The sequence below is a fragment of the Methylomonas sp. BW4-1 genome (genome assembly GCF_052474385.1).
Genome location: NZ_CP184125.1, coordinates 115344 through 346029 on the forward strand (window position 1 = coordinate 115344; position 230686 = coordinate 346029).

The 230686-nt window shown below is 50.0% G+C and carries 194 protein-coding genes, 1 tRNA gene, 3 pseudogenes and 1 riboswitch (2 of these 199 only partly in view); of the genes and pseudogenes, 95 read left to right on the forward strand and 103 right to left on the reverse strand.

The features are described from left to right. Together ACH5Y9_RS00525 and ACH5Y9_RS00530 are read right to left on the reverse strand one after the other, a co-directional pair. Window positions 1-8: the 5' portion of a DUF4279 domain-containing protein gene (locus ACH5Y9_RS00525; protein ID WP_445368087.1), read on the reverse strand. The gene continues 427 nt to the left of window position 1, outside the view; only the first 8 of its 435 coding nucleotides appear in the window; it begins with the start codon at window positions 6-8; its stop codon lies off the left edge, out of view. Window positions 9-305: 297 nt separating this feature from the next. Beyond that, window positions 306-1478, reverse strand: coding sequence for a phosphoglycerate kinase (locus ACH5Y9_RS00530; protein ID WP_445368088.1), 1173 nt, complete (start codon window positions 1476-1478; stop codon window positions 306-308). 136 nt (window positions 1479-1614) lie between these two features. On the opposite strand from ACH5Y9_RS00530, the gene ACH5Y9_RS00535 reads away from it, so the two are divergent. The 4 genes from ACH5Y9_RS00535 to ACH5Y9_RS00550 all read left to right on the forward strand — a co-directional run bounded on the left by ACH5Y9_RS00535 (window position 1615) and on the right by ACH5Y9_RS00550 (window position 5251). Beyond that, window positions 1615-3423 (forward strand): VWA domain-containing protein, encoded by a 1809-nt coding sequence (locus ACH5Y9_RS00535; RefSeq protein ID WP_445368089.1) that lies wholly within the window; start codon window positions 1615-1617, stop codon window positions 3421-3423. Continuing rightward, window positions 3420-4055: a hypothetical protein gene (locus tag ACH5Y9_RS00540; RefSeq protein ID WP_445368090.1), complete on the forward strand. Its 636-nt coding sequence runs from the start codon at window positions 3420-3422 to the stop codon at window positions 4053-4055. The genes ACH5Y9_RS00535 and ACH5Y9_RS00540 overlap by 4 nt, the downstream gene beginning before the upstream one ends. Next, complete coding sequence (locus ACH5Y9_RS00545) at window positions 4052-4564, forward strand: hypothetical protein (protein WP_445368091.1); 513 nt, start codon at window positions 4052-4054, stop codon at window positions 4562-4564. The genes ACH5Y9_RS00540 and ACH5Y9_RS00545 overlap by 4 nt, the downstream gene beginning before the upstream one ends. 270 nt (window positions 4565-4834) lie before the next feature. Continuing rightward, the gene (locus tag ACH5Y9_RS00550; RefSeq protein WP_445368092.1) at window positions 4835-5251 is read left to right on the forward strand and encodes a type VI secretion system amidase immunity protein Tai4; all 417 of its coding nucleotides are present in this window, start codon (window positions 4835-4837) and stop codon (window positions 5249-5251) included. A gap of 163 nt (window positions 5252-5414) precedes the next feature. Here the strand turns inward: ACH5Y9_RS00550 and glgX are convergent, their stop codons facing one another. After that, window positions 5415-7613, reverse strand: a complete 2199-nt coding sequence (gene glgX / locus ACH5Y9_RS00555) for a glycogen debranching protein GlgX (RefSeq protein ID WP_445368093.1) — start codon at window positions 7611-7613, stop codon at window positions 5415-5417. A 217-nt stretch (window positions 7614-7830) separates the two neighbouring features. On the opposite strand from glgX, the gene ACH5Y9_RS00560 reads away from it, so the two are divergent. The 8 genes from ACH5Y9_RS00560 (at window position 7831) to ACH5Y9_RS00595 (ending at window position 17299) form a co-directional block, all read left to right on the forward strand. After that, window positions 7831-8484: a DUF4912 domain-containing protein gene (locus tag ACH5Y9_RS00560; protein WP_445368094.1), complete on the forward strand. Its 654-nt coding sequence runs from the start codon at window positions 7831-7833 to the stop codon at window positions 8482-8484. Window positions 8485-8491: 7 nt separating this feature from the next. Then, on the forward strand, window positions 8492-10081 hold the full coding sequence (locus ACH5Y9_RS00565; RefSeq protein WP_445368095.1) for a glycoside hydrolase family 57 protein: 1590 nt from the start codon (window positions 8492-8494) through the stop codon (window positions 10079-10081). A gap of 48 nt (window positions 10082-10129) precedes the next feature. Further along, window positions 10130-11626, forward strand: a complete 1497-nt coding sequence (locus ACH5Y9_RS00570) for an endonuclease/exonuclease/phosphatase family protein (protein ID WP_445368096.1) — start codon at window positions 10130-10132, stop codon at window positions 11624-11626. A 195-nt stretch (window positions 11627-11821) separates the two neighbouring features. Then, the gene (locus ACH5Y9_RS00575) at window positions 11822-13414 is read left to right on the forward strand and encodes a phospholipase D-like domain-containing protein (RefSeq protein ID WP_445368097.1); all 1593 of its coding nucleotides are present in this window, start codon (window positions 11822-11824) and stop codon (window positions 13412-13414) included. A 66-nt stretch (window positions 13415-13480) separates the two neighbouring features. Then, the gene (locus ACH5Y9_RS00580; RefSeq protein WP_445368098.1) at window positions 13481-13723 is read left to right on the forward strand and encodes a FitA-like ribbon-helix-helix domain-containing protein; all 243 of its coding nucleotides are present in this window, start codon (window positions 13481-13483) and stop codon (window positions 13721-13723) included. Beyond that, entirely contained in the window at window positions 13720-14121 is a 402-nt protein-coding gene (locus tag ACH5Y9_RS00585; RefSeq protein WP_445368099.1) for a type II toxin-antitoxin system VapC family toxin, read from the forward strand. The genes ACH5Y9_RS00580 and ACH5Y9_RS00585 overlap by 4 nt, the downstream gene beginning before the upstream one ends. A gap of 116 nt (window positions 14122-14237) precedes the next feature. Further along, entirely contained in the window at window positions 14238-15605 is a 1368-nt protein-coding gene (gene radA / locus ACH5Y9_RS00590; RefSeq protein WP_445368100.1) for a DNA repair protein RadA, read from the forward strand. Window positions 15606-15646: 41 nt separating this feature from the next. After that, a complete protein-coding gene (locus ACH5Y9_RS00595; protein ID WP_445368101.1) occupies window positions 15647-17299 on the forward strand; it encodes a sulfotransferase in 1653 nt (550 codons plus the stop codon). 195 nt (window positions 17300-17494) lie between these two features. On the opposite strand, the gene ACH5Y9_RS00600 is transcribed toward ACH5Y9_RS00595, so the two are convergent. After that, window positions 17495-18262 carry a hypothetical protein gene (locus ACH5Y9_RS00600; RefSeq protein WP_033158423.1) on the reverse strand — a complete coding sequence of 256 codons (768 nt, stop codon included), beginning with the start codon at window positions 18260-18262 and terminating at the stop codon, window positions 17495-17497. 99 nt (window positions 18263-18361) lie between these two features. Further along, complete coding sequence (locus tag ACH5Y9_RS00605; RefSeq protein ID WP_445368102.1) at window positions 18362-19474, reverse strand: hypothetical protein; 1113 nt, start codon at window positions 19472-19474, stop codon at window positions 18362-18364. 99 nt (window positions 19475-19573) lie between these two features. Then, window positions 19574-19658, reverse strand: a riboswitch (cyclic di-GMP riboswitch). A gap of 377 nt (window positions 19659-20035) precedes the next feature. Here ACH5Y9_RS00605 and ACH5Y9_RS00610 point away from each other — a divergent pair. The 3 genes from ACH5Y9_RS00610 to ACH5Y9_RS00620 all read left to right on the forward strand — a co-directional run bounded on the left by ACH5Y9_RS00610 (window position 20036) and on the right by ACH5Y9_RS00620 (window position 22477). Continuing rightward, window positions 20036-20311: a hypothetical protein gene (locus tag ACH5Y9_RS00610; RefSeq protein ID WP_020483075.1), complete on the forward strand. Its 276-nt coding sequence runs from the start codon at window positions 20036-20038 to the stop codon at window positions 20309-20311. Between the two features lie 266 nt (window positions 20312-20577). Beyond that, the gene (locus ACH5Y9_RS00615; RefSeq protein WP_445368103.1) at window positions 20578-21951 is read left to right on the forward strand and encodes an ATP-binding protein; all 1374 of its coding nucleotides are present in this window, start codon (window positions 20578-20580) and stop codon (window positions 21949-21951) included. Continuing rightward, the gene (locus ACH5Y9_RS00620) at window positions 21929-22477 is read left to right on the forward strand and encodes a response regulator transcription factor (RefSeq protein WP_026603562.1); all 549 of its coding nucleotides are present in this window, start codon (window positions 21929-21931) and stop codon (window positions 22475-22477) included. Before ACH5Y9_RS00615 ends, ACH5Y9_RS00620 begins: the two co-directional genes overlap by 23 nt. A gap of 90 nt (window positions 22478-22567) precedes the next feature. On the opposite strand, the gene ACH5Y9_RS00625 is transcribed toward ACH5Y9_RS00620, so the two are convergent. Further along, window positions 22568-23608 (reverse strand): IS481 family transposase, encoded by a 1041-nt coding sequence (locus tag ACH5Y9_RS00625; RefSeq protein ID WP_445366359.1) that lies wholly within the window; start codon window positions 23606-23608, stop codon window positions 22568-22570. 178 nt (window positions 23609-23786) lie between these two features. Between ACH5Y9_RS00625 and ACH5Y9_RS00630 the strand changes: the two genes are divergently transcribed. After that, window positions 23787-23862, forward strand: a tRNA-Lys gene (locus ACH5Y9_RS00630). Between the two features lie 87 nt (window positions 23863-23949). Here the strand turns inward: ACH5Y9_RS00630 and ACH5Y9_RS00635 are convergent. The 8 genes from ACH5Y9_RS00635 to ACH5Y9_RS00670 form a co-directional block, all read right to left on the reverse strand. After that, window positions 23950-25029 (reverse strand): tyrosine-type recombinase/integrase, encoded by a 1080-nt coding sequence (locus ACH5Y9_RS00635; RefSeq protein WP_445368104.1) that lies wholly within the window; start codon window positions 25027-25029, stop codon window positions 23950-23952. Window positions 25030-25420: 391 nt separating this feature from the next. Next, window positions 25421-25900: a FlhC family transcriptional regulator gene (locus ACH5Y9_RS00640; RefSeq protein WP_445368105.1), complete on the reverse strand. Its 480-nt coding sequence runs from the start codon at window positions 25898-25900 to the stop codon at window positions 25421-25423. An 11-nt stretch (window positions 25901-25911) separates the two neighbouring features. Next, window positions 25912-26499 carry an STAS-like domain-containing protein gene (locus ACH5Y9_RS00645; RefSeq protein WP_445368106.1) on the reverse strand — a complete coding sequence of 196 codons (588 nt, stop codon included), beginning with the start codon at window positions 26497-26499 and terminating at the stop codon, window positions 25912-25914. A gap of 67 nt (window positions 26500-26566) precedes the next feature. Further along, window positions 26567-27139 carry a FlhC family transcriptional regulator gene (locus tag ACH5Y9_RS00650; protein WP_445368107.1) on the reverse strand — a complete coding sequence of 191 codons (573 nt, stop codon included), beginning with the start codon at window positions 27137-27139 and terminating at the stop codon, window positions 26567-26569. A gap of 6 nt (window positions 27140-27145) precedes the next feature. Further along, window positions 27146-27421, reverse strand: a complete 276-nt coding sequence (locus ACH5Y9_RS00655) for a flagellar transcriptional regulator FlhD (RefSeq protein WP_445368108.1) — start codon at window positions 27419-27421, stop codon at window positions 27146-27148. A gap of 516 nt (window positions 27422-27937) precedes the next feature. Next, the gene (radC, locus tag ACH5Y9_RS00660) at window positions 27938-28411 is read right to left on the reverse strand and encodes a RadC family protein (RefSeq protein WP_445368109.1); all 474 of its coding nucleotides are present in this window, start codon (window positions 28409-28411) and stop codon (window positions 27938-27940) included. Between the two features lie 115 nt (window positions 28412-28526). Further along, window positions 28527-29024 carry a hypothetical protein gene (locus tag ACH5Y9_RS00665; protein WP_445368110.1) on the reverse strand — a complete coding sequence of 166 codons (498 nt, stop codon included), beginning with the start codon at window positions 29022-29024 and terminating at the stop codon, window positions 28527-28529. A 149-nt stretch (window positions 29025-29173) separates the two neighbouring features. After that, window positions 29174-29836 (reverse strand): hypothetical protein, encoded by a 663-nt coding sequence (locus ACH5Y9_RS00670; RefSeq protein ID WP_278211015.1) that lies wholly within the window; start codon window positions 29834-29836, stop codon window positions 29174-29176. 242 nt (window positions 29837-30078) lie between these two features. Here ACH5Y9_RS00670 and ACH5Y9_RS00675 point away from each other — a divergent pair, with 242 nt between their 5' ends. After that, on the forward strand, window positions 30079-30375 hold the full coding sequence (locus ACH5Y9_RS00675; protein ID WP_445368111.1) for a hypothetical protein: 297 nt from the start codon (window positions 30079-30081) through the stop codon (window positions 30373-30375). Here ACH5Y9_RS00675 and ACH5Y9_RS00680 read toward each other — a convergent pair. From ACH5Y9_RS00680 to ACH5Y9_RS00725, 10 genes are all read right to left on the reverse strand, one after another. Further along, a complete protein-coding gene (locus ACH5Y9_RS00680; RefSeq protein WP_445368112.1) occupies window positions 30353-30886 on the reverse strand; it encodes a hypothetical protein in 534 nt (177 codons plus the stop codon). The genes ACH5Y9_RS00675 and ACH5Y9_RS00680 overlap by 23 nt on opposite strands. Before the next feature lie 346 nt (window positions 30887-31232). Next, window positions 31233-33053, reverse strand: coding sequence for a VWA domain-containing protein (locus ACH5Y9_RS00685; protein WP_445368113.1), 1821 nt, complete (start codon window positions 33051-33053; stop codon window positions 31233-31235). Between the two features lie 88 nt (window positions 33054-33141). Next, window positions 33142-34353: a DUF3150 domain-containing protein gene (locus ACH5Y9_RS00690; RefSeq protein WP_445368114.1), complete on the reverse strand. Its 1212-nt coding sequence runs from the start codon at window positions 34351-34353 to the stop codon at window positions 33142-33144. 83 nt (window positions 34354-34436) lie between these two features. After that, on the reverse strand, window positions 34437-35204 hold the full coding sequence (locus ACH5Y9_RS00695) for a hypothetical protein (protein ID WP_445368115.1): 768 nt from the start codon (window positions 35202-35204) through the stop codon (window positions 34437-34439). Between the two features lie 2 nt (window positions 35205-35206). Beyond that, on the reverse strand, window positions 35207-36148 hold the full coding sequence (locus tag ACH5Y9_RS00700; protein ID WP_445368116.1) for an AAA family ATPase: 942 nt from the start codon (window positions 36146-36148) through the stop codon (window positions 35207-35209). A gap of 109 nt (window positions 36149-36257) precedes the next feature. After that, the gene (locus tag ACH5Y9_RS00705; protein ID WP_445368117.1) at window positions 36258-36470 is read right to left on the reverse strand and encodes a hypothetical protein; all 213 of its coding nucleotides are present in this window, start codon (window positions 36468-36470) and stop codon (window positions 36258-36260) included. Between the two features lie 348 nt (window positions 36471-36818). After that, complete coding sequence (locus ACH5Y9_RS00710; RefSeq protein ID WP_445368118.1) at window positions 36819-37820, reverse strand: YqaJ viral recombinase family nuclease; 1002 nt, start codon at window positions 37818-37820, stop codon at window positions 36819-36821. Beyond that, window positions 37817-38152, reverse strand: a complete 336-nt coding sequence (locus ACH5Y9_RS00715; protein WP_026600260.1) for a hypothetical protein — start codon at window positions 38150-38152, stop codon at window positions 37817-37819. Before ACH5Y9_RS00715 ends, ACH5Y9_RS00710 begins: the two co-directional genes overlap by 4 nt. 175 nt (window positions 38153-38327) lie before the next feature. Next, a complete protein-coding gene (gene bet / locus ACH5Y9_RS00720) occupies window positions 38328-39377 on the reverse strand; it encodes a phage recombination protein Bet (RefSeq protein WP_445368119.1) in 1050 nt (349 codons plus the stop codon). A 142-nt stretch (window positions 39378-39519) separates the two neighbouring features. Beyond that, the gene (locus ACH5Y9_RS00725; protein WP_445368120.1) at window positions 39520-40083 is read right to left on the reverse strand and encodes a single-stranded DNA-binding protein; all 564 of its coding nucleotides are present in this window, start codon (window positions 40081-40083) and stop codon (window positions 39520-39522) included. A gap of 279 nt (window positions 40084-40362) precedes the next feature. On the opposite strand from ACH5Y9_RS00725, the gene ACH5Y9_RS00730 reads away from it, so the two are divergent. From ACH5Y9_RS00730 to ACH5Y9_RS00740, 3 genes are all read left to right on the forward strand, one after another. After that, complete coding sequence (locus ACH5Y9_RS00730; protein WP_445368121.1) at window positions 40363-40998, forward strand: hypothetical protein; 636 nt, start codon at window positions 40363-40365, stop codon at window positions 40996-40998. A gap of 149 nt (window positions 40999-41147) precedes the next feature. Next, on the forward strand, window positions 41148-41438 hold the full coding sequence (locus ACH5Y9_RS00735; RefSeq protein WP_445368122.1) for a type II toxin-antitoxin system TacA family antitoxin: 291 nt from the start codon (window positions 41148-41150) through the stop codon (window positions 41436-41438). After that, on the forward strand, window positions 41435-41935 hold the full coding sequence (locus ACH5Y9_RS00740; protein ID WP_445368123.1) for a GNAT family N-acetyltransferase: 501 nt from the start codon (window positions 41435-41437) through the stop codon (window positions 41933-41935). The genes ACH5Y9_RS00735 and ACH5Y9_RS00740 overlap by 4 nt, the downstream gene beginning before the upstream one ends. A 120-nt stretch (window positions 41936-42055) precedes the next feature. Here the strand turns inward: ACH5Y9_RS00740 and ACH5Y9_RS00745 are convergent, their stop codons facing one another. The 3 genes from ACH5Y9_RS00745 to ACH5Y9_RS00755 are packed head-to-tail and all read right to left on the reverse strand — an operon-like array spanning window position 42056 to window position 45144. Further along, window positions 42056-43273 carry an NYN domain-containing protein gene (locus tag ACH5Y9_RS00745; protein ID WP_445368124.1) on the reverse strand — a complete coding sequence of 406 codons (1218 nt, stop codon included), beginning with the start codon at window positions 43271-43273 and terminating at the stop codon, window positions 42056-42058. Between the two features lie 43 nt (window positions 43274-43316). Beyond that, on the reverse strand, window positions 43317-44399 hold the full coding sequence (locus tag ACH5Y9_RS00750) for a tetratricopeptide repeat protein (RefSeq protein ID WP_445368125.1): 1083 nt from the start codon (window positions 44397-44399) through the stop codon (window positions 43317-43319). Window position 44400: 1 nt separating this feature from the next. Beyond that, window positions 44401-45144: a hypothetical protein gene (locus tag ACH5Y9_RS00755; RefSeq protein ID WP_445368126.1), complete on the reverse strand. Its 744-nt coding sequence runs from the start codon at window positions 45142-45144 to the stop codon at window positions 44401-44403. 140 nt (window positions 45145-45284) lie between these two features. Between ACH5Y9_RS00755 and ACH5Y9_RS00760 the strand changes: the two genes are divergently transcribed. The 12 genes from ACH5Y9_RS00760 to dpdD all read left to right on the forward strand — a co-directional run bounded on the left by ACH5Y9_RS00760 (window position 45285) and on the right by dpdD (window position 65629). After that, window positions 45285-45575, forward strand: coding sequence for a hypothetical protein (locus tag ACH5Y9_RS00760; protein ID WP_445368127.1), 291 nt, complete (start codon window positions 45285-45287; stop codon window positions 45573-45575). Next, window positions 45575-46246: a 7-cyano-7-deazaguanine synthase QueC gene (gene queC, locus ACH5Y9_RS00765; protein ID WP_445368128.1), complete on the forward strand. Its 672-nt coding sequence runs from the start codon at window positions 45575-45577 to the stop codon at window positions 46244-46246. Before ACH5Y9_RS00760 ends, queC begins: the two co-directional genes overlap by 1 nt. After that, the gene (queE, locus tag ACH5Y9_RS00770; RefSeq protein ID WP_445368129.1) at window positions 46239-46904 is read left to right on the forward strand and encodes a 7-carboxy-7-deazaguanine synthase; all 666 of its coding nucleotides are present in this window, start codon (window positions 46239-46241) and stop codon (window positions 46902-46904) included. The genes queC and queE overlap by 8 nt, the downstream gene beginning before the upstream one ends. A gap of 50 nt (window positions 46905-46954) precedes the next feature. Beyond that, window positions 46955-47314, forward strand: a complete 360-nt coding sequence (gene queD / locus ACH5Y9_RS00775) for a 6-carboxytetrahydropterin synthase QueD (protein ID WP_445368130.1) — start codon at window positions 46955-46957, stop codon at window positions 47312-47314. Window positions 47315-47714: 400 nt separating this feature from the next. Continuing rightward, complete coding sequence (gene dpdE / locus ACH5Y9_RS00780) at window positions 47715-50984, forward strand: protein DpdE (RefSeq protein ID WP_445368131.1); 3270 nt, start codon at window positions 47715-47717, stop codon at window positions 50982-50984. Between the two features lie 10 nt (window positions 50985-50994). Beyond that, the gene (gene dpdF, locus ACH5Y9_RS00785) at window positions 50995-53577 is read left to right on the forward strand and encodes a protein DpdF (protein WP_445368132.1); all 2583 of its coding nucleotides are present in this window, start codon (window positions 50995-50997) and stop codon (window positions 53575-53577) included. After that, window positions 53574-54485, forward strand: coding sequence for a protein DpdG (gene dpdG / locus ACH5Y9_RS00790; RefSeq protein ID WP_445368133.1), 912 nt, complete (start codon window positions 53574-53576; stop codon window positions 54483-54485). Before dpdF ends, dpdG begins: the two co-directional genes overlap by 4 nt. Beyond that, a complete protein-coding gene (dpdH, locus tag ACH5Y9_RS00795) occupies window positions 54482-57547 on the forward strand; it encodes a protein DpdH (protein ID WP_445368134.1) in 3066 nt (1021 codons plus the stop codon). Before dpdG ends, dpdH begins: the two co-directional genes overlap by 4 nt. Then, complete coding sequence (locus ACH5Y9_RS00800) at window positions 57544-58260, forward strand: hypothetical protein (RefSeq protein WP_445368135.1); 717 nt, start codon at window positions 57544-57546, stop codon at window positions 58258-58260. Before dpdH ends, ACH5Y9_RS00800 begins: the two co-directional genes overlap by 4 nt. A gap of 12 nt (window positions 58261-58272) precedes the next feature. After that, window positions 58273-62823: a protein DpdJ gene (gene dpdJ / locus ACH5Y9_RS00805; protein ID WP_445368136.1), complete on the forward strand. Its 4551-nt coding sequence runs from the start codon at window positions 58273-58275 to the stop codon at window positions 62821-62823. Next, window positions 62820-63353 (forward strand): phospholipase D-like domain-containing protein DpdK, encoded by a 534-nt coding sequence (gene dpdK / locus ACH5Y9_RS00810; RefSeq protein ID WP_445368137.1) that lies wholly within the window; start codon window positions 62820-62822, stop codon window positions 63351-63353. The genes dpdJ and dpdK overlap by 4 nt, the downstream gene beginning before the upstream one ends. Then, window positions 63350-65629 carry a protein DpdD gene (dpdD, locus tag ACH5Y9_RS00815; protein ID WP_445368138.1) on the forward strand — a complete coding sequence of 760 codons (2280 nt, stop codon included), beginning with the start codon at window positions 63350-63352 and terminating at the stop codon, window positions 65627-65629. The genes dpdK and dpdD overlap by 4 nt, the downstream gene beginning before the upstream one ends. Before the next feature lie 3 nt (window positions 65630-65632). Here dpdD and ACH5Y9_RS00820 read toward each other — a convergent pair whose 3' ends face one another. From ACH5Y9_RS00820 to ACH5Y9_RS00840, 5 genes are read right to left on the reverse strand one after another with little or no spacing between them, the layout of a single operon-like run. Further along, window positions 65633-65935: an H-NS histone family protein gene (locus ACH5Y9_RS00820; protein ID WP_445368139.1), complete on the reverse strand. Its 303-nt coding sequence runs from the start codon at window positions 65933-65935 to the stop codon at window positions 65633-65635. A 36-nt stretch (window positions 65936-65971) separates the two neighbouring features. Next, window positions 65972-67051: a DGQHR domain-containing protein DpdB gene (dbpB, locus tag ACH5Y9_RS00825; protein WP_445368140.1), complete on the reverse strand. Its 1080-nt coding sequence runs from the start codon at window positions 67049-67051 to the stop codon at window positions 65972-65974. Beyond that, on the reverse strand, window positions 67044-68321 hold the full coding sequence (gene dpdA, locus ACH5Y9_RS00830) for a tRNA-guanine transglycosylase DpdA (protein WP_445368141.1): 1278 nt from the start codon (window positions 68319-68321) through the stop codon (window positions 67044-67046). The genes dbpB (ACH5Y9_RS00825) and dpdA overlap by 8 nt, the downstream gene beginning before the upstream one ends. Then, the gene (dbpB, locus tag ACH5Y9_RS00835; protein WP_445368142.1) at window positions 68318-69442 is read right to left on the reverse strand and encodes a DGQHR domain-containing protein DpdB; all 1125 of its coding nucleotides are present in this window, start codon (window positions 69440-69442) and stop codon (window positions 68318-68320) included. The genes dpdA and dbpB (ACH5Y9_RS00835) overlap by 4 nt, the downstream gene beginning before the upstream one ends. Then, window positions 69439-70368, reverse strand: coding sequence for a hypothetical protein (locus tag ACH5Y9_RS00840; protein ID WP_445368143.1), 930 nt, complete (start codon window positions 70366-70368; stop codon window positions 69439-69441). The genes dbpB (ACH5Y9_RS00835) and ACH5Y9_RS00840 overlap by 4 nt, the downstream gene beginning before the upstream one ends. 630 nt (window positions 70369-70998) lie before the next feature. Here ACH5Y9_RS00840 and ACH5Y9_RS00845 point away from each other — a divergent pair. Then, window positions 70999-71271 carry an HU family DNA-binding protein gene (locus ACH5Y9_RS00845; protein WP_445368144.1) on the forward strand — a complete coding sequence of 91 codons (273 nt, stop codon included), beginning with the start codon at window positions 70999-71001 and terminating at the stop codon, window positions 71269-71271. A gap of 12 nt (window positions 71272-71283) precedes the next feature. Here ACH5Y9_RS00845 and traN read toward each other — a convergent pair whose 3' ends face one another. The 17 genes and pseudogenes from traN to ACH5Y9_RS00930 form a co-directional block, all read right to left on the reverse strand. Beyond that, window positions 71284-74028 carry a conjugal transfer mating pair stabilization protein TraN gene (gene traN, locus ACH5Y9_RS00850; RefSeq protein ID WP_445368145.1) on the reverse strand — a complete coding sequence of 915 codons (2745 nt, stop codon included), beginning with the start codon at window positions 74026-74028 and terminating at the stop codon, window positions 71284-71286. A gap of 38 nt (window positions 74029-74066) precedes the next feature. Beyond that, window positions 74067-75098, reverse strand: coding sequence for a TraU family protein (locus ACH5Y9_RS00855; RefSeq protein WP_445368146.1), 1032 nt, complete (start codon window positions 75096-75098; stop codon window positions 74067-74069). After that, window positions 75095-76303, reverse strand: coding sequence for a TrbC family F-type conjugative pilus assembly protein (locus ACH5Y9_RS00860; protein WP_445368147.1), 1209 nt, complete (start codon window positions 76301-76303; stop codon window positions 75095-75097). Before ACH5Y9_RS00860 ends, ACH5Y9_RS00855 begins: the two co-directional genes overlap by 4 nt. Next, window positions 76290-76808 (reverse strand): signal peptidase I, encoded by a 519-nt coding sequence (gene lepB / locus ACH5Y9_RS00865; protein WP_445368148.1) that lies wholly within the window; start codon window positions 76806-76808, stop codon window positions 76290-76292. The genes ACH5Y9_RS00860 and lepB overlap by 14 nt, the downstream gene beginning before the upstream one ends. Window positions 76809-76812: 4 nt before the next feature. Then, window positions 76813-77130 (reverse strand): hypothetical protein, encoded by a 318-nt coding sequence (locus ACH5Y9_RS00870; protein WP_445368149.1) that lies wholly within the window; start codon window positions 77128-77130, stop codon window positions 76813-76815. Next, window positions 77120-78976: a type IV secretion system protein TraC gene (gene traC, locus ACH5Y9_RS00875; protein WP_445368150.1), complete on the reverse strand. Its 1857-nt coding sequence runs from the start codon at window positions 78974-78976 to the stop codon at window positions 77120-77122. Before traC ends, ACH5Y9_RS00870 begins: the two co-directional genes overlap by 11 nt. A gap of 37 nt (window positions 78977-79013) precedes the next feature. Further along, window positions 79014-79583: pseudogene (locus ACH5Y9_RS00880) on the reverse strand (TraC family protein); the annotation flags it as partial. Next, window positions 79532-79789 carry an RRXRR domain-containing protein gene (locus ACH5Y9_RS00885; RefSeq protein ID WP_445368151.1) on the reverse strand — a complete coding sequence of 86 codons (258 nt, stop codon included), beginning with the start codon at window positions 79787-79789 and terminating at the stop codon, window positions 79532-79534. The pseudogene ACH5Y9_RS00880 and the gene ACH5Y9_RS00885, both read right to left, overlap by 52 nt. Before the next feature lie 11 nt (window positions 79790-79800). After that, window positions 79801-80100 carry a TraA family conjugative transfer protein gene (traA, locus tag ACH5Y9_RS00890; RefSeq protein ID WP_064028658.1) on the reverse strand — a complete coding sequence of 100 codons (300 nt, stop codon included), beginning with the start codon at window positions 80098-80100 and terminating at the stop codon, window positions 79801-79803. A gap of 133 nt (window positions 80101-80233) precedes the next feature. Continuing rightward, on the reverse strand, window positions 80234-80740 hold the full coding sequence (locus ACH5Y9_RS00895; RefSeq protein WP_445369863.1) for a TraV family lipoprotein: 507 nt from the start codon (window positions 80738-80740) through the stop codon (window positions 80234-80236). Window positions 80741-80745: 5 nt separating this feature from the next. After that, window positions 80746-81570 (reverse strand): DsbC family protein, encoded by an 825-nt coding sequence (locus tag ACH5Y9_RS00900; RefSeq protein WP_445368152.1) that lies wholly within the window; start codon window positions 81568-81570, stop codon window positions 80746-80748. A gap of 27 nt (window positions 81571-81597) precedes the next feature. Beyond that, window positions 81598-82977, reverse strand: a complete 1380-nt coding sequence (locus tag ACH5Y9_RS00905; RefSeq protein ID WP_445368153.1) for a TraB/VirB10 family protein — start codon at window positions 82975-82977, stop codon at window positions 81598-81600. Then, complete coding sequence (locus ACH5Y9_RS00910) at window positions 82977-83954, reverse strand: TraK protein (RefSeq protein ID WP_445368154.1); 978 nt, start codon at window positions 83952-83954, stop codon at window positions 82977-82979. The genes ACH5Y9_RS00905 and ACH5Y9_RS00910 overlap by 1 nt, the downstream gene beginning before the upstream one ends. Then, on the reverse strand, window positions 83951-84562 hold the full coding sequence (locus ACH5Y9_RS00915) for a TraE/TraK family type IV conjugative transfer system protein (protein WP_445368155.1): 612 nt from the start codon (window positions 84560-84562) through the stop codon (window positions 83951-83953). Before ACH5Y9_RS00915 ends, ACH5Y9_RS00910 begins: the two co-directional genes overlap by 4 nt. Then, the gene (gene traL / locus ACH5Y9_RS00920; protein ID WP_064028648.1) at window positions 84559-84840 is read right to left on the reverse strand and encodes a type IV conjugative transfer system protein TraL; all 282 of its coding nucleotides are present in this window, start codon (window positions 84838-84840) and stop codon (window positions 84559-84561) included. Before traL ends, ACH5Y9_RS00915 begins: the two co-directional genes overlap by 4 nt. Before the next feature lie 202 nt (window positions 84841-85042). Then, window positions 85043-85351 carry an integration host factor subunit beta gene (locus tag ACH5Y9_RS00925; protein WP_445368156.1) on the reverse strand — a complete coding sequence of 103 codons (309 nt, stop codon included), beginning with the start codon at window positions 85349-85351 and terminating at the stop codon, window positions 85043-85045. 57 nt (window positions 85352-85408) lie between these two features. Then, window positions 85409-85966 (reverse strand): hypothetical protein, encoded by a 558-nt coding sequence (locus ACH5Y9_RS00930; protein WP_445368157.1) that lies wholly within the window; start codon window positions 85964-85966, stop codon window positions 85409-85411. 168 nt (window positions 85967-86134) lie between these two features. On the opposite strand from ACH5Y9_RS00930, the gene ACH5Y9_RS00935 reads away from it, so the two are divergent. Both ACH5Y9_RS00935 and recD2 read left to right on the forward strand, forming a co-directional pair. Continuing rightward, entirely contained in the window at window positions 86135-86686 is a 552-nt protein-coding gene (locus ACH5Y9_RS00935; protein WP_445368158.1) for a hypothetical protein, read from the forward strand. A 6-nt stretch (window positions 86687-86692) separates the two neighbouring features. Then, a complete protein-coding gene (gene recD2 / locus ACH5Y9_RS00940; RefSeq protein WP_445368159.1) occupies window positions 86693-88888 on the forward strand; it encodes an SF1B family DNA helicase RecD2 in 2196 nt (731 codons plus the stop codon). 153 nt (window positions 88889-89041) lie between these two features. On the opposite strand, the gene ACH5Y9_RS00945 is transcribed toward recD2, so the two are convergent. From ACH5Y9_RS00945 to lexA, 7 genes are all read right to left on the reverse strand, one after another. Beyond that, window positions 89042-90397, reverse strand: coding sequence for a macro domain-containing protein (locus tag ACH5Y9_RS00945; protein WP_445368160.1), 1356 nt, complete (start codon window positions 90395-90397; stop codon window positions 89042-89044). 9 nt (window positions 90398-90406) lie between these two features. Continuing rightward, the gene (locus tag ACH5Y9_RS00950; protein ID WP_445368161.1) at window positions 90407-91759 is read right to left on the reverse strand and encodes a DarT ssDNA thymidine ADP-ribosyltransferase family protein; all 1353 of its coding nucleotides are present in this window, start codon (window positions 91757-91759) and stop codon (window positions 90407-90409) included. Between the two features lie 177 nt (window positions 91760-91936). Then, a complete protein-coding gene (locus tag ACH5Y9_RS00955; protein ID WP_445368162.1) occupies window positions 91937-92245 on the reverse strand; it encodes a hypothetical protein in 309 nt (102 codons plus the stop codon). Between the two features lie 108 nt (window positions 92246-92353). Further along, window positions 92354-93019 carry an SOS response-associated peptidase gene (locus ACH5Y9_RS00960; RefSeq protein ID WP_445368163.1) on the reverse strand — a complete coding sequence of 222 codons (666 nt, stop codon included), beginning with the start codon at window positions 93017-93019 and terminating at the stop codon, window positions 92354-92356. Between the two features lie 21 nt (window positions 93020-93040). After that, window positions 93041-93277, reverse strand: a complete 237-nt coding sequence (locus ACH5Y9_RS00965) for a TIGR02450 family Trp-rich protein (RefSeq protein ID WP_445368164.1) — start codon at window positions 93275-93277, stop codon at window positions 93041-93043. Beyond that, entirely contained in the window at window positions 93270-94676 is a 1407-nt protein-coding gene (locus ACH5Y9_RS00970; RefSeq protein ID WP_445368165.1) for an exonuclease domain-containing protein, read from the reverse strand. Before ACH5Y9_RS00970 ends, ACH5Y9_RS00965 begins: the two co-directional genes overlap by 8 nt. A gap of 9 nt (window positions 94677-94685) precedes the next feature. Beyond that, window positions 94686-95312, reverse strand: coding sequence for a transcriptional repressor LexA (gene lexA, locus ACH5Y9_RS00975; protein ID WP_445368166.1), 627 nt, complete (start codon window positions 95310-95312; stop codon window positions 94686-94688). Between the two features lie 106 nt (window positions 95313-95418). Between lexA and ACH5Y9_RS00980 the strand changes: the two genes are divergently transcribed. Both ACH5Y9_RS00980 and ACH5Y9_RS00985 read left to right on the forward strand, forming a co-directional pair. After that, entirely contained in the window at window positions 95419-95904 is a 486-nt protein-coding gene (locus ACH5Y9_RS00980; protein WP_445368167.1) for a LexA family protein, read from the forward strand. 2 nt (window positions 95905-95906) lie between these two features. Next, window positions 95907-97196 carry a Y-family DNA polymerase gene (locus ACH5Y9_RS00985; protein WP_445368168.1) on the forward strand — a complete coding sequence of 430 codons (1290 nt, stop codon included), beginning with the start codon at window positions 95907-95909 and terminating at the stop codon, window positions 97194-97196. 9 nt (window positions 97197-97205) lie between these two features. Here ACH5Y9_RS00985 and ACH5Y9_RS00990 read toward each other — a convergent pair whose 3' ends face one another. The 4 genes from ACH5Y9_RS00990 to mobH all read right to left on the reverse strand — a co-directional run bounded on the left by ACH5Y9_RS00990 (window position 97206) and on the right by mobH (window position 103079). Beyond that, a complete protein-coding gene (locus tag ACH5Y9_RS00990) occupies window positions 97206-98342 on the reverse strand; it encodes a hypothetical protein (protein WP_445368169.1) in 1137 nt (378 codons plus the stop codon). A gap of 92 nt (window positions 98343-98434) precedes the next feature. Further along, complete coding sequence (locus ACH5Y9_RS00995) at window positions 98435-99067, reverse strand: DUF4400 domain-containing protein (protein ID WP_445368170.1); 633 nt, start codon at window positions 99065-99067, stop codon at window positions 98435-98437. Beyond that, on the reverse strand, window positions 99064-100908 hold the full coding sequence (gene traD / locus ACH5Y9_RS01000; RefSeq protein WP_445368171.1) for a conjugative transfer system coupling protein TraD: 1845 nt from the start codon (window positions 100906-100908) through the stop codon (window positions 99064-99066). Before traD ends, ACH5Y9_RS00995 begins: the two co-directional genes overlap by 4 nt. Next, a complete protein-coding gene (gene mobH, locus ACH5Y9_RS01005) occupies window positions 100905-103079 on the reverse strand; it encodes a MobH family relaxase (protein WP_445368172.1) in 2175 nt (724 codons plus the stop codon). Before mobH ends, traD begins: the two co-directional genes overlap by 4 nt. A 240-nt stretch (window positions 103080-103319) precedes the next feature. Between mobH and ACH5Y9_RS01010 the strand changes: the two genes are divergently transcribed. Together ACH5Y9_RS01010 and trfA are read left to right on the forward strand one after the other, a co-directional pair. Then, window positions 103320-103874 (forward strand): hypothetical protein, encoded by a 555-nt coding sequence (locus ACH5Y9_RS01010; protein WP_445368173.1) that lies wholly within the window; start codon window positions 103320-103322, stop codon window positions 103872-103874. 8 nt (window positions 103875-103882) lie between these two features. Next, window positions 103883-104749: a plasmid replication initiator TrfA gene (gene trfA / locus ACH5Y9_RS01015; protein WP_445368174.1), complete on the forward strand. Its 867-nt coding sequence runs from the start codon at window positions 103883-103885 to the stop codon at window positions 104747-104749. A 336-nt stretch (window positions 104750-105085) separates the two neighbouring features. Here the strand turns inward: trfA and mobI are convergent, their stop codons facing one another. Then, entirely contained in the window at window positions 105086-105556 is a 471-nt protein-coding gene (gene mobI, locus ACH5Y9_RS01020; protein WP_445368175.1) for a conjugative transfer protein MobI(A/C), read from the reverse strand. A gap of 489 nt (window positions 105557-106045) precedes the next feature. Between mobI and traF the strand changes: the two genes are divergently transcribed. The 3 genes from traF to ACH5Y9_RS01035 all read left to right on the forward strand — a co-directional run bounded on the left by traF (window position 106046) and on the right by ACH5Y9_RS01035 (window position 111772). After that, complete coding sequence (traF, locus tag ACH5Y9_RS01025) at window positions 106046-107062, forward strand: conjugal transfer protein TraF (RefSeq protein ID WP_445368176.1); 1017 nt, start codon at window positions 106046-106048, stop codon at window positions 107060-107062. Continuing rightward, a complete protein-coding gene (locus tag ACH5Y9_RS01030; protein WP_445368177.1) occupies window positions 107059-108510 on the forward strand; it encodes a conjugal transfer protein TraH in 1452 nt (483 codons plus the stop codon). The genes traF and ACH5Y9_RS01030 overlap by 4 nt, the downstream gene beginning before the upstream one ends. Window positions 108511-108574: 64 nt before the next feature. Then, complete coding sequence (locus ACH5Y9_RS01035; protein ID WP_445368178.1) at window positions 108575-111772, forward strand: conjugal transfer protein TraG N-terminal domain-containing protein; 3198 nt, start codon at window positions 108575-108577, stop codon at window positions 111770-111772. On the opposite strand, the gene ACH5Y9_RS01040 is transcribed toward ACH5Y9_RS01035, so the two are convergent. From ACH5Y9_RS01040 to ACH5Y9_RS01065, 6 genes and pseudogenes are all read right to left on the reverse strand, one after another. Then, window positions 111769-112365, reverse strand: a complete 597-nt coding sequence (locus ACH5Y9_RS01040; protein ID WP_445368179.1) for a hypothetical protein — start codon at window positions 112363-112365, stop codon at window positions 111769-111771. The genes ACH5Y9_RS01035 and ACH5Y9_RS01040 overlap by 4 nt on opposite strands. A gap of 441 nt (window positions 112366-112806) precedes the next feature. Then, complete coding sequence (locus ACH5Y9_RS01045; protein ID WP_445368180.1) at window positions 112807-113709, reverse strand: nucleotidyl transferase AbiEii/AbiGii toxin family protein; 903 nt, start codon at window positions 113707-113709, stop codon at window positions 112807-112809. After that, complete coding sequence (locus ACH5Y9_RS01050) at window positions 113706-114119, reverse strand: type IV toxin-antitoxin system AbiEi family antitoxin domain-containing protein (protein WP_445369932.1); 414 nt, start codon at window positions 114117-114119, stop codon at window positions 113706-113708. Before ACH5Y9_RS01050 ends, ACH5Y9_RS01045 begins: the two co-directional genes overlap by 4 nt. 39 nt (window positions 114120-114158) lie before the next feature. Further along, window positions 114159-114305 (reverse strand): annotated as a pseudogene (locus ACH5Y9_RS01055) (type IV toxin-antitoxin system AbiEi family antitoxin domain-containing protein); the annotation flags it as partial. 272 nt (window positions 114306-114577) lie between these two features. Then, complete coding sequence (locus ACH5Y9_RS01060) at window positions 114578-115066, reverse strand: DUF3368 domain-containing protein (protein ID WP_445368181.1); 489 nt, start codon at window positions 115064-115066, stop codon at window positions 114578-114580. 6 nt (window positions 115067-115072) lie between these two features. Next, window positions 115073-115417 carry a UPF0175 family protein gene (locus tag ACH5Y9_RS01065; RefSeq protein WP_445368182.1) on the reverse strand — a complete coding sequence of 115 codons (345 nt, stop codon included), beginning with the start codon at window positions 115415-115417 and terminating at the stop codon, window positions 115073-115075. A 980-nt stretch (window positions 115418-116397) separates the two neighbouring features. Between ACH5Y9_RS01065 and ACH5Y9_RS01070 the strand changes: the two genes are divergently transcribed. The 6 genes from ACH5Y9_RS01070 (at window position 116398) to ACH5Y9_RS01095 (ending at window position 121448) form a co-directional block, all read left to right on the forward strand. Further along, window positions 116398-116967, forward strand: a complete 570-nt coding sequence (locus ACH5Y9_RS01070; RefSeq protein ID WP_445368183.1) for a hypothetical protein — start codon at window positions 116398-116400, stop codon at window positions 116965-116967. A 152-nt stretch (window positions 116968-117119) separates the two neighbouring features. Next, window positions 117120-117488: a hypothetical protein gene (locus ACH5Y9_RS01075; RefSeq protein ID WP_445368184.1), complete on the forward strand. Its 369-nt coding sequence runs from the start codon at window positions 117120-117122 to the stop codon at window positions 117486-117488. After that, on the forward strand, window positions 117454-118617 hold the full coding sequence (locus ACH5Y9_RS01080) for a hypothetical protein (protein WP_445368185.1): 1164 nt from the start codon (window positions 117454-117456) through the stop codon (window positions 118615-118617). Before ACH5Y9_RS01075 ends, ACH5Y9_RS01080 begins: the two co-directional genes overlap by 35 nt. A gap of 6 nt (window positions 118618-118623) precedes the next feature. Continuing rightward, window positions 118624-119604 carry a caspase family protein gene (locus ACH5Y9_RS01085; protein ID WP_445368186.1) on the forward strand — a complete coding sequence of 327 codons (981 nt, stop codon included), beginning with the start codon at window positions 118624-118626 and terminating at the stop codon, window positions 119602-119604. Further along, a complete protein-coding gene (locus ACH5Y9_RS01090; protein ID WP_445368187.1) occupies window positions 119591-121024 on the forward strand; it encodes a hypothetical protein in 1434 nt (477 codons plus the stop codon). The genes ACH5Y9_RS01085 and ACH5Y9_RS01090 overlap by 14 nt, the downstream gene beginning before the upstream one ends. A gap of 31 nt (window positions 121025-121055) precedes the next feature. Then, entirely contained in the window at window positions 121056-121448 is a 393-nt protein-coding gene (locus tag ACH5Y9_RS01095; RefSeq protein WP_445368188.1) for a hypothetical protein, read from the forward strand. Between the two features lie 179 nt (window positions 121449-121627). On the opposite strand, the gene ACH5Y9_RS01100 is transcribed toward ACH5Y9_RS01095, so the two are convergent. Genes ACH5Y9_RS01100 through ACH5Y9_RS01110 form a run of 3 tightly spaced genes read right to left on the reverse strand, consistent with a single transcriptional unit; the run spans window position 121628 to window position 123169 of the window. Beyond that, window positions 121628-122206: a FlhC family transcriptional regulator gene (locus ACH5Y9_RS01100; protein ID WP_445368189.1), complete on the reverse strand. Its 579-nt coding sequence runs from the start codon at window positions 122204-122206 to the stop codon at window positions 121628-121630. Then, window positions 122206-122508 (reverse strand): flagellar transcriptional regulator FlhD, encoded by a 303-nt coding sequence (locus ACH5Y9_RS01105; RefSeq protein ID WP_445368190.1) that lies wholly within the window; start codon window positions 122506-122508, stop codon window positions 122206-122208. Before ACH5Y9_RS01105 ends, ACH5Y9_RS01100 begins: the two co-directional genes overlap by 1 nt. 10 nt (window positions 122509-122518) lie before the next feature. Then, window positions 122519-123169, reverse strand: a complete 651-nt coding sequence (locus ACH5Y9_RS01110; protein ID WP_445368191.1) for a transglycosylase SLT domain-containing protein — start codon at window positions 123167-123169, stop codon at window positions 122519-122521. Between the two features lie 237 nt (window positions 123170-123406). On the opposite strand from ACH5Y9_RS01110, the gene ACH5Y9_RS01115 reads away from it, so the two are divergent. Further along, window positions 123407-123922 (forward strand): SOUL family heme-binding protein, encoded by a 516-nt coding sequence (locus ACH5Y9_RS01115; RefSeq protein WP_445368192.1) that lies wholly within the window; start codon window positions 123407-123409, stop codon window positions 123920-123922. A gap of 650 nt (window positions 123923-124572) precedes the next feature. Here the strand turns inward: ACH5Y9_RS01115 and ACH5Y9_RS01120 are convergent. Together ACH5Y9_RS01120 and ACH5Y9_RS01125 are read right to left on the reverse strand one after the other, a co-directional pair. Then, window positions 124573-126483 (reverse strand): hypothetical protein, encoded by a 1911-nt coding sequence (locus tag ACH5Y9_RS01120; protein ID WP_445368193.1) that lies wholly within the window; start codon window positions 126481-126483, stop codon window positions 124573-124575. 229 nt (window positions 126484-126712) lie between these two features. Beyond that, on the reverse strand, window positions 126713-127363 hold the full coding sequence (locus tag ACH5Y9_RS01125; RefSeq protein WP_445368194.1) for a hypothetical protein: 651 nt from the start codon (window positions 127361-127363) through the stop codon (window positions 126713-126715). Window positions 127364-127910: 547 nt separating this feature from the next. Between ACH5Y9_RS01125 and ACH5Y9_RS01130 the strand changes: the two genes are divergently transcribed. From ACH5Y9_RS01130 to ACH5Y9_RS01170, 9 genes and pseudogenes are all read left to right on the forward strand, one after another. After that, the gene (locus ACH5Y9_RS01130) at window positions 127911-128180 is read left to right on the forward strand and encodes a hypothetical protein (RefSeq protein WP_445368195.1); all 270 of its coding nucleotides are present in this window, start codon (window positions 127911-127913) and stop codon (window positions 128178-128180) included. 37 nt (window positions 128181-128217) lie between these two features. After that, window positions 128218-128424, forward strand: a complete 207-nt coding sequence (locus ACH5Y9_RS01135) for a hypothetical protein (RefSeq protein ID WP_445368196.1) — start codon at window positions 128218-128220, stop codon at window positions 128422-128424. Further along, window positions 128391-128528 (forward strand): hypothetical protein, encoded by a 138-nt coding sequence (locus tag ACH5Y9_RS01140; RefSeq protein ID WP_445368197.1) that lies wholly within the window; start codon window positions 128391-128393, stop codon window positions 128526-128528. Before ACH5Y9_RS01135 ends, ACH5Y9_RS01140 begins: the two co-directional genes overlap by 34 nt. Before the next feature lie 24 nt (window positions 128529-128552). Further along, the gene (locus tag ACH5Y9_RS01145) at window positions 128553-128816 is read left to right on the forward strand and encodes a transposase (RefSeq protein ID WP_445368198.1); all 264 of its coding nucleotides are present in this window, start codon (window positions 128553-128555) and stop codon (window positions 128814-128816) included. A 761-nt stretch (window positions 128817-129577) separates the two neighbouring features. After that, window positions 129578-130620: pseudogene (locus tag ACH5Y9_RS01150) on the forward strand (IS630 family transposase). Window positions 130621-131051: 431 nt separating this feature from the next. Next, window positions 131052-132350 (forward strand): hypothetical protein, encoded by a 1299-nt coding sequence (locus ACH5Y9_RS01155; protein WP_445368199.1) that lies wholly within the window; start codon window positions 131052-131054, stop codon window positions 132348-132350. Between the two features lie 21 nt (window positions 132351-132371). Next, window positions 132372-134732, forward strand: a complete 2361-nt coding sequence (locus ACH5Y9_RS01160; RefSeq protein WP_445368200.1) for a hypothetical protein — start codon at window positions 132372-132374, stop codon at window positions 134730-134732. 795 nt (window positions 134733-135527) lie between these two features. Beyond that, window positions 135528-136574, forward strand: coding sequence for a tyrosine-type recombinase/integrase (locus ACH5Y9_RS01165; protein WP_445368201.1), 1047 nt, complete (start codon window positions 135528-135530; stop codon window positions 136572-136574). A gap of 20 nt (window positions 136575-136594) precedes the next feature. Beyond that, window positions 136595-137443, forward strand: coding sequence for a DUF6387 family protein (locus ACH5Y9_RS01170; protein WP_445368202.1), 849 nt, complete (start codon window positions 136595-136597; stop codon window positions 137441-137443). Window positions 137444-137478: 35 nt separating this feature from the next. Here the strand turns inward: ACH5Y9_RS01170 and tnpB are convergent, their stop codons facing one another. Next, window positions 137479-137745, reverse strand: a complete 267-nt coding sequence (gene tnpB / locus ACH5Y9_RS01175; RefSeq protein WP_445368203.1) for an IS66 family insertion sequence element accessory protein TnpB — start codon at window positions 137743-137745, stop codon at window positions 137479-137481. A gap of 1312 nt (window positions 137746-139057) precedes the next feature. Between tnpB and ACH5Y9_RS01180 the strand changes: the two genes are divergently transcribed. The 3 genes from ACH5Y9_RS01180 (at window position 139058) to ACH5Y9_RS01190 (ending at window position 143942) form a co-directional block, all read left to right on the forward strand. Next, window positions 139058-141025 carry a DUF3987 domain-containing protein gene (locus ACH5Y9_RS01180; RefSeq protein WP_445368204.1) on the forward strand — a complete coding sequence of 656 codons (1968 nt, stop codon included), beginning with the start codon at window positions 139058-139060 and terminating at the stop codon, window positions 141023-141025. Between the two features lie 239 nt (window positions 141026-141264). Continuing rightward, window positions 141265-142155 carry a ParB/RepB/Spo0J family partition protein gene (locus ACH5Y9_RS01185; RefSeq protein ID WP_445368205.1) on the forward strand — a complete coding sequence of 297 codons (891 nt, stop codon included), beginning with the start codon at window positions 141265-141267 and terminating at the stop codon, window positions 142153-142155. A 773-nt stretch (window positions 142156-142928) separates the two neighbouring features. After that, on the forward strand, window positions 142929-143942 hold the full coding sequence (locus ACH5Y9_RS01190) for a YagK/YfjJ domain-containing protein (RefSeq protein WP_445368206.1): 1014 nt from the start codon (window positions 142929-142931) through the stop codon (window positions 143940-143942). A 207-nt stretch (window positions 143943-144149) separates the two neighbouring features. On the opposite strand, the gene ACH5Y9_RS01195 is transcribed toward ACH5Y9_RS01190, so the two are convergent. Beyond that, window positions 144150-144668 (reverse strand): hypothetical protein, encoded by a 519-nt coding sequence (locus ACH5Y9_RS01195; protein ID WP_445368207.1) that lies wholly within the window; start codon window positions 144666-144668, stop codon window positions 144150-144152. A gap of 74 nt (window positions 144669-144742) precedes the next feature. Beyond that, the gene (locus tag ACH5Y9_RS01200) at window positions 144743-145048 is read right to left on the reverse strand and encodes a hypothetical protein (RefSeq protein ID WP_445368208.1); all 306 of its coding nucleotides are present in this window, start codon (window positions 145046-145048) and stop codon (window positions 144743-144745) included. Between the two features lie 181 nt (window positions 145049-145229). On the opposite strand from ACH5Y9_RS01200, the gene ACH5Y9_RS01205 reads away from it, so the two are divergent. The 10 genes from ACH5Y9_RS01205 to ACH5Y9_RS01250 all read left to right on the forward strand — a co-directional run bounded on the left by ACH5Y9_RS01205 (window position 145230) and on the right by ACH5Y9_RS01250 (window position 158977). After that, window positions 145230-147914: a DUF499 domain-containing protein gene (locus tag ACH5Y9_RS01205; protein WP_445368209.1), complete on the forward strand. Its 2685-nt coding sequence runs from the start codon at window positions 145230-145232 to the stop codon at window positions 147912-147914. A gap of 4 nt (window positions 147915-147918) precedes the next feature. After that, on the forward strand, window positions 147919-148908 hold the full coding sequence (locus tag ACH5Y9_RS01210; RefSeq protein WP_445368210.1) for a hypothetical protein: 990 nt from the start codon (window positions 147919-147921) through the stop codon (window positions 148906-148908). A gap of 64 nt (window positions 148909-148972) precedes the next feature. Further along, window positions 148973-150370: an ATP-binding protein gene (locus ACH5Y9_RS01215; protein WP_445368211.1), complete on the forward strand. Its 1398-nt coding sequence runs from the start codon at window positions 148973-148975 to the stop codon at window positions 150368-150370. After that, a complete protein-coding gene (locus tag ACH5Y9_RS01220; protein ID WP_445368212.1) occupies window positions 150367-150666 on the forward strand; it encodes a hypothetical protein in 300 nt (99 codons plus the stop codon). Before ACH5Y9_RS01215 ends, ACH5Y9_RS01220 begins: the two co-directional genes overlap by 4 nt. 301 nt (window positions 150667-150967) lie before the next feature. Continuing rightward, a complete protein-coding gene (locus ACH5Y9_RS01225; protein WP_445368213.1) occupies window positions 150968-154210 on the forward strand; it encodes a DUF1156 domain-containing protein in 3243 nt (1080 codons plus the stop codon). 36 nt (window positions 154211-154246) lie between these two features. Further along, window positions 154247-154495, forward strand: coding sequence for a UPF0175 family protein (locus ACH5Y9_RS01230; protein WP_445368214.1), 249 nt, complete (start codon window positions 154247-154249; stop codon window positions 154493-154495). After that, window positions 154488-154982, forward strand: coding sequence for a DUF3368 domain-containing protein (locus tag ACH5Y9_RS01235; protein ID WP_445368215.1), 495 nt, complete (start codon window positions 154488-154490; stop codon window positions 154980-154982). The genes ACH5Y9_RS01230 and ACH5Y9_RS01235 overlap by 8 nt, the downstream gene beginning before the upstream one ends. An 82-nt stretch (window positions 154983-155064) precedes the next feature. After that, a complete protein-coding gene (locus ACH5Y9_RS01240; protein WP_445368216.1) occupies window positions 155065-155565 on the forward strand; it encodes a hypothetical protein in 501 nt (166 codons plus the stop codon). A gap of 3 nt (window positions 155566-155568) precedes the next feature. Further along, window positions 155569-158307 (forward strand): DEAD/DEAH box helicase, encoded by a 2739-nt coding sequence (locus ACH5Y9_RS01245; RefSeq protein ID WP_445368217.1) that lies wholly within the window; start codon window positions 155569-155571, stop codon window positions 158305-158307. Window positions 158308-158389: 82 nt separating this feature from the next. After that, window positions 158390-158977, forward strand: coding sequence for a hypothetical protein (locus ACH5Y9_RS01250; protein ID WP_445368218.1), 588 nt, complete (start codon window positions 158390-158392; stop codon window positions 158975-158977). Between the two features lie 16 nt (window positions 158978-158993). Here ACH5Y9_RS01250 and ACH5Y9_RS01255 read toward each other — a convergent pair whose 3' ends face one another. The 12 genes from ACH5Y9_RS01255 to ACH5Y9_RS01310 form a co-directional block, all read right to left on the reverse strand. Then, a complete protein-coding gene (locus tag ACH5Y9_RS01255; protein WP_445368219.1) occupies window positions 158994-160085 on the reverse strand; it encodes a helix-turn-helix domain-containing protein in 1092 nt (363 codons plus the stop codon). Continuing rightward, on the reverse strand, window positions 160082-160678 hold the full coding sequence (locus tag ACH5Y9_RS01260; protein ID WP_445368220.1) for a hypothetical protein: 597 nt from the start codon (window positions 160676-160678) through the stop codon (window positions 160082-160084). The genes ACH5Y9_RS01255 and ACH5Y9_RS01260 overlap by 4 nt, the downstream gene beginning before the upstream one ends. A gap of 713 nt (window positions 160679-161391) precedes the next feature. Continuing rightward, entirely contained in the window at window positions 161392-161757 is a 366-nt protein-coding gene (locus tag ACH5Y9_RS01265) for a hypothetical protein (RefSeq protein WP_445368221.1), read from the reverse strand. Window positions 161758-162168: 411 nt separating this feature from the next. Next, window positions 162169-162642, reverse strand: coding sequence for a RadC family protein (radC, locus tag ACH5Y9_RS01270; RefSeq protein ID WP_445368222.1), 474 nt, complete (start codon window positions 162640-162642; stop codon window positions 162169-162171). Between the two features lie 164 nt (window positions 162643-162806). Further along, complete coding sequence (locus tag ACH5Y9_RS01275) at window positions 162807-163745, reverse strand: recombination directionality factor (protein ID WP_445368223.1); 939 nt, start codon at window positions 163743-163745, stop codon at window positions 162807-162809. Between the two features lie 150 nt (window positions 163746-163895). Then, window positions 163896-164912, reverse strand: a complete 1017-nt coding sequence (locus tag ACH5Y9_RS01280) for a YqaJ viral recombinase family nuclease (protein WP_445368224.1) — start codon at window positions 164910-164912, stop codon at window positions 163896-163898. A gap of 124 nt (window positions 164913-165036) precedes the next feature. Then, the gene (locus ACH5Y9_RS01285; RefSeq protein ID WP_445368225.1) at window positions 165037-166008 is read right to left on the reverse strand and encodes a DUF932 domain-containing protein; all 972 of its coding nucleotides are present in this window, start codon (window positions 166006-166008) and stop codon (window positions 165037-165039) included. Window positions 166009-166024: 16 nt separating this feature from the next. Continuing rightward, the gene (locus tag ACH5Y9_RS01290; RefSeq protein WP_445368226.1) at window positions 166025-166348 is read right to left on the reverse strand and encodes a hypothetical protein; all 324 of its coding nucleotides are present in this window, start codon (window positions 166346-166348) and stop codon (window positions 166025-166027) included. Window positions 166349-166634: 286 nt separating this feature from the next. After that, window positions 166635-167714 (reverse strand): IS630 family transposase, encoded by a 1080-nt coding sequence (locus ACH5Y9_RS01295; RefSeq protein WP_445368227.1) that lies wholly within the window; start codon window positions 167712-167714, stop codon window positions 166635-166637. 485 nt (window positions 167715-168199) lie between these two features. Then, complete coding sequence (locus tag ACH5Y9_RS01300; protein WP_445369864.1) at window positions 168200-168787, reverse strand: tyrosine-type recombinase/integrase; 588 nt, start codon at window positions 168785-168787, stop codon at window positions 168200-168202. Window positions 168788-168831: 44 nt separating this feature from the next. Further along, window positions 168832-170451 carry a diguanylate cyclase gene (locus ACH5Y9_RS01305; protein WP_445368228.1) on the reverse strand — a complete coding sequence of 540 codons (1620 nt, stop codon included), beginning with the start codon at window positions 170449-170451 and terminating at the stop codon, window positions 168832-168834. A 61-nt stretch (window positions 170452-170512) separates the two neighbouring features. Continuing rightward, window positions 170513-180484, reverse strand: a complete 9972-nt coding sequence (locus ACH5Y9_RS01310) for a cadherin-like domain-containing protein (RefSeq protein ID WP_445368229.1) — start codon at window positions 180482-180484, stop codon at window positions 170513-170515. Between the two features lie 370 nt (window positions 180485-180854). Between ACH5Y9_RS01310 and ACH5Y9_RS01315 the strand changes: the two genes are divergently transcribed. The 6 genes from ACH5Y9_RS01315 to ACH5Y9_RS01340 all read left to right on the forward strand — a co-directional run bounded on the left by ACH5Y9_RS01315 (window position 180855) and on the right by ACH5Y9_RS01340 (window position 189475). Beyond that, the gene (locus ACH5Y9_RS01315; protein ID WP_445368230.1) at window positions 180855-181721 is read left to right on the forward strand and encodes an HDOD domain-containing protein; all 867 of its coding nucleotides are present in this window, start codon (window positions 180855-180857) and stop codon (window positions 181719-181721) included. A 6-nt stretch (window positions 181722-181727) separates the two neighbouring features. Further along, a complete protein-coding gene (locus ACH5Y9_RS01320; RefSeq protein WP_445368231.1) occupies window positions 181728-182609 on the forward strand; it encodes an HDOD domain-containing protein in 882 nt (293 codons plus the stop codon). Next, window positions 182606-184354: an HlyD family efflux transporter periplasmic adaptor subunit gene (locus tag ACH5Y9_RS01325; protein ID WP_445368232.1), complete on the forward strand. Its 1749-nt coding sequence runs from the start codon at window positions 182606-182608 to the stop codon at window positions 184352-184354. The genes ACH5Y9_RS01320 and ACH5Y9_RS01325 overlap by 4 nt, the downstream gene beginning before the upstream one ends. A gap of 21 nt (window positions 184355-184375) precedes the next feature. Next, the gene (locus ACH5Y9_RS01330; RefSeq protein WP_445368233.1) at window positions 184376-186520 is read left to right on the forward strand and encodes a hypothetical protein; all 2145 of its coding nucleotides are present in this window, start codon (window positions 184376-184378) and stop codon (window positions 186518-186520) included. Continuing rightward, window positions 186513-188510, forward strand: coding sequence for a preprotein translocase subunit SecA (locus ACH5Y9_RS01335; RefSeq protein WP_445368234.1), 1998 nt, complete (start codon window positions 186513-186515; stop codon window positions 188508-188510). The genes ACH5Y9_RS01330 and ACH5Y9_RS01335 overlap by 8 nt, the downstream gene beginning before the upstream one ends. 77 nt (window positions 188511-188587) lie before the next feature. Then, entirely contained in the window at window positions 188588-189475 is an 888-nt protein-coding gene (locus tag ACH5Y9_RS01340) for an efflux RND transporter periplasmic adaptor subunit (RefSeq protein WP_445368235.1), read from the forward strand. A 581-nt stretch (window positions 189476-190056) separates the two neighbouring features. Here the strand turns inward: ACH5Y9_RS01340 and ACH5Y9_RS01345 are convergent. From ACH5Y9_RS01345 to ACH5Y9_RS01400, 12 genes are all read right to left on the reverse strand, one after another. Next, window positions 190057-191961: a hypothetical protein gene (locus ACH5Y9_RS01345; RefSeq protein WP_445368236.1), complete on the reverse strand. Its 1905-nt coding sequence runs from the start codon at window positions 191959-191961 to the stop codon at window positions 190057-190059. A 41-nt stretch (window positions 191962-192002) separates the two neighbouring features. Beyond that, entirely contained in the window at window positions 192003-192467 is a 465-nt protein-coding gene (locus ACH5Y9_RS01350; protein ID WP_445368237.1) for a putative lipoprotein, read from the reverse strand. Between the two features lie 275 nt (window positions 192468-192742). After that, window positions 192743-193576 (reverse strand): hypothetical protein, encoded by an 834-nt coding sequence (locus tag ACH5Y9_RS01355; protein ID WP_445368238.1) that lies wholly within the window; start codon window positions 193574-193576, stop codon window positions 192743-192745. A 182-nt stretch (window positions 193577-193758) separates the two neighbouring features. Further along, window positions 193759-193920 (reverse strand): hypothetical protein, encoded by a 162-nt coding sequence (locus ACH5Y9_RS01360; protein WP_445368239.1) that lies wholly within the window; start codon window positions 193918-193920, stop codon window positions 193759-193761. Next, the gene (locus tag ACH5Y9_RS01365; RefSeq protein WP_445368240.1) at window positions 193917-194849 is read right to left on the reverse strand and encodes a hypothetical protein; all 933 of its coding nucleotides are present in this window, start codon (window positions 194847-194849) and stop codon (window positions 193917-193919) included. The genes ACH5Y9_RS01360 and ACH5Y9_RS01365 overlap by 4 nt, the downstream gene beginning before the upstream one ends. Before the next feature lie 161 nt (window positions 194850-195010). Beyond that, entirely contained in the window at window positions 195011-198184 is a 3174-nt protein-coding gene (locus ACH5Y9_RS01370) for a BTAD domain-containing putative transcriptional regulator (protein WP_445368241.1), read from the reverse strand. Window positions 198185-198600: 416 nt separating this feature from the next. Continuing rightward, window positions 198601-199560 (reverse strand): lipoyl synthase, encoded by a 960-nt coding sequence (gene lipA, locus ACH5Y9_RS01375; RefSeq protein WP_445368242.1) that lies wholly within the window; start codon window positions 199558-199560, stop codon window positions 198601-198603. A gap of 81 nt (window positions 199561-199641) precedes the next feature. Next, a complete protein-coding gene (gene lipB / locus ACH5Y9_RS01380; protein ID WP_445368243.1) occupies window positions 199642-200262 on the reverse strand; it encodes a lipoyl(octanoyl) transferase LipB in 621 nt (206 codons plus the stop codon). Between the two features lie 9 nt (window positions 200263-200271). After that, on the reverse strand, window positions 200272-200538 hold the full coding sequence (locus ACH5Y9_RS01385) for a YbeD family protein (protein ID WP_026603734.1): 267 nt from the start codon (window positions 200536-200538) through the stop codon (window positions 200272-200274). Beyond that, entirely contained in the window at window positions 200535-201374 is an 840-nt protein-coding gene (locus ACH5Y9_RS01390; RefSeq protein WP_445368244.1) for a D-amino acid aminotransferase, read from the reverse strand. The genes ACH5Y9_RS01385 and ACH5Y9_RS01390 overlap by 4 nt, the downstream gene beginning before the upstream one ends. After that, window positions 201371-202534, reverse strand: coding sequence for a D-alanyl-D-alanine carboxypeptidase family protein (locus tag ACH5Y9_RS01395; protein ID WP_445368245.1), 1164 nt, complete (start codon window positions 202532-202534; stop codon window positions 201371-201373). The genes ACH5Y9_RS01390 and ACH5Y9_RS01395 overlap by 4 nt, the downstream gene beginning before the upstream one ends. Before the next feature lie 143 nt (window positions 202535-202677). Beyond that, the gene (locus tag ACH5Y9_RS01400) at window positions 202678-203310 is read right to left on the reverse strand and encodes a helix-turn-helix transcriptional regulator (protein WP_445368246.1); all 633 of its coding nucleotides are present in this window, start codon (window positions 203308-203310) and stop codon (window positions 202678-202680) included. A gap of 197 nt (window positions 203311-203507) precedes the next feature. Between ACH5Y9_RS01400 and ACH5Y9_RS01405 the strand changes: the two genes are divergently transcribed. Then, the gene (locus ACH5Y9_RS01405; protein ID WP_192376058.1) at window positions 203508-203888 is read left to right on the forward strand and encodes a group I truncated hemoglobin; all 381 of its coding nucleotides are present in this window, start codon (window positions 203508-203510) and stop codon (window positions 203886-203888) included. Between the two features lie 15 nt (window positions 203889-203903). Beyond that, window positions 203904-204890 carry a 2Fe-2S iron-sulfur cluster-binding protein gene (locus ACH5Y9_RS01410; protein ID WP_445368247.1) on the forward strand — a complete coding sequence of 329 codons (987 nt, stop codon included), beginning with the start codon at window positions 203904-203906 and terminating at the stop codon, window positions 204888-204890. On the opposite strand, the gene ACH5Y9_RS01415 is transcribed toward ACH5Y9_RS01410, so the two are convergent. After that, the gene (locus ACH5Y9_RS01415) at window positions 204863-205795 is read right to left on the reverse strand and encodes a LysR family transcriptional regulator (RefSeq protein ID WP_445368248.1); all 933 of its coding nucleotides are present in this window, start codon (window positions 205793-205795) and stop codon (window positions 204863-204865) included. The two genes, ACH5Y9_RS01410 and ACH5Y9_RS01415, sit on opposite strands and share 28 nt — an antisense overlap. Before the next feature lie 91 nt (window positions 205796-205886). On the opposite strand from ACH5Y9_RS01415, the gene ACH5Y9_RS01420 reads away from it, so the two are divergent. The 5 genes from ACH5Y9_RS01420 (at window position 205887) to ACH5Y9_RS01440 (ending at window position 211865) form a co-directional block, all read left to right on the forward strand. Continuing rightward, on the forward strand, window positions 205887-206744 hold the full coding sequence (locus tag ACH5Y9_RS01420; RefSeq protein ID WP_445368249.1) for a hypothetical protein: 858 nt from the start codon (window positions 205887-205889) through the stop codon (window positions 206742-206744). 24 nt (window positions 206745-206768) lie between these two features. Continuing rightward, window positions 206769-208349 (forward strand): DHA2 family efflux MFS transporter permease subunit, encoded by a 1581-nt coding sequence (locus ACH5Y9_RS01425; protein WP_445368250.1) that lies wholly within the window; start codon window positions 206769-206771, stop codon window positions 208347-208349. Then, window positions 208349-209794: an efflux transporter outer membrane subunit gene (locus tag ACH5Y9_RS01430; RefSeq protein WP_445368251.1), complete on the forward strand. Its 1446-nt coding sequence runs from the start codon at window positions 208349-208351 to the stop codon at window positions 209792-209794. The genes ACH5Y9_RS01425 and ACH5Y9_RS01430 overlap by 1 nt, the downstream gene beginning before the upstream one ends. Window positions 209795-209802: 8 nt before the next feature. After that, window positions 209803-210963 (forward strand): efflux RND transporter periplasmic adaptor subunit, encoded by a 1161-nt coding sequence (locus ACH5Y9_RS01435; protein WP_445368252.1) that lies wholly within the window; start codon window positions 209803-209805, stop codon window positions 210961-210963. Between the two features lie 167 nt (window positions 210964-211130). Continuing rightward, window positions 211131-211865 (forward strand): DUF5765 domain-containing protein, encoded by a 735-nt coding sequence (locus tag ACH5Y9_RS01440; protein WP_445368253.1) that lies wholly within the window; start codon window positions 211131-211133, stop codon window positions 211863-211865. Between the two features lie 35 nt (window positions 211866-211900). Here the strand turns inward: ACH5Y9_RS01440 and ACH5Y9_RS01445 are convergent, their stop codons facing one another. Beyond that, complete coding sequence (locus tag ACH5Y9_RS01445) at window positions 211901-212782, reverse strand: PfkB family carbohydrate kinase (protein WP_445368254.1); 882 nt, start codon at window positions 212780-212782, stop codon at window positions 211901-211903. A 215-nt stretch (window positions 212783-212997) separates the two neighbouring features. On the opposite strand from ACH5Y9_RS01445, the gene ACH5Y9_RS01450 reads away from it, so the two are divergent. From ACH5Y9_RS01450 to ACH5Y9_RS01470, 5 genes are all read left to right on the forward strand, one after another. Then, complete coding sequence (locus tag ACH5Y9_RS01450) at window positions 212998-214431, forward strand: circularly permuted type 2 ATP-grasp protein (protein WP_171694496.1); 1434 nt, start codon at window positions 212998-213000, stop codon at window positions 214429-214431. After that, window positions 214425-215369: an alpha-E domain-containing protein gene (locus tag ACH5Y9_RS01455; protein ID WP_033155700.1), complete on the forward strand. Its 945-nt coding sequence runs from the start codon at window positions 214425-214427 to the stop codon at window positions 215367-215369. Before ACH5Y9_RS01450 ends, ACH5Y9_RS01455 begins: the two co-directional genes overlap by 7 nt. A gap of 92 nt (window positions 215370-215461) precedes the next feature. Next, entirely contained in the window at window positions 215462-216715 is a 1254-nt protein-coding gene (locus ACH5Y9_RS01460) for a hypothetical protein (RefSeq protein WP_033155699.1), read from the forward strand. Next, entirely contained in the window at window positions 216712-220023 is a 3312-nt protein-coding gene (locus ACH5Y9_RS01465; protein ID WP_445368255.1) for a transglutaminase family protein, read from the forward strand. The genes ACH5Y9_RS01460 and ACH5Y9_RS01465 overlap by 4 nt, the downstream gene beginning before the upstream one ends. 166 nt (window positions 220024-220189) lie before the next feature. Further along, entirely contained in the window at window positions 220190-220960 is a 771-nt protein-coding gene (locus ACH5Y9_RS01470) for a PEP-CTERM/exosortase system-associated acyltransferase (protein WP_445368256.1), read from the forward strand. A gap of 74 nt (window positions 220961-221034) precedes the next feature. Here ACH5Y9_RS01470 and prsR read toward each other — a convergent pair whose 3' ends face one another. Further along, entirely contained in the window at window positions 221035-222411 is a 1377-nt protein-coding gene (gene prsR / locus ACH5Y9_RS01475) for a PEP-CTERM-box response regulator transcription factor (RefSeq protein WP_445368257.1), read from the reverse strand. Further along, a complete protein-coding gene (gene prsK, locus ACH5Y9_RS01480; protein WP_445368258.1) occupies window positions 222398-224497 on the reverse strand; it encodes an XrtA/PEP-CTERM system histidine kinase PrsK in 2100 nt (699 codons plus the stop codon). Before prsK ends, prsR begins: the two co-directional genes overlap by 14 nt. Window positions 224498-224593: 96 nt before the next feature. Between prsK and ACH5Y9_RS01485 the strand changes: the two genes are divergently transcribed. From ACH5Y9_RS01485 to ACH5Y9_RS01510, 6 genes are all read left to right on the forward strand, one after another. Next, window positions 224594-225067: a Crp/Fnr family transcriptional regulator gene (locus ACH5Y9_RS01485; protein ID WP_033155694.1), complete on the forward strand. Its 474-nt coding sequence runs from the start codon at window positions 224594-224596 to the stop codon at window positions 225065-225067. 32 nt (window positions 225068-225099) lie between these two features. Next, window positions 225100-225837, forward strand: coding sequence for a PEP-CTERM/exosortase system-associated acyltransferase (locus ACH5Y9_RS01490; RefSeq protein WP_171694502.1), 738 nt, complete (start codon window positions 225100-225102; stop codon window positions 225835-225837). A gap of 80 nt (window positions 225838-225917) precedes the next feature. Next, complete coding sequence (locus ACH5Y9_RS01495; RefSeq protein WP_445368259.1) at window positions 225918-228317, forward strand: tetratricopeptide repeat protein; 2400 nt, start codon at window positions 225918-225920, stop codon at window positions 228315-228317. 33 nt (window positions 228318-228350) lie between these two features. After that, window positions 228351-229016 (forward strand): polysaccharide biosynthesis/export family protein, encoded by a 666-nt coding sequence (locus tag ACH5Y9_RS01500; protein ID WP_445368260.1) that lies wholly within the window; start codon window positions 228351-228353, stop codon window positions 229014-229016. A gap of 76 nt (window positions 229017-229092) precedes the next feature. Next, window positions 229093-230640 carry an XrtA system polysaccharide chain length determinant gene (locus ACH5Y9_RS01505; protein WP_445368261.1) on the forward strand — a complete coding sequence of 516 codons (1548 nt, stop codon included), beginning with the start codon at window positions 229093-229095 and terminating at the stop codon, window positions 230638-230640. 23 nt (window positions 230641-230663) lie between these two features. Next, window positions 230664-230686: the 5' end (the start) of an XrtA-associated tyrosine autokinase gene (locus tag ACH5Y9_RS01510; RefSeq protein ID WP_445368262.1), read on the forward strand. The gene runs 877 nt beyond the window's last position; the window shows 23 of its 900 coding nt (coding positions 1-23); its start codon is at window positions 230664-230666; its stop codon lies off the right edge, out of view.

The window sequence follows — 230686 nt, forward strand, 5'->3', positions numbered from 1 at the left end:
TCGTTCAAAATGACTAGCACCTATGCATAACAAAGAATTAGATAGTTAACTGCATATCTACCCCGAAAATGCTATTCGACACGATAGTCTATTGATCTGCATTTGATTTTCCTTTTTGTATATCATCGGGAATAGGTGGCTTTGACTGGTAACGATTAAATAGCAGCCATTGAATGACTTAGAGCGACAGACCGCAAAGTGTCGTAACCAGCCGATCAGCAACTCTCCATGCTGATCTACTGGTACGCCATTTCCTAAATTATCGGATTTGGCAGGGTAGATTAGCCCTGCCAGACCAGCGTGGCTTAGCCGCGAGTTTGCAAAATCGCTACCGCTGGCAATTCCTTGCCTTCCAGGAACTCCAGGAACGCGCCGCCACCGGTAGAGGTGTAAGACACTTTGTCGGCGATGCCGTATTTGTCTATCGCTGCCAATGTGTCGCCGCCGCCTGCGATTGAGAAGGCAGGGCTTTCGGCAATCGCTAACGACAGGGATTTGGTGCCTTCGCCGAATTGGTCGATTTCGAATACGCCGACCGGGCCGTTCCAGACGATGGTGCCGGCGGTTTTCAGAATCTCGGCGTATTGCTTGCTGGTTTCCGGTCCAATGTCCAGGATCAAGTCGTTGGCTTCTACGTCGGCGACGTTTTTCACGGTGGCCGCAGCGCTTTCAGAAAACTCTTTCGCGCAGACCACGTCGACCGGTACTGGAATATCCGCGCCGCGTTCTTTTGCCGACGCGATCAAGCGTTTGGCTTCCGGGATTAAATCTGCTTCGTACAGGGATTTACCAACGGAGTAACCGGCTGCCGCGATAAAGGTGTTGGCAATGCCGCCGCCGACGATCAATTGATCGACTTTAGACGACAAGGACTCCAGTACGGTCAATTTGGTGGATACTTTGGAACCGCCGACGATGGCAACTAACGGCCGGGCCGGGGTTTCCAGCGCTTTACCGAGCGCGTCCAGTTCGGCTGCCAACAGCGGACCGGCACACGCCACGGCGGCGTGTTCGGCTACCGCATGGGTCGAGGCTTCGGCGCGGTGCGCGGTACCAAAGGCGTCCATGACGAATATGTCGCATAGCGCTGCCATTTTTTGGCCCAGTTCGGCACTGTTTTTCTTCTCGCCTTTATTGAAACGCACGTTCTCGCACAGCACTACTTCGCCGCGTTTGACTTCCACGCCTTCCAGCCAATCTTTCACCAAACGCACCGGTTGACCCAGCAACTGCGAAAAGCGCTCGGCGACGGGTTTCAAGCTGGAGGCTTCGTCGTATTCGCCTTCGGTGGGGCGGCCCAAGTGCGACATCAAAATTACCGCCGCGCCGCCGGCCAATGCGGCTTCCACGGTCGGGACACTGGCCTGGATGCGCAAGTCGCTGGTGACTTTGCCGTCTTTGACCGGCACATTCAAATCTTGGCGGATTAATACGCGCTTGCCGGCCAAATCCAGATCGACCATTCGTTTGATAGACATAAGTTCTCCTTTGGTTGAAATAGTGAAAACATTATAAAGTGTAACGCCGGCCGCAGCCTGAATTAAAAAATAACAGAATAGTCAGGCGCTTGGACTATATTTGCTATCCGTTGCCTAAACTTTTACCGGCGGACTTATGTTCAAGGTGTTTATTTTTACGGTGTTCTGTGTGTTGGTGGTTACTATTGATTCTGCGCACTGCCAACCCGTGCCTGCCGCTGCCGGCGCCGACGAAATTCAGGTGTTGATAGACGTATCCGGCAGCATGAAACAGAACGATCCGGACAATCTGCGCATTGAGGCCAGCCGTTTGTTGGTCAACTTGTTACCGGACGGCGCCAAGGCCGCGTTTTGGTTATTCGCCGAAAAAACCGCGCCGCTGTCCGCTACCGATGCTGTCAATGCAATCTGGAAACAGCAAGCCGGCAAAGCCATCGGCAATATTCATTCTCGCGGCTTGTATACCCACATTGAGGACGCGATTCAGATGGTGCTGAGCCAGGGCTTTAAGGGCGGCGGCAAGAAACATCTGATTTTATTGACCGACGGGTTTGTGGACATTTCCAAAGATATCATGCAAAGCGCGGATTCCCGCGAGCGCATCCTCAGCGAGTGGATACCCAAGCTCCAGCAGCAAAACATCAACGTACAAACCGTGGCATTGTCCGAGCAAGCCGATAAAGAATTGTTGGAAAAACTGGCCTTCGAGACCGGCGGCTGGGCGGAAACTGCGCAATCGGCCGAGCAATTGCAACGGGTGTTTTTGAAAATGGCCCAAAAAGCCGCGCCGAAAGAGACTTTGCCGCTGACCGATAATAAATTCCAGGTCGATAGCGGCATCCAAGAGTTTTCGGTGTTGGTATTCAAAAAACCGCATGCCGCGCCGACGCAGTTGGTTGCGCCGGACGGCAAAAGTATCAGTAAACAAAGCATGGTCGCCAACGTGTCCTGGCTGGAAAGCCAGGCTTACGACCTGATCACCGTCAAGCAACCCTTGATCGGTGAATGGCGTCTGGTGGCGGAAGTCGATCCGGACAACCAAGTTATGATCGTCACCGACCTGAAATTGCAACTCAGCGACATTCCGAATTTTCTGGGCGAGAACGAAACCTTGCCGATTAAAGCGCATTTCACCGACAAGGATAAGCTGATAACCCGCGCCGATTTCCTGGGCATGCTAACCCTGGAAGTGATCCAAGATCAGCAAGCACCGGTAAAAATGCAGGCCGTGGTTGCAGAACCCGGTTTTTACCAGCACAAGACTGAGCATTTAAGTTTGGGCAAGCATTTGCTGAAAATCGTTGCCGACGGCAAGACCTTCAAGCGGGAAATTATTCATGAGATCGAAGTGGTTGCCACGCCGATTACGGTCGAGAAGCACGTCGATGCAGCACAACGCCAAGTCACCCTAAAACTGTTACCGGATACCAAACTGATCGATCCCGCCGGTTTGGTGGTCAATGCAGTGATTAACCAAACCGGGCATGAGCCGGAAACCCGCGCATTGACAAATAAAGACGGGGTTTGGCTGCTGGATTTGGCCGGTTTGCCGGCGCAGACCACCACGCATGTCAATTTTAATGTGATGGCTAAAGATCATGCCGGCAAGCCGTTGGCGCCGGCGATCAAACCGCTGAGTATCGATGACAGTTGGTTCGTTCCTGCCGAGAAAGTCGAGGTTGCCGCACCGGCGGCAGATACGGATGCGCATCACGAATCAGCCGATCCTGAAAAAACCGATCACGAAGCCGATGCCGGGCAGCATGAGCAGGCTGAGCATGAGCAACATCCGCCGCCGGACGCCCCGGAAACCAATTGGTTGTTGGTTGGCGGCATCATGTTGGCCATCAATCTGATATTGGGTGTGGGTGGATTTTTTACCTATCGATACCTGAAAAAAAGCCAAGCAGATAAACATCAGCAGTTACTGGAGAGATTGTCATGAATCCATTCGATTCCGTGGTAGTGATATTAGCGGCGGAGGCGTTGGGGGTTTTGACGCTGTTGGTTATCGTGCTGTTTTTTATCTCGAGAAACCGGCGAGGGAAGGAGATGGCCGAAATTGATCATTTCATTACCGAGCTTGAAGAGCAGGCCATCGTCAAAAGTCGCTGGTTGGAGCAATTTCTGGAAGAAAACTGCGGGTTGGCTACAGCGGAGATTGAGCCATTGTTGCAAGAAGTCAATGCATCCGAACGCGCTGTGTTTGAAGGGGTTATTCGCTTGTTTTTAAAACGCGAATTGGTGTTGTTGAGTGAGATCGAGCAACGTATCGGTCGGCTAACCGAGCCATATCAGAATTTGCTGGCGAATCGGGGCACGCTTGCGCCGGTTGCTGCGTCGCAGGATTCGCCGCAAGCCAATCAATTGGCCGGCTTGGAGCGGATTAACCAACAACTGGTGCGGCAACTGGATAACGCGATGAAAACCATAGACGAAATGTCCGCCGAATATACCCGAGTGTTTAGCGGCAATCAGACCGCCTTAGAGTTGGAAAACAGCAGTAAAAAGATGCTGCAAATTTTTCATGATGCCGAACGCGGTGTGCGTGAAAGCATTACGGAGCTGGGGAAATGATGCAATCTCTGCTGCTTATCGGCTTAGGAGAGCTATCGCTGGTGTTGTTGACCGGCTTGATCGCGGTGTTAGTCGTTAATCGGCGGCATAAACGTCGGCGGCTGGCCGGCATCGAAGAGTTGCTGGAAGACATTAAGGACCGGCAGGAGCGGCGCGGCGACAGGTTGGCCTTGGCCTTGGCCGGTAAGCATCACTTAGACGAACAAGCCGCGCAAGTTGTCAGCGACACCCTGATTGCGGCGGAAAAGCAGTTTTTGTATGGGTTTATCGAGCAGCAAATGCAGCAGCAGAGCGTGGCCGGTTTTTACGAAAACCTGTGCCTTTTGCTGGATAGTTATCTGGACGGCTTACCCAAAGTGGCTGAAAAAGCGGTTGCCGACGAGCCGGCTGCGGAGACTGACGAACAATTTGCCGACACCGATTCCGAGCAGCCAAAGTCGCAGAGCTCTGATGAACCCCCTCCCGAAGAGGCTCCACCACCACCGGATTGGGGGGATGTGTTTGATTGAGGCAACAACTGTTCTGACTTAGGGGGGAAGGTTGCCCCCTATTCAAGCTTTTGTGAGCATCCCTGCGACAGCGAAGAAAACCAAGGAAGGTGAGACTATTGAAACTATTTTTACCGGGTAAAAAGGGTTTGTTCTCTTTGAAGTTCATGGTCGGAGTGATGCTAGCGGTCATGCAACGCTATTCGACGGAACGGCTTGTTATGACCACTGCTATTTCAACGAGCCAGGCGTGATATACCGCACTAGCCAGGCAAATTTCTGGGAGCTCAAATGAAGGCCATCCGCGCATGCGTTGCCGTCGGGCTATGTTGCTATTCACTGACGGCTATCGCCGATTCCATCGCTGCCACACGACGTAGCAACGCTGAAAATTATAAGGATAGGGCGCTGGCCGCCTGCTTATCAACCGCTTACAAGGATTCGCCGGCAGGCGAGGACGCTGAGATTACCAAGAGCGCGTTTTTGGAATGGACGTATTACAACGACGATAAAGGGAATCCGGCAACCGATCAGCTTGTTGAGAAATATCTGCATCGAGACTACAGCACCCCGGTGGAAGGGTACGCTGGGGCGAAATTCAACCTGCTCAAATGCCTGGACATGTATCACAGCCCGGAACTTGATGTACAGGTTCATAAGTATGTCCCACACCCTAACTGGGTAGGGGATAAGCCGGCCAAGCGGTAGTAATTTACTGGTTTATGAGTAATCCCGGCCTCGGGCTGGGAGGCAAGTTTTAAAATTATGGGTCATGGGTCCGCGATAGCCGGCGGGCTGTAATCATGGCAAAACTGATAGCCATCGCGGTTATGTGCGTTGTTAGGATGCTGCCGACCTCGCGACCGTCTTGTCAATTTGTCGGGATCTCCGTCGCCGGCTGGTCGAGCAACTTGATGCCGGTCAATTTGCTGAAAAAACTGGCGGACCGTTTGGCCACGCTATCGCCGCCGTCGATACCGGTTTGATGGGTGTTTTCAAACACCACAATGGAGTGCGGCTCCACGGTATACCAAGGTCTGCTCAGTGCTTTTTGCTCGGCCGGCTCGATAATGTCTTTGGGCGATGTTTGCGCGGTATCCACGGCCAGACACCAGCTCTTGCCCTCAACCTCCGGTAGCTGCAGATTGTGCTTGCTGTCGGACATGTTCATTATCGCGTGCAGGTCGGGTTCATCTTTGCCTAATGCCGCCAGCGTAAAGGCCAGAATCCGCGTGTTCGGGTCGTCCCAACGCGGCGGTTGATCTACTTCCAGGCCATGCCAGCTGATGTCGGCCATATCCTTGTCTTCCATTTTCCGGCCGGTCAGGAAGTTTCGGCGCATCAAGGCCGGATGGCGTTTGCGCAAGCGGATCATCTGCTGCACAAAATGCAGCACGTCGGCATTGTCCTTGGCTTTATCCCAGTTCAGCCAGCTTAATTCGTTATCCTGACAATAGCAGTTGTTGTTGCCTTGCTGGGTGTGCAGAAATTCGTCGCCAGCCAGCAACATCGGTACGCCATGGCTAAGCAGCAAAACCGTAAAGGCGTTTTTCACCTGTTGCCGCCGCAGTTTGACTATGGCCGGGTCGGGGGTTGGGCCTTCCACGCCGCAGTTGCTGCTGAGATTGTTGCTGCAACCGTCTCGATTGTTTTCGCCGTTGGCGGTGTTGTGTTTTTCGTTGTAGCTGAACAGGTCTTTTAACGTAAAACCGTCGTGGCAGGTGACAAAGTTAATGCCGCTGATCGGCAGGCGGTGCTGATGTTGATAGAGATCGCTACTGCCACAAATCCGGGTGGCCACTTCGGCGATGATGCCGGTGTCGCCGCGCAGGAAGCGGCGAATCACGTCGCGGTAGCGGCCGTTCCATTCGCCCCAGCGGTAGCCGGGAAAGTTGCCGACTTGATATAGCCCCGAGGCATCCCAGGCCTCCGCGATCAGCTTGGTTTTGGCCAGTTGTTCGGATAGTTCTATGCCCCAGACCAACGGCGGGTCTTGCAATACGCTGCCGTCTTCGCCGCGCGCCAATGCGCTGGCCAGGTCGAATCTAAAGCCGTCCACATGCATTTCCCGCACCCAGTATTCCAGGCAGCTGATGATGAAGTTAGTGACCAGCGGGTGGTTGGCGTTCACGGTGTTGCCGCAGCCGGTATAGTCGTGAAAGATGCGTTTGTCGTGCTTGTCGGTCAAATAAAAGCTGTTGCCGGTAATGCCTTTGAAATTGATCACCGGACCGTCGGCGCCGGCTTCGGAGGTGTGATTGAACACCACGTCCATGATCACGCCGATGCCGGCCTTGTGCAACGCTTTCACCAGATCGCGGAACTCGCGGATATGCGTGCCTTGTTCCGGCGTGACACAGTATCCGGGATGCGGGCTAAAGAAGCTGTGCGTGCTGTAGCCCCAATAGTTTTTCAAGCCCAGATCGGCGGTATGCGGCGGCACGTCTTGCTCGTCGAAGGCCATGATAGGCAGCAGTTCGACATGGGTGATGCCCAGCTTTTTCAGGTAAGGGATTTTTTCGATCAGGCCGATAAAGGTGCCGGGGTGTTTAACCTTGGCGGAGGTGTGGCGGGTAAAGCCGCCGACATGCAATTCGTAGATAATGGCTTTTTCGCTGCGAATGGCCAGCGGTGTGTCGCCTTCCCAGTCGTAACGGTCATCTACCACCACCGCGCGCATGGCATGTTGGCTATTATCACCAGGCTTGCAGGCGGCGGCGCGGTTCCATAATTTGTCGCTGATTGCGCGCGCCCAAGGGTCAAGCAATAATTTTTCGCGATCAAACCGCAAGCCCGATTCGCGCGTGTTGGCGGGGCCGTCGATGCGCCAGGCATACCAGGTGCCGACCGGCAGTTCTTCGACAAACACGTGCCAGGAGAAAAACGTATGGTTTTTCTCTTTTTGTAAGGGTATGACTTGTAAAGGTTTTATGCTGTCGGATTCGGCAAATAACAGCAGTTCCACGTCCGTCGCATGGCGGCTGGAGATGGAGAAGTTGACGCCGCCCTCGCTGACCCGGGCGCCGTGAGGATAGGGACTCCCTGACTTTAAACTGTATGGTTTGTGCATGCCCTTTACCGAGAAACTGTGAATTAGTCCTGATTTTACTGCATATAAGGGCTGCGGGCCTACGCCTTGCGTAAATAATCGACAACGGTTAGAGTCTATAAAGCCTGGTCGCTGCGGCGATACGTCGCGGAGTGTCCGCTACCCACAGGATAAAACCTAGTCACCCGACCCGTTAACATTGCCGATGGCCTTTTCCTCCTCACCGTCTCAAGTCCGCATGCCGCTTTCTGCGGAGGAAATGCGGGCTATCAGTCTGGAGATTAGCCGGGGTTTTGCCCCGCGCCGGTTTAGAGCCGGCGCGGCGCGGTTGACGAGTACCGGCTTCTCGCCGCAAGAGTTGTTAAGCATTAGTCAGCAGATTAATCGCGAATTTGCCCCACCCCTGCAACGGGCTGCCGCCCAAGCTGAAAGCGCCAAGCTGGTGGCGTTGCCGGTCGATCCTGAACATATCCATGTTTATTGGCAGTTGGATGAAGCGGATCAGGCGTCTGTGCCGCTTGCCGAGCCACCGGCAGATGCAAAGCCTTTGACCTTGCGCGTTTACAGTCATCCGGCGTCGCCCGAAGCGGTCCCGTTGCCGGCCGAATCGGCCAAAACCTGGTTCGATGTGCCGGTTGCCGCCGAACGCAGCCAACAGCAGATTACGCTGCCCAGCGGTGACACCTGCATCGCCGGGATTTACCAGGTGGCGATTGGCCGGCTCAATGCTCAGCAGGAATTCAATCCCTTGGCGTATTCGCAGGCTGCCGCAGTCGCGCCGCAAGTGTCGCCGATGACGGAAAGGCTGTCGCCGGCGATGGCGCAGTTTATAATGCTGCCTTCCCAGGCGTCTTCGGCGCTTGCCATAACCGCGTCCGGCCAACAAAACTAACTCCGCGATGAACAAAGGCTATCTCAGCATCGTTTTGCATGCCCATTTGCCCTATGTGCATCATCCCGAACACGCCAGTTTTTTTGAAGAAAACTGGCTGTTCGAAGCGATTACCGAATGCTATCTGCCCCTGTTGGCGATGCTGGAGCGCCTGCATATCGATCAAGTGCCGTACCGGCTGACCTTATCCCTGTCGCCGACGTTGATGACGATGCTGCGCGACCCGATGCTGCAAAACCGCTATCTGCATTATCTGCAAGGCCGGCTGGAACTGGCAGAACGGGAGTTGGAGCGCACCCGCAGGCTGCCGCAGTTCGAGCCGCTGGCTCAGATGTATATGCAGTGGTTTCAGGATGCCTTGCATCGCTACCAACACCGCTATCAATGCGATTTGCTGACGGCGTTTCAATGGCATCACAGCGCGGGCTGCCTGGAGTTGATTACCACGGCCGCCACTCACGGTTTTTTGCCTTTGTTGAATGTCAGTCCGGTGTCGGTGCGCAATCAGATCGGGGTGGGTATCGCCAGCTTCAAGCGCCAATTCGACTTTGCGCCTAGCGGGTTTTGGTTGCCGGAATGCGGTTATTATCCGGGGCTGGAGCAGGTGCTGAAAGCCGAAGGCATCACTTATTTTTTCGTCGATAGCCATGCGGTCATGGACGCCGATCGGCCACCGCTTCATGGCGTGTATGCGCCGCTGGATTGCGGCAATGGCGTGGCGGCGTTTGGCCGCGATCCGGCTTCTTCGCGGCAGGTGTGGAGCGCCGAGGAAGGTTATCCGGGCGACGGCGATTACCGCGAGTATTATCGCGACATCGGCTTTGATTTGCCCCTGGAATATATCGCGCCTTATATTTTGGACGGCGAAACCCGGATCAATACCGGCATCAAGTACTACAGTATTACCGGCGCCAAGCAAACCAAGCAGGTGTACCGACCGGAGCGGGCCAAGCTGAAGGCGCGCCAACATGCCGAGGATTTTATCCTGCGCCGTCAGCAGCAAATTGACGCGCTGACTGCGGAAATGCCGCAAGCGCCGCTTATTGTCGCGCCTTATGATGCTGAACTATTCGGCCACTGGTGGTTCGAAGGGCCTTTATGGCTAGAGCAAGTATTACGCTTGGCGGCGAGCAGCGAAAACGGTATCCAGACCGTCAGTTGCGGCGATTATTTGCAATTGCCGTTGCAGCATGTGCAGGCTACGCCGGCCGCTTCCAGTTGGGGCGAACACGGTTATTCCAGTTACTGGCTGAACGAAAGCAACGACTGGATTTATCCCTTGTTGCACAAGGCCGCCGCCGAAATGGAAAAGCTGGCCAATGATTTACGCGGTTTTACTGTGAGTGATTTACAGCAACGGGCGTTAAATCAGGCTGCCCGGTCATTGTTGCTGGCGCAGTCTTCGGATTGGCCGTTTATTATGAAGGCCGGCACCACTATCGATTATGCGCGCAAACGCATCACCGACCATTTGGCCCGTTTTAATTACCTGCACGATGCGATTCGCAAAAACCGTATCGATGAACGCTATCTGACCGCGCTGGAAATCATGGACGATATTTTTCCCGACATCGATTTTCGCGATTATGCCGCCTAGACAAAGGCCCGTTTTGGGCACTGCTTAACCCAACCTCCAGGGGGAGCTATGGATAACATCCAATTGTTGTATGTAGCCAATAACGTCACCGGCAAAGCTGCCGCCTGTCAGCAATCCTTGCAGTTTTTGATGCGGGTGGCCGACCTGGATTATCACAAGCAAGTTGACGTGCTCTGGGCCGGCGAAGATGGCGTCTGGCATGTTTTGCCGGCCTTATTCAACCGTAAGGCGGAAGACGGGCAGGAGTATTGGCAGGCCGACATCGTATTTCCGCCGCAGCCGCATGCCGACATACCCGGCGACATTCGTTTTGCATTGCGTCTGCAAGCGGCCGGCAGCGAATATTGGGACAACAACGAAGGTGGCGATTATTTCAGCGGCGCGGGTAGTGGTGCTAGATTGACCAACGCCGCGGCCATGCTGCAATTAAGCCACGCCGAACAACTTCAGGACAGGCAACATTCCGTGCCGGTCAAACTGGCGGTGGACGCTGCGCTGGAAATAGACCATGTCACGATCCATTGGACTATCGACGATTGGCAACACAGTCATACCACCAGCTGCCGCCGCCAGGCGCAAAGAAAGTCTGCCCATAAAGCCATCTACGCCGGCTTGCATCTTGCGCAAGTGTGGAACGGGCGGATCAGGGTAGGGGACGCTTTTCGTTTGCAATACAGCATCTGCTGTGAAAACAAGCAGCAACGGCTGTGGGATAACAATGCCGGGCAAAATTACGCGCTAAGCCGCACGCCGCTGCGGCTGTTGATTTTGAATCTGCATTGTTACCAAGAGGAAGACCAAGACCGGAAATTTTGGCAAATTGCTAACGCTATCGACGAGTTGGGCGCGGATTTGGTTTGCCTGCAGGAAGTGGCCGAGTATTGGAATGACGGGCGCGGCGATTGGCCGTCCAATTCTGCGAATATCATCAACCAGCGCTTGCCGCAACCGTTTCATCTGTACACGGATTGGTCGCACCTGGGGTTCGACAAATTCCGCGAGGGTGTGGCCATTCTTAGCCGCTATCCCTTTATAGAGCAAGAAGCCCGCTACGTATCGGATAGTCACGATGCTTACAGCATTCATTCCCGTAAAGTGGTGTCGGCGCGGATCAAGGTGCCTTATATCGGCACCCTGGATGTGTTTTCCGCGCATTTAAGTTGGTGGGAAGACGGCTTTCAGCAACAATTTCAACGGCTATCCGCTTGGGCGAACGACAAGCGCAGCGCCGAGGTGGATGCCACTTTGCTATGCGGTGACTTCAATATCGCCGCCGGTTCGACCGGCTATCAACTGGTGGTCGACGGCCATCAATACGAAGATCAATATCTCGCCGCCAACGCCCCGGCGTTGTTCGAACAAATTTTTCGGGTGAACGATGCGCATTGGCGGGATTATCTGGCCGACGATTATCGAATCGATTACATTTTCATGGACAGGAATAGCGGCTTGCGGGCCAGCTCGGCGCGAACCGTGTTCACCGAGCAGGATTACGGCCCGGTATCGGATCATTGCGGCTATCTGTTAACCTTTGAGCCGTTATAAACTGAATTGCAAAGGGGAAACCTCTAAAAATCGCCTTTCCCTCAGGGAGAGGGTTAGGGTGAGGGATGTAAACAATGGATTTTAATCCCCTCATCCCAAGCTTCTCCCTGAGGGAGAAGGAGGTTTTTAATATTTTGAGGTCTCCGTAGGCGATTTTACAATTAAGATAAAGCTTGTTTAATTAGGCAGCACCATATGCAAGTAGCAGAACATTACGCCAAACCGGTATTTGGCAAATTGGGCGGTTGTTTTCAACGCGGTAACGATTTTCGGGAAACCTTCGACGTCCGCTGGGGCAAGATAGACTTTCATCTGTCGCACGGCATAGCCGCTAACTTGAAGGTGGTGCTGAAGGTGTATCGGGAGTCGATTTGCGAGACCTATATCGTCGACACCGATGCTTATGACGTGGAATGGGACAAGCATAAACGCTCGACGCGGGATTTTTACGTGATGCCGCACTCCGGGCAATTTGGCAAGATCAGCTGCATCAAGTTCTCGTTTATCGTGCATTTGGGTGAGCATTCCATCGCCTCGCGCCACGATTATATTTTCATGGACGGCGACCAGTTAAGGGATAACCACCCGCAGCAGCGCCATATTAACGAACATTGGGCCACGCCCAACCATTTCCGCAGTTACGAGTTGGATCCGGGCCAACTGCAAAGCGATGTGGATTGGTACAACCATCATTTCGATTCCTTGCAACTGACACCTAAATTCACCAAGGGTCAGCAATTTCATCCTTACCACCCCAAGCGTTTTATTCACGATCATATCGATAAAGTCATCGCCGCCAAACACAGCCAGCCCGACCGCTTATGCACCATTAAAGTCAGCGTGGATTGCATCGACGACGGCGATTTTATCAACCACTTGATTCACGCCAGCCAGCAGGGCGTCTGGGTGCAATGCATTGTCGATTGGCGGAAAATGACGCTGACCAATAGCCAGAATTATGCGCGCCTGAAACGCTCCGGCATCGAACTCGTGGGCGTGTTTTGCACCCCCAAACACCACTTGATCGAAGTGGAGCCGGACATGCACACCAAGTTCGTGATCTTCAACGACGAGGATTGCATCATCGGCTCGTTCAACATCACTTTTGATCGCTGGTGGGCAAACTGGGAATCCGGGATGAGCTTTCATTCCAAGGGCGTGTGCCGCTTGCTGGATAACATCTTCCAGAGTCAACGCGGCGGCGTGATTCAAAAATATGGCGTCGATCCGCTCAGTCCATTCAACTTGTTGTATACCTTTGGCCGCCACACCATGGCTAATGGCAGAGTGTATCGCCCGCATCACGCCATATTGGCGGAAATTCATAGAGCGCGCCGTTCCTTGAAACTGTGCTTGTTTTTAATCGGCGACTTGCTGGGCGATCATCACGATAGCGTCGTCAACGCCTTGATCCAGGCCCGCGACCGTGGTGTCGATGTGCAATTGCTATTTAACGGCCACTTGGCCCGCCAAGGCAAAATCGGCGTCGAGCGCAGTATGGCTGACGAACTCGCGAGGCCGCTGTTGCCGGCCGTGCAACGCCTACGCGACGCGGGGATTCGGGTGGGATTGGTCTATGGTCAAGACGACTTGCCGGTGCCTTACTCGCCCATTCACAGCAAATATTGCGTGATCGACGATTACATCGTCATCGACGGTAGCTTCAACTGGTACAACACCTCGGTGTTCTCCCACGACTTGATCGTCGTCGCCGCTAACCGCGACGTGGCCCAGCCGTATTTATACGAGTTTGGGCAGATTCAACGTTTGTTTAGGGTGTTTTATTGATCGGACGCTTGACAGGTATTGATTTGGTTCCATAATGGAATCCGCTTAATTTTTCAGGTGAGCTTTATGGCAACCTTGACCCTAAAAAACATCCCCGATGATTTATACGAACAGCTAAAAGCCGCAGCGAAGCTACACCACCGTAGCATTAACAGCGAAGTCATTTACTGCGTGGAAAGGATCATCGATCCGCACCGAATCAGTATCGATCAGCATCTAGCTCAGGCTCGGCAACTGCGCGAGAAAACCGCGCATTACCTGTTAACCGACCAGGACATCGATCAAGCCAAATCCGCCGGCCGGCCATGATTGTTGTCGACACCAACACGATTGCTTATCTTTACCTCAATAGCGAAAAATCCGCACAAGCCGAAGAACTGTTAAGACAGGAGCCGCAGTGGCTTGCACCCAATCTCTGGAAAAGCGAATTTCGCAATGTCTTGGCTTTGTATCTACGCAAAAACCTGTTGACCTTGGACGATGCCTTACGGATCGTGCGCCAGGCTGAAACCTTGCTGCAGCAAAACGAATACGAAATCCCATCCGTCCAGGTCTTGCAATTGGTGGCCGGCAGCGATTGCTCGGCTTACGACTGCGAATTCGTCGCGCTGGCCAAACTGTTGAACGTCCCATTGATTACCGCCGACCGAAAAGTGCTGCAAGCCTTTCCGGCAATTGCCCGGACGATTGACGATTTTCTGGGGTGAAGCAAGTTTCGGCAAAATCGCCTGTCGGCTGGGTTGGCGCGATGGGGTTTTTCTCAAATTGCAGGTGGTCTAACCAGACCTAAGGCTACGGACATCAACCACAATCGAATATCGCTATGGCTAAAAAATCAAAATCTGCCTACGTTTGCACCGAATGCGGCGCCGATTTTCCCGGCTGGTCCGGGCAGTGCAATCAATGCGGCGCTTGGAATAGCATCAAGGAAGTGAAGCTGGGCAGCGGCAAAACCGCGCGTGATAATTCCGGCTATGCCGGTAGCCGCAGCGAAGTACGGTTGTTGTCCGAAGTCAATCTGGCGCAAGCTGAACGGATTTCCAGCGGTCTGGCTGAGTTCGACCGGGTGTTGGGTGGCGGCATCGTTACTGGCAGCGTGGTGTTGATCGGCGGCGCGCCGGGTGCAGGCAAGAGTACCATTCTACTGCAGGCCATCGCCCATATTGCCCAGCAATTGCCTGTGTTGTACGTGTCCGGCGAGGAATCGCTGCAACAGATTGCTGAGCGCGCGCACCGTTTGCAATTGAATACCACCGGCATCAAGATGCTAGCGGAAACCTCGGTACAGCAGATTTGCCAAGTCTTGGACGAGGAACAGCCCAAGGTAGTCATCATCGATTCGATCCAGGTGATGTACACCGCCGACTCCGACTCCGCGCCGGGCTCAGTGTCGCAGGTGCGCGAATCCGCGAGCTATCTGACGCAATACGCTAAGCGCACCGGCGTGTCGTTTTTCATGGTTGGTCATGTCACCAAAGATCAATCGCTGGCCGGGCCTATGACCTTGAGCCACATCGTCGATGCGCAAGTGGTGTTGTCGTCCACCGACGATTCGCGGTTTAGAGTATTGCGGGCCGACAAAAACCGCTTCGGCAGCGTCGGCGAGTTGGGTTTTTTTGCGATGGAAAGCAGCGGCTTGAAGGAAGTGAAAAACCCGTCGGCGATGTTTTTATCCCGCGCCGAAAAGCCCTCGCCGGGCAGCGTGGTGACGGTGCTGTGGGAAGGTACCCGGCCCTTGCTGGTGGAGATTCAGGCCCTGGTCACCGAAAGTCAGTACGGCAATCCGCGTCGGCTGGCGGTGGGTTTGGATCAAAACCGGCTAGCCATGTTGCTGGCAGTGTTGTCGCGCCACGGCGGGGTTTTTACCGGCAACGACGAGATTTACGCCAACGTAGTCGGCGGCATCAAGGTGTCAGAAACCAGTACCGACCTGGCGATCTTGGTCGGTGTGGTCTCCAGTCTGCGGGACCGGATTATTCCTTACGACACGGTGTTCTTCGGCGAGGTGGGTTTAAACGGTGAAATTCGCCCGGTCGCCAACGGTCACGCTCGGCTCAACGAGGCGGCCAAGCACGGTTTCAAAAAGGCGATTATTCCTAAGAGCAACAAACCCAAGGACCCGGTGAAGAACTTGCAAATCCATGCAGTTAGTAACATTCAAGAAGCGCTGGCCGTGCTGGCGGATTTATAATTGCTGCCCATAATCAATGCCAAACTTCGTCAGGGAACGATATGAAAAATACAGCAACCGTCAACGCTAAATTTGGCCGTAACGATCCGTGCCCATGTGGCAGTGGTAAAAAATACAAAGCCTGTTGTTTAAAGCAAGCCGAATCGGCGGCGAGGCCGCTTAAACCCAGTGTGGACGCCGCCTTAAAGCAAGCCTGGCAAGCCGTGGCCCGGCGCGATATGGCGGGTACGTTGCATGGGTTTCGGCAAGTGTTAGCGATCCAACCCAATCATGCGCAAGCACTGGCCGGATTGGGACAGGCTTTGTGTTGGCAGCAGCAGCGCAGGGAAGGCTTGGCCTATCTACAGCAGGCCGCCCAGCAATTGGAAATTGACGCTCAGCAAACCCGCAATATCCGTTTTATGCTGGAACTGGCCGAGCAATTACATCACTGGGGTGACTTGGATACGGCGCTGAAACTGACCGAGTTGGCGGTCAAACTGGAACCTGAGAACCCTGCCGCGCTGAATAATCGCGCCCTGTATTTGACGCGGGTGAATCGATTCGAAGACGCTTTGCCTTTTGCCAGCAAGGTTTGCGAATTACGTCCGGATGATCCGGCCTGCAATAATATGCTGGCGGTGCTGGAAGCGCATTTAAACCGTTTGCCGGCAGCCAAGCAGCGCTTTCAGGCTGTGATAGCCGCCAATCGCAATATGCAGCAGACCGCACGCGCCTGGCAGGAGTTGGTTGGCGTGCTGGATAAATTGGAAGAATACGATGCATCGTTTGCGGCTTGCCAGCAAGCTAAGGCTTTGTATAAGCAATTACCTGAACTCAGCTCGCTTGACGCCGGACAGGTATTTCGTGCGATTCAACGTAACAAGCAAGGCTTTGATCAGGCGTTACTGCATCGATGGGCTCTCAGCGACTTTGCCGATAACTTGCCGGTGCCGACGTTTCTGCTGGGCTTTTTGCGTTCCGGTACCACGCTGACCGAGCAAGTGTTGGCGGCGCACCCCGAGGTGTTTACCTCCGATGAAAATGATTTGATTCATGGTTTGATTCAAGAACTGCAAAGGTTGAGCGGTGTGCGAGAAGACATCCCGGCCGCCCTCCGCCAGCTTGGTCTGGATGATGTCCGAAAGTTGCGCGCTTACTATTGGCGGCGGGTTAGCGAAGAATATGGCGCGGGTGCCTTGAATAAATGTTTTATCGATAAAGTAGCGCTGAACAGTATCGATATTGGCCTGATCAGCAGCCTATTTCCGGAGGCCAGGATTATCTTTGCGCTACGCGATCCGCGCGATGTGTGTTTGAGTTGCTTCCAGCAGGCGTTTAAGCCGTCTAGCGTGACAGTCAATCTACTGAGCTGGGAAGGTGTGGCCAAGCAATATGCGGCCGTAATGGATCTGTGGTTTTACATTAAACCGATGATGCAGCCGCGTTATATGGAATTGCGTTACGAGGACACGGTCAACGATTTCGAAAACAGTTTTCGCCGGGTGTTTACCTTATTGGATTTGGAATGGGTGGCCGAAGTTAGCGCGTTTCATGAGAAGGCTAAGGGCCGTTACATTGCCACGCCGAGTTTTGCCACTGTCGCTCAGCCGATTTATTCGCGCTCGGTGGCGCGTTGGCAGCACTATGAAAAGTTTTACGAACCCGTATTACCGATTTTAGCGTCGTATATCGATGCGTTCGGTTACGAATGAAGCGAATGGGCAGGGTTGTTCAAGCTTTTTGATCAAGTAGACTACGATCAAACGGATGTAAAAATGGAGCTTCCGTGCCCCCGTTCATCCTTGACCGAAACCGATCCAATTTCTTGCTGATTAACCCGGCCCTTGATCACACTGGTAATTAAGGGCGCCGGGTTAAAAATCAGCTTTAAGTGACATAGATACGTCTCAGACGTTTTCTGTGGTTTTGCGTTTGCCGAAACCGACTAAGCCGGCCATCGCGCTACCGAACAGCCAAACTGCACCCGGCACGGGTACCGGTGATGCGGCGGCGGAGATGGTAGCGGTATAGGCCAGATTGGCGCCGCCTACCGTGCCGTCGTAACCACCCAAAATCAGTGTGTAAGTACCGGCAGTCAGGAAACGGGTCAGCGTCGCGCTGGCGGTGGTGCCTTGAGTGGCTGCGAAGGCCCAGGCGTTTGCGTCAACCAAAGCCAGCGTTGTGCCAAGTGGGCTGGCAGCCATGGGATTCAGAGCACCGTTGTTCAGGTATTCTTGATGACGACTGCTGCTACCCGCGGTATCCCAGCCGCTCCACAAACCAAAAGCCGGGCGCAGATTGGAGCCGTCCGACGATACGGTGATGGTCACTTCCGCATCGGCATGCAGTTCAAACAAACCGTAATCGGCGGTATGCCCCCAGTTTGTCGCGCCGTCTTTATAAGCTTTGGCGCCCATGCCTATGCCGTGGCCGCTGGCGGTTTGCGAGTTGGCAACGCCGCCGTCATTGTGGATCATCGCTACCCAGGTGGCGGGCAAATTGCCAATATAGCCTGGATCGCCGGCCGACCATGGGCCTGCGGCAGAACCGTCCGGTAAGGGATCTCCGGAAGCTAAATTGTAGGTTACGTGAGCGCTAGCCATGCCGCTGATCGACATTAACGCGCCCATGGCGCCGGCTAATGCTAGTTTCTTAAAGGTTAAGTTTGCAGTCATTTTGGATCTCTATCGAATTAAATATATGAGTTAAAGCCTGTTGTTAAACAGCGCTTGGTGAGGGGATTGCCGTTGTTTGGCGGCAACCCCGCTGGGTAATTAAGCCGCTAGTGCTTGTTTGCGGCGGCCGAAACCGATCAAGCCGGCCATCGCGCTGCCGAACAGCCAGACTGCGCCTGGAACAGGCACTGCCGAAGTGGTAACCAGTACGTCGTAGGTTACGCCATCGAGCGCGCCGCCACCGTGCGCGCCGACCACCAAGGTATAAAAGCCATTGGTGTGCAGCCCGGGTGTGCCTGTGGCATTCCACTCGGCTTGGTCGAACACAAACGAGTAGAACAAGGTGTCGGAAGTGCTGCTCATGCTGGCTGTCCAGATAGCTTCGCCCAAGCTTGAGCCTTGCAGGCCCGTTTCGCCGATTGTGGCAGCCGCGTTACGGTCAGATGTGGAACTGCTGTCCACATTGCGATACAGGGCCACGTCCAATAAGCCGTTAAATTGGCTGTAATCGGCGTCGTTTTTCACGGTAATGGTGGTTTTGATATTGCCCGCGCTGGCGCAGTTAGCGCTTGCCGTGTTTGCGCCGCAGCTAATATGAATCAAGCCGTAGTCCAGTCCCAGGCCGGTTGATGCCGAATTGCCTGCTACCGCTAAGTAAGGATGGTCGCCATTAGCTGGCAGATCGGCCATGATGGTGCCCCAGGTGGCGGCGTTGGTGCCGCCGTTTTTGTCCGAGTAAGCTTTCCACAAGCTACCGATAGTGTTGGTGCCGAAGCTAGGGTTTGAGCTAATAAGGTTTGCTGTCAGTGCGCCATCGTTGTCTGTAGCGCTGGAGCCGGTATGTAATTCGCGTTTGGTGAAACCTGTAGCTGTTGTATGCTGACCTGAATACCACATATAGGGCAGATTGCCTGCTACTTCTGTGGCTGTCTCAGCCGCGGTACCTGTGCCCGGAATTAAGGTGTTCGCGTTTAAGTCGCCGACTGTATAAACGTTGGTACCGTTAGCGACTCTATTGGTGCCGTTGGAGTTTGCAGATACACCGTCTGTGCCGTTGATGCTGTTGGCGATGCCGAAGCCGATAGCGGAGTTACCGGAGGCTACTGTGCCCGCGCCGGTCAGGTTGTAGTAAGAGTGCGCGAACGCTTGGCTGGAAACAGCCGACAGGCCAGTTGTCAAAATAGCTGCTATAGCCGTTTTATGAAAGATCATGATCGTCCTCTTTGTTATTGGAATTAAAGGTAACAGCGAAACTGACAAAACTTGACCAACAGCAGCGAGCCAAACTTTGCCCTCGCCCATGGCGCGCATGGGGGCAATCCGGCCTTCTTTAAATCGTTTTTTAAGAACCGTGATTTTCCGGCCCCGCCTCACGACGGGTGTGGCAAAGCTTGCTTTCAGAGATTTGCTCATTCCGCCAGCGGCAGACATGGCAGGGATAGAGACCTACTAACCGCTTTTCGGAAAGCAAACCACGAAGCAAGTACACTAGTTACAGCGAATAGCGGGCCAACTTAATAAAATATATAAATATCATTGTATTGCTGCTTATTTTGCCTGGGATGGCATGAGTGAGCTGCGGGCGAAATTCAGCGAAATAGCGCATGCGCTTATTTTAAATAACACAGTTCAATTGCTGAAAGATAATCCCCGCTTGGTAGTGAAGTTTGATTTGAGGGATTTGATCAGGAATTTCTTTATTTTCTAGTCGTTTATTGTTAGGTTGTTGCGCCGCTCATTGGGTTGGCACGAGATTTTTCAGTGGAGAGATGTATGCAAAAAACCGATAAAACCCCGCTGTGGGTGTTCCTGGCCCTGTCCAGTATAGAAACCCGTAAAGGTGCGTTACTGTTGATCTGGAGTAGTATTGTTTTTACTCTTTACTGTGTGCCTTGGCCGCTCTATTTCGATGGCAATGGCTGGGTTGCCAAATTATTTTTGATCGACGATTGGGAATGGTTTGCGATGATGCTGCCTATGACGTTTTGGTACTGGCTGAGCATGAGATGGGTGGATAAAAACGGCGGCTGGCGTTTGGCTGGTGCGTGATATGCCGCACTATTTTTTGGGACATGATTCGTCAGGCCGCGGCGCTTGCTCCGAAAGGATTAGTTAGTAGATTATCTTTCGATCTTGTAAGCGGCTAGCTTAATTCCGTATTTGCTCTTGCGCTTAGCGGTTGGAGTGAAGCTTGCTATCAAAAATCGATTGAATACTTAGGTGGCCGCCATCCAGGTTTGGTCGGCTTTCCACCTTCTCAAGCAAGCGGCGGTCGTATATCGCTGCGATGCTTTCTTCAATTTAGTGTTGTTTCTATGCTTTCACACATTCTGCCCAAAGCCGAAATATCCATTCGCGAAAACCTGCGTTGGTTATACATTCTTAGAAATTTGATGCTGTTTGCCGTTACGGTGGCGGTGTTTATTGCGGTGAACGGTCTGGGTATTAATTTGCCGCAAAACCAGCTTTGGCTGGCGATTTTTGCGATTTCCATACTTAATCTTTACACCTGGCTACGGCTGAGGACGCCGGAAGAAGTTACCGAGCACGAGATTTTTTCGCAAATATGCATGGATGTGCTCGCACTGGCCTACTTACTTTATTTGACCGGTGGCGCATCAAACCCCATCATCTGGGTGTTTCTGCTGCCTTTGATTGTAACTGCCATCATGCTGCCGCAGGCTTATGCCTGGAATATGGTGATCATTACCTCCTGCGTGTATACGGTGCTGATTGCCTACAACGTACCCTTGCCGGTTGTCGAGCCGCACATGGCCCATCCGGCGATGACGGAGATGACGCCGGAAATGAGCCTGCAAATGCATTTGATGAACGACAGGCGTTATTTCAATCTGCATGTATTCGGTATGTGGTTTGGTTTTGTGTTTAGCGCCGGCTTGGTGGCTTTTTTCGTAGTCGAACTGTCCAAAACCTTGAAAGAACGTGAGCGAAATTTAGCGGATGCCCGCGAGAGTGCGCTACGCGACGAACGAGTTGTATCCCTGGGCACCTTGGCGGCTAGTGCCGCGCACGATATGGGCACACCGTTGGGGACGATTGCCATTTTGACGCATGAAATGGCGGAAGAGTTGTCGGAGCATCGTTACCCGGATATGCACCAGAAACTGGTGATTGTTCAGCAGCAGATTGATCGCTGCAAACAAGCCTTGTCGGTGATGTCGGCCTCCGCCGGCGAGATGCGGGCGGAATCCGGCAAGGTGATGCTGGTGAGCGAGTATATCGATGAAGTATTGGGCCAGTGGCGCACGCATAAAGCCGCTACCCGGCTGAAACTATTTATTTCGCCGAATGTGGATATGGATGCGCGCGTGATTGCGGAACGTACCGTGACTCACTCTATCATCAATATTCTAAATAACGCAGCTGAGGCATCGCCGGTCGATGCGGGCATCGAGTTTCATGTGGAATGGGATGAAGAAACACTAAACTTGAAAATCAGGGATTTCGGTCCAGGTTTGCCCGCTGAATTTATCGAGTTTGCCGGGCATCAACCGGTCAAGAGCAATAAGCAAGGCATGGGGGTTGGCTTGTTTTTGACTTATACCACTATCAAGCGGCTCGGCGGTAAAATACAGTTCAGTAATTTAGAGTCGGGCGGCGCCTGCGTCGAAATCAGTTTGCCGCTATTAGCTAAGGAGAGTATGCATGAACCAATTACCTATGGATAAGCCCAATTTATTGCTGGTCGATGATGACGTCACCTTTTGTTCGGTGCTGAAGCCGGCGTTGGAAAAGCGCAATTTTCAAGTGACTGTCGCCAATGATGTCGATACGGCAATGAAACTGGCGGAACAAACCGAGCCCGAATATGCGGTAATCGACTTACGAATCGGTTTTGACTCCGGTCTGGAAATGGTCAAAAAATTGATTTCCTTGGATGACAATACCCAAATCGTCATGTTGACCGGCTTTGCCAGTATAGCCACAGCTGTAGAGGCTATAAAATTAGGTGCTATCCATTATCTGACCAAGCCGGCGAATGCCGATGAGATTGTTAGTGCCTTATACAAAAACGAAGGCGATGCGTCGGTAGCTATCAGTGACAATCCGCTATCGGTAAAGCGCTTGGAGTGGGAACACTTGCAAAAGGTGCTGATGCAACACGACGGTAACATCTCTGCCGCCGCCAGAGCATTGAATATGCACAGAAGAACCTTGCAAAGAAAGCTGGAAAAACGGCCGGTAAAAGAGTAGGTGACCAGCACCATTTAGGAAAGGAAGATATTATTTGTATTAGCTCAGACCTGATCTGACAGTTACCGTTTTTGCGGGGTGTCTGTCAGATTAGATTTGGTTCAGATTTTTTTGAGCCCAAATCTGTTTTCCATCCAGCAAGGTATCCATCGGCGTTCTGCCGTTGCACATTTTGCCCTGATGAGTTCGGTCATTGTTGTAATAAACCAGCCATTCGTCCAGATCTTTTTGGAGTTGATCCAGGTCGCTATAGAGCTTTTTGCGGAACGTGACCTGATAGAACTCCTGCAAGATGGTCTTATGGAAGCGTTCGCAAATCCCATTGGTTTGCGGTGACATGGCCTTGGTTTTGGTATGGTCGATGTCGTTGATCGCCAGGTATAGCTGATAATCATGCTGTTCGACCTTGCCACAATATTCTGTGCCGCGATCCGTCAGAATGCGTAGAACGGGTAATGCGTTGGCTTCATAGAACGGCAATACTTTGTCATTCAGGATGTCCGCGGCAGTAATCGGCGTTTTGGTGGTGTACAGTTTGCAGTGAGCGACTTTGCTGTAGGTGTCCACGTAAGTCTGCTGGTAAATCCGCCCAACCCCTTTGAGGTTGCCAACGTAAAAGGTATCCTGCGAACCCAGGTAACCGGGATGGGCTGTTTCGATTTCGCCGCAGGCTTGATCATCCTGCTGCTTTTTCTCCAACGCCGCAATCTGCGCATCGCTCAGCATTAACCCTTCGGCGGCTACCTTGGCTTCCAGTGCTTTAAGCCTCTTTTTAAAGTTCTCCAGGTCATGCCGTAACCAGATGGAGCGAACGCCGCTGCCGGATACGAATACCCCTTGTTTACGCAGTTCATTACTGGTTCGATGCTGTCCATGCGCTGGCCACTCAACCGCATAGGCTTTCACTGCCAGCTCAATGCTTTCATCGACGCGATTCTTCAGATTCGGAGACCGGCGGTTTTTGTCGATTAAGGCATCAATGCCACCTTCGGCTACCAGCTCTTGATAACGATAAAACGTATCGCGCGAGACACCCATCACCTTGCAGGCTCTGGAGACGTTATTCAGTTCTTGGGCTAAATTTAACAGCCCCGCTTTGTGTTTAATGATCGGATTGTTTGTATGGATCATGAGAGTTACCTTTTGTGTTTTGTGTAAGGATTCGACACCCCTATCAAAACCGGTAACTCTCATCTTTTCAAGTCGATGTGTCAGATCAAGTCGTGACTAATACATATTATTTTTGTATTTATTACAATTAATCGTTGCAAAACTAATATTTCTGAGTATAATGGGCGGCTCATTCAGGGGGTCGTTAGCTCAGCCGGTAGAGCACCGCACTTTTAATGCGATGGTCGTGCGTTCGAATCGCACACGACCCACCATCAAACGTTTTATAAATCAACCAGTTAGCTTTAGCAGGCAGCTGGTTTTTTTATGTCTGCAATCTGCCAAATTACCCAGTGGGTAAATCATGATGCCAAACGCAACATGGTCACCCCTTCCACAGTAGTCAGCTTCTCTACTGCACTTACCAACTCACCCACTTCCGCCGGCGAATAGTGAACAGTAATATCGCCATCAATGTGATGCATCAGTGCTTTACGCGTTTCCAATGGCACGCCGGCCAGACGCAAACGTCTTGCAAATGTATGCCTTAGGTTGTGCGGACCAGACAACACATCATCACCAACCGGGAGACCTGACCGGATCCATGCTTTTTTCCAAGCCGAATTGTGCATTCGACACACCGGCTTGTTTCTAAATCCAAATACATGGGTATCCAATTTTCCTCGTCTGCCCTCAATGACATTCTTGGCGATGCTATTGAGCACAAGCATGCAGGTGGTTTCATTTTTAGTGAATTCGCCCGGCACCAGGAAAATTGATGACTGGATTTCCGGTATCCGAACTTCCCACTCCCAGCGCAATTCAGTCACGATATGCTCTCTGGCGCCGGTATGAATTGCAAATAAAGCCATTTCCAACAGATGCTCAGGCAATTCTCCAAAAAATCGCTGCTGCTCGTCCATCGAAAGCGGATAGGGCTTTGCCGCATCTTTCCAATCAGGCATTCGGAATAAAGGCGCCGTTGGTAGCCAAGGCTGATTCTCCAAATCACGCCATACCCGAGACGCCAGTGTCAAAATGCGTCTGACAACTGCAAGTTCTCGTGAAATGGTATTGCTTTTAATACCTTGGTTTTTGCGATGTTCAATGTAGGGTTGTATCGACCCTTGATGGACCTGATCGACGCGCAAATGACCAATCCAAGGATCAAGATTCACCAAACATTGTGCATCTCGATCAATACTCGATTTTGTTTCCTCCGATAAATATTTAGTTGCGGCTTCACGGAATAGTTTTCGCTCGGGCGTTGATGCAATAACCTTCGCCTGGGCTATTGCCCGGTGATATTCCGCTTCTGCTTCTGATTGCGAGCTCGCTGTAAAGCGGTGGCGAACTCTTCCGATCCCGTCGATACGTTTGTCGACAGAACCTTTCCCTGTTTTCTTGTCCCAGTACAACCCTGGGAGCTTGTTTCTGGCCATGACGGTTGCTCCTTAACCCTCACGTTGCGGGTTTTATATTCATCTAAAGCTCTATCTAGGTCAAGTCTATCGAAGCCCACACCTTGGCCACCTAATTGAATCTCCGGTACGTAAGGGCGGATTTCTCGATCAAACATCGTTCGCCCCATGCCCGCGTAATAATGAGCTTCATGCGGTCTTAAAATTCTTGGTGGATAACCTGCCGACATCGTTTTAACTTCCGGAAACTGTACTGAGTTAATGATTTATGAGTCTGTCGTTCAAACTGATTGATACAGAACTCGAGGCGTTTTTAAAGCCTCGAGATTCTGACTTAAAACCCTACGACTATCTATTTTAGGCAAGAGACTGGGTATCAATATTTATACGGATTTTGGATTAATCAATGCCATCACCGCATGACCTTTATTTGCGTTTTGCAAATACCACAGCGCTCTTTAATACAAAGTCGTGCATTTAATAAGTTCCAACACGCACAATGCGAGCATTTAACTAATTCGATGGCATTATTTTTTAGATCATCAATAATGACGCAAGCTTCAGGAAAATCGAGATGGGCATTCGGGTGAATTTTTTTAAACGCATCGAAAGCATCAATGACAATTTCCACATCCTTCCGCCGCATAAGCGTTTCGGCATTTCTGTAACAGACGGCAAAAATGGTCGCTTCCTTGTAATTTCTATTGGTCCTGGTCAGCGCGAGGGTTGATTGCTTTTCATTGCCAGTACGTGCCGAAAGTCCGTGATATTCACGAAAGGCTTTGCGTAGCCATTTGATCGACAAACCCGTTGTTTTTTGGATCATGGTAATTCTGGCTTTTCGTTTGATTAGCTCAATCGCCAGACTTTGTTGATAAAAAATCTCTAACATGATGCCCATCCTTAGAACTCAGATGTCAATGCCAGGAGCACATCGACCAGGTCATATCGTTTCTGGGCATAGCCCTCAATAAATTCTGGCGTGAATCGGGGTGCGAAGCACAGGCAACCAGCACTGGCAATCGAATGGATATCATCCAGGGATAACTTGGCCACCGCATTTCTAAGATCGTCGTTGGCTATTCCCAGGATTAATTGGGCTTGCAACGCGTTTTCTCTGACTAACTCACGTACTTTGATTAGCCAAGCAAGATTCAGCTCATACAGTTCAGGATCGATGTTTCCATTTCGAGGGAGACTGAGTCTATCTATATAGGCCTGCGTATTCAGATCATTTTGCATGAAGGCTTCAAGATCTGGCGTGATATTGCTCAGTCTTAATTTGTTTTTTAGAAAATCGGCGCCAAACTCGGTTAACAGTGGCAATATAGCTTCTTGAAAAAAGCCATTTGCAACCGATTCGACGCCTTCAAAATCCAGCGTCAATAGTTCGTTTTTCAAAAAACATTCTCGGGCGGTAGACATTAACTGTTTACCATGGCAAGCCTGAGGCATTTTCAATTTTGTAATGTGCTTCACTACGACATACATACCATTCTCCTTGTTGGTGGGTAAGTCGTCCCTAAGCAACTGAGTATCAAGCGAAAGAGTTGTTGAATCATGCCGTTCCTCGGCTTCGCTTGTTTTTTTGCGACCAAACTTCACACATCGGACAGCGATGAAAATAGTTCGCTACCGTATTAAGTACAACATAACGGGATTGGCAGTTCTTACAGATCTGCAAACTGGTTTCACGGCTGTTAAATTGTTGAATGAGATGCCAGGCTCGGTTAATTTCCAAAAGGTTACCAACGGTTCCATGATCAGCCAGAAAATGACTCCGCGACTGATTGATCACCTTGCTATACAGGTTGTATGAAGCAATTAAAACTTCGGCCTTGGTTATTTGTTCAAAGCCGAGTTCGCTGAGATCGAACGCAATGCCTAAGAAAATCGAGGCATGCAGCGTATTTGTTGATGATCTTATTACCCAATCGGCATCATAAGGCAGCATCCCTGACCTGGTATTGCCCTGATGATTTTCTTTATAAAGCCGTAAAGCCACTTTCCTACCGATTGGGCAAAGATGCTGAACAATCGGTGGGCGCAGCCCTAACTGAATAAGTTGAGTGGCCAGTTGCATCTCGCGCAGAAAATCTGAAGTGGTCGTTTTACTGGATATCCGATACATAGACGATCACCGCTCCGCGTAACCCGTATGAATCAGTAATGCCCCATGCAGACTAGGCGCCATATGTATCGGCGTTTGCAAAGGCAGCAGGCTAACAACGGCTCTACTGGTACAGGCCAAGTTTTTGATTTTTTCAACAGTGAGCGTTTCCATCATGCTGATTTGATTTTGGGTCAAACCAAATCGCCAAGCAGCTTCTAGGGGATTACTCCGAATAGCATCTCGGGCCAAAATTAAATATTCGAAATTTAATTGCGCTAGGTCCTCATCGAACGTCGACATAAAGCGTTCTCCTCTTAAATTGAGTCGTTGGCGTTATGCTAGGAGTTATGATTGTAAAAAGCTTGTTCGCAAAGTGACCGATTTAGGCCGCATATCTCCCCATCCCTTGGTGGACGGCGGATGCGGACAATCGAATAAATCCAAAATAATTGGTTTTTTATTTTTTGGCTCAAATTTCGTGTTTAGCAGTGACTAACCACTATTGAATTAAGCAAATTCTGGCTAATGAGCGAAATGTACGTTTGAAAGCTGTATGCCCCCATTCAATTAATTTTCCATCACAGGTTTTAAGCCACTGACTTTAGGCGGTTATGAGTCGCCGCCGCCCCCGCTAAAACTAACCTCCCCAGGCATCAGAACAATAATTAGCTTCTGATTCTGGGGAGACGTTGGATTTGTATCATTTAACAAAGTGGCAGTAACGTTCATTGTTACCAATAGTCAAGTTGGTTGCTTAACTTCGCTGATGCTTGAATTTTTATTTTGCACCAATGATTTGGTTCGGTGTCAATACCTTCAAAGCAAGCCATGCTCCGCAAAGGAATACACGTTTTCGCCGACGATGAAGTGATCAAGAACTCGAACGTCAATCAAGGCCAAGGCCTCTTTGAGTTTCCCCGTAATCACGCGGTCGGCCTGACTAGGGTCGCTGATTCCGGACGGATGGTTATGCGCCATTATTAGTGCCGCCGCATTATATTGCAGTGCAGTTTTGACGACTTCGCGTGGATACACGCTTGCGCCATCAATCGTACCCCGGAATAATTCATCGCAGGCGATGACGCGATGTTGATTGTCCAAAAATAGACAAACAAAGACTTCGTGCTCATAAGGCGCCAATTTCAATTTGATACAGTCCTTCGCCTTGTCCGGACTCGTCAAAGATTCGCCTCGACTGAAATAGCGATTGTAGATCTGAATAGCCTCGAAGATGACATCCTGTTCATCGGCCATACGGTAACGATTATTGGTTCCTCGAATGTATAACATTGGTTTCTCCAAAGAATCCCCTAACGACCGATTTAACCCTAGCGGGATAGAATCATCCCGCAGGGGTAAAATAGAAATCTCGGCATAACCGAGTGTCAAAAATGAAAACGGCGCGTCAGATCAACGCGAACCGCATACCTTGAATAAAGTCCTGGTAGTGCCGGGCTTCGGTTTTTGCTTTGAACCGGGCATGCACGCTGCCGTCGATCCAGATTTCCCAGGGCAAGCGTTTAAGCTCACCTCTGACCAGTTCCACAGTGCCAACCCGAAAGTCGTCGTGTTGGTAAAGCACCTGGCGGGGACTGTCGACACGGACTATGCAGTGATCCAGTAATGCCGGACCGCCGACATCGCCGGGTTCGATCAACAGCGGCGCTTTGATCGTGCCGGTCGAACGACCAATCCAGCCGATGACATCGTGTTCATCGAGCCAGGATTGACCGGTAACTGGGTCGCCGTAATACAGCCGGATTTTGCGTCGGCTATGGCGAAGCTGTTCCAACAATTCGACCACCGGTTCTGGGGTGTCGGCGTGGTAACAGGTGCCGGATGGCAAACGCTGATACTGGATGCAATGACTCGTGCTGAAGGTATGTTCAAAGAGTTGTTTCATGATGTTGTCCTCAATTAAAACGGAAACATCACGCATCCCCAGCGGGAATAGGACATTCCCGTGTGGGTGGATAATAATGAGCGCCGAATCGAATGACTTGGCTAACTCAGGCTTTTACAAATTGCGCACATAAATACCGCGCGCGTTTTTCAGGATTGGATGTCCAGAGCAGGTTTTCCCAAAGCTTGTAATGCCACAGGAATCAGCTGATCCAAATCGTCCCAATCGATACTGCCGCCGCTGGCTTCGCCTTGTAGATAGGCTTCAACCAATCCCCGACAAACCCGCATGGCCGCTTGCTCTTTCTTCAATTGCTGTACCGAATAATCCGGTTCCGGCAACTGTGCAACGGCAACGCATTCCCAGACTAGGCTTTCACCCTCCACTTCATGATAGTCATCGGACAATAACGGCATGGCAGCGGTGTCATCCCAAATCGTGCCATCATTGAATGCCTGCTCGGCAATCTGTTGTGCCGATTTGGGACTGTCTGCGGTGATACCGACCGACACGCGGTGCACAAAGTCGATCTCGTAGGACACTACGAAGAATCGATTCACACCCGCCACCGTGACATTGGCTGAAGCGGGTCTTTCGACTGGTGTTCCGGTTTCCGCCGACTCACCCTCGATCAATGCGCTTTCATAAGGCTCGATTTCCTTGTTGCAATCCGAGCAGCGATCGTTACAGGCGCAATCCCATTCATCCTCCCATTCGGTCTGGCAGTAAGGGCAGCGGTACTGATTCAGATAGCGAACCGCGCTGATTTCGGCAGGGGTTGCACCAACGCTGGGTTGGTTGATTGTTTTCATGGTCATGTCCTCCAAAAAACGCAGGAACGACCACCCGGCAGGATGAGGTTCCTGCAGGTATAAAACGCTGCTTTAAGCCGAAAATAGGCTCGCACAGCGGGGTTGAGTTCGCGAAAAATTCGGTATATGGTGGCTAAAACTCACTAAAAAGCAGAGAAATAACCATGTTTGATGAAATTTTGCGCATTTTTGATTTCCTCAGTCCTAAGCAGACTGAGAGCACGCAACCAGTACGAAAATCGATGGCAATACCACTCGATCCCAGACTCAATGCGTTAAATCTTTGCAAAACCATTTTGACCAAGTTGGACACCGCGGAAGCCGATGTTTTGCAAAACATCAACGATCCGAAGCGAGCCTGGGAGTTGTTGAGCAATATCCGACAATTGCGACGGGAAACCATTGTGGATCTCCAATCGCTGCTGCCGGATGGCTTTCGTTTCGACGAACCCAAGCTTGAGTTGGCCAGGCCGGTACGCACCGTGATGACACAAACCGGCGCGACGCTTGCGGTTTTCAATGGCGGACAGACTCACTGACCGACACTGATAAACCATTGCCTTTCAGTGCTGCCCGTAATTGGGATACCTGATGCGGAATTTTGTGGGCCGCTGAGTCAGAAACCGCAACCGATTGCTTTTTCGAACGCCGAGGTTTTTTGACTTCAGGCTCGGGACTTTCGATCACCGGTTTGATCTTCAATAATTCCCGTTCGAGTTTGGCGATTTGAATATCCGCCTCATAGATCTCGATGGTTTTTAACTTAGCCTGTAATTGCGCTTCCAGTCGAACAGCCTCATGATTGACACCGTGATTGCGTGTCTGGATTTCTTGGCGCACCGACTCCGATATCGCCAACCAATCCATATCCTCGCGGCTACGTGGCATGATCACCGGTAGCCGGTGTCTTGCCAAACGTTTCGCACGATAGCGGTGAAACGTTTGAGTTGTGTGTTTCAACGCGCTCAGTAGTTGCAACGCCGTTGCCCAAATCACTCGCAAGGCGAGGATAAACATAGCCAGTAAGATGACACCAAAAATAAAGTTCATTGAAGTTCTCCTTTAAAAATTTAAGAAAACACTTCGAATGAACAGCACCCGGCCGGGCGATGGTCGCCCGAAGCGGGTTTAGAATTTGCAGAGTAATAGCTCTGCGCTTTACATCGGGCTTAACGCACCCGACACGATCACGGTTTAACGTGCTCGCCGCCTAATGACGGAACGCCGACCGAAGCCGGATTCAGCATTCATAAAAGAACGCATGAAATGTCTGTTTGTCGAATGGGCTCCAGAAAGTGAGTGCATTCGACAAACTGCGCTTGCAATCAGCTACCCGTAGCCACAATCCAAGGCAATAAGCCAAGGATTGGGCTACGGATAAATGACTGGCCGAGACTTAGGCAGCCAACAACACCGCTTTCGAGAGTTCGAACAATTGCGCTCTCAGCTCTGATAGATCGTTAATGGTGATCGCAATCGGAAATAGATGACTGACATCCAATCCCAATCCCACGCCGACCGTTTCAATACCGCTATCGCGGCAGCGCTGCAACAGTTCCAGCGTACTCAAGGTATCGTTGGGCTGACCATCGGTGATGACCATCAACACCTTGCGCGGTTCCCGGCAACGCAGCAGTGACGCCGCACCAAACCAAATCGCTTCGGTCATCGGCGTACTGCCGGTGGCTGCCAGAGAGAAGGCTCCGGTGCGGACATTCACGCGTTGACCATGCTCCAGCAACTGGAACACCGAATCATCCTGATGCCCTGGAAACGCAGTCACGCCAGGATTTACACCCGGAATGCCTTCAAAGGCCAACGCCAGCGCCAAAGTGGCTTCCAACGCAATCGGCATTCGCGATCCAATCGGTTGCCCTTGGTTATCGGTCACCTGATAACCCATGCTTTCGGATTTATCGAGTAACAGATGGATGGCCGTATTGGGTGCTGCTTTGAACTGCTTACGCTGAAACACCTTGGTTTCGCCGAGTGGTAATCGGTGTAACCGCTTGCCATCCATCCGCCGTCCACGACAAGCGTGTTGCGAGCGGCTGAGGGTTTGTGACTGCACCAAGCCTTGCAACGCGGCACGGATTTTTCCCGATTCGCCTTGCACCTTACGCAGCAAAAACGCACCGGCTCGCTCGTCCATAGGCGGCTCGTTGCCGCTCGGCATCAGCAATTCCGATACATTTTCGGAGGCTAACGACAACGCCGATTTCAGCGATTCGAACAGGTCCTGGTCGATGTCACTGTCACCCGCGGACAACAGGGTTTGCAAGACGCCTATAGGATCGGCAATCACCGTGCTCTCTTCGTCATCACCTTGCGGGTCGGATGAAGAATTTTCTGACTCAGTACTGGGTTCATCGTCAGGATTTTCCAGATTGGAATCATAGTTACCACCGGATTCTGAAGACTGTTCGTCGTCATTATCGGCAGGTAACCGTTGGTCGTGTTCCATATCATCCTCGGAATCCGAGCCGTTCGAACCGTTCAAATCTGCTGATACAGCGGCCTTATACGTAGCATCCGGTTCAAGCGGTGTGTCTTCATCTGCCGATGACCGTGCCTGATTGCGCTGACGTTGTTGCTCGAACTCACGCTCGATCATCGTCAGGATACGGTCGGTCAAGTGCAGACAATCGCTTTCTGACTGCAAACTCTCCGGTACTTCGGACAACAAGCCTTTTAGCCGCGTTATGGCACCTTTTGGAAATTTTGCCTTCAGTGCCGTTTCGGTTTTCTCGACCAAAGGCAGTAAGGCCGTTTGACCCAACACCCTTGCACGCAAACTTTTCAACACGAAGCTGTACAGAATATTGGCCGGATGATCATCAACACTGCTGGCCACAAAGTCGCCTTTATTAATCATCTTTTCTATCACGGTGCGTATTGTCAGCCGCGTCCCCGGAAAGTCTTTGGCCAGTTCCTGCTCGATGCGGACATCTTCAATCGCATTGCATAACCGTCTACGTAAGACTGAATTGCCATAACGCAAACTGAAATCCGAATAACGAATATGCGCCGCTTCATGAGCCAGCACGCCCCAGGCGACATCCTGATAATCCGGATCATCGCCCTCATAGGCCGGCAGTTGAATCGACTTACCATCGGTATAGGCTTGATCGCCACCGACGCTGACTTTAATGCCAAAACGATTGCCGATGGCGGCTGCGACGATGGGGAACGCGTTGTGTAAAGTTCTATTTTTCATGGTGTGCTCCAAAATTCAGGGCAAACCACGGCCCCAAAGGGACATGAATTTGCCCCAGTGGGTGAATAGTTAAATGGCGTCAGATCATTCAGAACCAGTAGTCCTGGTCAGAATGCTCCGCAGCATCCACATCATCATCGCCATCAGCAGTGACTGCTACCAAATCGGATTGATCATCCGGTTTGATGTCTTCATTAGAATCATTAGTAGCAGCATCGGCTTGGCTTTTATCTAGCAAGATCCCAAGCGCCCAGTCCTCCGATACCGATTCAGGTTCGAGTTCATCGTCAAAGATGCCGTCAAACAGATCGGTAAAATCGGGGCTGTATGATACGCTTTCAGCGATGACTGATGTTGGTTCGGTTGCGACTGTTGTTGCTGTTGGTACCGTTGGTGACTCAAACTCCGTTTGTTCGACGATTTCATCAACATCTGTCTCTTCAACAACGGGTGTTTGATTAACCAACAATCCTTCACCGTGCCGCCGGGTTTTATCCGGATCGGACAACAGCATCGCCGTGGCCAAAATCTCCTGCAAAATGCTGCCTTCAATGGCACCTTTGGTAGGAATCCTAGCCAATAAATCGTCAATGGTGCTGACGACCGGCGCGACCCGATGATCCAGAAATCCCAAACCATCGAGTTTATCCCGCATGCGGCGAATCGGCCGTAACGCATTTCGCGTCACTTGCTCCTTACCCAACAACGACTGCTCGATCAACTGATTGGCTTCCACGGAGATTTCGTAGAACATCTGCTCACTGAGTGAACCGATTTTGCTTTCCAGACGCGCGACGTCCGCCGGCGGCAAGCTATCGGGTAAACCGACACTCACCACCAGGAAATCAAACGATAATCGCGTCGAGACAAACTCCACTGAATCCACAGCTTGCTCGATGATGCCGGCAAATTCCGGATGGCGCACCACCCAGTCCGTCACCGCCGCATCGTAACCGGCAATAAACTCGGTTTTAGCCGCAGCAAAATCCAGCGCAATGCGCTCGAGTTCAGTAGTAATACTGGCGGCCGATTCAACCGGCACGGCAAAGCCACCCAGAAAGCGGGTACCGACGCGCAGACAAATGCGTTCGGCTTCCTTCTTCAGACGGTTGAACACCGTCAGCTTGTCCGGATCGAGCAAACGTTTAGACCCTAAACTGGCTAAATCCTCTGGCGGCAATTTGCTACCATCGGCCAGCACCAGGTCTTCTTTTTTCAGTTTCTTGCGAGCGCCGTAAATATTGGCATCCACTTTTACCAAGACCACACGGTCTAAGATGATTTGCGTTTCATGAGACATGGGAACCTCCTAAAATGAGAGGCACACCCATCCCCGCTGGGGCCGATGTGCCCCTGTCGGGTTAAATGAAAATAACAAACCGGTTAAAACCAGCAGTCGTCCGTGTCGGACATGGCCCCTGCCAGATTTAATCGGGGTTTGAGCAGACCTAACACTTCTGCGGTGTCCCGAATGCTGTCAAGATCAGTGCCGAAAAATGCCAGCACCTCCTGTTCAATTTTCAGATCGACCGAGAGGTCTCGGGCAGTTTCGGTGGCAATATCAATCGCCACGCCTTTATAGCCTTTTGCTTTCAGTGCCAGTAAAAACAGCCAAGGCAAAACGCCATGCGCTGATTTGATTTGACCACTGAGTTCAAAAGTTTCAGCATTGAGGATGGCATCAATGAATTGTTGCCAGCTATTCCATTCCTGTTCAGACGTAGCATCACCATCCGACACGTTTTGAATAACGCCGATCAGTCGCCTGACCTCGATACCCAATTCCACACGGATAGACTGTTTTGCATGGCAATCGACAGTCCAATACAGTGCTTCGACAGGCGGTGCTGGCACAGACACGGGATTTGCATCCGATTCAGGCAATTGTGATGGTGTTGCCGAAGTCTTACCCGGAAACACCACATTGCCGTTAACATCAATATCCACCTCGCCGACCAACACATAGCCCTTGGCCTGTTTTTGAGTTTCGATGTCGAATTGCCTAATCCCGCGTCGGTGCCTGACACCCGGTAATTTGGATGCCGTTTTGCCCCAACGCGTCGTAATCGAACCATCCGAATTACTTCTGACTGCCCAGTCCTTGGAACTGCCGTCAGGGTTACGATGACGATAGAGATTCCAGGCCGCCATGATTACACCTGCCAGTCATCGCCAAACACATCCTTGGCGATGCGATGAATCGCTTCGCGTTCAGCCGGTTCGGCTCGAAAGGTCAATGCCCGATCCAGCGAATAGGCCAAAGCATTGGGCGCACTTTTGAAAGTGGCTACTAAAGATGCCCAACGCACTAAACCGCGCGTGGATAAGGTCACCGATAACATGCCGCCGCCATCTGCACCGCCGATAAAGACTTTACGAATCTGATTGGCCACTTTGATCATGCTTTCCCGTACCGATTCCGGCATGGTCGGCACCACATCGGCCAACAGTTTCATTTCATCTTCCGGTTCGGGGTAACCGACTTCCATCAAACGAAACCGATCCAGAAACGCCAGGTTCTGACGTAACACCCCTTGATACAAGCCCGACTGATCGCCGGCGCCGGCACTATTTCCGGTAGCGACCAAACGAAACTTGGGATGCGGCGTGATCACATCGCCGGTCTGCGGAATAGTCAACGGCTTGCCTTCGACGATTTCATTCAGTCCGATCAGTTCAGCGGGATCAATGGCATCAATCTCGTTGATCAACAGCACATGCCCTAAGCGAACCGCCAGGGTCAAGGGGCCGTCAATCCACTTCATCGCACCGCCGTCGACCAGCATGTACTGGCCGAGCAGATCATTAAGTTCCAATCGACCGTGACCGGTGACCGAATGCACGCCCCAATGCAGGCGTGCCGCAACTTGTTCCAACAACGAGGTTTTACCGGAACCGGTAGGACCGGTCAGGTATAAGCCATCGCCGTTGTGTGCGCCTAAAAATGCCAACACATCCCGCAAGTGATCCTTACGAAACACATACGGCTTTTGTGCCGGGACATAAGTATTTTGTCCTGGTTTGAAACCTTCCACTTTCATAGACGCCGGGGCCTGAATGCCGAAGGTGTCGGCGATGGAATAGGATTGAACCATGGTGAGCTCCTCGAGGACTAGCCTCAGAAAATAAGGGGCGCACCGCCCCGAGGGGTAATGAGCCCCAACGGGTGATTAAAACCCTGGCAAACCAGGGTAGATAAAGAAATTAACGTAGCTGCATGACGCAGTACATCGCCCATTCGGCGCGGGCCAACAGCTCCCGATCCATCAGGCGCAGGATGCGCTGAATGTCGCTTCTCAAACCAGGATCCGAGATTTGACGGTGCATCGCCAGCAGCAACCGCTTTTTGGCCTGGATATCGTCGCTATGCGCAACGTTCAACCAGCCGTGCAAGGTTTTCCAAAAGTCGTGATTCATAATGACCTCCTCCAATGATTAAAAGGGGTCACCGAGTCCCGTGAGGGTGATGAACCCCAACGGGACAAACTAAACACACCAGGCTTGACGCACCTGGCACACGAGGCAAACGCTCATGCCGCTTAACAACGGAACGCCGGTCGAAACCGGATTCGGGATTCCACGAAGGGAATGCCTGAACGAAGCGGGTTTTGGGTTGGGCTTTTCTTAAAGCCCAGCCTAAAACCGACAGGCCTAAACTGAAGGATTCCATGAGGTGTCCGGCGTCAACTCTCGTAGCCGACCGTCATCAATGAACATCCCGTAACCACTAGGGTTACGGGATGTCGTGAAACGAACCATCAAAACTCAAAACCAAAAGTCCACACCCGCCAGATCTTTCAAGGCTTGGGCATCGAATGGCACTTCGGCGTGTTTACCGTCGTCGTCCCGGCAGGTCACCCGGACCCGCGTGGCCGACGGTTTACGATAGACTTCCAGCGCCGCTGCCTGAACATCCGGTTGCAAGGCCTGCAGTGCCGCCTTGTAATCGATGGCACCCTGGCTTTGAAACCGGCTGATCCGTAACCCGGAATGCTCCGCAGCGACGTAATCGCCCATCAATGCCACCAAGGTGTCTTCAATCCTCGATTGCTCGTCCTCCAACTGGTTGAGTTGGCTTTTGAGATCCTGGATAGTCAGCGCCCGCTGCCGATACGTCGCCGCCAGTTGTTGCCATTGCCGTTCTGCATCACCTTTGGGTAAGTACAAATCGCGTTCGGGATCCTTGTGTGGTTCCTTTTTCGATTTGACCGCTGACCAGAAATCCATCGCGGACTCGACCAGTTCGATGAGAAAAGCCTCATCGCGTTGAATTTCAAACTCGACGTCTTGGCCTTGGTGGTAGAAAAACAAAAAGCCGCGTTGCGCTTCGGACACCAGCAATTGCTGTTGTACCTGGCACCAATACAACTGATAGGTCGCCGAGGCTTCCCGATTCAACACCACATCCAAGAAAGTGGTCTCGTGCGGGCATTTGATTTCCACGGGCTCATTCGCGTCGGACAAGCCGTCGAACGAAGCACGCATCAAGGGATACTGTTCCGACTCGCCGCACAGCGGCAATAACATCAGACCGTGTTTGTCCTCGAAGCGTTGCAAAGCCTCGGGTTCTTGCTGGATACCGGCGCGGATCAACGGGTTGTTGTCCAGGCTGGCTTCCAGTACCAGGCCGATTTTCTCAGCCCAGAGCCGCCAAGGGGTTTTGTAAGGCGAGCGGTTCATGACGATGGCCGCTTCACTGGCACTGACGCCTTGTGAACGCCAGTGCCGCCAGGCGTCGGAACGTTGCGAAACGTCGACGACGTTCATTGCCAGGCATCCGGCAACTGAATGTGGCAGCCTAACCGCAACGAAGGCACGCCGCGTTGGGTTAAATGCTGTTCACAGCGCTTGGCCCAATGGAAATCGGCAAATAGCAATAACACGGCATCCGCAGTTGGCAATACCAAGCCGCCAAAACTTTCCACCAAATGGTGTAATTCCGCTTTGGAGGGTTTGTCGACCTCTGCCACGGCTACACCCGGTTTAAAACTGCGTTCTAAAAAGCCGCGCCCATGTCGGCGAATCACCGTGGGTGAGTCGTAACGCCGCCAGTCGGTATGACACGGCAGACGATTTAACGATTGATCGATTGCATTCATGATCTCTCCTTAACTAAAACTCAGAGCATCATGAATCCCCACACGGGCGAGTCATGACGCCCTGAAGGGGTGGTTGTTGAATGTGACGGATGCTGAAATCCAGCACCCATCAGTATGAAAATGGCCTAGCCGATTGCTTGATTGAGCAACAGTACAGCCATATACAGTGAAATGACTAACGGTTGGCACTCAAAGCCTGACGCGCCTGCGTCATAGCCATGTCCTTCGCTGTCAATGGCGGCATGGCCGTCGCTTCAGATTGTTCCAATACCGGTGTGGTCCTGGGTTCGACCTCAGAGACCTTGTCCAACTCGGCCAAGGCAAACGTCAGATCGATGCCTTTGAACTTCTGGTGGGCATAGTCGTAGGCTGCTTTCCAGGCACCGGCTGCAGCGGTACGACGTACCAGCTCAGCGACGGCTTTTTGTACCTTGGGATGGATTTGCGACATATCGATCACGTGCGGCGTTTGCTCAGATGATCTGGAAAACCAATCACCAGCCTGGCCAGCATCGTTTTCCCAATGCGTCGCCTCGCCATCGATCACCGAACCGTCGACAACATCATCGAGCGTTTTGCCATCCATTTCCTCGGCGGCATAACCGCATTCCTCCGGAAAGGCTGCACGCAAGGATGCCGCTTTACCGCATTTGGCCAATTGCCCCTTGGGGCGTTTGATCCACATGGCGGTCGGCACTTGCGAGTTTTTGCCGCCGGCGGTGCTGTAGGCTTCGAGCCAATAGACTTCCTCGGTAAAGGCGCAGCGTTTGCCGCCGACGATCCGGTACACAGTAACCGCGACCCATTCTGGAAAGGTCACGGTGACACTGGATTCCTGCCATTGCTCGTTGTCGTCCTTATAGCGCCCGGTAAAGGTTTTGGTGACATCGGGTCCCCAGACGGGTCTGTCCATACCAGCCCAAACACCGGTTCGGGACGCAGTTGTCTGGATTTCCATGATGGACGGCCAGACGGTTTCGACATTGCGGCCTAAAGCGGCACTCCACATCGGCACGATATGCACCGGCTTTTTGAAGATGTCGAGCTTGCGGGCCTTGCAATAATCCAGCGCCATCAGGATGGCTTCCGGAGTTTTCGCCGTGGGAAAGGTAACTTCAGTCAGCACTTTCCAGGATTGCTCCGACAGACCGTAGCTTTGCTGAACAACAGCTGGCATCGGTAAGTCACGGGTTTTGGGTACGGTGTTGCGGTTGTTTTGGCTCATGGTGGGTCTCCTTCAATAAAAAAGGGAACGCCATCCCCCGCCGGGGAATGGCGTTCCCCAGGGGATTGAAATACCGAATCCGGAAACGGGTCGGCGGTGTAACCGTTAAACCAATGAACGCCAATAATCGGCGCGCCGGGATTTAATGGATGGGCATATCGCTATATTCGTCATCCCAATCGGCGTCCTCAGGGGCCGCAGGCGATAATGACGAACCTTTCGGGGCTGCCGAGGTGCTAGGGCGATCCAGCATCTGCAATTCAAAGGCGGCGATTTCGGTCCGGTACCGCTTGTCATTTGCTTGACCCCATTGCTGGGTACGCAAACGGCCTTCGATGTAGATCTGGCTGCCTTTGTGCAAATACTGTTCGGCGGTATCGGCGAGTTTTTTGAAAAACACCACCCGATGCCATTCCGTCCGCTCCTGTTTGCCGTTTTTAGGATCGTTCCAGACTTCGCTGGTTGCCAAACGGACGGCGACGACTTTGCCGCCGTTATTAGGCATAAAGCGAACCTCCGGATCGGCGCCAAGCCGGCCCAGCAAGATGACTTTGTTCACGCCGCGATTGGCCATGATGACATTCCTCCTGTCGGCCGCGCCCGACTCAACGATAACAATACCCAGCGGCGCGGCGATGGGCATGCCGGCCGTCGAATCCCTGCTGGGAATCGATACGCCCGGCAGGGTTAAACAATAAAATCTCACATCAGGCTTGACGCACCTGACACGCCGATGGACAACCACCGTCGCCGCTTAAAAGCGGAACGCCGACCGAAGCCGGATCAAGGCGATCATGAAAGACCCGCCGAGAAAGTCTGGGAAGAATCGGAAGGCTGAAGGCCAATCGATTCCGTTGGCGGCTATTGAAGCAGAGGAAATTTGAAATGACCTTGCAATAAATTGCGAATTCGCAATTTATTGCAAGGCGATCTAAAAAAATCTAACTTACGATCACGGCCCATTTGTTTAACTTGGGAAACGGTCATGTCCGAAGCAGCTCCATCCCCCAAACCAGCCACCCGTCGCGCTATCAGCCGACCGATATTCGAACGTATGTTTAGCATCAACAGCGAACAAGCCATTCGGGTCATTCGTGATAGCTATCACCGACTGATGGTGTCTTTGTATGCGATTGACGTGATCCTGCGCATCATCGGCAGGGAGGAAACGGTCGATGAAATCGAAAGCCTCGTCAGTCAGATGATTACCGAATGCGCTGAGCAACTGCATCAGGAAAAAATGCGGTTGGAAAAACTCAAGGCTGACAACGGTATCAATGAAACGCCGACTTACACGCACCCCAGGGAGTTTGTGGCCAAGATTGCCTCACCGCAGATTGCCCAATTCGTGGAGTTGATTCGTTTACTGGACCAGTTGATGATCGTAATGGACACCTTGTGGTTGTGCCAAGTCATCTCCAACAAACATTGCATTGCCGCGCGCCTGGAGTGGCAGCAGCGGTTGCAGCGACTAGCCAATAAAATTGTGACGATGGAACGGCATGCGCATCAGGCAGCGTATGAACAGGGGCATGGGGAGGAAGTTAGATTGGCGAGGCAGGAATCAGGATTGAATGTGGAGCCGCAATCCTCGTTGGATACCGATGCGCCGAAGGAGTAACGTCCCATTTGATTCAACTACTGGGCGAAAAATAGGCAGCGCATTACCGAGTCGATCCGGCGTGTCAGGTATCGTGAATCGGCTTGGCTTATTATTGTCATGACAACGTCTGGCGGCTATACTGCGCTCCTATGCCTAAGGGAGGTATTATGGCTACTCAATCGACACGCACCACCAAACTTGACCTGCGATTATCGCCTGAAGCTAAGCAAACCTTGAGCGCGGCGGCACAGGCTGCCCATTGTTCCGTCAGTCAGTTTGTATTGGCGAGTGCCTTGTCACGCGCCGCCGAAACGCTTAGCGAGCGACAACGCTTTGAACTCAATGCCGAGCAATGGGAACATTTCATGGCCGCGCTCGATGCGCCGCCGCAAATTGTTCCCCAGATTCAGCGCTTGTTCCGTGAACCGAGCCCCTTTGAGTTGCCGACGCCCGAATGACGGGATTTTGGATTGAGAAGCTACGGCGCGATCATCCCGTTGATAGCTTTACGTGTGGGCGCGATGCGCTTGATCGCTTTCTTATTCGCTATGCTCTCGGGAATCAGCAAGCCAACGCTTCGCAAACATATATAGGCCTGCATGACCAGGAGGTCATCGGCTTCTACAGCCTGGTTGTGGGCGAAGTAGCCTTTGGCGATGCGCCGGAGCGCCTGACCAAAGGCTTGGCCCGTCACCCTGTTCCCGTCATGTTGTTAGCACGGTTGGCTGTTAGCACCGCCTGGCAAGGCCGCAAGATTGGTTCCGGCCTATTAAAAGACGCCATGCTACGCACATTGCAGGCTGCCGACATTGGTGGTATTCGTGCTTTTGCTGTTCACGCCAAGGACGAGCCCGCTAAACAGTTCTACGAGCGGTTTGGTTTTGTCCCCTCACCGACTGACCGATTACACCTATACCGTCTCATCAAGGATTTACGCCGTTCTCTCGAAGCATGAGGTCGAAACCATGCGTATTAACCCCATTAGTGGGCAATGGTTACAAAAGCTGTATTGAAGGTGAGCATTTACGCGCAAGTTAAGTCGTTGGCTCCATTCGCCATCGATTTTTATCCTGCTTCATTCGCCGATCATTTTTTTGATGCTGTCTTTACTGATTGTTGAAAGTGTCAGCTTTTTAATTTCCTTGGCTTTCAAATCTAAGGCCTGGGTTTTACCCAGTTCCAGTAGCTTGGCGATGACCAGTTTGTCGGACTTCAATAAAAAATCCTTGAGTGTCATTTTTTTTACACGAACGGCGTCGACCCCACCTTTTGCCTTTTCGGTATGAACCAGTCCCATGACTATAAAAAACGCAAATGCTTTGTTCACGGTGGTTTTGCTAATGCTCGGGTCAGCCTTATGGCACAGATCGAATAAGGCCGTTCTAAACTGCGCCGGATCAGAGCAGATGTCTTTCAACGCAATGGCGTGTTTGTAAATTTTCTTCAACGTATCGGCATTGTCTGGCAGCGTATTGTATTTTTTTAGCAGGGCTTTATAGCTCTCCGCGTTAGCAACGACTTCGGTTTTTTCAGTCGGTTGGATCGTCTTTGCCAGACTGGCGAAATTAACCGTACCACTTTTGCTGACCTCAATGGCGTTGTTGGCTTTTAGATAATCGGTAAACGTTTTAAAGCCGTAATGCTTTTCGTCGAAGTCGGTCGCATTCTGCTTGAGCAACGTCTTGATTTGCGAGACATTGATTGGTGTGGGTGAGGCCTTCAAGTGGGCAATGACCAATTCATCAGCCTTTGCCCGCGTAAGCGTTGATTGGGAATTCGGTAATGGCTGTGGCGCCTGGGGTGCTTGTGGCAGAACGTCATTACTGGCCAATGTTTTAATAACATCGTCGGTATAAATGAACCGAGTGCACGAGGTCTGCACGCATTCGCTCAAGGTCGAATGCTGGCCAACGCCAATGACATCCTTGTCCATCTCCCGCAGTCGGCGAAAGACTGGCGTAAAGTCTGAGTCGCCAGTGACCAGCACAAAGCAGCTAATGTTCGGAAGTTGCCAAGCGCATTCGATGACATCTACCGTCATTTGGATATCCGCCGTATTCTTGCCGGTCACGGGATGGTAACAATGGATGAGTTCAAAACCCGCTTGATTGATAGCGGCTTGGTGCATCGCCAAGTTAGGCTTACTCCATACACCATAAGCGCGACGGATAATAATCTGGCCAAGCTGATTGAGCTCTTGCATCAGCAATCTGACGCCGTCGTGCTTGATCCAGTTTGTGACATTTTCGGCGTCAACGAATACCGCAATGCGATTGGCTTTTTGATGAGACATAAGGATGCTCTTTACCCAACTCCGATTTCGCTAAATCCCAAGACTACGTTGCGGCGTTGAATATTCTTAAGGCCTCTTCGAATTCTGCCTTGAGATCAAACCCAATGTCCTGTCCTGGCGCGACTTGTGCCAAGGCAACGTACATAAAGCAAACCACCTGCAGTCCCGTATAATTGCCGGGAATAGCACGAAGCTGATAGGTCTTGTTGGAATTATTCACATCCAATCCGCTTTGCCCCAATGCCGCAGCTTCCATGGCCACGCCCGCTACTTCTTGGGGCGTCATGCTCTGAAATGCCTTTAATGCTTGTAGACAATACTCGATGGCCTGCGGATTAAGCGATCCGGTTTGGCGAAATTTGTCGTAGGCGAGAGTTCGCAAGATTTCTTCCGCGCGCTCTGCCGCTTTTGAGCCGGGGGCGACGTCAATAACTTGCGTCAGCAAGGCCGCTACGCGCTTTTTGATGGCCTCGTCTTGATGTCTGGCCTGTAGATTTTCTGCCAGGGCCAAAAGCGCGATCGGGTCATTGGGGCCGGCTCTGACCGCATTTTCCAGTAAGGCAGCAGCTTCCGGTTCATTGAGCTTCGATGCAATATACCCGGCAGTGCGGAGTGCATACTGATCGTTCGGCGCTAGTTGAACTGCCTTTTGCGCGGCTTGATCGGCTTCGACAATTTGGTTGTTCCGCATATACGCCACCGACAACGCCACCCAGCCATGCGCATAATCCGGTTTGAGGCGAATCAAGGTCGATAACAACTCAATAGCTTTGTCCAGGTTACCTTCGTCGCTGTAGACCATGCCTAAGTTGTACAGCACAATCGCATTATTCGGGTGCTCGAATAGCAAGGCTTCGAAAATGGCTTTGCCCGTGGCATAAACCCCGCGTTGTAATGCACCTAGACCTTCGTCTGACTTGGCCTTGGCTTCCAGGTCTTCAGCAATGATCAAGGTATCCTGTTCGATGCTGACGTTGGCAAACATCCCATCAGCGGCGTATTCGTCGGCAACATGCCGAATTAAGATATCCGCGAAACCGGGTGCATTCGGGTCACGGCAGGTTTCCGGCAAGCCCGACAAATCGTAATCGGCGATTTTGATAAAAACGGTACTGGGTGTTTGCATATCAGGGTGTCATCCATTCAAAACGGTCGTTCAAATCCAAGCGGTTCAACCAAGCATTGACCAATTCGGTATCCGATGCGTCGGCTTGGCTGCCGGTCACATCGCCCACCAATCCCGTGCAAATTGCCTCAAAATCGGCCTGTTTGTATGGCGCAAAAAAATCGGTACGATCGAACAAATAATCGGCGGCCAAGGCGTTAGCGCCGTTGATGGCTTGATGACTGCGTAATATCCATGCTGGAAATTTCGCTGCATCGATTCCCAACGATCGTTCGCCGTCTTCTTTTTCCAATAAAAAGTGGGTCAACTGGCTATCGCGTAATTCCGGATAGTCTCTGAATATTTGCGCCGACAGTTTTATCAACGGTGCCGCACTGCGAATCTGGCTGCCCAATTGCGCCAATAAATTCTCCGCCAGAGACTTGGCCATCTCGGGCGCATAACCCAGTGCGCGAAATTCACTGACCGCTTGGTCGTGACTGGCTTGCGAAGCGGTTAAATGCCGTTGTTCGCGTTGCGTGTAAAAACGAATCGCCAGTCCGCACTGCACGCCAACTAGGTAGGGAATGTCCGGCCTGCTCGGTTTGACGGAAATCCGCAACTGTTTAGACCATTGCGCTTCGCTCAAATGCAGGACCGCGCCGACTTGTAGAGTGTCGTCCCAAGTCACACGGACTGGCAGGTTGCTGATTTTCTCGGCTTGGCGGATCAAGCCGGTCGCTTGATTGTATGTGGTGTCTGGCATTAGCACAAAGGTCAAACTGAATTAAACGGCCATTTTATATGCGTTAGCGTGTGATGGTTCGATTTTTAGCCTTCCGTTCTTAACACTTAAAGCCCCCCCATGTTGTAGAATCAAGCTCTATTTAGTTGATCACACAAAACATGACTCCTTCGCTCATACAGCTTTCTGGTTGGATTCCAGCTGTTATATTTCCATTAGCTTGCTTGGCTCAACTGGTAAAAATATTACGTGAGCAATCTGCGGATGGCGTAAGCGTCATGGCCTGGATCGCCTTTGGCCTAGCCAATATCAGTTTGTATGTTTACACGGAAAAATATTCGTCGCTGCAAACGATCATTGGAATGTTGGGACAGGCTGGGGTTGACTTCTTGATTGCTTTCTTCACTTTCTATTTCAGCCAAAAAGTTCGGCTCAAAGAACAAACCAAATAATGATTTTGCAAAACAAAAAAGTTGTCGTCATCTACTCAGGTGGTATGGATTCATTTACTGTGTTGCACAAGGCCTTACAAAACGGCTTCGACGTGTTTCCATTGACCTTTAACTACGGCCAACGCCATGTTAAAGAGATTGAGTTTGCCCGTGCAGTTTGCAAGAGATTAAACCTTGAACATGAAATAGTGGATATTTCGGCAATTAATCATCTATTACAAGGTTCGGCTCTGACTTCCGATATCGATGTACCGGAAGGTCATTATGCCGAAGAAAGTATGAAAGCAACGGTCGTGCCGAACCGTAATATGGTCATGTTGTCACTAGCGATTGGTTATGCCGTCTCGAAAGGCGCGGATAAAGTCTATTTCGGCGCTCATTCGGGCGATCATGCCATTTATCCAGACTGCCGACCCGAATTTGTAGAGAAGATGAATGCGGTAGCAAAGATCGCTAATTACCATCCGGTCGAAATTACCACTCCTTATTTAAATCAAAACAAGGGCCAGATTCTGGCTGACGGATTGAGAATGGGGTTGGACTATAGCCAAACATGGACCTGTTACAACGGTCGAGCAAAAGCTTGTGGTAAATGCGGATCTTGTGTCGAACGTCTAGAAGCTTTTTCCAACAATGGTGCTGTAGATCCTCTCGCTTACGAAGATGCCTAAGCCTTATAAAATCAAGGAAATCTTTTATACCTTGCAAGGTGAAGGGGCTCAAAGCGGTAGACCCGCAGTCTTCTGCCGATTCAGCAAATGTAATCTTTGGAGTGGCAAAGAAGAAAATCGTGCTGAATCAGTCTGTAATTTCTGTGATACCGATTTCATCGGAACTGACGGAGAGAATGGAGGTGTTTACGATACGCCCGATGCTGTGGCTCAAAAAGTTTACCAACTTTGGCCGAAGAAAAATGGCGGTCAGCCTTATGTAGTATGCACGGGCGGCGAGCCGTTACTACAACTAGAAGAACACCTGATAGAGGCGTTCCATACGCATGGATTTGAAGTGGCGATAGAAACCAATGGCACATTGCCTCTGCCGCCCGGAATCGATTGGGTCTGTATAAGCCCTAAGGGGCAATCTAAAATCGTTGTGACTGAATGCAACGAATTGAAACTGGTTTTCCCTCAACTCGATGCAATGCCTGAGCAATTCAATCACATCAAAGCCGATTATTTTTATTTGACACCAATGGCAACCCCAAACTCAAAGAAGACTGGCAATCTTGAACAAGATGCTGTTACACAACAAACAATACAATACTGCCTAGACCATCCGAAATGGCGATTGAATTTGCAAACTCATAAATTGATCGATATCGCATAATCGTCATTCGCATCAATACCAAATAAAAAATCACTTAAATTCGTTAGTTAATGGAAATCTATAAAGACTTTAGTTTTGAATCAGCTCATTTATTGCCGAATGTGCCGGAAGGTCATAAATGTGGCCGACTGCACGGACATTCTTTCCATGTGCGTATCGTTGTAACCGGAAATATTGGCGAAACCAGTGGCTGGGTCATGGACTTTGCAGACATTAAATCAATTGTTAAACCAATCATTAATCAACTGGACCATTATTACCTGAACGAAATTGAAGGCCTGGAAAATCCTACCAGTGAAAACATAGCAAGATGGATTTGGCAAAAACTTAACCCGAAGCTACCCGAACTGGGACGCTTAGAAATCAAGGAAACTTGCACTTCAGGTTGTATCTATAGAGGTAACGATTAAGCGCTTAGCAATACATCGCCACGCATTAAAATAGCGAGATGTTAAATGTCGAGAATGTGATGGAATGAGCGTAAAACCAATTGAGTTGAGCGAAATCCAACGAGAAAAACTGTGTGTTTCAATACTATTAAATGCTAATCGAGACTAATGAACGTCTAAGCTGGCATACTAATCGACGTATTAGCCAAACGCAATAATTCGTACTGTGTTGAACGGTTTACTGATTACTGTGATGGCAATCATAATATTGCGAGAGAGATCAGTGGCCTGGATTAGATATTCGCCACAACATCGGACATCATTCGCCCATCAATTTTTTGATGCTGTACAATACGGTTCAATACCACCCAAATATGAAATTACTGTAAAAAATATCCGATTGATCAAGGAAAGGTAAATTGTGTTTTGCACCGTACTTAACGCAGAAAAAGACGGATTGGGAAAAATCATCCAGATTGAAGACGATTGGGTTGTCGTCGAATATTTTGATTCTCCAACCATTAAACAGTATCCCCGTGTAAAAGTTCCACTAACGTCAGTTACACGGAAACATTTAGGATGCAATACACGTGTATTCATCTTTGACGAAATATCGAACCAGTGGCATATCGGAAGGGTTCGACATGACGATGGCGAAGGGATCGAAGTCCGTTTGGCACACAAACAGGATTTCTATGTGCCACATGAACAGGTCTTTGTTCGATGGAAACGCCCGATCGAGGATCCCGTTGGTTTCCTAGGGAATTTCGTTACCGAAACACCCCAGTATGCTGAGGCTCGCTCTGGATTTATGAGGAATTATGTTAACCAAAGAGGTGCAGCATTCGGGTTGTCAGCCTTATTATCCTCATCGATCGAACTCGAACCACACCAAGTCGAGGTGGTCAGGCGCGTTTTAACCGACCATACCCAGCGTTATTTGCTCGCTGATGAAGTCGGATTGGGAAAAACGATAGAAGCCGGAATTGTCATCCGCCAAACCGTGCTCGACGACATTCGAGGTCATCGGGTGCTCGTTCTAGTCCCTCGCGAATTGGTAAACCAATGGCGCGAAGAACTGATCGTCCGCTTTGGGCTTTTGGTTTTTCTCGACGAATCAGTGTTTGTGCTTCCCCAAGAAGACAGTGAGGAATTGAGGGATGTTTCCCGAAACCTTTCCTTGCTGGTCATCGATGAGGCACACCACATAACTGCACCTAATGCAACGGAGTCTATCGAACGCGTTTACTGTTTGGTTAGGGAGATGGCGCAACGAACGGAAAAACTGCTGTTGTTATCGGCCACACCGATTTTGCGTAACGAGAGTGGATTCCTCCGTATGCTGAACCTTTTGGACCCCGTGGTTTACCCACTTGATGACCTAGACAACTTCCGTTTGAAAGTTCTCAATAGGCAAGCATTGGCCGAACAAGTCGCCGCTCTTGACCCCGCCTATCCTTTTTTTATGGATTCAGCACTTGACGACTTAATGTCTCGACTCCCCAACGACCCTCGATTAGCTGAGTTAGCACGAACGCTAAAGGAAAAATTACTCGACTTACCGGATGCTAGCGATTCGGGGTTTTGCGCTGCCGTGAGGGAACTGCGAGCGCACATTTCCGAGACCTACCGACTTAATCGGCGTATCTTGCGAAACCGCAGAACGCAAATCAAGGGATTAACGCCTCAACGCCAGGAAGTCCAGTTTTGGCAAGTGGATGATTCATCGATGGAACCGATCGAATTCGCTCTAGAGAATTGGCGAGTCAATGCTTCCCTGGCGGCAGGTTTGATGGGTACGGACAGGGTTTCTGAACTCCAGGAATTTTACTGGGGTGCTGTCCGCTCGCTTTTCGAAGATCTTCCTGGGTTCTTGCAATCCTGTGTCCATCGGTCGAAAGAGATCCATATCGGTAATTTGGTGCCATTCGATGATGAACAGTCGCTACTAGACTCCATCATACAGACCATCGACGTAGAGGATTGGATGGGCAACCGTCTTGAGAGAATGTATCAGGGATTGGGGGCGCTACCGGAAACTTCCAAAGCCGTAATTTTTTGTGCCACAGAAAGTAGCGCCGACCAAATTTTCGAGTATCTAAAGGATCAACAGGTCAATGTGGTCCAACAAGGCGTTGACGATGAGTTCGATGGCATGCAGGAGCGTTCTTGGCAAGAGTTCCTGACCAATCCGGCGGTTCGTGCCATCGTTTGCGACCAGCGCGCGGAAGAGGGTGTAAACCTGCAAGGAGGAAACAAGGTCATCATCCATTTCGACCTACCCCTACAACCGAACCGAATAGAGCAGCGCATTGGGCGCGTTGACCGCTATGGATCTGGCAACTCGGTCACATCGTACGTTCTTCTTGATGAGCATGCGCCGCTCCAAGTGGCGTGGTTCCGCGTCCTCGATGATGGCTTAGGTGTATTCAAGCGCTCAATTTCTAGTCTGCAATACCTTGTTGAGGAGGAAGTTTCATCTTTGGGTCGGACGTTGATTTACGAGGGATCTGAGGGATTCGACGCTCTGCGGGAGCGTTTGGCAGGACCAACCGGTGCTGCCGAGCGAGAGTTACGTCTGATCGAGCAGCAAGATGCACTGGACCAGTTGTCTTCGGTTGCAGAACAGGAGTTTGACGAATTATTTGATGTGGACTTAGAATGGCGGGAAATCAGCGAGACAATGACTTATTGGATAGAAACAACACTTCTGTTCGAGAAGGTGACATTACCGCGCCCAAAGGGAATGCCTCCAGTCGATGACCCTTTCCGTTTTCATTACTGCTCCCCCGAACAAGGGACTGGCCAAGCCACACTGATCCCCTTGTCCGAATTCATTGACGACTTTCTGGGCGCCATCGACTTCGACGCGCCGGGTAACCGTTCGACACGACCGCAATCTTTTCCCTACGTCGCCTTCCGACCTATCGCGGTCAAGCGTGGCATTCGTCCGTTGCGTTACGGCGCCGAGTTCATCGAGTCGATCAGGTCGTTCTCAGAGTTGGACGTTCGTGGACGCAGTTACGCCATGTGGCGGCAGATATTCGGTCAGTTCCAGCCAACGGAAATCCGTACCTGCTTTCGCTTCGATTTTCTGGTGGAAACGCGTTTAGAAGAAGCCCAGGCTGTACTTGCGCAAGAAGGGAGTTGCGCGAACGAATCGGAAAAGTCGTTCCTCGCCCGCCGAGGCGACATGTTATTCAGGCCACACTTTATCCAGGTTTGGCTGGATGAAGAAGGCGATGAATTACCACAGGAATTCATCGAACGGTATCTGGTTACACCCTACGCTAAGGCAGGTGGTGATGGCTACATCGACAAAAACCTGGATATTACATATTTAATCGCTTTTAAAAGAAGGTCGCCAGACATCTTCACGAACTGGAACGTGCGGTGCGAACGCATGCGCGACAAGGCAAAAGCCATTGTGAAATCTAGGTCTGAGTTGTTAGACCGGCAGAAAGATGCGCTTGAAAGGGCATTGTCTGCAGCTGAAATCCGCTACGCCCAGTTACAGACTCGTATCCAGTCGCTTGATAGTGAGGAGGCTAGTGCCGAAGCAGCGCAACTAGCACTCGAACAAAATCTCAACGAAGCGCTTCGTCGAGGCATATCCAGTCCCTCGATCAAGGTTGACGTCTCCGGAGTAGTTTTTCTGACCAGCGACCCCGTATCTCTTATAGAGACATAGGGGAAGGGCAATGAATTTCGACCTCAACGAACTGCAGACCATTCTTGCAAATTGGCCTGTGGTCCCTCATTGGCCCGACAATATCGAGGACAGTCTGCTGGACCGGATTTGTCAGGTGCTTCGAGTTGCGCATGATAATCAAGGACAGTGGCACGGTGACTTACAACCCTTAGTTCGGCACGCACTGCTCCGCGCAAGCAAGACTGCCGGATTGCCAATCAATTTAAAAGTGCCCTCTGGTCATGGTTGGCCGGATGTGCAGAGTTGGGTCATGCACCGCATCGAAGTATTGGCAGTTGGGACTTCTGCCTTTCTGTTGACTGCACAGGACTGGCATCCTGAGTGGCTCGATAGTGGTGAGGGCGGGGTTTTCTCGGATGCTTTCTCCGATAAACAGGTTCGAAAGCATAGCTTCTGCCCTGCTGATCCTTTCATTAGGGATGCAACGGGTTACGAAATGTACTCGTCTCCCGGGCAGAGGGAGGCTGTGCGCGCGGCATTTTTGATGCCAGAAGGTGATACCCTCATAGTAAATTTGCCTACTGGGTCGGGAAAGAGCCTGGTGGGTCAGGCGCCCGCTCTCGTCCACAAGGAAGCCGGTCCCCTTTCTATTTTCGTGGTTCCGACGGTTGCATTGGCCTTGGATCAGGAACGCGCTATGCGTGCTTTGTTTCGGATCCAAGATCCTAACCGTGCTAATTGGCCGTTAGCTTGGGTCGGTGGTTTGTCTAAAGATCATCGCGCTGAAATTAGGCAACGTTTACGTGATGGTACGCAGCGCATCTTAATCACCTCACCCGAGGCACTTACGACTTCATTGCTGCGGGCAGTTCTGGAAACAGCGACCGCGGGCATGCTTCGCTACCTGGTGATAGACGAGGCCCATCTCATAACCCAGTGGGGTGATGAGTTCCGCCCTTCCTTTCAAGCCCTGGCAGGCTTACGCAATAGTATGTTAAAGCGTGCGCCACGGGGTTTCCGCACCTTGCTCTTGAGCGCTACATTTACCGAAGAAACAGTGGATACGCTAGCCAACCTCTTCGGTCCCCGTGAGCGCGTACAAATGGTGTCAGCGGTTCATCTTCGACCCGAACCGCAATACTGGTTTTACCAAGCGAATTCCGCGAAAGAGAAACAGGAGCGCGTGTTGGAGGCATTGAGACTTGCGCCAAGGCCTTTCATCCTTTATGTCACCCAAAGAAAAGAAGTGGTGCAATGGAAATCTATCCTCGAAAGTAATGGCTCAGCTCGGATAGCCACTTTCGATGGAGGAACAACCGACTCAGAACGGTTGAGGATCATCCATGAATGGGCGAAAAACCGTCTTGATGGCATAGTCGCGACATCCGCATTTGGTGTCGGCCTCGACAAGAATGATGTTCGGACTGTTATACACGCCACAATTCCAGAGACGCTGGATCGCTATTACCAAGAGGTTGGGCGCGGCGGTCGTGACGGCAAACCATCGGTCAGCTTGATGGTCTTTGACAATACCGATTGGAACTTGCCGGAGCGCCTCGCGACACCCGCAATCATCACCAAAGAATTAGGCTATGGGCGTTGGGATGCAATGTGGAATTCTCGCCAAGCGACTGGTGAAGAGAATTTATGGGAAATCGATATAGAAACCGTTCCGCCCCACCTGCAAGGTGGGAGCGAAGCAAACGTCAAGTGGAATATGCGAACCCTAATCCTAATGGCAAGGGCTGGGCTGATAGCACTCGAACTCGAAAACCACCCTGACGAAATGATGGAAGAACCGGGAGAGGATGCCTCTTCGCTGTTAGCCGCTATCGCCAATATGAGGGTGCGAATTCTTGATGATGGACATCGTCTAACGGAACGCTGGGAAGAGGTTGTTAGTGCTTCGCGCGATAATACGCTAAAGACTGCAGCTCGCAACTTGCAGATGATGAGTCAACTCCTTCCTAATTCGCACAGTGGGTTAACTCAGGTTGGAGAGGTAGGAGATACGCTTTGCCAGTTATACCGAATCAGGTCTCAACAATGGCCTGTGTATGTGAGCCATGCATGTGGTGGCTGTCCTAAGGATCGCTCCGAACCCATTGAATATCGCCATTATCAGGAACCAGTCGTATTACCGATCAATCGTGTAATTACCTCTCAACCTGAAGCGTGGGTGACGAAGTTTCCATGGCTTGATCCCGCTTTTGTCTTAGTATTTTATGACGAAACACAGCCAGAGTCGACATTGCGTCAGGATGTTATTCGGTTTGCAGAGTGGCTCGTTCAGCACTGCGGAGTGCGCGAAATTTCTATTAATCCTGCCTCTTCCTATGCACAACTTCCCGAGTGGAACAAACTTTACATGCGGGCGCGGGACAAGGTGGTTCTGCACCGATCTTTGAAGGAGTTAGATAGGGAACCCTATTCCCCTCTCCTTCGAATGACTTTATTGGACCAAGATACATCGCCAGATCTCATTCAGAAGGTTCAGATGCTGCAACGACCTTTTCACTTCTTACTCTTACCGATATCACTGCCAGACCCTGTTAAAAATTTGAGCAGCTTGTACGATGTGAGCCCGAATAAGATAACGCTAGATGCCTTAATACGAGAAATCGTGCAATGAGTATACTAAATCGCCCCAGTGACGGGCTTTATTCCATTCTTCTGACGCTCGTAACGGCTCTGTTTCGGGAAAAGCCAGTATCACGCGATAACTTAATCCGTATTTATGGGCCGCCACCTTCACAAGACTACGAAAAAAGACAGAATCTGATCCGCGGTACATTAAATCGCTGGATCGCACTCGGCCTCTTTGTTGAAGACGACAACAACGTTCGTCTCGCTATCGATCCCAATAAAGGCGAATCAGTGGAGTCCTTCCTGATGCGTTTGCCGGCAATATGCCGGCAACTCGCATGGTCGCGTGGTAATCCGTTATGGCCTGACAGCGACAAAGTTACCGAAGAAGACTTGGGTGTAACTGCTGATCTGTGCCGCGGATTGTCATGGTGTCTTTGTCAGGATATTTATACGCTCCCAACTGCTTGGGATGACATTAATCCTCTCATCGCAAGGCAGGTAGTACCCGGACGCGCTATTCTCCAGAACGACACCCGGTGGCAGGGATTAAAAGATTGGGCTCGCTTTTTGGGTTTTGCCGTGGAAAGTCGTGCAGGCATCTTCTTTGACCCTACGGTCGCGGTCCGGACAGAATTGGCGCAATTCATGAAATTTGGCACATTGATTCCCGCAGATGAGTTCGTCTTGCAGTTGGCTTCTCGTTTACCCGTGTTAGATAGCGGATCATATCGAGTCGAGGTGGAACAGGCGCTTCGGCCCGAGACTTGGTCAGCACCACCTAAGGGATATCTATCGACAGCACTGTCATTTGCATTACGCCGACTTCAGATTCAAAACAGTCTGGATTTGCGAATCCTTGCAGATGCGAATACTAAACTAACGCTAACCAGACAAGGGGGAAGGACTTGGGATAGTTTTACCCACGTAATGCTGAAGGATGAGTTGTCATGAGCCTGCTTAATTATTGGCCTATAGCCGACGAAATCAATAAATGCATCAAGCACGAAGCTGAAGGCGCAAATGATGCCGTATTGCTTGCAGTTCATAGACCCTCACCACTCAGTTACAGGCTATATTCCTCTACCGAAAAGATTCCCACCAACGAAGAAGAACTTTTTGACTACTTGATGTCTGAAGACGTCGCAGAAGGCGTTCACATTGTACCCATTACCGGCGCGTCTGGTGCCGGTAAGTCACATATGGTGCGCATTCTGAATGCCCGGTTGCAGAGTTTGAATGGGGATAGCAAGTTTGTAGTCATTCGCATCCCCAAGAGCGCCAGTTTGCGTTCAGTAATTGAACTCATACTAGAGCAACTGGAGGGGGATGAGTACGCCCAAGTTAAAGCGGATTTCGCAAGTGCGCTGACCGAGGATCTGGACATAGAGAGCATGGTCACCAAGTTCCAAGCGGAACTGGATATTGCTCTGCAACACTTGTCCACAGAGTTGAAGGCCAAATTTCAGGCGGACCGGGCTAATACGATTTTATGGGCGCAAGCAGGCCATGCCGATCAGTTACGGTATTTTTTTGGAGATCCAGTACTCGTCGATCATTTTCGCACGAATGTATTTAAGCGTTTTGTTCAGCGTGCCATAGCGGGGCAGCACGAGATCGAGCGAGAGTCGTTCGTCGAAGATTTTGTTCCAAATGACTTGCTTCTGCCCGAAGACATAAAAATTGCACAAGCTGCAGATAGGACTCGACATTACTACATCACCCAATTATTGGCTGATGGTAATAGGCATGACGTAACCCGTTTGTTGAATGAAAAGAAGATTGGCGACCGGGCGATTCGGCAATTGTTCAAGTTGCATCAATCTTTGGGTGGTATGACGCTGCATGAGGTCATTCTCAAAATTCGAGAGCAACTGCTTGTGCAGGATAAGGAGTTGGTGATTTTCGTTGAAGACTTCAAAGCACTCATCGGTATTCAGGACACCCTGCTCAAGATCCTGATCCAAGAGGGTGAACGCGAAAATGTGCAGCAATATGCCACGCTACGCTCGGTTATCGCGGTAACGGACGCATACCTTGCGACGGAAGACACATTCGGTACCCGTGCCAAGCGCGAGTGGCGGGTGGAAAGCGAATTATCCACTGACAATGAGGTTCTTGATCGCACAAAAGCTTTGGTTGCAGCCTACTTGAATGCCGCCCGCTGGGGATTCAAGGAATTAGTGCGCCACTTCGAAACGAAAGGGAATACTGGTGATGGTCAAGGTACGTGGATTCAACCATATTTCGATCAGGAAGACGACGATGACACTGTCCTGAAAGCTTTCGGATCCGTAGACGGCATTCCGCTGTTTCCGTTCACCGAGCGCGCCATTGAGCAACTAGCCAGGACAGCACTGATCCGTAACGATAAACTGCTTTTCACCCCGCGGTTTATTATTGATCATATTCTCAGAGATCTTCTCTTAAAGGGGCGTCCAGCTTTTGAGCAAGGGCAATTCCCTCCAACCAGCATCAACATGCCGAATACAAATATGGAGATTGCTAAGTGGTTAAATCAATATAACGGGGCAACGAAAGAACGCTATCAACGTGTTGTTGGCATTTGGGGTAATGCGCCGCAAACAGTGGCGGAAGTTGGCTATATCCCGAAAGAAGTGTTCGATGCGTTCAAGTTAGATCGCCCGAATATCGAGTTCATAATAATAGAAAACCCAACAGATGTAGATGAAACACAACCAGCACCACCGCCTCCACCAACCAGAACGGACGATGCTTCACTGATTGAAGCGCTTGAAAAATGGGTTCAGGGTCAACTTATGTCCCAGATGGTTGCCGGTCAAATCAGAAAATCAGTCGCCGCAGCGCTAAATGATCGCATTGACTGGAATACTGAGCGCTGCGCGAAGATATCGAAGATCCAACTAACCTCGATATCGATTCCAAACGCCTTGGGCCAAGGTACAATTGATAAGACCCCTATCCAGGTTGCGGACGATCATACGGATCCAAGTGGACAAATACGCTCGGAATTGGCTGCGGTAACTCGTCTCTATGAATTAAATAATGGCAAGATTGCTTATGCAGAGGCCGATGACGATATGGTTTGGGTAGGCAGTCTGGCTGATAGACTCATGCCCCAAGCGTTATCGATAATCCGCGCTGAAATGCAGCAAAAACTGAGTGGAGCCTTACGACTTCTCCAAACCAATAGCCAAATATTGGGTTTGGTTGCTCGTGGTAATACCCCCGCCAGTCTTGCGCCCTTTTTGTTTGAAAGCGTTGAAAATTTACCGAATCTACCGCCAGACTGCAACCAAGCCTTTGCCGATTGGTACGCATTGAAAGATTCAGCGCTTCGTGTCCGCCCAGAATTGATCCAGAAGGTCGTGTCTTTCTGCGGAAGCTTCCAAGGTGACAGCACCAAGACTCCATATGCGATTGACATGATTAGACTTACGAATTTGCGACAGTCTGAAAATGAATCAATCAACCCTCGTGAGCTTGGTTTTACGCCCGAGTTGGTCATCTTGCTTCAAAATCAGTTACGCGAAAAGACTGCGGAGATGAAAGCAAAAAATGCGCTAAATGCGGCGAACGCCATTCGTACAACACTCGAAGCTGAATGGGGAGAAAGCTTCAACAAACAGGTGATTGTCGATGAGTTCGAGGCGCTGGCAGACCAGTTAGGTGAATGCGGAGCCTGGAACGAGCAACAAATTGGCATTGGGAAACAGGCTTTCAAGAACCGCTGTAAAGACTTTGGGAAAGTAGCGGTGCACGAGGCGCTTGATACCCTTTCGAGTGCAGTCAATGATGGCGATGTACAATTGTTGAGTCGGATGGGGCGACTTAACGTCAATCCCCTGATCGTTGCAAACAATTTTCTGGAAAAGGCCCGATTAGTAATTCGTGTCGCTTCACGGCACGCGTCGATGCTAGAAACGCAATTCAATAACGTTAATCCTGCCGCGGAGGCGGCAGAGATTCAGGATGTGTTGCAGAATCTGAGTTGCGAGTTGGATTCGTATGCGGTGAAAGGAGAAGCGTCATGATGCTAGACGAAGCTAAAGATGTGCGTGAACGTCTCATGAACGCCGAAGCAGCCAGACATAACGTAGAAGAAGCTACAGCGCTCACCCAGAAGAAAAACGAACTTCGCAATCTGTTGGGTGTGGTCAAGTCCTTGGCGGAACGTCGGGACTGGCTTCAACATGGGGGCGTCCCATTGTCTCAGGCACCTGATGTGGGTAATGCTAAACGATTATGCAGTAATATCCTTGACCGCTTTAATGCGTTACCCAATAACCACACGTTGGTGAATGGTAATAGATGGATCAACTTATTGGATGCCTTGAAAGCATTCAAGCTCGAAGAGGAAACGCAGCAGAAACAGGATTGGAAGGAATACTTCAAGAGTAAGTTGTCTATAGGAGTACCTCCAGAGCAGCGCAAGCAAACCCTCACGCTGTCTTTACCAGTGAATAAAAGTGCTTTTGATCGCTATGAGCGTATGTATCGGCTTGTCAGCCAATACAAAAACGTAGTGCCCAATTCTAAAGAGCAGTTGGTCGAACTTCAGACTTGGTCTGAGCAACTGGCTGCAATTAATAGCGAGTTTGTGGAGAACGACGATGTGCCTGATGCCGTACAGGCGTTTTTCACTGCCACGATTCACGGAGCCAGTCTGGAATTGTTGACGGAAGAAGTCATAACGTGGCTCCGTGCCAAAAATATGCTTAACAACTACGCCGTGCGGGCACGTTAATAGGAAGTGTTTATGTCGGAACCGCGAGAGAGTTTTCTGTTATCGACGCTGGATTGCATTGAGGAGCGCGAAGCGAAGCTGCTTGCTTGGGGGATTGTGGATGGTGCATTCGCCTACGATGAGATTTTCGACCTCATTTTGCCTCTGTTGGAGAAAGCCAACGACGAAGGCTTGGTGGCGTTTTTTTCGGTCGATGAAGTGCTTGCCGAGTTACTGCAACGAAAATGGTTGGTCGAAGCCCTCATGGTCGGCGGTTCCTCTGGTTATCGTTCACGGATGGCGGAAACAGTCCGTCTTATCCAAAGATTGAGGCAGTTGTTCCCTAAACATGCCGGTCCATCCGGATGGCAAAATGCGCCAGGATTGGTTGCCGACTTTCGTTTCCTTCGCCGCCGCCGTCGCTATCCAGCGCGCGACATCCCGTCTGATCAAGCGCTGGCAATGATCAGCGAGGCCGCAGGAAGTCCAGCGTTGCTGGCGGCGGTCAAGGCGCTGTTGGCACCGGGCGGTCGTTCCGTCCGATTATCCGGTTTTCAGGTAAGGACTGCTCAAAGAATCCTTCGTTCGATTGAGACGGGACAGGAGTTGGCTACCATCGTTTGCGCCGGCACCGGCAGTGGGAAGACGCTCGCATTTTATCTACCAGCACTGGCATCGGTATGCCGTCACCTGCTGGTAGACGGGAAAAAATCCGGTTGGGTTAAGGTTGCTGCACTCTATCCCCGCATCGAATTGCTCAAGGATCAGTTACGTGAGGTACTGCAGCGAGTCCGTGCTCTCCAGGCGGATTTACCCGGCGGTGAAAAAGTCCAAATACGCATCGGGGCATTGTATGGCGATATTCCCCGAACTGCACAGTACTGCAAGTGGCCGAGAGGCATCTGCCCGACATTAGCTTGCCCGGACTGTGGAGGCGAATTGCGCTGGCACGAGCAGGACCGTAACGCGGGTGTCGAGCGTCTAGTTTGCGTGTCAGAAGAATGCTCCTGCACCTTGGATGGTGGCGTGTTTCCGTTGACCCGGGAATCGATGATGAACAGCGTGCCTGACATCCTATTCACCACGACCGAGATGCTCAACCAGCGCCTCTCGGATACCTCCATGGCACATCTGTTCGGCATTGGACCAAAAGCCCTTCGTGCCCCGGAATTAGTGCTGATGGACGAAGTGCATACCTATGAGGGCAAGCACGGTGCGCAAGTTGCCTATCTCATGCGTCGTTGGCAACGACTTTTGGATCAGCGTTTGCGTTTCGTTGGCTTGTCGGCCACATTGCGCGAGGCAGCGCAGTTTTTTTCAGCATTAACTGGTTGTCGCAACAACTTGGTGGACGAGGTGTCACCGCATGCTGATGAGATTGAGGCTGAGGGTGCCGAATACATGCTCGCGTTGCGAGGCGATCCGGTCTCTCGTGCGGCGTTACTATCCACCACAATCCAAACTTGCATGGTGACTCAGCGTTGTCTCGACCCGAAGTCAACCAAGCCAGAAGATTCCGTTAGCCGAGGAGCGTTTGGGCAACGAACATTCGTTTTTACGGACAATCTGGATGTTATAAACCGATTATATTTCGATTTGCTTAGTGCTGAGGGACGGAACAGTTACGGTAATCCTGACATGCGTAATGCTCCCGACGGAGGATTGGCGGTACTACGAGAGAGAGGAACTTCCAGCGCACGTTATCTTAATGGGCAGGATTGGCGTTTTTGCGAAGACTTGCACAATGGCCTCAGTCGCCGTCTCGTGGTTGAAAGGGTCAGTTCCCAGGATCGCGGTGTGGATTCTGGCGCGGAGGTGGTTGTCGCTACTGCCGTACTGGAGGTTGGTTTTGACGATCCGGTCGTCGGAGCAGTAATCCAGCACAAAGCTCCGCGAAGCATGGCAGGATTCCTGCAGCGTAAGGGGCGTGGTGGGCGTACGCGGGGTATGCGGCCATGGACCTTGGTTGTGTTGTCCGATTACGGTCGCGACCGTACTACCTATCAAAGCTACGACTTGCTATTTGACCCGGAACTACCGGTTCGGACTTTGCCACTGGAAAACCGGTATGTAACTCGGATGCAAGCGGTATTCGCGACAATCGATTATTTGGGTGCGAAGTTGGATGGCGCTCCAAGCGGAAGCGTTTGGAACGACTTGAGCGGAGGCGAGAAGTTTAGTGACAGGCGACGCCAACGTTTGCTGCGCGAGTTGCACAACATCGTTGAGACAGAGAACGGAGCGAGGCAACTTGGTTATTACCTGAAGAGCGCTTTAGACATATCCATAGAAGATCTGTCGGCGATTATGTGGGAGTTTCCCAGACCCCTGATGACGACCGTCCTTCCTACTGCAATTAGGCGCTTAGAAAGTAATTGGAGTGCAGGAGGCAAACCGCAGCAGGATTACCAGGCGTTCAATAATCCGCTGCCCGACTTTATTCCCGGTTCACTTTTCGCCGACCTCAATTTGGCTGAGGTGGCCATTGATTTACCTGGAACTGACCACCCTACTGTTACGTTGAATGCTCCCGCGATGCCTGTCTTTGCGGCAATGCGGGAGTTCGCGCCCGGTCGAGTTAGCCGTCGTTATGGCGTGAGCCACAAAAACGAGCGGCATTGGTTCCCGCCAGCAGCGGAATTTTCGGGCGAACCCGGTTCCTTCGTGCTCGATATTGATTCAATCGGGAGTCACCAGTTCCTTGGTGACTATCAGGTTCAGGTAGGCGACGAAATCAAATTACTACCGGTCTTTCGCCCGTTCCGTCTAGCTCCGGAATCTCCATCGAAAGAGGTGAAGGATACTTCGAACGCTTCACTCAGATGGCACAGCCAAATCGTCGCCGGAGTTGAGCCGTCTTGGCTGTCGCCTCCGACAGGAAGTCTTTGGGCAACGATCATACCCCGTATCGGTTTTTTCACGCACTCCCGCCATGCACCGCTCGAAATCAGGCGGTTTTCCGTTGGGTCTTCAGCGGAAATTGGTCTTGGCACCCAAAAAGTCCGGACAGAAACCGATTTTCAATCCAATGGCAAACCTGCGGGACTTGGATCTCGTTTTGCCGCAGATGGAGTGGTTTTTCAAGTCCGCATTCCTTCAGGATTGCACCTCGCTGAAGGAAACGAAAAATGGCGTGCTCTTCGTGTTGCCAGATTTACTAACCTTGCCTGGCGCGGCGAACGTTTAGCCAGCGTCCCCAGTCCGTTCATGCGCGAATGGTTGACACAGATTTACCTTTCAGCATTGACTTACGAAGCCATACACGGCCAAGTAGAGTTGGCAGAGGTCGGCGCACGCATTCGTGAAGAACAATCAACAATTTCGCTGTCGGATGTCTTGGCCATCTTGTTTCAGTCACAGGTCGTAGAAGAACAAGGCGATGTTGAAGCGTTAGGGACTACAGACAAGTTGCGCCAAGAGTTAGATGATTATCTTCGCGATCCGTCCATAGTCGAAGAGCTACATGATTTAGCGGGTATGCTTTGGCTACCTGTTGGATCCGATTGGGAACCATGGCTGAGAGGGGTATACCATTCCACCTTAGGCGCGGCATTACTTCGTTCGATAACTGATCTTTGCCCGGGAATTGACCAAGAAGATCTGTCCGTGGATTTGGACCGCGGTCCAGTACCCGCTGGTCAGACGGTTGGCTTTGACCCTGAGACGGTGGAAATCTGGTTTACGGAAAAGAATCCAGGCGGAAACGGACTTGTTGAGGAGTTCATGCGTCGATTCGCCGAAGATCCACGGCGTTTTTTCTCTATAGTTCGAGCAAATCTCGGAATCAGCGAATTCGAGATTATCGATCACCAGCTAGGGCAGATCGTGACCAAACTCGCCAAAGACGACGGTCACGGTGATTCAGAAAGCGCTGAGTTGGTTCGTCAGTTCAGGACTGCTGTTACACAGGAAGATATGGCGCGAGCGTTCAAATCTCTGCGTAGATCTCTATTGCTTGATGGTTTTTCCCCTTTCCATGGATTCCTAGTAGCGCTTGGTAACCGCGTTCTTCGCCCTGGAACTTGCGCGGCAACGGACAATTACATGTCTCAGGTGCTTGATCAATGGCAGACAGAGGAAGAGCGAATCGGTATCGAGATTGATCTGCGCGTAATAACCTATTATCTCAGCCAATCTGATGAGATTGAATGCTTATCTTCCATCGTCGGTGCCCCTCCTATCCTAGGAGACTCTACAGCTTGGAAAATTGGAGCTATTAGCAGTTTCCTATGGCCACGCGGTCAAGCAATCAGGAGATCCGCACTCCAGATGAGAAACCCTTTCACGGAATTGCCTTTGGTCGAGCGCTTGGTAGTCGCAGAGTCCATAGGCGACGACCGCGTGTGTGTTTCTATGCTGGAAAAAGACTGGTTGGAAAAGACCGTGGAGCAACTTGCTGTGGGTTGTCAAGTGACGCTCACTTGCCCAGAAACAGGGCGCGACAATCTAGCTAAGGCACTCAATGCGTTGATGACCAATCCAGTCGAATCCGGCTATTTACGTGCATATGCCCGTCTGCAGGGAATCCGCCAAAGCCATTCCCAGATCGAGGCCGATATCGAACTCGTGGAGGCAGTGCAATGAACGTCCTATACCGACGCATTTTTAAGACCCAAACCACTGGGGTAGCAACCATCCAGGAACTAATGCAGACGATGTTCGTGGCTGAGGTGCTGCAACCTGGTGATGATATCTGGATAGTTTCCCCTTGGATTAGCAACGTTGTGCTAATCGACAATCGGTCCGGTAACTTTGACGCTCTGAATCCGGAATGGGGGCGCCGCGAAATCCGCCTTGTGGATGTACTGATAACTCTAATGAGCCTTGGTTCGAAGGTGCATATCGTTACCCGCGATGATAGCAGTAACGATTCGTTCCGTACGAGGATTGCCGAATTAGCCGGCGAACACGACCTGGAGGACTCCTTAACGGTACATATTCGTGATCAACTTCACACGAAGGGGATTTTACTTACGAGATGCCTGCTGATGGGATCAATGAATCTGACTTATAACGGCATGATCATCAATGACGAATGGGTCGAATTTTCAATTGATGTGAGCGATCTTATTCGGACGAAGCTCGAATTCGCACGCTACGGGGACGGCCAATGATTGATACCTTACTTTCGCGAGACTTATCCTGGCTAGAAGCCTTTTTCTCGGGCCGTAACGTGTTGAAATGGGAAGATGTTATTGAGCGTAGTGCCCCTCAGGCATGGTTGGAGCAAGTCCTCCCATGGATCACATCATTCACTAGTTCTGGAGGTGGCTTACCCATCGTCTTGCCTGTTTTTGGTCCCAATGGGCCCTGCCATTGGTACGGTATGGCATCTAATGAGGTGGGGGCAAACGCTTTGTCCCAAGAATTAATGGCGTTTGTCGGTCCAAGTTTTAGCGACTTTCGAGGACAATTACACAACATGGACTCAAGCGACGTAATTGAGAGATCCTTGCTCGAACGCTTCGGTCGTTTCGTGTTTCGTTTCGACCCGGTTGGCAACGCGGATTGCGATAACATAGCGAGAGCATTGCAATCTTATTTGGGCTCACTCCGGCGTCGCCCCGAAATTCCTGACCGAACCCAACGTCCTTTTGGCAAAATCCGCGCAGAGTTCGACTGCGCTCTGCTGGCCGGTAATGAATCGGACGCACGGCGTTTGCGTGACGAATTGATCAGCAGCGGACGAATTAACGCTGAGCAGCAAAAGTACCTGGACATACGGATGTTGGCTGGGTTGGGTCGCCAATATCAATTGGCGCATGATTACCCCCTAATTAAGTCTGTTCTCGGTCTATCGCTTCCCGCTCAAACTATCGCTGACCTGGTCGGAACTCTCTACTCAGCCTATATCGCCGAATTAGAGGACAGCGGTGATGACGAAGCGCTCCTGGACACATTCAGGAAGGAGATCTCGGGCAACTTTGGCTCACTATTTCTCGAGCGGAAAGGAATCAGGCATCCAAATGTACTCAAAGCCTTCATGCTGTTCGAACTTGTTCAGGCCGAACCGAACAGGGATCGCTGCCAATCAATCGTATCCGCTTACCCGGAGGATGACGGACGCGGCCTAATCGAGCGTTGGGCCGGACGGTTGGCAACGACTGTATTACCCCAAACTGATCTTTTCGAATCCGCACGCCAAGCAATGGCAGACGAGGATTTTGGTTTGGCACTCCAGTTTGCATTCGATGCCCTTCCAGCGCCGTGGACCTATCGTGTGATGCTCCAATGCGCGACTGAGATGGATGACGAAGAAGTCGCGCTCAGGGTTCTCTCAGCGGTGGAAAATGTATCCGATACCGAACGCTTGAAGTGGACAAAGATGGATTTTGTCCTGATTCAGCAATTGCGCGCCGAGTTCTCCGGAAAGTCCGAAGAAACCGATGTGATACTAAACCGTACACCACGTCCGGAAGCGGATTGGCTATCTTGGGTTGGTTATGTTGAATCTGGGATATACGACCGTCCGCCGCTGCAGGTCTTGGAAGATGCCTTGACCCGTTGGAGCGTCGAATCTTATGCCTCGGACCCAGCAGTATGCCGTGTATTGGCGGAAAGGATCGGGAACGCCAGTGGTGACACGGAACAGATGTTCCGCGACGCGTTCGCTCCCCTAGTCGAGTTCTTCGTGGACCGCCCGGACCGTCCGGTTCGTGCCTTCGGCCCAATCTACGCAATGCTGATCCGTATCGTTGCATGGAATGGTATGGTCTCCGCAAACGAACTCGAGTTAGCTTCTGCGCTTGTGCAGGCATTGGTCAGTCTTGCACCGTCGAGTCAGGATTATGTGGAGATTGTTGATGCCTACACAGAGATACTATGTGCGAACAATGCTCCGAGTAACGTCGATTGGGCACTTAATGCGGCCGAAATGTTGGCGCTCCAAGCTTCTCCGGATAGAGGTGAGTCGCGGTTACGTTTTTTTATGGCTGTTGTCGATATGGCACGTGCGTGCGCACACCGTCTCCGATCGGTTCAGTACGAAGTACTGTCTTTGTTGGCCAAGGATTATGGCTGTTCTGGTTTATTGGAGGCTTTTCCAAGCCTGGAAGCGGATTCTCAAGAGCAGGCACTACGGACCGACTTTGCCGACCTGATATGTATCTACACCTTGACGGAACCAGCAGGGCAAAGGGCCCAGCAATTCCTTCGCAAGTTATTGCCGCAGGCCAAGGTAGAAGTGAATGCTGACCACGTTGCGACTGACAAACTCAAACATCTGGCTGCTAATGCCGACATCTTCGTTTTTGCTTGGAAGAGCAGCAAACACCAGGCCTATTTTGCGGTGAAAGACGCTCGGGGAGCCAAGCAAACCCTTCTTCCCCTGGGAAAAGGCAGCGCCAGTATTCTTAACTGCGTACTGGGACAACTTGAGCACAATGGTTGAAAGTTATGTTTTAAATCTATCGATAGATTGACCTTGATTTATATATGCACTTAACCATCTAGGGATGCGTCCTTTTCCTGTCCAAGTGTTTTTATGGTTGCTGGGATCTCTATACTTAATAGAAGGACGGACGTTATTTGAAAGCCTTTTATTATCGTCTGGCATAAAAATCTCAACATGTATATTGATGCTTTCAGCCAATTGCATAATCTGTTGAATTCCATTAAGTCTTAGCTCGTTTTGACGCTCCCTTAGTGAAAAAATTAGATCATCAATTTCTGTTACTGAAAGATTGTTAAAGTCCATTGCCATAACTTATTTGGCGGTGCCATACCAACAGTTTCAAGACATAACCTCGTCGGTACGTCTTGAGCGCAAATCCGATCTGACAATAGAAGTAATATAATGAGTGAGAGAGACGATATCTTTATTTATGTTTTGAATTGCTTTCCAGTGGCGAATATCATTTTCCGCCAATTTCCACTCGCCGTGCGTCCATGCGGTACGTCCAGATAAACATCCCATACCTTTTGCGAAATCTTCCCAATTTCTTGCTCCATCAAGCAATGCCAGTATTTCCATAACGTAGCCTAGTGAAACAATCCCTGCACCGTGAACTAATCGCGATGTCTTTGGCGTATGCCCATTCCATTCATTTGCAAATACTTTTTGGACTGCTCGATAAAATTCGCTAATCAGATCAAAACAACGCTCAGCACCGTCGTTTTCTTTTATAAATTCGCGCATCATGCCATCATTAACTGAGTTCATGACCACTCGCTGAATTGAAGTGTCTGCAATAAAGCCATTTGGATTAGTTTGCTGACGAATTAATCCTTTCAGTGACGAGTTAGGGTCATAATTAAGGCGTGCTGTTAAATCGGCAGCAAAAGTGCGCGCGTCTAGTCTGTGAGGGAGTCCATCTACTGTGGGCAACAATTCGTAAATAAGTGATTTTGGAAGTGGTTTTGTATTGTTAATCAATACAAATTGTCGTCTTAATTCTGCATCGTCTTTACAAATCAGTGCCGAAACGAAAACCTGAAAATCCTTGTTTTCAATTTGGCTTAGTGCGCTCAATCTTTGTTGACCATCTACAACAAGTCCTGGTGGAATATCTGAAGTTTCTATCGATATTCGGCAGACGTTTCCATCCAATGGTTCGATCGTAATGCCATCAGTAAAAGCAACTACAATTGGGTTGGGTAGAACTGCTTCAGCTTTTTCAAGATAATCGCGAATTTCTCTAATATGTGAAGCAATTTGTGGGCGTTGAAACCCACTAAGATGACCTTCTGAATCTCGGCCAATTCTTTCGATAGATGCAAAGCGTAAAAGATCTTCCGCACTTGCAGCAAAAGAAACAACTGTATGGTTAGGACTTTGTTGTGCGCGAATTGCTAAGAACGATATTTTATCCATTAAGTGATCCTTGTTGGTTTAGGGTATCGATCACTCCCTTGTATACTTGGAGGTTATGCATTCCGCGCCGCCTGTTTCTATTGCTGGCGCGAAATATCATTACCTCTATAGAGCTTTCTTGGCAAATTGCACACAGACATTTTTTCCAAGGTTTTTCAGTGAGTGTTTCGACATATTGTGCTTTTAAGGTAGTAATTTTCTGGGTGTGTTTAACCTCTTCATAAGGCTTCTCGAGCATCAGTGGTGAGCTATACAGCATTACTGCTTCAAGAGTCTCTTCTAAATCAGCATATCCTTCATCGTAAGCTCTGAGATGAATCAGTGCATTTTTCTCCATCTTGACTAGATCTTCTGAACGGAAAACACCCCGCTTAATTAATCTGAGTAATCGTTGGTTTTCTATCGCCTGGGGAACACGAATTGCTGTGAAATATCGAAGCGAAACCTCACCCACGCGAGTGTAATAATTCTGCTTGTTATCTTTAAATGCTCGAATTAATGGTGAAGTTGTATCAAAACTGGTGATGTTATAGGGAGTAAATGATGAGATTTCATCAGCTTTAGCAAAGCCTAAGATATGTAACCTGGTAGATCCTGGAATGGCTGCGCGAATTGATTCTAGACACATCCGAATTTGAGCAGCTTTTAATGGAACCATCCCTCCTACAGCTAGATATGTGTAACCCATGGATACCAGTCGTCGAGCAGCTTCAGCCATGCTATCTGGAGACCAACCTTGTATTACCCCTAGCGGAGTAAAGCCTGTTCCAAGAGCACTACTTGCATTCAAAAACACATCCGCATTTTCTAAAGTGATGTCAAAACGCATCCGCGCTTCTTCACTTCCGCCTTCCATGCCTTTTACCGTAGGGTCAAATTCAAAAATAATGTGGTCAACTGAACATCCATGCGAAAACTTACCATCATGGTAAAACTCCAGCATATTTTCTGGTGTGTAGGGTGGTACGTCTTCTTTCACATATGAAAATGCACCACAATCACCAAAAATATCTAAAGCACTAAACTTTGAATGATCAAGCCTAAGAAACTCTCGAGCTCCAATTCTACGGAACCTCATGGCTTGAGAGTCTGTGTACAAGCCTTCTACAGTCGCTCTAGATACCAGGACGCCATCGTAGGGCGCAGTGCTAAACATCTCATGGGGATAACGATCATCCCAATATACTTTCCGGCTTGGTTTTGATCTATCGTTCAAAAAGTCATAATCTGGATCAACCATATCCATGCTGTCAGCAAAGATAAACTTCATCGATCCCGCCTTGATAGGTCCCTATCCAATCGAATAAGGAATTCACTTAATTTTGTAATGTGTTGTCCGGTACTTTGAACTTCGTTCCAGCGCCAGCCAAGGTTTGACCAGGTTCCTTCTGTCCAGGCACAATAAGGAACTAGTCTTTCTAATGAATCACGGACCTCAACTTCTGGGTTAGGAGAGCTATCGGCCCGCAACATAATTTGATCCATTAAAGCGCCCATTGCTCTGATTCCAGCCGAATGCATTAATCGACTTTCAGTAGGTGGTTTGCCCCATGCGTTTTGAAAAACATGGCGCACAGCAGACCAGTACGTGACTAGGGCTCTATACATTCCATCTGCATCAGCATCTTGAGAAATTTTAAACTGACTAAGAGCTCCCATAGGAGGCTTTAGGTTTCGACGAAAAGCTTCGATCAACGCTGTATCAACAACGATGGCATTGGCATTTTCAGAGTCAGATTCTCTCCGGATCAGGCGATAAAATGGGGAGCGAGGATCCTTATTAAGTAGATTGCATAATTCGCTAGGCAGTTTACGTACAGTTAAGTCTTTAGGCAGAACAACATTTACTTCTGGAAGCAATTCGTTGATCAATCGAGTTGGGAGTGGTTTTGCTTTATTTACTAATATGAACTGCTCACGCTGGGTTTCAATGTCCGGACATACAAAGCCTACAACAGGAACTGCAATTTCATTTTTCTTTGCTCTAGCTAATGCTAATGATCGTTGCTGCCCGTCTACAATCCACGCTATTCGCTTACCTTCAGGTCTAACGGGAATAGACAATGTTCCTGCTTGAGCAACATCTACGAAGTTGAGAGGAGATGGGCCACGAGATTGTTTGAATTCAATTTCATTTGAAAGCGCTAATATGATGGCATTAGGAAATAAGACTGGACCACTGTTTAAAAACTCAACAATTGAGTTGACATGGTTACGGATTTCTTTCCGTTGGAACCCCCTCATTTCACCCTCTTCCCTAGAGACACGGGAAATATCGGCAATCTTTGTGATATCGGAACCAAAAAGGAAAAAGGAATAAACATCAACATCAATGCCCTGAATGGTATGTAACGCTCGAACAACAATGTTTTCTTCGATTTTTGACATCATATTGTCTCCATTGACTTAGCCACTGTATGAAAAAGCCTTTGAAATCTTTTTTGTTCACAAGCAACGCCTAGTGAATCCCTAAAAAACCTGAGCATTTTTGTTGGAGACACGAAATTTACAGACCATTGCTCTTGAATAAGGCAAGTCATTTCTTCATCAGAGAACCTGACTCCAGCAACAATTTTGTGAGGTTGTAACTGTTTCAAAACTTCTTCTACTAAAGAAGCGTGAATTTCAGATGAGTTAATTGACGAAATTGGAAGGATAGACTCAACAAAATGTCTTAATGCACGCTGTGGAAAGTCATTTAGCGTTCCTCGATTTGGTCCTTTTTGGCCGTCGAATCGCTCATCGTATGGCATCAAATAGGGTAATAGGCAATTTGAAACATCGTTTCTATGCACTCTCAAAAATAACCTCAACTTTGATTTTTCCGATTCATTAAGCGCTATGAGTTGACGTTCGATCAACTTGAAATATGGATAAGACATTGCGACCAACACCAGTTCATATGGACGGGTATTGAAAGCCACAGAAAATGGACTCTTGCGATTCAATGCATCCCACCAATCAGATGCGTTTCCTTGAGTTAATTTATCAAGTACACAATCGGCATTCCCTTTAGAGATTGTCGAACTGTAGGTAGGGACCTCATTTGAAGCCTCTATTAATCCAAGTCCTGCTGAGGCCACAAGTAGCTTTGCATTCAACAGGATTGCTGCACTTTTTACTTCGGTGAACACTCGTCCACAGTAAAGCCATTCCGCAGAAGTTTTCTTATCAACCTTTGATAATTGAGTTAACCATCTGTCTGCAAGTTCGTCAGCATTACCAGGCCTATGCTGACGAATACTACACTCGGGATGAGCATCCATTCGTTTTCTATTTGTACAATTTGTAATGATTAATGTCTTTTCTTTAAACATTTTTCAAGATTAATTGATGTATTTTATGCATGAAAAAATTTACATATAGGTAATTAATTGTATGTAAAATCACCATAAAGTCAACAAATAAACTTACAGTTAATTGCGTACAGATGATGCAGTGATCTGTAAAAAATGAGGGAGCATGAACAGATATTCAGTTTATGGGTTCGCGATCTCGACATAGAAGAACCGCTCCTTTTTTAGAGCCCATAAGACATCGGCGAGTGCAGGCTTCCGGCGGGAAAGATTGCGCACCATCTGTGGTGATCAATCGTACCTGCACCGCCACGGTGAATGCCTGCGGCGGCCCTGGCCGTCCCAGTCGCTCGAAGGCGGTGCTTCTTGCTCTCAGATGATTCTAAGCCCGCTGGGGGTGCCTTGCAGTTTTCCTGTTCGGAAAACCGCCCGGCCCTCGAGCTTCTAGGGACTACTCCGTAACCGCTCGCTAGCGCAGCGCCGGCTTGACTAAAAGATACCTATTCCTACCGATAGCTCTTTTTTTGTGACTCACCATTCCTTGGGATAGCCGCTTAGAACATTTAAGTCACCTCGGGTCCTTGAGTTATTGTCTATGATTTATTCAGTGCTAAAATCCTTGGCTCTACTACATCGCTATAGCCCATTAAAATGAACAAATCAGACCTCATCGACGCCATCGCCAGCCACGCCAACCTGACCAAAGCAGATGCCGGCCGTGCATTAGATGGCATTACCCAATCCATTCATTCTGCATTAAAAGCGGGCGATTCCGTGTCTTTGGTGGGCTTTGGTACGTTTGAAGTGAAAGAGCGTGCTGAACGCAGCGGCCGTAATCCGCAAACCGGCGAAGCGATTACCATTGCCGCCGCTAAATTGCCTGGTTTCAAAGCCGGCAAAGGTTTGAAAGACGCGGTTCAGTAAGGTTTAGGCCGCTCATTGCGGTCCCATCCCCCAGCCTTCCAGTTCCGACTGCCGCTTGACCGTAGGGACATCCAGATCTGTCATCCGGCCTTGGGTGCGGGTTAAGGTATCCTGTCGGCCGCTGGATGCGGCGCCGTATTTTTGCGGATTGAGTCGGCTACCCGTACCGGTGAGTTGATCGAGATTGAGCATGGATGCTGCATTGGCAGCGCTCGGCAAATGTCCAGTCTGTGCCAGAATCGCCAACCATTCGTCCAGATTAACCTGAGTCCAATCAACACGATCCAGGTCCGCGACTTTGATGCCAGTGCAACTGGGTCGTTCCGGTGTGCCGAAATCCATGCCCAGCTGCGGTTTGATTTGTTCGTTGAGGATGCGTGCTAACGGCGAGTTGTAGCAGCAGTAGCTTTCCTTGCGCACCCAACACACACCAGCCACCTTGCTCTCGCAATAGGTGCCAAGGTCCGTGCAGACCTTCAGTTGTTTCTTGGCGGCCAGTTCGTACTCCGGCTCCTCACAGGAATAGACGATCTGGATAATCATGATGATGATCATAACCACGGTATACGCCGTCATCAAGGTGCTGAGCAGTTGCCCTGCAACTGCCGCGCCGCCGCCTAATTGCACACCACCGGATTGCGCGGCGGGTGTGAGATTGCCCGCAGCATCAAAAGCTGCCTGACCACCGGCGCTGAACAAGGCATTACCGGCCGCTTCACCAAAGGTCTGACCAATCCATTCTGCCACCGACTTCATTAATTCGCCTTTCAACGAGTCGATCAAGCCTTGCGAGGCAATATCGCTGGTGCTCAGCATGTCTGTACCGACCAAGTTATTGACGCCCGAAGCAAAATCCGCTTGAAAACTGTTCCAGGCATCGCCGGCCAAGGTGAGCGGAGTACGCATGGTTTCCCAGGCGCCACGGAAGGTGGAGGTGCTGTCCATGGCCATGACGGCACCGTCCATCTGACTGGTGGCGATCAGCAAATCAATGTAACGTCCCAGCCCCATCGCCCCCGAGGGTGTTTCACAGCAATCGACCAGACTGAGCGCGCCGCCGACCATTTTGCAACTGGCCGGTTTGCCTTGGAATACCTGGCAGGTGGTCGGGTCCATTTGCTGCAGATCGGCGTTGGCATAGTCACACTGCAAATCCATCGCCATTTGCTGGGCGCTATTGAGTAAGGCGACCGCCTTGCTGAAATCCTGGCTCTGAGTCCGGTTCACCGTGATGCAATCCTCGCCCATGCAGCGTATTGGTCCGGCGCATTGTTGTTGAGTGTTGCTTTGAATAGCGGGAATACCTACCGTTTGCCCGCAGTCGTAAGTATCGACGCTATCCCAGCAGGTGCCGGAGGCTAACACACTGGTACATTGGCTTTTGATAAATGAACAGCCTTGGGTTTCCAACGACGCGCAGGTCTTGTTGGGTATTCCGTTCGCCGGCGGTTCTAAACAGTGGGTGCCAGCTGTGTCGGTCCAGCATTGGCCGTACTGATTCAGATCGCAGTTCCCGGCGGCTTGGATACTCATACAGGTATTACGGATCCCCGTCGAACTGGCTACTGGTGCTTGCGCCAAATCCGAGCCGCAGACCATGACTTGCGAGGTGGGATCGACGTAACAACCAGAGGCATTGGCGGGATCGTTCGTGCAACTCAATTGGCTGCCAGCCTGACATATGCCATCGGTAATCGCATTGGCCAAGTTTTGGCAATTCGGTCCGCTCCAGCTCCATTCGTCCTGGGTGATCAGTTTCGACAGGTCATAGCGCAGCCGAATTCTTGAATAGCCTTCGCCCCGTCCGGATACACGGGTTTCTTCTTTGAACACCTTGATGCCGCTGCTATTAAAGGCATACAGCACATTAGTGTTGGGATATTCGTTCCAACTGGTGTAAAGCTCGCAATCCCCGTACCATCCGCTGGCCCCGGTATAGATTAACTGGTTGTCGTAATACACCCGAGTATGGTCATCGTATTTGACGTATTCCAGCGTGGCACTGGTGATGGCTTCCGGGTGCAATACCTCGTATTTGACTTGCCAGGTAAACAAGCCGCAATCTGATTCCCAATAATCATCACCGACTCGGCCGACATACAAATCCATACAGCCCGGCCCACAACTGGAAAATCCGCCATCCCCACTGACAAAACGGATCAAGGGCTGTACATTGACTTGGTGGTTAGCGGTGCAACTTTGCGGTACCGTCGGTTGCCGCAGACAGAGCTGATAATCCGGCACGCGCACCGACTGCTGGGTTTCGGTTTGGGTCGTGATGGTTGTGCAGTCGGAAAAGGACTGTGCCCACGGTGTGAAGTCGCTGAACACCTGGTCGCCGTTTTGCCAGATTGGATCGGATTGTAAGTCCGGGTGCGACTGGTGAGCGTTGTCGATCAAAGTGCGATAGGCTTCGCCGGTAAAGCTGGTTTCGCCGTTCAGGGCGGTCTGTGCATCCAAACCCGCCGCTATCGTGCCGGGGTTGTTGCCATAAAGATTGGCAAAATCGCTAGTCGTGGTTGATGTGCTATTGGTATCCGGAAACAGCGTACCGATTGAAATGGCGCTTTCTTGAGCCGTTCCCGGATTCAAGGTCAGCGTACCGTTGCCGGTATCGAGCGGAAACGAAAAGCCGCCGAGGACTTGCTGTCCCAATTGTTGGCCATCGCGCCCAGCTTCCTGAATCGCATCCGCCCAAGAAATACCAAACGGTGTCCAGGCTAGGGTTACGCACAAAATTGCAGATAGCGTCTGCACAAACCCAATTTGCGGATCGAATATCTCCCTGAAGCCCATCACAGTCCCACACAGCAGTCCTGCCAACGCCACAGCAGGTAGAGATGATCTTCACCCGGCCCCGGATAGGTGCGACCCGCACCCCATTTGAAAGTAGTCTCACCAATGGCGTGATTGGACTCGGTTTCGGCGACCGGATAGAACATCGACAACCGGTATTGCGATTTGGGGATGAAGGGATAGATGTAACCACCGCATAAGGCATCGTTACCCGAGGTTTTCCAGGCCAGCCCGCGTCGATGCAAGGAGGCCGTTGCCCGCGTGGCTAATAAACTCGTAATTCTGGGATCGGTCCCGTAACTGGTTGGCGAAATGCCGGATAAAGGATACATATGCCCCCAGGCGCCGGCACACCAGAACAAGGCATCCGAAGGATTGCCGGTGGCCGCCGCCGCGGCATCGGCGACACATGCGGAAATGGCGACCGGATTGGCAAACAACGCCGTCTCCGGACTGGTAAAAAACGCCAACAAATCGTTATTCCAGGTCGGATCGAGTTCCGAGACATACAGCAAATCAAAATCCCGATAGCCATCACTGTTGCAACGGCCATCCCAGAACAGGTCCATAAGGATGGTTAGCGGAAAGGCGAAATAGTGGTAATTGAAAAAAGACATCTCGCTGGCGTCGAAGTCGGCCTTGCCGGTGGTGGCAATCAGACGCACATTTGAAGCACTGAACTTATGCCCACCCAGCGCCGGCGAGCACCAAGGATTTCGGACGATCTCGATCAGCCGAGCAGGATTCCATAAGCCCATGGTCATGCCGAGTTCCGGAATGTTCATGCTGTCGGTACAAAAGCAAAACTTCTCATCGGTGGCGATACTGGGCACATTGCCGCCACCCAGCGATGCTCCGGCCGCTCGAATCGGAAACAAGCAGCTCCAACAAATATCGGTAATCAGCTTGCCGGACCACAGTTCGGCGTCTGAGCACAAGGGGTCGACGCTATTGGTGGTGGTTTCGGCATAGAGCGGGGTTGCCAGCGTTATCAAAATGCCCAAGACCCAAAGTAAAACGCATTGTTTCATGACCGTTCTCCTGTTGAGGCAGGCAGTTTTCGTTCATGAACCAGCAGACGCTTACCGGATTGTTCGACAACAGACGGCACATGCTGTAATTGAAAACGACTGCGCACATCCGGCGTCAGTAAATACACCGGTGCCTGTAGCGCGGTTTCCAAATGCTTTAAGCTGTCCCACCCGTCTTGACGCGGCAATTGCGTTGACAGATGCATCACGCGGGCCTGTTTGTCTTGGCAGGACTGATGTCGAATCAGTTCGACTTGAGCCGGCACCGTGGCATCGAACACCTTCAGGCATAAGCCAAACGGCATCTTGTCCAACGGATTGACGGTTTGTCCGGCTCGGATGATCAATTGACCGTTGGGCGCTGCCAAATCGCGCGGAGCGGTGATGGTCAGATCCACGGTCCGATCGTGATCCTCCTGAGCAGTAGGTAAGTCTTCAAATTTCTGCTGTGCCCAAAACCGAGCAATGGCCTGTTGCTGCTTTTGTTTCCAGTCGATGGCCGCCATCCGGCGTTTGAGGTCGTCCAGCAAGTCGATTTCGGCAATCTCGGCGACATCGCCCATAGTTCCCAAATCACCCTGTTTGCCGGCTTTGAGTTGCTCGTCCAGCCAGGACAGACTAGTGACACCTCGAACGTGTAGCCGAGATTTGCCTTCTTGTTCTACGACGATGTCCGGTACTGATAACACTGACCAGCGCTGAAAACGGGTGGGATCGATGACAATGTTCGGCAGCGGCTCGATGCCTTTCAGCAAGCGTTTGAGGTCGGCCATCAACGCCGGTAGCTTTTGTCTAGGCTTCGGGCCGCGAAATACCAGTACCACATTGTCTCGGCCTGAGGCTTCTTCAAAGATGCCTTTCAGTGCGGACTCACCCAGCGAGAAAGACACAAACAACAGCGTGAGTGGTTTGTTCGAAGGGGTTGTCAATAAGCCTCTTGCCAATGTTGTCGACCCAGTTGATAGCGCCCCTGTTTGGATCGCCTGTGAGGCTTCTAACACTTGTTGCACTTGGCGTCTCACGTCTAACTGTTCAGCTTGGCCATTCAACCAGTCGGGTCTAGCCTGACCTTCCAATGCCTGCAAAATGGCTTGAGAACGTTGCAGCCAGGCTTCCTCTGCCTGAACCGCTTGCACACTGACCCAACAGAACAAACAGACCACCGATTGACGCCAAGGACCTTGAGACCGATCAAAACAACGCATACGCCCGTCCAATCACTTGATGGTCGTAAACATAGCCCCAGTATCTTGAATCGAAGCTTTTGTCGGTTTGCCCCGTGACCCAATAGGCAGCCGGTGGAATGGTTTCATGGCGTTTGAACTGGGCAGCCGGCTTCTTGAGTTTCTCCGTCAAAGGCAGCCCGTCGATAACTGGTTCACCGTTTATAGTGGTGTGCTGCGGATCGACGTGAATGGTGTCGCCCGTAACACCAGCGGCGATTTTGACGATGATCTGCCCATTTTTGAAAAAGGGCTCCATGCGCTCGGCGCGAAAGGCAATCAAATCGCCGCGCCAGATGTCTTTGTTGTGGGTATCGATCAGATACACCCATTTATCCGGCAGACAACGATCGACCTGGTCGTCGCCACCGATCAGAAAACGTTGGCCGATATAGCGTTCAGCGGCCAACACCAGCAACAAAATCGGTATTGCCTTGAGCAGAAACTGGCCTAAACGCGGTCGCGAATGGCCCCGTGGTTTGTTCATACGTTTAGCGTCCGGCCTGTCTAACATAGACATCCTCCGGCGCGGCCACCACCGCGGTCGAATCGATGACCAGATAGCCCGCATCACTGAGCTTTTTGGCCTGAGCCTGCCAGTCATCGACGATCTTGGCCATGTGTTCCTGGCTCGCATTGGGTGGAATGCTTTGAATCAGCTTGACGCGATCAAGCACGAACACAGGTGTGACCAGATTAAGGCGCGCCAAGGGTTGTTGTAATTGCTGTTGCGTAGCCAGCCAACCGCCGATGCCGCCCAGACAGGCTGAAATTAAAACGGTGCTGAGCCATTGCGATTTAGGATCCATAACGATTTTCCCTGGGTTTGCTGCTGCGGTTGTCGATGAGTTGTTGAATGGCATCACCCAAACTCAAGCCTTGCCGGCGCAACTGCTTCAAGGCGTTGACGTCTTCGGGTTTGGTGGAAAACAGAATGCGTTTGAACGGGTCGACGATCAGCCTACCTATACCGGATCCCATCTCGGTGATGAAGAAGATTTCCGAATACGCGCCAGGCAAGGTATGCACGGTTTTTAGTAACTCGTAGCCGCCATCGGAGAGTGGCAAGCGACGATCCTGCTTCATGCCTTCAATGACTTCGGCTTTCTGGCCGAGCAAATACATATTGGCCGAGTTCTCGACAATCGCTCGCCCAGCGGCATTGCGGTATAAGTCGTTCACCGACTGGGTGATGGTTACCGCCGCGCCGCCGTATTTGCGAAACCGCCGATAGCCGTGCTCCATAAACTTGGCCACATCGCCTTCGGTGAGCAAATCCCAAGCTTCGTCGATGATGACGATCTTCGGTCGATTACGTTCGCCCAGATACATTTCCTGCTGGATTTGGTAGATCAGTTGCAGCAACACCACCTGCTGTAGATGCTTGCGTCCCTTGAGTTCTTCCAGTTCCAGCACGGTAAAGTCGCTGGTGAACTTGGCGTTATTCTTACCGTTGAAGTAACGGCCGTATTCGCCTTGGGTGGTAAAGGGAAACAATTGCTCGCCGACATCTTTTAGTCGCTGATCGGTTTCGGCGCAGAGCTGCTTGGCAATGTCATCGACCGACATCGATTGAGCTTTTTCAGTCCACAGTTGCTTCAATATCCGCTTGAGACCGGCGGTTTGGAAATCGGTCAGTTTCTCGGTCGGCGCTGCCATTTGGCTGACCAATCCGGCTAACATGTCGGCTTCTTCCTCGAAGTTCTGCACGATCTCGAATGGGTTCATGCAGATGTTCGAGCCGTGGGTGAATTTGACGAAATCGCCTTCCAGCACCTCGCAGAGGTTTTCATAGGAGCGACCGACATCAATGGCCCAGATTTGCGCGCCTTCGGTCAGGTAGCTGACGATAATCTCGTTGGTCAGGAAGGATTTGCCTTTACCCGATTCGGCGGCGATACAGAGGTTATAGTTACCGGTGGTATCAAACAACGATACGGCCATGTGTTCGCCATTACGCGAGACGAAATTCAAGGTCGGCGTACCTGTGCCTGCCCAATCGCCAAACAGCGGCAATAACGGAATGGCATGCCGCGTGGCCAGGGTGCGATAACGTTTCAGGTCGGCAATCGCCGAACGCTCGGGACCAAAGGGCAAACAGTTCAGGAAAAACGGCAGGCAGAAATACTTGTCTTCCAACAGCTGAAAACCCAGCTCTCGGAAATACACTCTGGCATTGGATACCGCTGCGGCTTCTTCGGCTTCGTCGCAAAACAGCAGCACCCCGAAATATGCCCGAATCGGCCGGTCGCCGTCACGGTAGGCATCGAACAACACGTCGAAATGGTGCTTGCGTTGTACCAGCACCGGCAAAAACCGGGCAATGGGGGTGTTGACCTGGTTGGTGATGAATTGCCGTACCCCTTCTTGTTTTGATCGGGTCGATTCGGCATCCGGGTAATGCAGGGTCAGACTGAGCAAAGCATTCTGCCGAATCCCGCGAGTACCGGACAGAATGTCGCCCAGATAACTTTTGGCGCTGCCAAAGTAAAAATGATCGGGTGTGCGTTTTGCGGACAGCGTCTTGACGCGTTTTGAGCCAAGCCAAATCCCTTTTTCGTCGGTCTGTAAGGCGTTGTCGTAATCCAGCAATTGGTCGCGGATCAGTTGGGTCGGATCGCACTCGGGTACCACCCGGTCTTTCCAGCTCGGCATCGGGCTGCCAGTTGAGAATCGTGTTCAGAATACGTACATACTGATCAGCGCCTAATAGTTCCGGATACAAGCCGATGGTCGACAATGATTGCTGCGTAGCCATTTGCAACTCGCTGGCACGACGGATGTCTTGTTCACTGGGCCTGGGATACGCCATAGGCAGTTTGACCGTAACCAGAATATGGCTGCGCCGCAGGCGTGCTCCCGAAATCGCTTCAGGCGGTTTGGTCGTACCTCGCCGTAGGAATTCCACGCTGGCCTGGGTCATGGTTTTATAAGTTGGTTTTTGCTGCTTCAAACGTCGGGTCTGCATGATCGCCAGCGATTCCTCAATGTCCGGTGATGTCCACAGTGATACTTGTAATAGCGTGTCGGGCGGCCAGTCCTGATTCAACAACACATTCACCCGAGCGGAAACGCTGGCATCCGCGCCGGTCATCGGTCGGCACAAAAAGCCAAAGCCAAGGCTGTTATCGGCCATCAAAAACAGATGATGGTCGTACTCATAAGCCAGTACCGTGAATAACTGATCGGCACGAGGGCGTTGTGCGGTGGTCATAACTTGAAATCCTCTTCGGAAAACAGCAGCAGCACTTCGACCGGACATTCCGGATCGAGACGAATCGTAAAAGGATGCCGGCACACCAGCGATACGCGGTGGTTGCGTTTCAACTGCCGGGCTCTGGCCGGATGGCAAGGGTTGATTGGCTGGCCGTTGACGTCTTGGACCCTGACGGTCCGCTTATCGTGTGCCAATGAAGCAAGGCGGCGGTTGCCCGCCGCAGTCTCGGTATCAATAATTGAACCGGTCATCGTGGTAAGGCCTAAATTGTGGCAGTCACGATGTTGGTGATAATGGTCGGTGCCGCAAACAGGCCGACACCACTGGCAATCCCCAGCACAAAGCCCATGATGCTGCCGCGCACGACACCGGCGACCAGACCGACGATGACGAACACGATAGCGATAATGCGGCCGAGCAAGCCTTCCACCCAGCCAGTGAGCAAGGTCCAGACGGTGTTGAACTCGGTACCGCCGGTACCGGCCATGGCGTCATTGGCCATCAGCATAAAAAATAACGATGCCAGGGCCATCAAGACCCCGCTTCGATACGAAGTTTTCATCAAAAATATCCTCATTCAGGTTAAAAGACGGTTGCCCGTCGAATCTCGGAGGGTTAGTCCGGCAGGTTTGAAGCGGTTGCCCGCTCAGTCTCGCAGGGGGTGTGGGACCTGCGGTTAAATGGGGTGTGACCCATCAAGGCAATGGCTTGCCGATTCGATTCACTGGACTCTCGTCTTCCGCCGTATCGATGCTGGAGCGTTTCTCCGGTGGACGTTGCTCGACTTGCAAGGGAATCAACGACGCACTGGCGGTGGGTGCCGCCTTGCCGATCATCCAACGCCGGGGTTCCAGTTCGGTGTAGACATAGTTGGACACCATCAAATCGCCGTCTGCATCTTCCCAAGGCGCGATCCAAATGCGCATGACCTGCGATGGGGTACGAATCGGCGTGGGATCTTCGATCTTGGGTACGGGTTGCTGTAACGGCGGTACGAGTGCCGTTGATGAGGTTGTCTCCGAATTGGGGTTATTTTCCGGAGGTGCTTCCGTTATCGCCGTATTAGTGACTTGGTAAGCCTGTGTCGTCGAAAGACAGCTGGGTTCGTCCGGCATGCCTTTGCAGCCGTATTCGGTGGTGGCACAACCGGTGGTTAACACCATCAGCAACAGACTGATGAAAATCATGGAATTTGGGTGCATGGGTTTCAAGGCTGTTTCTCCGGTGCGTTGGCGTTTTGGGCTTTTTTAGCGGGTGTCGTTGCCAGACTAGGCGATGGTTTCGGTTTGTCGGCCAACCAATCGGCTAACACCTCGGGTGCCCCACTGTGGGTGCGGCCGTCCGGAGCGATCAGAAACGGCACGCCCTTTAAATCGAACAACTTGGCGGTGACCACGGCTTTTTGCAGCGGCTCTTTGTTGCATTGAGTGGGCGGTTCGGTTGGCAAACCGGCGTAATCCTGTTTCAACAAGCGGTCGCGAACGCCGTCTTTGGCTTTGGTATCGCTGGATTCCAACTGACACGCCAGTTGCACGACGATGTTTTGCGATTCGGGGCCGAGGATGGGCACCATCACCAGTTTGAAGGTGTATTGGTCTTGCAAGGCTTGCAGGTCTTTCATGACCTTGCCGCAATATGGGCAACGCGGATCGATGAATACCAGCACCTGGCCTTTTCCGTGGCCGACAGTCACCGCACCCAGATCGTCAGCCCTGAGTTTCATCCGCGACAGATCGATGCGGTTGGCGATTTTGTCGATGTCCGTCAGTTCCTTGATCTCCTGCTGAGTCCAGATGTCCATCAATTTGCCGCCGTAAAAGGCAAAGCGACCGTTACTGGACATAAACACCGTCTGCTCGCCGGACTTAACCATCTTCAGGCCTGAGATCGGTAAGTCCTGCATGCCGTCGATTTTGATCGAGAGCAAACCGGCGGCAATATCCGAGACCGCAGGCTTTTGCGGATTGGCGGCCATGGCAATCGATGTACCGAATAGTGAGACTAGAAATAAAAAAATGTGGCGTAGCGTCATAACGACCTTTGGGTTTTAGTTAATGAATCAGCTCGGTGACTTCAGCTTTAATGCCGTGCCTTTTTGCACGATGAAGTTGACCTGGCGGGTGGCATCGACTTCGATGACCGGGTAAATCTCTTCGGCCATGTCCATGTAAAAATGCGACAGCCGTTCCATGGCAAAACCTGCGCCTCGCAAAGCACCGCCTTCCATCGACTGAGAGGAAAAGGCGCTTTGAAACGGTGTGGTACCGGATAGTGCACCGATGCCGCCGGTCATCAGCACCGGAATCTGGTTACGACCGAAGGCATCGGAAAAGCCGCGCAGGAAACCTGCCATCATGGATTGGGCGAGTAACGCACCTTGTTTGGAGACCACGCGACCACGCACCCCGTTTTTGCCGTCTTCGCCGGTGGCGTAGGCATTCATCGGCACTTCGATCACGCCACCGTCCTGGCGCACGCAGGAAAAGGTCTCGCCGCGAAAATAGGCGCGCTCAGCGCTCAAATCGCCAAAGCCGGCTGCCAACAAAAAGCACTCGCGGACATCGGCGTGGAAACGGTTGGGCAAAATGGCTTCCTTCTTGATGCGAAACAGCACCGGCATGGGTTCTTTCTTGGCTTTGCGGCCAGTCGGGGCATCGAGACCATTCAGCAATACGCCGGTTAAAATGCTGCCGGCCGGGATGAAGACATCACTGTTGGCGTGGCCAGGCTGAGAATGGCCGTGATCATTGTTCGACGCTGCGTCTTTGTCTTTACCATTGGCTTGGTCAGCGCCTTCCTGGATGACGCGAATCTGCATTGCCGCCGGCGCTTGGCTATTGGCTCGTCCTCCCGAGACGCCGGTATTGCCGGGTGTTGGTCCGGGAACGGCGGCTTGCTCGAAGACGCGGTTGAGATCGTCTTGGCTGTTATCGAACGGCGCGTTGCTCAGGCGACGGTTTAATGGTCTTCCGGTTGCCGGCTGATCCAATGGTGGTTGGTTGATGTCGCCTGGGGTGCCGGTCGTTGACGGTGTGGACGCTTTGTTCTTCAGAGACTCGACTTCACCGGTGACGGCTTGAAGTTTGGCTTCATAGGCTTCGCGCTCCGCGGTAGTCCATTGTTTGAAACGGATTTCGTCGGATAGCTGTTCTCGCTTTTGTTGTTCTTCGATCGCTGCCAGCCGGCGGGCTTGCTCGTCATTTTTCTGCAGCAGATCGCGTAATTGCGCGGAAATGCCGTCGATGCCCAGTGAACGTGGATCGCTATCGGTCAGGATGTGTTGGATGGTCGCCTGTTTACTCAACGGTTTACTGACGTCCGGGGTGACAGTGGCTAGCGCGATGATGACGGCCAATGCCACGGTACCGATGCTGCCGACAGCTAAATTACGTTTGGCAGCCGGACTCAAGCGTGTCCACCAGGACTCGACGCTGGCCATTACCGTTGCCCTCCGTTCAATAATGAGGGACGCAAACTGACCGACGCCTCAGGCGCTTGTCGTACCACGACATACAGCTCGGTGGCTTCCTGCGGCTTCAACACCACGTTGGGCCAAACTGAAATGGCCAGCACGTCCTGTTGGGTGGTAGCGCAACTGCGTTCGTCGAACTCGAGCATGTCGCTGCCGGTATTTTTGGCAAGCCCCACCAGAATCAGTCGATCCTGGCCTTCCAGAACTTGGCCGGTTTTAATCTGCACGCGCTCTTGCAGGCAGCGAATCTGTTCCTGCGGCTTCGGTTCGCGGAGTGAATAACCGGCTGGGGTCTTTTGCAAACCCAAATCCCGGAACAAGGTTTTTAGCTGGTTGATGTAGGCTTGTTCCTGTTGACCAGAATTTCGATTACCGGCATCCGAGCGTTGCCATTGGTTCAGTAACTGGTAACTGTCCTTATCTAAATCGAGATGGATTTCCCTCGCCGGAATCCGTTTGGGGATCAATGTGAGCGACAAGGCAATGTCTTGATTGTCACCAGGCGTGATGTATAAGGTGACCGGCGTTTCGTCAGCGGTGGCGACATAAACGATTTTGCCTTTGGTACTGGTAGTCGCCTGGCTGGTGGTCGTGACCACCGGATGTTCGAATGGCGTGACCAGACGATTCAAATGGCCGACGGCAATCGGCATCAGTTCGTTGATGCCGGGTTTAACCGCAATGTGCTGAGGGCCGATTGAAGTGGCTGATGCTGCGTTTGACGCCACCGCTTGTTGTTTGGCGGCTTTCAATATGCTGGCATCGACCGGTGGTAACTCGATGCCTAAGTCTGGCTGCGACGAGGCAACCGGCTGTGATGGCGATGAGGATGACTCTTCAGCCACGGTGGTGACCGGCGGTAATATGGTCACCGGTAACTCATCGTTGGCCAATGCGCCATTGGCGAAGCAAAGAAATAACCAGGGGTGCAACAATCGTTTCATGGTTGAGCCTCATGCGGTTGGCCTTGAGTAGCCTTCAAACGGGCCAGTGTTCTGGGGGAATCCGGATACACGTCGATATATTCCAGCCGGGGCCGATAGTTTTTAACGGCGATGATGAATTCGTAGGTACGGAGCTTAACGTCCGGTTTGGAACTGGGGCCCTGGCTTTTCAGTTCGCCGCTGACAAAAACCTTGTTAGTCTCTGCTTCGTAATCGACATGACGCGGGGTGAAACTGATCGCGACCCGATCCATTTTGATAGCCTTGATTTGATCGCTCATGGCATCCAGGACACTGCGGTAAATATCCGGCGCCAATAATGGCTCGACGGCGGTTTTCAGAAAGTCGGCATTGGCTGGAGTGGTGTTGCCAAGCAATTCAGCCAGGAACAAGCCCCAGGACTCTTTGAACTCGCTGGACGCTTGGCTGCGGGTGACTTCGACCTCCTGCGTCAAGCTCGGCGGTACCAGGATGATGCTGCGTTCGGTGCGCCAAGCGGCCAGCGAAGTGATCACGCAAATCACCAGCAAGCCAATGATGATGACGCGGCTAAATCGATTCTCGGTCTCGTGCCCGTCCCAGGTTTGCAGAAACTCCGACCATCTCATGGCAGGAACCGGCGGATGTAGGGATTGGGGATGGTCTGCGCACGACTGGGCAACAAACCCAGCCAATACAACGCATGCAAGGTATAGCCGTCAGGCCGGTTGTCGCGGAAACGCCGGTAAAACTTGACCGCGATGAAGCCCAGCGCCAAGCCGGGGATGAACTGATCAATCAACATGCCAGTGAGCATGCTGACCATGAAGGGCACGATCTCGTCCGCACTCCACAATAAAATGTGGATCGGATCGTCTATCGATTGGGGAATGGCAACGGGTTCCATAATGACCTCCGGTTAGGATGGTCATTATTTTGCTGATGATTTTTAGCGATCAGCTTGCAATAAATTGCGATTTCGCAATTTATTGCAAGGTTAATTAATTTTTTTCCGAAAACGCACTTTTAGGAAATCAATTCGCTTTGCATTTTTGGTTTTAAAAGCAACTCACAATGATCGCGCACTGGTGTTGCTGAAGATATATTGTCTAATCATCCGTGATGGGAAACACGGTTCTTGACAGTTCGACGCGTTCACGTAAATCCAAGCCGGGTTTGAAATGCGTCGCGTATCGAATGGGCAGACTCACTTGTTCGCCTGTCCTGGGGTTACGCCCCATTCGGGCAGCTCGCTGATTGACTGAAAATCCGCCAAATCCCCGAATTTCAATACGTTCGCCTTGTGCCAGATGATGGGTCATCGCATCAATTGTGATATTGATGGCCATTTCGACATCGCGTTGCAACAAGTGTGGCAATTTAAGGCTGATGCGTTCGATGAGCTGGGATTTAGTCATTATCAGAGGATCGTTAATTGAATCAATTGGGCAGCGGGTGCCGATGGGCGTAAGTCATTACAGCGTCGGTAGAGTCTTGCCACCCTGTTCGACGATAACGGCCTGCTTAAGCAAATCACTTGCAGCAGGAAATTGATCGTACAGGTTGCCAATGGCTTGATAATAGGCCATCGTATCGAATGGCTCTGAAGCTTGTTTTCGGATCAACTCAGCCAGTCTTGACCTGAAATCCGGTGAAACGGTCACCATGCGTAGGCCTTTAACAATTTTGGTTTCTGAATCCACCAAGACCAAGTTAAAGGGCAAATAAGCATCACCCTCTTCAATCGTCTCATCACCCGCTAGATGAATAGTAAACGCCAAATCCGACCAATCCAGAAAACCGTCGATTTTGAATAAAAACAAAATGAGCCCGGCTTTTTCAAATAACGCAAACGATGTATTGCCATTCAGAAAGGCCTGGATTTCTCGAGGAGATGCTGAAAAATTAAACGTCAGCAACGGCGTGCCATTGGCCAGGACGATACTCATACCTTCCGCAGGGATGTCATGATCAAAGCGTTCACCCACGCATAGTTTTAGATACTCCATAAAGCCTGCTTCTTTAATCGCCATTTCAGGTGCTGTCAGTCAATTTAGTATAACGCAGCATGCAACGTGCTGCGCTCTGTGCGCCTTCTGCGACAATATGACTGCATTAACGATACAAGGTTATTGGTGCCGATTATCGCTATATAACCCGTTTAAATCATGATAAAAATGCCTAACGGGAGGACGTCGGCCATGGACTACACTGCAATACTTGAAGCGCTCAATAAAGCATCACTCTTTGATTTACATCGATTACAGTCCGCCATTTATCAGGAACTCATCAATCCGGTTCGGGTAGAGCAGATAAAAGACCACTTGAAAGTCGGCCAATCGATTAGTTATTTCGACCCACAAGCCAACGGCTTGATCGATGCCGTGATCTTGAAGATTCAAAAGACGCGTTGCTTGGTGAGAAACGTCAAAGACCAGAAAAACTGGAACATCCCTTTTTATTACATCAATCTGGATGATGATGTTGATACAGCGATTCAACCCAAACCGCATACGACCGGGATTCCCAAAAGTGCATTGCAAGTCGGTACACGCGTAGGATTCAGGGGCCGGGACAACCACGAACTGTTCGGCGAAGTCATCCGGCTGAACCCCAAAACGGCCACTGTCAAGATCAGTGAACAGCATACTTGGCTAGTGCCTTATCAGCGTTTGTTTCCAGTCATCGATGGCACGACCTATGACGCGAAACCCACGCAAGCGTCGCTGTTTATCGAACATGACGAGGGTTAGCAACCAATGATTTCACAGGCTGCGCCGGCACATGCGGACAATCCCGTCGAAAAACTGCATGGTTCCATCGAGCGCGTGACGTTCCATAGCGAGGCCTCGGGATTTTGCGTGTTACGGGTCAAGGTCAAAGGTTATCGGGAACTGATTACCGTGATCGGTTCGGCCGCTAGTGTCACAGCGGGTGAATACATCGAATGCCTGGGTTGCTGGGTCAATGATCGCCAACACGGCCAGCAATTCAAAACCATCTCGTTAAAAATCGTGCCGCCGACCACGTTGGACGGCATCGAAAAATACCTCGGCTCCGGGATGGTCAAAGGTATCGGTCCCCATTTTGCCAAAAAGCTGGTCAAGACCTTCGGTGAGCAGGTATTCGATGTTATTGAGCAAGCACCCGAGCGTCTGTTGGAATTACCGGGCATTGGTAAGAAACGCCAGGAGCGTGTGACCAGTGCTTGGGCTGAACAGAAAGTGATTAGGGAGATCATGGTCTTTCTGCAATCGCATGGTGTCGGCACCTCGCGTTCGGTGCGCATTTACAAAACCTACGGCGAGCAGGCCATCGAGAAAGTGCGCGAAAATCCTTATCGCCTGGCACTGGATATTCACGGCATCGGCTTTAAAACGGCTGACACGCTGGCTCAGAAGTTGGGCATCGGCCCGCAATCGCTGCTACGCGCCCAAGCAGGAGTAAGGCATGTCTTGCAGGAATGGTCCGGCGAAGGCCATTGCGCCGCGATTCGCAGCAACCTTTGCGAAATGGCGGCGAAATTACTGGAAATTCCATTACTGATTATCGACCAGGCTATCGCGGCGGAATTAACCGAAGGCAATTTGATCGCCGAAATCGACGGCAGCGACGAGTTCATTTTTCTGACGCCTTTGCACCGCGCTGAAATCGGTTGTGCCGCCAACCTGAACCGATTGAATCAAGGCGATGCGCCATGGGGTGTGATTGACGCGGAAAAAGCTATACCCTGGGTAGAAGAGCAAACCGGCATGACCTTGTCGCAGTCGCAAGCGGAGGCCATACGATTGGTACTCCAACATAAAGTCTCGGTGATCACCGGCGGCCCCGGTGTCGGTAAAACCACCCTGGTCAACAGCCTGCTCAAGATTCTCAAAGCGAAACGCGTTAGGATTGGTTTGTGTGCGCCGACGGGACGAGCGGCAAAACGCTTAGCGGAATCGACTGGCATGGAAGCAAAAACGGTGCATCGTCTACTGGAGTTTGATCCGACGCAGTTCGCGTTCAAGCATAATGACGAAAACCCGTTGGATCTCTGTTGCTTAGTGATCGATGAGTCGTCGATGATGGACGTGGTGCTGATGAATGAGCTGTTAAAGGCCATACCGACGGAGGCTGCGGTTTTAATTGTCGGTGATGTTGATCAATTACCGTCGGTCGGCCCAGGATCCGTGCTGGCAGATATCATAGATTCCGGGCAAATTGCCACCGTACGTCTGACCGAGATTTTCCGCCAGGCCAGTACCTCCAAAATCATTACTAATGCTCACCGGATTAACCACGGGCAAATGCCGGTAGTGGATAAGACTGAAGCTCTTAGCGATTTTTATTGCCTATACGCTGAAACACCCGAGGAAATTTTCGCTAAATTGATGCAAGTCGTTCTTGAACGGATTCCGCAGCGCTTCCACTTTCATCCGGTTAACGACGTGCAAATCCTGACACCCATGAATCGTGGAGGTCTGGGAGCTCGATCGTTGAATGTCGAATTGCAAGCACGCTTAAACGGACACAGCGAACCGAAGATTACCCGTTTCGGCAATACTTATGCGCCGGGTGATAAGGTGATTCAGCGGATCAACAACTACGACAAGGACGTGTTCAACGGCGACATTGGCGTGATCAAATCCATTGATCTTGAGGACAGCCAAGTCAAGATCCTATTCGATGATCGGGAGGTCGACTACGAATTCAGCGATTTGGACGAAATTTCGCTGGCTTATGCCACCAGTGTGCACAAATCGCAAGGCTCCGAATATCCCGTGGTGGTCATTCCGATGGCCATGCAGCACTTTATGCTGCTGGAACGCAATCTGCTGTATACCGGCGTCACGCGCGGCAAACAACTGGTCGTCGTGATTGCCCAACCCAAAGCGCTGGCGATGGCTGTCAAGAATCAGCAATCACAGCGCAGGATCACTCATTTGGCGGCCAGGCTAAACAATGTTGCGTGACTATTGTTAAGGTTGAATTTGTCGAGAACGGCCAATTGCCGCCGGTTGAAACAAAATGCCAATGACAAATTTAGAGCCAAAAGCAGGCGTAGGGTGTTGAGTTTACGAACCGCACCAATCGCGATCAATGCGGTGCACGCTGTTTGCCGCATCCTACCGGGCTAATATCTGATAGATTTTCTCTGATAAGTCTTTATCTATAAAATTCTTTGTAATAAATATACCTACCGTAGTATCAGGATTTTTTGAGCTCTTAATGGTAGCCGCAATCTCCTCAAGTTGCGTTGCGGTAACTAATATTAATGAGTCATCCAAATAACCTTTGTCTTTAACTAAAAGTTGCTCTGAATTTGCTTCTGAAAAGTCCCCTCCCCCTAAAAGCGGAATAAGATTTGGCTCGCCACTATCTGAACGTCGGCCAATTGGGCGCACCCCTTCTCGTTCCAACATATGACGTATATCGTCTGATTGGTTTTCATATCGGATATAGAAAAGTGGTCGAGCACTCCAAGAACGGATTGAGTTATTCTTCAAAGACTCTGGGCTTGGATCAGAAAACAGTGCGCAGAATGCTCCAGACAGCAACATTTTCATGGACTGAGCAAAAATGGTTCTCCCCCACGCTTGGTTTGGAGATGCCACAGAAATTATTGAGAAAGGTATATTTCTCTGGTCGAATAAGGTGTACCCAATAGATTTACGGGTCAGAGGGCAAAATGGCAAAATTAAGACAACGGAAATGCCGCGCTTCAAAAAAATATCGGCAATATTTTCTGTAGTGCGATTAGCATATACTAGTGCAACCACTATCTGTTTTGATGCTAGGGCTATTTGGCATGCAATTGCATTCAATGCCTTTAATTCACGTTCTGCTGGCGCTTTAGAAGGTAACAAAGCAACCCATTTTTGATTCAAAAGTGATTCATCCCCTTTAAGCCAAGATACTGTTGGCAATCCTTCATTTGTATATTGATGAGGGCGCTCGATAGATTTGAAGCCAAGTTCTTTAAGATTCTGAACTTGCTCATCCGATAATTCACTATTAACAATTCGCCCTGCGTTACGGGAGTCAGCAGGTTCGAATACAAAAATCTTGGTATCTAAATCGCCAAGCTTTTCCTTAATCATTGACGAGACCTTGTTCCAATCAAGCCCACCATGACCACAGCCCAATGCCGGAAGCGCTAAAGAAGCTGGTTTTTGTTCTTGCAGATAGCTCCGCAATGCTTCAAGTCCCGCTGAAACATCTTCGTAGCGTGATTTTTCTTTCCAATCTCGCTTAGTTGGAAAATTTATAACCCAATCCCCCATTAGGTTTTTCCAAACATGTAAAGCCCCTGGGCGAATAGTTCCGTCCTGACACTTTTGTTTATACTCTTTAAACATATCGGGATAGCGGTTTTTAAAAGCTAGAGCAACACCAGCCCCCATTACCCCTTTACAGTTAACAGTGTTGACGCGTGCATCAACCGGCATCGCGAACATATCACCTTTAGTAAACTCAATCATTGCTTCACCTTACTGCTGACCACTTTTTAGTTTAATCGCTTTCAGACAACGATCATAAAGTGACTCAGCCTGATCATCGTCCCACCATGTTTCACATAACGATGTCGCATCTGCTTTGCCAAGAGCAAACAACATATCCAATTCAAGTTCATTATCCGCTACATCGACAATTTGCTGCTCATCTCGATCTTTACCTAAAACCTCGCCAACCAAATCGTGATAACAGACCAGTTTCAGTATCAAGTTGGCATTCTCCTTTTTAACTTTTCCTATGTATTGAGTCAGAATCTCAACCATCATAGGCATGGCGGCTATTGGATGATTAGGATCAACTTTTTGTACTCCATTATTTGTAGCCCAACGAGACTTAGGGCCCTTACCAATATCGTGAAGATAAGCGGCCAATTCAACTCTGTTTTGAAACTCAATTGGCAGATGTGTAAACTCTGGCAACGCTTTAAGCTTATTGACAACTTCAACGGTGTGCATATCGACTGTTTGTTTATGAACCCCATTTTCTGATCTGAGCCCTACCAGTTCCGCAGTTTGAGGAATGCAACCGAAGTTTTCACGCAAAGATTCAAGTAGCTGCTTTGGTTTTTCATAGGGTGTATTTTCGACTTTCCCCTTATTTTCGTTAGTTTGCTCGCAAGCCTGTTGATAATTAAGAAATATTTCACGCGGCCCCATCACAACGCTGTTTCTTCCATCCCCTATAGCAAAGTCTTTAAACCAGTGATAACGATCTCTCGACTCGAATTCTATTGATGGAAACGTGACATTAGCCTTTTGCACAAGTTGTGACACTTGTTTTTTAATGTGTTCATTCCAGACTACGACCCTTGTGGCATCTTGAAGAGGCAGGTTTGAATGGACAAGAACCTCGGCCATACGTTGATGTCGCAATGTATCATTTGCCGAACTCCATTTTTTCGAGTTAATTTCGTCCCAGTTCAGCCTGTCTAAATCGGCAGGATCGGAGTAGAAATTTGGTGGTTGATCTGTATTAGCCGATGCGTCTGTAAATACTATATCTTCGCGACAAATTAGCGATATGGGGAACTCGAAGTAGAGCATTTCAAATTGATCGATATTCTTTTTGTTTATTACCCCTAGAAGCATTGGACTTATCGAGCCGAAGTACAAAGGAACATAATCATGAACTACCCCGCCAGGGCCGCAAGGAACCTCCATTTTGGCACGTCTGTATTGAATACCTTGCGCGGCTACTGATAGATGGTTTTCTTTTGGGAACTTAGGGTGATTATTCGCGAGAAAACCTGTCTCCAAGAGACTAGGCAAATTTTCTATATGCGTAAAATGATAAATGAATCGGTACTGATGGGAAGAAGGGATAGGCATAGAACTCCTTTGCATTTAGCCAAATATTTACATCGAAATGTGCGATTACGTAAGCTAATCGGACAATTGAATGGCAGCTTATCTGACTTTTTTTGCCTGTTCAAATTCACCGTCATTGGCTGCTTAGGGTCGATAGCGTCGATTCTGATCATTCAAAGTAATATCAACAAACCCGTTTCAATTTTTTACTGCTCGCCGTTCTTGAAGTAATTTATCACGCTGTTCTGACCAAAAAATGCTGGCGTCATGCTCTGATAAGTTTCCATCGGCCGCCAATTGGCAAAGCCCAATGAAATAGGCATTGAGTTTGATGATTTCTTCGTCTTTGGGGTATTGACTCAAAAGGTTCTTATGTTTTTGTCGAGCATCGTCATTGCAAAACTCATTGGGGAGTGGTGCGAAATCGATATTGTCACCGCCTCCAATCGCTGCTGTGGCGGATTCGGCCAGGATTATTAGCAAACAGAAAATTACCCTTTTCGTCACGGACTGCTCCTCGGATCAAATTGTCATTTCATTCTGAATTGAAGTGATAGAAGCATAGTCTCTGTTAGAGCAAAATCTGTCATAACTCAAAAAGCGGCTCATGATTTTCTACTTCACTGTTGGCTCTATACATCGAATATCGTCGTGTCTAGGATTATTCACCCAATCGCCGACCGGCGTTGTAACCATATTGGCGTAAGCTGAGTTTTCAAGTAAGTCATAGGCGTCATCTGTATTGGAGGTTATGTTGAGCCAGTCGTGATAACACCCTTCCGGCATGATCACTGGCATGCGCTCATGAATGGGTTGCATTAGCTCATTGGCTGCCGTGGTAATGATCGTGCAGGAATACAGCGTTTCGACTTCGTGTTGCCACTGTTCCCACACCCCGGCAAAGGCAAATAACTGATGGTCCTGACGATGAATACGGAAAGCCTGTTTGCCCGAATCCAATTTCTGCCATTCATAAAAACTTTGTGCGACGATCAGGCAGCGGCGTTTTTGAAATGCCGCTCGAAACGATGGTTTTTCTCGAATCGTTTCGGCACGCGCATTGATCAGGTGATGGCTGTTTTTGGTGTCTTTGGACCAGGACGGCACTAATCCCCAGAACAGATTGACCGCTTTCAGCGATTTGTCCTCCAACTCGACAACACAGAGGATTTTCCGCGCAGGGGTAATATTGTAGCTGGGCTGGTATTTTGGCAGGCGTGAGAGTTGGAAATGCTCGGCAATTTCTTCAGGTGACACAGTTAGCTGAAATCGTCCGCACATGATTTTGTAATCCGATCTGGTTTACTGCCAACCTTGTAACCATTGCCCGGTATCGGTCAGCTCACGCCATGGCAGTATAAAGCTGCGGCGCGAATGCACTGCTTCCAGCTCGATGTGTTCGATAGGTGCATCCGGCAATTCGGGCTTGATCAGTTGGGTGACCAGAAAATGCTTTTCCTTGTTTTTGGGCAGTGCGGCAGTCCATTTACTCAACAGCAATTTTTTAGGGTTCAATCGACGTGCAGTTGATTCAGGCATCGGAATGTCTCCTGCGAATAGATTCATGGGTTGGACTCGAGCGTAAATGCACGACCTGCGTTTTCTTTAACGCCTTGACCAAAGTCATATAAGTATCCCGGTCAAACGCTGGTCTGCCTTGCCCCAACAATACGTGGACCTCCTCATCACTATGCGCCGTGCCGAGATAACACCAATGATCGATGATGTGCAAATCCTCTGCCTCGCGAATACCAATGCTACCGGGATAAGGCCAACTGTTCAGTTTCAGTTTGCTCATGGCGGTCAATAATCGCGTGGCATGTTCCAATCCGGATTCCTTGCCGACGCAGGCACCTTTGCAGCGTTTCAGTTGGTGTGCAAAGCACGGTTTGCCGCTGCCAATCTTTTCAAGACCGAGCACACCCAGGCATAGCTGATGTTGTTCGGCCAAACTGCGCAGCGCCTTTTCGGCATCCCGTTTATTGCTGTACAAGCCGTAGAGGTTGTCCTGTACGCCAAAATCTAGCTCATTGGCCCAAGTCAGACGCGGCAACAGTTGCTCCTGCTTTTGCGCCAATTGCCAAGCACACAGCGCATTTTTACGCCGTAGTCGTTGGTTATGCACCGGCGTCATTTGTTTGATCAGCTTGGCTTCGGTCAGTAACGCACCCAGTTCACCGCCGGTTTCAATCCAGTCGATACGTTTGGTTTGCTGCGACAAGCTCATTTCCTTGGCGTGGCGATGGTCTGCGGCAAAGTGCGAAAGTACCCGCTGGCGGATATTGACGCTTTTGCCAATGTACAGCGGTAAGTCGTTTTCACCATAGAACAGATAGACGCCGGGACCTTCCGGCAATTCATGGACCAAATTCGGATCCAGTTGCGATGGCAGACTGGAACGCTGCACCAGACTCTTAACCGTGGCTTCGATGGCGTCGACGGAAAATTGCTGATGGGCATGTTGCCAGAACTGATGAATCAGTTGGGCATCTGCTAGAGCGCGGTGACGTTCCTTGGCGGTGAGTTGATGGCGTTCGATCAGGCTATCAAGATTGTGCCGGTGATACTGTGGATAAAGCGCCCGCGACAACTTCACGGTGCACAGTACTTGCGGTTTAAATAGCATACCGACCCGCTTGAATTCATTTTTCAGAAACCCGTAATCAAAGCGGGCGTTATGGGCGATGAACAACCGGCCTTGCAATAAGGCATCGACTTCCGTGGCCACCTGTTCAAAGGTGGGTGCGTTTTCGACCATGGTGTTGCTGATGCCGGTCATCTGTTCGATGAACAACGGAATGCGCATTTGCGGATGCACCAGTTGGCTCCATTCCCGCACGCCATCGTCATCTACCAGGACAATGCCGATCTCGGTAATACGGTCTTTCGTGGCAGAACCGCCGGTGGTTTCCAGGTCGACAAAGGCTAAGGGTTGCATGGTCCAGTCCTAACGGTAACTGCGCATCTGGCCGACCAGTACGCCTTGAATACTGACTTGCGATGGATTGAAACGCATGGCTTCCATACTGGAATTGGCGGGAATCAATAACACCTCATCCGCTGTTTGCTCAATGACTTTCAAGGTGGCCTCCTGATTGTCGATCAGCGCGACGACAATGTCACCGTTGTCGGCGTGACTGCGATGTTCAATGATCACCCAATCGCCATCGAGTATGCCGGCTTCGATCATGGAATCCCCCTTAACTTTGAGCACATAACAGGACTGTTCGGTACGAATTTGATCGGGGACATTAATCCATTCGGTATGCTCAATCGCCTCGATCGGTTTACCGGCGGCAATGCTGCCTACTAAAGGCAAAGCCTGGGGCCTATGTTGGCCAGATTCACGCAATGCGAAGGCCTTTTCCGTCAACCGAACCCCTCGATGTTTGAGCCCCATGGCTTCGACAAAACCGGCGTTGATCAAGCCGCTCAACGTCAAATGTAACGAGCCCCGTGATTTCAAGCCGAGTGCCTGACACAGTTCATTCAACGACGGTGGCCGTGGAAACTGTGCCTGGTTATCGAGCAAGAAATCTAAAATGGCCTGTTGTTTTCGGGTTAAGGCGCTCATGCGACAAATAATTACGGCTCAACTAAATTGAGAACAATCATAGAACGTTTGTGTTTTCGATGGTAGTCTTATGTCGTTAAAATTTTTTTAGCTCACCGTGATACCCATGACCGAATCATTGCCATTTTCGATCCTTAACCCCGCACAACCCTTACCCCCAATTCGGGATGGATTGGATTGGTTTCATCTTGCCAAGCCGGGAAAAAACCGAGGACTGCCGCTGTTCATCAGCAAAGTAGCCGCGGGTTTTCCATCGCCGGCCGATGATTATGTGGAAAAGACACTGGATTTGGAGGAATTGCTGATTCAAAAACCGGCGGCAACCTTTTTTGTCCGCGCCCAGGGCGATTCCATGCTCGGTGCCGGTATTCATCCCAACGACATTCTGGTGGTCGACCGCTCCAAGGAGCCGATGCCCGATAAGATCGTGATCTGCGCGGTCAACGGCGAATTGACGGTGAAACGTCTAATCGTTACCGATGGCCAATGGCGTTTGAAAGCCGAAAACCCTGCGTATCCGGATATTCCCTTAACCGATGACCTAGAAACCGTTTTCTGGGGGACGGTCACCAATGTCATCCATCCTGTCTGATCATGACGGAACAAGCACGTATCGGCCTTGTCGACTGTAACAATTTTTACGTGAGTTGCGAGCGCGTGTTCCGGCCGGACCTCAATGACAAACCGGTCATGGTGCTCAGCAATAACGACGGCTGTGTAGTGGCGCGTAGCCAGCAGGTTAAAGATTTAGGCATCAAAATGGGTGTGCCTTTATTCCAGGTGCAGCACTTGGTCAATCAGCATCAAATCCAACTGTTTTCGTCGAACTATACCTTGTACGCGGACATGTCGGCACGGGTGATGAGTTTGCTGGAAGAATTTACGCCGCGCATGGAAGTGTATTCCATTGATGAAGCGTTTTTGGATTTAACCGGCGTGTATCCTTGTTATCAAGATCCCATGGCCTATGGCCAACGCATCCGCAAGGCGATTGCTCGGCAAACCGGCATTCCGGTCTGTGTCGGTATGGGACCAACCAAGACCCTGGCCAAGCTGGCCAACTTTGCCGCCAAGAAATGGAAACAAACCGGCGGTGTCCTCGACCTTACCGACCCCATCCGTCGGGAAAAACTGATGAAAATCGTCCCCGTCGATGAAGTCTGGGGGATTGGCCGGCAAACCACAAAACGTCTTAATCAGTTGGGCATTCAAACCGTCTGGGACCTGGCCAACCAGTCGCCTAAAACCATCCAGGCGCAATTCAACGTCGTGGTCGCCCGTACGGTCATGGAACTGAACGGTACCGCCTGTCTTGATCTGGAAGACGTGGCGCCGGATAAACAACAGATTGTCTGTTCACGATCCTTCAGTCGCAAACTAACAGAGCTTGAGGAGTTAAGTCGAGCCCTGTCGGCATACTGTACCCGAGCGGCGGAAAAGCTACGCCGGCAGCAGTCTGTGACCGGTTGCGTCAGTGTGTTTATTCGCACCAATCCCTTTGCGGTTCAAGATCCCCAGTACCAGCGATCGGCGACCGTTAAGTTGGAGGCCGCCACCCAGGATACCCGCACGATTATTCGCGTCGCACTGTCGAGTTTAAAAGCCATCTACAAACCTGGCTTTAGTTATCAAAAATGCGGTATCCAACTGAGCGCTATTCGACCTGCCGCATCGCCCTCGCAGTTCGATCTCTTCGACTTGAGCTGCGAGGGTTCGCCGCCCGATAACGCCATCCTCATGCAAACCCTAGACACCATCAATCGACGCTTTCCCAAAGCGGTTACGATCGCGTCATCGGGCTTCGATAACAGTTGGAAACCCAAAGCCGAACGCATTTCACAACGCTACACCACCGATTGGCGAGAATTGGTCATCGTTCGCTAACCCCATGACTTAATGCAAGTTGTGCGATTGAGGTTGCTCCGACTCCAGTTGTATACACATCAATTCAAAATAGCGATCGAAGTTACCTGTGAATTCGATGATGGGGAGAAGCGCGGCGAAAACGACGCGGGGTACACTGACTTTGTTCAACAGTTCAATGATGTCTTCAAATACTGACTCAGCCTCATGGTCTGCCAAGAGCGGCCAAACGAATACGGTTGATAGCTCTTCAGCACTATCGAAAAATGCCACCCGAATTTCACTGGGTACGCCATCGACACCGTGTGTACTGATCAGTGCTTTTGATGTTTGATGATCTTGGGTTTCCGACGATGCCGTGTAGAAAAAGCCGACGGCATGCAGCAAATAGATGCCCGGTGAAACGGCCATGCTGAGCGCACTAGGTGTTGCAATATCCCAGATGACGTGCCCAGTTTGGCCGTTCATATCCTCTTTGAAGGCTTCGGACCATTGTTCAAGCCTGGGTTGATTCAATGCCTGGTCCATCTCTGAACAAAACAATTGACGTGTCGGATCATCCCAAACCACCACCCCAACCAAAAACCGCAAAACGATGCGCCCCTCCGGACTCGGCGTGAGATGCGTTCTGAACGAATGGTTCGATTCCGAGTATGAAATGCAGGACAGAGCTTGTTGCGTTAACTGACGGTTGATGTGACGAATTTGGCTGGGTAACCAGTTAATTTCTTCGGCTGCGAATAGTTCATCATGGATTGCGATAGCGTGGCCATCATTGATCAGTCCGAAGGTTTGGAACAATTGTTGAATACGTTGAGGATTGGCGATGCGATTCGGCAACGCCTTATCAAGATCGGTGATGATGGCCATCGGAATGGCAAATACGATCGCCGCCGCATTTGGGGCAGACGCTGACCCTACGTGCGTTAATTCGGCAGCCGAAATAATGCGTTCGGTTAACAGTAAACGCCCATCGATGTCAGTCGATCGTTGCATGGCAGACATCAAAATATCGTCCTGACCTTGCTCGACACAGTTCTCGATCATTTCCTGCAAATACGATTGGGACACCGACGATTCTGGATTGATGGCAAGGTGATAAGAGGTTGTCATGAGTGCCTGGACGAGTTGCTGAGAGGTGGCATCAATAACGGAATGGCTTTGCATATCATTTCTCCTGGGTTGAGGTTGAGGGGTAAACTGGAAATGAATTTTTGTGGAGCGTCCGGTGTAGGTAGCTGGTGACATCCATAATTTGCCTACACCCGCTTTTGCGTATTGGCCAACAGCACGTTGACGGCGCAAGCCACGACAAAAACGCCCACCGGGATGGCTTGCGGTGGAATCGGAAACGGCAGGGTCAAGCTGACCAACAACAGATACAGCGCGCCTAAAATCAGATAAAGACTGTAGCGGTGCGCCATGGGGCTGGGGTAATCAAAGTTGGTCTGGCTGATTTTGCGCCGCACCAGTCCGTCGACGACAAACGGCAACAATGCTGCTGCCAGGTACGGCAACCAGATGCAGGCGGTGGTCAGGCGCTTGATCATTTGAAAGATCGTGTCCCACAGCACGTTGAGTCGGCTTTCGATAAAGGGAAACAAATCGTTTCGTCCCACATCCTCGAAGCCTTTGGACATCTGCCGTTCGCGCTCGGTGGGGATGAAGTAGCGGAACACACTGTTTCGGATGCCGGTGGTGACGAACAAGCGATCAAACCAACGCTGCGCGGTGTGGCTGATCTGCGATTCTTTATCGGCGCCAAAATAGCCGATCATCATTTGATCTTCGGCGCGCTGCAGTTCACGCGTCCAGCGGTCTGACACAAAGCTGGCCACCAGGATCACTTCCAGTAGCCAAAGCATCAGGCTGAACAGCAGATTGCGCGTCATGAGCCAGCGCCTTGACGATTTCGTTGTTGATCCAATTCCGACCGCAGTATCGGCAAACGACCTTTGACGATCCGGCCACCGGATAACTTGGCGATGTAATGCAAGTCCGGCAGTTGACCCAACAATTGCGGCGCAAACAAATCGCCTTCTTCTTCCATCAGGCGTTCACCGACATTGCCGGAAAACACGGTGGGATTAGTCGCACTGGTGGCCACGCCCTGGGTGCGCATGATGTATTTCAATCGCGTCTTCGGCAGATTGTCGGTGATGTACTGCTGAGTTTCGCTGTCCATGATCCTGAGCGCGATCAGGTTATTGACGTTACCCAGTACCTGGCGGGCTTTGTCCTGAGAACCGGTGCGGGCTGCAAAATCGGCAAAGGTCTGGGTGGCAATGAACAGCCGAATCTTGGCGCCCCGGCCTTTGTTCAGGACTTGAATGAAGGGATCGTTGATGACTTCCGCCGCTTCGTCGACAAAAACATTCACCGGTCGCTCCGAGACGCCGTAGTTGTAACGGTCGCCGGCGACGGCGGCTAAGTCGGCCAACAGAATCGAGCCAATCGCACTGCCCACCATGCCATCCGATAACGAGTCCAGACCGATATAAGCGACCTGGGCTTTTTCGATGATGTGGCCGGTATTGGTAATCGGCCGCAGATCATCCACGTCATGGGGATTCGGTGACAGCAAAGGTCCCAACGAACCGGAGGTCAGCATGTTCATGATCGGAATCAAGGAGGCGACCATCTTGCTGAAATGTGCCCGGTCGTGTTCGAACAACGATAACAAGCCTTCCAAATCCAAATTGGGTAGTTGGTACTGCACGACCTCCCGGTAAAACCGCACCAATCCCAGCGCTTTGGAATCAATCTCCTTGGCATTCTTCAAGTAAGGCCGCGCCTCTTGTCGCCAATGACCGAGGTTGTTGTCGAAATAGCGTTCCAAGGCTTGAATCACCAGCGTTGATGGTCCGCCTTCAAGGTAACGGCGCAGCTTGACCAAGGTTGGCCGTTCCTCGATCACCATCAAGCCCTGAATCACGTTATCCAGCGATTTCTGACCAAAGGCTTTGAACGGATCGTTACTGCTTTCGCTGGGCGAAATGGCGCTGATGCGGCTGGCGATTTCCGACGGCCGGTTGAAATTGTGCAAGGGATCAAGGCGCACACTGTCTTCCGGAAACGCCGGGTGGAAATACACAAATCGATCCGGACGTTTCGCCAAGGTGCAGGCGCGCTTGGCACAAGCCATCAAATCCTTGTCGCCTTTGGGATCGATGATGATCACCGCTTCACCGCGCAACACGGCTTGCGTCACCAACACGTCAAAGGCGCGGGTTTTACCGGCGCCGGTGGTACCGACCAGCAACGTATGGCCGGCGGTATGCTGCAAGGGCTGACGAATATCACTTTCGGACACTTCCAATCCATGTATCCAGGCCGAGCCCATGCGTTGATGATCGCTGGGAATCAGGGTCGAGACATCCCGTTTCAAAATCTCGTAGGCCAACTGGGCATGCTTTTGCACCCAATCGAATCCCCAGCCGAACCACAAGGCCTCGGGATGCTGTTTCACCATGCCTGCCAGCTTTTCGGCATCCAGGTATTGGAACCGAAACTGCCGCAATCGGCGTTTGCGGTACCAGAGACTCAGCGCCGGCGACAATCGCCAACACGCCATCACCCCGCACGCGGTCATCAACCAGTCGAACGGCTCACGCGGTAGGCCCGACCAGCGACTGGTGAAATGCGCCAAACCGGCACCGCCGAGCCAGCCCGAGATGGCATACACCTCGAAGATGGGTCGCCAGGGAAACTGGTAGTCGTAATCGGATTTCATGGCTTAACCCGTACTTTGATGCCTTGCCCACGTCCCAGCACTTGGCAGTCAGGATGCTGACTGATCTCGCGCAGGAACTCGTAGCGTTTCAAGTCGGGATGTGCGTCGAGGTAGACTCCGAGTTCGTCATCAGAAACAGTGATCCAGTCGTCTTGCTGATCGGGATGGATGCGCAGTGTCGAGATCCACACGCCCACCGCCGGAAAATCTTGCCCAGGTTGCACACTCGGAATGACGTCGTCAGCGCTCGGTTTGACTGAAACCGTGACCGTAGCCGACGTTACGTCGGGGTCTGCTTGTTGCTTGTGACTGCGTAGTTTGGTTTTGGCGTTTCGCTGCTGGGTGGACTTTTGAAGGGTCGATGGATTGACGGGATCGGTACGATTGCCTGGTTTGACTTCGACATTTTCAGCAGGCAATGCATTTGGTGTGGCATTCGATGATTGAATCGATAAATCGCCTATCATGCGCAATAGCTTCTGCGCAGGTTCCTCAGCCAGTTGTACAACGCGTTGCTGCCCTAGGTTTTGTACTTTACGCATCGGAGACAACACATCGGTCACTAACCAGTTTTGATCGACCAATCCTTGAATGAACACCTCGCTTTCGATTTGCAGTTTTTGCGGAACGTCTGGAAACAGGCAAAACCATTTGCCTTGTCTTTCAAAGAGGTCGCCGTTCCATGACCACTGCCCCTGAGCGATTCGGGTTACGATCTCGAACAGCCACGAGCCGGCCTGTCCATGATTGCGGAGCCATAAGGCTTCCAGGTCTTGGATGGATTGGGATTGGGTTTGCTCAGTCACGATGTCCGCTACAGGGTCTGCTGAAGACTTGGTATCGCCATCCACGCTCGGCGCGCATGCGTCCTCGACAAGGGTGGTGGGTTTGTCGGTATCACCGTTATCCGATTCAACGGGCATAGCTGGGGATAACGAGAGCTGCGCTTGGCTATTGCCACCGGGAATGACCGCCAAGGTTGGCATCTCGCGGTCGGTTGATGATGACTGCGAAACCTGCTTGGGTTTGATCGGTTTGCGAGATTTGACTGCTTCAGTCTTTTCCGGCAATGCCTGGTATTTGGTTCCTGGTTGGGATGGTGTATTAGATTCCTCGTCCTCAACATCAAATCCTTCGATCGCAGCCGGCGGCTCATTGCTGAAAATTGATTCCAACGATGCCAAACGCAGCATGTAAAACACGGCATCTAAACCATCCGGTCTGATGCGCCAATAGCGATACTGGCGGCCTGCGGTATCGCGTTTGGGAATTGCCAAACCACGTTCGATCAAAATATCCGCCAAGGTATCTTCATCGCGCGGAATACCGGGCACTTTGTCTTTGGCCAGCAAACCGACGATGTCTTGCGCGCCAGTCCGCCAAACAATATGCACACCGGATTGAAATCGCCATACTCTGGCGCCTTTGTCATTGACCAACCAGTGGCCGGATTTAATCAAGCGCCGCATCGCATCGAACAGATACCGCTCGACCGGCATGCCCAACGCCGCATCGACCGAATGCGCATGGGTCTTCAAATCGCGTTCCACGCTTTTGCAATCAGCGGTAACCACTAACTCGTAGAGCTTGCTGCCGCGATCCAGACCATGCAACGTTTCCAATAGCGCTTGCATGATCTCGGGCCCCGGTTCCAGCAGGTAGGCGCGCGACTCACGGGTCAGCACCCGCTCGATAACCAGTGCCGAAAACTGTTGGTGGCGCTTATGACGGTTCTCTCGCCAGCGCAAAAAATAGCGATCGATATTGTGTTGTGTCGCCCAGTCGATCAGATTTTCGTCGCAAGGGTTCCAGGTGTGCAGTCCCTGACTGTCGGTGACTGCAATGTCGGACACTGGTTTACCTATATCGTGCAATAAACCGGCAAAACACACGGCCAATCGCCAGCGCGGCTCCAAGGTTTTACGGGTTTTGGGTGTGGTGTCGGTTGCAAACAGCGAACCGTGCGATGCCAGCGTTGCCCAATGTGCGACTTCAAGGCCATGCCGAAACAAACCACCGGCGCCGCGATGGTGATGTGATTCGGAGGCCGGCAACAAATGACTGAATGCGGCATAGCGCGTAATGACCGGTAGCGCGATGGTCTGATATAGCGCATCAGGTAGTGCCAATGCCTGCTCGATCGATTGAATCAGCTCATTTTGGGTGTCCAAAACGCGTTCCACAGGAGCGGCAGGCAATCCCTTCATGAACGGCGGATAGCGGGGTATCTCCTCGCTAGATGCGATTGTCTCCTTGGGCATAGGTGTTTTATCACCCCAAAGGCGTTGACTCAATCGCTGAAAGAAAGTCGGATACGTCGTTTCCATAACGGCGCATCCTGACAGAGAAAAATTCAATTGATCTTGCAATAAATTTCGAATTCGCAATTTATTGCAGGATGAATTGAAAAAATGATGATTAATGTACGGGGCTTTTCAAAGCTTGGAGTCATCATGAATGCACCAACCCCGTATTTTTCGAAACAACGGTTATCTCCCGTTTTATGCTTGATACCCCTGATGTTTGGCGCAGCCTGCACATCGCCCGTCTATGATGATTTGACCATCAATCAATCCATCATCGAGTCATTGATCGTGGATACAGAACACCCTTGGCGACAGGAGAGTGCCTGGCAACTGGGTGGACTAGGCGGTGCCGTATGGCGTCCGTCAGCTATTGAACATGTCGTTAGACAATCGGAACCAAACTGGCGATCGGTAACCGACGGCGTTTATCCTGTCACTCAGGAAACATCTGACAAGATTTCAAACGGATCTGATGTGAACGTTGCGCTAAGCAGATTCGCCATGGATGCGGACAACGAGCCATCTAAGATCGAAAGAGCCTGGCGAAAATATTGCCGTCATCAGTTGGATATGAGCTTCTCAGAACGGGCCTTGATCGATTCAACCGAGATCCCTGAACAGATGCGGCATGGCTGTGATCCTCGCAGTTTGTTCAAATAGGTGGCATCATGACCAACACGACAAGTGATGCTCTGAACAATCTGGAAGACCGTTTTCAAAAGCTGGTCACTCGAAAAAAAACGCAACAACTTCAATCCAACGCTCTAGTCACGTTGCCGCAATGGCCCAACGGTATGCGAGGTACCCCTAATGCCTGTTTGCGCAGCGCCTTGTTTGCCGGCGTTCAGGGTAATGAGCGGATCGCTTACAAAAAACGCACTCTACTGGCCGCCGTAGACGGTATCGAAGTGCGCTATTTAGGCGTCCAGTTGAATCAATCGGATCTTGATGTTTGGATGCAGATCGTGCATTTGTCCAGACAGCAATTGCCGGGTTTCTGTGTCACGTTTAGTGCCTATGCGCTATTGGCGTCCCTCGGCCGCAGCAGTGGTAAAAGTCAGCATGAATGGCTGAAAGAGTCCATGGCTCGGTTAGGTGGCGCTTTTGTTGAAATCACCTTTCAAGGCCGACATACCTTTGGTGAAAAAGGCTTTCTGCGCTACTACCGTGACGAAAACACTCAACGTTATGTCGTGGAGTTGACCGAATCCATGTTACGGCTATTCGAAGAGGGATATACCCATATTGAGTTTGAACAGCGGCAGCAATTGCGCAAGCAACCGTTGGCGTTATGGCTCCACGGATTCTTATCTTCGCATGCAGCGCCATACCCGATGAAAGTCGCGACGATCCACCGATTGAGCGGAAGCAGTGCCAAGACTTTGCGTGATTTCAAATACCGTTTGCGTAAAGCTCTGGATGCATTGGTCAGCATTGGTAGTATCGAAAGCTACGTGATTGGCGATGAAGCCGTCAAACTCCAAAAACGCCCATCCCCGACTCAGCAGCGATTTTTAAACGGCAACAGCCACTGAAAAGCACGGCATTCGACCGACGCTATTTTGGCCCGGTCGAGCGCCATCGATACGGCATTCGACCGACACCGACACGGCATTAGGCCGACGGTGGCACGGCATTCGACCGACGGACACGGCATTAGGCCGACAAAAAGCACGGCATTCGACCGACAAAACTCACGGCATTCGACCGACGCATCCATCTCTTTTGAGAATCGCTGCAGACCCTGTCTGGCGTGACCTACAGCGATTTTCAATGACTCAAAAAAACGGGTGCTAATCTATTTATAATCTTTTTTTAATCTTAATAAGGGGCTACGCCTCTGTGGATAACTTACCCTAGGCATCCTTTTCTCATGCTGAGTTGGAATGCATGGCCATTTGCAACTGCCGATAGGCATCGCGCAATTTACCAAGCAATGCCAATTGTTTGCGAAGCCTTGCAAACTCGTCTTCCAAGTCTTCAACCAAGCGCTGCGACCAGTCTGGTTCGCCTCTCAATGTCCTCTGCAGGGAATAGCGATGACCCAGACCTTTTTTCAAATATTGGCAGATGGGTTTGTTCTGACCGTTTTGTCGCAGAGTGGCCATTCGGTACCATTCGATGCTAAAGGTCAAGCTGGTATCTCGGCGACGAATCCGCACACCTATATGCCCACGTTCTTTCAACGAGACCTGTTTGTGTTTCTGATTGAGTTGTCGCCAATAATCATCGACCAACATGCGGGCATGTGCATGTAATTGCTCAGACTGGCTTTGCATCCAGGATAGGATGGGATCATCGGGCGGCGATTCCGCGTTTTCAGTGTGTTGTTCATTACTCATCGAAAATCCTAATACTTAACTTCAGGGATTTAGGTTGCGTTTCCCTGAGGAAGACGTGGGTAAAAATCGAGGGCTATAAACCCATCGGCATTCGATGAGATGTAAATCCTGATCAGGTTTTGTCAGCGGGGCTTCCCTGAACTATCAGGGAAATGGTTTCAGAAAAATGGCTACTTAACTGCCTTTAGCCTTGTCAATTTGGCTTGGCTAAATCCCTGTTCAAACATACATCGCAGCAAGTCAGGCAATTTCTCAGCGAGCTTTCCCTGAATCATCAGGAAAACATCTTGAGGATTCCTGAGCAGGTTTTGATCTCATCACAACCTATCGCTGATAGTACCGATTCAAAATCAGCCAACCCCTGCAACAAATGCCTAAATCGCAATTTATTGCAGGTATGGGCAAAAAAATCGGCGGTATCGTGCATCTTTTTGCGAATTCGCAATTTATTGCACGATGATTGCCATTTTCTTGGGTGGACAATAGGGCATGATCAAAATCCACCGCCTCTTGCTGTTGCTGACTTACTGGCCGCCATTCGTGACTGCTCAAGGAGATGCTGTCGTTCTATCGCCGTCCGTTCCCTATTTCGAAGACAAACAACGTGGCTGGTTTTGGTATGAGGTGTTGCCGGAGCCGGTTAAAAAAAGAGCACAACCCGAAACCCAAGTCGATCAGGAAAAGCCCAAGCCTGACAGTAAACAACCCAGCGTCGTTGAGGCTGAAGTTGATCACAAAGCTCAAGCCCAGACTGCTGTAGAACCTCAACCCCTCTCATCCGCCTGGTTGAAGCAAAACCTGGAGCATTACCTGAACCAGGCGATCGACGATCCCAGTCCCGAGAATGTGGCCGCGTTTTATTACCTGCAGCGGGTGATGATGGACAAAGCCGAGCGTTTTACCAATGCTGCCCGTTACGTGGTGATGTCCGATCCGCAACTCGATGAAACCGTGCGTCGGCCAGTGGCAACCTATGCCGCCAATGAAGCCAATCATCAGGCCGGCGTGGTGGCCGAACGCGCCTTGAAAGCGATTGCTGCGCAAGCCGGCATTTTGTTTTTCTTCCGCTCCGATTGCCCGTATTGCCATGTGCAGGCACCGATTCTGGCGATGCTTGAAAACGCTTATGGATTCAAGATTTATCCCGTGTCGCTCGATGGTTTGCCGATGCCGAATGGCTTTTTCAGTCAGTTCAAACGTGATAACGGTCAGGCGGCGATGTTGGGCGTTGAACAGACACCAGCGCTGTTTCTGATAAAACCACCCAAGCAGATTGTGCCGTTGGCGCAAGGCGCCTTGTCGTTAGAGGAAGTTACCGGACGGATTCTGCTGGCCGCCAAGGAAGCAGGTTGGATCGATGCTTCGGAATACCAAACTACTCAGGGTGTTCGTAATACACCGATGTTGTTACCGGCCGCCGGTAGCATCATCCCCTCGGTCACTCAAGATCCACTGTCACTGATCCAGGCATTGCAACGCAGTGCGCAAATGAGGAGCACACCATGAAGTCGATTTCATTGTCTCTGCGGTATCGCCAGGTGGTGGTCTTGATCCTGTTGGTCGAGAGTGCCACGCCAGCTTATGCCGATCTGCAACAAGAAATGGACAGCATGTTCGGCACCATGACCAACTTCACGGCGCCGACTGCGCATTTAGGACAGCGCCGTGGCGTGATTACCGGCGGCAGTTTGGTGGCGCGCAATGGCATTACCAACACCAACCTGGTGTCGTTCGTGCCGCCCTCGTTCAGTGCCGGCTGTGGCGGCATCGATTTGTTTGCCGGCAGTTTCAGTTTCATCAACTTCAACCAGTTCGTGCAATTGCTGCGCAACGTGGCCGCCAATGCCTCAGGTTATGCATTCCAACTCGCTGTTGGCGCCATGTGCCCTTGGTGTGCGTCGGTGATGACCGATCTGCAAAAGAAAATTCAGGAGATGAACCAGATGTTCAGCAACTCCTGCCGTTTGGCGCAAGGCCTGGTTAACGACACGGTCAAAGCCTTCGACCTGCAAAGCAAAACCAATCTGTCCAATGCCTCGTTTACCCAAGGCATCAGCGATGTGTTTTCCAGTTGGACCAATACCAGTACCTTGGGTGATCCGGTACAGCAGATCAAGCAGAACGACCCGACCGATATGACCAAGATCATCCAAGGCAATCTGGTCTGGCGGGCCTTGGTCAATCAAAATGCCGGTGGCTGGTTTAGGTTCGGCGGCAACAGTTTGCTGGAAGCGGCGATGAGTATATCCGGCACAGTGATCGTCGACGCCCCACAAGCGGCCCCCGACGGCAAGGGCGAGAATAATGCCATCAGCGCGCCGCCGCCGGTGTTGCGGATCAAGGATTTGATGTACGGCAACGACGCGGGTAACAGCTATCAAACCGTCAGGCTGTATACCTGTTCGGATGGCCACGATGCCGATCAGTGTCTGAAACCCATTGTCCAAAACGTCAATCTGGTCGGCTTGAAACAACGGGTGATGGAGATCCTGTTGGGTTCGGCCAATACCGGCAACGGACTAATCTACAAATTCTCGACCAACAGCGGCCAAATCACCGACAGCGAAAAAGCCTTCATGCAAACCGTGCCGGATGCCATTGGCGGCATGATCCATAACCTGGCGAGGGAAGATGCCGGCATTGCCAAACTGTGGGCCGAAGAAGCGGCGCCGGTGATTGCCCTGGAACTGGCACAACTGATCGTCAACGATTTGCTCACTGCCGTGCAAACCGCCGCGCACATGAATGACCATGCCTACGCCAAATTGCTGATGGATGCCTTGAAGGATGCCAGGGAGCAAATCCAGGACGAATACGTCACCATCGCCGGCCGTTATGGCAATCCTCAAACCCTGATGGCGTTTTACCAACAGTTGATGACCACCGTGAAGCCTAAACACTACGGCACCGTGGCGCAATTGCCGGCTTCCGGGGTGGCTTGGCCAAGTCCTTAAACGCTCATTCCTTGCGTCTCCCCGCTATGTATTTCTTCCTCGTTTTATAAAAGGCAGGTTGCCCATGTTTGAAATCTTCTCCGTGGGCGATTCCGCCTATTTGCAAGCTGTACTGAATGCCATCGCGATGATTTCAGGTACCGGCGATTACCGTACCGCGGCGGCCGTCGGCGGCCTGATCGGCGTCATCATCGTTATGCTCAGGGCTTTGTTGCAATGGGATGGTCGCGGCATTCGCTATCAGGATTTATTGCTGGCCTACGTGTTGTGGTTGATGCTGTATGCGCCGTCGGTGCGGGTGTCGATCGAGGATGCCTATACCGGCAGCGTAGTGGTAGTCGACAATGTGCCGTTGGGTCCGGCTGTCGTAGGTAGTGTGATGTCGAACATGGGTTATCGCACGACACGGCTGTTCGAACAAGGCTTTGGCACACCGTCGATGACCGGCAATGGCTTTGCCGACAGTTTGCAGACCTTGACGGCGGTGCGGAAGAATTTGTTGTCGCGGGTTAATCTGGGGGCAGCCAATGTACCGAATGCCGGTAGCGATATGGAAACCTCGTTTGCCAACTACGTGCGCGAATGTACCTTGACCGGTGTCGATCTGAACCTGAAATCGGTGGATGCCATCTTGCGCGATGCTGATCCGTTGAATGCGATCAGATTTGATTCCGACATTTACATGACTCAAATCTATGTCGGTGGCCAACCGCAAACCAAAACCTGCACGGATGCCTGGGCGGATTTGAGCGTAGTGGCCAACGGTAATTTCGCGACAGCGCTAGAAGGGTTGTTGCAACCGACCTTGGGTGTACCGGCGGCGGCCGATACGGTGCCGAAAATACAGGATGCCTTCGATGCGCTGGCCGGCCCCGGCGTAGTCGATGCCGCCGATTACATGCTGATGTCGGCGATCATGCCCATGTTCGAGAAAGGCGTCATCGGCCGGCATGAAGACGGTTTGCATTGGAACAAAGCGGCGATGGTCGAACAAGCCATTCAGCAACGCAATACCCAATGGGCGGCCGAACAAACCCTGTTTGCCAAGATCGTGCGTCCGATGATGGCGTTTATCGAAGGTTTGAGTTATGCCATCGCCCCGATTATGGCTTTCGTGGTGATGCTGGGCAATGTCGGCATCCGGATGAATATCGGCTACTTCTCTATGCTGCTGTGGATCCAATTGTGGATGCCGATACTGGCAGTGATCAATCTATTCATCCAGATGTCGGCCGCCGGTAAAATGGCGGCATTGACCACGGCCACCTACAATCTGCCGTCGATGATGGGCATTTACCAGCTGGACATGGAGTTGCAGCAATGGCTGTCGATCGGCGGCATGCTGGCGGCGTCGACGCCGGCCATTACCTTGATGCTGATCTACCGTGGGGCCGTGACTGCGACGCATTTCCTGGGACGGATGGACGGCGGCGATTATGTGAACGAGAAAATCGCCACACCCGATGTGATCAGCCCGGCGCCGGTATTGAATGCCCAATCGCAACATCAATACAGTCCGTTGTCTGCGGTCACCCAAACCGGCGTCGACAAGGTGCTGCCGACATTCACAGCCGGCAAGGATATGAGTGCTGCCGTATCGTCGGCGTACAGTGCTTCCGAACAAGCCACCAATAGCTTCATGCACAGCGTGTCGTCGACGGCGTCGAAGTCGGCCAGTATCGCCAGTGATGCCTTCGACAGCCGTTCATTGGGCAATCAGATTGCCAGCAGTTCCAGCTATACCGATGCCTATAATCGTCAATTTGGCGAAGCTTTTGCCAAGAAGCATGCTGATACTGGTATTTCTGCGGATCACTTTTCGGCACTAGTGGCCGGTAGTGCAAATGCCGGCGGCAAGACCTCAAACGATAAATTGAGTGCGGCGATTTCGGGGCGGCTCCAGAATGACTTTAAAGTGGGTCAGGACAAATCTGATGCCATTGCCGCCGACATCAGTCAGACCGTCAACGACAGTCAGGGCTATCAGGCCGGGTTGGCGAAAAGCCTGGCGCTGGATGCGCAAACTGGAACTCGAAACGTCGCTTCAATGGGGCTACAAAATCAATCGTTGTCCTCGTTGCAAAACATTGCAACCGATGCGGTATCCGCCAGCGAATCCTATCAACAAACCCTATTGGCCCAACAACGCTTCGGGACGCAGGCGATCTTCGGCGCTGCGGAAACGGGATACAAAATCGCGCATGATCCCGGCTTGATGGAACGCCTGGATCGGACATTGGATCAATACGGCTTGCGCGGCGATACGCAACGGCTGGCCTCGCAATGGAAAGCCGCCGGCTGGATCAGCGATGCCGATCAAGCCTATGCTGCCGCCGGGATGTCGTTATTGACAGGATTCTCATCACCCAGTTACCGCACACTGGATGACCAAAAATCGCACCAGGCACACATCTCGGGTTATCAACTGCTGGGCGATGCGTTTAATGCACCACATGCCGATCAAAGCTGGGATGCCAGCCAGAACGAATCGCTGAAAACCAATGCACCGGAAACTGGCAAGGTTCAGACGACCGTAGAACAAGCACAGCTGAAAGACCCACGCGCTGAAACCGAATCGCTAAATCAGCGTGCTCAGGCACAGATTGGTTCAGCGACGGGAAAAATTGCCGGCGGCGAAGCCCGTGTTGAAGCACAATACGATCGTAACCTGGCTGAGCGTGAACAAAACTCAAAAGAAGGTTTTGGGCAATTGGCGAATGTTAAAGCCGAGCATTTTAGGCAATCGATTGCTGCAGCTGCCAATGACACGCCTTCTGCTGCAGAGGCTTCCTATAATTTTCTGGGGGGGAGTCTTTACAATACGGCGAAGAACATTGAGGCTAGCGGTTCAGCGGGTAGCCAATACGTCAAACAATTCAACGAAGGCTATGAGGTGGCTCGTTCAAAAGGCTCTGATATGTGGGAGTCGGTTAAATTTGCTGCTTCTCAGTCATACCCTGGGTTTATGGAGGCAACCCGAGCTTGGGCGGATCATCGGGTCAACGAGGTAGCTGACAGATTAACGCCTAATCAACAAGCCTATTATCGTGCCGCCCTATTTGAAGCATTCGCTGGGATTGATGTGGGTGGCACACAGATTGGCGTTCTCGATAAGCTTAAGCAGCAGATGATTGACGAGGATGGAAGTGTCGAAGGGAACAATATCGCTAAACTGCTCCTAAGCGCTGCGGGCCAGAATCGAATGGATTTAGTCAACCAAATCGGTAACTACAATCGTGCGTTGGGTCGAGTCAATTATTAGTGGGAAGAACGCTGGAAGCAAATTAGTCCCACCACCAGACCTCGAAGCAGAATTATCATGAAAAACGCGCCTATGTAGCCTGCCAACTCACTGTGAGTTATAGCGAGCAACATACCGATCGTAATTAGCGTTAACCAATAGTAGTTGCTCTCGTGAGATAGCTTTGACGCTAATTGTTCTATGCCTTGGAAAAGTAATTCGGCAAGAAATGTGACGCCAAAAACCACAGCGCCATAGAAAGCTACGAGGCCAATCTGGCCGGACACGATGTTTAAATCGCTCATGACAAACAGCAACAGGCAGCAAACAGCCATGATCAATAATTGCCTCAGAATGGCTAGTGAAGGCATTGGAGTATGTAATCGATTTATGAATCGCTCAAATCCGCTTTGGAATTTGGTGAACGTAGCGCCACAAAACGGGCAAATCGATTTCAGTGGCTGACCATAGTAAATGACGACCCTCGGCACCATTGCTCGGTTACATTCATGGCAATTTACAGTGGCGTGATGTCCGGTAAACATTGTTTGGACGGATCCGGATTGCTGAATAGCGGTGCTGGCTTTAAATCGGTTTGATAGAGAGGATGACATCAATAACTCCCGAATATCTTGGTGCGATTATCGTACGTGGATATTGCTGGATTTCCAAGTCATAATATTGAAATTATTGGATTTTTATACGTTAAAGTTGATATGTTTACACCCTCAGTCTGACTCAGACCGAGGGCTCATTTATTTTGTCTTTTAGCGCAGAAACCGGCTTGCTTCATTTGCAATTTGTCAGCAACGAATTTAGATTTCTGACATTTGAAGTATTGCTATGAGTCATTTTGCTGAGAATATTTTATCTACAGCCCAAGCGTTACCTGAGGGAAGCCTTGCAGGGTGTGCGAGCGTCATTACCCCGTTGGATGGCCCTTGCCGTTAGCGAAGCGAAATAGTGCAGGCTGAGTCGTGGTTTTTACCCAGTCGTGCAGACCAAGCTGAAGCGCTCGAAATACGGCGGAATTCAAAGAATTCGAAAAATATCAGCTACTGCCATCCATTTTTAGCATGCCAAGTCCTATCGAGACGACCATCCGTAGAGATTGTTGCCAACACAGGTAAGAGAAATTCACGCAAATCGCTGATTACTTTCTCCAGTGACAGCCGGGCTAACGCATTTTTTCTTAGAAAGCCCTGCCATTGTTTTTCTTTCTGTGAATCGGTGAAGAACTCGTCACTTAAGCCAATAGGCACTCCCTGGGGAATAGCCGTTCGCCGTCGTTCGAAGGTTGCTGTAACAGCTATGACTAGCAACGCACCTTCGAAGTTAGAGTGATTTGCCAATACCCAGAGATCGAAAAAATCCTTCATCCGGCTATTCAACATACCCAGTGACGTCAGTGCTTCCAGCTTTTCAGCAACGACCGTGTAGCGGGGATAGGCGCGTATTTTTGGTGCATCCATACCCGGCAAAATAACCGGGTAAAAGACATCCTCAGGACCCGGTACCACCGAATCACCGAAACCAACGTCGATCTGTACCGGACAACGAGCGCTATCGAGTAAACCCATCAGCGTCACTCGAACACCGGCATAATTTGCTTCTTTCCGAATTTCGGCAGCCTTGACGGAATCGGGCTGGAACGCAATGCCGTCCTCAGCATCAATCCTGCAAATGTCCTGGAATACCTTTTCCAGATGAGGAATTTCTGCAGTTCCGAAACCCAAAAAATCGGCGTCGTGAGTGGGTCGGTGCGGTACATCGAACCACAAGTCGAACAGCAGAGCCCCTTTAAGCAGAAATTGGTCGCGCTGTTCTGAGAGACTCAGGCGATAGAGCAGGCGCTCCAATGTGTACCGAGTCAGTAACAGGTTGTAATCCAGTTTTTCTGCCCGGGCTTTGTTGAGCAGACGATCCCGAATCGATGCCCCCATGTTTCGAATGCTCATGCCAGACTATCCAGATAGGGGCGCATCACATTGGCGACGCGGCATACCTTGGCATAGCGCCAAATTTCGTCGCTGGTCATGCGCTTCTCGTGCCAGGCATCGCGTAGCGCTTCCAGGGCGACATCAAGCCCGATTTTGTTGCGGTACTTGAAGCAATCGGCGACGGTCTTAGCAACACCGGTAATACGAATGGTTACGCCATCCACGATGTGCTCTTCAACACCTTCAGTCAGCGCGGCGCCCGAGAAACGGACAATGCGAAGCGGTGGATAGTCAAGCTTGGGGGCGATGGCTTTATTTTCGATGGCCAGCCACACTTCGAAAGGCGCTTGGGTTGTTATTCCATGAAAACGTAGCGCTGATAGCAGACAGATGATGCCCTTGGGTACCCTTAGCGCCACTTCCGCCATCGATCCGTGAGCTGAAATCTCACGCCCCGGCAATCCGTATAGCCCTCGTCCGACGCGTTCAAGCTGTCCCCGACGAACAGCCCGGGTCAAGGATACGCGGGGTATGTCTAATGGCATGAGATCACACGGGCGGATTAATCCGCGCAATCGTGCTAATTCGATTAGTCTGTCAGCAGTAGTATCCATGGTGATTATGGTGTTGCATAATCTAGGTAAATGTCAATAAATACCGTTTTATTGAAACATTTAAGGTGCCGAACGAAACGCGAAACCTAGTATTTAAGTTGAGCGATATTAGCGGAACCGCTATGACTATGTTTTTCTGACATTATTGAGCAATGTGCAATTATCCAAAATAAAGCGAGTCGAGAGGCATCGAGATTCAGCGGATTGAATCTTACTTTAATGGGTATTCGCTTTTTTTTGGGCAAAGAAAAATGGCCTGCATAATGACTGGATTACTCGCCGACACTCGCCAGAATTTTGTTGATTACCGTAGCCGAAATTCGAAAATCTGAACGGTGCAAGACTTCAAAAGCTGCTCGAGCCGACGAAATCAAGCCTCGTTTTTTGGCTAGGCCAATGACAGCGACTGTACCGACGACCTGTAGTTGATATTCTTTGGCCACAGCCCGGCCGGCACGTTCGTCCATGATCAGCAAATAGTGTTCGGGTGACGATAACGCGATGTTGATGCAATCCGTTTCACCAGCGTCCAGATCAATGTCTAAACAAGGTGTGATGGATTCATGCCATACCGTTAGCCAACCTGAATCGAATGCCTGAGCCAGCGCTTGTTCACCTGGCGCTGATTTGCCGGGTAACACTTCTTGTTTCACCGATTCGGGTACGAAAACCTGGCCAAATAACTGGGGCAGCCAGATTAACCCCTCCACCAACGCCAAACCGTTCAATGGACTGGCATCGACAATTACTTTTTTGGCCATCCGCGATCAGGCTTGGTTGAGCCACTGGTCCAGGGTATCCAAATCGTCCTCGACTTCATCTGTCGTTTGCTCGATGACGGAAATACCCTGGCGCGAGACGTGCGCAATAAAGTTTGCCAATGGCATATCGGCCAGTTTTGCGGAGCGGGCAAGGGATAAATTTCCGTCTTTGAATAAGGCTGTCGCCAAGGCTTTGCGCACACCCGGCATACCAATGATTTTGGCGGATTTGAGGCCGACCATCACCGCGTCTGGTTCGTTTCGATTCATAACCAGGACCATGTCCTCGTGAGCCATGCGTAGTGCTTCGCTGGGGTTGTTCTTTAGACCGCTGACATTCACTGTTTTCATAGCCAGGCTACATAGGAAGATTGAATGGGTGGATTATATCCCTCTGAATTGAGATGGGTGCATAAAGTTATCCGAAGGACTGCCTGGATAATGCCCTCTTATGCGACCAACACTAATCTCATCATTCAAATGGTTGTCAACAGTTTTCTATAACTGTGAAAATCGACCATTAGGGGATTATTTCGTGCAAATGAGCGTTTGCCCACTTCACGATTTTTGTGGCGTTGCCCCAAACCAGTACATTTGTACTGGTACGTTTGTAAGGTTGACGTGGTCATTTGGTGGGATATAGTTCTCTGTACGCTAGACGCAGTCAACTAGTTATTGGTAAACCATATAATTCTAGGAGAGGAAATGCCCCCATCAATTCATCTGCTTTCCCTGCAGATACAAAGCTTACGGAGCGAGTATTTCAATTTGAACTGCGAGAAATATCACCACCATTTGCTGGTATTGAGCTTCTAGCTTTTCCATGCGATCAAACCACCTATGGGACAACTGGCGCATTGGTAAAACTGGAGGGTTGTCCTTCAGGCGGTAATTCCACCATCATCTATTTTCACTGTGCTGATTGCGCTGTTGAAGAGGCACGAGTCAAAGATGCTGGGGGGTTCAGTTCATCGTGAAAAAATGTCGATTGGTGAGTACGGTTTCATCTCATTAGTAACGGATACGGAAGTCAATATGATTGGCTTGCATTCAATATGAGCTGTCTGAAAGTTATTGCTTTACATTTTGCTGTAGAATCAAATTTACCAATTTCTGACCTTATCTTCAAAAATTTAGTAGGTCAGTTAGAGCTACACAACCCACTACAGTTAAAATAAAATAGGGTCATTATAAACGCCATAAACACATGGTTACATATTGCGGAAAGTCGCAAACTTTTTCTTTAGCGAGAGGCCACCAGACTTTATACTTTAAATATATAAACGTCTGGCAAGCCTTAGTGGTTGTTTAATCCCATTTGGATTGCACTAATGTCTACACATAATATATTTCGATTAAGCGTGCTCATTTTGGTAGTCGTTGGTTCAATTCTGTATGCTTTATTTAAGAAAGCCGAGGGCGTCGCCTTGGTCACTTCACAGAAGCAAGCGGAACTGGCACTTCTAGAACTCCAAAAATGGGGCACCTTCCTCATTGGCTTACAAACAGGATCAATTGGCGTAATGGGATTTCTTTTTGAAAAGGTTGCAACTAGCCCGAAGCAAGGAGTTGTGAGCAGCGTAAATGAATCCATAGCTAACTTAGCAGCTAACTCTCCACAGGCACTCTCTTCATGGTTGTATACGTCGGGAGTATTTGCTCTAATCTTCTTTGGTGCATCAATTTTGGTTGCGACCTGGCTATTAGGCGCAATTCCTTCTCTCATGATTCGAACAAAAGAAATAGATTCTGTCGAAAATGATGTATTTCATATGAGTTTGTTCAAAATGCAACGTTGGCCGGAAGTTGGTCCGATGACTGGACTTCAATACATTTTGTTTTCATGCGGTTTGATAATGTTTTCGATATTCGTCTATATGCGAGTGCCATCGTCGGGTTAACTATATATATTTTCGAGAACAGGCGGTTAAATGATTTGTTGAAATACTATTTCATATTGGGGAATCAGTCCAAATTTTGCATAACTAGAGCGATGGTCACTTTTAAAAACAGAGATAATAAGACTTTTTACTAAACCCTATGAGGTCAAGAGATGGATTTTGATTCAAGCTGCATGATTGATATTGACGATGGACGACTAGTTAGTAGTCGCCAAGAGCTTGCTGATATTTTTAATAACGCAATCAAGAGTGAAAAGCCAATTGTGTTGCATTTTCATGGGGGACTTGTTGGTCGAAGCAGTGCCATTGACGCGGCAATCTCCAACAAGGCTTTCTATGAAATTTACGATGCTTATCCGGTTTTCCCCATCTGGCGAACGGGTTTCCTAGAAACTCTAGGTGATGTATGGATAAAGATTGCCAGTGAACAACTTTTCCGCATGTTAATAGACCGCGTCTCAGGTTGGGTCCACGGCCAGATTCTAAATGTCCTTGAAGGTGGTCGAGACTGGAGTACCTGAGCGCACATTGCCTCCTGTTACCATTGAAATTATGAGGGAGTCAGGAAAGAATGATGGCGACTTTGCAGCATCATTTTTGCATAATCTTAATTTAAAAGGATTAAAAGACTCAGATCTCAGACTAACTGCAATTGAAGAAAAAGGAATTCGCAATAGCTTAGCGAAGGATACAGAACTAAAGGTGGAAATCGATGCAATTCTAGCCGGCGCTGGTTTAACCGTTTCGACCGATACTCGCGATCTTGATGGTTTTGATGCGCAAGCACCAAAGGCAAGTATTGCAGATAGGGCTGTGTTAACCCAGTTAGCCAGTGATGCTAACACCCGCTCGATTGGGTTCGGTTCAGCTATAAAAGTGTTAGGTATTATAAAAAAAGTATTGCAAAGGTTTATGGAAGGCAAGGATCACGGTCTCCATGCAACAGTTGTTGAGGAAGTTTTGCGTGCCTTCTATATAGGTTCAATTGGAACAACGATCTGGAGTGACATGAAAAATGATGCCCTTTCTGCTTTCAATAATGGCGATGACTGGGCGGGAACCGCGATTATAAATGAAATTGCCAAAGTGCCTAATACGCAAAGGGTTCTGCTGGTAGGTCACAGTGCAGGAGCAATTTTTATTAGTGAATTGATGAAAAGTATCGGGGCAAACCTAAGACCGGTTGAAATTATATTCCTCGCACCAGCTGTTCGTACTAAGCTTTTTGCAGAAGGTATAGTGCAAAATCAAAGCCATATCTCTAATTTCAGAATGTATTCAATGTCCGACGAAAATGAGTGCAAAGATACATTGATTCGCGATTTACCAATAGTAGGTGATCTGACTTGGTTCTATCCACGATCACTTCTCTATTTCATTTCAGGCTTACTAGAAGGTAATGAAGTAGATGCTGACGTGTTAGGTTTGCAGCGTTTTCAACAGCCGAATTGTTGGAATGCCGGGCATGAATCTGTCGCTTCAGCTAGGAATTTCTGCTCTGCTGATAATGATCGCACTTATTGGTCTGTAAATCAGGTTATAGATATAAAACGTTGCACAAATTCGTTGAGCCATGGAGGATTTGGAACAGGCAGTGTTCAAAATACAACGATGGTGAGTGTTGGAAATATACTTAAAACCGGTTGGTAAATTCCGATGTTAGACACAGCTTTTCCAACTGCGCTGGTGATTGGAGTTGACAAATACAAGGAGTATCGTTCTCTTAAAGGGGCCACCGCAGACGCAATGAGTATGGTTGATTGGCTTGCCAACTCTCAAGGTTTGCCAGATACTAATATCACCTGCCTACTTTCTCAAGACACGTCTCCTCCTTACGTACCAATAGCTCAGCAAGTACATGATTGGCTTGATATGTTGGACGATGAGGCTAACAGTAAAGGTGATCAGAATTTTCCGTTAGGTCCAAGAGTCTATGTGATATTTGCTGGTCATGGCTACAATGCAGCAACAGCACAGCAGACTGCAATCTTTCCAAAGACTTCAAAAACGTATTGGGATGTCATTCCGATAATGCCTGTCAAAACATATCTTGAAATGTCAGCTTATTTCAAGGAAGTTGTGATTATTTGTGATGCGTGCCGTGATGTGATTGATTTTGCTCCCGAACCCGGTTGGACTCGGCGAATGGACAGCCACCCCAACAGTCCTCAAGTTAAAGTGTTTCAGGCTTATGGCTCAAAGGCGGGGCAAAAATCAAAAGAAAAAGACTTTGGTAATGGCCTGTTACGGGGTGTAATGAGTTACGCGTTTCTTCGAGGAGTGACAGGCGCTGCAAGAGATGCGAATGGCATTGTCACGGGAGTTAAGTTAAAAAACTTCATAAAAAGCGCCGTGATTGAAGAGTTGGGTGAAGAATTTAAACCCGAAATAATTGAAGATGATTTTGTGATGTGCAATGCAGGGGAAGTTGCTACTCTTCTCCATATTTCACCCAAAAGTGAAACCACTGGATTGGCAACGTTAAAATTCCATGAAGACAATCAAACTGTCCAGATTGACTTGGGTAAAGGTGAGCAGGTGTTCGAGGTACCCATAGGGAAATACACACTTACAACCCCTTTAGGAATAGACTCAAATTTTGCCGCTATTTGGGAGACTAAAAATGTCAATATCTGATGATAAATCAGTAACTCGTCTTTTTAACTCTACTTCCGTTAATAAACCACGTCACCAATTAAAAATTGAAACTGGAAACCCGCTAATGGAGGCATTTGTAATTAACGGTGCCTTGGATTTAGTTGCCCAGGGTCAAGATAGCCTAGTGGAGGAGTTACCTGAAGGTACTTATCAGGTGAAATTCCGAGCTGGAAATGCAATTACCGAGCAATGGGTTAACCTTTCTGGGGATCTTGAAATTTCTCCTGAAAGTATTCCAGTTCCTGATTCGTCGCTCCCATCTGAAGATAATTGGTCAAACCAGGAACTGGAAGCCGCACAACAATTTATTGCACCTCATAATTTGGCGGTAATTATACGCGACCCTGAGCACGAAATTACGCCATCCGATCAGGTCAGTATTCGGTCTTTGACAGGTGAAATCTTTGTCCAAACTCGCATTGACCGCTCTTGTAAGCCAGGATGGGTAACACTTACCAATGCTCCTGTACTTGGTTTAGGTGGCTCTGCTGAACCAGGGGCTTACTTACTCAGGGTCTCAACTCCTGAGATAGGTACTTACGAAATGATTATTTGGGTTAGTTCGCGATTTAAGACGCGAGTCTATCTGACCCGCAAATTTGCATCATCCTGGAAAAAACGCCGTCGTACTCCACATTTGGGTAGCGCTACGATCCACATGGTGGCCAATGATAGTCCATCCCCTGATAACGAAAGAAGATCAGAACTCACAGAAATCATCCTCGCAGCACACAGAGAGGATCGATTACTACAACTGAGTAATGACTTTATTCTGCAAGCCCTAAGTGTTAAGACGGAACACCCCATGTTAGGTCTCTTCGCGGCCCATATGCTACATATCCAAATTAAGAATAAAATTTCATCGGTCCCTGAAGGCGAAGACAGCGACGAAATTATACAAATGCGTCAAACGATGATGTTGGCTATAAATAATCTTAATAATTTAATCCCCGGCTGCCCAGACATAGGTATATTAGGATTAGCCTATGGCCTTGAATTAAGCGGTATTGACTATAGTATTCCGCCCATGCTTGTTCAAAGCTGGAACATTATGGCTACTGCTGAAAATGGTCGATTAGTACCCAAGGGTTCCTATGCTTCTCGTATTTCTGGAGCATTAACCATTGAAAGACCTTGGTTGATTTGGAGAACTAATCAAATGCTGCCAGCGAATTTGGAAAATATTGAATCAATGGAAATAGAGAGCCTCTTAAATGTCCGGAAGTATTTTAAGAGTAGCGGTAAAACTATATCAAATTCTTTAGCTCAGCAAATAATCGACACTCCTTTAAGTCAATATCAATCTTTTCAAGATTTAGCACAAGTTCTTGGAGTTCCGGAATCTAGCGTAGAAACATCAATCGCACAGATGCACAATATACATTCAAAAAGCAAATAGCTTATTCAATATTTTATCCAACGGAGATAATATGGACGACAAGCAGCTTGAACGTCTCTATGATTACACTAAATTCCATATTGGAATTTATCTCTCATTTGCCGGAGGTTTAGGTGCGTTTATTTCGGCAGCCGGCAAACCTGAGCAGATCTTTTTAAGGAGTATGATCGGATTTCCTTGGGCGATTATACTGGCCTTGTTATTTATGGTCGGAGCTGGTATGGCAGGTGGCATCATTGCAACTTCAACCATTGAAAGCAAGACGTACTCTGATTTTAGATCCACTTTACAGGGTGCGTATGGAATTAAACCCTTTCTTGGGGAAACATGGGTAGCAATTGAGCACGCCAGTTTTTGGCTTAGCCTATTTTTTCTAGCGATCGGTATATTCTCTGCCGAAGATGTTCGAAAGTGGGTATTTTGACAACCAAAGAGGGATTGTTAGACGGTTTAAAACCCGCTTCGCCTCGATCAAGGTCGTAGAAGTGATGTAATTGCCAGTACTGCGCATGATATGTAAATTCTTTTTAATTTATCGCTAAAATATTAAAGCATTCTTTAATTTAAAGCATGGCTTTCAAAGAATTCTTGAATATGCGACGTTTACACAGCTTGGTTAATGCTTTGCTCAGTTCTAGTCTTCGGTTTCGGGCCTGGACGTTTTTTGATCGCGCAAAGTTGGCAAATCGGTTGGAGGTGGGAGTAATAGTTAGTCAAAAAATTATGATGGCAACGGTGACAATAGGCTAATTCGATCAAGCCCGCTTGAACACTTTCAGCAATCGCCCAGGCTTCATCAAAATTGGCGGGGCGAATGTTGCCATAAGGTCTTCTCTCACGGATGTGACCCGGAAAAGTTAAACAAAAGTAATCCCACGCAAACATTAATGCCTCGACATCCATCTCAGTCCTGATGTTACATCGACTGGCATTTCGATAAATCGAGACGAACACGGCTACGTATCGATAGGATTCTCTGTTTGCGGTGATGGTCTGGATGCCGGGAAGTTGACCTGGTGCTGGTTTCTCATGGTGAATGGTGTAATACAAATGGCGCAGATCCTGGATGCGCAATGTGTTACAGACTTTTATGACGATGGATGTGCGTAATTTTCGTTTGATTAGCTCTAAAGCACGAATTTGCTCATTGACATCCGCTTGGTATCGAAAACCCAGAGACATTAGCGGTTCTCATTAACCAGTAACATCATAAGGGCTTTGGCTCGTTGATCACTAGAGTCCGCGTTAACCGACTGGGTGGCCATGAATTCAGCCCAGTGGTTCGTGTTAATACGGGGCACAAAGCGCAAGCAGTCACTTCGCGCCAGCTCCCTGATCCGTTTTATCGACATTTGACGCAGTATCGTAATGGCATCCGGCGGCAATCCCAGATAAAACACCGCCTTGTGATCCTCACCAGCGGCAATCAGCTCTTTGGCAACCAACAAATAATCCAAGTTGAGGTTATAGAGATTTTCATTCATGGGTGTTGGCCTAGATGAAAAATCGCAGTTGCTCTGCCAGGGCAATGACCTTCTGTCCGTATTCAATAGCCGCTTGCCGGTTTTTCCAGCTGTAATAGCGACCAACCCCGAGCGCCCTGTTTTCCGGAGCGGATTGCATGGCTTCGGCAAGTAAACTCGCTCCCACATCAAGGTTCGTCCTGGGATCGAGCAAATTTTCTGGCTTGGCTACCCGATGCCCGTGCCAACGCAAGTTGACCTGCATCATGCCAACATCCACACTTCGTTCACCCGATTCAAGCAATTGGTTTAAGGCGTTGACAGCCTCTTGTTTGGATTTTGGGATAATAGCTTTGCCGGCATGATTAATTGCCCAGGGCCATGGTTTGGACTGATTTTGAGCATCGTCTTTTCGGGATTCTACGAGTGCGACTGCATATAAGACATAGGGATCTAGTTGATGTCGTTTAGCGACTTGCGCCCAGAGGGTATTGTGTAATCGGCCTTGGTTTGGCTTTGACTGAGTCAAAATTTGCCGATGCTGGGAATTTTCATTGGCCACACAAGTTTGGCAAATGGAGCCCGACAGTATTGTCAGCAAGACAGCAATCAATCCATGAAATTGTGTCGACTTCTTTAATCCGACGGACAACGTTGTTTTATCGATAGTGTGTGAATACATGCCATGAGCGAATCCATATTAGTCGGCTCGAAGTGTATAGGCCGGGCAGGTGATAAAACAGTTTGAAAATCGACCCTTAGGGTCAAATCGACGATGTTTTGCGTTTTCTGAATGCAAAGAGAATGCTCATTGCAACTTGCTATGCACGGTATAACGGGTACTTTCCAGTTATTACCATGCATTGCGTGATGGGCATTAGAAATACGCCGGAACCCGAATATCAAATGCTGTTGCGAGATGGTGAGTTCGAAATACTCATATACCCTTCTCTATGAGTGGGCCGAAACCCTAGTCGCCGCCGACTACCAAGAAGCAGGCAGCATCGGCTTCAATCGGCTGGCTGCCTATATTTTCGGTGGCAATATCCGACGAGAAAAAATGGCGATGACCACGCCAGTGCTTCGCGAAGCAGACGCCGAAGAAATTGCGATGACTGCGCCGGTGCTGCAACAAACCGACGGGCGACATTGGCGCATGTCATTTGTCATGCCTGCGGGTAATAGCCTGGAAACCTTACCCATTCCGCTCGATGCCGATGTCACGCTGAAACAGCTGTCGGCCAAAAAAGTGGCCGTGTTGAAATATAGCGGATCGCTGAGCGAAGGCGTCATTGCCCGCAACAGTCAAAAATTGCTGGATAGGTTAAACCAGCGATCACTCAAGCCGATTTCGTGTCCACGCTCTGCAGCCTACGATCCACCTTGGACCATTCCCATACTGCGTCGCAACGAAATTCATGTTGACATTGAATAAGCGGCTACGCCCCCATTGTTTGCGGTGGCCCACGGCATTAGACTCAATGCCTCAAATGAAGAAATTAGAACGCTTGCGGCTTTGCTGCGCCAGATGCCAGGAATTGGAGAACGTCGATTGTGCTTTTCTCGAAATCGCCAAGTCATCAATTGCGAGGGATTGCGCCAATGCATTTCTCTAGGATGCGGATGAAATTGTGGTAGTTCTGTATTCTATTTCATCAGATCGGCATGTGACGATCGATGAGCAGGTTGGTGGTGTAAAAAAGTGCATTCCGAAAATCGATACCCGCGTGATCCAGACAATTGGCGCCATAAAAGCATTGCACAGTTTTTATTGAACCATTTATCTGGGAGCAGATTGAGTCGCAAACAAAGCTAGGAGGTTAAGTGGTATATAAATCAATCAGGCTCCGTATTAACCAGAAATTAAGCAACTTCTGCATCTGGTGTCGGCCAGAAGTTGTTTGTCGAATTGCATATTGAATAGCCGATCTATACTCAAGACAACTCTTTTGTAATCTTGAGCTGCTACCTTGCACCGGCAAACAACCAATTGCCTCCAGCAGTGCCATAGCAATCAATAAAAAATCCCATTGATGTAAAACTGAGTTATACGGTCGCACGAGATTAAATCTGTGAAAAAACTAACTAAAATTTAGGTTTTACGCAACTAGTATCAGAACCACAAGACTTTCTAATTTTGTCAGCCAAAAGATGTCCAATGTGTCTACCAAATGTAGAGTAAGCATCAAATTGATTTGCCTCATAGAAAATATCAGTAGTAGATGTACCCGGAAACTGCTCTGTATAGCAATATCCATTTTCTTCACAACTAGATATAGCCATATATTGCCGTACCACTCGGGGGTAGCACTCAACTTCCTTGTCCGACTCCATTAAATGTCCATAGGAAGATGCTTTTATTTCACAACCAGCCCCCCCCTTTTTGCCGGAATCCGCATTTTTTCCATTCAAATAGAATTTTGAAACAGCTCTGGCTTTGACATAAAACAAAGTGGACACGTGCTTATCTGAGTCATCACAGATTTCTGATGTGTTTATATCACTAGTTTCGCATATTTCGCCGATTAGCACTGATGGTAGAGGGTTATTCAAATTGTAATCGTGATGACCAAGTAGCATTTTTGCTTGTGGATCATTCTGCAAATAATAGCGAACGGGTCTATGTTCCTCATCGTACAGAACGAATTTCATCTTTACTGATTCATTGGCAAGTTGCTCTCGAAGACGTATTAGCGCTTCAGGAACACCATCGCTTGTATGTTCTGCATCCGAAATAACGATAATAGGTAGTCGGCGTTTGATTAAAGAATAAGCCCCAAAATTATCAGAATGTCCTCCATCGGTTAGATAAACATGTTGATTTCCGTAATTTGCATAATCACCAATTGATAACAAACTTAATGGAAGTGAAAGGTACCAAGAATTATGGGGATTTGCTGAATCCATTGCTGCGCCAGACATCTGTACAGCTTTTGAAATCGTACCAGTATATTCAGAAGATGGTACATAACCAAGCGAGTCATTCCCGTAGTAAAGAGGTGAGAATTCAAATACCGCCTCATGCATAGGGGGTGTATTACTGAATGCATTAGTCCAACGAAATAAACTATTGTTAACATCAACAGTTGCATTAACAAGCCATATGGGCGAGTTTGTTTTTGATTTCTTGTTGCCCAACTCCGCTAACTGTGAAAAACTCAAGTTGTCCATTTGCCGACTAAGGATAGTTTCTTTCTGATTTTCATATCCCTCACCTAATAGTCCCTTAATATTATCCGGACTTGGATAAAGACCATAATTTCGCTCAACTGATGCTTGATACATATAAGGGGCAAAAGTTAGATTTGTATGGAAGATTTGATCTATCGGTGTCCAGCCCAATATGAATTTTGGTATTACACCACCAAAGAAAACCTTCCCAATAGTTACGCTGTTATAAAGGTAATTAAGTATCTCATTAGAAAATTGCGATGCATCTCGTAATAATACGGAGTTATTCGTCAAGTGGCGTTGAAATCTATAATGAAAAATATCCTCGTAAACTCCATTAGTATAGTTTCTTACGTCAGGCTCGTAACAGTCGTTAAATCCTTCAATTTTATGCGGCACGAAATCATTGTAGAATATTGAATCAGATGAACATTCTAAATCATTATTAATATTTGCTTGTGCGTTATAGCATTTTTTAAAGAAAAACGATTGTTGATCTCCAGAGGATACTCCTGTCGAATTCAAATAAAGTTTTGAAAAAAGCCATAAAGCTGCGTAAGATCCTCCAGATACACTAGAGATATAATCAAATTCATTAAGTTTATTTCCATCTTGCAGGCCATTCATAAGCCCTATATTAAAAGACGCTGAACGCGTCCCGCCTCCTGATAATGCCAACCCCATTAAAGGATCACGCTGGAGATACAGCTTTTCAATATGTTGAATATCACCGAGTGATTGCTTTGGTACATTAATATTGATCGGAGAACAACCGCACACAGAAACAACAAACGAAATTATAGAAAAAACTTTAAAATTTGACATAGAGTGTTTTAATGGATTATTGATTTTTTTATTCTTCGCTTGAGATCATCTCTTTTTTATCTCAAGCCAGTTCCACACAACTGATTTCAACAGTCTAATAAGCGATCATGCCTTGCCAAATATTCGCTTATGTTTTGATTTAATAACATGTTTCCGTGTTATCCATTTTAAAATTGTGCTTTCGTGTAAGAAACTGCTTAATAAGGACGAAAAAATTACCTCGATCGAATTAATCATGGATTTCATTTTTTTGCCTATCTATTGGTGTGCGGATTATTTCCAATACTAAAATCCCCTTGTTATTAATATATCGCCCCTCCGCGTCGTTGGCATAAAAATAAAGTTCTGCATCTTCCTCATCAGGTTCGATAGTCAAAAATTGATTATTGGGAAACAAATATTCATTATGTATCTTTTCATCAAGACTTTGATCGTCAATTTCCCCATAAAAATTTAAAGGAAGAAATGTGCGTGCGTTTTGGCCTTTGCCAATTGATCCTACTAACTGATACCACTTTGCTTCCCCATCCCTTTTCAGGAAGGATGCAATCCATCCAAAAAATTTATTCGCTAACCATCCATCATGTGGATTCGCTGGCAACTCACCATCTTGCCAAGGCTCGATAACATCTTTCACACGAAAACTGTATTTCTCTTCCTTATAAACTTTAAAATTCGATACATTCCATGTTTTACAGGCACAAACTTCAACCTCGTTTTCATTTTTTGCTTTCCTATTTGCAGAATTACATATACTTAATTCGCAGGTGTCAGGGTGAAAAGAAAATTCTGACTTAACTATAGTTCCGCATCCTGTTTGGCAAGCGTAGAGAATGGAAGCAAGTATAATTAAATTTCTACGTGAATATTTGTTCTTCATTTTTTAGTCAAAAACGCTGTTCTCTTACCGCGATAGACGCGCTAAATAGAAGTGGTATGAGTAAGATATAAGCTGGTGCATCGGATGCGTAACTCAATTTCATAATATTGTTATTTATATCATTTCCTAAATTAATTTCATGAATATTATTCGAGTATTTAATGGATAAAACTAGATCATTATTCAATTCCAGCTACTCCTCGATCCGTTTAATATTTCAGCGAAAGTCTGACTCCTCAGAGACTATGCCATCATTCCATTAAACCCATAGGAATCTTGCTTTACCAGTCACCGCAAATTGAAATTTATATGTCAAAAATGGATTGGTCCTGTTCTTTCGTCTTGGCAAAAAGTTAATAGTCGGATATGGAGCCTGACAAATTCACAAGTCCGACTGTCAACAGAGAGCCACCACCTTAATCGACAGACAGGTAAGTTGCTAATTCCTGTCAACTATTATGGCTTGAATTAAAAATCTAAGGAACCTCTGATTAATTACCGGCGAGCGATATAATTCACCAACAGCCCCGATTTCGAGATAACGCGCATGGAACAGTATCAACAGCTCAGTTTTGCCGATGTTGAATACGCCAACAAAGGCAAAGTCACCCGGCGGGAAAAGTTTCTGAACCAACTCGATGGGCTTTTGCCGTGGTCAGTCATGCGAGCGGTGATTGAGCCGCATTATGACTCCGGCAAAGGGTGCGGCCGCAAGCCGTTTGCCTTGAATGCCATGCTGCATGTGCACGTGCACGTGGCGCAAATTGTCTACAGCTACTCCGATCCCGGCATACCCAAAGGCGCTGTACGAGATTGAGTCCCTGCGGCGTTTTTGTGGTATTCGCCTGGAGACTGTGCCCGATGAGAGCACGATTTTGCAGTTTCGTAATTTGCTGGAACGGCATGGATTAACCGAACAAATCTTTCAGGCCATCAACCTAACACTGAGTGAACGCGTGCTGTTTTTAAAAGCCGGCACCATCGTCGACGCCAGTCTGATTGCGGCGTCGACCATAGAACCGGCTTGGTGCATACGCTCAAAGTCACCGCCGGGAACGTGAGCGACGTGGCTGAAGCCGCCAATTTGCTGCACGGCGAAGAGCAATTTGTGCACGGTGACGCCCGCTTTCAAGGCCTGGACCAACGTCCCGAAATGCCGACCTAAAACCCACCCGCCTGCGTCATTGCGATGCGTCCGGGCAAATTGGCCAAGTTAACCCAAGACGAAAGCCAGGAGGTCCAGTTACTGCGTAAGGCCGCCCGCGAACTCGCCAGCCGCCGGGCCAAAGTCGAGCACGTGTTTCGGGATATTAAAATCCGCTTTGGTTACGCAAAGAATCGCTATCGCGGTTTAGCTAATAACGCCGCCCGATTAACCTTTTTGACCGCGATTGCCAATGTGCTGTGCGGTGATGCGTATGAACGTCGCTGCCTCATTGCGGCTGAAATTTGAAAATTGGCTCAGAAAGGTGCTTGTTTTTGAGAAAAACTAGCTGTTTTGATGAAAAAACGGTCAATTATTGAAGTCCTTGACCAATCTTAGAAACTACTGTCGCCCAAAACGGCAGTTTTTCAGAGGCTCCCTAACTGTTTTTTATTTTCTTTAATCCTCATTATGTTGACAACTCCAAGGTGCGATCATGTGGTGATTGATGTCATGAATCATTAAAACTTGCAGGTCAGAATCCAACGCTGCGAAACCTTGGAAACGAAGCGTTAGCGAGTGAAGGTTGATTAGTCCTGCAAGCCGTCCCCGGGCGGTTTTCGACGATAAAAACTGCAAGGCTTCGAGAAACGGCGTCGAGGCATGTGAGAGTCAAGGCTTTGCCCCCACTTGGATCAAAGCCGGGGTGACACGGACGGTAGGACCGCCACAGACAATCACGTAGCGTTGTAGGCACGTTTGCTTGCCAGGGATGACTAGCAATCTTGCTCGCCGGAAGCCGACACTCGCCGAATCCAGCACCTTAAGCTTAATGAATTCGAACAAACAGAGGCCGCAACCGCATAATAAATTTGCAATCAAATCTTAGGACCGTTGGAAGGTCCCTTATTTGGCTTCTCTTACGCATGCAATGGTGAAGGATATTTTGCGGATGAATTGGCGGAGTCTACTTTCGGGGATTTATGATGCGAGTTACTCTACTAGTGTTTCGAGTTGCGTTATTAAGCGCCAATAAAGTAATCTTGAGGGATGTCACGAATAGCCCCAAAATTAAGTGTTCCGCGGAAGTACGAGCGGAGTTGTAACGACGTGCGGCGAGCCAGACGGATGAAGTTCGCGTAGTAGAGCGAGCCCGGATGATTCTGGGTTGTCTTGATGGCGAGTAGGTTCAAAAGGTTGCGGTAAAATGCCAAACGCGGGTCAATACGGTCATCAAATGGCTAGACCGATTCCTGGATCAGGGGCTAGCCGGGCATCGGGCGAATCTCGTCCGGGGCGCTCCGAAGGCGTATGGTGAAGATTTCCGGCAGCGTGTCTTGGGGACCCTTGATCATTCGCCGCCGAAGGGGCAAGCCGTATGGGATGGTTCCTCTGTGGCCGAAACGGTGGGTGGTTCGGTATGCTGTTTGGCACGTGCTTCGCAAGGAAGGAATATGCCTGCAACGACAACGATCCTGGTGTTTCAGTACCGACAAAGAATTTGCGGTCAAGGCGGCGGATATTGTCGGCCTGTATCTTAGTCCGCCCGAAAATGCCTTGGTCATCAGCGTCGATGAGAAACCCAGCATCGAAGCCTTGGAGTGGACGACCGGGTACGTTGAGAGCGACAGCGGCAAAATTGCGCGCGGCTTCAAGAGCACCTAAAAGCGTCATGGGACGCTCAACTTGTTTGCGGCTCTGCAGGTCGCGACCGGTAGTCACCGCCCAGATTATCGAGACCAAACGCCGTGAAGATTTTCTGGGGTTTATGGACACGGTTGTCGCAGTGACGCCGGAGGGTAAAGAATTGCATGTGATTCTGTACAATTACTGTACCAACAAAAAATGCGATGCTTGGCTGGTGCAGCATTCGAACGTCCATTTCCACTTCACGCCAACCTCTGCCAGTTGGTTAGATCAGGTGGAAATCTGCTTTGGCATTTTGGCTCGCAAAGCTTTGCTGGAAGCAAGTTTTCAAAACATCGCTGCCTTACGCCAAGCTATTGAAGATTTTATCGCCGCCTACAACACAACGGAAACGCCTTTTCGATGGCGAAAAAGTGAGGTTCGCGGTGCGCAACTACGAAACACTAGCGTTAACTTACGAAATTAAGCACTTGATTGCAATTGAACAGTGAGCCTGCTTTTTCTGCGCGTTTGTATTGCCCTTTGCTTATTTATTTTTCGCCAAACCAGACAAAGCGCTTCGAAGCAGCTGTGTATTGTTACAAAATCCCAGATAAAACCTAAGCCACTCATAAATCCCCAGCACCAACAGCACAACTGGTCTAGAAGATTGCGCTGAAAAAAGCTGTGACTTGAGCGATATGCATCAGTGATGTGAGAGCCGGCAAAATGGTTGCATCCAACAGCGATTTCAAATCAAGTTTTAATGATTTACGGAACCAAAAAATCCTTAAATTTCGTAAATTCATTGTGGTCACACAGTTTTGCGGTCGTTATACTTATAACTTATTGATTCGGTCCTTTGAAGTTTGAATACTTTTGTTTCGGCAACACTGGAAAGCCAGAAATGTTCTGGCTTTGCGCAATACCCTAATAGAACAAGTAAAAATTAATGTTGCCGAATTTAAAGAAACTAGATGTGCAAAGAATAAGGAAATTATGATATCTAAGAACTCAAACGCTTTTCGAAATTTACCTATATTCTCTTTTTCCTGGCAGGAGTATATGAATAAACTTTCATTATTGGTTCTATATGCACATTTGATCATGTTTGCTGGTTGCGCGGTTCCACGTGATGCGGTTTTGCTTTTTGACAAGCCCAATCCTGGAAGCTATGAGGGTAAGGTTACGGCGGTGCCGGATGGATGGATGGGCAGAATGTTGATGGTCAGCGCAACTGCGATCTTGCCCACGGTAGGTGGTGTTGAGATGCATAGCCACGGAATTGGGCACGTGCACGAAGGGCGGTCTGGCGCAACGAATATGCTTGAAAGGCCTTTAGGTATAAAGGAAACGGTCGCAGACGGTCAGCATGTTCACGCATTGGTCAGTGTAAGTACCTCGCCAGGAACTTCAACACTCACGTCAGGGCGGCCGAAAAGCTATGGATTGTCGGCATTTCTGTTCGACGGTCTTTTCTCTTACTCAATGCCGGAAGGTTTAATCGTGGGGTACATTGGCAGAGACTTACCAGAAGGATGGCGTTGGTGCGACGGTGCCAATAAGACCCCGGACCTACGCGAGCGGTTTCTTAGCATTACACCACCAGCTGGTGCGCAAGGGGATACTAACCACACCCATAATATAGAGCACACGCATACCTGGAAGGCCGGAGCAAACCAGGATCGTCCGGCATTCGCCGGCGATATCACTTCGCCCAGACTGCCAATCGCTCAGTTTCAGGCCAGAATCCACGAGCATGAATCACTCGAGAAAGGAGGCACAACGGTTGTCAACGAAGTCGCAAACGAGCCACAATTTATCGGCATTCGCTTTATCCAAGCAGAGCAGTATGCAAAGCTTCCAACCGGCACGGTCCTGTTGCTTGCGAACAATAAAATTCCAGACGGATGGGATTTGCTTTCTACACAATTTGATGGATCGATTGAAAATCGCTACGTCAAGGCACTGTTAAGCGATGAACCAATGGGCGTGCTTGGGGGAAATAAGATACATTCGCATAAGTTTACTTCCACACATACTGTTGAATTATTGCCCATAAATGATATTGGTGTGGTTGATTCTGCTCGTAACGGGCCAAAACTCGCCATCAATGGTCATGGGCATAATGACATAAGCGTTGGTGTTGAAGCGGATTCCACACCGGCTGAAAACGCACCAACTTTTGTTAAGTTAACTGCAGTTGTAAAACAGTAATAAGTTGAAGGGGATCATACTATGGCGACACATCATGTTTCCTACCACTCAGAATTTGGATTGGCTCTCCACGAGACTGGCATCAATAAGATAAGCGCGGGACTGAGAGAGGTTCAGCCAGAGAAATTCGCATTCCGTGAAGAAATCCCTATTGGTTCGAATCGATTTCTGACTTTTTATGCTGTTACCAATGAACCGATTAGTTTCAATTTCTATCCCGTTTCAGATAGCCCCGAGTTTGTCGAGGATACATTCCTGATGCAAATCAAGGTTGTGTTTACCCTAACCGACTCCGAGCATGGATCCATAACTCGTCTGAAACTCGTGGCTCAGGCGGGGGGACAAATCGTCAAACGTGCGCACGGCTACGTTATAGGACTGCTAACTAAGAAAAATGGTCTTCCCTGGTTCGATGTAACTGAGATAGAAGGAGATCACCCTGAATCTGTACGCTTGGTTGGTGAGGCTATTGCCGGTCTAACTCTTGAGACTGGAGAACATTCCGTTAGCCGCTTAGCGTTGCCGGGCGATGATGATGGACCAACAGCACGCGCTTTCAGAGCTATCATGAATTTTTTGATTGATCTTTGGTTGAAAGATGGGCTCAAGAAAACTGTAACGGAGTTTCCGCTTCCAGACTTTGATGATTTGGTTGAGCTTGGGCCGCTGGGACGGTTGCCAGGCAAAGATTTGTATATCCGGAACAATCAGTTCTATCTCACTCTTGGTAATCAGGCATCGGGAGATGTTGCGTTTCCCGACGTCTCAGGAAACGATGATCTACGTTTGGGTATAAGTGAAATCGGACTTCGGCGGCTACTGGGGTTACTTCCGATTGCCGACATCCCAATCTCGATTGGAAAAGACAATACGACTTTCCAGGTTCGTTCTAGAAATTTCCATGTTTCTCGAATAAGGGCAGATTTGAAGCCCGGCGAGGATCAATTTGACGGCCAGGTCTACTTTGGCGGTCTGATTGAAATTCGTATCAATGTCGAGGTGTTTGGTGCATGGGTTCGCACTCCTTGGTTTCCATTACCAGTAGATGACACCTTAAGTAGGTATATTGGAAAGTTTTTACCGTATATCAATTCAGACGATAAAAACTTATCCCTCAAGATCCGACCAAGCCAAGAGTTTTATGAAAGTTGGTTGTTACTCCTGGTTACTGACTACAGAGGTTACTTTGCCGAGTTATTTAAGGGATGGTTACGGTCAATTCGCAGGCTGTTTATAAAAGACAAATATTGCAAGATTCCTATCATTGGTTGGTTGGTCTGCGGTACCTTCGATCTCTTAGGTGATGTGCTTGGGTGGATTGTTGGAGCCCCGCTTGATCTCTTCATGAGTTCAATTCTCACCATCGTCATTAACGCAATCTACCGGGTCCTTCGCGCCGTCCTCTTCGTGACAGGGGATTCGAAAGACGAGGAGTTCAGCCTCTTGGATCTGTCCCGCGACGAGTTTGTTAAACAACTTGGTATCATCATCGGCGGAGCTGCCATACGACAAGTTGAGGACAATCGTGGAGGTGAGTTGCAATTGGGTTTGATATTTAACAGTGGCTCGTTTCCCGCTCCGCCACCGCCTCTGCCCGATACGCCGCAGCCCCCCGATGAACCAGATATAGATCCGTTCCCACACAATCCAGATAGGGTTGACCTTCCGACGTATAGCGAATCTGATTTCAATCCAATTTACGCGATTCCAAAGGCCAATTGGACTCCCGGCGAAGAGCTCAGCTTCCAGGTCTCTATCGAGCAAGCCGGTAGCGTGATTGCGGACCGTTTGATGACAGTGACGTTCACTGAAGATAAAGACTATTGGATCGTCGAGCAGTCGGTTGCCAAAGGCGAAGATGTGATTTCCAAAACAATCGCAATGTATGCGTCTGACAGCGTCACACCAACAAGGGCTACTGTTACGACAAAGATACCTGGAGGCATCGGAAACTTAGAGAGTCAGGTTGCCTTTACTTCTGGCGGAGAAGCCGAAGTCAATGTTTTCGTTGGAAAAAAGACTCACGATGCCAAGATTAACGTTATGGATACTCGGTATATAGAGCTTGAAGATATATGGATGTTTCGAATTGCCGCAGCAGACTTGTCAGCCGCTCAAGGAAAGTTCGCTCGAATTGAGGTCTCTGATCCTGGGCAATTTAACAATTTCGCCCGTCAAATTCCGGTGAATATCGAGGTGCGTGAGTCAACATGGAATAATGGGAAATCTGACCATGAGATTGATGTTTGGCGCGTTATCGCCAGTGACGAGGAATCGCGCACAACACTCATTATTGATCGTAAAGGTAATACGGGTATTTGGGAAGCCTTTGTTGAACGAGAAGGCATAATGATCAGGTTAAATCGTCTTATGATGGATTGATACATAAAACGCGAAAGAAGGTTTCTTTAGGCTACAGTACTAAACTAATTTAATCGGTGTTTTTACTTAGATTAAATAGTGAAGGTCTCAGTTGTTAAATTTTCCTTTGCTGAAATATCCAAATTCTTGGTCAAGACTCTTCTGCTTGAGATTAAAGAATTTCTGGTTAAACGGGGTCCTTGTGTATTCACTTTTCTGCTTTGTATTCGACAGCAATCGAATAACAATGCCATCATCAGCTAACGCACCTATTAAGTCCGCTGTCGTTGCAGTTGAATGGTTGCTGATTGAGAAGTCCAAGGTATTTGGACGATCAAAAAAGAGATCACTAGGAAATGAGGATGGTACAACGCGCTTTATGATTCTACTATCACAGATTTATAGAAAATCTGTAGTTGTTCGTCAGCTTAAATTCTGTTGAAAAAGAATCAATAGCATTGCAAGGATCATTATATCTAGCTTTCATTCGAATTTTTTTGATTGGAAATTTGCTCTTTTAGTGATCTTCGCTGGGTAAATCTTGGGTAAAACCAATAATCAACAATAGGTACAAATATGCATTGCAACGTGAGAGCTGTTTGTTAAATATTGTTGTATATCAATAGGTTATTTGTTAAATGCAGCTCTTTTAATGCGATGGTCGTGCGTTCGAATCGCACACGACCCACCACTGAATAAGTTTTAAATTCAAGGGCTTACAAGGAAGTAGAGCCTTAGTAACTGTGTACTAAAACCACCGACTACAGTGATTTTACTAGTAGTCCTGTTTTTAGCCTCAAACATGAGGAAGCACAGATGCTAAATTTTCATATCATCAAGATTGATCTAAAAAACGGCGAAACCCGTTATCGCACCATTCTTACCAAATCTGGTAAGGGCATCAAAACCAAAACATTTCGACGCAAGCAAGATGCCCGGACATGGGGTACTCGTTCGGTTCTTGAGCACCAAGAATACGACGCTAAAGGCATACGTCCCTGCACTATCCCTTTTGACCGTCTCGCCGATGAATACATGGCTTGGTGGACAGGAAAAGATCACGACCGCGCCCGGTTGGTTAAATGGTGGGTCGATCATTTCAACAAAGTCATTCTACCTGACATTACTCCCGACGAAATCCGTCTTAAACTAAAATCAAAACGCTCACTGGCACCAGCCACCTATAATCGACATCTTGCGGTACTTTCTTCCATCATGGATTTTGCCACTCGACAGCAAGAGGATGATCGCGTTTCAGAGCAGTATATTGACGAAAATCCCTGTAAAAAGGTTCGCTCCCTTACTTTAGATAATAAAGTTGTCCGCTATCTATCCGACGAAGAGAAGCCGCGCTTAATTCGAGCAGCTCAGGTCATTGGCGGCAAGTTTTATCTGAAAGTCCTGATGGCGCTGACCACTGGCATGCGCAAAGGAGAATTGGATAAATTACGCTGGTGCGATATTGACTTCGACAAAGGCCTAGCTTTGCTAGCCGACACCAAAAACGGACAGCCGCGTCACACGCCAATTCCCTCCGTCACTATCGAAGAGATGAAGAAATTTCGTGAGGTAGGTGGCAGTTTGTTATTTCCATCACCTGCAAATCCTGACAAGCCCTTCGATTTTCGTAAACAATGGGCTGCTTGTTTAAAGGCCGCCAAGATTGAAAACTTTCGTTGGCATGATTTGCGACACGATACAGCGTCGACGCTGGCGCGCGCCGGTCGAACCCTAAAAGAAATAGCGGAAATTTTAGGACACAAAAGCCTTATCAGTACTGACCGCTATGCTCATCTGTGCACGGAGCATAAAAGTACTATTTTAAATGAAACTATGAATAAGGCTTTTAACTTAGGCGTTTAGCATAGTCGACAGGTTTTATTATGGTTAATGATTCTGATTTTAGTTGGTTTAATTTAAATAATTACGACAGATATGCATCTATGTCTCTCGAGGATTGGCAATGGCAACTTCAAATTAGGACGTTAATGCACTATTTAATTAATTACGCGCCTGGTTTGAAATCTTGTTTTGAAGAAAATTTGATAAATGGAATAAAGAACGGTTTTGTGGGGAGAGGATCATATCTCTGTCTAGGCTTTTCCGAGGCATTTACGCAACGTGACGCGAAACGTAGTGAATCTAGCGTGAAAAGTATTACTTCCTTGCAATTATGGAAGATATTTAAACACGAATTTGATAACAAAGAGCTAGTAGAGGCATGTAAGCACGGGGAAAGCTTCTGGCATAAAGAGGACTGTAATAGAGAACTTGCTAAGTTAGCAAATAGGCCGCATGCAATAAATAGGCGAGAGATCTTAAAGCGTCGCAAGTATAGTCAATTCGAAATCTCGGTTGATCTAAATGCGACTGATGAAGTTCTGAAAGAGGATTTCAGCCATTGGCTGGCGTCGGTTCGTGAGACTCTCAAGCCTAAAGATAGATATACACCTAAAGTAACAGAAATTAAAACAAAGGAATTAAAAAATTGGGTCAAATTAAAATGCATTCCTTATCTAGATTTAAAATTTATGTGGCTTTATGGCGGTAATGATGAGCATGATTTTAGAGGCCAAATGGTTGAAAAACTGTTGTTTCCAAATGATCCAATTAAGGGCTACGATCCTCGTGATCGTGTTAGAAAATCGACTAAAGATTGGGCCAATCGAATTATAGAAACAAATGTGGCACGAATTATAGAGCGGCAATTGCGCAGATCGTCGACAAAGTAGGAACTCTTATCACGAACAACAAAAGATAAACAGTCTCAGCCATGATCAGACGCACTATCATCATGACGAGTGCCACCTTGAGTCTCGGCTTGAAGCCATCGCAAACACCGCCTCAAACTGCCCTGATGTAAACGACGCTTACACAACCACGCGCCATTGCCATCCCACAGAAACAGTCGCAATCGGGCGCCGGCCCGGTTACGGAAGATAAACACCGATCCGGCACAGGGCGAGTAACCCAGACTCTGCTGCACAATGGCCGACAAGCCATCCAGACCACGCCGCATGTCCACCGGCTCCACCGCCAACTAAATCCGTGCCGGATACTCGATCAAGCCAGACATCGCAACAACTCCGCCACCCAGCCGGTCGGACGAAATTCAAGCTGATGGCCTTGAGCGTGTTTAAAGACGATCAGGTCAACACCGGTCGATTCAATGTGAATCGGTTTTAGACCGACTGAATCCACGGTAGGCAATTTTTGATACTCGCTCAATCGGGCAGTGAAGGTGCGGAAATCAATCTGTTGCTGCGCGCAGTACTCCCGCTACGATAAACCACTGCTCTAACACGCGTCTATATGCTGACGCCATTTCGATGTGACGGCCATATCCACTCCTGATGAAAAAATCAAAGGATGCAACAAATTAAGGGAGATGCATACGTGGCGCCGATAGGCCGTTACGATCAACTTGAACGCGACGTAAGATTAATGCTCGATCAAGTCTTTTCGCCCGCATTACCATCATTTCGACTCCAAAATTCTTGCCGCTAATCGGCATTCCGTGACCCTGCTGAAAGCCAACATTTCCTAAAACAACAAAATCAATCGAACGCAAGTTTGCGCATCCGAAGTTCTAAATGCCAGAACCGGACCGAAAAACAGGTGATTCCCGGTCCATTGATCCCCGCTAGTTTTATGAAAAACTAGTCATCATGTACCGCCACAAGGAGGCAAAATGCAAGAAAAACCAATTAACTACGGGTTGGACGAATACTGCTCAATCGCAGTATTTAAATCGCGTTCAGAAAATCCGCTGAAACCCACAGAATTCGAATGGCTCTTTAGAAATCGAAAATCCAACGGATTCCAGACGGCCTTCGTTCAAATTAATGCTAGGAAATTTTTGGTCCACATTCCGACATTTATTACCTGTTTAGCCAATCGTAGAGGAGCCTAATTTCTATAGGTTTCGCGGGCATGGAACTGACTACCGATTTGGAATATCGGGCACAGATAGTCAGTTTTTCATGCGGAGCGATTTCTAACATTAAACGATTTTTTAAAAAAGGAAAATCATCAATAAAAAATAAATGTGTATGTTCTTGTTATTTGTGGGGGATTGAGAGATTCGAACGCGAGACTATCGCTTTAATGATCGGAAATTTAGCGTCATTTCCGTTGAAACCTAGAGAAAAAGTATATGCCGCCTAGGTTGGTTATTCGGCAATCGCTTTTCATATTTTAAAAGATAAATCAATCAACTTTCATGGCCAAATATCTACGGTCAATACTCGGCGATCAATCCAATTCAAGCGGCGACTATGAATCTTCTAAAAATAGATTCGGTTCGCCATGCATAATTTTAATTTAACTATTTTGAGAAAATATTTATGTACGAAAAACCTGTAGACCATATGTATGGTCAGAAAATAGAAATTTTCAATAACGCATATAGTATCCATGCCCTACTAATAGGCTTGGGCTTTATAGCAGACAACAATTCATTACAATTTGAATATTTAGGGAGTATTCTCCAGTCTAGATATTATCACCACAATGGTCCGACGATTTCTATCAAATTCGACAACCTAAGAGGCATTATTGAAATTCACACTTTCGATGGTTTTTTACTTGACCATGCTTTTGACATTTATGCACATTTCTACAACGATAGGGATGTATACAAAGCACTGAATTGGGAATCAGACCCGCGAATTAATATGGCTAAATTACAAGCTCAGTCTCAACCCCAACCACAAATTCAGCTACAGCCATTTCAAAATCAACAATATCAAGCATATCAGTATCAAGCACCACCGCCCCCTCTTCCTCTTCCGCGCTATAACACCTATCCGTCTCCGACAATGGATATTGATTTTATGTTAGACAACTCAGCGCCAAAATATTATTTAAATCTGGCAACTCATATTCACGACAAAGATTCGTTGGTTTCTAAGTTATCTTTATATATTAGCTACAGAAATGACATTGCTGATAGTACAATTATTCTGCTTACTTTGAGCGCATGGAGTGGCATCACTAGTAAGCGTTACCAAGTTTCTTATCCAGATGGACGCACTGTTTCAATTGGTTTGTATGCAGCTTTAGAACAAAGTTCTGGTACAGGTAAATCACTTGCCCTTGGAATGCTACTAGAACCTTTAAAAAATATGATCGAACCAAAGATTTCTGAACTCAAATCTAGTATTAAAATTTACAAAGATATAAGCGATGAACTCAAAGAATCTCTAGCTGGATGTACAACCAAAGAAGAGAAAGCAACCTACAAGAAACAAATTGAAGTAACGAATAACTTTATTAAGAAGCTTAAGAAACATTTTGATCGATTGCAAAACATGATGCCGATAACCAATGTCACCCCTGCAGCATTAGACGCGATGTTAACGACTACTGATGGGTTCTTTTTTGCTGCCACGTCAGAGCAAGGATTTTTTAATTCAATTTTAGGGCTACGTACTGGTCCCAAAAATAATAATAACGATTTGCTTCTTAATGCACGCGAAGGTGGTTATGTGAATAGTAATCGTATTGGCAGTAAATCATACAGTGGTCAAGTTCGTGGCGCTATCGCCTGCTTTGCTCAAGAGGGCGTAATTGGGAAATTATTAGCCGCCAGTGAAGAAACTGGGTTATCTGAACGATTTCTTATGATTTGCGAACCATCATCTATTGGTTACCGCGACAGAGTTACCGACAAAATAAATGGTGAACACATTCTTGAACTGTACGCAAAAAGGTGTGAGTTTTTTAAAATCTATATCGATGACGAAAACGCATTAAGTCACGATTTACTAATTACTTTAAGGATATCTGACGACGGTTGGCGACATATTGGAAACTTCGAGCAGGAATTAGAATATAAGATGCGGCCTGGTGCAGAGTTATCCCATCCTATTTTGCAACGGGTAGTTGGCAAAACAAAAATGCAAATCATGGGCATAGCATCGAATTTGTTTCTACTCCATACGGATAACCCCCCTGAAAGTGAATTGGATGACCCATTTATACCAAATGAGTTTGTCGTAATGGCGATCAACATTTTCAATGAACTGATAACTGGCGTGAGAAATTACTGCGAACGCAAAGGATTAATCAGTGATGTGGCGCAACTGGCCGCTGTCTACAACGTATTTGTTGGCAAGGGCGAGAATGGCGCTTACACAGTTCAAGAGCTTAAAAAACGGTTGCAACAAGTAAAGCCGTTCAAGGATATGGAAGAGCCTAGAAAGGCCATTCAGCGGGCGCTTGATTATCTTGCGCAACACCACGTGCTCCTGATAGACATCAACGGTAAGTATTTTAAAAACCCTGTTCAATTTAATCCTAATTGCCGGTAAAAAAACATTGCATCTGCAAAAATGCCAAAAAACCTAGGTTTTCTAGGTAAAACGCCGTTTTTTATAAAACGGCGTTAAAAAATACATGCTTTTCGCCGGGGCTCAGTTTAGCCTCTGCGGGAGTCAGCGGCTTAATAGTTTTGGCTGCCTAGTCAATATCTCCGGCATTAGAGCGGCTCATTCCGGCAACCTTAGCGGAATGAGCCGCACATAGCCACCCATCATTATTTTTCCGAAACATGATAAATCATAACTTTAAAGAACCATTCGCTAATTATTCTTTTCAGACCGCCCTCAAGGGGCGCCATTGCCTGATTGATGTGAATCTGATCGATCCGAATCCTGATCAACCACGCCGACTTTTTTCCGAAGAATCATTGGAGAGTCTCGTACAGTCAATCCGAGAAAAAGGCTTACTTCAACCCATCAATGTTCAAAAAAAAGCGGACCGTTTTCAACTCATCGCAGGCGAACGGCGATGGCGAGCTTATCGTATTTTGAATAAGCAACAGATCGAAGCGATAGTGATAACAGTTGATGATCAGAACCGAGCAATTTATGCCTTGGCAGAAAATATAGTCCGGGAGGATTTGAGTGATTACGAAATCGGTAAGGCAATTCGAAGCATAGAGAATGAATTTCCGAGCAAAACAAACCTCGCTGAAGCGATTGGTATTAATCGTACCGACATGTATCGCTTTTTGGCTTTCGACAGCCTACCCGATTTCATCTTAAACGACTTGAATCGTGATCCAACATTACTATCGCGAACCGCAGCAGTTCAGATTAAAAAAATATTGGATGATCATCAAAATTCCAGCGTAGTGCTTGCATCTTTAGAAACAGCTTGGGGGTTGCTCAAGGCTGGCAAGCTCCAGCAAACCCATATTACTCGGTTTGTTATTAAAGCACTCAAGGACGTCTATGAGCTAAATCAAGTTGCCACTGAAAACGTTCTCCTGAATGAAAATGGCAGTCAAATTGGACGGGTAAACCAAACTGAAAAGTACTGGACGGTTCAGCTGAATGTTGACGGGATTAATGAACAACAGCAGGAACAAATTCTTAATTTCATCCGGGGAATACTTGGCGAACAACCCAAAAGTGTCGCAAGTTGCGACACCGTTTGAGGTATTAACCCGAAAAATCTTTTGTACTTCCAACGACATTAGCTGAATCGCTACGAACAGAGCAATGTCTAGCTCAGCACCTGCTATTTTGAGCAAAAGTCGTAACCATAACCATACATTTTTGATAGAGCCCATATATATTCACCTGCTAATACCGCTAAATTAGCGGATTTAGCAGGCAATTTTTGGGGCATGCATGGATTTTCAATCTAAAACCGCCGCTGACCCTGACTGGTCGCTTCATGATTGAATATGCTGTACTGCGTCGATCATGTCGGATTGCTTTTAGGGGTATTTGATTCAGCAAATCTGATTCGAATTTTCATGGCTGCTTAATCAATCAATTGTTTTGTAATGCAGACAATAATCGGGGATGCCTTCTGGATAATGGGAAGAATATTATAGTTATGCATATAGTATGGACTTGCACTAACTAGATATAAAAAACAGATTTTATTTTTACTACAATTCAAGAGTAAATAATTTTTGTTACCAATGAGCGCTAGGGATTTTTGAATCGATAGAGTTTTGTATTATATGTTATTAATAATAGATTCCCCACAAGCCCATATTAACTGACATATCTCTATAACTCTAAACACTCAGATTACTAGCCCCCCTCTAAAAAACTAATACATCAAATAAAGAGCACTATCAGTCTCTCATATGATTACTTGTTTTTTAGAAAGATGGATTGCACAAAACAATCCATCGATTCAATATCAAGCCAGCGCAGGTTCATAACTAAATCCATTTAACCCAAGAGGTTTATTATGAACACCTTAAGCAATCAACTCGCTCAAATCAGCCAATTGACACAAACCATCATCAGTCAAACTAATGACCCGCTTTACATCGTCACAGATCAGGGTAATGGCTTGTTACAGGTGCAACCGACTCAGTTAGCGAAATCGATCGAGACCCTAGTCGAACACTATCTCTACGAGATCAAAGAAGAGTTTCCGATCCATGGCTTTCATCCCTATGTAAGCATATTCGTTAATAACGCTTTGGACTGTAGTCTTCGATCAGCGATAGAACATCAACGATCGCTTAAAAAATCAAACAGCTTGTACCAGATGGGTGTCGACTATGAAGTGATGTTAGACCTCATCATTCGAATGAAAACCTTTGTCATGCAGATACTGGAAGTCACCGGCACCTTCGAGTTCAAAGATTTGATCAATAAGGCTCATCGTACCGCGAATAAAAACCATGAAGGGATGATGCGCTATATCGACTCCTTGTTCGAGCATTACTCCCGATTGGTTGTGATTAGATTGGATTTGTATGAGGATGGTCCCATCATGAGTCTAAATGACATCGAGAAGAAGTACTGGCAGGCGAAACATGACTTTAAACATCTATTGAACAACGCCAAGATGAACAGCCTGTTCGATGATAAGTTCGGCTATATTTGGTCCTTGGAGTACGGACCTGAGCGGGGATACCATTACCACTTGGTCTTGTTCTTTGATGGTTCTCAGGTCAAAAACGATGTCTACCGTGCTTGGGAGATCGGTGAATACTGGCAATGGGTTATTACCAATGGACGTGGTTCCTACTGGAACTGCAACGATAATAAGGCCGGCTATCACCATCTTGGTATCGGCATGATCCACTATAGCGATGTCGAGAAGATCAACAATCTGAAACAGGCTGCTGCATATCTGATCAAAGTCGATCATTACGTGCGTATGCTGACCCAGGATAACGGCAGAACCTTCGGACGAGGTGAGATACTACCTCCCAGAACTGGAACTGTTGGTCGACCAAGAGCGGCGTAATAAGTCGTGACTAATACACATGATACCTTGATTGCCGTTGGCATCTGTATCTCTTATGGATGCCAACGTCATTTCAGCACTGCTCCGGGTTTTAGCAACAAATAGTGCTGCACCAAAACCCAGCAATACTTTATTAAGCAAATGCCGGATTATCTGCTCTGGTTTCTGGTGGTACTAACCCAATAAAAACACAAAGTGAACCCAGGATTAGTGATTGCCGGATTTGAATAAACTCAACGCCTCTTCGAATTCTGCCTTGAGATCAAACCCAATATCCTGTCCGGGCGCGACTTGTTCCAAGGCAACATACATAAAGCAAACCACCTGCAGTCCCGTGTAATTGCCGGGAACCGCGCGAAGCTGATAAGTTTTATTGGGATTATTAACATCCAATCCGCTTTGTCCCAATGCCGCAGCTTCCATGGCCACACCCGCTACTTCTTGAGGCGTCATGCCCTGAAACGTTTTTAATGCCTGCAAGCAGTACTCAACTGCTTGCGGATTCTGTGAACCGGTTTGGCGGAATTTGTCGTAAGCGAGGGTTCGCAAGATTTCTTCAGCTCGCTCTGCCGCTTTTGAAGCGGGAGCGACGTCAATCACTTGTGTCAATAAAGCGGCCACGCGTTTTTTGATGGCTTCGTCTTGATGGGTGGCTAGTAGGTTTTCTGCCAAGGCTAAAAGCGCGATCGGGTCATTAGGCCCTGCTCTAACCGCATTTTCCAGCAAAGCAGCGGCTTCTGGTTCGTTGAGCTTCGATGCAATATACCCGGCAGTGCGTAGTGCATACTGATCGTTGGGGGCTAACCCAGTTCGCGAAATTCACTGACTGCTTTATCCCGGCTGACTTGCGAAGCGGTCAAATGCCGCTGTTCGCGTTGCGTGTAAAAGCGAATCGCAAGCGCACATTGCACACCAACCAGATAGGGAATATCCGGACGAGTTGGTTTTACCGAAATCCGTAATTGTTTTGACCATTGCGCTTCGCTCAAATGCAGGACTGCACCCACTTGCAGCGTATAGTCCCAAGTTACTCGAACCGGTAGGTTGCTGATTTTCTCGGCTTCGCGGATTAAGCCGGTCGCTTGTTTGTATGTCGTTTCTGGCATGCAACAAAAAATGTAATCGAATTGGCCGATCAGTTTAACTTTTTTGGATTTAAGTAGCCTGCTTTTGTGTACTTTAAACCTGTAAATGACAAGACTAAATCGACCTAATAACCATCTGGATTGGTTTAATTAGTCGCTGTCCATTAAAATTCCGCCCAAACGTCTAATTTAAGGAAACAGGATGCTTGGCCTCAACCTACGCAGCGAATTCACAGGAAAGCGATTAAGTGGAACCACCATCGATTTTACCAATCGGCATGGTACGGGCGCGTTAGATAAGTCTGCCAGTGACTTTCTCAACATTACCTACCCATCTATCGATCTGCTCAAAACCATTGAAGCAGTAGAGCCTGGAAAATCGAGACCTACCGTGATCATTGGCGCACGTGGCCAAGGTAAATCGCACTTGATGGCTGCGTTGTCCCACATGCTCAAAGACAGCGCCGCCGGTCGCAATTGGCTCGATGATTGGTCTTTAAGACTTGCTAACCCGGCCATAGCAAGTCTTGCTCTCCGCACAGACATGAATGTCATCGTCGAGAGCTTGCATCTCCACAACTACAAGTTTCTTTGGGACTTGTTATTTGAAAAACACCCTCATGGCACCTTTATCAAAGGTAAATGGGAAGGTCAAGGCGATAAGAAAACCGAGGTACCTGGCTATGAACTATTGGTCGAATTGTTTCAACAGCAACCTACACTGCTGATCCTGGACGAATTCCAGACCTGGTACGAAGGCCTCACCAACAATAAACAATACCCGTGGCGAAACTGGGCTTTTAACTTCATTCAGATTCTTTCGGAAATTGCTGAGAAGAATCCTGAATTGCTGGCGTTGGTGGTGTCGGTTAGGGATGGTGTATCCGATGCAGCCCAGCAAATCTACCGCGTCAACCCTGTACGGATCGACTTCAAAGGTCCGCAAGCCAAAAAAGATCGTCAAAAGCTATTACTGTATCGGCTGTTTGAAAATCGGATGCAGATCAACGAAAGCGACATAGAAAACATCATCGTCAACCACCTTAATGAATACCTGCGGCTCAACCATATTTCCGGCGCTGATCATGAGAAGGTAAAGCAGGAATTCATTGATGCATGGCCTTACGCACCACATTTGCTGAAGCTGCTTGATGACCAAGTGTTGATCGCGACCGAAACCCAAGAAACACGGGATTTACTGAGAATCTTAGTTGATGTCTTTAAAACAGCTGGTAAAGACTCACCGATCATCACCGCTGCTGATTTTTCCATTACCAATGAAAACAGCGGCGTGTCTTCGTTGCTGGATTCAGTTGCCAATCAAATGCAGCGTAGCCTCAGAGACAAGGCATTACGCAACTATGAAGCAGTCAGAGATGCAACGACCAGTCTAGGTAACCATACGAAGTATTTGGAACCGATACTAAGCTCGCTCTGGCTTCGTTCATTGTCGATTGAATCCATGGCCGGTGCAGAAGCGCACGAACTGCAAGTAGACATCACTCGCCATAAGCCTATTGACGACAACCAGTTCCAGGCAGAACTCGCTTTAATTGAAGAGAACAGCTTTAACATTCACCGTAAAGGCAATCGCTTAATCTTCCTGAACGAAGAAAATCCGCAAGCCAAATTAATGGCGCATGCCAAAAATGATCGCTTGTTCGAGAAAGGTGAAGATCAAAACTACTTGGCGGACGAAATTCGCTATGTTTTGGCTGGTTCCGGTGATGCGTCGCAAACTTATCGGGTGCTTATTCTCAAACGGAGTTGGAACACTGACCCATGGAGCGACATTGATGAGCGGGATCAGCCACAGAACTGGGATAACCGCATTCCAGTAATCGTCGTTCCATCCAGCAATGTCAGCGATGCGGAATTGGGTAAATGGCTGAAAACCTACGTACCCAAAAACCGAAATACCGTGCGTTTTTTATTGGCTCAACGAGCTTTGGAAAACGTGTTTTACGACAAATCATTGCTGGTGCTCGCTCGTGCCGTGTATTTAGCTGCGCAATGGAAAAAGGCCGATTCGGAATACTCAAGCCTGCACATCAAGTATCAAAAGGAACTGCGCGACCAACTGAATAAACGCTTTGATCGGTTTGCAATACTTGAGATATGGAATTTTGCCGATCCACAAAAATGTGAGTTCATCACAACAAGCCACAACGCGGAAGGCAGCAAAATCTTGTCTGCAATCCAAGAACACATACAGCGCGAATTGTTTATACCGGAGGAATTTAAAGAGCTTGTTGCAGACAATGCAAAAAGAAATGATTCGGTAGCGGAAGTACTGAAACAATTGAAAGAGCCCAAATCAGGCGGTGAACCATCGATACCCTGGCTGGGCGAAATTGAGGCGAAAGAAAAAATTATTCGTCTATGTGCGCAAGGCGCCATTGCGATCAACTTGCTGGGAAGGGAGCTACTGGAAAGACGACCTGGTGAAAGCGAGGATGAAGCCTGGCAACGCATGAAAGGCCGATTGGCTTCGGGCAGGCAATTGGAAGAAACTACCCTTCACGAACCCGGCACGACCGTTTCTAGTGGTGGCGGTGTCGTCGTGCCGCCTGTAAATCCACCGGAACCACCCACAACAAATCCTAGCCCTGGAGAAAAAACAACCGGCAATAATGGCAGCGAGCCGACCGGTTTAGGTTTATTCGGCGGAACCAACTCAGGGGTTCGAGACAGGATGCGACTAAATGCCCCTGCAACGTCCTCGTTAAATCTGCTTGGCAAACTGGAAGGCTGGGGAATCAATGCCGGAAGTCAGGTCTATGGATGCAAGGTGTCTATCGACAAATTGACCGGCGCGCAATTGCAAGAACTGTTAAAAAAGCTGCCTGACGGAATCACATACTCTCTGGATTTGGAAAAGGATTGAAGCAATGGATCAGGCGCTTATCACCCAGGTATTTAACCTGCCTGCCGATCAAGCATGGCAAGCGATTTTCGATTTTCTGCACGAGACATTTTCGCCGCCAATACGCGCGGATGTCGTCGATGCCATCACCACCGAACGGGATAAAAGCATTGAAAAGCTCGATAATGTTCTGTCCGGCAGCGCCTGGGAATTGTGGCAACAGTTTGAAGGCGCTGCGCCAAGAACCAGCGACCAACTAAAACGGTTTTGGGCGGAACGTTGCAATGGCAAGGCCATCTTAATTTTGGATGCCTTGTCATTACGCGAATTGCCTTGGCTTATAGAACAAGCCGCGCAACGCGGCTATAGCCTGCACAAATCATGCGTTACCGCAGCAGAAATACCCGCCAATACCAACCCATTTGCCAAGGCATTGGGGTTCGGCCAACGATCGGGGCTTGAACATAATTCAACAAAAAGCTCGCATTTCCCGGATGCATGGACAGAGGCAACGGACATGCCGTTCGTGGATTGCGTAAGCCTGATCAAAGCCGATCCCAATATCCTTTTTTGGCACCATTGGCCGGACAGTCAGATGCACGACTTATCCGACAATGGCGATGGCTACCGTAAGCTATCGAAATCCGCCGCAGAACAGCTCGCGTCCGATGATTTCTGGCAGTTTGTCGATCGTCTCGCAACTGGGCGCAGGTTGGTGATTACTTCAGACCATGGCTATGCTCATTCCGGGATTTTCCCCGATGTCGTGCACAAAGATCAGTCCGATTTTTTAAAGGAGAACTTTAAAAGTGGTCGTTCCGTTCAATCACTCACAAATGCCAACAGCCATTACTGGATTCCGCCACTGACGCAAACCATCACTTCGCAGCATGGTGAATGGCACCTCGTGCTTGGGCGTAAAAAATGGAAAAGCCAGGGCGGTTATCCGACATTGACGCATGGTGGACTTTCACTTCTTGAAATGGCTGTACCATTCATTGTTATAGAGAAATGATTTTTTACGTTTAATATTAATTATCAATTTTTAATTGCGCAATAAAATATAAGGAAGCATATTTATGGCAGAACAAGAAAAACAAAGCAAATACACCAGAGAGTTAGATGATTTTATTAGTTTTGCATTTGATGATCTTGTTGAAATAGCAAAAACTGACTTCAAGCTATTTGAAGAGCTATATTACAATCGAAAAAATCAATGCGATGAGTTTTATGCGCTTATGGAAGATAAGCATAAAAAAGCTCAGAATGTATTAGTTATTGGTAATGCTGGCGTAGGGAAAACCAGCTTCATGCACAAGCTTATAATAAACTGCAACAATGCGAAGTTTTATCCTGTGTTAATGGATTATAGAAAAATAGTTCCAAAATCAACCCATGGATTAGTTTCTGATTTTTTAAGAGCAATTGAGAGTTACTTTGATGACATTGGCTCTCCGATTCATACTCTCAAATCCGGAGGCTCAATGGATCAGAATTTTCAAGAAGCATATAATCATCTCGAGTCGCTCGATTTAAACAGTCTAAAAAAGCAGCTAATTATTTTTCTTGACGACTTTGATTACGCCGAAGAGGAATGGTTTGATCTTCTTAGATACTTTTTGCCATTTTCAAATAACAATAAAGTTTCTTTAGTCTTATCTGTAAGACCATTGTTACTTTCAGCTATAGACGAATATGATGATAGGTTTAGAAATTCTTATATTAGAAAAGCAAGGCAGATTGAATTAGCACCCATATCTGTTGAAAATGTTATTTCTACACGGCTAGCACCTGTTTTAGCAGAGAGGGAAAAAACTGGATTAATATCAAAAATATTCAAAAGAGAAAGTTCTCTCTGCAAGTTAGCCAAGAAATATGGGAAAATTGTGGATGACCTTCCTCGCTTTGAGTATCCATTGACAATTAAACATAATGATTTCATGCAAAGAATAACTAGTGGCGACCTTAGAGAGACTTTTGCCATTGCTTATGAGAGTTTAAAATTTGTACTGGAACATGAGGACTATTTGGAAAATAAAGTCGAGGACGATGGATCAGTAAAAAAAATAATTGGAAGGGAAAATGTAATGAAGATTCTTTATGACAATAAAGATGCTCATTACTCAATTATAAATCTTCATACCTTTCGATCTAAATCCACAAAGAACTCCCTTTTTTACAATGTGCTACAAGGCATAAAAATTTATGGTGTAGCAGACGACCGTTTTTTTGAGGTATTAAAAGACTTGGGGCACGAAAAAAAGAAAGTAGACGAAGCAATTGATGAATTATCTTCAAAAAAACAACGTTTTTTCGTACCAATCAAATATGTTGCAAAAAGTGCGAAAAAACGTATCGAATATGCTAGAGAATATAAGGCATTGCCGAAGCTCGATAAATATTTAGAAATGTGTGAATGGGATGAGTACATACAGAGATGTGGAGAGCCTGGTGCCTCTTTGGAGGATATGTTATGAAAACCAATCTTTTGCTAGACGTTGCTGAATTATCTTTGAGGTCCCTTCCTGATAATTCCGCTGTTACTTTTGTAAATATAGAGGAACTGTATGAGCGATTTTTGCGAGGGGAATCACTTTGCAAAAGCAAGGCATCCTTTGACGAATTTAGGTTGGCCATAAAGACCGTATTCCCAATATACAAAAACAATAGAAGGAAAACAAAAATTTTTAAAATATCAAGCGTTTCCGCATACAGATATTTTGATTCTAAATCAATAAAATTTAGGCCTTTATCTCATATTAAAGCAGGTTGACATGTTTGAATTTTTAAAGAAAAGATGTCATACCTGCTATTTCTTTCAGAAATCTGCATGCATTCTACATAAGAGTCGGTGTGTTCCCTGCGATATGAAAGTTAAAAAGATTAATGGAATAACTGCTGGTGCTGAGTTTTATATAAACTATATGAATTCTAGAAAAATAAGCATCAGATCGCTATGGATCTCATCAATTTCATTGATAATTTCTTTTTTGGCTTTGATTGTAAACTATATGAAGGTTACTGGACGTTCGTGACTTTTTTGAAATAAAAGTCTTTTTTATGAATACTGAATTATGAAAAAAATAACCCAAGCTGAAATCATTGCTGAACAAGTTGCGGAAGCGGTAAACGCGGGTGCGGAATTGCATTTGGAATCCGTGGATTTTAGCGATCCCAATCGGCCAAAAACCTGTTTGGAAGTGGATTTCCCGATATTACCGATCAATCAGATTGCCCAGATTGAGGGTAATGCAGGCAAGCCTATTTATCAGATGTCCAAATGGTGGGCACGCCGGCGCTCCAGTGTGTTTCGCTCGACCTTGATTGCCGCTGCGACTAAAGCACCTGACGATCCGGCGGAAGCCGCTAAATTGGTTTGGGATTCTTATTACGGTAATCATCAACACAACGAAGCGTTTCGTAAACTAAAGGTCGCCGACATTTTTATGGGCGGCGGCACGACATTGGTGGAAGGTGCGCGGTTGGGGATGCAGATGGTCGGTAACGACCTTAATCCCGTCGCTTGGCTGGTGGTAAAAAACGAATTGGCCGATGTCGATCTGGATGAGGTGCAAAAGCTGTTCGATCACATTGAGCGGGAAGTTAAGCCGCAAATCATGCCGTTTTATGCCTGCGAAGGACCGAACGGCGAAAAAGGCGTTTGGACGAAGTTATCGACTAAGGAAGTGATGGGCGATGATTTCGATCCGTTGGTGTTGAAACCGGAAGAACGTAAAGACTATTCCTACGAAGGGCCGGAAGTGATTTACACCTTCTGGGCGAAACACGGGCCCTGTTCCGCTCCCGGTTGCGGACATCGGACGCCGTTGATGTCCAGCCCTGTGGTGGCGGTTAAATCGTTATCGGTAAAAGCGTGGCTGGGCGTTCGCTGTGGTAAATGCCATGAATCATTCGATGTCGAACAGCAGGAAGCAAGAATGGCACCGGATGCGTCGTGGGTGGTTGCCGACTCGGAAGCACCTTATGCGCTGATGGATGGCGAAGGCCGTTACCAATGTCCGCATTGCCAGCACGAATACCATGACTTCAAAGCGGCTACGGCCAACGAATCGATTGTATTGCCGAAGAAACTGCGCAAGAACAAAAAAATTGAGCTAACACTGTTGGTTCATCCCGATTGGTTGAAAGGCGCGCCGGGCAAAGATGAACAAGGTGTGTTGGGCGGAACCGCGACCAGCGATATTGAAGATACCATTCGTTGGAATGAGCTTCGCGCCAAAAACTTACGATTGGTGGAAGTCAGAGGCGATTTGCCGGATGAAATTACTTGTCCTGAAACTGGCGTAACATTCAGCACTAGCCAGGGAACAATTCCCAAAAAAGCGAACTTTACTTGTCAGGAAAACACTTGCGGTCGAGAACAACCAGTTTTAACGGCTATTAACGCGTCGAGAACAACAGGGCCAATGGCAACATATGCGCTGCAATGCTATTCACCTTCTCGAAGTGAACAAGGGGTTCCTTATAACGGTCGATATTTTAAAGCTGTGTCTGCGAAAGATGTGCAACGGCAAAATGCAGCTTTAAAAGAATGGGAAGCGCTCAAGGAATCAGATTTAAAAGACTATTGGCCTAAATCTGAAATCCCATTTGGTCACATGACTCATCAGAGGCAGCCTTTGCCACAGCATGGATTTACTTATTGGCACACAATGTTTAACCCTCGCCAATTGCTAATTCACGCACTCATTCTGAAAGCATTAGATTTGGCTCATGGATTTCAGGATTCAACTTTCGAAATCGTACTAGGTTCATTTCAACAATATCTGCGCAATCAGAACATGTTTTGTTTTTGGGATATTAGTCGAGACTGTTTAGCTCCACACATGAGCAACAATAACTATCACCCAAAATCTAATATTGTTGAAAACTGCATCTTTCCTGATTTAGGTCGAGGAAACTGGGCATCTTGTAGGGACAATACAATTAAGGGTATTGAATGGGTTAAGTCTCCCTGGGATTCCATTTCTATTGACTATATCAAATCAAAAAATACTGAGTTCGCTAAAAAGTTAACAGGGCAAAGCGAAAAAATAATGCCCAATGACCCCGTAATTCCCGGTACTTTGGTTACTTGTGGCTCATCAACCGATCTAAGCCAGTATGAGGCAGAATCTTTCGATTTAGTGGTCACTGATCCACCTTTTGGCGGCTTATTGCATTATGCTGAATTAGCTGATTTCTTTTATGTTTGGCTGCGGCTGGTTTTAAAAGATAAATATCCAGAGTATTTTTCTGGCGAATACACACCAAAGACACTTGAAGCTGTAGCCAATCGTGCCAGACATCCTGACGATCCAGATGCGTTTTACAAACGAATCTTGACAGAATGCTGGCGGGAAGCACATAGGTTGTTGAAAGCGGGTGGCGTCCTTTCCTTCACTTTTCATCACAGTGAAGACGGTCCATGGGTCGATGTGTTGGAAAGTTTGTTTGATTCCGGTTTCTATCTGGAAGCGACCTATCCAATTCGTAGCGACGAAACCAAAGGCCAAGGCGAGTTTGGGTCTAAAACCATCGAGTACGACATCATCCACGTTTGCCGTAAACGCATCGAAGAGCCGAGCCGGATCAGTTGGGCCAGACTACGCCGCCGGATTTTGTCCGATGTTCGGCAATTGCAGGATATTTTGGAACATCACCAAAACGAAGGCTTACCCAAGGCCGACATTCAGGTGATTAAGCGCGGTAAGGCGTTGGAGTATTTTTCACGCCATTACGGTCAGGTATATGTCGAGGAAGGTCGGGAATTTACCGTTAAGGAAGCGTTGGCGGGTATCAACCAAATTTTGGATGATCAGGACGAAGGCGAATCCGGCAGCACGCCCGTCAATTGCGAACCGATTACGCGGCAATTTTTGCGCATTTTTGCCGGTACGCCCGAAGTGCCGCGCGACCACATGCAGAAGTTTTTGCGCGGCACCGGCATCGGTCCCAGTGATTTTGTCGAACGAGGGTGGTGCGAGGAAAAGAAGAAAATTTTCCATTGGTTGTCGCCACTGGCTTTTGCCCAAGCCAACAGCCCGAAGGCCAAGTCGTTAAGCAGAGACATGGATCAAGCCATGTTGCTGATCGGTGCTTGTTACCCGGATAGCGGAATTCAGGTTAAAAAGCTATTGGACGAAGATTTTAAGCCGCATCCTGCCTTGGGCGATTTATTAGGTTGGCTGGTCACTAAGGGCGGCGGTTTGGAATTACGAAATGCCGCGATTACCGCTCGGCAACTGTATAACAATTGGGCGGCACAGCATCAGGCTGTGATTCAAAAACAAATGTCGCTGTTTGACATGGAATAACAGGACCGACGTTTCATTTTTTATTGGAGAGCCACGATGCAACTGATCGTAAATTACCCCGAACAATTACCCGATGCCCTGCAACAATCGCCGTCGCAGTTCGAGCATGAGGCGAAGATGGCGATGGCGGTTAAGCTGTATGAAATGAAGCGGATTTCAAGTGGCATGGCCGCCGCGTTGGTGGGCATGGAACGAGTCGAGTTTTTGCTGGATTTACACCGTTACGGTGTGTCTGCCATTGATTTGACCGACGAAGAATTGCAGGCGGATTTGAGCAATGCCTGATACCAAGGAAATCGTCATCAACACCACCCCTATCCTGTCGTTGATCGCGGCAACCGGCACATTGGACATGCTGCCGTTGTTGTATAGCCGGGTTTGGGTGCCTTGGGAAGTGTGTCGGGAAATCCACATTGGCGGCGCCGATGGTTTTGCGGTGAGCGAGTTTCAACACGACGATTGGTTATTCAAACAAAATCAGCCTGTCACCATTCCGCCCTTGCTGCGAAATTCTTTGGATGCCGGTGAAGCCGCAGTAATCCAATTGGCTTTGCAGGAAGGTATTCCATTGGTTGCGATTGATGAGAACGTCGGTCGTCGTTTTGCGCGCTTATCGGGTCTGACGTTGACCGGCTCGATTGGTATTTTGTTGAAAGCCAAGAGCCTGGGTTACCCGGTCAAAATCACCGATGTCGTGCAGCGAATGCGGCAACGGGGTATCTGGTTGAGCGATAAGGTGGTGGAGTTTTCTTTGCGCGAAGCGGGTGAATAAATATGGGTTGCAGGGATTAGTGAATGAAACAACAAACGGTTTATGGCGAGGCGTTGGCGGTTAAATTTTCATTGGGGGCGCAATGAATCCAGCGTTGACCGATGATGTGTGGAAACGCCGAGGCATCAGCATTCTGTGGGATGGCGATACCTTGGCACATTTGCAAGCGATGGATAAAGTCGTTAGCTTGCGCCGATTTTTTGAATTGTACGAAGCAAATTGGCCGGAAGACGAGATTCCATTTATCAATGAAGACGCGTTGATGGTTGCTGGCCTGGATGTGATGATCGATGCGCTAGAACCCGATGAGGCAGTCGATTGGGTGGAGCAGCAGGTTTATAGCAAGATTCAAAGCTTTCAATCCTGTTTTGATCGCTGTGCTTTGATTTTTTGGATGGCGGATAAAAGCCGCTGGAAGGAAAACCCCGGTGAAATCAGTTACGACTGGTGGTTGAGCGGTAAATATAAGGATCAAACCTTTCCGATTGGTCGCTGTATTTGGAACGGTGCACAAAACGGTGTCCGGCGTATTGAGTCGCAACAAGGGCATTGGCTCGGTCTTTATCACCCGCGAATTTCGTAGATCATGATGCAGATTAAACCCGGTGATCGCGTCAAGCACGCGGCCTTTGGTCAAGGCGTTGTCATTAGTTTGGCCGAGGGCTACGCGAGAGTATTCTTTGCCGATGGTGAACGGCAGGTTCCGTTACCCGCGCTGGAACCGGTTTTAGGCCGAAATGAAACGGTCGTAACTTATGCGCGTGGCGGCGAACAACGAGCAATAAAGGCCCGGTTATGCTGGAAGGCGCACGAGCTGCCGTTACTGGATAGTGCCAGTTCGCTAACTTCGGCAAAGATCGATTTGCTGCCGCATCAGGTGGTTATAACTCACCACGTGGCGACATCGATGCCACGCCGATTTCTGATAGCTGATGAGGTAGGTCTTGGTAAAACGATTGAAACGGCGCTGATCCTTCGAGAATTAGCTAGCCGTGGGGAATTAGGCCGAGCGCTGATGGTGGTGCCTGCCGGTTTGGTAAATAACTGGCATCGCGAGTTGAACGAAGTCTTTAATTTAAACTTTGAAATCTTCGGTCGCGAAGGCGATGTCAGCGACCGGCGAACCAATGCATTTGCCAAGCACAATTTGCTGATTGCCAGTATCGACACCCTAAAGCGGGCCGAGCGAATCAAAAAATTGTTGGATGCCCCGATGTGGGATTTGGTCGTATTTGATGAGGCACATCATTTAACGGCTTACAAACAAGGCAACAAAATCAGGAAGACCCAGAATTATAAGTTAGCGGAAACACTGCGTGATCATAGCCGCGATTTGATTTTGCTCTCTGCCACACCCCACCAAGGTGATCATTTCCGGTTCTGGAAATTGATTCAGCTGTTAGACCCCATCCTGTTCGAAGACGAGGTTGAAATGCTGGAGCATCGTCATCGGTTGAATTCGGTGGTGATTCGGCGTACCAAGGCGGACGCCTGCCGCGCTGATGGCTCGACGCTATTTGCTCGGCGTTGGGTTCATACCGAAGCGTTTGTCATGTCCGACGCGGAGCGGCTGTTTTACCAAGCGTTGAACGAATATCTGCGTGATGGATTTGCGCTGGCCAAGAAGATGGGTGGTAAAGGCCGCGCGCTGGGCTTCATCATGACCATTTTCCAAAAAATCGCCGCTTCAAGCTTTGCCGCTGTGTATCGTACATTACGCCGCAGGTTATTGGCGCTAACGATCCATGAAGGTCTGATGCATGATCTGAATTTGGATATTGAAGCAAGGGATCAAGCTTTCCGTGAAGCCAAGGAAATTATCCGCGTTGATTTTGGTTTGAGTAATGAGCGTATCGACGATCTTGAAGTTGATCGTATCCTCAGCGATGCCAAGCTGAAAGTATTGAAAAAACTCGATGAAGACGAACTAGCATTGGCATCCGACGAATACAGCGATGAGGTCGAAACTGCTGCGGCTGAAGAAATGGCGATGAATGTGATTGCTGTTGCTTTGCCGGAAGAAAGGCTACGCATTAAAGAGCTTTTGCATCTGTTTCCAGAAAGCCAGGAAACCAAGGTCGATAAATTGATAGGCGCTTTGGGTGTGTTATGGCAACAGAATCCCGAAGAACGAGTGGTTATCTTTGCCACCTACTTGGGTACTGTGGAAATGCTAGGCGAACGCATTGATGCTGCTTATCCAGGCCAAGGTGTTGTGGTATTGAAGGGTGGTGACCACGGCAGCAAGGTTGCCGCAGAGAAACGCTTTAAACAAGCCAATGGCCCACGCGTGATGATTTGTACGGCTGCCGGCCGCGAAGGGATCAATCTACAGCATGCGCGTATCTTGTTTAACTTTGATTTGCCTTGGAACCCGATGGATGTGGAGCAGCGGATTGGCCGGATTCATCGTTATGGCCAGCGCGATACCGCTCAGGTTTATAACCTGGTGTTGGGCGATACCATTGAAGGCCGGATTTATTTGCTGCTGGATGACAAGTTAAAGGAAATTGCCTTGACGCTGGGTAAAGTGGATGAGCGCGGCAATGTGGCGGAAGATTTGCGCTCGCAAATATTGGGTCAATTGTCGGAGCGTATCAAATACCAGGAGTTATATGCCGAAGCCTTGCAAGACCCTGAATTAAAGCGCACCCGGTTGGAATTGGATGCCGCGATGCTGAATGCCAGCCAAGCGCGTGATGTCGTTTTTGAGTTATTCCAGGATTTGGAGCGCTTCAGTTTGGATGATTACGCGCCGTTATCAAAGGTCAGCGAGAGCATGGAAATGTTGGTTGATTTCATCATTAAGGCTTGTATTCTCGATGGCTACAAATTTACACGAGTCGATGATGTTCACTATGAATTGCGGGACGACAAAAATCAGCTATTGGCTCAGTTCACGGTAGACAGAGATGAGGCGAATGAATCCGAACATTTGCATTTGGTTGGCTTGGATCACCCCTATATTGAAAAGCTATTAAGTCGTTACCGGCAACTTCCTGCTGAAGAAATTGGTATTACCGTCAAGAGTAACGGAACAAAAGGTGTGCTGTCGATTTGGGAAATAGAAACCCATAACGACAAGGGGCACGATGTTCATTCGATCTTAAAACTTGCAGTAGACCGGGATGGAAATCGGCTGCCTATGTTGGAAAAGCATGTGGAAGCTTATTATCAACTACAGCCAATTGATGTTTCCGAGAATAATCTGCCATTGTTGCCAAAATTGGAGTCTGTTGTAGAGCGGGAACTTAAGTTTCGGGGGATCGTGAAGGAAAGCCAGCCTTATTCGGCTGGATTGATTGGGTGGATGGTTATTTCGTGATCCGATTCGCCGAGCTGGAGTCTTGGGTGGCTTCCACAGTAATATTTGAACTGGCTGAAAGCTCAACAACTAAAAATTTAAAATGGCAATAATCCATAACGATGTTCATCCCCATTTAAACTACTTCCTTTGCCTGGAATCCGATATTTTTGGCCTTTCACGGTGGATCGAATTTTCGCCGGACAACGAAAGTGTTTACTCGATTGAGTTAGCGCGACTGCTCATGACAGCCGCCTCAGAGGCAGATGTCTTAGCCAAGGGGCTATGTAGAATTATCGAAGCTACCCGCAATGCCAGTAGCATCAATGTATATCAATCGGTTTTATGTGAAGCTTTTCCTACATTGCCGGATTCGTTGGTCGAAATTCCGCGCTTTGGAATGGAATTCCGTCCTTGGTCAAATTGGCGGGAACCAGATTCTCCTCCTAATTGGTGGACTGGCAATAACAAAGTCAAACACCACAGAGCTGAACACTTTAAACAGGCTAACCTGAAGAATGTTCTGAATGCCAGCGCAGGGTTACTCGTATTATTGATTTTATATCACCGCTCTCAGGGAAATACCCATTTTCCGCTGTTGGACCTATTTCGACCAAGAAGTTTCGCGAGTCAAGATGGTCATTCGTTTTATATCGTTATTCCGGATGGGGCTAATGTTCCCTGGGAATGAGTTTTCCGTGCATCCATTAACCAAACAGCTTAACGACATTCTCACTGCAAACTAATTCTGGCGTACCTAATAACCGATTCAGTAATTTCGGAGTCACAAACATTTCCCGTGCTATTGAGCTACGCGGTATGCCGCATTGCTGTTCAAGCACCTTTAATCCATCGGCAACGATTTCGGGTGTTTCCGCCTCAATAGCATCGTCCTCGCATTCTTTGATGGCTTCGCTATGACGGCGTAAATAAATAACACCTGATCGGTACTGATCTTCAGAAAACACACCCAATTGCCGTCCACGATACAAAATTGCTGCCTTAGACACCTTCCATTTAAGTTTGATGTCAGCCATCGCAGACCAGCTAAAGCGACTGCCTCTAAATGCGCGCTGACACTCTTTTATGAAGTAAGACCTTGGCATTAAAAACGCGCTTGCAAACCGGTTTGCCTGACTTTCCGTCAACCGGTCGCCCGTTTGAACGCCAACGTGAATCGTTAAATGCCCAATTTCGTGTGCAATGCCAAACCGGGTTCTACAGGCCGATTTGCCTTCGGCATTCAGCGTAATCACTGGCCTTCGTGTTGCAAAAGAAATCGCATCGATTTCATTGGACAGCCCGTCCATGCTCATCAATACGGCCCCTGCATTCTCGGCCACCCGGATCATATTGGAGATAGGGCCTAGACCAAGCCCCCACTCGACACGGCAAGCTTCGGCTACTTTCTCAATGTCTTCGGGGGTTGTCGGTTCCTCGTGAAGAAATCCGTAAGCGGGAAAATCGAGTTGTCGATCCAAAACGGAAACCAGTCGTTTAATCATCTCGCCTTTTGCTCGGGCGACTTGGCGTAGTGCAACCTTTGTTGTCAGTTGCTTACGAAAATGGCACTGTTCATCCGCAATAGGCATAACGTCCAAAGCCGTGAAAAATTCCGGCAATACTTCTAAGGCTTCCGCCAAATCCCGCGCTAGATTTTCGGATGGCTGCTCAATACCCGATTCCAGTCTACTCAAATATTGCTTGGATTTACCAACTGAATCAGCCAACTCCTGTAACGATAGCCCCTGGAATAATCTTGCCAAACGCAAGTTCTGAGACAAAAACTCAGGTTTCATTGTTCCCCAGCCCGACCAACTATGCCGTCAGAGGATGGACGTTTAGGCGTAACAGTAGGTTTGCTGATTTGAACTGCGCTAGGAGTAGTCACTGGAGCCACGCTATGCAGCGTTCTTACGTCATCAGACTCCCATTGGCATTTAATGGCACCGCTCGCATCGAAACCTAGAAAAACGATTCTGGGCTCAATGTCCTCGTTATAACCTTTATCCAATACAAAACAAAACCGGCATGGCTCACCATTTTCTGCGTCGTCGAACAACGGCTGCTGGTAACGATTCACGGTAAGTGTCGCATTTTTCTTAGGATTTTCTGGGTTATCACTACTAAATCGGCAAGAAACCGAACCTATTGCAAAAACCAGATCGTTTCCGCTGTTTAACACTTTCAACCACGGATAATTACCAGCCAACGCCAAAGAAATAATCCTGTTTTTTTGACGGCCAAATGCAGTGCAGCCCCAAGTGTAAGGACTATCATAGTCGGAAGAAAGGTCGTCCAACGTGTTGTAGTATTCCTCCAACAGAATGCTAGCAATGACAGTCAAGCGTTCGTGGGTTAAGTCGGACTTATAGTGTACAGGGAGGTTCATGAGTCGCCTTTTGTGCAAATTAGCAAAAATGTCAACCCAATGATTGTGCAAAATTTAGATTTTGTCAACCCGATTTAAAAGGGTATACAAGAAATTTACATGCTCATGATGAAATAGTAGACTTTAAACTTACAAGTTATTAAGGAAGCATTGGAGCGAGAAGACCGAGAGTTCAATCAGCCTTGAATATCAACGTATTCGCATGACTGAAAAGACCGTCCGAATGTTGGGTGGAATTCCCACTAACAATGAACACCACAATGTACCCATAGCACTTCGAACCAAGGAGGTAACTATGAAGAAAGCCAGCTTAAAAATCGTAGTAAGTTGGGCTGTTGTACTGTCGGTTTTTGTTGGCGCTGGAGGGGTACAGTACAACTGTGCTCGATCCAATGCTTCTTTATATTGACCCCAATCTACCGCTTTTATTTTGATAATTAGTTAGAGCATGCAGAAAGATAATGGCGACTTTAATTCAGGGTAGGTTGAGGTAAAAAAATAAACGCATTATTCGGGATTGGTATCACTTTCTGAACTTCACCGCAATGTATACGTGCTTTTTGATTCGACAAATGTCGTTGATCTGCTAGCTTTGTTTGGTGTCTTTAACCGTCAAGCCATCTCCATTGGTCACGCTCAGCTATTCAGATTACCGTTCGGACAAAACAATAACAAGGCACTAGCCGAAGCCAGTGCCTTGATCTTTGTTTTTACTAAGTTTTTTCAACTACCAGATTGAACTTGTTAAACGTTGAACCATTGGTGCTTTTCTCCTTGCCTAGCAACTGGATCAATACCAGATCGCCTACCTCAGCATGCTTAATCTGCATCCCGTTGCTGAGGTAACCGTTAAGGATTGCGGATACGTGTTCTCCGGATTCCAGTTCAACAATGACCGTTTCCTGCGGACCATAGCGATCATGCTCGAAGTTGCTAAATCCCTTGATGGTTCCGATCAAGGGATTACCGACCTCGTGCTTCCATATGTCTGGCAAGGATGATGGCATCGATTCGCCCGCTGCAATCGCTTTAAGATGGGCAAATTTATCTTTTTTAGGGTTGTTGTCGTTATCGAACATGGTTTGAAGCTCCAAAAAAATGAATGGTGGCATCGAAGTAACATCCCAGTCTCGATGCGGTTGTGGCACGTCCTCTCGCCATACCATTAGGGTTTGTTTCAAACGTTGGAAGCCCATACCTACGCAGTGGTATCCCGTTTTCATACCGTGCAATGTTCTGGCTATCGCTGTGGACTCGACGCCTGTCAATGCGGGCCGTTGATGGTGAAAACCCGATGTCCGACTTGCGGGCAAAAACAACAAACTAACTAAAGAAAAAAAATTAACCCTGTTTTGGCACCCATCAGGGGCCAAAACAGGGTGCTTTTTCAGAAAAAAGTTTTGTTTAGTTAGTTAGTTAGTTCCGAATAGGTAGACCACTTCCGGATGTGGTCTAAAACAGTTTTAAACGAGCTACACGATAACGGTCCGTTACAGCAGGCCGTGCTCGGCAAACGAATACACGGTTTCGCCGACGATGAAGTGATCGAGCACGCGGATGTCGATCAAAGCCAGGGCTGCTTTGAGTTTTTCGGTAATCACTTTATCCGCCTGACTGGGTTCACTGATGCCGGACGGGTGATTGTGTGCCAATATCAACGCTGCCGAGTTATGCTGCAAAGCCGCTTTGACCACTTCGCGCGGATACACGCTGGCACCATCAATGGTCCCTCTGAATAATTCTTCACAAGCGATGACGCGGTGCTGATTGTCTAAAAACAGACACAGGAACACCTCGTATTCGAACGGCGCCAGTTTTAACTTGATACAGTCCTTGGCTTTGTCCGGATTGGTTAAGGGCTCGCCTTTACTGAACGTGCGGTTGTAAATCTGGATCGCCTCGAAGATCACATCGTCTTCATCAGCCACCCGGTAACGATTATTCGTCCCTCGCAGGAATAACATGGTTTTCTCCCGTCATGATGAAAACCGGAGAAACGCCAGCCCCTGCCGGGGTGGAGTTGCCCCGGTAGGGTGATTAAAAATGATGGTAGCGGCTACTGCTATTCCCACAGTAGTCCTGCACCATTAACGTGAAAAAATGAAGCTTGGTTCGGGATTTCACAGCCCTAGGCGAAATCAGAGGTATCCAGTTGCCGGGTTTTCGCGTCCAGTTTTGCGGTTAATGGGATCTGCGTGGCCTGCGGCGTTGATGCGGTATTGGATGATGCAGGAGGCGTTGATTGATTAGTGGAGGGCTCATTGGAATCGACGGGAAAAAACTCCTCCACTACCGCCGAACCATCATCCTCGTTGTCTTCAAACGCACCATTGGCAAACCCCAGTCGTGCCGCTTGATCTAACGCCGTTTGATCAAAACCTGAGGCTTGCCGTTGTTCGTCAATCCGTTGGGCTTCAGCCAAGGCCTCTTCAATGCTTTGATTGTTACGCAGGGTTATATCGACATAAAAGATCGCCGAACCGTGGCTTTGCCGGGTGGATTTGCCGCGCAGCTTCAATTCCAACGGCATGCAGGACAAGCGATTGCCGGAGATGGCTTTGAAGTATTGCAAGCGGGCGGTTAAGGTGCGGATACTGTTAAAGCCGGTAGTCCGGAAGATAAAACTACCGAGTGGATCGTCATCGCCGATCAGTACGTTCAAGCGACCATAGGGTTTGCAAGCACCGCCTTGGGCCAGTTGGCAGCCTTCCGGCGCAGGACAAGGCACACTGGCGATCCCGTCATTAGTGCGACGCCGGCAACTTTCGCCATTCCCAACACAGACCGGTCTGCCGGTGGCCCTATCAAACAAACTGTATTCGGCCCGAAAGTTTAAATCAGGCTCATTGAACAGCAACCGAATCGGAATACTGCGGATTTTGCCGCCTTGGGCTTTACGCAAGTCGGCATCGTGCGGATGTAACAACCAGCCGTCCTTGCTTTGTAACTGACTGGTGATCGTGAACTGATCATCTTTTTCCGGTAAGCGCTTACCGTTTTTCTCAATGATTTTACCAATGGCAATCCGCCCGAGTACCGGCGGGGTAATGGCTAGACCTTTTAACATGGTGAACTCCTGTGGCTGAGCGAGTGAGCGAGTGAGCGAGTGATTGACTCTAAAGGGCATGCGCAGCCATGAGCGGGTTATCCCCGCTCATGGCTGTTGTGGTGTGATGGTTTTGATTTTTGCTTTGTAGTAGGTTTGCTGGTTTATGGGTTAATCCGCAGCCTGCACGAGAAATCGCCGACTACCGGTTTTGGTGGTGGCATACTGCTGTAACAGCGTCGGTTGCTCTTTCAGCAGGCGTGGGGTATCCAGGACCACACTGTCCTTGGCTTTCTTCCAGGTCACTGCGCCGGTTTCAAAGCGGGCTTTGCTGGCGTCACCGATGGCTTGCTGTAAGGTTTGCTTAAACAGCGCTTCTTGTTGTTCCAGCTCAGACAGGCTTTGCCGAACGTTGACCAGATCGGCAAAGGTGGCTGATAGCGGTCGGTCCTGACTGAAATCCAGGGTTTCGCCGCTGTCCTGCGGATACAAACAGCGCAAGGCTAAATCCGCCGATTCCGAACCGTCTGCCGGTGGCGGGGTATCGGTTTCCACGTAGTGCCAAAAGCGTTGTTCCAGCTGGATCAAGCGCCCGATCAAGGCCTCGTCCCGCTGGATGCGATGAATCTCCAACTCCTGACCACCCAGCAACACCGCCACATCCGCCGTGGTTTTGCCGGTGACGGCTAGTTGATGCTGTACTTGCAGTTGCACATATTCCGGTACACCGTCCCGCCATAAGCGGGCACCGTTGATGCCGGCGGTTTTGCATTCCAGAATCTGTACCTCGTCGCTACCGATGACTTCCCGGTCGATATTGGCCAGCATCCATAACAAACTGGGATGCGGATGTTGCAGTACCGCATTGATGCGTCTGACCTTGTTGCCGGTGCGCCGAGTGTAATGCGCGGCGACAATCGGCTCTAACAGATTGCCCCAGTAGGTGGGGCTGGTTTCATCGTGCGGATCGATCTTGGGTAGATTATCATCCCGCCCGGTTTTCTCCAGCCACAATTCCAGCTGGGATTTGTAAGGGTTTAAACCGACCGCTGCGGCGGCATCGGAACTGCCAATGCCGCGTTTGCGCACGGCCAGCCAGTCTTCGCGTGGCAGATGCTTGGTTTTAACCAGACGTAAGGCGGGTTTGGCCCGCCGGGTGTGAGGGAGTTGTAAAGCGGTTTCGGTCATATTGACCTCCTGAGTGGTCTGAGTGAAATAGGCTTAACGATTGAATGTACGGACTAACAGACACAAAAACGCCCGGTCAGCTTGAGGGCTGACCGGGCGCTTTGTGTTTTGCTGGGGATTGAGTTTATGCCGCGAGCAACAATGCGGAATCCAATGCCCGTTGTTTGATCGTGGCGCCTTGGCCGAACCAAGCGGAATCCATCCGACTCTCGGTACTTCTAGCCCGCTTTTCATGGTCGACATACTCGGTGACGGCATTCAGCAACCCCCAAGCCGTGCCTTTCGCAGAATCCAGTGCCGCGCCGTGACCTTGACCGTCATACAGGCTCTGCACCTTTTTCAAGGCCCGTTCATTGACCAGCGTGGCGGGTTCACCGGCATTTGCTGCTGACGTATCGCACAGTACCCGCAGAAAGTAGTTCATCGCTTCATGCGATTTCACCTTGCGTTCCGATAACATGCGCATGCGGTACATGAAGGCATCCCACTGGGATACCGCCACCCCCAGCTGTTGTTTCACCGCTTGGACATCGAACTTGGTGCTGTGCGGCACCTTGATGGCTTGGGTGGCGCCGTTGACGGCAATGGTCAGCGTGTTATTGCAGACTACGCGAATCGTGGTCGGTGTCGCAGTGGTCGCTAACGTGCCGTCACAGGAGGTAGCCAATAGCAGATAGCCTTTGACCAGATCGTTGCCCTTCAGTGCCATCGATTGACCTGTCTTCGCCAAGGCCCAGAACTTCTTGCCGCCTTTTAATACCCCGGCGGTTTCCAGTTCATAGCCGGCGATTTCGGTCAGATCGCGATAGAATTCCAGCACCTCGCGCGGTTGTACGACTTGATAGCGTTGGGAAACCACTGATAAAGCCTGCTTGGTATCGGACCGGTACAATACCTTTTGGTCCGCAAAGGTATGGATCGTGCCCAGGTGACCGACCTGATCGGCCATGAAGCGCACCTCGGATTCTTGAATTTGCCAATCCATACCGGCTTGCTTGGCCCACACTTCCAAGGGTTGCTTGGGTGCTAAGCTATTTCCTAAACCATGCCAGGGCGTTTCCCCGACATAGGCCATTTGTTCCAGTAAATGTGCCATGACTTATCTCCTCACTTCACACCAACGGTTCATCGGTATCCACATCGCCGAACTGCAAGCCGCAGCTTTGGCAAACGTAGTTGTGTAACACCTTTTGATCAATGACCTGACCCAACTTGGCGCCAGTGACACCACCGGTAGCGGCCCAGATCAAGGCACCGATCAATGCACCGCCGGCTGCGCCTGCCGCCACGCCCAACGGTCCGCCCATAATGCCAACCGTCGCACCCAACTCGGCACCCACCGCCGCCCCGGAACTCGATGCAGCCAAACTGCTCATCGCGCCACCCACGGCGCCGACCATACCGCCAATGCGTTTACCCCGATCTAACGTAATCACCTGATGTGATCGACAAATTGGACATTGCATACCCATCTCGAATACTCCTAAACAAAAATGCCAGACAGCAGCCTTGGATACCGGCATGCAACAGCGCACCGAGACACCCAGGACCACAAGCCGGCAGGAAAAGACCAACGCCCGACGCCAGGCGCCGAGCGTTGGAGGACGAATGAAAAGCAAGCCTGCCCCCACAATCAGACGTAATGTCGAGTGCAGGAAAGCAGGCTCAGGATAGGTATATGTGACTGAGATTTTTTAAAAGCGGGTAATTCAATTGTCGATACTAGTGTAACGTCCCCAACATAGCTTTAGCTTTGGCGACTTTGGCCAAAATGGCATCTGGAGTAGCCGTCCATTGATAGGGTTTTGGATGATCGTTACGGTGCTGAAGGTACTGCATGATAGTTTGCTTCAGTTCATCGACACTGCGAAACACCCCGCGACGAATGCTTTCTTCGGTGATATCCCGAAAGAATCGCTCAACCAAGTTTACCCAGGATGCCGATGTCGGCGTAAAGTGCATGTGGAAGCGCGGATGCTTGTCGAGCCAAGCTTTCACGTTTGGGTGTTTGTGAGTGGCATAATTGTCGACGATGAGATGCACATCCAAGCTCTTATCGGTTCGACGGTCGAGCAGTTTCAAGAATTTTAGAAACTCGTCGTTGCGATGCTTGGGCAAACACTCGCCGATCACCGTACCTTCATGGACGTTGAGGGCGGCGAACAAGGTGGTGGTTCCGTGACGTTTGTAGTCATGCGTCATGGTTCCGTTTTTGCCGGGCTTGATCGGTAAACCCGGTTGCGTACGATCCAAGGCCTGGATCTGGCTTTTTTCATCAACGGAAAACACCAGGGCCTTCTCCGGTGGGTCCAGATACAACCCCACCACATCTCGTAATTTTGCCTCAAATTGCGGGTCGGTGGAGACCTTGAATCCCTTAACCCGATGTGGCTTCAACTGGTGTTCTCGCCAAATGCGATGCACCGCCATGCGTGAAATTCCTACCTGCGCTGCCATCGTCCGGCAACTCCAATGAGTTGCGTGGGCGGGCTTACCTGTCATTGTCAACGTCAACACTTCTTGAGCTTTTTCCTCCGGTAATGGTGACACGCGTGAGGGGCGCGTTTTTCCTTTTTTCAAACCGGCTATACCGCTGTCCACGAATCGATGTCGCCACAAATTGAGCGTCGGTGCGCTGATCTTCAGGGTTTCAATGATTTCCTGAGATGGCGCTCCGTCAGCTGTCATCAATACGATTCTTGCCCGTATCGTCGGCTTCTCGCCTACCGATCGACTTTTTACCCACCGATTCAATGTAGCTCGGTCTTGCTCGTTCAACTCAAGTTTCATTGGTGTTCTCATAGACACCAATTTCACCATAGATAACGTTTTGTTGGGGACATTACACTAGGAGACTTTTATATGCAATTATTTAAAGAACCCCCGGTTTTCATTCTGATCCTGTCGATGCGGGTTTTAAAGCTTTGAGTGTTGAATAGTTATCGTCAAATCTCGCCACCGATACAAACTAGCATTCATAAACTAAAGTAAAAACTACAGTGCCGACTACAGTACTTTATACTACCGCACACTACTTTTAACGACTTTACACATCTCTAATATACTGCTAAGCTGTTGATTGTTAGGGAGTATGACGTAGTATGCAGTTGTCTGACAGGTGATTAATTCGCACTTTTAATGCGATGGTCGTGCGTTCGAATCGCACACGACCCACCATCAAATTGATATACGAATCAAGCAGTTACTGAGAAATCGGAACTGCTTTTTTTATGCCTGAAAGTCAGTGTGTGTAATTCCTGTGTAATCGTGCAGAGATTTTGTAGGAACTACTGAGATTTTTCTTTTTTCTTACGATAGCGCTGTTCAAGCTTTTCCATCGCTTCTTGAATGTGTTCGCCGTTCTGACGACTGTAGCGAACGACCATCTGCATAGTCTTGTGTCCACTGATTCTTTGAACTGTTGGTAGATCAACGCCAGCTTGAACAAGATGCGTAATCGCAGTATGCCGAAGTGTGTGACGCAAGACTTCTTTGGGATCAAGCCCCGCTTCTGCAACAACGCGACGAAACGCCTTTTCAATACTGACCATATGGCCCGATTCAGATGATTCAGATGGAAACAGCCAGACTTGTTCCGATTCTACCTGTTTCAGATGCTGCTTCAAATAATCAGCTAGATGAGCAGTGATTGGTTGTTCTCTAGCACCGGCCTTAGCTTTTGGGATATAAATCACGCGACGCTTGAGATCAATATGCCCTAAGCGGATGCTAAGAATCTCCATCTTCCGCATCGATGTTTCAAGTCCAATCAGGGCAAACGGATAAATGTAATTGCTACTGTCATTCCGACACGCCTCTAGCAAACGGTCAATTTGCTCCGTGGTTAGATAGCTAATTCGGCCGTTTGACAGTATCGATTCATCATTTGAGAGCCGCTTTCATTCAAACCAACATTCAGTCATTGATGAGAACAATCATCGGCAGCCTTAGCCGCCTCTGGTTGAGGTACAGGTAGATTTTTTTCGGCGGGCTGTGGGTCGGGTTTAATTTTTTCCGCAAATTCGTTTTGCAGTTGCCAGCGCACAACGCGGTTTCGGCCCGATTCCTTGGCAACATACAACGCTTCATCGGCAAATTTGTTCAATTCGCTCGGGTCTTCCGGTTGGTCGAGGATACTGGCGACACCCAGACTCGCGGTCACCCAAGGGCCGGTTTCGTAACGGGCGACCGATTCGGATTTGATGCGCAACCGAATACGCTCCGCCACTGTAATGGCTTCGTCTACGCTTAGACCCGGTAACACGACGCAAAACTCTTCGCCGCCGTAGCGGCCAACCAAATCAATTTTGCGGGTGTTGTTGGTTAAGATTTCGGCGAGCAATTTGATGATGACGTCACCGGTGGCATGACCGTAATTATCGTTAACCCGTTTGAAATGGTCGATGTCGACCATAATGCAGCACAGCTCCAAATTGTTTTGCAGGGCATCGGCAAACGCCTTTTCAAACAGTTCGTTAAATGCTCGCCGATTCAAACAGCCGGTCAGAGAGTCCCTGGTGGCCAGAAAGTGCAATTCCTTGTTTTGTTCTTTAACTTGCGCCTGACTTTCCTCCAACTTGCTGACCATGATTTGCAACTTGGTATTGTGTTCTTCTATTTCGGTGATGTCATCCAGCGTGATCAACACGCCTTGAGGGGCGTCGTTGCCAGAAAGAATGGGCGATGCGTTGATCACAAATTTAAATGTGTCATTGTCAGGACTAGTCAGTTTCAGATGCGCGCCAATCGAACTTTTGCCGGTTTTTAAAACAGTTTGCCAGGGCAGGTAGACGTCGGTGGTCGAATCGTCCGCGCTTTTCCATTCTAATTGTGAGGCCTTTTTCCCTAGTAAAGCGGCCATAGGGCTGGTGATCTTTTTCAGAAAGGCATTATTGGCCAAGACAATTTGCTCGTACTCATCAATGATGATGACGCCCTCGGCCAGCGTATCGAAAGCCGCGTTGACCCGGTCGGGAATCACGGCGCTGGGGTCGAGTACTTTCAAGGTTCTGAGCATGAACGCCAAGTAAATAAAAAAGCCGACAACCAAAAAGAATATCGCCATTTTAAAACTGGGGTGTTCAAGAAAATCTGAGGCCGATTCTCCGGCTATCGGCGCGAATTTAAATTCAATATCCCCCCATTTTTCCGAGTCGCGAAAAATAGGCACCACCAAATGCGTGGACGTGGATTTTTGGCTATCGTAATCGGCCCATTCTTTAACGTGATCGTTGACTTGAAAAATTAATTGATTGTTTTGCAAGCGGATGCCGGCGGAGAGAATGTCCGGGTTTCTCTTGATTAAGGCATTGAGCATTCGCTCAATGCGGTGTGGGTCTTGATCGGAGGCGATGGTGGAAAATTGAATGGCTAGCGCTTCGCTGATTTGTTTGCGCGACTCCAGCATAAACTTGGATCTATCCGGCATGAAACCCAACATTTCCGCTGCAAACAGTAAGCAGATACTCAGCATTACTAAAGCCACGCTGATGCGCATTGCCGGCAATAAAACTCCAACCGCTTTTTTTAGGGCGTCCATGATCTTAAATGATGCGATGCCGGAATATTAAACCGAAACTCAAGCAAACAGTTTCTGATCATCACGGGGTGTCTTCAGAGCCGGAGGATACTGAGTCAAGCTCTTTGGCTTCATGGTCTTTTGCCAGCCTTGATTTTTTGACTGATCGCATTATAGGTAATGGATCAAAGCGTTTCAGTAAGGGCACCGTGGACATAAAGCTGGCCATTAGCGACCCAGCTCGCAAGATCCAGCTGACAAATCCGGCAGTCAGACCGGCGCTGGTCCCCAGGATGATTTTAATGTTTACCGGATTGGCGTCCTCTACGACCGTAGGGTCGCTCATTTGCTTGTGAATGTTTTCCAATCTGTTCCAAAACTCCACTTCTTCTTGCTCGCTTAAAGTCGTCTGGCTATCAATTCTGTATTCATCGACGGATGGAATTCTGGATTCAAAGTGGTATTTTCGGCTAGTTTCGTTCCTGCGTGGTTCTTCGTTTTTATTAGTGTCCATCAGTCCGGATAAGCGTGGGCTATTTCCATTATCAATCCATGCGTTGGATTCTAAGATAAATCGATTGTCTGTTGCCTGCTTATCTGGTGGTGATTCATGCGTTAATTGATCGGCATCGGGGGTTAAATCAACAATGACCGCAAATTGATCGGTGGATACGTGCTGACTTGCTGAAATATGTGTTTGAGCTTCGTCTCCCTGATTTTTATCATTCAAACCATTTTTTGGATTATACCTAATGATGTCGTGCAAAGTATTCGTCGTATCGTTAGATGCAATATAGTTAATCTTGGCGGCCATTGCGGTGGAGCCCGCTAATCCGTCGTTGACCGAGAGGCTAAAACTCGGCGCCGATTCATTGTTGCCGTCGTCGATGAATTGCACTTGGTTGGCGGTCAGCTGGGCGCTGGTAAAGCCGGTGATCGGTAATCCTGCACGGGATGCCAATTGGAAATACCCCCCCGTTACATCGCCGACCGTGTAAGTAAAGCTGTCACTATCCGGATCGGTTACCCCAAAATGGGCCGCGCTGAGCGTGACCGTTTCCCCCTCGCTTACCGTCAAGCCCAGATTATTGATGATCGGTGCATCATTGATACCGGTGTAGTAGATCGTCGCGGATAAGGTATTGGAACTGAGGCTACCGTCGCTGACCGTGACATCAAAACGCGGCGCCACTTCATTGCCGTCATCGACAAACTGCACCTGGCCGGCGGCCAGCTGAGTGCTGTTGAAACTGGTGACGCTGACATCGGGATTGGTGGTGAGTTGGAAATACCCGCCACTCACGCTGCTGAGCGCATAGGTGACGCTGGCGTTGTCGGGGTCCGTGACGCCGAAGTTGGCGGCCGAAAGGGTGACGGTCTCGCCTTCATCCAACGTTAGGCTGGCACTGGTCAGCACTGGCACATCGTTGAGCGAGCTGTAGTTGATGGTCGCGGCCAGCGTATTGGAATGAAGCGTGCCATCGCTGGCTGTAGCGTTGAAGTTTGGCGGAGCCTCGTTAGCGTCGTCGACAAATTGCACTTGATTGGCGGCGAGTTGCGTGCTGGAAAAGCTGGTGATAGCAATGCCGGGGGCCGTTGTTAGTTGAAAGTAACCCCCGGTCAGCGCGCTGATGGTAAAAGTGAAATCACTACTGTCCGCATCGCTGACGACAAAATCTGCGGCGCTCAGAGTCACCGTCTGGCCTTCGCTCTGGGTCAAATTGGTTGCACTGAGTACAGGGGCATTGTCGTTGAGGTTGGTTATATTGATTGTAAAGCTTTGGCTGTTAGTCGAACCGTCCGAACTGGTCGCCAACACGGTGATGCTGTGGTTGGTGGCAGACTCGTAATCGAGCAGACCGCCATCGGCAACCGTGACCACGCCGGTGCTGCTGTCGATGGCAAAACGGCCGCCGGCGTTGTCCGTCAGGCTGTAGCTGATCGTCGCCCCCGTGTCGGCATCGCTCGCTAACGCCGTGATGCCCACCACCGTGCCGTTGGCGGTGTTCTCGGCGATACTGTTGGCGGTGGCGTTGCTGTCACTGATCGCCGAGACCGGATTGTCGTTGAGATTGACGACCGCCAAGGTCACGGCCAGACTACTGCTCAAGGTGCCGTCGCTGGCGACGACATCGAAACTGTAGCTGGACTTGCTTTCGTAATCGGCGAAGGCGTTGAGGGTGACTGCGCCGCTATTGGCGTCGATGGTCAATAACCCGGCATCAGTACCGCTTAGACTCCACGTCAGCGGGTTGCCGTCGGCATCGCTGCCGGTGGCGGTGTAGACCACGGTGTTGATCGGACTGTTCTCATTGACGCTGGCACTGCCGCCGGAGCTGATCGCCGGGGCGTTGTCGTTGACGGCCGTATAATGGATCGTTGCGGCCAATGTGTTGGAATTCAACGCACCGTCACTGACAGTCATACTGAAACTCGGCGCCACTTCGTTGCCATCATCGACGAACTGCACAAGACCGCCACTCAAATCGGCACTGGTGAATTGCGTGATCGAGTTACCCGCCGCGCTGCTCAATTGGAAGTAACCGCCGCTGACGCTACTGACTGTGTAGGTGAAGCCGGCATTGTCGGGATCGCTGACGCCAAAGTTGGCCGATGACAAAGTAACGGTATCGCCTTCATTCAAGGTCAGCGACGCACTGCTGATGACCGGCACCTCGTTAACATCAGCCAGCGAGATGGTAAATGTTTTATCGACGCTGAGCCCGCCTGTGTCGGTCGCACGGATGATGATGTCGTGGCTGGTCGCGGCTTCATAATTAAGTAGACTGTCGTTAGCGACGGTGATTTGGCCGGTGTTGGCGTTTATCGCAAAACGTCCGCCTGCATCGTTGATCAGCGCATAACTCCAATTTTCCCGCAGATCGTTATCAACCCCCACAACCGAGCCTATGACCGTGCCAATGGCGGTATTCTCGGCGATACTTGCCAAGGCAACAGTGCCGCCTTCCAGGCGCGCATTGGCCCAAACACCATGATCAAAAGCGTTGCCGTTATTGGCGTTGTCGATAGCAAGCCTTAACGTACTGGCTCCGGTCACGTCGATGTTCAGGTCGATAGGTGTGCTGGTGGAGTTTAGAATAGGGCTGCTATAAGTCTGTACACCATCGACATATACATAAAACTGCACCTTGCCATACGAGCCGGTTTGGTAATCGTTGATGCCGATTGTGGCCTTGAACGATGTGGCGCCATTGACCGCATAGTCGACATAACCGTAGCCATTGCCGCTAGCGGCGGGATGAGTTCCCAAGCCACGGGCGTAGCTGACCCCGTCCAGGACAATGCCGTAGCCACTATGTCCGGTATCGAGGGTTAAGTCATACATTGATTTTGTCAAATAGCTCTGCTCAGACAGATAGCGGGTCGCGGCAATGTCCGTTGGCGCTTCGTTGGCGGCGGTATAGTTGATTGTTGCTGCCAGAGTATTCGAATTCGCCGAGCCATCACTTACGGTAACGCTAAAACTAGGCGCGACTTCATTGCCATCGTCAATAAATTGCACTTGATTGTTAGACAGTTGCGTGCTAGTAAAACTGTTGATGTTGAAGCCGGGGTTGGTCGTAAGCTGGAAAATACCGCCGGACACATTGCTGACCGTGTAGGTGAAACTGTTGTTATCCGGATCGGTTACGCCGAAGTTCGCCGCCGAAAGGGTGACGGTTTGGCCCTCGCTCAAGGTCAGACTGGCACTGGTCACAACCGGCGCGTCGTTGCTGGCAATAATACTGAGTGTGCCGGACACCACATTGCTGGTGCCGCCATCGCCATCAGTCAGATACCCTTGCAAGGTACGTACCAAATTTGACGGGGAGTCCGAGACATTCTGATAAGTAATGTTACGCCCCAAGGCCTGTGCTGCGGCCACGCTGGCGTTGCTGTTAAAGCTGATGACCAAAGGTGTCGTGCCGTCGGTACCGCCGGTGAAAGTACCCATTACGACCCCACCGTAGCTGACATTGCTACCCGACACGCCGATTTGTCCACTGGCCGTACCTTGGTTACGGATCGCCAGACGATCTTCTGCTTGGCCGTTGGCGCTAAACGAAACTACCAACTGGCCGCCGTTAAAATCTGTCGAGTCAGCATCGGTCACGGTCGCAGTGGGTGCCAATATCACGGCGCCGGCATTTTCCGGATAACTGACGCTGCCGGTGGCAAAACTCAACACCGGCGCGTCATTGACCGCCGCGACCGAGATGCTGCGCGTTCCAATGTTACTTGCCGTCGTGCCGTCGGTCACACTAAAGCTCACGGTGCGGCTGGCGGTGGACGGTGCATCGCTGGTGTTTTGATAGGTAACAGAACGCAGCGCAGTTTGGTATTGAGAAACGGTGGCCGTGCCGGATAAGGTCAGTGTGCCGGTGCTACTATCCCAACTGCCGGTGATACCGTTTTGGTTGGTGAACGCCAGTACGTCCTGCCCGCTGGCGTAGTTGCCGGTGATTTGTACTGTTGCCCCGCTTAGGTTGGTGTTGTCGGCATCACTCAATGCCAGCGTTGCGGTTATCGCCGTGGCGCTGCCATTTTCGGTGTAAGCCAGCGTCGTGCCTTCAGTGGCCGACAGGACGGGCGCATCATTAACGGCGCTGATATTGATGGTCAGCGTATTGGCCGTACTATCCAGGGTTTGGCCGCCGCCATAGTTACTGCCGCTATCGACGATACTGAATAAAAAGCTGGTTGCGTCCGTGCCATTGGCGGCCGGTGTGTAGGTCAATTTTCCGGATTGAATGTCCGCGGCACTGATGGCGTCCCACTCCTGCGCGGCAACACCGTTTAAAAACAAGGTGCCTGCGCCGGGCAGCGATTCGATCCAGACCTGGCTGAGATTGTTGCCATCGGCGTCGGTGAACGGAAAATCGGCGGCGCTAAAGGTGTAAGCCGTATCCTCAGTAACCGTGACGGAGTGGTCTTGACCCACCGGCGCGCTATCCGGCGTTGCCGTGACAATCGTATTGGAAAATTCCGAGGTTTCGTAAAAGGTCGAGTAACTGGAATCGGTGCGGGTCGCAGTGACGGTGATGTAATGACCAGTTGCCAAGCGGGCATCGGAAAAGTTAAATGACATGCTGACGCTGCCTGAACTGCCGACCGCCATGTTCAATGCATTCAGAAAGGTTCGTCCCTCGCCGCTGGCCGTGGTATCCGAAAAAACTTCGATGCGGTAATAGCTGTTAGCCGCGCCGTTGTAGGTGCCGCTAAACGTCAGATTCGTGCCATTCACGACCGCCCGGGTTAACACCATCGTGTTCAATAGGCTGTTCGGGCCGCTATCGACATCGCCGGCGTCGTTGGCGGTGGCACCATCGTCGGCCAGATCAATGCCAAGCCGGGTGTTGCCGTAAATGCTGTTCTCTAAAAACACGTTGCTGGAGCTAGCCCCTACAATCGTTATGCCCACGTCGTTGTTGGCGATGATATTGCCGGCGCCAGCCGCCGTGCCGCCGATCAAACTGCTGGTGGCGGAATTTTCAATAGCAACCCCTTGCATACCGTTCCCTAATGCAGTGACGCCATCCGCGCCAACCCCAATGTAGTTGCCTTGGACGGTAGTACCGGTGGTGCCGCTATCGCTGATATAGATGCCTGCTTCGGTGTTGCCGGCAATGATGTTGCGGGCCGATGCCGTGGTGCCGCCGATTAGGGTGTTGTCAGCGCCGCCGATCACGGAAATCCCGTCCCAACTGTTTGCCAAACTGGCATTGCCGGATACGTCGGTACCGATATAGTTACCTTGGACAATATTGTTGTCGGCGCTTTCGCCATTGATAAAAACGCCGGAGTAACTGTTACCTGAGATCAGGTTGCCGGCGCCGGTTGCCGTGCCGCCAATGGTGTTTCCGGACGATTCGATAGTAATACCGGAATTGGCATTGCCCAAGTCGATCATGCCGGAAATATCGGTACCAATATAGTTACCGGAAATGACGTTGCCGGTTGCCGAGCCGCCGGTCAAGGTAATACCCGAACCGCTATTGCCGGAAATGACGTTACGCGCGACGGCTGTTGTGCCGCCGATGGTGTTGTTGGCCGATTGCACATAAATACCGCCGCCGGCATTGGCCAGCGCGGCGGTTCCGGTGGCGTTGAGACCGATCAGGTTGCCTGCGATCAAGGTGTTGCTGGCAGGCGCTTCCAACTGAATCCCCACCCAGTTGGTGGTGCCACTGATGACGTTGCCTTCGCCGGCGACCGTTCCGCCGATGCTGTTACCGGCGGCACTAACCCAAACACCCTGATTGGCATTGCCGACTGCATTCGCACCGGAGGCATCGGTGCCGATGTAGTTACCCTTGATTACGTTGCCTGTGGTCGAGCCGTTGTCGGTATTCAAGCCGATACCAAGAATGGTATTGCCGGAGATCACGTTGCGATCCGCCGCCGAGCTGCCGCCGATGATGTTATTGGCGGAATTCCAGATGCTGACGCCCACTGCGTTGCCGGCGGCGCCGGTGCCTGTAGCGTTAAGGCCTATCCAGTTACCGGCAATGGTGTTGCTGCTACTGCCGGCGATAGTGATACCGCTGCCGGTAAAGTTTTGAATCACCAGGCCGCGGATGATACTGCCATCGCTGCCGCCGTGTAGCTGTATGCCATCTTGAATACTACCGGCGCCGTTCAAAACAATTGCGGGTTTGTTGGCGCTGAAGCTGTCGTCGCTGGTGGCATCCAGCACGACTTGACTCGTAATCGTCAAGGGTGCCGTCAGATTGATGGTATGCACCGACGAACCGCTGATGCCGAAGTAAATGTAATCCGTGCCGGCGGTATTGTTGGCGGCGGCAATCGCCTCCCGCAGCGAGATGCCATCGCCGCCGTCGCTGGCGATCAATGCGCTGATCGAACTGGTATTAGCCGAGGCGCTGATGATGTCCGAGGTGTTGGTGACAACGATGGCGCCGACGTGCACATCCAGAATATCGGTATCGATTAAAGTGCCACCCGAACCGGTATTGCCTTGATCGCTGGTGGTCATGGTCAGTTGCGCCAAGCCACGGTAATTGCTATCGGGCGTAAAGGTCAGGCCATTGTTCAGTGCGGTGTTGATTGCCGACACTGTGCCGGAATAAGTCATGCTACTGCTGCCGTTGGTGCCGCTGACCAAGGTCAAGCCCGCATTACTGGCCAGCGTCAAGCTACCGTGGCTGATGCTGAGCGTCACTTGCACATTGCTGGAGGCAGCATCGGCATCGGCAATTTGTAGGGCATTGCCATTGGCGCTGGAGAAGGTTTTGCTGGTATTGACGGCGGTGTAACTGTTGGCGGGCAGACTGTTGACCGGCGCATCATTGACCGCCGCGACCGAGATGCTGCGCGTTCCAATGTTACTTGCCGTCGTGCCGTCGGTCACACTAAAACTCACGGTGCGGCTGGCGGTGGACGGTGCATCGCTGGTGTTTTGATAGGTAACAGAACGCAGCGCAGTTTGATACTGGGCGACGCTGGCCGTGCCGGTTAAGGTCAGCGTGCCGGTGGTGGCATTCCAACTGCCGGTGATGCCGTTTTGACCGGTAAACGCCAGTACGTCCTGCCCGCTGGCGTAGTTGCCGCTGATCTGTACCGTGGCGCTGCTCAGATTAGCGTTATCGACCTCAGTAAGTACCAGGCCTGAGGTAATCGCTGTCGCAGCGCCGTTCTCGGTGTAAGCCAGGGTCGTGGCTTCGATGGCGGAAATGAGCGGTGCATCGTTGACTGCCGTTACTGTGATAGCCACCGTATCGGTGTCTGTTAAGGTCAGGTCCCCGGCGAGTGCGGCAATTTCCGCCCCAGTTAAAGCGCGGTTATAAATCCGTGCTTGGTCGATCTTGCCATTGAAATCGTAGGTAGTACCACCGTTTCCGTGCTTGCCGATAAAACTATTGGTTCCCTGATTGTAAGCGATGGATGTGGTGTAAGCGGTAGAGGCCACGACAACGCCGTCTATATAAACCGCTTGGGTATGAGCTACGCTGTCGATGGTGTATGCAACGTGGTGCCAGCCGGTACCGGCCAATGTCGTAGCCGTTTCGGTAAATCTGAACGTGCCGCTATCGACATAACTACCTTTGATTTTGCCGCCGGCATCCAGGCGTAATATCACGTTGTCGCCCAGCGAAATGACTTCTGCACCCCCCGTGTCGGCGGACGCCAAGTTTACCCAGGCCGCCAGGGTGACACTGGATGGCTGACCATAAAGCCCCGTAGTTTGCACATAACCGTCGCCAGCCAAGCTCAGCACATTGCCGCGGGTAGTGTCATTGACGGACGTGCCATTGACGACCGAGGCCGTGGAACCGGCCGCCGGACTGCTATCGGTCTCCAGTGCGCTAGTGTTATCGAAAGCGTAACGGCCCAAGAGGCCGGTATCGATATCCAAACTCAGGAGTACCGAGTCTTTGGTGGCTAATGTCAGCGTCGCGCTGCCGCTGTATTCGGCAGTGGGCATGAAACTCAAGCCATTCAGCGCCGTGTTGATGGCGCTGGCCGTGCCACGAAACCTCATCGTGTTGTCGGCGGTGCCGTCGCCGGCTACAAAGGTCAAGCCGGTGGTGCCGCCCAAGGTCAGCGTGCCGTTGGTGACCGTCAGAGTGATTTCGTTGTTTGCGCCGCCGGCATCAGCGTCGGTTATCGTAATCGCATTGCCATTGGCCGATGAGAACACTTTGGCCGTGTCCTCATTCGTCGTTTGTGCTGCGGGTACTGTATTCACAGGCGCGGTGTTTATACTTGCTTTGATAGATACCGCACCTATCGACCAATCGGCAGCAAGTAACGCTGAACCGCTCATCGTTACTGAGCTCGCGCCTTCCGCCACGGAAGAGCCTGCCTTTGCCGTAGACAATAGGGGAGAGCTGCTCCATTGCGAAGTTTGCCCGGTACCCGTAGTATCAGCTGAAATAGCTTTCCAATACTGCACGTCGATAACCAAATCGCCAGTCGCACTGGCGACATTCACCGTGCCTGATCCTCCCAACAAACCGGTGGTGCCGGTGTTGCCAGCGTAAGTACCGTAGGGCGTCGATTGGTTAACACCGTTAAAGGTCGATGCACCCGCAGCAGCTTCTGTATTTCCGGTAAATGATATAACGACGTTATCGGTTCCCTCTGTGGGGTTGACCAACGCCCAAATTTCGACAGCGTGATTGGCTGCTGTGCGCCCTACGCGGGTGAGATCGGCGGTACCGTATTTAACGCTGTTGACCCCAGCGCTGCCGTCATCAATGGCAATCTCGACAAATAGTACCCGGTCGAAGCCGGCACTGACCGTATGCGACCACGTCAGTTGGTTGGTGCTGGTGCTGCTGGTGGATGTCACTGTGCCATTGGCAGTCACCGCCATCAAGCCAGTCCATTCGCTTTGACCCGCCGTGCTGACTACAACTTCGGTTTCGACGTCGCCGGTTTGGTATTCAAGTAGCCAGTCCCCTCCCAAATCCGCACTGCCGGTGGTATCTTCCGACGCCGCGACGTCGATATTGGTGATCCCGGACAGATACTCGACAAAGCTCTGCCCAAATTGCGTTTCCGCGACATTGCAGCCGTAAATCAGAATATCGCCGTCGATATTGAAGGCATCTCCCCAGGCGCTGATGTCGGTCTGGTTTTGAATCAAGGTATCGAAATTGAGTTGACTGTTGCCTAAATTCAGGCTGCCGTCGCTGCCGTGGGAGATGATATGCACCGCGTCCAGATTGTCGCGCTCGCCCAGAATCTGCGTGATTTGTTGAATGCCGTCGGCGCTGCTGTCCAGCGTAATGATTTCCAGATTACGGTTGGAAACGTCGCTGCTTTTGATATCGTTTATTAGCGATTCGTAGCCCTGGACGCGGGTATCGACAAACACGATTTCATTTCGGCTGGTCTCGCTGGCGCTGGTTTGCGCGGGGGGCTGTTGGGTGTCGGCGGGCGGCGTGGCATTGGTGTAGGTTGCGTTGGGATCCATGAGCTGTTCGGTCAAAAGCCCCTCGATGCCGCCGGAGAACAGCTGTCGAGATTCCAACTCTTCCAGAATCGGTTTTGAGTGGTAGTGCTTGAGATGTGACTTTGAATTCATGGGCGTTGAAAGTTGCAGTTTGACCGATGCGCATGGAACGCCGTTGGCATCGAATGCCTTAGATGCTGCTAGAGTTTAGCGACTTCGCTTTAATTATTCTGTGATTGCAGCAAATAATCCGTAATAGAACACAGATAAGCCTGCTCAAAATGTGCAGTGGTTAAGTGTCGGAGGGTATATGGAAAAAATGGAGCGCTTGTGGCTTTTATTAGACCCACTCTTAAATACCGATCACCCCTCAAAGAGCAAACCAGCTTGAGTTTCGACGACCTCAGCCCGAACGGAATACCGGTAGTTTCCCTACTACAGCTCAGGTTTCCGTTCTATACTTCCGCTTGATTTAAACACTGTCTAATTTGGAGGGACGCCCTTGCTTGATCCTGCCGAGATCGATTCGCAAGCAGATTTGATCGAACACACCTTGCAAGAAATCAAAGGTTTGGTTTCTTTGCCCGAGGTATATCAGAAAGTTAGAAATTTGATCGACGATCCCCATTCGGATATCGAGCACTTTGTCGAAGTTGTGGCCAGCGATCCCAACTTAACCGTCGCCGTGTTAAGAGTTGCCAACAGCGCTTTCTTTGGTTTTCCGGGAAAGATCGACAGCTTGAGTCGCGCCGTCAATATGTTGGGCATCGGGCAGTTACATGACTTGGTGCTCGCTACCTCGGCGATTGCCTCGTTAAAATTGCCCAATGACATCATGCCGCTGAAAACCTTTTGGCGGTTCAGCTTGTTCTCGGCGGTGTTGACCCGGTTGTTGGCAAGCCAGCTAAAATTCCCCAAGAGCGAACGCCTGTTTGTGATTGGTTTGTTGTATGAGATAGGGCATCTGGTGCTTTACGCAAAGCACCCTGAGTTGGCGAAACGCGCGATGGAACTGTCCCGGCATAACAAGGAATTACTGCACATCGCTGAACAAAAACTGTTGGGTATGCATTATGGCGAGATCGGTGCCAAACTGATGGCGCAATGGTGTTTGCCGGCGCATTTTCAAGACATTGTGCATTATCAGCCCACCCCTGACCTTGCTCCGGAGCAGCGCAGGGAAACCGCACTACTGCATCTGGTGCGGGCCTGTGCCGAAAAATACATATCCGGGCATATGCGCGCAATCGAGGAGAGCGTATCCGCGGACATTTGGGATATTTTGCAACTCAATGCCGAACAGCTGGCAGAGACTGTCGAACAAGCTTTAAAAGCCGCGACTGAGATGGAAAAGCTCATGTTCAATTAAGCCGCTATGAGAGCTGAACAACAATTCCTTTGCGATTTGGCCGAAAAAATTTCGATGCCTGAGGTGTATCTGAAAATCAGGCTGTTATTAGAAAAGCCGGATGCCAGAATCCGCGACTATGTCGCTGTGCTGCAAACCGATTCTATGTTGACCGTCCGTATAATCCGCATGGCCAATAGCCGCTTCTTTGGCTTTAACCGCAAAGCGTATGACCTTTACGATGCAATCAGCTTGATTGGTACCATTCAGTTGCATGACTTGCTGTTGAGCAGTCTGTGCATGCGCACGTTTTGCAATATTCCCGACGCGGTGATGGACTTGAAAGAGTTCTGGTTGCATGGCATCGAATGCGGCATCGCCTGCCGCACGCTGGCTAAACTGGCCGGACTACCCGCTGGACATCGTTTTTTTGCTCTCGGGCTGTTATTGGAAATCGGTCACGCGGCGATGTTTGTCAAAGCCCCGGAACAGGCGCTGGACGCATTGCTGGCAAGCCGGGAGCAGGGCTTGCCGATTGACGAGCAGGAACGGCTGTTGTTTGGCTTTGATTATTGTCAGTTGGGCTCTGAGTTGATGCGTTTATGGCATTTACCCGAGGTATATTCGCACATCATTGGTCACCAACTGCATCCTGAACTTACCGATCCACATTATCGCAACGAAACCTATCTGGTTTATCTGGCGCAGCAAGTGTTTGCGGAGCCGGAACAATTTAACCAAGCGCTCAGTGGCTTAAAGGATAGCCAGCAACAATTTGCCGCCATCCCCAGTAATTTGAAAGACCTGGTCAGTCAGGAAATAGCCAACCATCTCGATGACATATTTCTGATGTTGTGCCCGCAGAGTGTGGTTCAGAGTAATGCCTGTCCGGGAGGTTTTCCGCCATGAGCGTTAGATTTGCCCAACAATGGCTGGAGATAGTCTGCCGCATTGTGCCGCAAACTGAGGCTGCGGCATTGATGGTGAGCGATGCGGATGGCAAAACACTGAGACTCTCTGCGAAATGGCCGGAGAACCTCGCCGATACCGCCGAGTTATCGGCTATTTGCAAACTCACACTGGATAAAAATCAACCCAGTTATATTCCGAATGTCGCAAAGCCGGATCAACTGCAATATGACTTTTTCGGTCTGCCGGTATTTGACGGTTCGTTACTATTAGGCGTGATTGCGCTCAAACTTGAGCACTCTGTTGCTGATCGGCGCGCGGCTGTTTTTGCCACGCTGGAGCAGAGTGTGGAGTGGTGGGGCTTGGCGCAAGGTCACTTGCAGCAGAACGACGATTTTTACAGCTCGGTAGTCGGTTTGCTGGCGGCTTGTTTCGAGCAAAATAGTTACCGCGAGGTTTTGATTAGCCTGGGTAGCGAATTGACGCGCATGCTGGGTTGCGATCGGGTTGCCATCGGCGAATATAAAGACAACTACAGTACGGTAGTGGCGATTTCCAACAATGCGCAATTCGACCAGCAAGCCAATTTGTTGCAAAAAATAGCCGACGCGATGGGCGAAGCCATCGAGCAGGATAGCGTGGTGGTGGTTCCGGATGTCAAATCGGTCAGCATCCAGCGCGCTCATCAGGAAATCGTCCGCAAGTATGGTTATGGATCATTGCTGACCGTGCCGATGTTGCATGGCGGTGAGTTTATCGGCGCGGTTACCCTGCTACGCAGCGAAGAACAATCCTTTGCTAAGGAAACCGTGCTACTTTGCCAACAAGCCCTGGCACTGATCTCGCCCTATCTGGCCCTAAAAAAACTCGATGAACAAGCGTTGTCGGTAAAAATCGGCATCAAGCTTAAACAGCGGCTGGCCGAACTGATGGGCGTCAAACACTTCAAAGTGAAATTGACCGCCCTGGGCTTGGTGTTGTTCTTGTTGGTCACCTCCGTGTGGCGCGCTGATTTTCGGGTGACCGCCAACGCGGTGTTGGAAGGCAAAATTCAGCGGGTGGTCGCTGCGCCCATTTCCGGATTTTTGCAATCGGCGGCGGTACGGGCCGGCGATACGGTGCGGCAAGGCGAACTGATGGCTAGCCTGGACGATGCGGAATTACAACTGGAATTAAGCAAGCTGGACGGACAGCTGCAAAAATTCCGCCGCGAATATCGCGAAGCCCTGTCCGGTGGTGATCTGGTGAAAGTCAGGGTCATCAGCGCGCAAATCGATCAGGCCGACGCGGAAATGGAGCTGACCCGCCAGCAGTTGCAGAAAATCAATCTGGCCGCGCCGTTCGATGGGGTGGTGATTGAAGGCGATTTGAGTCAGAAACTTGGTTCACCGGTCGAACGCGGTGAAATCCTGTTCAAGATTGCCCCGTTGGAGGGTTACCGCATCATCCTGAAGGTGGATGAAAGCCTGATTTCCTATATTCAGGAAGGTCAAAAAGGTTCTTTGGTGCTGGCCAGTATGCCCAGCCGGACCTTTCCACTGTTGGTGCAAAAGATTACCGCAGTGGCCAAAACCGATAGTGGTAAGAATGTCTTTCGGGTGGAAGCTAGCCTGGAAAAAGCTCCTGAATTATTGCGGCCGGGTATGGAGGGTGTTGGCAAGATCGAAGCCGGACGCGCTAGTTTGTTGTGGATATGGAGCCACGACATGCTGGCTTGGCTGCGTTTGTGGATTTGGTCCTGGTGAAACGGATGCTGAGGTTTACTTATGGCTAACGAACTGTTCAGCCCGCATTGGTACCGGGTCGCCAAGCTCAAACCCAAGTTGCATAGCCATATCGAGATTCATCGCCACGAGTATCGCGGCCTGATCTGGTACATCCTGGAAGACCCCAATACCGCCCGCCATCAGCGCTTTAATAGCCTGGCCTATCAGTTCATCGGGCTATTGGACGGCAAGTTGAGCGTACAAGAGATAGCCGACATCCTGAATCGGCAGTTGGGCGACTACGCACCCAGCCAACAGGACCTCATTCAACTACTGGGGCAATTACATCAGGCCGATTTGATTCAAACCGAAGCCTTGGTCAACACCGAAGAATTATTCGAGCGTCAGGCGCGTTTAAGCAGCGCGAAAAGCAATCAGCGTTTGTTGAATCCGCTGTCTTTGAGATTACCGTTGTGGGATCCGGACGAGTTTCTCAGCAAACATGTATCTAAAGTGGCGGGGCTGTTCAGCGTCAAGTTCGGCGTGGTTTGGCTGCTAGTCATTGCAATTGCTTTACTGCAAGCAGGGGCTAATTGGTCGGAAATCAGCCATCATTTTGAATTGAACGCTTTGGCACCCTACAATTTTTTGATCATGTTCTTGCTGTATCCCTTGATCAAAATCCTGCATGAATTGGGGCATGGCTTTGCGATGAAGTTGAAAGGTGGCGAAGTGCATGAAATGGGCGTCAATTTTTTATTGTTCATGCCGGTGCCTTACGTCAATGCCTCCGCCGCCAACCATCTGCGTAACAAATACGACCGGATGTTGATCAGCGCCGCTGGCATTCTGGTGGAAGGATTTCTGGCCGCGCTCGGCTTATTCTTGTTTTTGAGTACCGAGACCGGGTTTGTCCAGGATGTGGGCTTCGACATCTTGCTGACCGGCGGCGTCTCATCGTTGTTTTTTAACGGGAACCCATTATTGAAGTACGACGGCTATTACATTCTGGCCGATGCCTTGAGCATTCCCAATTTGTATCAGCGTTCAAGCCAAATCTGGGCTTATTTGGCCCAGCGCTATTTGTTTGATTTGAAACAGGCGGTGTCCCCAGCCTCCGCTCCAGGCGAAACGGCTTGGTTTGTCATTTATAGTTTGGCATCGCTGACTTACCGCCTGATGATGTTATGGTTTGTCTGTATTTATCTGACCGAAAAATTTTTCTCACTGGGTATCGTCGTTGCGTTGTTGATGGTGTCATTACAGGTGGCGTTTCCGCTGTATAAAGCCATACGTTTTGTGTTTGCCAGCCCCAGTCTGAGTCGGAAAAGAGATAAGGCGCTACTGACCACTGCAGGCGTAGCCTTGTTGGTTGTTCTGGTTTTTGGTGCTTTGCCGATTCCCAATTACACGCTGGCTGAAGGTGTGGTGTGGCTGCCCGATGAGGCGTTGATCAAGGTGGAGCAAGAGGGTTTCATCGGCGAACTGTTGGTGAAATCCAATCAATTCGTGAATCAGGGTGATGTGTTGCTGACCATGCATGACGACGCATTGGAAGCCAAAGCCAAGATCGCTCGCGCCAAAGTGGCCGAGTTACAAAGCCAATATCGGGCGGAGAAAGAGTCGGATTTGGTGAAGGCGGAAATTTTGAAAGAATCGCTGCGCGTTGCGGAATCCGAACTGGATCATTTGCACAAAAAAGCGAGTGCGATGATTGTGAGTGCGGCGAAATCTGGCTACATTTTGTTACCGGATGCCGACGATCTGACCGGTAGCCATTTGCGTCAGGGGGAGTTGATTGGTTACATTCTGGATGAACAGCCGCCGACCATCCGCATGGTGGTAACGCAAGACAATATTGGCCTGCTAAGGCAAGGCAGTCCGGAAATCAATGTGCGCCTGGTGAGTGATCCGTATCGGGACTACCCGGCCCGGATTATCAGGCTGGCGCCGGAAGCGACCAATACGCTACCCAGCCCGGCCCTGGCGACCACCGGCGGCGGCAAGATCCGCGTGAACACGGAAAACGAACAAGACATGCAAACCCTGCAAAAAATCTTTTTGGTCGATCTGGACTTCTCGCCGCCGAAAAATCTGCCGATAGGTATGCGCGCTTATGTGCGGATCAACCATGGCGGCGAATCGATTATGACTCAGCTGTACCGCCGGGTACGCCAGGTATTTTTGAGGCAGTTCAATGTCTGAGTTGGTGTTGCGTCCAGGGGTATATTTTGGCAGCTACCCGCAAAAGCCGGAAAGTCGACTAAGTGATTTCGAACAAGGCGCCGCGGCATTTTTCGACAAAATCCACAAACGCCTGAACCGCCAACGTTTCAGCCAGGCTTATATCGTCAGTCGAGTTGAAAAAGTTGCTGCCCCGTTAAGCCACTACAACGAGCAACAGTTGACCATTGCCATTCTGGAACTGCGGGAAAATCTATACCGGCATGGTCTGACAGAAGAGCTGATGATCAGAGCCTTCGCGCTGATTCGCGAAACCGCCGGTCGGACGCTGAATAAACGGCATTTTGACGTGCAATTGTTTGGCGGCTGGTTAATGATCAACGGCATGCTGGCGGAAATGGAAACCGGCGAAGGCAAAACGCTGACCGCGACCTTGCCGGCCTGCACCGCCGCCTTGGCAGGCATCCCGGTGCATGTGATTACTGCCAACGATTACTTGGCGGCGCGCGATGCGGAGATTCTGAAACCGCTTTATCTGCGCCTGGGCTTGAAGTCCGGTGCGGTGGTTGACGGTATGGACCTTGAACTGCGCCGAAAACTGTATCAACAACCCATCGTCCATACGACGAATAAACAAATTGCCTTTGATTATCTGCGTGACCGCATCGAGATGGGCGAGGATGTGGGCTTGTTAAAATTTCAATTCAAGCAGATTCAGCAGCAAATAAAACAGCCGAAAAGCAAGGCTCTGATCATGCGCGGCTTATGCTTTGCCATCATTGACGAAGCCGATAGCGTACTGATCGATGAAGCCAAAACGCCGCTGATCATCACCCAGACCCGGCCGAATGAGGCGTCTCCGGAAACCTACGGTGATGCCTTGTATCTGGCCTCATCGTTGTTCATTAACGACGACTTTGTCATGGACCCGAAAACTCGGGATGTCGAACTGACGCCGCAAGGCGAAAATACCCTTGCGGATATGATTATCGGCTTGGGACCGAGTTGGAAAAATAAGCGCTGGCGGGAAGCCATGGTCAAACAGGCGCTAATTGCCGAGTATTGCTTCAAGCGCAACAAGCAATACATCCTCAAAGATAACAAGGTGCAAATCATCGATGAGTTTACCGGCCGGGTGATGGAGGATCGGTCTTGGGAGCAGGGCTTGCAACAAATGATAGAAGCTAAGGAAGGTTGCTTGATTTCCGAACAACGCGAGCCGCTGGCACGGATCAGTTACCAGCGCTTTTTCAGCCGCTATCTCAAACTGGCCGGTACTTCGGGCACGGTGCGGGAAGTGGCGACGGAAATGCAGCGCGTTTATGGTTTGCATAGCGTAAAAGTGCCTACGCACATAGTATCGAAACGGATTTTGTTCAGCGAACGGATTTATGCCACGCAGGCAGCCAAGCAACGGGCATTTTTACAACGGGTCGCGGAAATACATGCGCAAGGCCGGCCAATTTTGGTAGGCACCGGTTCGGTTGCCGAGTCGCTAGAGGTCAGTGTCTGGCTGGAAGCGGCGGGTTTGGTTCACCGGGTGTTGAATGCGGAACAAGATCAACACGAGGCTGAGATCATCGCGCAAGCCGGGCAGTTGCACGCTATTACGGTAGCTACGAATATGGCCGGCCGTGGCACCGATATAGCCCTGGGATTGGGCGTGGCGGAGTTGGGCGGTTTGCACGTGATCGCGTTGAACTGCAATGAATCTCGGCGTATAGATCGGCAACTATACGGGCGCTCTGCCCGGCAAGGCGATCCGGGTAGCTGCGAAGCGATACTGTCGCTGGAGGATACGGCGCTACGGGAGTTTTATTCGTCTGCTATTCTCAAGGCTCTGGCCGGCCTGGCTAAAGATCAGCAAGCTTTGCCGGGTTTTTTGGGAAACCTGATATTACGCCTGCCGCAAATTTATAACGAGCGGCAACAGCGCAACGTCAGAAGGCAACTCAGCAAACAGGATAAGCATTTGTCGCGTATTTTGGCGTTTTCCGGCAAGTTTGAATAAACGCTGTGGCCTTAAATTTACTATTTTGTTAAAAATCAGACCGTTTCAAATCAAACTAATCGATTAGTGATTTTTACATGCCCATACGCCACCATTTTTTTTGCGCATTAATCGGTCCTGGCCTGTTCAGTGGCACCGTGTTTGCCGCCAATCTGGATTGCATGGTCAAGCCGGAAATGTACGTCGAGTTGAGTAGCCCGGTGGCGGGGACTGTCGCAGCGCTGTTGGTCGATAAGGGCGATCACGTTATCAAAGGCCAACCGCTGGCCCAATTGGAAGCGTCGGTGGAATTGGCCAAGTTCAACCAGGCCAAGGCCGATGCCGAGAGTAGCAGTGAGGTACGCAATCAGAAAGTGAAACTGGAATACGCCACGCGCAACCGCACCCGTTATCGGAGTTTAGCCACCACCAATGTCATTTCGCAAATCGAGAAAGATAAAGTCGAAACCGAAGTGGTGTTAGCGGGAATCGAGTTGAGAAAGGCAGAGGAACGTAAAAAGTCGGCGATGTTGGCACTGGAAATGGCCAAGGCGCAACTGGAGGTTAAAACCATCAAAAGTCCGATAGACGGTATTGTGATAGACCGTTATGCGATGCCCGGCGAGTCCGTTAGTGATCGCGCGATTATGAAGCTGGCGCAAGTCAATCCGTTGCGCGTTGAGCTGATCGCGCCGACTGAATATTTTGGTCTGATTCAGCCTGGTATGGATGTGGAAGTACGCCCCGAACTGCCGGCCAAAAAAGTCGTGAAAGCCACGGTTACCAAAGTGGACCAATTGATTGATCCTGCCAGCGGCAGCTTTACCGTGCGCATGACCTTACCGAACCCCAGCGACGAACTGATCGGCGGCGTCAACTGTATCGCCACCTTTGATTTTGCCACGCCAGCTCCAACCACGACGCCGACTCCCCCGCCTTTTGTACCGCAGAACGCGGTGCCGGTGAGTCCGGTCATCAAGCGTTGAGCCAAGCAACAGCGCTTACCCGCCGCATTGATACTAACAAATAGGGTGGATTGACAAGCGAACGCCTACCGGTGTTTTTCCTGTCTGAAGCCTCGCGAGAACGGATTGATGCGGCATATCGGGTAAATTAGCGCAATTCAGGTATATGCTTCGAAGCTGGTATAGCAATTATCTCGAAAACTGCGAGGCAACAGGCAACTCATACAAAGGGCTTGGAATAAAATTGGCTGCTCTCAAGTAGAGTTGTAGCCATTAAATCCGTGAACAAGAGGTAGCCAATGTCATACATGTCAATTAATTCAGGCGCGTCGCAAATTTATAGTGCTGCCGGGGCCAATGTTCCGACAGTCAAAAAGGCGCAGCCAAACAGCCCCATACAAGCGTTTCAGCAAGTCCAACCGGTTGTTAAAGACGCCTCCGATCAAAATAACGAAGGTGGTAAAGGCAGATTTATTGATGTTCGAGCCTGATGCCCGAGTATTTCACCGCAAATTGCCTAGGGTCTGAGGGCAGTCCGGTAAAGCGCCAACGAATTATTCCTCTCCCCCTCTCACCGTCGCTATACCCGCAAGCTAGCCTAGTTAAAAAGCCTCAGGCCAATATAGACCTGCTTCCGGCAGCAATCCTGGAAACGAGCCTTTACGGATGTTAAAGAACAACAGTTCAGGCAGGCTGACCACAAAACCTTTCAAGCCTTTGCGTAGATTGTCGCCGTCATCCCAAGGCCAACTGAACAAACCATAAAGGCCCTGGCCGCCGGCTATCGCTAGATTGAAGCCGCCCTGCAATGGCCGAGGCCATAGCTGATCTTGAGTGAAGAATAAAAACGCCGCGTCATCCTCGTTCCATTGATAAATCCTCGAACTTAGGGTATTGGATTCCTGTAAATCCACCTGCCATTGTGGCATTTGCCGGTAACGCCGTTGACGCTGCCGTTCCCTGTAGGGCTGGCGCTGGAAGCTGGTGCTTAGTCGATATGTGCTTCCTATCTGGTCATAGGCGATAAACGGAATCATGTTCAAGCTGCCTTCATCAACGTAACCGCCCAGCAGCCGCTGCGACGCCTGGCTTGTGCTTTCGTTGGTTGTAGACGAGATGTCAGCAACCGTCTGGTTAATGAGCCGAAAGATTTCGGTGGCGCAATTGCGGCTAAGCAAGTTATAGCCATATAAGGATTGCAATTGGCTTTGATATGTTTCGAGTTGCTGTGTGACGCTGTTTTGGAAATCTGCCAGTTCGCTGGTAGGCAGCGGCAAACCAAGCAATTCCGCCGCTGCCGGTCGCGACGGCGTGGTTGTCAATGGCAACAGCTGCAAAGATTGCTGATCATGGCGCGGCTTATGCAGTTGCATTAGCGCCGTCGCGCTTAGCTCCAGTTCCGAGTAAGCAAGCTCATCCAGCGCTATGGGGCTGTCGAGTTGTTTGGACGCCGCAGCAAACAGCTCTTGGCTGTATTGCAGCGCTGCCGGCAAGTTGTCATTGTCGATAATAGTGGCTTGTGGATCTTCACTGTCGGGGCGACTGCGGTCCAGCACGCTCAGATAGCCCGAGGCGACGGCATGGTCCAGCGCATGCAAACGGGCCATTCCCACCAACAGCGGATAACCCCAGTCGCTGCGTTGGCTGTGCATTAGAGTCATTAAATCGGCAAACAAACGCTGCCGAAAATCTTGCAGCTTGGCACGTTGTGCGGTGTTGAGTTTGTATGTCGCCTCGGGAATTTCTAACAAACTTTCGCTAAGCGGGGATAGCCTGGCGTGTAGCACATCCAGCGCGGCCAGATTCAGCAACTGATTGCGATAGCGTTCCGCAAACGAACTGTTCGTGGCGGTAAACCGTGTATCCGTGGTTTCAGCGGGGTTAACTGCTAACTCAGGTTTCAGGGTTTGCAAGGTTTGCCAAGCTTGCTGGCGCTTGGCCGCCAAAAAATCTTCGCCATACTTGTTAACGATGGCTTCGTGCAATTGTTGTAGCGCTTGGCTGTTATTGCTGGGTTTGTCTGCCTCGACAGGGAGCGCTTCCGTCGCTCGGTATTGCCTCAAAAAATAACCCAATCCTTTTATGGGTATAGGCGGCGCAGAGCCAAGATTTTGCAAGCCTGAAACCAGCGTCTGGTCGTCGTGTAGGGCTTGTAACAGCGACAATTGTTGGTTTTGAATGAACAGGCGGCGACTAAAGGTATCCCGTAGTACTTGAAAAAAATCCTCTGACACTTCGATGCGGTGACCGTATATGTTTCGGTTCTCCTGAAAGCCGTAGGCAAACTCAAAAGCCGCCGCATCGTTGCGATACAAACGCAGCAGGCCAGGTTCGATGTGCTGAAAATGAAAGACTTGCCGGTCGAATTTAATGGCGGCATGGCCGCCGCTGGCGCTGCCTTCGTTGGCGTCTATGTACAGGAATTCGAAATGATGACTTTGGTCTGCTTCGGCAACGGCTACCCAAAGTAAACAGCCCAGCGTCAGCGCCCACGTTGCGAATTTCAAGCCAGCAACTGGCATGACCAAGTGGGCGACTGCCTGCGGGATTATTTTTTCAAACCTTCTTCAATGGCCTGTTTCTTCCAGGGCTCGTTATCGCTCAAACTTTCGGTAAACGCCGAAATTTGCGGTTTGCCGAGCTTGGCTTTAGCAAGTCCACGGCCGATGCCTACGTAAGTATTCCGGTCGGTTTCCCAGTTGGTGATCTCATGACTTTCGGCCAATTCGCTGAGATGTCCGCGAAAACTATCCAGTGTGCCGCTGCTGGACACCACGAAGGTAGCGGTATAGTCGGCCACATCGGTTTCGTATTTATCGCGCTTGTTACGAGACGAGTCGGAGCTGGAGGTAAACGGGCTGGAGGCGCTTTTGAAGATGCCGCCGGAGCTGTCAGATAAGCTGCCGATGCTGTCGGACGAGCTCTCGGAGCTGGTGGAAAACGAGCAGCCGCTTATCAGTGTAGTTCCCAACGCGATAGTAGTTGCCAAAGTAAAGGTTCTGAATGAGTTCATATGCTTGGATGGCTTTAAAAAACAAGTAGTGTTACTGCTTATGCGTGAAGACGCAAGGTTTTACGCCTCTACAGTGTTTTGGTGGAGGTAGGATGGCGAATTGTCAACGCTCGCGGCCTCCGAAGCCGCATGATAAAAAGGGAGAAGAAGGTCAGGGATGAAGAGGCTTACATCCCGTGTTTATACGTTTTTAATGGGTAGTTCCAAGCTCGGGTGCTTAGCGTTATACACAAGTGCCGTCCCACGCGCTAGCGTGGGAACGAGCGAAAAATCTGCTAGTGCGAATGGGGGGCGGCGCGCCGCAGACATACTGCCGCAGATGCCAGTGCAATGCCGAACAGCGAAAAAGCTCCCGGTAACGGCACAGGCTTAACCCAGGTCAAAGTACCACCAGCATTGTCGACCAAACTGACGCCAGCCGGTAAATTGAAAAACAACTTTGCGCTGTTCGACGCATCGGCTAGTGATTTGACGCCGACACCATTGGCCCCTTGTATCGTTTGCAGCAAAAACGTGATTTCCAGGGTTTCGCCAGGGTCTATTGTCATGGCTGGCATTAATAATGTCATGTCAAGGTTGGTCAAGGTTGCCGTATTAAACAAGACGGTCCCCCCGTTTTGCGTAATTGGGGTTGTTGTATTGGTGGGAGGGTAGGAGAAACCATTACTAGCCTGACCAATATTGACGAAATGATCGCCTCTGGCTACTCTTGCCAAGCTGCCGTCATTGATGCTAAGGACACCGGTTATGCCCGCGCTGGCGCCAGAGTTTGGTACCAGCGGGCCAAGTGTATACTGGCCGGTAATGTTGACACCAAGCGCTCCGGCCGGCAGCAGTATTGGCGCGTTGCCCAGCGGATTGGTAAAGGTCAAACCTTGTAGTCCAGCATAAGCAAAGGAAGCGTCCGGGGATTCCGATCTTGCCTTGAATACGGCACTCAGCAGATCCGCCTCTGCAAAGAAGCCGGCGCCGGTCTGCGTGGCAAATGCAGGATCAGACGTGATCCCAGAACCGCTGGGGTCAGGGTATTGAACGAACACTGTCGCCGCTGTTGCAAGTTGGCTGGTCGCAAGCGCGCATATGCCAATATATCGTACTAATTTCAACATAATAATCCTCCAAATGTTATGACGTGCTTTAAAGTATCTCTGACTGGTGTTTAATCTGAATGGTCTTAAGTAACTTAGATAGTGATATTGCAAGGAGCCTTGGCTGAAACGGTTGTTCGAGTTGGTTACCGAATCGGAATAACCGGAAGCCCTGAATCCCGCCGTGGCGACATGACGCCATCCTAAATGTTGGCGTCGTCGAAAGTAGCTGGATTGGGATCGAAAAGACGCTGATTGCCGTAATCGTTGCCGCCATATTGCAAAATGGCCTTGTCCGCGCGAACAGCGGTGGTAAGGCCGAATAACGCGATGCCGAATAGCGCATAACCTTTGTTTAGATTCATGATTGGATTCCTGGGTTAATGGATTCGACCAGCGGGAAAATCATGGCTTGGTGCGAACGTTGGCGGGTGAAGCCGAATATGCCCGCCAACCCGGTAAGCATCAAGCCGATGGCTGGCGGGAGCGGGACAGGCGCCGTTTTCACCCAATCTAGCGCAATCGGCGAGTTCAGTAAGGTTCCCGCCGGCAATTGCAGGCTGAACGACGCGGTGTGCGTTGCATCGCTGGTCGCGCTCCAGCCACTGCCGGGAGTGCCCAAGCCGACGCCGGCCACGACCCAGGTATTCAGCGAATAATTCACGGTTAGAATGTCGTTCGGTTTCAGCGTGAAAGCCGGGAAGGCCAGATTGGCCGACAACTTGTCCGCATCTGCCGTACCGCTGCCGGTGAAACCGGCATTGGGGTTGAAATGAAAGTCGAAAAACGGCGATGACGGGCTATTGGAAGCACCGTATTGATACAGCACGCTAACGCCGGGAACATTATTGCCCGGGTAAGTTCCTGCCAACGCGGAACTCAGTACCGTGGCGGCTTGGCCGCTCGCTTCGCTGCCGATTGTGCGGCTGAACACCGCGTCGATGTCGGCATCAATCGCCCCGGCGGCAAAACTGATATTGACGGCGCCGGTATTTTTGAATGTTGCAGTCATGCCGGTGTAGGCATAAGTGGTTTGTGAGCCTGTATCCGCAGCTGCAGAATTGGCCTTAAAGACGCCGCTGCCGAAATCGGCGGAAGCCATAGAGCCGCCGACTGCAATCGACAATACGCTGGGATGATGCTGCAAGGTATTCGCGACCCCGGGGCCGCCGTACTGGACATAAACGTCGGAAGCGATCAACGACAGCACAGGCGGTGGCGAAACTACCGCGGCAAACGTCGAAAACGGATTGACGCATAAAAACAAGGTGATCGGCTTAGCGGGAAAGTTCATGTTTAGGTCTCCTATCGACGGTCGTGTCGATACCCTAAAGCAACAGGCCTCACAAAAAACTCACAACATCGACCGAATTTGTTTGCGGATGATCGGCGAATGCGTGACCGGAAGTTATTTAGTATTAGCTCGATACCGTCTATTAAGGCTATGAACAGTGTTCAGCCTTTACCGACGTTTGGTGCCGTGATCAGTGCGGCCAGGGACTTTAAGCGGGGAGAGGGTTCGATGCCATAGTGGCCAGCATAGTGGCGCCGACAGCGGCGGTAAGCTAGCAAGGCCTCGGCGCGCCTATCTTCGGCGAGCAGGCAATCGATCAGCCGGTATTGCAGATTTTCCGCCAACGGTTCAATTGAGACGGCTTGCGTATAGCAGGCGATGGCCACGGCTCTGCGGCCTGCGGCTTCCAGCTCGGAACCAAGCTTTTCCAAAGTTTGGATGAATTTGCCAGCGAGATTTTCCCGTTTCGATGCCGCTAATGGCGCTTCCAGGCCGGGCAAAAACGAGCCGCGCCAGACTTTTAACAGGCGATCCGCCAAGGTTGCGGCCTGATTCGGGTCGGCGGCAAATCGTCTGGCGACTTCGTCGACGACCCAAATGTCCAGCCAGCACAATTCCCGATTCAAAGACAGGGTGCCGCCCTGCAACAACACCGCCTCATTCCGTCCCAGCAGTTTGCGCAGGCGCTGCAAGGCCACTTCCAGCGCATGCTGGGCGGCATCGGCGTCCGAGTCCGGCCACAGCGCATCGGCCAGGGTTTGTTGAGGCACGCCGTCCGGATTCGTCGCCAGCAACCACTGCAGCAACTGCAATGGCTTGTTGTCTTTTTGCCTGCGACGGGCCGCCGGTTCGAGGCTGTCGATCCTGAACTGGCCCAGCGTTCGGATTTTCACCGGCCACGGCCATTCTTCGCAGGCGTTACCGTCCGGTTGCAGTTGGCGTTGCACTATCCACCAACGCACATAGTCGGCTTCGATACCGCGCTCCAGTGCCACGGTACATAACCTGCCGATCACTGCCGGCTGCCAGAACGGGTGCACGTTCAGATAGCGCTGGCGCTTGCCCAATGCCATCGCTCGGGCCAACGCTGCCAGGCCGCCGGCTTCGTCGTCGCCGGCCAGTAGGACTTGGGCTTCGGTCAGCAAGGCCATGAATAGAATGAAGGGCTTGTCCGCGCGAACGGCATGGCTTTGCAATTGCTGTAAATGCCGGGCGGCTTCGGCCAGATCGCCAGCCGCCGCCAAAATTTGCGCCAGACCGTGCTGAACCAGGGCCGCCACCGAAGGTAAGTTGATTTCGCGGCAAATCGACAACGCCAGTTCCGCTTCCTGGCGCGCTTGACTAAAACGCTGTTCCGCCAGCGACAGGCCGGAGCGCAAATGCAAGATGAACGATTGGTCTACCCGCCGATTCGCCGGCAAACACGCTTCCATGCGCGCCAACGCCGAGCGAAAGCGCTCCCAGTCCCTGGCCGACAGCGCGGTGTAGGCTTCTTGTCCGTAAATGTTCGGCAAATAAAAAGCCAAGCCGTAAGCGGTAGCCAATTGCGCGGCCGCCTCGGTGGCTGCGTAAGCGGCGGCGTGCTCGGCGCATAGGTAAGCGTTCACTGCTTGCCAATTCAATAGATTGATCCGGTACAGCGGTTCGTCGTTGACTATCTGTTGATCCAGTAGGGCGAAAAAGGCGCGCGAACCCTCCGTATCGCCGCGCCAGACATGGTATTGCAACAGGAAGGAAGTTAAAAATACCTGGCGCCCCGGTGGACAGTGCGGCAGGCGCGCTAATGCTCGCTGCGCCCAGCGTCGGGTCAATTCCAGGTAATCGGGGAAGTGGACCAGAATATTGCCGCAGCCCAGGATCCAGGCGTCCAACTCCGGATCGTCGGCTGCTTCGATTACTGAATCCAGCACAGTCAGTTCGTTCAGCCAGCGTGCCGCGTCGCGAAAGTCGTCCATCACGAAAAACATCGCGCTCAGTACCCCGGCGGCGCTCAGCGCTTTGCCCAAGGGGTCGTCGCCGAAACTGGCGTGAGCCCGTTCGAACAAGGTTTGGGCCAACGGCGGATTTAACGCCAACTGGGCCGCGGCCCGCCAGAACTCCAGCCACGGGTTAGCCGGTAAGTCGTCCGGTAAACTCTGCAACCAAGACTGCAGTTGCAGGCTTCTGCCGGCGCCCAACTCGGTTTTGGCATGGACCAGAATCAGGCGTTGCAGGTCCAGTCCGGCGCCGGCTTGGCGGTACAGTTCGAAGGCCTGGCCAATCTCGCCGTGGCGTTCCAGCACTCCGGCACTGCGTTTTAAAAATGCCGCGTAACCGTCCTGTCCGAGGTTGGCCCGGTGGCGGGCCAGCAGAAATTCCCGCAGCAAAGGGTGAAGTTGGTAACTGGGGATGGCAGTGTCGATGCGGTTGACCAAATAATGGTTGGCCGCCAGTCGGGCCAACGTCGCCAACACGGCCGGGTCGTCTGCTAAATCGTGCGCCAGCGGCTCGGTTGCGGTTTCTGCGCAGGCAACGGCCAGCAACTGTTGCAAGACGGTGGCATCCAAACCGTCCTGCACCCGTTGCGCTAAATCTGCTTGCTCGTTGGCCGGAGTCGGATGTTCGGGTGGCCGTTGCCGTAATTCCACGGCTAAAGCGGCTGGCCAGCCGCGGCTTTGGCCGAACAACTTGTCGAGCCTGTCGCTGCCGCCGTCGAATCCGGCCAGATCGGCCAGTCGGCCGGCTTCGTCGCGGTCAAACGCCAATTGCGCCGGCGTGAGCATGCCGAGCGGCTGCAATGCAATAGCCAGTCCGGGTGGTGGTTCGTGGCGGCTCAGACACAGTATTCGGTGCTGCACGCCGACGATGCGGCCCAATGCGGCCAATATCCGCACCAGTAACGGCGAAGCGACCACCTGGTGGCAATCGTCGAATACCAGCAGCATTGGCGCGGCTTCGGGCGGCAACAGCGTGCGCAATAACTCGCCGACATAGGCTTCAAGGCCGGGCAAATATTCCGGGCCGAACGCCGGTGTCGCGGAGACCAGGCCCAAACGGGTTGCCGCAGTGCGGAAATGCCCCAAAAAAACGGCCGGGTCCAGGTCATCGCTGTCGAAACGGTACCAAAGTACGGGTTGAGTGTTTGCGGCGGCATAATCAGCCGCTAATGTGGTTTTACCGTAACCGGCCGGCCCGAACAGCCAGACTGCCGAACCGTAGTCGGAATAGCTGCGGTCTATTTGTTCGAACAGGCGTCGGCGGCAAACCACAGCGGGTAAGGTCGGCGCGACCAATTTAGCGGGAAGTTGCGCGCGCACCGGTTTGTCGATCATCCACCCCCCAAGCAATTTATCCACACGAATCGCGTCGGTAGTTCAGCACAAACCAGCGTCCGGCAGCAACTGTTATTAATCCGGTCTTTAGTAATCGGCTGGGAAGAGTCCTATAAATAGTATTCTATTCACGCAAAAGCAGTTAGGCTCTTAATATCCATGTGCTCGATGCCGGCTATTCAGCCACAAACCGATGACCTTAAATCAGCCGGCTTACGCGCTAGAGGAAATCAAGAACCGGCTCAGCCGATTTCACTGAGTACCGAAGTAAATATAATGTTCGACGTCGCCCCTTGCGGGTTGGCAATTGATACCACTCCGCGAATCAGTTACGGGCCGGATTTGCTTGCTTGCGTATTCTTTATCCATGCGCGATTGACGGCTATGATGCGACAAAGCTCAAACGCTATCGGGATGTTTGTATAGCTTGGGATGTGTTGCTATTTGCCAACACCCGCTGCCTGCAAATCGGCGTGAAAGGAAGACCGTACCAAGGGCGCGCTGGCGACCTGTTTGAATCCCAATTCGCGGGCGATCTTGGCATAGCGCTGAAATTGGTCAGGATGAATGTATTCCTGTACCGCCAAATGGTCCTTGCTGGGTTGCAAATACTGGCCCAAAGTCAGCATGCTGACGCCGTGGGCCAGTAGATCTTTCATCACCTCGATCACTTCCGCTTCGGTCTCGCCTATGCCTAGCATCAAGCCGGATTTGGTCGGTACTTCAGGCAGAAGCTGGCCGTGTTGTTGCAGCAGTTTTAGCGAAACGTGATAATCGGCGCCGGGGCGGGCTTGCAGATACAGGCGCGGCACGGTTTCCAGATTGTGGTTGAACACATCGCAAGGCTGTTGTTGCAGAATATCCAGTGCGGTGTCCATACGGCCGCGAAAATCCGGTACCAATACTTCGATGGTGGTATTAGGCGACTGGCTACGCACTGCCGCGATACAAGCGGCAAAATGACTGGCGCCGCCGTCGCGCAAATCGTCGCGGTTTACCGAGGTGATAACCACGTATTTCAAGGCCATTGCGGCGATGGTCGCGGCCAGGTTGGCCGGTTCTTCTGCATCCAAGGGTTGCGGCTTGCCGTGGGCGACATCGCAAAATGGACAGCGGCGGGTGCACAAATCGCCCATGATCATAAAGGTGGCGGTGCCGTGGCTGAAGCATTCGCTCAAGTTGGGGCAGGCGGCTTCTTCGCAGACGGTGTGCAGGCGATGTTCGCGCAATGATTGCTTGATGCGATTGACTTGGTCGCCGCTGGGCAATTTGATGCGGATCCAGTCCGGCTTGCGCAAGATTTGTTCGGGCTTTTCCACTTTTACCGGAATCCGCGATAGCTTGTCGGCATTGCGTTGATGAGTTTCAGGCGTGGAGCGGGAAGGGGCGTTGAGTGTCATATTGCCACCGGGCACTTGGGTTGGTTTTTGAGTCTCCGCAAGCTTGGCTGTTTCCAGCGATGCTCGTCGAGTTTGCTTGTTTCAGAGTTCTATTGCTTGCAGTAACTGATGCACAACCGGCACCGCGAGTTCCTGATTAGTGATCTTAATTCCCAAATCGGCCAGTTGCGTGACTTGCAAGCCGGCATAGCCGCAGGGATTGATGTCTGCAAACGGCGCCAAATCCATATCGTTATTGATGCTCAGGCCATGGTAACAGCAACCGCGCTTGATACGCAGGCCCAGCGAAGCAATTTTTTGCTGATTGACGTAGACGCCCGGTGCCTTGGGCTCGGCCTGGGCGGCAATGCCGTATTGCCGCAAGGTGTTTATCACCGCGTTTTCCAGGATGGTCACCATTTGTCTGGGGCCTTTGTTTAAACGGCGCAAATCGGCCAATAGGTAAATCACCAACTGGCCGGGGCCGTGATAGGTCACTTGACCGCCGCGGTCGCTTTCGACGATTTCGATGTTATTGGCTTTAAGAAAATGTTCGCGCTTGCCGTTTAAACCCAGGGTATAAACCGGCGGATGCTCGACGATCCAGATTTGATCGGCCGTGTCACCATCGCGTTCCGCTGTGAACTGCTGCATGTCTCGCCAGACGCCGAGATAGTCTTGTCGCCCCAAATTACGCAGGACGGTCGTCGCCTTGCTGGGCATCAGTCCGGTTTACAGCGCCATCAGCACATCGGGGCAGGCTGTCAAGCCCAGGTAGATTGCGTCAAGTTGTTCGCGGCTATGGGCTTCGATCATGACCGTCACCGACAGATAATTGCCGCCTTTGCTGGGCCGGGTGGTGACCGCGCCTTCCAGGATGTCCGGGACATGGCGGCGGACGATTTCCACGACGATGGCGTCGAAATCGTCGCGATGTTTGCCCATCACCTTGATAGGGAATTGGCAGGGAAATTCCAGTAAGCTTTCGGTTTCGCTCATGACAGTGATTTTTTGTAGGCTTGCAATAAGTCGTCCATGTGTTTCCAGACGGGGCCGGGCTTGCCGTCGCCGACTTGCTGGCCGTCCAGTTCGATGACCGGCACGATCTCGCGGGTGGAACTGGTGACCCAGATTTCGCTGGCGTTGTGCAGCGCTTCCAGTGCGATGATGTCTTCTTGATAAGGGATGTTGTGCGCGGCCGCCAATTCCAGAATCACGTCGCGGGTAATGCCGGGCAGGATCTCATGGCCTTTCGGCGGCGTAATCAATTCGCCGTCCAGCACCGCAAACAGATTACTGGCCGCGCCTTCGACGACGTAACCGTTGCGCACCAGTATCGCTTCCGCGCTGCCTTGATCCAGCGCTTCCTGCCTAAGCAGAATATTGCCCAGCAAGGTGATGGCTTTGATGTTGCACAGCTGCCAACGGGTGTCGTCCAGCGTCATCGCCTTGATGCCGTCGATCCGGCCGGCGAACGGCTTGATGTCCGCAGACATTGCAAATATCGTCGGTACGATTTGCTCGGGAAAACCGTGATCGCGTTTCGGCGCGTAGCCGCGGGTGACTTGCAGGTAAATGTATTGATCGCGGTCATCCGCCAGTAGCGGCCGGAAAATCGCTTCCCAGTCCGCGACGCTATGCGGCAACGGCAAGCGGATGCCGTTCAGGCTGTTGTTGAGCCGGGCAATATGATCTTCCAGTCTGAACAGCCGGCCGTTATAAGCCGGAATCACTTCGTAGACGCCGTCGCCGAATAAAAAACCGCGATCCAGCACCGACACCTTGGCGTCGGCTAATGGCAGATAAGCGCCGTTCAGATAGACTTGCTCGGTCATTCTTTTTCCAGTAAACCAATGGCTGCATCATAGAGACGGCGGAAAATGCCGCCCTCGGCGACAGCATCCAAAGCCACCAGCGGTTTGCTGAGGATGGATTCGCCAGCCAACGAAATGTTGAGGTTGCCGACCGTGTCGCCCTTGTTCAGCGGCGCGAATACGCCTTTGTCAATCTGCGTTTCGGCTTTTAACTCGTTAAAGTGTTTACGTGGGGCGGTGACGTACAGGTCTTCCGGCAAACCAACTGCAACTTTGGAGGTCACGCCTTTTCTGACCCGCGCTTCGCCCAAGGGCTTATTGCCTTCGTACAATCGGTGGGTTTCGAAGAAGCGGAAACCGTAATTCAGCAGCGATTGGCTCTCGTTGGAGCGTGCGCCGGCGCTGGCGGTACCCATGACTACCGAAATCAAACGCATATCTTCACGTTTAGCGGAAGCCACCATGCAATAGCCGGCATCGTCGGTAAAACCAGTTTTCAAGCCATCAACGGAAGGATCACGCCATAGCAACAGGTTGCGGTTTTGCTGGGTGATGCCGTTGTAAGTAAATTCTTTTTGTTTGTCCCAGCGGTAGTACTCCGGGAACTCCTTGATCACCGCGCGGGCTAAGGTCGCCAGGTCATGTGCCGAGCTGTAATGGTTGGGGCTGGGCAGGCCGGTGGCGTTTTCGAAATTGCTGTTGGACATCCCCAGGCGGCTGGCTTGTTCGTTCATCATCGTCGCGAAGGTTTGCTCGCTGCCGGCGACGTGTTCAGCCAAGGCCACACTGGCATCGTTGCCCGATTGAATGATCATGCCTTGCAACAAGTCTTCGACCGCCACTTGCTTGTTTACCTCAACGAACATTTTTGAGCCGCCAGTTTCCCAGGCGTTCTGGCTGATCGTGACTTTCTCGTCCAGCGTCAAATGCCCAGCTTTGAGCTCGCGGAACACCACGTAGGCGGTCATGATTTTGGTCAAGCTGGCGGGCGATACGCGCTTGTCGGCGTCTTTTTCGGCCAATACCCGGCCGCTGTCGAAGTCCATCAAAAAGTAACTGGAGGCCGCGACGCTGGGAGCGGCGGGCGTGAAAATCGGGCTGGCGGCTTGCAGCGAGAAGGCGGTTAACAATAACAGCAGCCCGCTAAACAGGCTGGTTGTCGTGCGGAAAGGTTGGCTCATGGTCGCGATTCAAAATAGTCATTCTGGAAAACAACATTGTAACACCGAGAGCCGCCGCGTAGAAAAACCCGCGTATTGTGCTAAGGCGCTTTAGTCCAAAGCCGGAAATTTTGGCAACTGTTTGGAATAGTTGGGAAGTTGGCTCAGGCGCTTGTATGGCAGATTTTGAATTTGCAGGCGCAATCCTGCAAGGCCATGCAAGCGGTTTGCTCGACGGGCCTATCCAATAAAGTGGACATCAGCGCGCGATCAAATTCGCATAGTTCCGGGTGCTGCTGCGCTAAATCGTGATAAACACAGTTAACGGCTTTAATGGTCGGCTGGGTTTGTTCGGTGTCCATTTCGGCGTGATAACCCAACGATTGCATCAATTCCAGCAGCGCGCTTTGTTTCTGTGCCGGGTCCTTGCCGCTGAATTGCGGGGCCAGCGACTGTGCCAGATTGACGCCCATGCGCCACAGCATTTGCCGTAAGGCCGTTTCGCCCAGTTCGGTTTTCAACTCGCCCAGCAACAAATTACAAAACCAGGGATATTGCTTGGGTAGGCGGTTGCGGCCTTGTTCGGTCAGTATGTAATTGCGCGAAGGCCGGCCGCCGGTGCTGTTCAGCGCCGCTTCCTGAACCAACTGATCTTTTTCCAGGCCGGTGAGATGTTGTTTGACGGCGTTTCTGGAAATCTCCAATTGCGCGGCTAGCTCGTCGATGCTCATGCCGGACGTGGTGGATAGCAGTAATTTTAAGATTTGCTCTTGGCGCGAGCCGGTAAGTTTGACCATATGCGTGTCTGGCGGTCGGAAATAAGTGATGCGGCATTCTACGCCGGATCAGCTATCACGCAAAGCGCTATAAGCCTATTTTTGACATATAAATAACTTTTATAATAAAAATATTGCAAAAGTAGTTTTTTTCGCTTACTCTGCGCTCGGCTTTAAACAGCCGCATTTTTTTAATTTGCAATGAAAGGCAGACCATCATGAGCGAAACCACGGCAACTCTTTACGAACAACTAGGCGGCGAAGCGGCCGTTAACGCTGCTGTCGATATTTTTTATCGCAAAGTCTTGAGCGATCACCGCATCAACCGCTTTTTCGATAACACCGATATGGACAAACAGGCCGCCAAACAAAAATCCTTTTTAACCATGGCCTTCGGCGGTCCGAATAACTATTCCGGCGCCGATATGCGTCAAGCCCATGCGCATCTGGTTAAAAAACTGGGTTTGGATGATTCACATTTTGATGCGGTGGTCGAAAATCTGGCGGCTACCTTGCAAGAACTGAATGTGCCGCAAGAGTTGATCAATCAAGTCGCGGCGATTGCCGAAAGCACCCGTAACGACGTGTTGGACCGCTAGGCGCCGGAGTAGGGGATGAGCTTGCATAAACTCAGCGTGAACGACCGCGAAATTGTTTGCGAGTCTGGCGAAACCGTGCTGGACGCCTGTCTGCGCGAAAACATCGACATCCCCTACGGTTGTCGGCAGGGCGCTTGTCAAAGCTGTACGGTGCGCAGCTTGCAGGGCCCGCCGCCGCTGGCGGCGCAAGACGGTTTAAAAGACGTATTGCGGCATCAGAACCATTTCCTGGCCTGCCTGTGCTATCCGCAGCAGGATATGTCTATCAGCATTAGCCCGCCCGCCGATTTTTTCACCGAAGCGACGGTAATTGAAAAAAGTTTGTTGAATGCGGAGACGCTGCAACTCACCTTGCGGTGCCGGGAAACCATGGATTATTACGCCGGCCAGTTCGTGAATCTGAAACGCGCCGACGGATTGACCCGTAGTTATTCGATTGCCAACAATCGCTTGCAAGCCAACAAATTAAGTTTTCATATCCGCCGCTTGGCCGGAGGCCGCTTCAGCGAATGGGCGCACCGGGAACTTCAGGTAGGCGACAAACTCGAGGTATCTGATCCGCAGGGCCTGTGTTATTACCTGCCGACCGCTCCGGAGAAAAATCTATTGCTGATCGGCACCGGCAGCGGTTTGGCGCCATTGGCGGGCATAGTCAGCGAGGCTTTGCACCACGGCCACAGCGGCGATATTCATCTGTTCCATGGCAGCCGCGAGATGGATGGTTTGTATTGGATCGAGGAAATGCAGGCGCTTGCCGACCAATACTCAAATTTCCATTACACCGCCTGTATCTCACGCGGCGATGCGCCTGATGGCGTGGCCAGGGGCCGGGCCAACGACGTGGCGATGGCGAGTTTGCCTAGTCTGAAAGGTTGGCGGCTGTATTTATGCGGCCATCCGGATATGGTGCATCAGACCAAGCGCCAGGCGTTTTTGCATGGCGCGGCCTTGCAGGACATCCATGCCGATGCATTTCATGTCGCGTCGGCCACCTTGGATTGATTGGGCAGCACGTAAACCTTTTGCCGCTCCAGTACCGCCAGGGCGCGGATCTGCTCCAGCACCTGCTGCAAAACCGGCGCATCGTTATCGCGCTGCGACACCATGTAGGCCGGTAATTTGAATTGCGGGCTATCGGCGACCGGAAACAGTTTGCCGGCTTGTAGCAGCGGTTCGGCCAGGCGTACCGGTAGGAAACTGGAGCCGCGGCCTTGCGCCAGAATCAGCTGTACCGCCATCCAGCCGATATTGACCACTTGCGCCGGCCGTTCCAGATTGGGGTAACTATTGCTGTGCTGGGCGTAAAATCCGGGCGCCCAATCGACATAAATGTAATCGTCGTTCGGCCAGGGCTGGGTGGGGTCGGTGGTCAGCAGCACCAGGGTTTCATCGAACAAATGCTCGATTTGCAGGCCGGGGCTGTGCTGGGGGGTGTACATCAAGCCTATGTCCAGCGCGCCCGCTACCAGGCTGCGCATCAAGTCTTCCTCAAAGCCGATGTCGCTGCGGATGGAAATGTCAGGCATGGCCCGCCGTATTTCACTGATCCATTCCGGCAACAAGGTTTCGCAGAGGGCAATCCGTGCGCCGATGCTGATACTGCCGCGAAACCGGCTGGGCAAGCCGATGTCGTGCCGGGCTTGTTCCAGGGTTAATAGCAAGGATTTGGCATGTTGTAAAAAACGCCGGCCCGGTAAGGTCAGGCTGGCGCCGGAGCGATTGCGGACAAACAGCGTCACGCCCAAATAAGCCTCCAGGCGCTGGATGCGGGTGCTGACCGTCGATTGCGTTACGTACAAACGATTGGCCGCTTCCAGAAAACTGCCGTTGGCCGCGACGCTTAAAAAGGTTCTGATTTGGTCGATGTCCATGGTTTTAATATTGCATTTATCGATATTAAAGTCCAATAAATATCGCTTGTCTTATATCAACGTGGTTTTTATAGTACCTCCTGAGTAATGTATCGATTCGATGGCATTGTTGGGTGCGGAGGAAGTCATGAAAACTTCAATATGTTTATTCACCAGGCTTTGGGGCAACCATAAAAACGTCCTGCTGGGATTGGCTTTGCCGTGTTTGCTGGCGGCATGCACGGCGCCGAGTATTAAGCCCGCCGCGTCGCAGATCGACCGATTGCACAGTTTTTTGATTGTGCCGGTGCAAGCGCCGCCGCTGGAAGTGATACCGGATTTGATCGAGCGGCGCGACCCTGCTTATCGACATTTCGAAAACATGGCGATGGGTTATGCACTGCCTACTGAGCTTTATCAAATCCCTGGCGGTATCGAAATTGCGGGCATGGTTATTGACAGCCAAACGGCTGATGTGGACGCGATGACCAAGGCGGCGCCAAGCGCTGCCGGTAGCCCTGTAAATACCGATTTGGGTTGGACGCCCGCCAAGGCGGCGGCGCAGAAGCTGCCTGGTCTACTGGCTGCGGAAAATCGCAAAGGGGAATTGAGTCGCGAGTATTACCCCTTGCCTACGGCGGGCGACGCCAGTTTGCAACATTGGCATCAGGCGATGCAAGCTTGGTACGGCCAGAACACCACGTCAATTGATTATGCGACGATGGGCCACTACGACGCGGTGATAGAAGTTGGGATCGGCAGGTATCGGATTTTTGAAGGGCAAACGTCTTTGCAGCTAATGATCAAGCTGATCGATCCCGTCTCGCGCCATGTCATCGCTCGGACACTATCGGAAAGTTTCAGGGTTGACGATCAGGCGTTCGCCTCTCTGGACAATGGCGGTGGCGCGTTTAAACAATTGATCAGCGATATGGCGGTGCCACTGTTGCGGCAAAGTTTGGGTGACATTGGTCTGCGCCTACCCCCTCAAGCCGACGAATCTTAGCGTGTTGACCAGGCCGATAAGCGGATGAGCCTCGTCTATCAAAAGCGTCTGCGCGGCTGGCGGTTTAAGCTGTTTAACCTATGTCTGGGATTTGGGCATGCGTTGGTGATCTTCAATGCCGGCGCGTACATCGCCATGCTGCCCAGATTGGCCGGCGGCTTGGGTGTGCCGCCCAGTTTTGCGACCTGGACCCAGACTGATTACATGATAGCGCTGGCGCTGGCGTTTCCGGTGGGCGGCTGGTTGGCGCGGCGCTTCGGCGAATACCGGCCCTTCGTCGCGGCTTTCCTGGCGTTTGCCTTGGCCTCTTTCCTCTGCGCCTATTGCACTGCCTTTTATGGCTATCTGGCTGGCCGCATTGTGCTGGGATTTGCCGGCGGCTTGACGCTGCCCTTGGGTCAGGCCTTGTTGCTGAAGGAATATCCCGATAGACGTAAATCGCTAGGTATCGGTATCTGGAGCCTATTCACGTTGACGCCGTTCACCTTCGGCCCGCCTTTGGGTGGTTGGATAGCCGATAACCTGGGTTGGCGCTGGCTATTTTGGCTCAACATCCCAGCGGCATTTGCGATTGCCGGTATCGTCGGCGCGCTGTTGTATCGGCGCGGTCACCGGCGATCCTGGCAGCGCTTTGACAGCGTCGGATTTATGTTGTCGGTGATGCTGGTGTTTGCTTTGCAGACTTTGTTGAATCAGGGCAACGATTGGGACTGGACCAATTCGGCTTACATCAAAGGCTTAATCGCGTTGATAGCCGCCACGCTGATTTATTGGGTGGTATGGGAATTGCGCGTGCGTCGGCCATTTCTGGATATTCGCCTGTTTGCCCACCGCAATTTCAGTATTGGCGTGTTCATTTTATTCACCGGTTTTCTGTATTTTCAAGGCTTGCTGTCCTTGCTGATCGTGCAGTTGCAACTGGCGTTCGGCTATTCGTCGTGGGAAGCCGGTTTGGTATTTCTGCCGATGGCTATCTGCGCCAAGCCGATGGCCAGCGTCTTGCACGAGATCGTCAAACGCTGCGATGCCCGGCTGTTGGCGAGTGCGAATTTGCTGGGATTTGCCGCCACCTATTTTTGGCTGAGTCGCTTCGACGATCCTGACTCGTTTGCCCAATTGTTCTGGCCGAAGTTGCTGGAGGGCGCCTGCCTGGGCAGCTTTTTCGTGCCGATGACCGCTTTGCTGCTGCACGGCTTGCCAGCCGAACGGCAATGGCGGGCGCTGGAATTGGCTAATCTGTTGCGGATAGCGGCCGGGGCAATCGGCATTGCCGTGCAAGGCATCGTGCTGTACCGGCGGGCGCCGCAGCATCTGACCCGCTTTGCCGAAAATCACGGCGCGTTTGAATTGTCAGATCATCCTACCTTGTCAACGCTAAATTTCCTGGGATTTGCCGAGCCGGCGGCGTTAACCAAATATGCCAAGCTGGCCGGACGTGATGCGGTGTTACACGCCATGAACGATGCGTTCTGGATGGCCGGTTGCGTGTTTGTCGGCATGGCGGCGCTAGTTTGGTTGGCGCACCCAACTCGCACCCCGGTTAAAGTTAGCGTCGAGCAGGAGCTGCGCCGGGAAACTCAGGAACTGCTGGCGGAGGAGGCCTGATGTCCGCTCGTCAGCTAATTGCACTGGCGTTAATGTTGGGTATTTCGTCAAGTTGCGCCCGGTTCGGCGACGAAGAAGGCGCGCGCGTCAGTCTGTTACCCATGCCCGACATGACCAACACCGTTGCTGATGCGCGCGGCAGTTTCGCAAGCAGCGATGCCTGGCCGACGCCGGATTGGTGGACCGGCTTCGCCAGCCCGGAATTGCAGCGCTTGATAAGCACGGCGCTGGCCGATAATCCGGATTTGAAGGCCACCGCCGCCCGGTTGCGGCAGTCTCAGGCGATGGTCGATGCGCAGGCCGCCGAGCTTTATCCGACGGTTGATGCCAACGTCAGCTTTTCGGTGCAACGCTTCTCGGCGAACAGCGTGCAAGCCAAGTTGGCCGGCGAAAACTTTCGGCAGATGCTGATTAACCCCTTGATCTTGCGTTACCACCTGGATTTTTGGGGGCGCGATGCAGCGGCTCTGCAAGGCGCGGTTGGCCGTTCGCTGGCGGCCGCGGCGGAACTGGCCGATGCGCGCCTGCTATTGTCATCTACCGTGGCTAGGGGTTATTTCGAATTGTTGGCTGCCGCCGCAAAACAAGGCATCGCCGAGAACATCGTCGCCGAGCGCCAGGCCTTGTTGAGATTCGAACAAACGCGCCTGGCGACCGGTTTGGCCGCCGATGCACCGCTATTGCAGGCCAGAATAGCTCTTGCTAACGCCGAACAAGGTTTGGCTGCGGCGCGCGCCGACGTGGAATTAAGTAAAAACCTGTTGGCGGCGCTGGCCGGGAAGGGGCCAGATTGGGGGGCGGGCATCGTCATCGAACCGGATCGGCTTGAGCAAGCGTTAACCCTGCCGATGGATTTGCCGCTGCATTTACTGGCGCATCGTCCCGATATTAGCGCGGCGCGGCTGCATGCCGAGGCGGCGGCTGAGGAAATCAAGGTTGCCGAGACCGCGTTTTATCCGGACGTCAATCTGGTGGCCTTCACCGGCTTGCATAGCGTCAGCTTGAGCGACGTGTTGTTGCAAGGTTCCAGTCTGGCTTACGCGGTCGGGCCTTCCATCGAGTTTCCGATCTTCGAAGGCGGCCGGCTGCGCGCCAATTTGGCGTATCAAGAGTCTGCTTATGACGCGGCCGTCGAGCGCTATAACCGCAGCTTGGTGCATGCGGTGCAGGAAGTGGCGGATGCGCTGAGCCGCTGGCGCGAGCTGGATGAGCGTCTGGCGGCACAGCGGCAAAGCCTGGCCGACGCATTAGCCGCCGACAAACTGGCCGACAGTTTACGCAGTCATGGCTTGTCTGATCGCGCCGCGCCGAGTTTGGCTAAATTGGAGGTCTATCAACAACAGTTTCGCTTGGCGGCTTTGGTGGGCGAGCGACACAAAGCCGAGATCAACATTCTCAAAGCGCTGGGCGGCGGCTACAGCGACACTAAACCCGCAAAGCCATGACCGCAAACATGCCAAAAAAAATTCGTCCTCGGGAAATTCTGCGCCAACGCCGGCGCCGCTTGCAAGGCGTCACCTTGGCTTTGCTGCTGACCGGTTTGACTTATCTGGCGTATTGGTGGTTGGAGCATCGCGACTGGGTGGCCACTGACGACGCCTTCGTGGCCGGGCATTTAATTACGTTGAAAACCCAGACTGACGGTACCGTGATCGAAGTATTGGCGGAAAACACCCAGTGCGTGGAAAAAGGCCAGGTTTTGGTTCGGCTGGATGGTGTGCATGCCGGCATTGCCTTGCAGCAGACGCAAGCCGAATTGGCGGAAGCGGTGCGGAATATCGTTAGTTTGCAGGCCAAAGCCGAGACGCTGAAGCAGCGGGCCTTGGTGAAACAAGCTTTACTGGCACAGGTCAATCACGACCTGGCGCGCTTCAACGCGGCGGCCAAGGACGGCGCGGTTTCCGATCAGCAACTGCAAAATGCCCAAGATAAAAGCCACGAACTGGAGGCGGCGATTAAAGAAATTCGCGCCGAACAAAGCGGCATTGAGGCGCAATTGCTGGATTCGGGGATAGATAATCATCCTGCCGTGGAAAAAGCCAAGAGCCGCTTGCGCCAGGCGTTTCTGGATTACCAACGCCGGAATCTGGTGGCGCCGGTGTCCGGTTGCGTGGCCAAACGCAAGGTACAAGTTGGCGATACGCTGAAGGCTGGTGCGCCCTTACTGGCTATCGTGCCGCTGAACGATCTATGGATAGAAGCCAACTTTCTGGAAAGTCAGATCGCCGGGGTCAGGCCGGGGCAGGCGGCGGTAGTGCGCGTCGCGGCGTATGGCGACGACCGGATGTATCACGGCCGGGTGCAAGGCATCAACCCGGGTACCGGCAGCATCTTTGCAGTGTTGCCGACCGATAATGCTACCGGCAATTTCATTCATATAGCCGAGCGTTTGCAGGTGCGTATCGCGCTGGATGCAGGGGAACTCAAGGCCAATCCCTTGCAGCCAGGCTTGTCTACATTAACCCGTATCAACATAGAAAAAGCCGACGGTTTGGTATCGGCATCCGCGGTTACGCTGAATGGCGAGGCTTATCGCACCGATGTTTATGATCGAGAGTTGGAGGGTGCCGAACAGTTGATAGAACAGATTGAGTTGGCCAATCGGCCGCACTAGTTCGGCCGTATTCAGGCGGCTAGCGATTAATTTCCACAAAATTGCTGCAATAATGCGCGGCTACGTGTATCTTTGCCTTCCGGCAAAAATGGCCGACACTCATAAATCAAACCGGCGACTGCGACAAGGTACGCGCCGCTTCTAAAAATTTAAATGACGGATTAACCATGTGTTTTAGCGCCAATATGTCTTTGGGCCTGGGAGTGGCGGGGCTCGTTGCCTCCACGGTAACTTTCCTGGATAAGGACGAAACCTTTTGGGTGAAACTGGCGAGGGCTTACGCCATTTTTCACTTCTCGTTGATGGAGTTTATTCAGTATTTTGCGTATCCGGTGGCCGATCAGTGCGGTTACGGGACCAACCTTTTTCTGAGCGAGTTGTCGTCGGTGCATATCAGCCTGCAAGCCTTTGCGATCATGCCGGCTTTGGCGACGTATTCGTCAGACCCTAAGGCTTTGAAAAAAGCCTTTATCGTCGGCAGCTCTTTGAGCGGTTTGTTTTTGATTTTGACCCGCTTGCCGAACGACTGGCAACTGTTTGACATAGATCCTAACTTTATCGGCAGGATGAACTCCTGCCTGTTCATGGGCATTTACCACATCGGTTATGCGATCTCCAGCGCCTTTGGTTTGCTGGTGACCCATGGGTCACTGTTTGCGTTGGCGTTCAGCGCGTTTGTCTGGAAAAACAATTGGCGAATCGGCATCTACCATTGTTTTGGCGCGTTGATGACCTTGTTCATGCCGCAATGGCTGTTTGGCGTCAGTACCGGCGAGGCGGCGGCGATGTATTGTTTTTATTCGATCCCGATCACCGCCAGCTTCATGCCGACATTTAAAAAGCTTTTCTCCGCCCAGTCTGACGATTGGTCAGACGGTGTGCCTGCCAGACAACAGTCTTGATTAGTGCCGCAGAGGCACAAGACATTACGCCTCTGCTATTGCCAAGCTTCAATAAACCCTTGATAAAACGCTGGGTCGGCGACGGTAGCGCCGCGCTGACCTACCAACGCCGACGCAAACTCCTGCGCCCGTTTTAGCATCACGGGCATAGGCCAGTTTTCGGCAATCCCCAATAACAAAACTGCTGCAAACGCATCGCCGGCACCGACCGTATCGACTATTTCAATATGGCTTTCGGGGGCGATACTGAACAACTCCCCAGATGAATTCAGCGCCAGCGCACCTTGGCTGCCGCGCGTAAGCACCACGCCTTTTAAATGATATGTCTGCTGCAATAGGCGCATCTTGGTGTCTATGCTCTGCTGGCCAGGCAGCAATAATTCCAACTCTTCATCGTTCAGTTTCAACCAATCCGCGCCGGCGATCCAGCCCAAGACCTCATCCGCTTGCCACCAGGGCGCGCGCAGATTGACATCCAGAAACACCGGGCCACTCCAGTTCTGTTGCATATCAAGCAATGTTTGTCTGGAAACCGGGTTTCGTAAAGCCAGGCTGCCATGATAGAGCAAGTCCTGTTTGGGGGCATGATGGAACGCCTCGGCATCAATGTAGTCGTAAGCTTGCCGGTCCAGAATCCGGTAGCTGGGTTGCCCGTCTGTTATGCTGACCGCTACGCTGCCTGTTGGGTGAGCAGCGTCTATCTGCATGGCAGATCGAGTCATGCCGACACTTTGCATGGCCGCGAGGATCTCGCGGCCGGCGTCATCTTCCCCCACACGGCTGATAAACAGGGCTGGCCGGCCCAAAGCTTGCAGATGCCAGGCGACATTAAATGGCGCGCCACCGAGGATTCGGCTGCCGTCCGGAAAATTGTCGAATAGTACTTCACCGAATATCGTGAAAAAAGCTGTTTGCATCTGTCTGGCCTCGCCGCAATTGCTGGTTTAGAGCAATCACAATAATCAACGCCTGCGGAAATGACAATGGCGTGTGAACGGCTATGGTCGTTTTCAGGGCGCTTACCGATGTGTGCTGCACTGATGTGGTGCGTAAAGCAGTTTGGGTGATGTGGCGGCGATTTAACTTTTTGATAAATAGACATTAATAAGATTGGCATGTGGATTGCTGAAAGATGGTCATGAATATAAATACTTTTTTCGATGAAATGCGTACCTCAACCGGTAGCGTCCGGCGGCTGTATCAACCCTTCGCGGAGTGGTTGAGCAGTACCGATCACGCCCAGTTGATGCAAAAGTCCCGCGAAGCGGAAATGCTGTTTCGGCGGGTGGGCATTACTTTTAATGTCTACGGCGACGAGGCCGGCGCTGAGCGCTTAATTCCGTTTGATGTGGTGCCGCGGATTCTGGCCGCCACGGAATGGCGGGTATTGTCGGCTGGCGTGATTCAGCGAGTCACGGCGCTGAATGCGTTTTTGAACGATCTGTATCACGATCAGGAAATCATCAAAGCCGGTATCGTCCCCGCCAGCATTCTGGAAAACGAGATGTATCGGCCGGAAATGCAGGGCGTGGATGTGCCGGGCGGGATTTATGCGCATATCGCCGGTGTCGACATAGTGCGTACCGCCGAGAATGAATTTTATGTGCTGGAAGACAATCTGCGCACACCGTCCGGGGTTTCCTACATGCTGGAAGACCGCAAAATGATGATGCGTCTGTTCCCGGAACTGTTCCGCCGTTATGCGGTAGCGCCGGTCGAGCATTATCCGCAGGTGCTATTGAACAATTTGCGGGCGGTGGCGCAGCCCGGGGTTTATGACCCGACTGTGGTGTTGTTGACTCCTGGCGCCTATAACAGTGCGTATTTCGAACATGCGTTTCTGGCGCAGCAAATGGGTATAGAACTGGTAGAGGGCCAGGACTTGTTTTGCAAGGACAATGGAGTGTTCATGCGCACCACGGAAGGCCCAAAGCGCATTGACGTGATTTATCGGCGCATCGACGACGATTTTCTCGATCCGCTGGCGTTTCGCGAAGATTCGATGCTGGGCGTGCCGGGCTTGGTCTCGGTGTATCGCAATGGGGGCGTCACGCTGGCTAACGCGATTGGCACGGGAGTGGCAGACGACAAAGCTACTTATACCTATGTGCCCGAGATGGTGCGTTTTTATCTGGGTGAGGAGCCTATTTTGTCCAATGTGCCCACGTATAAACTGGAAAATCCCGACGATTTGAAATATGTGTTAGAGCATCTGGAGGAGCTGGTGGTCAAGGAAGTGCAGGGTTCCGGCGGTTATGGCATGTTGGTGGGGCCGACCTCATCCAAACAGCAGATCGAGGATTTTCGGGCGCGGATTTTGGCCGAGCCCGACAATTACATCGCCCAGCCGACTCTGGCTTTGTCGACTTGTCCGACCTTAGTCGAGCAGGGCGTGGCCCCAAGGCACGTCGATTTACGGCCGTTTGTGTTGTCCGGCAAAACCACCACGCTGGTGCCGGGAGGCTTATGCCGAGTAGCGATGCGGGAAGGTTCGCTGGTGGTGAACTCCTCGCAGGGCGGCGGCACTAAGGACACTTGGGTATTGCACGGAGACTCAACATGCTAAGCCGCACCGCCGACCATCTTTACTGGATGGCCCGTTACATCGAGCGCGCCGAGAATATGGCGCGGGTGCTGGACGTTACTTATCGGATGTCACTGGTCGCCAATAGCGCCTACGACGAAGCCGCACGCTGGAAACCCCCGGTGCAGATTGCCGACGATATCGAGGCTTTCGAGAAAAACTACTCCGGCTACACTGCGGTCAATGTGATTCAGTTCATGGCTTTGGATGAGCGTAACCCGTCCAGCATCGTCAGTGCTCTTAACTCGGCGCGCGAAAACGCGCGTGCCGTGCGAGTGGCGATGTCTTCGGAAATGTGGGAGACCGTCAATGCCTTATGGTTGGAACTTAGGCAACGGATTCGACAAGGTTTAAGAGAAGCTGAGATCAGCGAATTTTGCGATTGGGTGAAATCGCGTTCGCACCTGTTTCGCGGTGTTACCTTCGGCACCATGTTGCGCGACGACAGTTACAAGTTTGTGCGTTTGGGCAGCTTTGTCGAGCGGGCCGACAATACCGCCCGGCTGCTGGATGCCAAGTATCAATTGCTGTTGCCGGCCGTGGAAGCTCCCGAGGGCCAGGTCGATTATTACGAATGGAGTTCCTTGCTGCGTTCGGTGTCTGCATTCGAGGCCTATCAAAAAGTGTTTAGAGATACCATTGAGCCTTGGAAAGTGGCCGAGCTATTGGTGTTACGCGACGACATGCCGCGCTCCTTGCATGCCTGTTACGACGAATTGGCGCCTATCCTGGAGCAACTGTGTCGGCAGCGGGGCCGGGAGTGTCTGCGCTTGGCCGGCGAAAATCATGCGCGGCTGCATTACGGGCGGATGGCCGACATTTTTAAGACGGGCTTGCATCAGTTTTTGCAGGATTTCATTTTGCGCAACAACGCGCTCGGCGTTGAAATTCAGCGGGCCTTTCTTAACGGACCGGAATAAGTCCTTGTGTAAACAGTGTATTGCTGCACCGACTGTTTAAGCAAAATTTTGGCGATTCAGCCTGGCGGACAAATAGAGTTAGAGGAAAACGGATGATAAATTCACTGATCCACCCCAAACAGGGCGACAAGGCCAATTCGCCCTGGTTTGACGAGTTTCTGGTCAAGTTGCTGGAAAACCGGGATCGAACCGGCCTGACCGAAATGATCCGCGAAATCGATGCGTTAATGTTGACGGTGGAGCCAGGCTGTTCGGCGGCCTATGTCAGCGAATTGGCCTTGATGACGCCTTACCACTATCTGGTCACTTTACAGTCCGAGAGCCATTGGACTCACGTGCTGCGGATTGATATGAATTCGCCGGACTTGTTGGTGCGGGAAGTGCGTGCACCCGGTCGGGCTGACATTTTCCGCAGTCTGAACGAGGTGTATCCGATTGGTGCCCACAAGCCTAACTCGCGCTATATGGGCGAAATTTTCCGGGTCAGCAATTTGCACGAAGTGGTCGAGCAGCAAAAAGCCAGGGAAATCCGCTTTTTTAACCAGGATCAAATTCGCAAACTGGAATTGCCGGGGAATATGGCCATCGTCAAGCCGTCGCCGTATACCCATAACATCGTTGCATACTGGGAGCGGCCGCCGGAGGACATCAGAGTATATGCCTTGGGAAACAGCATCATTCTCGACGAAGTGAATCGCGGCTATCTGCAAGCTAAGGAAATTCAGGAAGAATTGGGTCTGGATAAACTTATCCGGCCCATCGATCATTTAGCTACCCGGGTTTACAGCCAGAATCGGGAAGTGGCGATTTTGGAATATTTGACGCTCTCCAGTTATTACTATTGGGGGTCCTACGATATTGCCAATCAGAATTCTTCGACCAACGTCACCAAAAGCATTCATTATCCCGAGGAACGCATTAGTCCGGCCAAAGTGTTTACCGCCGCCAATCATCCGTATTTTGTTAATCATTTGGTGGGCTTGCCGTCACCGACCGAGAGTTTCGTGCGCAACTATGGACCGCGCTTGCATCATGTGGCTTTGGAAGTAGCGGACGGTGAGATCAACGGCCAGGCCAATATCGATTATGTAGTGCAGGCTATCCGGGCCAGAGGTAAAGACTTTCTGCTGGATGTCATCGGATCGCGTGAGGAAGGTTTGAAACAGATTTTTTCCAGTGCTTCCGAGCATTCGTCGTTGATCGTGGAATACGTGCAGCGTTTCGGTAATTTCGATGGTTTTTTCACCAAGCAGAATGTTGCTGAATTAACGCACGCGGCCGGGGTAGAGGAAAATCTACGCTTGTTGCAGGCAGAGAGTGAAGCAGCCAGTCCGGTGTCAGCATGAGTATCAGAGTCGCGATTAACCACAAAACCAGTTACCACTACGATCATCCGGTCCAGTTGACGCCGCATGTGCTGCGGCTGCGGCCGGCTTCACATTCGCGGACGGCGGTCAGTGCCTATTCATTGACTATCAAGCCGGATAAGCACTTCATTAACTGGCAGCAGGACCCGTTTGGCAATTATCTGGCGCGCTTGGTGTTTCCGGAAAAAACCACGGAGTTTTCGATAGAGGTGGATTTGATCGCCGATATGACGGTAATCAATCCCTTTGATTTTTTTCTGGAGGAATACGCGGAACATTACCCGTTTGCTTATCCTGAGCAATTGGCCAAGGAGCTGGCGCCCTACCTGGAAATTCGCGAGCAAGGGCCTTTGCTCAAAGGCTTTTTGGCCGGCTTGAAGCGGGATAAACAAGGTATCGTCGATTTTCTGGTCGGCATCAATCAAGCCGTGAACCAGGTCGTCAACTATGCAATCCGCATGGAGCCGGGCGTGCAAAGTTGCGAGGAAACCCTGGAAAAAAAGTTGGGTTCCTGTCGAGATTCCGGTTGGTTACTGGTGCAGGTATTGCGGCACATGGGTTTGGCCGCGCGCTTTGTATCGGGGTATTTGGTGCAGCTGGTGGCGGATGTGAAATCGCTGGACGGGCCGTCGGGTACCGATCACGATTTCACCGATCTGCACGCCTGGGCCGAGGTGTATATTCCCGGCGCCGGCTGGATAGGTATGGATCCGACGTCCGGACTGTTTGCCGGAGAGGGTCATATTCCCTTGGCCTGTACCGCCGATTATGTCAGCGCGGCGCCGGTCAGCGGCGGCTTTATCGGAAAGGCCGAGACTACCTTCGATTTTTCCAATCGTGTCAGCCGCATCCATGAAGATCCCAGGGTTACCAAACCTTATACCGATAGGCAATGGTCAGACATTGAGCGTCTGGGCGAAAAGGTTGATGCCGAGCTGAAAGCGGGTGATGTACGCTTAACCATGGGCGGCGAGCCGACTTTTGTGTCCATCGATAACATGGATGCGCCGGAATGGAATACCGATGCTGACGGCGAGGAAAAGCGTAAGTTGGCCGGAAAATTGGTCAGACGTTTGCGCGACAGCTTTGCGCCGGGCGGCTTATTGTATTTCGGCCAAGGCAAATGGTATCCGGGCGAGCCGTTGCCGCGCTGGCAGTTGGCGTGTTTCTGGCGCAAGGACGGCAAACCGATTTGGAAAAATCCGGCTTTATTGGCGGATGAGACCCGTGATTATGGATTCGATCTCAAGCATGCGGATGCATTTATCCGTGATTTGGTGAAACGGCTGGGCGTGGCCGGCGAGTTCATTCTGCCGGGTTTCGAAGATCCTCTTTACTACCTGTTACAGGAGGGATTGGTACCGAAAAACCTGGATCCTTTGCAAGTCGATTTGAAAGACGACTTAGAGCGTCAGCGCTTGGCCAAATTGCTCAGCGAGGATCTCGGCGCGCCGGTCGGCTATGTGTTGCCGCTGCATTGGAGCTATCAGGCCGGCTCTTGGAACAGCAGTGCTTGGGAATTTCGGCGTGGGGCTATGTTCCTGGTGCCGGGCGATTCGGCGATGGGTTTGCGTTTACCTTTAAACAGTTTGCCTTGGGTGCCGTTTGAAAAGCGCGATCACCCCCATGAACGTAGCCTGTACGAACCTGTGGAACCTCTGGGCGATATTGATTCGGAAGTTAGCCGTCGTTACAGTCAAATGGCCAAGCAGGGACTACATCCGACCGAAATGGACGCCGCCGACGATGAGAGGCCGCACGATCCGGAATGGGTGCCGCATACGGCTTTGTCGGTTCAGGCCCGTGAAGGCCGTTTATTTGTATTTGTGCCGCCCACGACCGAGTTGGAACACTACCTGGACATTATCGCGTCGGTGGAAGCTACGGCAGCGGCTTTGAAAATGCCTGTGGTAATAGAGGGGTATCAGCCGCCGCACGATTTGCGTCTGACCCGTTTGCCGGTGACGCCCGATCCTGGCGTGATAGAGGTGAATATTCATCCGGCCGCCAGTTGGAAAGAGCTGGTGCACAACACCACTACTTTGTACGAGCTGGCCCGGTTGACCCGGCTCGGCACCGAGAAATTCATGCTGGATGGCCGGCATACCGGGACCGGTGGCGGTAATCATGTGACCTTGGGCGGCATTACACCCGCCGATAGTCCGATTTTGCGGCGACCGGATTTGTTGCGCAGCTTGGTCACGTATTGGCAGCATCACCCAGCCTTGTCCTATTTGTTTTCCGGCTTGTTTATTGGTCCAACCAGCCAGGCGCCGCGCGTCGATGAAGCGCGCAATGACAGCCTGTACGAGCTGGAAATTGCCTTTCAACAGATGCCGGAGGGCGAAGTGGCCGCGCCGTGGCTGGTCGATAGGCTGTTCCGCAATTTGTTGGTGGATATGACCGGCAATACGCATCGTAGCGAGTTTTGTATCGACAAACTGTATGCGCCGGGTACCGATGCTGGACGGCTTGGGCTTCTGGAGTTGCGTGCGTTCGAAATGCCGCCGCACGCACGAATGAGTTTGATGCAAATGCTGTTGCTGCGAACCCTGGTAGCTTGGTTTTGGCGCGAGCCCTACAAGAAGCCTTTGGTGCGCTGGGGGACGCAATTGCATGATCGATTTATGTTGCCGCATTTCATTGCCAGCGATATTTACGATGTGGCGCGCGATCTGCAAGCTGCGGGTTATGAATTCAAGACGGAATGGTTCGCGCCGTTTTTGGAATTCCGGTTTCCTAGAATCGGTAGTCTGCGGGTTAACGATCTGCAATTGGATCTGTATCAGGCTATTGAGCCGTGGCACGTGTTAGGCGAAGAAATCACCAGCAGCGGCACCGCCCGTTATGTCGACTCCTCGGTGGAGCGCTTGCAGGTGTCGCTGAGTGGAGCGATGGGTGAACGCTATGCCTTAACCTGCAATGGTCGCAGGGTGCCGTTAAAGGCCACCGGCAAGCAAGGAGAGCTGGTGGCGGGTATCCGTTATCGGGCTTGGAACCCGCCGTCGGCTTTGCATCCGTCTATCGGTGTGCAGGCTCCGCTGGTATTTGATTTGGTCGATACCTGGAACGGTCGGTCTATCGGCGGTTGTACGTATCATGTCTCTCACCCCGGCGGCCGCAACTACGACACGCTGCCAGTTAATGCTTACGAGGCTGAAGGACGCAGGGTTAGTCGTTTTTGGCAGCACGGGCATACGCCGACCGAAACCGTGTTGGAATTACCGAGTGAGGAGTTCAATAAAGATTATCCGTTTACGCTGGATTTACGTTGGAATGCGAGCTAGATAGAACGAGGAAATTAAAAAACCTAATCAGCGAGTGTCGGTTTTTTTTACAATTTTGCTTGAAATTGACTCGATTTGCTATACCATCCTTACCTGCGGAACGAGACAAAGCGGCTATAGCTATTTGAACTTGTTATGAATATTTGTTTATAGGGTGGGGTGTCTCTTGAATCGACAGAAGCAGTCTTTCGATCATTGTTTCGAGGTATTTTTAGCTGATACGCCGGAAAGTAAAAAAATTCATTATCAACTCAGATACCGGGTTTATTGCGATCAAATGGGCTTCGACGATACGGAGCGGTTTCCGGCGCAGCAAGAAAACGATGAATGGGATAAAAGCGCAGTTCATTTTTTAGTCAGGCATAAATATACTCAGCAGTGGTTGGGCGGGCTGAGAATGGTCATGCCCAAAGGTCACGTTTTTCCGTTTCAAGAAAGCAGTAGTTCACATCAACGGCTACCAAACGGCAGATACAAAAATTCCGTTGAAATTTCCAGGCTATGCGTTACTAAGGACGCAAGGCGCTTTGCCTTCAGAAACTCGGCTGTAGAGGTAGCTGAAGAAAATCGCAAAATTAGTTTTCTGCACGATTACCGCAATATCAATAGAGACATAATGTGGGGGCTGTATCGGGCAGCGGCGGTTTATTCCGTCCAGCAGGGCATTAAATATTGGTATATGTTAGCCAATCCGGCACTGGCGTACAGTATTAAGAAACAAGGCTTAGATATACAGCAACTGGGTGATGCTAGTCGTCAAAGTGCACGTCTGCTGTATTATTTGAATACAAAGCAAGTGCTGGAAAACTCTTTGTGGTTTGAGGGTTACCGACACGATTTTCGCTTATATTCGGATATTGCAACTGACGTTCCTGTCGATATGAGGGGGCGCCAGGTAAAGCAAATCGGCGTTATTTCTTATGTGTCGAGAATCTGATTTATCCGTTTAAATCCGCCGCGTAAAACCCTAGCCTGCAATTATCAACCGTTCTCGCTGGTAGGCCTTCTATGTCAATCCTGGTGTTCATCAGTATGATTACGCAGCAAAGCTTGCAGTCCGTATTTTTCAAATAAACCGTACAAGGTTGGCCTGGTAACACCCAATAATTTAGCTGCTTCGGATATGTTATTGTCTGCGTAGGTCAGTGCGCGTTTGATGGCGATCGTTTCTGCCGCTTCTCGTACCGATTTGAGATTCAGCGGCATAGACTTGTCGCTATCGGTACCAATTTCCAGCTCTTCGGCGGTGACGAAATTGTTGTCGGATAAAATGACCGCACGTTTGATTTTGTTCTCCATCTCCCGAATGTTGCCAGGCCAGTTATAAGCTTCAAGAGCACGAGCGGCGTCGTGGGAAAAATGTTTTTCTTTGGAGTTGTTTTCGCGGCAATAGCGCTGTAGCAAAGCATTAGCTATCGTAATAATGTCGCCTTCGCGTTCGCGTAGTGGGGGAATGTCAACGACAATCTCACTGAGCCTGTAATATAAGTCGCCCCGGAAATTACCTTGCGCAATGAGGTCGGGTAAATGGCGATGTGTTGCACATATAATGCGCACATCCACGGCAATTTCCTTTCTACCCCCTAACCGTTCTATGACCCGTTCCTGGATAAATCGCAGCAATTTTGCTTGCAAGGCAAAAGGGAGGTCGCCGATTTCGTCTAAAAAGAATGTGCCGCCCTGCGCATATTCGATTTTGCCTTTGGTTTGCGCGACTGCGCCGGTGAATGCACCTTTCTCGTAGCCAAATAATTCACTCTCTAACAATGTTTCTGGTATGGCCGCGCAGTTTACCGCTACAAACGGTTGTGAGGCGCGTGTGCTCAGGCGATGTAAGGCTTTTGCCAATAGCTCTTTACCGGTGCCGCTTTCGCCGATTAGTAAAACGGTTGCTTGAGTCGGTGCAATTTTTTCAATCATCCGCATGACCGCCTGCATTTGCGGACTGGTGGCAATCACGCCGGTCAGGGGCTTTTGTTGCTGCAATATTTGGTAGTCGCGCTCCAATGCGTCGAGTTGAAACGCTCTTTCTATAATCAGGCCCAAGACGTCCGGGTCTACCGGCTTTTGATAAAAGTCATAAGCACCTAAGGCTACTGCATGAATGGCATTTGCGCGATCATCATTGCCGGTTACCACGATTATCTTGGTGGCCGGTGCTAATGCGAGAATTTCCTTGAGAGTGGCGAGTCCTTCAGTGGCGTTGGTGGGGTCGGGCGGTAAACCAAGATCCAAGGTAACGACGCTTGGCGCATATCGTCTAAGTGCAGCTATTGCTTCGTCTCTATTACTTGCTATTACTACTTCGTATTGCTCGAAGGCCCATTTCAGTTGTTTTTGTAAGCCTAGATCGTCCTCGATAACTAACAGTACTTTAGAAGTGATCATTATTTCCTTGATTTGCGGAAACTCGCTGAGCTAATGGTAATTGGATGGTGAAAGCAGTGCCGCGGCCTGGATTGCTATCGACCCGGATATTTCCGGACTGCTTTAGAATGTAATCTCGGGCTTCGTAGGCGCCGATGCCCATTCCGGCGTTGCCTTTTGTCGTATCGAACGGCTTGAATAGGCGTTCTGCAATGAACTGTTGGTCCATACCTATGCCGTTATCGATAATTTTGATGACAGCATAGTCTTGGTTTTTTGTTAATTCAAGCTTAACCCATCCATCGCTTGTCGCTATGGCATCTTGGGCGTTTTGAACTAAATTCGTCAAGATATTGGTCAGTTTGATTTTGTCGGCCGTCACGAAGCACTCGCTGAGTGTTGTGTCCATCTGCAACGGCGGAGTGCCGAGATGTTGTTGCGCGATGTTTTTAACCAATTCCACCAAATTGATGAAGGTATTGGCTGTGGTTGTGTTGGTCTCGCCTTGTTTTAACTGTTCGACAATATGGTGCATTCTTTTGACCACATTATTTAGTGTGTCTATGGTATCGTCGAAGAAGTCCGGGTTATGTTTATGCTTTTCCGCGTTTTTTACGATCAGGGAGATCTGGGCCACCAGATTTTTGAGGTCATGTACCAAATATGCTGAAAGGCGGTGATAAGTTTCAAATTGACGATTATTGGCGAGTTCTTCACTTGTCCGGTTCAAAGCGAGGGCGTTGGCAAGTTGCATTCCCACTGTTTTTAAAAGATCGTGGTCTTCCCAGTCAAGCTTTCGTGGCGCGCGCGCCTGCGTTAACACCACAAAAGCTTCAAGTTTGTTTAGGTGAAATAGCGGCACTATCAGCCACACTTGGCTATCTTCGTAGCACCACGGCGATAGATCTATGTCGTCGTATACTTCCGGAGCATGAGCCAGTTCGAAAAAATCGATGACCCATTGCTTGTTCGCTAAATATTGAGGCAGGTCGCCTATGTTGTGGAGATATTCAATTTCTTGCGGAGTGAGTTTGAGGTTTTGTTCTGCAGCTAGAAAAAAATGGCCTTGATCGTTTTTTAACCACAAACCGCCTCCTGCGCTTTCTACTAGGTCCGTTAAAGTAGTTATGATGAATCCTTTTAGTTCCTCAAGCGACTCAAGTTTTGCCAATGATTTGCTGATCTTGAGCCACTCTTCACGGTAATCGTAGCTGTAGTGGAAAAAGTGCTTACTAAAATACACCTTGGAGATCGCTCGTATTTTTCCAGATGTAAACGGGATAATCAGCAGGAGAATGGCGAGAAAAATAAACAGAGTTTGTGCAGCCTCACCCCATTCGGTATTTGCGCGTTTGATATAAAAACCGGCAAACGACATAAGGATTAAATAGATGCCGCAACCGAGGAGAATCGTTGAGTAAAAAATAGTTTTGCGAGGTGTTGTCAGTTCCGTACTTTGGCTGTTAAGCTTTAGTCGGGTCAATGTGACTGCTAAAAGTGGTGTCATGAGTGCGTTAATTGCACCTCGTGACTGCCATAGCTCGAAGTCCAGGCTACTGAATAGCAGTGATTTGCTGTAAACGAGCAAATCGAATGCGAATAGCGAGCCAAGGCTTATACACAGAAATTTGAGATTCCACCTTTGCTTCAGGGGGGTGCTGCGATAAAGCTGCTCAACTAGGATGAGGCCAAATACAGCGGATACAACGTGCGATGCGAAACGAGGATCGACGTTTAGATGTTCTCGGATTAGGGTTAGGCTGCCAGGGAAGATCTCGATACCTAAAACCAGCATTAAAATCAGGGTAACGACTACGCTAACGTTCGACTTAAATATTTGCTTGTGATCGTTGTATATTTGTTTGGACAGCAGCGTTCCAAGTTGAAGAAACCAAGATGCATTCCGGAGAGTTTCGTACGGTAGCGTGTCAGCAAAGAAGAAATGGCTATTTTTTGTGGCGATTATCACGCTTGTGCACCATGCTAACGAGCACAAAACTGCTATTATGAAAGGCAGATGCCAGTTTTTCCTAAAGCAAGCGTATAAAAGTAAAAAACCATAAGCGATGGCTGCGCTTAAGTAGCTGTAATAAATGTAGCTTTGCATTTAGCGTCGATGTTTAAGTGTTTTTTCAATACGTATAATCATTATACGACCTTATAAGCAGTAGGCAGGATCATTACTTTGCAGATTCAGGCTGACATGAAAGAATTATTTAGTGACGTACTAGCCAATGCGCAATTCTCTGACGGTTCCGGCTGGAAACGATACCGCCTTAATGCGGGTGAGACCATCGTAAAAAAAGGCCAGCAAGGAAATACATTATTTCTCATAGAAGAAGGTGTTGTTAGAGTGTTGGGCGGTGCAGAGCTGGATGGTAATCGGCGAATAAGCCCAGGTCTCTGTGATTTAGATGCTGGGGCGGTATTTGGGGATGTCTGTTTGTACGAGCCTAGGGAGAGAACGGCTTCTGTTGTTTCATTGACTGATGTGTGTTTACTTGAAGTTCGTAGTGATATGTTGAGTGTTTATTTGGACGATCATCCGGTGCAGGGTTATTTATTTTTGAAGGGCTTGTTTCAAGCTATGTCTAATCGTTTGGGATTGGCAAATGATCGAATAGAGCATTTACTGGCGTGGGGAATTAAAGCGCATGATATCGATAAATATTTGTAGTTGGATGATGCTCGTGAAAATGAGAGGGCAAGATGGATGTGGGGCCTAAGTTATCACTGGCAGAAAGTTTTAGCCGTTACTTCAAGGTGGGGCTCGCTGAAAGCGATGCTCAGAAGGAATTTGTTTTTCAAGTAAGGTACCGTGTTTATTGTGAAGAGTTTAAATATGAACCTGTTGAACGTTTTGCTAATCGCCTTGAAGTAGACGAATACGATCAATATTCCCGCCACTGTTTGATTACGCATTTGCAAACTGGTATCCCTGCTGGTTGTGTAAGAATGGTTCCTGCTATCGGGGAACGACAGAATAAGCCATTGCCGTTAGAAAAATACTGTGGAGCTAGTTTAGACAGCAAGCTTATAGATAATTTAAAGCTACAAAGAAATACAGTATGCGAAATATCAAGATTAGCTGTGGATGGGGCGTTTCGTAGACGTACCGGCGAGACTCTAACCCGATTCGGTGAAATTAACGGCTTGCAGTTTTCGCCTCAAGAGCAGAGGACTTTTTCGTCAATAGCAGTTGCTTGTTTTTTTGCCGCCACAGTCCTAACAGAGGTTGATGGACGTACAAATGTGTTTGCGATGATGGAGCCGTTCTTGCCGCGGCTGATGCATCGGTCAGGTATAGATTTTCAACGAGTTGGTAAGGATATTGACTATCATGGTATACGAGCACCTTATTTCATTACTACTCAGGCTGTTTTAGAAAATATGCATCCCGATTTGCTAGAGTTATATTCCTGGATAAAAGAAAATATTGTTAATTAATATGGCGGGATCGAATGTAATTATATATTTCTAGGCGATTAGTAAGTAGTCAAATAAAATATTGGGGTTTTGGTAATAGGATGAAAAGAAAAATAATCAGTTCCGTAGTTCTCGCATGTACGTTTTTATTGCAAACAGCGGCATGTTCCTCGCCGGAGGAATCTGCTCGGAGTCATTTGCAAAAAGGTAAGGAGCTTTTTGAAAAAGGGGAATTTGATAAGGCATTGCTTGAGTTGAAGACAGCCAGTCAAAGCAGCGATAAGTTTGGTGAGACCTATTTCTATATGGCCCTATTGGACGAAAAAAATAATAATTTCAAGTCGATGCGGCAAAACCTGATTAGGGCCTTAGAGTTAGAGCCAAGTTTGACTTCCGCAAAAATAAAACTAGGTAAGCTCGATATTGTTTTTGGAGATCTGGAGAAAGCATTGGAGCAAGCGGAGTCAGTTTTGACAAGTGACTCAAGCAATATTGATGCAAAAATGATCAAGGCATCGGTTTATATTAAGCAGTTAAAAAAAGATCAAGCAGCAGAAATAGTTGATTTTGTTTTAAAAAATAGCCCGGATAATGTTGAGGCTTTGTCATTGCAAGCTGCTTTATTTGCTGAAAAAAATGAAATAGATCAAGCTTTGGGGGCAGTAAATAGGGCATTGGGAGTACAGCCCGCAAACCTTCCTTTGCGCTTATTTAAGATAAAACTGGATGCAGGGCTAAATAACATAGATAGCGTAATAAAAGGTTATCAGGAGCTTATTCAGTTATACCCAGATGCCGGTAATTTTAAGCTGAGCTTGGCTTCCATTTACTCGATGACTGATAAGCTTGAGGAGGCGGAGAGACTATTGAGGGAAATGGTCGAAAAATCAAATGATAAAGTCGAGCCTGAAATAGTTTTGTTCGAATTTTTAAATGCTCGTGCTAAAGATCGAGTGATTCCTGAGTACAAGGCTATGCTTAACCGCCATCAAGGGCAACCTAAGGTGTTGTTAGAGTTCTCGAAATGGATGGTTGCGTCAGGATATGCTGAAACTGGTAAGGAAGGGTTAGAACAAGTTGTTCAGCTAGAAAAGAATAACGAAGCAGGCTTGTCAGCCCAAGTCATTCTTGCGGAAATTGCGCTAACGGAAAAGCAGTTTAGTGCTGTAGAGAGCTCTTTAAAAGATATTCTTAGTATTAATTCGGAATTGATTCAGGCAAATTTGCTTAAAGGTCGTTTTTTGCTGGCTCAAAATAAAACGGATGAAGCTATTGAGCTCCTTAATAAACTTGTATGGAATAAAACTAATGTAGACGACGTTTATTCTTTGTTAGGTGATGCTTATTTAATAAAGCAAGATCGGAAACAGGCTGAGAAAAGTTTTAAACAGGCGTTAGAAGTTAATCCAGCAAATTTGGCTGCTTTTTCTCGTGTATATAGTAACTACGTACAGGCCGGGCAAAATGAAAATGCTAGGCAATATCTTGAAAAGGCGTTATCGCTAAAACAAAATGACATTTTATTGCTTACTAGTAAGGCTGAGTTGGATATTTTAGAGAAAAAGTGGGATGGCGCCCAAGAGTCTATTCAACGGCTGGCACTTTTTTCTAAAGATAAGGCGATGCCTATATATCTTCAAGCTAATGTTTTACAGGGTAAAGGTAAGTATGCTGAGGCAATTAGCTTGTATGGCAAGTTGATACAGCAGTATCCTAATCATTTAAATTCTTTGATTAATTTAGTCAGATCTTACGAGGCTCTTGGGCAAAGAGAGAATGCTGTTGCGTATTTGGAAAAGCACCATGTAAAGTATCCTGATCAATTAAATACTGTTGGCGTACTGAGTGATATATACATTGCAAATAATGATTTTGTAAAAACCAAAAAGCTGCTGACGGATCAGCTTAAACATACTCCAAAAGCAGCATCGATTTATCTCGCTCTAGCAAGGGTTGAGGCAATGATGAATAAAAATATTTCTTCAGCCAAAGATGTGTATTTGCGAGGATTGGAAGTCAATCCAAATGATCCTCAGTTAGCTATGGCTCTAGCTGCTTTGTATGAACAATTAAACGAAAAGGAAAATGCAATCAGGGTGTATAAAGCAGTACTCGATAAGAATCCCGATAATAACTTAGCTATTAACAATTTGGCCTCGTTATTGGTAGAGTCAAACAGTCACGATGAGATTAGTCAAGGAATGGAGTTAGCAAAAGTATTTAAAGATTCCGAGAATTCTTATTTTCAAGACACATACGCTTGGGCATTAATTAAAGCTGGTAGTAATGAAGAGGGGCTTAAGTTATTACAGTCCTTGATTCTAAAAGAGCCTAAACTGCCTGAGTTTAGATATCACTTAGGAGTTGCGCACATGAATGCTGGTAATAAAGCGACTGCGATAAGCGAGCTTAAACAATCTATTAGTTTGTCTGAAAAACAGAAGCGAAATTTTTCCGGTAAAGATAACGCAAAAAAGATCCTTGAAGAAATAGAGAATTGAGCGGGTAATTGGGTAACTACTTAGATTATGATTATGCCGATATTTAAAAAAAAGTTGTTGTATTGTTTGATAGCTTCTGCCCTTGTTTCTAGTATTGTTGGGTGTTCCCAGCCTTTACTTGAGGATATGCAACAGACTGCTGACTATACTTATCAGATAGGGCCTGGCGATAGTGTCAATATTTTTGTTTGGGGCAATCCAGAGTTATCTACATCAGCACCAGTGCGTCCAGATGGAAAGATAACTGTTCCTTTAGTAGAAGAATTGTTGGCCAGTGGTAAAACGCCATTTGAACTTGCTCGGGACATTGAGAAGGTGCTTTCGACGTATATAAAAAGTCCACAGGTAGTTGTTATGGTTAGCGGATTCAAAGGGATTAGCACTCAGCAAATCAGGGTCATCGGGAGAATTGGCGGTGGCGGTGGTGGAACCAGTGGTGGAACTGGCGGTGGTGGCGTAGGACGTTACCAGGGTAAATCCATTCCATACGAGAGGGGAATGACACTATTGGATGTTATTATTCAAATTGGTCTGAACCAATATGCTGATGGTAATAGAGCTAGTGTTATCAGGGATGTGAATGGAGAATTGAAGCCGTTTGGCGTAAGGATTGACGACCTTATTGATGATACAGATTTGTCAGCCAATGTCTTGATGATGCCTGGGGACATTTTAATTATTCCCGATGCGTATTTTTAAGTGTTTGTAAGAAGGTAGACTTTTTCTGTAGGTAGTATGTCCATTAATTTTAGATTGAAAACAACGGCTAGTTAATATGCAGCAAGATCTTTCCGAAGTTTATTTTTATTTGAAAGGTACTTTAAAGTACAAGCGCCTTGCCATCGTTTTCGCTTTGGTTGTTTGTTCAGCTGCTTGGGCGTACATTTTTATGATGCCTGATAAATTTGAATCGAAAGCCAAAGTTCATATTGATTCAGCTACAGTGATTAGGCCTCTGATGAGAGGCATGGTTATAGAGCCTGATATATCTGCGCTGATCAGAATAATTCAGCAGCTAATGTTTACGAGACCTAATCTGGAAAAAATTATTTCGCTATCTCAGCTAAGTAGATCGCAGGATAGCTCAGGATCTGCTACAGAATTGATTGAGAAACTTAAGAAAGACATAACAATTGCAGGAGGTAGAGGAGATATATTTGATATTGCTTATACTTCGCAAGATCCTGAAGTAGCGAAGAGTGTGGTCCAGGCTGTTCTTACTGTGTTTTCTGAACAAACAGAGGGGAAAGCACTGGCTGACGCGAGTGATGCGCAGCGTTTCATCGAACAGCAGATACGAGAATACGAGATTAGACTGCAAGATGCTGAAAAAGCGAAAGAAGAATTTAAACGCGCAAACATTGATTTACTTAACGGCTCAGATCAATTTCAGAGTTTGCAGAAAATGAAGGAACAGTATCTGGATGCCAATACGGCTCTAGATCAAGCTATTTCTCGACGAAATGTATTAGCGGAGCAGGTTGCTGAAATCCAAGAGTCTGAAGAAGACTGGGGTCTGCCGACATCCACTCAGGAAGTATCTGCAGATAATGCAAGAATAGAATCTCTGAAAGATAAGCGCACTGAATTGTTGCTGAAATACACCGAACGCCATCCGGAAATAATTGAAATCGATAAGTTGATTGACACGCTGAAAACTCAAGAAAATCAAACTAAGACTAGTCAGACGCAAGCAAATGGAGATATACAGGCAGGTCTTTCCGAAAGTATTGGCGCAGAGAAAATGGCGAATCCCTATGTTCAGGCATTAAAAATGGGGTTTGACAATGCTCAGGCTGAAGTTGCTTCTAGTCAAACTTTGGTTGAGTCAATTCGAAACAGGATAGCAAAGCTTGAAGAAGGTTTGAATGAAAGATTGACCATAGAAACGGAAATGAAAAATCTTAACCGGGACTATGAAACGATAAGCGGCAAGTACGCCGAGTTGCTGGATCGGCGTGAGCAGGCTCATATTACCGAACGCGTTGATGACCAGACATCTCGTTTGAAATTTAAAATTGCTGATCCCCCTAGTAAGCCCAACAAGCCTAGCTCCCCTAATAGAAAATTATTTTATTCTTTCGCGCTTTTGGTTGGGGTTATTTTAGGATTTGGTGTCGCGTTTTTGGTTTATTTTATACGGCCAGTGTTCATGTCAACGAGACAAGTAAGGATTGTGACTGGCCTACCATCCTTAGGTAGTGTGTCTCTTACCTCACAAGGCATAAGTCAGACTAATAATATTGACTGGTTACTTATTTCGACTTTTGCAATATTGCTAAGTGGTTATATCGGTATCATGATATTTGAGATACTCAAGTAAAGTCGTATTAAACAGGTAAACATATGAGCATTATAGAGAATGCGCT

Coding starts and splice junctions, on each gene's coding strand:
- ACH5Y9_RS01085 (WP_445368186.1), top strand. CDS start 118,624: ATGTTAGACACAGCTTTTCCAACTGCGCTGGTGATTGGAGTTGACAAA.
- ACH5Y9_RS00680 (WP_445368112.1), bottom strand. CDS start 30,886: ATGAACTTTATTTTTGGTGTCATCTTACTGGCTATGTTTATCCTCGCC.
- ACH5Y9_RS01305 (WP_445368228.1), bottom strand. CDS start 170,451: ATGGACGCCCTAAAAAAAGCGGTTGGAGTTTTATTGCCGGCAATGCGC.
- ACH5Y9_RS00715 (WP_026600260.1), bottom strand. CDS start 38,152: ATGAATGCAATCGATCAATCGTTAAATCGTCTGCCGTGTCATACCGAC.
- ACH5Y9_RS00930 (WP_445368157.1), bottom strand. CDS start 85,966: ATGGCGATTAAAGAAGCAGGCTTTATGGAGTATCTAAAACTATGCGTG.
- dpdF (WP_445368132.1), top strand. CDS start 50,995: ATGAATTTCGACCTCAACGAACTGCAGACCATTCTTGCAAATTGGCCT.
- ACH5Y9_RS01260 (WP_445368220.1), bottom strand. CDS start 160,678: ATGAACCTCCCTGTACACTATAAGTCCGACTTAACCCACGAACGCTTG.
- ACH5Y9_RS01165 (WP_445368201.1), top strand. CDS start 135,528: ATGCTAAATTTTCATATCATCAAGATTGATCTAAAAAACGGCGAAACC.
- ACH5Y9_RS01170 (WP_445368202.1), top strand. CDS start 136,595: ATGGTTAATGATTCTGATTTTAGTTGGTTTAATTTAAATAATTACGAC.
- ACH5Y9_RS01435 (WP_445368252.1), top strand. CDS start 209,803: ATGCCAAAAAAAATTCGTCCTCGGGAAATTCTGCGCCAACGCCGGCGC.
- ACH5Y9_RS00655 (WP_445368108.1), bottom strand. CDS start 27,421: ATGTCGACGTTCGATGAGGACCTAGCGCAATTAAATTTCGAATATTTA.
- ACH5Y9_RS01245 (WP_445368217.1), top strand. CDS start 155,569: ATGATGCAGATTAAACCCGGTGATCGCGTCAAGCACGCGGCCTTTGGT.
- ACH5Y9_RS01215 (WP_445368211.1), top strand. CDS start 148,973: ATGGCAGAACAAGAAAAACAAAGCAAATACACCAGAGAGTTAGATGAT.
- ACH5Y9_RS00670 (WP_278211015.1), bottom strand. CDS start 29,836: ATGAAAACAATCAACCAACCCAGCGTTGGTGCAACCCCTGCCGAAATC.
- ACH5Y9_RS00985 (WP_445368168.1), top strand. CDS start 95,907: ATGACGGAACAAGCACGTATCGGCCTTGTCGACTGTAACAATTTTTAC.
- ACH5Y9_RS00645 (WP_445368106.1), bottom strand. CDS start 26,499: ATGTATGTCGTAGTGAAGCACATTACAAAATTGAAAATGCCTCAGGCT.
- trfA (WP_445368174.1), top strand. CDS start 103,883: ATGACCAACACGACAAGTGATGCTCTGAACAATCTGGAAGACCGTTTT.
- ACH5Y9_RS00595 (WP_445368101.1), top strand. CDS start 15,647: ATGAAAAATACAGCAACCGTCAACGCTAAATTTGGCCGTAACGATCCG.
- ACH5Y9_RS00995 (WP_445368170.1), bottom strand. CDS start 99,067: ATGACGCGCAATCTGCTGTTCAGCCTGATGCTTTGGCTACTGGAAGTG.
- recD2 (WP_445368159.1), top strand. CDS start 86,693: ATGATTTCACAGGCTGCGCCGGCACATGCGGACAATCCCGTCGAAAAA.
- ACH5Y9_RS00545 (WP_445368091.1), top strand. CDS start 4,052: ATGATGCAATCTCTGCTGCTTATCGGCTTAGGAGAGCTATCGCTGGTG.
- radA (WP_445368100.1), top strand. CDS start 14,238: ATGGCTAAAAAATCAAAATCTGCCTACGTTTGCACCGAATGCGGCGCC.
- ACH5Y9_RS01230 (WP_445368214.1), top strand. CDS start 154,247: ATGCAACTGATCGTAAATTACCCCGAACAATTACCCGATGCCCTGCAA.
- ACH5Y9_RS01265 (WP_445368221.1), bottom strand. CDS start 161,757: ATGTTCGATAACGACAACAACCCTAAAAAAGATAAATTTGCCCATCTT.
- ACH5Y9_RS01385 (WP_026603734.1), bottom strand. CDS start 200,538: ATGAGCGAAACCGAAAGCTTACTGGAATTTCCCTGCCAATTCCCTATC.
- ACH5Y9_RS01325 (WP_445368232.1), top strand. CDS start 182,606: ATGAGCGTTAGATTTGCCCAACAATGGCTGGAGATAGTCTGCCGCATT.
- ACH5Y9_RS00915 (WP_445368155.1), bottom strand. CDS start 84,562: ATGAGATGGTCGGAGTTTCTGCAAACCTGGGACGGGCACGAGACCGAG.
- ACH5Y9_RS00625 (WP_445366359.1), bottom strand. CDS start 23,608: ATGATCCATACAAACAATCCGATCATTAAACACAAAGCGGGGCTGTTA.
- ACH5Y9_RS01390 (WP_445368244.1), bottom strand. CDS start 201,374: ATGACCGAGCAAGTCTATCTGAACGGCGCTTATCTGCCATTAGCCGAC.
- ACH5Y9_RS01075 (WP_445368184.1), top strand. CDS start 117,120: ATGGATTTTGATTCAAGCTGCATGATTGATATTGACGATGGACGACTA.
- ACH5Y9_RS01400 (WP_445368246.1), bottom strand. CDS start 203,310: ATGGTCAAACTTACCGGCTCGCGCCAAGAGCAAATCTTAAAATTACTG.
- ACH5Y9_RS00750 (WP_445368125.1), bottom strand. CDS start 44,399: ATGCAAACACCCAGTACCGTTTTTATCAAAATCGCCGATTACGATTTG.
- ACH5Y9_RS00635 (WP_445368104.1), bottom strand. CDS start 25,029: ATGGCCAGAAACAAGCTCCCAGGGTTGTACTGGGACAAGAAAACAGGG.
- ACH5Y9_RS01185 (WP_445368205.1), top strand. CDS start 141,265: ATGATAAATCATAACTTTAAAGAACCATTCGCTAATTATTCTTTTCAG.
- ACH5Y9_RS00895 (WP_445369863.1), bottom strand. CDS start 80,740: ATGCACCCAAATTCCATGATTTTCATCAGTCTGTTGCTGATGGTGTTA.
- ACH5Y9_RS00970 (WP_445368165.1), bottom strand. CDS start 94,676: ATGCAACCCTTAGCCTTTGTCGACCTGGAAACCACCGGCGGTTCTGCC.
- ACH5Y9_RS01440 (WP_445368253.1), top strand. CDS start 211,131: ATGTGTTTTAGCGCCAATATGTCTTTGGGCCTGGGAGTGGCGGGGCTC.
- ACH5Y9_RS00540 (WP_445368090.1), top strand. CDS start 3,420: ATGAATCCATTCGATTCCGTGGTAGTGATATTAGCGGCGGAGGCGTTG.
- ACH5Y9_RS00565 (WP_445368095.1), top strand. CDS start 8,492: ATGAACAAAGGCTATCTCAGCATCGTTTTGCATGCCCATTTGCCCTAT.
- ACH5Y9_RS00910 (WP_445368154.1), bottom strand. CDS start 83,954: ATGAAACGATTGTTGCACCCCTGGTTATTTCTTTGCTTCGCCAATGGC.
- ACH5Y9_RS01445 (WP_445368254.1), bottom strand. CDS start 212,782: ATGCAAACAGCTTTTTTCACGATATTCGGTGAAGTACTATTCGACAAT.
- ACH5Y9_RS01125 (WP_445368194.1), bottom strand. CDS start 127,363: ATGAAGAACAAATATTCACGTAGAAATTTAATTATACTTGCTTCCATT.
- traL (WP_064028648.1), bottom strand. CDS start 84,840: ATGGAACCCGTTGCCATTCCCCAATCGATAGACGATCCGATCCACATT.
- lexA (WP_445368166.1), bottom strand. CDS start 95,312: ATGAGCGCCTTAACCCGAAAACAACAGGCCATTTTAGATTTCTTGCTC.
- ACH5Y9_RS00605 (WP_445368102.1), bottom strand. CDS start 19,474: ATGATCTTTCATAAAACGGCTATAGCAGCTATTTTGACAACTGGCCTG.
- ACH5Y9_RS01405 (WP_192376058.1), top strand. CDS start 203,508: ATGAGCGAAACCACGGCAACTCTTTACGAACAACTAGGCGGCGAAGCG.
- ACH5Y9_RS00600 (WP_033158423.1), bottom strand. CDS start 18,262: ATGACTGCAAACTTAACCTTTAAGAAACTAGCATTAGCCGGCGCCATG.
- ACH5Y9_RS01505 (WP_445368261.1), top strand. CDS start 229,093: ATGCAGCAAGATCTTTCCGAAGTTTATTTTTATTTGAAAGGTACTTTA.
- prsR (WP_445368257.1), bottom strand. CDS start 222,411: ATGATCACTTCTAAAGTACTGTTAGTTATCGAGGACGATCTAGGCTTA.
- ACH5Y9_RS01065 (WP_445368182.1), bottom strand. CDS start 115,417: ATGAAAACAGTGAATGTCAGCGGTCTAAAGAACAACCCCAGCGAAGCA.
- dpdJ (WP_445368136.1), top strand. CDS start 58,273: ATGTCGGAACCGCGAGAGAGTTTTCTGTTATCGACGCTGGATTGCATT.
- queC (WP_445368128.1), top strand. CDS start 45,575: ATGATTTTGCAAAACAAAAAAGTTGTCGTCATCTACTCAGGTGGTATG.
- ACH5Y9_RS01045 (WP_445368180.1), bottom strand. CDS start 113,709: ATGAGCATTCGAAACATGGGGGCATCGATTCGGGATCGTCTGCTCAAC.
- ACH5Y9_RS01500 (WP_445368260.1), top strand. CDS start 228,351: ATGCCGATATTTAAAAAAAAGTTGTTGTATTGTTTGATAGCTTCTGCC.
- ACH5Y9_RS00745 (WP_445368124.1), bottom strand. CDS start 43,273: ATGTCTCATCAAAAAGCCAATCGCATTGCGGTATTCGTTGACGCCGAA.
- ACH5Y9_RS01100 (WP_445368189.1), bottom strand. CDS start 122,206: ATGTCTCTGGGTTTTCGATACCAAGCGGATGTCAATGAGCAAATTCGT.
- ACH5Y9_RS01485 (WP_033155694.1), top strand. CDS start 224,594: ATGAAAGAATTATTTAGTGACGTACTAGCCAATGCGCAATTCTCTGAC.
- ACH5Y9_RS00870 (WP_445368149.1), bottom strand. CDS start 77,130: ATGGATCCTAAATCGCAATGGCTCAGCACCGTTTTAATTTCAGCCTGT.
- ACH5Y9_RS01220 (WP_445368212.1), top strand. CDS start 150,367: ATGAAAACCAATCTTTTGCTAGACGTTGCTGAATTATCTTTGAGGTCC.
- ACH5Y9_RS01450 (WP_171694496.1), top strand. CDS start 212,998: ATGGTCATGAATATAAATACTTTTTTCGATGAAATGCGTACCTCAACC.
- ACH5Y9_RS01180 (WP_445368204.1), top strand. CDS start 139,058: ATGTACGAAAAACCTGTAGACCATATGTATGGTCAGAAAATAGAAATT.
- ACH5Y9_RS00840 (WP_445368143.1), bottom strand. CDS start 70,368: ATGTTTAAAGAAAAGACATTAATCATTACAAATTGTACAAATAGAAAA.
- ACH5Y9_RS01490 (WP_171694502.1), top strand. CDS start 225,100: ATGGATGTGGGGCCTAAGTTATCACTGGCAGAAAGTTTTAGCCGTTAC.
- ACH5Y9_RS01190 (WP_445368206.1), top strand. CDS start 142,929: ATGAACACCTTAAGCAATCAACTCGCTCAAATCAGCCAATTGACACAA.
- ACH5Y9_RS00950 (WP_445368161.1), bottom strand. CDS start 91,759: ATGCCTATCCCTTCTTCCCATCAGTACCGATTCATTTATCATTTTACG.
- ACH5Y9_RS00845 (WP_445368144.1), top strand. CDS start 70,999: ATGAACAAATCAGACCTCATCGACGCCATCGCCAGCCACGCCAACCTG.
- ACH5Y9_RS00735 (WP_445368122.1), top strand. CDS start 41,148: ATGGCTACTCAATCGACACGCACCACCAAACTTGACCTGCGATTATCG.
- ACH5Y9_RS00855 (WP_445368146.1), bottom strand. CDS start 75,098: ATGAAACAATGCGTTTTACTTTGGGTCTTGGGCATTTTGATAACGCTG.
- ACH5Y9_RS00905 (WP_445368153.1), bottom strand. CDS start 82,977: ATGGCCAGCGTCGAGTCCTGGTGGACACGCTTGAGTCCGGCTGCCAAA.
- lipB (WP_445368243.1), bottom strand. CDS start 200,262: ATGCCCAGCAAGGCGACGACCGTCCTGCGTAATTTGGGGCGACAAGAC.
- ACH5Y9_RS00650 (WP_445368107.1), bottom strand. CDS start 27,139: ATGTATCGGATATCCAGTAAAACGACCACTTCAGATTTTCTGCGCGAG.
- ACH5Y9_RS01310 (WP_445368229.1), bottom strand. CDS start 180,484: ATGAATTCAAAGTCACATCTCAAGCACTACCACTCAAAACCGATTCTG.
- ACH5Y9_RS01200 (WP_445368208.1), bottom strand. CDS start 145,048: ATGCCAGAAACGACATACAAACAAGCGACCGGCTTAATCCGCGAAGCC.
- dpdA (WP_445368141.1), bottom strand. CDS start 68,321: ATGAAGTTTATCTTTGCTGACAGCATGGATATGGTTGATCCAGATTAT.
- ACH5Y9_RS01425 (WP_445368250.1), top strand. CDS start 206,769: ATGAGCCTCGTCTATCAAAAGCGTCTGCGCGGCTGGCGGTTTAAGCTG.
- ACH5Y9_RS01070 (WP_445368183.1), top strand. CDS start 116,398: ATGTCTACACATAATATATTTCGATTAAGCGTGCTCATTTTGGTAGTC.
- glgX (WP_445368093.1), bottom strand. CDS start 7,613: ATGCACAAACCATACAGTTTAAAGTCAGGGAGTCCCTATCCTCACGGC.
- ACH5Y9_RS00925 (WP_445368156.1), bottom strand. CDS start 85,351: ATGACTAAATCCCAGCTCATCGAACGCATCAGCCTTAAATTGCCACAC.
- ACH5Y9_RS00700 (WP_445368116.1), bottom strand. CDS start 36,148: ATGGTTCAATCCTATTCCATCGCCGACACCTTCGGCATTCAGGCCCCG.
- ACH5Y9_RS00820 (WP_445368139.1), bottom strand. CDS start 65,935: ATGGACTTTAACAATCTTTCAGTAACAGAAATTGATGATCTAATTTTT.
- ACH5Y9_RS01060 (WP_445368181.1), bottom strand. CDS start 115,066: ATGGCCAAAAAAGTAATTGTCGATGCCAGTCCATTGAACGGTTTGGCG.
- ACH5Y9_RS01145 (WP_445368198.1), top strand. CDS start 128,553: ATGCGTCCGGGCAAATTGGCCAAGTTAACCCAAGACGAAAGCCAGGAG.
- ACH5Y9_RS00705 (WP_445368117.1), bottom strand. CDS start 36,470: ATGAATCACGACTTTTGGAAAACCTTGCACGGCTGGTTGAACGTTGCG.
- ACH5Y9_RS00860 (WP_445368147.1), bottom strand. CDS start 76,303: ATGCGTTGTTTTGATCGGTCTCAAGGTCCTTGGCGTCAATCGGTGGTC.
- ACH5Y9_RS01035 (WP_445368178.1), top strand. CDS start 108,575: ATGTTTGAAATCTTCTCCGTGGGCGATTCCGCCTATTTGCAAGCTGTA.
- ACH5Y9_RS01420 (WP_445368249.1), top strand. CDS start 205,887: ATGAAAACTTCAATATGTTTATTCACCAGGCTTTGGGGCAACCATAAA.
- ACH5Y9_RS00695 (WP_445368115.1), bottom strand. CDS start 35,204: ATGGCGGCCTGGAATCTCTATCGTCATCGTAACCCTGACGGCAGTTCC.
- ACH5Y9_RS01455 (WP_033155700.1), top strand. CDS start 214,425: ATGCTAAGCCGCACCGCCGACCATCTTTACTGGATGGCCCGTTACATC.
- lepB (WP_445368148.1), bottom strand. CDS start 76,808: ATGAACAAACCACGGGGCCATTCGCGACCGCGTTTAGGCCAGTTTCTG.
- ACH5Y9_RS01105 (WP_445368190.1), bottom strand. CDS start 122,508: ATGAATGAAAATCTCTATAACCTCAACTTGGATTATTTGTTGGTTGCC.
- dpdD (WP_445368138.1), top strand. CDS start 63,350: ATGATTGATACCTTACTTTCGCGAGACTTATCCTGGCTAGAAGCCTTT.
- traD (WP_445368171.1), bottom strand. CDS start 100,908: ATGAAATCCGATTACGACTACCAGTTTCCCTGGCGACCCATCTTCGAG.
- ACH5Y9_RS00610 (WP_020483075.1), top strand. CDS start 20,036: ATGCAAAAAACCGATAAAACCCCGCTGTGGGTGTTCCTGGCCCTGTCC.
- ACH5Y9_RS01335 (WP_445368234.1), top strand. CDS start 186,513: ATGTCTGAGTTGGTGTTGCGTCCAGGGGTATATTTTGGCAGCTACCCG.
- ACH5Y9_RS00685 (WP_445368113.1), bottom strand. CDS start 33,053: ATGAAAAATAGAACTTTACACAACGCGTTCCCCATCGTCGCAGCCGCC.
- ACH5Y9_RS00640 (WP_445368105.1), bottom strand. CDS start 25,900: ATGTTAGAGATTTTTTATCAACAAAGTCTGGCGATTGAGCTAATCAAA.
- traC (WP_445368150.1), bottom strand. CDS start 78,976: ATGCCGAGCTGGAAAGACCGGGTGGTACCCGAGTGCGATCCGACCCAA.
- ACH5Y9_RS00965 (WP_445368164.1), bottom strand. CDS start 93,277: ATGCCTGAATCAACTGCACGTCGATTGAACCCTAAAAAATTGCTGTTG.
- dbpB (WP_445368140.1), bottom strand. CDS start 67,051: ATGGATAAAATATCGTTCTTAGCAATTCGCGCACAACAAAGTCCTAAC.
- ACH5Y9_RS01360 (WP_445368239.1), bottom strand. CDS start 193,920: ATGAATCTAAACAAAGGTTATGCGCTATTCGGCATCGCGTTATTCGGC.
- ACH5Y9_RS00535 (WP_445368089.1), top strand. CDS start 1,615: ATGTTCAAGGTGTTTATTTTTACGGTGTTCTGTGTGTTGGTGGTTACT.
- ACH5Y9_RS01210 (WP_445368210.1), top strand. CDS start 147,919: ATGGATCAGGCGCTTATCACCCAGGTATTTAACCTGCCTGCCGATCAA.
- ACH5Y9_RS01225 (WP_445368213.1), top strand. CDS start 150,968: ATGAAAAAAATAACCCAAGCTGAAATCATTGCTGAACAAGTTGCGGAA.
- ACH5Y9_RS00710 (WP_445368118.1), bottom strand. CDS start 37,820: ATGAACGTCGTCGACGTTTCGCAACGTTCCGACGCCTGGCGGCACTGG.
- ACH5Y9_RS00990 (WP_445368169.1), bottom strand. CDS start 98,342: ATGCAAAGCCATTCCGTTATTGATGCCACCTCTCAGCAACTCGTCCAG.
- ACH5Y9_RS00730 (WP_445368121.1), top strand. CDS start 40,363: ATGTCCGAAGCAGCTCCATCCCCCAAACCAGCCACCCGTCGCGCTATC.
- ACH5Y9_RS01050 (WP_445369932.1), bottom strand. CDS start 114,119: ATGGCGGAAGTGGCGCTAAGGGTACCCAAGGGCATCATCTGTCTGCTA.
- ACH5Y9_RS00885 (WP_445368151.1), bottom strand. CDS start 79,789: ATGACCGGTTCAATTATTGATACCGAGACTGCGGCGGGCAACCGCCGC.
- ACH5Y9_RS01090 (WP_445368187.1), top strand. CDS start 119,591: ATGTCAATATCTGATGATAAATCAGTAACTCGTCTTTTTAACTCTACT.
- radC (WP_445368222.1), bottom strand. CDS start 162,642: ATGTTATTCCTGCGAGGGACGAATAATCGTTACCGGGTGGCTGATGAA.
- ACH5Y9_RS01275 (WP_445368223.1), bottom strand. CDS start 163,745: ATGTTAAAAGGTCTAGCCATTACCCCGCCGGTACTCGGGCGGATTGCC.
- ACH5Y9_RS01395 (WP_445368245.1), bottom strand. CDS start 202,534: ATGAGCCAACCTTTCCGCACGACAACCAGCCTGTTTAGCGGGCTGCTG.
- ACH5Y9_RS00585 (WP_445368099.1), top strand. CDS start 13,720: ATGATTGTTGTCGACACCAACACGATTGCTTATCTTTACCTCAATAGC.
- ACH5Y9_RS01410 (WP_445368247.1), top strand. CDS start 203,904: ATGAGCTTGCATAAACTCAGCGTGAACGACCGCGAAATTGTTTGCGAG.
- ACH5Y9_RS00960 (WP_445368163.1), bottom strand. CDS start 93,019: ATGTGCGGACGATTTCAGCTAACTGTGTCACCTGAAGAAATTGCCGAG.
- ACH5Y9_RS01280 (WP_445368224.1), bottom strand. CDS start 164,912: ATGACCGAAACCGCTTTACAACTCCCTCACACCCGGCGGGCCAAACCC.
- ACH5Y9_RS01115 (WP_445368192.1), top strand. CDS start 123,407: ATGGTGAGTTCGAAATACTCATATACCCTTCTCTATGAGTGGGCCGAA.
- ACH5Y9_RS01095 (WP_445368188.1), top strand. CDS start 121,056: ATGGACGACAAGCAGCTTGAACGTCTCTATGATTACACTAAATTCCAT.
- ACH5Y9_RS00620 (WP_026603562.1), top strand. CDS start 21,929: ATGAACCAATTACCTATGGATAAGCCCAATTTATTGCTGGTCGATGAT.
- radC (WP_445368109.1), bottom strand. CDS start 28,411: ATGTTATACATTCGAGGAACCAATAATCGTTACCGTATGGCCGATGAA.
- ACH5Y9_RS00900 (WP_445368152.1), bottom strand. CDS start 81,570: ATGACGCTACGCCACATTTTTTTATTTCTAGTCTCACTATTCGGTACA.
- ACH5Y9_RS00560 (WP_445368094.1), top strand. CDS start 7,831: ATGCCGCTTTCTGCGGAGGAAATGCGGGCTATCAGTCTGGAGATTAGC.
- ACH5Y9_RS00580 (WP_445368098.1), top strand. CDS start 13,481: ATGGCAACCTTGACCCTAAAAAACATCCCCGATGATTTATACGAACAG.
- ACH5Y9_RS01350 (WP_445368237.1), bottom strand. CDS start 192,467: ATGAACTCATTCAGAACCTTTACTTTGGCAACTACTATCGCGTTGGGA.
- ACH5Y9_RS01255 (WP_445368219.1), bottom strand. CDS start 160,085: ATGAAACCTGAGTTTTTGTCTCAGAACTTGCGTTTGGCAAGATTATTC.
- dpdG (WP_445368133.1), top strand. CDS start 53,574: ATGAGTATACTAAATCGCCCCAGTGACGGGCTTTATTCCATTCTTCTG.
- ACH5Y9_RS01160 (WP_445368200.1), top strand. CDS start 132,372: ATGGCGACACATCATGTTTCCTACCACTCAGAATTTGGATTGGCTCTC.
- lipA (WP_445368242.1), bottom strand. CDS start 199,560: ATGACACTCAACGCCCCTTCCCGCTCCACGCCTGAAACTCATCAACGC.
- dpdH (WP_445368134.1), top strand. CDS start 54,482: ATGAGCCTGCTTAATTATTGGCCTATAGCCGACGAAATCAATAAATGC.
- ACH5Y9_RS00755 (WP_445368126.1), bottom strand. CDS start 45,144: ATGCCAGACACCACATACAATCAAGCGACCGGCTTGATCCGCCAAGCC.
- ACH5Y9_RS01465 (WP_445368255.1), top strand. CDS start 216,712: ATGAGTATCAGAGTCGCGATTAACCACAAAACCAGTTACCACTACGAT.
- ACH5Y9_RS01330 (WP_445368233.1), top strand. CDS start 184,376: ATGGCTAACGAACTGTTCAGCCCGCATTGGTACCGGGTCGCCAAGCTC.
- ACH5Y9_RS01240 (WP_445368216.1), top strand. CDS start 155,065: ATGAATCCAGCGTTGACCGATGATGTGTGGAAACGCCGAGGCATCAGC.
- traA (WP_064028658.1), bottom strand. CDS start 80,100: ATGAAAACTTCGTATCGAAGCGGGGTCTTGATGGCCCTGGCATCGTTA.
- ACH5Y9_RS01040 (WP_445368179.1), bottom strand. CDS start 112,365: ATGTCATCCTCTCTATCAAACCGATTTAAAGCCAGCACCGCTATTCAG.
- ACH5Y9_RS01250 (WP_445368218.1), top strand. CDS start 158,390: ATGGCAATAATCCATAACGATGTTCATCCCCATTTAAACTACTTCCTT.
- dpdK (WP_445368137.1), top strand. CDS start 62,820: ATGAACGTCCTATACCGACGCATTTTTAAGACCCAAACCACTGGGGTA.
- ACH5Y9_RS00690 (WP_445368114.1), bottom strand. CDS start 34,353: ATGTCTCATGAAACGCAAATCATCTTAGACCGTGTGGTCTTGGTAAAA.
- ACH5Y9_RS00935 (WP_445368158.1), top strand. CDS start 86,135: ATGGACTACACTGCAATACTTGAAGCGCTCAATAAAGCATCACTCTTT.
- ACH5Y9_RS00760 (WP_445368127.1), top strand. CDS start 45,285: ATGACTCCTTCGCTCATACAGCTTTCTGGTTGGATTCCAGCTGTTATA.
- ACH5Y9_RS01080 (WP_445368185.1), top strand. CDS start 117,454: ATGTCCTTGAAGGTGGTCGAGACTGGAGTACCTGAGCGCACATTGCCT.
- mobI (WP_445368175.1), bottom strand. CDS start 105,556: ATGAGTAATGAACAACACACTGAAAACGCGGAATCGCCGCCCGATGAT.
- ACH5Y9_RS00550 (WP_445368092.1), top strand. CDS start 4,835: ATGAAGGCCATCCGCGCATGCGTTGCCGTCGGGCTATGTTGCTATTCA.
- ACH5Y9_RS00665 (WP_445368110.1), bottom strand. CDS start 29,024: ATGAAACAACTCTTTGAACATACCTTCAGCACGAGTCATTGCATCCAG.
- ACH5Y9_RS01355 (WP_445368238.1), bottom strand. CDS start 193,576: ATGTTGAAATTAGTACGATATATTGGCATATGCGCGCTTGCGACCAGC.
- ACH5Y9_RS01295 (WP_445368227.1), bottom strand. CDS start 167,714: ATGAGAACACCAATGAAACTTGAGTTGAACGAGCAAGACCGAGCTACA.
- ACH5Y9_RS01365 (WP_445368240.1), bottom strand. CDS start 194,849: ATGAACTTTCCCGCTAAGCCGATCACCTTGTTTTTATGCGTCAATCCG.
- ACH5Y9_RS01110 (WP_445368191.1), bottom strand. CDS start 123,169: ATGTATTCACACACTATCGATAAAACAACGTTGTCCGTCGGATTAAAG.
- ACH5Y9_RS00570 (WP_445368096.1), top strand. CDS start 10,130: ATGGATAACATCCAATTGTTGTATGTAGCCAATAACGTCACCGGCAAA.
- ACH5Y9_RS01285 (WP_445368225.1), bottom strand. CDS start 166,008: ATGGCACATTTACTGGAACAAATGGCCTATGTCGGGGAAACGCCCTGG.
- ACH5Y9_RS00800 (WP_445368135.1), top strand. CDS start 57,544: ATGATGCTAGACGAAGCTAAAGATGTGCGTGAACGTCTCATGAACGCC.
- ACH5Y9_RS00675 (WP_445368111.1), top strand. CDS start 30,079: ATGGCAATACCACTCGATCCCAGACTCAATGCGTTAAATCTTTGCAAA.
- ACH5Y9_RS00945 (WP_445368160.1), bottom strand. CDS start 90,397: ATGATTGAGTTTACTAAAGGTGATATGTTCGCGATGCCGGTTGATGCA.
- ACH5Y9_RS01340 (WP_445368235.1), top strand. CDS start 188,588: ATGCCCATACGCCACCATTTTTTTTGCGCATTAATCGGTCCTGGCCTG.
- ACH5Y9_RS01030 (WP_445368177.1), top strand. CDS start 107,059: ATGAAGTCGATTTCATTGTCTCTGCGGTATCGCCAGGTGGTGGTCTTG.
- ACH5Y9_RS00615 (WP_445368103.1), top strand. CDS start 20,578: ATGCTTTCACACATTCTGCCCAAAGCCGAAATATCCATTCGCGAAAAC.
- ACH5Y9_RS00575 (WP_445368097.1), top strand. CDS start 11,822: ATGCAAGTAGCAGAACATTACGCCAAACCGGTATTTGGCAAATTGGGC.
- ACH5Y9_RS01010 (WP_445368173.1), top strand. CDS start 103,320: ATGATGATTAATGTACGGGGCTTTTCAAAGCTTGGAGTCATCATGAAT.
- ACH5Y9_RS01130 (WP_445368195.1), top strand. CDS start 127,911: ATGGAACAGTATCAACAGCTCAGTTTTGCCGATGTTGAATACGCCAAC.
- ACH5Y9_RS00530 (WP_445368088.1), bottom strand. CDS start 1,478: ATGTCTATCAAACGAATGGTCGATCTGGATTTGGCCGGCAAGCGCGTA.
- queE (WP_445368129.1), top strand. CDS start 46,239: ATGCCTAAGCCTTATAAAATCAAGGAAATCTTTTATACCTTGCAAGGT.
- ACH5Y9_RS01120 (WP_445368193.1), bottom strand. CDS start 126,483: ATGTCAAATTTTAAAGTTTTTTCTATAATTTCGTTTGTTGTTTCTGTG.
- ACH5Y9_RS01460 (WP_033155699.1), top strand. CDS start 215,462: ATGATAAATTCACTGATCCACCCCAAACAGGGCGACAAGGCCAATTCG.
- ACH5Y9_RS00980 (WP_445368167.1), top strand. CDS start 95,419: ATGACCGAATCATTGCCATTTTCGATCCTTAACCCCGCACAACCCTTA.
- traF (WP_445368176.1), top strand. CDS start 106,046: ATGATCAAAATCCACCGCCTCTTGCTGTTGCTGACTTACTGGCCGCCA.
- queD (WP_445368130.1), top strand. CDS start 46,955: ATGGAAATCTATAAAGACTTTAGTTTTGAATCAGCTCATTTATTGCCG.
- ACH5Y9_RS01235 (WP_445368215.1), top strand. CDS start 154,488: ATGCCTGATACCAAGGAAATCGTCATCAACACCACCCCTATCCTGTCG.
- ACH5Y9_RS01430 (WP_445368251.1), top strand. CDS start 208,349: ATGTCCGCTCGTCAGCTAATTGCACTGGCGTTAATGTTGGGTATTTCG.
- prsK (WP_445368258.1), bottom strand. CDS start 224,497: ATGCAAAGCTACATTTATTACAGCTACTTAAGCGCAGCCATCGCTTAT.
- dbpB (WP_445368142.1), bottom strand. CDS start 69,442: ATGATGTCAAAAATCGAAGAAAACATTGTTGTTCGAGCGTTACATACC.
- bet (WP_445368119.1), bottom strand. CDS start 39,377: ATGAGCCAAAACAACCGCAACACCGTACCCAAAACCCGTGACTTACCG.
- ACH5Y9_RS01320 (WP_445368231.1), top strand. CDS start 181,728: ATGAGAGCTGAACAACAATTCCTTTGCGATTTGGCCGAAAAAATTTCG.
- ACH5Y9_RS01495 (WP_445368259.1), top strand. CDS start 225,918: ATGAAAAGAAAAATAATCAGTTCCGTAGTTCTCGCATGTACGTTTTTA.
- ACH5Y9_RS01205 (WP_445368209.1), top strand. CDS start 145,230: ATGCTTGGCCTCAACCTACGCAGCGAATTCACAGGAAAGCGATTAAGT.
- ACH5Y9_RS00740 (WP_445368123.1), top strand. CDS start 41,435: ATGACGGGATTTTGGATTGAGAAGCTACGGCGCGATCATCCCGTTGAT.